The sequence below is a fragment of the Desertivirga xinjiangensis genome, assembly GCF_024436435.1.
GTDB classification, from domain to species: domain Bacteria; phylum Bacteroidota; class Bacteroidia; order Sphingobacteriales; family Sphingobacteriaceae; genus Desertivirga; species Desertivirga xinjiangensis.
Window position 1 is genome coordinate 346,029 of the sequence record NZ_JAFMZP010000003.1, and the last position, 230,686, is coordinate 576,714.

Below are 230,686 nucleotides of genomic sequence, written 5' to 3' on the forward strand. Positions count from 1 at the left end.
CGCCGTATGTGCCTTTAACTGCGTTGTCTGCGATAGTTAGGTCATACGACTTTTCATTTCTCCAGGAGTATTTTAATCGATATTTTCTTGTTGACACTGAATCCCGTTCGAATCTGAATCCTCTAACCGGAACTGAGTCTTGTAGTAAGGTTACTAGTTTTGTATCAATAGTGCTTATAGGTGCAGAGAAGCTTAAAACGACGTCTGTGCCAGGCTTTACTCTTCCTGTTGGGATATTATCTTCGATACCAATGGTTTGTTTGTAATCGTCCCGTTTAGATCTTCTGATCATAGTAGTATCTAAAGGTTTTCCATTGTTTAGAATAGCTACTTTAATGGAGTCAAATGTTAGATCTTTCGTCCAAAGCAGTGCTGTATCGCCATTTCTGCTAAACTCAACTATCTTTTCGTTGTTTAATTCTGCCGGACTTAATATCTGCAGCGAGGGCGTTTCTAGTTTTTGGTTAAATGTGTATATGATTCTGCCGGTATTCTCTATTTTTCTGTCTAGTAATCGGAAAACGGTAGGTTCTTCTTTGAAGAGATGCAGCTTAATTCCGGATGTATCTTTTCGCAGTATTACAGGGTTTTCGATAAAAGCGACTTCGTCGTTTGGAGAGTTGTAAATTTTATCACCTCCGTCTTTCTCATAAACTGCATAGATCCGGTAGGTATTCTCCTTCAGATATTGCAACTTGAAGTTTCCTGAAGAGTCAGTAGTGGTAAATATATGGGCCTTCTTCTTACCGAATAGTGTGTCCTGATTCGCAGGTAGCAAGAATACCGTAGCGTCAAGTTGAGGTGCTTTTGTGATCGCATTTGTCACTGTGCCCGTGATAGAAAGCGAGTCAATTTTACTGCCTGTGGAAAATACGTATGAATAGTTTTTGAGTATGTTTCCCTCGTTGTAATCCACTATTCCATTGCCGAAATTAATTGTATAGGTGGTATTCTTCTCCAACGTATCCTGAAATCTAATGTGGAGGTATTTTTTTTTAATCTTATATTCAGGTTGCTTATCTACGTCGGGAGACAAGCTAATTTCCTTCGCTGTATTGCTCAGCTTAAAGTATTCATTGAGCTGAATACTTATTTCCGGCGAATTAAAATTTAATGTAAAATTCTTGGGTGATTCCGATAATACCTTCGGTGGCTCCGTATCCTTAGGTCCCCCGGTGGGTTGCTGAATGCTTGCACAGCCAAAAAACATCGCTAACAGGATAATTGATATTAGAAAATTTACGCTAAAGTATCGTTTTAAATTTGAGGGCATTTTAATGCGATTTAAGCAACTTTTACTTTTTTCGGAACCAAACCTATTCTCATTTCAAGATAGGTCGTCAGTTCTTTTTATTTTAAGTTTTTTAACTGTCTGTAAATCAAGTATTTATAATTATCTTGACATGTGAACCATTAATACAGATATATCTGAAGGAGAAACTCCTGAAATACGTGAAGCCTGTCCTAAAGTCCGTGGTTTTATTTTCATCAATTTTTCTCGGGCTTCCTTAGAAAGGGAAACTAAGTGATTGTAGTTGAATTCGGGATTAATCTCCTGGTCTTCCATTTTCTTCATCTTACCAACTATTTCAAGTTCTTTCTCAAAATAGCTTTCATACTTCACTTTGATCTCTGCCTGCTGAATCGTATCCTGATTATATTTGTTTAGATAATCCGTAAGCGCTTTACTCGCCTTCTTTAGATCTTCTAATCCAACCTGTGGCCTGGAAACTAACTGGAACATCTTTACGCTCTGAGTTAGGCGGGATGTTTTAAGTTCTTCCAATAGTGAGTTTACTTCGCCTGCATCGATGGACGTGTTTTTTAAGAAACGAACAATATCATCCGAATTACTTATTTTCTTGTTGACGACATCAAGCCGTTCATCGCTAATTAAACCTAGCTTATGTCCGATTGGGCTGAGACGTATATCTGCATTGTCCTGACGAAGAAGTAATCTGTGTTCAGCTCTTGATGTAAACATACGGTAAGGCTCTTCAGTTCCCTTAGTAACAAGGTCGTCGATCAATACGCCTATATAAGACTCTGAGCGCTTCATGATCAATTCATGCTCATCATTGATTTTTTGATGAGCGTTTATTCCAGCGATAAAGCCTTGACTTGCGGCTTCTTCATAACCAGTTGTGCCATTGATCTGACCCGCAAAAAAGAGGTTATTAATTAGCTTTGTTTCTAATGTTAAGTCGAGCTGCGTAGGAGGGAAGAAGTCGTATTCAATCGCGTAGCCAGGTCTGAACATCTTAACACCTTCAAACCCTGGTATTAATTTTAAGGCCTTGTATTGAACATCTTCTGGCAATGACGTCGAGAAACCATTAACATAAATTTCTACCGTGTTCCAACCCTCTGGTTCTACAAAAATTTGATGCCTTTCACGTTCAGCAAAACGGTTGATCTTGTCCTCGATAGAAGGACAGTACCGTGGACCTAGACCTTTTATCCGTCCAGTAAACATTGGTGATTTTTCAAAACCTTCTTTAAGGGTATCATGAACTTCGCTGTTGGTATACGTGATCCAGCAGCATCTTTCTTCGGTTGGGAGCTCGATATTGGTATAAGAAAATCTCCCGCCCTGAGGGTCTCCCCATTGCTCTTCCATTTTGGAATAATCCAGGCTTCTGCCATCTACACGTGGGGGGGTGCCCGTTTTCATACGTCCGGATTCGAAGCCTAACTCTACCAATTGTTCTGTTAATCCTGTAGCTGATTTCTCCGCAGTCCTGCCTCCGCCAAACCGCTTTTCTCCAATATGTATTAATCCATTTAAAAAGGTGCCGTTCGTCAGTACTACGGCCTCAGCTACGATTTCAATACCTAAAGATGTAATAACACCGGCGACCCGGTCACCTTTAACTACTAGGGATTTTACAGTGTCTTGCCAGAAGTCAACATTGGGTGTTCTCTCGAGCATCAAGCGCCACTCCTCAGCAAACTTCATCCTGTCGTTTTGTGCTCTTGGGCTCCACATTGCTGGTCCTTTAGAAAGGTTAAGCATTCTAAACTGGATCATAGACTTGTCAGTAACGATTCCTGAGTAGCCACCCATTGCATCTATTTCCCGAACTATTTGACCTTTTGCCACTCCACCCATAGCTGGGTTACAACTCATTTGTGCTATGGTCGCCATGTTCATTGTTATTAATAACACGGATGAACCAAGATTTGCAGCTGCAGCCGCGGCTTCACAGCCTGCATGACCTGCACCAACAACGATTATATCATATTTTTTAAACATTATGTTCCACGTGGAACTTTAAAAGTGTTCCACGTGGAACACTTTTAAAGTTGTATTAATATTCTTTTAATTCTAGAAGCTCCATCCACCTAATGGTGTAATTTTCTAAAGCTGCTTTATTTATTTCTATCTCTTTAGAGATTTCAGAAAGCTGAATATGGTCGCTAATTCCTGAATTTAGTCTCTGAGATAGTTCTTCTATCTTCTCTTCAATTTCAGGAATCCGTGCTTCTAAGTTCTCTAGTTCGCGCTCTTCTTTAAAACTAAGCTTGGATTTTTTCGCTGAATTCTCTTCTTTTATTTCAATCTTTTTACCAGGTGTTTTTAAGTTAGCAACTTCCTCTTCTTTTTCAAGTCGGTAATCAGTATAATTTCCATTATATATCCTTACTTTGGTATTTCCTTCTAGGATAAAAAGCTGGGTAGTTAATTTATCCATAAGGTATCTGTCGTGTGATACCAAAATCAGAACCCCTGAGTATTTTTCCAGAAAGTCTTCCAGTACGTTAAGGGTATCGATGTCCAGGTCGTTCGTTGGTTCATCAAGAATAAGATAATTCGGATTCTTCATCAGCACCCTCATTAATTGCAGGCGTTTTCTTTCTCCACCACTAAGGTTACTTACAAACGTATGTTGTTTAGCAGGTGGGAAGAGAAAATGCGTAAGTAACTGTGATGCGGTAAGTGTTTTTCCATCAGCCATTGTTATGTATTCGGCTACATTTTTTACAACGTCTATAACACGCTCATTTTCCTGAATATCTAATCCTGACTGTTTGTAATACCCAAATTTCGTCGTTTCACCAAATTGCACAGCGCCTTCCTTTGGTTGAACCTCACCTGAAAGTATGTTTAGTAGGGTAGATTTACCACTGCCGTTTTTTCCGGCCACCCCAATTCGATCACCTTTTTTAAACGTATAGCTGAAGTCTTCGATGATCACTTTTTCGCCGAAGGACTGACTAACGTGCTCAAGCTCGAGGATTTTGTTTCCTTGCCGGGATACCTTAGTGCTTAATTCTATTTTCTGGTTTTGATTGATTCCTTTAGTTTTACTCTCAAGATCATAAAAGGCGTCGATCCTGGATTTTGATTTTGTGCTTCTCGCTTTTGGCATTCTGCGCATCCATTCAAGCTCCTTTTTAAGTAAGTTTCTGTTTTTTTGAAGGCTTGAAGCCTCTATTTCCTCTCGCTCACTTTTCTTTTCCAGGAAATAACTGTATTTGCCTTGGTAGGAGTAGAGTTTTTTATTCTCCAGCTCAATGATATGATTGCAAACATTGTCAAGGAAGTACCTGTCGTGAGTTACCATAACGAGTGTCTTTTGACCAGTGGTGAGGAAACTTTCAAGCCATTCGATCATTTCAATATCAAGATGATTCGTAGGCTCATCAAGAACAAATACCTCTGGATTATCGATCAACAGTTTCGCCAGCGCTAAACGTTTTTTTTGTCCTCCGGATAAACTTTTTATTTCCCTATCAGGATCGTGAATTGATAACCTTTGAAGGATAGTTTTTATTTCATGTTCATATTCCCAGGCGTTTAGCTCACTTAATTCGTTAATCAGGTTGCTTAGTTCAAGATCGTCCGGGTTATCTGTTGCGATAAGATGCTCATACTGCCTGATTAATTGTTGTTGCTTATTGTCGAGGCTGTAGATGTAATCAGCTATGGTTCTTTGGCCACCAAAATCGGGGTCCTGTTCTAAGTATCCTACGCTCAATCCTTTTTCTTTAACTACTTTACCCTCAGTAGGTATTAAGCGTTCGCAAAGGATTTTCATTAATGTAGATTTACCTGATCCATTAACGCCCACTAATGCTACCCTTTGACCTTTTGCAATGCCGAATGTAATATCTCTGAATAGCCAGGTATCATTAAATGAATGGCCTAATTGTTCTCCTGATAAAATGCTCATGATATATTTAATACCAATAGTAATATCAAACCACTATTGATTGTGTTTGCTTGAGGTATACGTTAAGTTGCCGCCACGATGTTAAAAGGTTTAGGAGCGCATACCTCACTCATTATCGGCAAAAATACGGAAATAATAGTTCCAATAAGCTATTTGGTGTTGAAACATTTATTTAATGATAAACGAATGAATATCAGGGACTGCGTCTGTTAAATCAGAGATCAACTCTCTGATTAGTTGCTGAAACTCCTGCGTTCCAAATGAAAGTTTTCCTTAGAGGTCATAAGGGCCTTCTCGGCCTTCTTTTTGTCCTTGTAACCTAAAAGGTGAAGTGTTCCATGAATAATAACGCGGTGAAGTTCATCAACTACAGATGCTTTATATTCAGCGGCGTTTTCACAAACACGTTCATAACTTATAAATATGTCTCCTGTAAGATGCCTGTCCTGTTGGGAATTATCAAAGGTGATAATGTCAGTGAAAGTATCGTGGTTTAGATACTGCCGGTTTAAATCTAGGAGGTAGAGATCAGAACAAAAAATAAAATTAAGCTCGTTCAGCGTGTATCCTTCAATATGGATAGTTTCCTTAATCCATGATCTCAGCTTAATTTTATTTTTTAGTTGTAAAGAAACGTCTTCATTAAAAAAATTAATAGTACCAGCCATTAAAATTTAAAATGGAGTTCAACTTCGTTCCCTTTAAGATTAAAGATGCATTGGTCTGCAAGCTGTTTAATGATGAATACACCACGTCCGGTTAAATTTTCCAGATTCTCAGGCGCAGTAGGATCTGGTAACCTGTTATAGTCGAATCCCTCGCCTTCATCCGCGATGGTGAACTGCATGCGTTTTCCATTCTGTACTTCGAGGTTTATATAGACTTTTTTGGTTTCGTCCTGCCTGTTGCCATGAATTATTGCGTTTATTGTAGCTTCACTCAAACAAGTCAGCACATTAGCATAGGTATCATCACCTAAATTATATTCATCCTTTAACTTGTCAACAAAGCTCTCAACCGTAGTTATGCTTTCAATCTTCGATGGCAATTGCAAGGTATATAGAACAGCGTCGTCTGAAATTCCTACCCGGTTTGTTGTCATATATTAATTAGTATTTAAAATCCTAAAATAATCGCCTACTTTCATTTTATAAAATGAATTCAATGAAGGCGGTACAGTCTTTAACAATTCTATTTCACTTTGTTTGAGTTTTTTAAACTCATCTAATACAATTTTATTTTTTGCTGACTGATCTTTACCCTGCTTGCTCTCTCGTTTTGTATCAAGTTCCCGTTCACGTTCAGATTTTTCAGCTTCCAGCAGTCTCGTTAAGATCTCCTGTTGTCTTATTAATGTCTCCTGCCGAATTGTTTTGTTTACGAGATCAGTCTCACTTTGTTCCATTTCTTTCGAAACTTTGTCGAGATTCCCTAACTCGCCTTTGCCATTTTTGTTCAAATCCCTGTTAATTTCCTGCAGAGACTGCCTTATTAATTGTTGTTCACGAGCCATTCGCGCCATTTGTTCGCTCATCTGGCTTTCTTTGCCCTGGCCCTTATTTTGATTCCCGCTTTGCATTTGCTGCCGGGCATTCTGCATATTCTTATTTAACTCTTCCTGCATTTGACTCAGTTGAGAAAGACTTTTTTGTTTACCTTTTCCTTTTTGCTGAGAATTTTGCATTTTCTGCAAGGCTTCCTGAACTTCGCTCAACATTAGGGCCAAATTATTAATCGATGTCATGGCATATTGCTGATTTCTATTGGCTTCAGCCGTCCTTCGTTCAGCCAGGTTGTTCAATGCATTCTCGATGTTCTGATTTATGTCTTGTATCTCTTTATTAACTACTGATTCTATTTGCGGCACCTTCTTGCTCAGTGCATATAGACTATCTTGTACTAGTTTTAAATTGTCTTTTATGCTTTTTTGTTTTTGTGTAAGCCTAATATAATTAGGATCGTTCGAAGACGTACTCCGAAATGTCTGCATTACATTTTCCTGATCAAAAGAAGTGTTTAATAGATTGTCCAATATTTGTCTTAGACTTTGCATATTAATCTGATTCTCTTGCTGTTCGCTTTTATCTTGCATTTGATCGAGCTTGTCCGACAACTCTTTCATTTCGGAGGCAGCTTGCTGCTGTTTTTCGGCAGCCCTCTTGCTATTTTTGTTTTCAAGGTTTTCTTCACTTTTATTAAGAAGATCCTCTATTTGTTTCTGCTCCTCTCCTGGGAGCTCAAAATTGTTCTTTTCAAGTGCTGCTGCTTTTTCTTCGAGCCCCTTAAGATCAGTCTTTAGCTTGTCGAAAGCCTTATTTATATCTTCCTGTTGTTTTTTTAGCTCCTCAAAACTTGCCTTATTCTGTTTAGTTTGTTCTTTTAGTTGATTTTGTTTCTCCGCTAATTTATCCAAATTTTTAACAGCTTCATCTAATTTCTGATCAAACTCTAACTGCTTATATAACTCCAATATTCTGTCAAGTTCCTTATGCAAGTCCTTATTGTCTTTTTGCATATTGGAGAGTTCCTGTTGAGTTTGACTTTTATTATTCTGGTCGAGCAATTTTTCAATTTTCTTTAAGATATCTTTAGTCTTCTCATCCAAAACGTTATTAAACAGATCCTCGATTTCTCTTTGCTTCTGAAGGAGCTTTTCATCTGAGCGGTTCAGGTCTTTCCGGTCAAGTAAATTCTTACTATTCTCTTGTTGAATCTCTTGTACCAGTTGTTCCAGCTGTTTTTGTTTATCAAGCAATTGTTCTATTTGTTTCTTTTCCTCAAAGTTTAGATCCCTTTTATTTAACAACTGCTGATTAAGGCGCTTCGTTTCCCGCTCTATCTCCGCTGTCATTTTGATAGCTTCCTGCATTTTGTTTTGCACTTGCGTTGATGACTGTTCAACTTTTTGCACCATCTCATCTACTGTGGGAAACTTATAAACTTTTAGCGGAGACCGTGAAACCTTTGGACCATTCACACCATCATTGTCGTAGATCTCGAAATAATATTCGATCTGCTGCCCAGGACTTATTTGTATTCTACTTACGTCTAATGTGTGAAAAAAATTACAGCTTAAATTATTTTTTTTATCCATAGGAAGTTCCTTTGTGAATGCTTTCGCAGTACCGGTGCCTCCAGTAGTCCTATACTTAAATCTAAGGGCTGTGAATCCATGGTCATCACTAGCCTGTCCAAAAAAGTAAAGGGTCTTGTGGTTTACAGGATCAGGGCGCTCGGAAATCAGAATTGAGGGGTGCAGGTCGGGTATAATATTTATATGATATAAAACAGGATCACTTAGTCGCGTTTCTTCATTAAAAGGACTAACATAAAAGGTGGTATTTCGCATAAAGCGCTGGCTGAACCTAAATGAACCATCTTTAAGCGGTTGTAGAGACAAGATCTTTTCGGCAATTTTCATTTCAATCTGACTTGTATTCGCGGCAGTGAGCTTCCATTTCACATTCGTGCCAGCAGGTAAGCTTAAGTCGCCAGAGTTAGTGACATACTCATTTTTTTTGTTCAAATAGGCCGGATACTCGATCAGTGCTTCATATCTTATTATAGATGGCTTCTTTTGTACGTAAATAGTATAAGGTTTAGATGTATATTCATCGGCTATAAACCGTATCTGTTTGTTGCCCTGGATGTTTCTAAAGACATGATTGAAATTGATGATGGTCTCTTTATTAAGCTTATAAGTATTTAGCCCATCTTCGAGATAAATATCCTGAGGGATCTCATTTCCAATCATTTTCAGCCTAAGCTCAAAGTCATCTCCCTGGACAGCTGAAAGTCTTTTATTTAGCACGAGAAAGTCGAATGGTGCTTTCTTTTCGAATTTCCTGTCGTGCTTTAAAAGTCGTTCAGTGCTCTCGCTAAGGATACTAGGTGCTGTTGCCCCTATCAACACTATGATCACAAGGGGCAGCAGCACATATTTGAGATACTTACGGTTATCCTTAATTTTTATGGCGCTGGTGAAAGGAATCGGTTTTAGCTCAAAGATCTTTTGGTTTATGCTAGCCTCGATGAGTTCCCTGCCGAACTTGCTTTCATCGGCCAGTCTTTTTAACTGAAGAGTGTTTAAAAGTTTGTCTTTTACAGGGTTGAAATGACGCCCAATAATCTCAGATGCTTGTTCATGTGAAATAGTTCTGCCAAGGCGGTAATAATGCAGAATTGGGATAAAAATCCAGTTAATGAAAATACAACCATTCAAGAGCAGAAAACTATAGAAAAGTATGGTGCGGGTTAGCTGAGAAAAATTGCCGTAAAATTCAGCTATTGCAACGATGATGTAGCTCGCGAAAAAAGAAGCAAATAAGTATAGCACGCCCCTTACTACCTGATTAAGGTAGTATTTCCTTATAAACTCATCTATCTTATCAATGAGATAGGAATAATTGCTGGCAGATGCTTTCATATTAACCGGTTAGGGCATATGAAATTAACGAAATTTTGTTACAAAAGGTACAGGCTGAGCTTTTTTGTGAAGTCAAATTGTTTTTTTAAGGGCTACAAAGAACCTTCAACGTACTTTCATCCTCCCTATGTGAGCTTCCCTCAGGAAGTTTAATTGCTCATAAAGTGCCTTATAAGCATTTAACAAACAGGAAACCTCCAGTTAGAGATTTCCTGTCTGTGTTTTATTGTAGCATACAACCTGCTACAGTTGTATGGGCTGTTTCATCGATTAAGATTGCACCTCCGTTGGCACGGATGGCGTTATAGCTATCAAAGACTATAGGTGACGCCGTTTTTAACGTGACATGCACCACGTCATTTAATCCAGCCTGTTCAATATTATCTTGTCTTTCCAGGGTGTTTACATCCAGTTTGAAATTAATCTCTTTCACGATACATCTCACCCGTTTGCTTTGCACCTGCAATAAATATTTATTCCCCGGAACCAAAGGCCGGCTATCCATCCAGCATAAAGTAGCTTCGATATCCTGTGAAACTTTTGGAATGCTGTTTTTTGTAACAATCATATCGCCACGGTTGATATCAATGTCATCCTTTAGACGAATTACTGCACTTTGGGGAGCAAAAGCTTCCTCAACTTCTTCTCCGTGAACTTCAACGGCCTCAATAACCGAATCAATCCCATCGGGTAGAACTGTCACTTTATCACCCCTCTTATAGGTTCCGCTAACCACTTTTCCAGCGTAACCACGGTAATCGTGAAGGTCGTCAGATTGTGGGCGGATCACGTATTGAACAGGAAAGCGGGAGTCGGTTAAATTAATATCGTTGCTGATATTAATGTTCTCCAATAAATGCAGTAAGGTCTCGCCTTTAAACCATGGAGTATTTTCGGAAGGAGTAACGATGTTGTCTCCATTCAAAGCACTGATAGGAATAAAAGTGACGTCTTTGATATTAAGCTGCTTTGCAATTTTGGAATATTCAATAACAATGTTATTATATACCTCTTCTGAAAAGTCAACCATATCCATCTTATTTATGGTAACTACTACATGCGGAATTTGCAACAATGACGCAATAATACTGTGACGGCGGGTTTGTTCAATAACTCCCAACCTGGCATCAATAAGAATAATGATCAGGTCAGAGTTTGAAGCGCCCGTAACCATGTTCCGGGTATACTGAATATGCCCTGGAGCATCAGCAATAATAAATTTGCGTTTTTCAGTATTGAAATACTTGTAAGCAACATCGATAGTGATTCCCTGCTCTCTTTCAGCACGTAACCCGTCGGTAAACAAAGCAAGATCAATCTCACCTTCTCCTTTATTTTTACTTTGTTTTTGTATAGTAGCAAGCTGATCAACCTTAATTGAATCAGTATCATATAACAAGCGGCCAATCAGGGTACTCTTCCCGTCATCAACGCTGCCTGCAGTTATAAATCGTAATAAATCCATTGTCAGTTATAAATTTTTTATAAGCTACAGGTTGCAAGCACTTAACCTGCACCTTGTAACTCCCTAAAAATATCCGTTCTTTTTACGGTCTTCCATTGCTGCTTCAGAAACCTGATCGTCTATACGGGTTTCGCCGCGCTCGCTGATATTAGTTCTGTTGATTTCCGAAATGATATCATCAATGTTCGAAGCGGTAGATTCTACAGCAGCTGTACAAGTCATGTCACCGACAGTGCGGTAACGAACATGTCTTTTCTCGATGACATCTCCTTCATCGATACGGATAAAGGGAGACGTAGAAACAAGGTGTTCGCCATAAACCAAAACCTCGCGCTCATGTGTAAAGTAAATAGACGGTAGTTCAACACCCTCTCTTTTTATATAGTTCCAAACATCCAGCTCAACCCAGTTAGAAATTGGAAACACCCGCACGTTCTCACCTTTTGAGATTTTCCCGTTATAAAGATTCCATAGTTCAGGACGCTGTTTTTTAGGATCCCACTGACCAAATTCATCCCTCACAGAAAAGATACGCTCTTTAGCACGTGCTTTTTCCTCATCGCGGCGTGCTCCGCCAATACAGGCATCAAAACCGAACTCCTCAATAGTATCCAATAAAGTATACGATTGAAGCGCGTTCCTGGAGGCAAATTTTCCAACAGGTTCTTTTAATCCTTTTGCCTTAATGGTATCTTCTACATTACGTACAATAAGTTTAGCTCCCAATTCATTCGCTAACCTGTCACGATATTCCAAAGCTTCCGGAAAATTATGGCCCGTGTCAATGTGTACAAGAGGGAAAGGGATTTTGCCCGGCTTAAACGCTTTTAACGCTAACTGTACCAGCGTAATTGAATCTTTTCCTCCAGAAAATAAAAGCGCCGGACGCTCAAACTGACCAGCTACCTCACGCATAATGTGGATAGATTCAGCTTCAAGTAAATCCAGGTAATCTAATTTAGATGGCATAGTTGTTTTTGTCAATTATTATGAATGTGCGTGTAGTCCGCACTCTTTACTCGTTTTATCTTCCCACCACCAACGGCCCGCACGGAAATCGTCGCCCGGCATAATAGCACGGGTACAAGGTTGGCATCCAATACTTACAAAACCTTTATCGTGCAATGTATTATAAGGAATGCCATTCTTATTAATGAAAGCTTTTACCTCATCTGTGCTCCAGTGTAGCAAGGGGTGGAACTTTATTATATTATTAGTTTCGTCAAATTCGATCATTGGAAGGTCGCCGCGTTCAGGCGAGTGTTCGGCTCTTAAACCAGTTATCCAAAGGTCATTGCCCCTAAGTGCCCTTTGTAAAGGCTCCACTTTGCGGATATAGCAGCATCCTTTACGGTTTTCAACTGACTCGTAAAAAGAGTTCGGCCCTTTTTGCGTTACAAACTCCTCCAACAAACCAGCATTTGGATAATATGCTTCCACAGTAGTATTGTACATCTCGTTTGTGCGACTCCATACATAATAGGTTTCACTAAACAAACGGCCCGTATCAAGAGTAAATATCTTTATGGGAAGTCTTTGCGACAGTACCATGTGAGAGATGACCTGATCTTCCCAGCTGAAGCTTGTGGAAAGAATGATTTTACCTGCAAATTCCTGTGCCAACAAAGCAAGAGCTTCTTCGGGAGGAAGGCTGCTTAGCTTTACAGAAACTTCTGTCATTTTATTTTTCAGGATGTCTGTCATTTTAATCAATATTATTTTCTAACCCGGTAACATACATGAAATATTCTTACTGGATCCGGCCACTATCGGAATGCCTATAGAAAAAGTAGGCAAAAATACACAGAATTACCGATTAATTAAGGATCAAAATAGAAATTGAATCATTAAAGGGTAATCTTTCTACCAGCTTACTTAAAACTCTATCTTTGCAGCTCAATAAAACTTTATTGTTATGTCAGAAAATGTTCGTGTTCGTTTCGCTCCAAGCCCAACCGGAGGGTTACATCTGGGTGGAGTAAGGACCGTATTATTTAACTACCTCTTTGCCAGGAAGAACGGGGGGGATTTTATTTTGCGAATTGAAGATACCGATCAAACCCGCTTTGTTCCAGGAGCTGAAGATTATATTAATGAATGTCTGAAATGGTGTGGATTGACTCCGGATGAAGGTCCCGATGCTGGAGGTGAATATGGCCCTTATCGGCAGAGCGAGCGTAAAGAGATATACAGAAAATATGCCGAGCAACTTATTGCTGATGGCAAAGCCTATTATGCATTCGATACCCAGGAAGAGCTTGAAGAAAAACGTGCTGAAATACCAAATTTCCAATATGGACATTCATTCAGGCACGAACTGAAAAACTCATTATCGCTGGCTCCTGATGAAGTTAAGCGTTTATTGGATGAAGGAACTCCTTATGTGATCCGCATTAACATGCCGTCTGATGAAACTATTTATTTCGACGACATGATACGCGGGGAGGTAAGCTTTGAAACCGCTCTTGTTGACGACAAAGTACTTCTGAAGGCAGATGGTATGCCTACCTATCACCTGGCTGTGGTGGTGGATGATTACCTGATGAAGATAACACATGCATTCAGAGGTGAGGAATGGCTCCCGTCGGCTCCGGTTCACCTCTTACTCTGGGAATATCTCGGCTGGAAAGAATCTATGCCCCAGTGGGCTCATTTGCCCTTGATCTTAAAACCCGACGGAAACGGAAAATTAAGTAAGAGGGATGGAGCTCGTTTAGGGTTCCCGGTATATGCCATGAACTGGGCGGATCCTGCTACCGGTGAGCTCGCTGCTGGCTTCCGCGAAATGGGTTTTTTGCCAGAGGCATTCAACAACTTGCTGGCTATGCTCGGCTGGAATGATGGGACAGATCAGGAACTGTTCACCATGGAAGAGCTGATTGAAAAGTTTTCGCTTGAGCGGGTGAGTCATTCGGGTGCTAAGTTTGATTTTGAAAAAGCTAAATGGTTTAATGCTGAGTGGATCAAAAGAAGCAGCTCTGAGCGACTAACAGAGGAAGTTGCGTCCATTTTAGAAAAAGCAGACATAAGCATTTCTAATCAGCAGAGTTTGCCGAAAGTTATTAGTTTAGTTAAAGACCGCTGCGTATTACTGACAGACTTTGTGCCACAGGCGGAATACTTCTTCAGGCAGCCAGCGCAGTATGACCTTGACGCGGTTAAACCTAAATGGAATGATCAGAAAGAGGAATTTTTTGAATCATTTGCTTCAGAGTTGCGCGAAAGCGAGTCGTTCTCTGCCGCATTTTTAGAAGAAACATTCAAAAGGCTGGCCGCAGAAAAATCTCTGAAAATCGGGGATGTAATGCTGCCCTTTAGAATAATGCTCGTGGGTGGAAAATTCGGGCCGACCGTATTCGATATCGCATACTTGCTTGGTAAAGACGAAACAATTGCCAGAATAGCGACGGCGATAACAAAGTTTAGATAAAAATATTACCCATAGATCTGAGTGTAAGCTACACTCAGATCTATTATACGCAGGTAAGGCTCCAGCCTGCATCCCATTTATGACCCTGATCCAGCTTAATGATCCCCTCTTTTTGCTCAATATTCTGATTGTGTGACTCTGAATCTGCAATGCCAAACCAAGGCTCTATACAAACAAAAGGTGCATCTTTAGCTGCCCAGATCCCCAAATAAGGGAATCCACGAAAATCATAGTGCAGACCATGAATTGTCTTATCACTGCATATACTAATCCGGTTTGATTTCAGGCCTTTAAAAACAAGTGCGTCGTTTTCAAAAAGACTTGCTTTAAGCTGTAGTTTTTTTTGATCCTGCAGAAAAGGGACGGTGCCAGTTATAAGATTGTCTGATATAGTCCAGCGCTCAGCATTTTCCTCCTCGCTGAAGTCAAGATAATAATCTTCATAGCTCGTACCTTTAACCAGAGGAACATTAAAAGCGGGGTGGGAACCAATGGAGAAGTACAAAGCTTTGTTCCCCGGATTCTCTACTTCGTAGTCCACCCTAATACTATTGCCATTGAGCTGATATTTAATCCGTAATAAAAATTTGAATGGGTAGATCTCTAAAGTTTCCGCTGAACTTTTAAGCACAAAAGATGCCGAATCTCCAAATACAGCTTCTTTTTCAAAAATCATATCACGGGCAAATCCATGCCGCTTCAATGTATATTTCTTCCCTTCGTAAATAAAAGAATCGTTTTTTAGAGATCCTACAATTGGAAAAAGGACCGGAGAATGGCGTGCCCAGTACTTTGGATCGCCATTCCAAATATATTCTACATTATTTTCTTTATATAATAGACTCTTTAATTCTGCACCACGCGGATCAATACTTGCCTTTATAAGCGCATTTTCCAGGACAACCATAGAGAAAGGTGTTATTTATCTAAGTAAAATCAAGCCTTAAAGATATTACTTTTGACATTGGAATATCTGCTCAATCAAAAAATGAAATCAATATTGAAAACATTATCTGGTCTGGCGCTGGCAATTTTTATCATCAGCAGCTGTTCGACTAATCCGTATGCTCCGGCGAACCGGTCTTATAAAAAACAGGTAAAAGAATTTTCAAGGTCCATCAGGGAATTTCCGGGAGTGTCTGGTGTAAGTACCCATGCACAATACCCGGTAGCAACCGTAAATTTTAATCTTAGAAAGCCAAACTACGTTATTATCCATCATACTGCTCAAAATGCCTGTGAGGAAACGCTCCAGGCCTTTACCTCATCAAAAAGTCAGGTAAGCGCTCACTATGTCGTATGTAAGGATGGAAGGGTTCACCATATGTTAAACGACTATTTAAGAGCCTGGCATGGAGGGGTAGCAAAGTGGGGAACATTAACAGATATCAATTCTGCATCAATAGGTATAGAACTCGACAATAACGGGTCAGAGCCATTCAGCGAATCTCAGATGAATAGTCTTATCCTTTTACTTACAAAGCTTAAGAAAGATTACAACATTCCTGTTTCCAATTTTATTGGTCACTCGGATATTGCTCCAGGCAGAAAGGTTGATCCCAGTGTTTTTTTTCCGTGGAAAAAACTGTCGGAGGCAGGCTTTGGAAGCTGGCCGGATGCTGTTCTGGATACAGTACCTGCCGGTTTTAACGGTGTTCAGGCACTTAAGATGATCGGTTATGATACCAGAGACTCACTATCTGCAATCAGAGCCTTTAAGCTTCATTTTCTTCCGCATGATTTAACTCCCTTACTCACCGATTCAACCAAAAGAATTCTAAATAACCTCATTCGAAAATATTAATTCAAATAATTTCGAAAATTCATCTTCTCTTCATCTTCGCTATGTTTCTTTGATTAAGAATCAGGACGATAACAAGTCCGTCGTTTAATGCCTGGTAAATTGGGACACTGCCCGGCTATATTAAACGTCTCTATATATAATAAACACACACATATCTAAGATTGCCCTATTTAACTAGGGCAATCTTCTTATAAGCAGGTGTGAATATGCTTGTTGTGTAGGTTGTTGCCCGTTTTCCAATAGCCTCGCCGCTCCGCGATATGTTCAAACCGACAACATTACAAACAGCATAAGAGATAAGCGGCGCCAGCAAAACAGCCAGGCGTCTGGTTAGAGAAACACTGACGATTTAAAAAGCCCGGAGCTGTCGCAGGCATTCGAGCATCAGCACTATAACTATGGCATTATTCCTGATTATTAGAGACAACCAACAAACTAAAGATTTCTATATGATTCTGCAGGTAAATCTTTCACGTTCGAACAGGAGATATAGGCTAAGGCTCGTCCCATTAAATTAGTACATGTATCTATTTCTTTTTTTCTTTAATAGATTTCATCTATAGTGTATTGATAAAAACGATCAATAAAAAGCTGCTTTTGATTGCGTCAGGTGTTTTTGCGACGTATCTTTGCAGCATCAAAAAAAGATAATTTATGATTACTATAGGACAGAAATTTCCATCATTTGAAAAAAAAGCAGTTGTTAGTATTGAAAAAGGAAAAGAGTTTGAAACATTAACCTCAGAATATTTAACAAACGACGACAACGTTTGGACCGTGATGTTCTGGTGGCCAAAAGATTTTACATTTGTTTGCCCTACAGAGATTGCTGAGTTTAACAAAGCTTTTGGCGAGTTCCGCGACAGAGATGCCCGCTTAATCGGAGCTTCTACTGATTCAGAGTTTGTACACGTAGCCTGGAGAAAAGATCATGATGATTTGCGCGATCTTAAGTTCCCTATGCTAGCGGATACTTCAAAGTCATTGGCTGAAGATCTTGGTATTTTAGAGCCGACTGAAAAAATTGCTTACCGTGCTACTTTCATCATCGATCCTCAGGGAATCGTACGTTGGGTAAGTGTAAACGATTTAAATGTAGGTCGTAACGTTAAAGAAGTTTTACGTGTACTGGATGGTTTACAAACTGACGAGCTTTGCCCTTGTAACTGGGAAAAAGGTCAGGAAACATTAAGTGCATAAGTTAATATAATTTGATAAGAAAGATCCCCGTTTACCGGGGATTTTTCGTAAAAGTCTGATTTGTTTTGAATCGGATATGGCGAACCCGCTAAATATTCTAAGCTTGATTGTGAGTATTTATTCATGCGGGCTTTTTTACCAAGCATAGATTTTAAAGAAATGAGTGAAACTACAGAAGTAATAAAAGAACTATTAGAAAGCATCAACGTTGATGGTAATTACCGGACAGAAAGTCTGGAGTTGCTTGAAAAAGGCGAATCAAGGTATTTGAGAGATTTTAAGGTTAATTTTAACAGTACACTTAGCTCAGAACATTTATCCGCAAAGGAGATAGGGCTGATCGGAGTTAGTATTGCCATAAATAATCAGAATAAGCCACTCCTGGCGTATTATACTTCATTTTCTGAGGCGAATGGAGCAAGTGCAGAAGAAATTGCAGAAGCTGTAGCTTGTGCTTCATTGCTGGCATCGAATAACGTATTCTATCGTTTCAGACACTTTACTCAAAAAGAGAAGTATACGCAGATTCCTGCGCGCATCAGAATGCAGATCATGATGAAGCCGGTAACTGGAAAAGAGTTTTTTGAGTTACTAAGCCTGGCTGTATCCGCAGTGAACGGATGTGAAATGTGTGTAAATGCACATGAAGATTCCCTTATAAAGCTGGGCACCACTGAAGAGCGTATTTTCGATGCAGTCCGGATTGCATCTTTGATCACTGCCACGGGGAAAGTAATATATTAACACAAATTTCCATATGTGGAAAAAAAAGTGACCTTAACATTTTATTAAAAGAAGAATGTTTTTTAATTTAGTAATAAGGTTAACCGCCTTGGAGCCAAGAGATTCTTCCCAATGTACTCTGAAAAAGTGAAACGGCTTTAAGGGAAAAGGTTTTTAATTGTAAATTTTGGGATTGCCGTCGTATGATCGTTTCATACGACGGTTTTTATTTCCGACCATGCTACGAAGATAATTTACGCATATGAGATATCTTCGGTTCCGCCTAATATCATTCTATTAATGACTAATTCCTGTCTTATCCCCAAGTTCCGAGTGGATTTCAGATCACTCTACGTTGAGTCCACGATTACTCCACATTGAGTCCACGTTTTTCCAAAAATATGCGGACTCAATGCTGAAGCTACGCGGTTTGTACGAGGCTATATATGGCGCTTGTCCCAACTTTGAACCGGTGCTCACCATAGTAAAGAAGATTGGGATTAGTTTATAGCCCGGACGCAAAAAGCAGTTTGATAGCATAAAAATAGTCAATATTTATTGACGACACTCCTGAATAATATACCTTTGTTAAAAAATAGAAAAATGGCAGAAGAAAAAGATAATCAAAATGATGGGTTCTATTATTTGTTAGGAACCATATTCGGAGCGTTGACTGGCTTTGCAATAACAGAAACTGTAATATTTGCCTTATTAGGTGCAATAATTGGGGCTTTATTTGCAGCGTTTTTTGTTAATGCACTGGTTAAAGACAGGACATACTAAAAATAAAGCCTGACACTTCACAGCGTCAGGCTTCAACCTAAACCTTATCACAATTAAACCAACTCTCGCTGGTTATATATCAATAACGGGCTAGTAATTCATTTGTTTTATAAATATTAATTTTTTTATTTTTTTGACGTCGCGGTCTTATCCTGGTATTGTTTAACCGTTCCATAAGCGTTATCTATAGAATTGCTGATAATTGTAATCAGTTCACCTGGCTTAACTTTATTAATGATATAATTCCAGGCGGCTTCACTATTGGGAGCAACTTCGTAACTTGCCAGAGGATTTACTTCCTTTATTCCTTCTTCTATCAGGCTTATGATTTGCTCTGCCGTGCGGTCCCTGAGATATTTTTCCTGACAGATTACTATATCGTTAAACATCCCGGCAGCCACTCTCCCCATTTCCCTGATATCGTCATCGCGGCGGTCTCCGGTGCCCGAGATCACCCCGGTATGGAACGTCGAGTCTGAACTCTTAAGATATTTACTCAACCCTTTTAACCCATCCGGGTTATGTGCGTAGTCTACCAGGATCTTGAAGTCTTTGAATTCAAAAACATTCATTCTTCCAGGAGTATGTGCTGGCGAGGGGATAAAAGTTTCAAGAGAGGATCGAATGTCTTCCACTTTAAATCCCCAGAGGAATGTAGTTAAAGTGGCGGCCATGGCATTTTGCGTCATAAAATCAACGCTGCCGTTAAATGTAATAGGGATATGGCTGATCTTTGCGATGCGAATCTTCCATTCTCCTTTCTTTATCGTAAGGTATCCGCCATCGTTTACTGCGGCCACTCCTCCATTACTGCAATGATCATGAATAACCGCGTTATCTGCATTCATGCTGAAATATGCGACATTGCAGTGATCGGTTTCTTTGCCTATTCTTATACAATTTTGATCGTCAGCATTAAGTACAGCCCAGCCATGGGGTTTAACTGATTCAATAAGAACCTGCTTAACATAAGCCAGATCGTCGAGGGTATGGATATCTGAGATGCCTAAATGATCTGCTTGGATATTTGTCAGTATGGCGATATCGCACTGATTAAAGGCTAAGCCAGATCGTAATATACCTCCTCTTGCTGTTTCCAGAACGGCGAATTCAACTGTTGGGTCTTTCAATACGAATTCGGCACTGGCCGGACCGGTAGTGTCGCCTTCAACCAATAGTGAATTGTGAATGTATATTCCATCTGAAGTTGTGTAGCCTACCCTGTATCCATTATTTTTGATAATATGAGCAATCAGCCGGGTGGTCGTAGTTTTTCCATTAGTGCCAGTGATAGCGATTATTGGTATTCTCGCCGATTTGCCCGGTGGATAAAGCATGTCGAGCACCGGAACGGCGACATTTCGGGCTTGACCCTCACTCGGAGCCAGGTGCATTCTAAAGCCGGGTGCAGCATTTACTTCGAGCACTACCCCTCCGGTTTCATGTAAGGGTTGTGTAAGGTTTTCGGCCATAATGTCGATTCCGCAAATATCCAGGCCAATCACTCTTGCTATACGTTCGCAAACGAAAATATTGTGCGGGTGAACCATGTCTGTGACATCGACAGAAGTTCCTCCTGTACTTAAGTTGGCCGTAGATTTGAGGCAAACTTCTTCCCCCTGTGCAGGGATGCTGTCAAGCGTGTAGTTCTTCTTTGAAAGCATATCTTCTGTGTCCCGGTCTATGCCAATTTCGGTCAGCACGTTTTCATGTCCGTAGCCCCGGCGCGGATCCTGGTTTTCGATCTCGATCAGTTCCCGGATAGTATGTTCGCCATCGCCTATAACGTGCGCCGGAGTCCGCTTTGCTGCTGCAACCATTTTGTTATCAATTACCAGGACCCGAAAGTCATAGCCAGTAATAAAGCGCTCAACAATCACTTTTTTAGAAAATCGTTGTGCGTAAAAAAGTGCATCAATTGCCTCTTTTTCGGTTTTCAGGTTTATTGATGCGCCCTTGCCATGGTTCCCATTGAGAGGTTTAATTACTAAAGGAAAGCCGATTTCAGCGATCGCTGCCAGAAGTTCCTCTTGATCAGACACAGTGGTACCCTGAGCTACAGGAATAGCCTGCTCTTTGAGGATCCGCTTGGTCTCCTCTTTATCGCCGGCTATATCAACGGCAATACTGCTCGTTTTGTCAGTAAGAGTTGCCCTGAAGCGCATCTGATTCTTGCCATATCCTAGCTGAACAAGTGATGAGTCGTTCATCCTGATATAGGGGATGTCCCTGGCTACAGCCTCGTCAATAATAGAGCCAGTACTCGGGCCAAACCGCTCCTTGTCGCGCATTTGGCGCATAGTGATAATATCGTCTTCAAGAAAATAGTCGATATCGTTAATTAAAGCTTCTGCGATTCTTACTGCTGCTTTGGCTGCGTAAATCCCAACGTTTTCTTCGAAATAGCTAAAGACAACGTTATACACTCCCGGAGTTTTGGTGCTACGGGTACGACCAAAACCTGCGTCCATTCCGGCCAGGGTCTGAATTTCAAGAGCTATGTGCTCGATGACGTGGCCCATCCAGGTCCCTTCTTCTACCCGTTCAAAAAAGCCACCTTCATGCCCGGGAGAACAGAAATGAGTGTACAAGCTTGGAATAAGCTTTTGGAGCCTTGTTTTGAAGCCTGGAATCTCGTTAGTCGGCCTGAATTCCAAGTCTTCAAGGTCGAGACGCATCTGAATTAATTTCGTTTTTCTGATCGACCAGATATTAGGGCCGCGTAGTGCCTGTATCTTTAATATCTTCATTTATTTGTAGGTGAAATTAAGGAATGAGAGTGTATCTTTCTGCGTCTTAGAATGTCCATCATTTTCAGATAGAATAGATAAACGAAACCGGGTTTGGAAAGTTTTAAAGCATCATTAAAAACTTATTAAGGATAAAATTGATATAATTATAGTAGCTTTTAAATTTTTTAATATATGGTTCCAAAAGGAAAACTTGTTATTATCGGGGGAGCAGTAGATCTGGGAAGCTCTTTAAGTTATAATGAAAATATAAGTCACCCCCATTATATCAAGTTTTTCGAACGCGGAATTTTGCGTCGCATGATCACGGAATCTTCAAAAAAGGAAAACTCTGTTATTGAAGTGATCACCACTGCTTCGAAAATTCCGGAGATCGTTGGTCCCGAGTATATTAAATCCTTCAGACAGCTACAGGTTAATAATGTCCATATTTTAGATATCCGAAATCGCGAAGATGCTTCGACAGCGGACGCATTGGAACGTGTAAAAAAAGCTGATATTGTGATGTTCAGCGGCGGAGATCAACTTCGTCTGAGCGCAATATTTGGAGGTACCGAGTTTTTACGTATCCTAAAAAATCGGTACGAGCAGGAAGCGCTGGTTATTGCAGGCACATCTGCAGGTGCAGCTGCGGCTTCGGCCAATATGATTTATCGCGGAAGCAGCAGTGAGGCTTTACTAAAGGGGGAGGTGCAGATCACTGGCGGCTTAGGTTTTATAGACGATGTGATTATAGATACCCATTTCGTACAGCGAGGGCGTATTGGCAGGCTTTTTTATGCGGTTGCCAGTAATCCAGGGATGCTGGGAGTAGGTTTAGGTGAAGATGCGGGCCTGCTGATAACAGGTGGGGTATGCCTGGAGGCAATTGGCTCGGGTCTGACTATCCTGGTGGACGGACGCTATATCAGCGAGACCAATATTTACGATGTTGAAATAGGGGCACCTGTTTCAATTGATAATTTGAAAGTGCATGTGATGTCGATCTTTGATAGATACGATCTGCATAAACATGAGCTGATTATAAACAAGGCTATTAAGGTGGAGCAGGACGTTTATCTTAAGGTGAAAAACTACGATTAAATGCAGCCAAAAATAATTATACACGGAGGGTTTTTCAGCGAATCTGCCGATACTGAAGAAATCAGGATTGCCAAACGCAATGCGCTTACTAACATTGTAACGGAAGCACATGAGTATCTTCAGGAAAACTCAGCACTTAAGACAGTTATTTACGCGGTGTCTTTGCTTGAAGACTGTGAGCTTTTTAATGCTGGCCTTGGATCACAGATACAAAGTGATGGGAAAATCAGAATGAGTGCGGCAATAATGGACGGTTTTTCGAAAAAATTTTCAGGGGTTGTTAATATTGAAGAAATAAAAAATCCAGTATTTGTGGCCGAGAAATTAATGAACTACGAAGATAGTGTGCTTAGTGGAGCTGAAGCACAGAGTTTTGCACGACAACATGGGTTTCAGTATTTTAATCCCGAAACTGAGAGCCGTAGACGCAGTTATATAGATAAATTGGCTGAATCATCACGAATTGGAACTGTTGGTTGTGTTGCTTTGGATTCGGAAGGAAAGCTGGCTGTTGCTACTTCTACAGGTGGCAAAGGCTTTGAAGTACCTGGACGGGTAAGCGACTCAGCGACCGTCGCGGGAAACTTTGGCAATGATTTTGCTGCTATCTCATGCACAGGTGTAGGCGAAGACATAGTCAGTGCTGCGCTGGCAGCAAAAATTGTTACCAGAGTTACTGATGGACTTAGTCTCAAAGATGCCTGTGACAGATCAATGAATGAGTTAAAACCTTACAACGGATTTGCAGGTGTAATAGGAATTTCGGCCGATGGAGACGTGTATCACACCGATTCGCATCCATTTATGGTTTGGGCCTCTTATGCGGGTACTCTGGAGGTTTTCTCTTAATATACCCCATATGAAAAGAGGAATATACTTTCTTTATTTAGCGTTGCTTGCGCAACCCGTGATAGCTCAGACAAAAGTCAAAAGCCAGGCAACAATCTCAAGTCAGACAAAGGCAGACAGTCTGATCACGCCAACTGATACTCTGGTTTTTATAAAACAGCCGATATTGAAGCTAAGTAAGCCTGAGATGCTTGTAAAGCAAGCGACAGAAAAGCAAGCGAAGCCGCTTGAAGCTATAGCGCTATATAAAAAGGCTATTGCGGCCAAGACAGCAGCACAAGATTCTAACTGGGCTGGAGATATTCATCTAGCCATGGCCAAATTGTTCTTTAAGACAAACAACAGTGAGCAAGGCTTTTTAGAATTACTTACCGCTCAGGCTCTCTTCAAGCAGTCTCAGAATATCTCCTGTCAGGCAGCTATTACAAATGAAATAGCGGCTATTTATGAGAAGAATAATGACTGGACTGAAGCTGAAAAATATTACCTTCTTGCTTTAAAGCAGCAAGAAACGAACGGCTTAACAGAAGAATTACCCTATACCGCATTGGCTCTTGCGAAGGGTTATCACAAGCGTAAGGAGTATACAAAAGCATCTAAATACCTGGCCGCATCTGTGAATCAGTTTGAACTTAATGCCGAAAAAAATAAGCGTGGAGAGGCTTACATGCTTTTGTTGGATATCACCAAACGGAAGAAAAGCTTTGTTGAGAACGAAAGTTTGCTTTTAAAAAGGATGCTTCCGTACTTCAGCGGAGTAGGTTCAACAAAGGGCAAACTAGAATGCTTTGATATGCTCGGACAGATCTATCAGCTTCAGAAACGCAATTCGGAGGCAAAATGGTTCTACCTGCAGGCTAATACGCTGAGCAGGGCTAATAATAACATCAACGGAACCGTGTCCTCCTTAATTAACCTTGCAGAGGTTAAAAGTACCCTTGGGGAGTACAAATCTGCGTTGAAGGATTTGAGAGAAGCCGACCTTTTAGCCAAGAAGAAGAATAATCTTCCGCTTATGGCCGATGTGAAGCTTGGATATACTTTCTATAATAAAACAAAGGCTAGCCAGGCTGCTGCAAAAGCTAAACTAGCTGCAAATGCCAGCACCAGCAAAGGTAAAGTGCTTGCTGAAACAAAGCCAAAGACTGCTGTTAAAACGGGGCAGCTCTAAGGGTATTTTGTGAATGTCCTCATTTGCAATTGCTTGTAACCCCTGAGATTTATATTCGTATGTTTGTGATACCGAAAGGTTTTACAAATGAATATTAAACTTCTATGCTGTCTCGCCGGGGCTGTACTGTTAAAAAATGCTGTTTTTGCTGCCGATTCGCTTGACGTTAAAAAAGAGATCAAAATAGTAACTATTGGACCACAGGAGATAAATCCAATACATCTCCTCGATCCTGCTGTTGTTTTGAAAATGGAAATTGAGCAATCACTCAATATCAAAAATCAAGAAGCTGACGCCTTAAAAAAATACAGGGAAAAAGAGGTTTTGAAATCCATACTTATGGCTACGGAAACATCGGACGCCATCGATTTGGAAATAACCCTGGAAGGAAGTCGCCGGTCTGGCGATCGTAAGGCCGAGGCTCTTGTGTTCAGCAGCTATGGCGTCTATTATGGACAACGCGGAGAATTAGAGAAGTCCATCCAATACTTTACAGAAGCGCTGAAAGTTCATGAAAGTTTAAAAAACAAGTCCGGAGTCCTAAAAATAACAGAGAATCTGGCCGCTTTGTACCAAGCCTTGGGTAAATATGCGCAAGCTATAAAATTGAACTTGCAGTTTGTCCAGTTATGTTCTTCTATGGGTAATACCGCAGGTGTAGCAAAGGGCTATCTGAATGTTGCAGAGAATAAATTGTTGCAAAAAGAGTACGCCGCTGCGGAATCTTATATCCTTAATAAATCGCTTTATCTTTTTAGGCGGACGGGAAATAAAGCCGGACGTATGAAATGCTTTCAAAGCCTTGCCTCACTTTATTTTGCTCAGCAGCGGTATACCGAGGCCAAATGGTTTAATCTGCAGGCAAACATTATGGCGGAAAAACTGGATGACAGGGAAGCCCATATAGAGAATCTGATCAAGCTTGCAGAAGTAAAAGTTGCTCTAGGTGAGATCGATATGGCAATTTCTGATTTTAAACTGGCAGAAATTATGGCTTTAAAACATAAAAACCTTGCTGGTTTAGCCAAGATTAAAGGCGATTTGGGAGAGATCTATCACAGTGTAGGGGATTATAAATCTGCCGGAGATGAGCTGGATGAGTATTCCAAATTGAGCTCTAGCCTGTTTAAACCGACTGACTTATAGCCTATTGGGACTGTTAATCGGTGTTATGTAAATTTTTATTCTTTAAATAACAATAAATACTATTTTTGAGATTATGTTGTTAAAGAGGCAGTAACATACACTGCCTCTTTTTTATTTGATTAATAAACTGGTATAGTATTAGATAGGTTATATCATACAATGGATTTTAAATCTCTAAAGGAAATGCTAAAAAGAATATTTCTGGCTTTGTTTATAGTAGCGGCAATTGCTTGTAAGGCAAATTTGCGCGTGAATACCGACGTAGAAGGCTCAAATAATTTAAAGCCGGAACCTCAGCAACAACTGGTAGCTAAGGAATTGGTTAAAGTGCTCGAAAATGCACATTACAAAAAAGTAAAGATCAACGATTCCATCTCAAATGAGATCTTCAACCGCTTTTTAAAGAGACTTGATGAAGGAAGGAATTATCTACTGGCAAGCGACGTAAAGGAATTTGAAAAGTACCGGTATGAGCTTGATAACTACCTTCGTGAGGGCGATTTGAGTGCTTTCTTCAAAATGTTTAATACATTTCAGAAGCGCTACCAGGAGAGAATTAAATTTTCAATTTCTCAAACGTCACAAAATTTCGATTTCAACAAAAACGAAACATACATATACAACCGTGAAAAACAACCCTGGTTCAGCACTGTTGCAGCGGCCGATGCTTCCTGGAGAGCTCGTATCAAATATGAATTGCTGAACATGAAATTGACCGATGACGAGTCGAAGATTCAACGTTCTTTAATTAAACAACGCAACCTGCCTGTAGAAAGGGACACTGCCAATATCGGTAAAACAAAAGAGCCGGCTCTGACAAATGCGGAGGTATTGAAGAAACGCTATACCAATCTTTTAACTCAGGTTCAAAAAACAAACAATCAGGATGCTTTCCAGATGATCATGGATTCTTTCACCGAAGCCATTGATCCACATACCAATTATTTCATTCCACAAAGAGCACAGGAGTTTAATGAAGAAATGGCGAGAACGTTTGAGGGAATTGGCGCCCGTTTGCAGTTGGAGAATGAAGTGGTCAAAGTAGCTGAAGTAATTCCTGGTGGTCCCGCCTTTAAAGCCAAAACACTTCAGGCAAACGATAGGATCATTGGTGTTGCACAAGGGAAAGATGGAGAGTTCCTGGATATAATCGGTTGGAGGCTTGACAATACGGTGTCGAAGATTAAGGGTCCACGTGGAACAATTGTCCGCCTGAAGATCATACCTGCCGGCCAGGAACTATCGTCTCAGCCAAAGATCATTGAGCTGGTACGTGATAAAATAGTGTTAGAAGATCAGTCTGCTAAAAAGACAGTAAAGGTTATAAATTCCGGAAACAAGTCGTATAAAATAGGAATTATTGATATCCCTGGATTTTATATGGACTGGAAGGCATATCAGGCAGGAGATCCTAATTATAAAAGTACAACCCGCGATGTAAGGCTGCTGATCGATACTTTGAAGCAGCAAAAGGTTGACGGAATTGTGATCGACCTTAGAAGCAATGGCGGCGGTTCATTGCCGGAAGCCATCGAACTGACAGGTTTGTTTATTAAAACAGGCCCGGTTGTACAGGTAAGATACCCTAACAAAGTGGAAGTAGATGCCGATGACGATGCAAGTATCGCATGGACAGGCCCGCTGGGTGTGATGGTCGACAGATTCAGCGCATCAGCTTCTGAAATCTTTGCTGCTGCTATCCAGGATTATGGCCGTGGGGTGATCATGGGTACCCAAACTTATGGAAAAGGGACTGTTCAGTCGGCCATAGATATGTCCAGATTTATCAGTCCTCTCGACGAGGTTCTGCTGAAAGCGCAGGGTAACAAAACTGCTACCAATGCAAATGCTCCGAAATTTGGCCAGGTAAATTTGACTATTGCCAAATTCTATCGTGTCAATGGAAGCAGCACTCAGCACAAAGGCGTGATCCCGGATGTTCAGTTCCCGATGATTTTCCCTGCAGACAAGTACGGAGAAAGCTCGGAGCCATCAGCGTTGCCATTTGACGCGATTAAACCCAGCACGTACTCTGCTGTTGCTAATCTTTCATCGGTTAAGCCGCAATTGATCAGCCAGCATGAAGCAAGAATGAAGTCTTCGCCAGAGTATAAATACCTGCTGGAAGACATTAATTTGTTCAAAAAACGCGACTCAGAGATTTCAGTTACTCTAAATGAGCAGAAGTTAAAGAAAGAGCGTGATGAGCAGGAAGCTAAAACGCTCGCCCGTAACAATGCAAGACGAGCTTTGCAAGGCTTACCTCCGTTAAAGAAGGGAGAAGTTAAGCCTAAAGATGATAATGATTTCATTCAGGATGAAAGTCTGCAGGTAATGGGCGATTTTATAAAATTAAACGAGAGCGGTAAGTTTAGTTTGGTTTTAACTCAGTAATCGCTTTATTCTAGAATACTAGAAAAGCCCGGTGTTTTGCACCGGGCTTTTTTCATAATTGGGTTGCTGATCCTGTCAAACAATTCTCGTATTCTGCTATTTTTATACTTATGGCAAGACCGCTGCTTCAATTTAACGATAACGGCATTTACTGCGCTGCCGGAGATTTCTATATTGATCCCTGGAAGCCGGTTGACGATGCTGTGATCACACATGCTCATTCAGACCACGCCAGATGGGGAAACAAGCGCTACCTTGCTCACGACTTGTCGCGGGAGGTAATGAAGTACCGTTTGGGGGATATTCGCCTGGAAACAATTGGCTACAATGAAACGATCTTTAAAAACGGTGTAAAAATTTCATTCCACCCTGCGGGACATGTGATTGGCTCTTCGCAGGTTAGAGTGGAGCATAAAGGTAATATTTGGGTGGTTTCCGGAGATTATAAGCTTGAAGACGACGGTGTTTGTACCCCCTTTGAACCAGTAAAATGCCATACCTTCATTTCTGAGTGTACCTTCGGCATGCCGGTATATAAATGGAAACCTCCCACAGAAGTACACGATGATATTAACAATTGGTGGCGGACGAACGCCTCTGAAGGCAAAACATCTGTTATAGCCGGTTATTCTCTGGGCAAGGCACAGCGTATTTTGCAGCACTTGGATCTGTCCATCGGCAAAGTGTTTTTACATGGTGTGATAGCCAATACTCATGGGGCTTTGTTACGCAATGGGATCCATCTTCAGGAGGCCACGCGTATCACTTCTGACTTGGGCCGAGATCAAACAAAAGGAGGGATGGTGATTTGCCCGCCCTCGGCACTAGGTTCTCCCTGGATGAAAAGATTTCATCCTTATTCGTTTGGTTACTGTTCAGGCTGGATGACGCTCAGAGGAGCTAAAAGAAGGAGGGCTGCAGACAGGGGCTTCGTGCTTTCAGATCATGCCGACTGGGATGGCTTGATACAGGCGATAGATGCAACGGAATGTGAGTGTGTGTCGCTTACACATGGGTACACTGCTTCCTTTACACGTTATCTTTCAGAACTTGGCTATGACGCCCATGAAGCTCATACGTATTACGGTGGGGATGAAGGCGTGGAAGAAGATAGCGTACTTGAAGAATCAGTCATTAATGCTTCTGAAGGAGAGGACGTATGAAGGATTTCGCCCGTCTTTTCACAGAGCTCGATGAAACCAACAAAACCAACGAAAAGGTTTCAGTCCTTAAAAACTATTTCATTTCTGTGCCTGATGAAGATAAGATCCATACCCTTGCTATATTTACCGGAAGAAAGCCTAAAAGACAAATTAATTCAACTTTGATGAAGCTCTGGGCAATGGAGGTTTCCTCTATTCCGCAATGGCTCTTTGAAGAAAGTTACCAGGTAGTTGGGGACCTTGGTGAAACCATCGCTTTATTGTTCCCGGATACAGATGTCACTAACGATAAACCGCTGTCTGAATGGATCGCGGAAATTAATTCTCTTGGCTTAATGACCGAAGAAGGACGGAAGCAATGGCTCATCGATTCCTGGAATATAATGAACCGGCAAGAGCGTTTTGTGTTCAACAAGATCCTGACAGGTAGCTTTAGAGTAGGCGTATCACAAAATCTGATCATCAAGGCGCTGGCAGAAATCTCGGGGCTGGATGCTGCAACACTCACGCACCGCATTATGGGTAACTGGGATCCGGCTTCATTCAGTTTTTATGACCTGATGCAGGAGCAGGATGCTTCCGATGATGCTTCGCGGCCTTATCCTTTTTGTCTCGCTTATGCAATCCAGGAAACATCAGATAAGCAGAAGACTGCAGAGGAGATAGGAGAACACCTGGGTGATCCACAGCTGTGGCAAGCCGAATGGAAGTGGGATGGCTTCAGGGCGCAGGCCATTCATCGGGGTGGCAAGATATTTATCTGGACCCGTGGTGAAGATTTGGCAACTGATAAGTTCCCTGAACTTCATAGCTTCTTGTTTGACTTGCCGGAAGGAACTGTTTTGGATGGAGAAGCGATTTGCTTTTCGGAAGGCCAGCCCTTGCCATTTAACGTTCTGCAAACCCGGATAGGCAGAAAGAATCTCACGAAAAAAATTCTGGCAGAGAGCCCGATGGTCTTTATTGCTTATGACTGCCTGGAGTTTGCGGGGGATGATATACGATCCATGCCCTTAAAGCATCGTCGCTCTGTTTTGGAGAAACTTCATCAACACAGTTCTTATAGCGGGATATTCCGGCTTTCCCCAGTTATCAACTTTAAATCATGGCAGGAGCTTTATGAACTGCGACTTACCTCCAGGGAGAATTACGCCGAAGGGTTTATGCTTAAAAAGCTCGACTCTGTTTACCAGACGGGTCGTAAGCGCGGCGACTGGTGGAAATGGAAAGTGGATCCTTTATCGGTTGATGCGGTAATGGTCTATGCTCAGAAGGGCCATGGTCGCCGGGCGGATCTATACACCGATTATACATTTGCTGTTTGGGACGGGGACAAATTGGTACCTTTCGCCAAAGCCTATTCGGGCTTGACAGATAAGGAGATTAAACAAGTAGATTATTTCGTAAAACGGAATACTTTAGAGAAGTTTGGACCGGTTCGAACCGTGAAGCCTCAGCTCGTTTTTGAGATTGGATTTGAAGGAATCAACAGGTCAACACGTCATAAGTCAGGCGTGGCATTACGCTTTCCAAGGATCCTGCGATGGCGGCAGGATAAGAAAATGGAGGACGCAGACACGATTGAGACCTTGCGGTCTATGCTAGATGCTTAATCATATATGGCTAAAGTCAACAGGAGTATTAGATATACAGACACTAGCAGAACAATAGGGGAGGAAGTGATCTCTGAATGGTTTAAATCGAGGCAATGGCAGCAATTCCCCTTTCAAATAGAAATGCAGCGTGCTTATCTTGAAGGGAATTCCGGATTACTTAATGCTCCAACCGGTAGCGGTAAGACTTTCGCACTGTTCTTACCTTTTGTCGCGGCTTACATCAACCGGTACCCGGATGATTATAAGACCAGGAAAAACAACGGTTTGCTAATGCTCTGGATCACTCCTCTGCGGGCACTAACCAACGATATTCGCAAGGCGATGCAATCCGTGGTTGATGATCTGGGATTGCCCTGGAAGGTGGGGAGGCGTACAGGGGATACCACCGCGAAAGAAAAAGCTGAACAAAAGAAACGATTACCCGAAGTACTGCTCACCACTCCGGAGAGTCTGCACCTCATGCTTACTCAAAAGGACTATCCGAAGATATTTGAAAACCTTGAAGTTATTGTTGCCGACGAGTGGCACGAGTTATTAGGAACAAAAAGGGGAGTGCAGCTTGAGCTTGGCCTGTCCCGATTAAAAGGACTGCGGCGCTCGGGCTCCGGAGCAAGCATAAAGATTTGGGGGATATCTGCCACTATAGGCAACCTGGATCAGGCCGCAGAAGTATTGCTTGGAGATGCCAGTAATGAGGAAAATGTAAAGATGATCAGGGCCCGGTTGGATAAGAAAGTTGTGATTCAGTCGGTTATTCCCGAAAACATCGAGCAATTCTCATGGGCGGGGCATTTGGGAATTAAGCTATTGCCACAAGTAATGGAAATAGTCGCGCAAAGCAAAACCACGCTTATTTTTACAAATACTCGCTCACAATCTGAAATATGGTACCAGGCTATCCTCGACAAATATCCACAATATGCCGGGATCATGGCTATGCATCATGGCTCTTTGGACAATGAATTGAGAAGCTGGGTGGAAGAGGCGCTTCATAATGAAATGCTCAAACTTGTGGTCTGTACGTCGAGTCTTGACCTCGGTGTTGACTTTAGGCCGGTTGATACGGTAATCCAGATCGGAAGTCCTAAAGGTGTAGCTCGCTTTATGCAAAGGGCCGGCCGTAGCGGCCATCACCCGGGCGCAACGTCCCGTGCCTGGTTTGTGCCAACCCATTCTTTAGAATTACTTGAAGGTGCCGCCATTAAAGAGGCGATGAAGCAGGAAATATTTGAAAGTCGCGATCCTGTAATACTGGCGATGGACGTGCTCACTCAATACCTTGTTACGCTGGCTGTATCTATTGGCTTCAAGCCTGATGAAATTTACAGGGAGCTTAAAACCACTTACGCTTATTCGGATTTAAAGGAGAGCGAGTTTGGTCAGATCCTCGACTTTATTACTAAAGGCGGTAAAACTTTGTCTGCCTACGATGAATATTTAAAAGTTATTGTTGAGGAAGGCTTGTATAAAGTGGATAGCCGCCGGGTAGCTATGCGGCACAGGCTAACTATGGGGACGATTGTGGGTGATGTGAGTATGCGGATCAAGTTCCTGACAGGGGGCTATCTGGGTTCTATAGAAGAGGACTTTATAGCTCGTTTAAAAATTGGGGACAATTTCTGGTTTGCAGGCCGCAGTCTTGAGCTGGTGAAGGTAAAGGATATGACTGCTTTTGTAAAGAAGTCGCCTAAAGCAAATGGAAGGATTCCGAGCTGGATGGGAGGGCGGATCCCTCTTTCTTCGCAACTATCCGCCATGTTCAGGAAGAAGCTGGACGAAGTAGCAGACCACATTGAGGAAGATATTGAGATTAAAACGTTGCGCCCTTTATTTGATATGCAGGCAAGTATCTCTCATCTGCCGCATAATTCGGAATTTTTGATTGAGCAATTTCAGTCGAAAGACGGTTTTCATTTGTTTTTTTATCCTTTCGAAGGAAGGCTGGTCCATGAAGGGATGGCTTCCTTGTTTGCTTTTCGAATCGCTAAGCTTAGAAACGCCACTTTCTCCATTGCAATGAATGATTATGGCTTCGAATTGTTGTCCGATCAGGAAATCCTCATCAGGGAGGCACTTGACCAGGATCTTTTTACCACAGATAAATTGCTCGAGGACATTCAGTTGAGCTTAAACGCGAACGAAATGGCCAGAAGACGTTTCCGCGACATTGCCCATATTGCAGGTTTGGTTTTCACGGGTTTTCCCGGCAAAACGATAAAAAATCGGCACCTGCAGGCTTCAACGTCATTGCTTTTTGATGTGTTTAGCGAATACGAGCCCGATAATGTGCTTGTTCGGCAGGCTTATAATGAGGCATTGCAATTTCAGCTGGAAGAGTTCCGGTTGCGGGAAGCCTTGAAGCGGCTGCAGAAGCTTAGGGTGGTTATTACCCGGTGCAGCAAGCCAACACCCTTTGCTTTCCCCATAATGGTTGACCGTCTTCGTGAGAAGCTAACGACAGAAAGTTTGGAGGATAGGGTGGCAAAGATGGCGATCCGGTATAGTGCGGATTAGAGTGGCGGAAAATAGAAGGAGTCGGTAGTAGATAGTACCGGCTCCTTTGGGATATTGTAAAAAATTATTGATTAGCCAGGTACTGAACGGCGGTAATAGTGCCGCTCTCAACTTTTATGCCCTGGGTTGCAGTTGCGTTACCCGCATTTATTTTATAAACATAACCACCTCCGGTTGTTAAATTGACACCAATATAGGCAGTACCATCTTTAGGGGTAAAATTATTAACTGAAAGGGAGCTAATACTAGCTTTGCCTGGCATGCCAGTCACCATAGTAACGGTTTTTGCGGAAACATCAACAATCGCTAATTCTTTTCCTGCTGCGTAAGCACCTTTTTCAGCTTTAGGGAGTACATGAGCTACGAACTTATTACCACCCACATAGATCCAGTTTGTAACGTAATAGTTTCCGGAAGCTGCTTCAACGTTGAAGTAATAGTTTTGGTCGAATTCGGTTGTGCCTGATAATACTCTTGTAATAGCAGCTGGCTTAGTATCTGTTAATCTTTTTACTTTTGTTTCACCTATCAGATCCGTTGTACTAGATACCGAGGCAGAAAATGCATAGACGTCCCCATTTTCTACTACACCTAACCCATTAACGAAGTATCTGCCGATAAAGCTGGTACGGTCATCACGGATAGTTTTTTCTAAAGCCATCCCAGGGTAGGAGTATACCGCAATATATGCCTGATCATGGTGATCAGAATCAAAGCTACCGTTTTTAATTGGGAAGAACGGTGCAAATACCTTGTCACCTACCTGCTGTAACCAGCTGAAATGAGCAATTTCTCCATTATTTCCTGGAGCCATAGCATCCAAAGTACCTTCTTTTGCAATTTGCAAGCTATTTGTGCTTACCTGATAATACGGGATTAAGGTTCCCGCAGGGTTAATAGTACGAGGAATTTTAGTTAGCAAAATATCATCACTAACAGGGGCAAAAGCCTGTACTGTTTCAGTTTGAAAGTTGGTAAGCTTGGTTAATAGCCCATTTTGATTATTATAAGCTGTTACGGCTCCAGGATTTCCTTGTCCGTAAAGCATGCTGAAAAATTTTCCTTTATGGGTTAAATAATAACGGTAGGTTCCGTCCTGCTCCTGGCCATTTCCCTGGGTTGTTACTGAACCTTCATTTAAGCTAGGAACATTGACAAGGTAGTCAGCGACACCTGTAGAGGCTATCGGTGTTAGAGTAAGGATATATTCCCCTTTCGTAAGATTTGAAGAGTCATTCTTTTTACATGCAGAAAATCCTGCTACCACTACCAGTGCAACAATAGCCTTTGTAATTCTTGATTTCATTTGTTTTGTATTTAATAGATTATTTGTTTAAAAAGTATCTGAGATTGAGATAGAAGCCTCGGCTTGGTTTTTGTAAACTAAAGTTGTCTACTAAGCGGGCATCGGTAATGTTTTTGGCTTCAAATGCAATATTATATCTGCCATTTTTAAGACTATATACAGCATTCGCATCTATAGAAACCTGTGTTGGAATCCCTCTTTTGTTAGCACTCGCATCTCTGCTTCCCTCACTTGGCCAGTACAGCCAGAATTGATCAACGAAGAGTAAATTACTTCCAAGAGTTAAGTGATTTCCTTTCCTCCCAACATCTTTTAACGAAACAGACAAATCTGCATTAGCAAAGAGATGTGGAATGTTAGGCATCTGATTAAGATACAAAGGACTCACATTTGTGTAATACTGACCTGATATATTATCGAAGTCATATTTCTGGAGGTTTTTTAAATACTGATATGTTACTGAAGCCCCAGCCAATAGCCAGTTTTTAAAGGAATACCTAACTTCTCCGTCAGCACCAATGGTACTAACTCCATCTTTGTTATCTGCAATTAATTTTTGCTGGTTTTGATTGTACCTGGTGAAAATGAAGTTAGTTGCATGCCGGTATACGCCGTTAGCGGTAATCGAGAATCGATTGATATCGTTTAACTTAAAGTTGTAAATAAATCCGAGATTGATGTTATTACTTGATTCTGGTTTAAGATTTGGGTTCCCTTCCAGGTTTTCTACATCACCAAAGATTTCTTCTGCGTTAGGCATACGATTGGTTAATTCGTAAGATGCCTTCGCCTGTAAATTTTTGTTTATGAAATAAGTGGATGCCAGGCCATAACCAATTTTATTTAAGTTGTTTTTACTGGAATTATTTGAAGTCCCACTTGTATTATGCAAATTGATTAATCGTCCAAATACTGCGGCACTCCACTTGTCCTCCACATCGTAATTGTAACCTACACCTAATACGTTTTTATTGCTTTTTTTAACATCTTCCAGCTCGGGGCTCGCAGGATTGAGCTCATCACTTCCTTTCCTGTTAAACATGGTAAACACATTGCTTACTGCAATAGAATGCTTTTCACTTAATTTATAATTAGCCATTGTTGTTACTAGAACCGGATTGTTCCTGTATTTGTAGTGAGTCCTTGAGCGTTCGCCGTTCGATCCGTTCGGTTTACGATTTCCATACCAGTCAAATCTTGCATTCACGGTATCAATGTTCTGATCGTATCCGATATTATAGTTTGCGTTTAAGGTCACGTCCAGGCCCTTTATCAGGTCGGTTTTTTTGTACTTCAGTGTAGGCATAATGGTGCGACCTCTTCTATGCCAGCCTCCGAAGACAGCCTCCATGCGTGCGCCCGTTTGGATCTCTTTATAATTCTGTCCAAGTGTTATCCCCAAAAGTAACTTATCTGCAAACTTCTTATTTACCAGTCCTACATTGGCAATAATGGATTCGTTATGATAAGTGTCATGAAATCTCCTGAGTGTAGCACTGGGAGCAAAAGCACCAGTGTAGATATCTGCGGCGTCAATAGTAACCTTATAATTGTTATCGGAATAATTTTGAAAGGCATTAAGCTGTACCGTGAAGCCTTTTTTCGTGGTAACAGCGGTGTTTAGTACGCTGCGATGTGTATTAAATGACCCAAAGGAATATGAAACGTCAATAAAGTTTCGGTAACGATCTCCTGTAACAATATTAATTGCTCCTCCTAAGGCGTCCGATCCTAGCCACATCGGTACCACACCTTTGTAAACTTCTATCCTTTCAGCAATATTGATAGGGATATTGTTGATCTGAAAGGAGCTCCCGAAGTTGTCCATAGGTATACCGTCAATAAAATACTTGACGTGATTACCCGAGAAGCCGTTTAGGGAGAGATTGAAATCAGAACCAACGCCACCGGATTCTCGTACTCTTACTCCTGCAACCTTGTCAAGGGCACCGGAAACATCCAGGGTGGTATTGTATAACTTGGTAGCATCAATAGCTGTTACATTAAAAGCCTGCCTGTTAACTTCTTTGACAGCGGTTCGGCCGGTAACTGTAACATCAGCGAGTTGCCCTACGCTGGCTTTGAGTTTAATATTTAGAATAGAATTTTGCCCTGGGGCAAGTGTAACTTCACGGTTTTGCTTGGCGAAACCAATTGCAATTACCTGAAATGTATGTGTTCCAGCAGCAATACTGCTGAACTTGTAAGCACCGTCATCATCAGTGATTGTTACCTGGTTTGTATTCTGCAATCTGATTGAAACGCCTGGAAGTGTCTGACCTGCTTCATCTTTTACCTGGCCTGATATTGAGGCTGTATTTTGAGCGAATGAGAGTAAGTGGAACGTAAATAAGACGCCTGAGAGTAAAATATTCTTAATTTTCATTACTTTAATGGTGATCGTTAAAGGTGTTTCTATTATAGTCCAGTGGTCACAAGATGGGCCTCTAAAGCCGGTTAAAATATCTATACAGCTATTTCTTCTTTTAGAACTTTCGGCCTTTGGACTACTGGCCTTCTCAATTGAGGCTGCATTAGTGTACCGGATGTTGAGGATTCCGCCTTCTTCTTTTCCTTTCCCTTTTTCCCTTTTTTGCGCTTGTTCCACCAGATTAAAAATCCGGTTATCGGTAGGCTTGCAGAAATCAGGCTGGCTATAAAAGCGATGATTTTGCCGGAAATTCCCAATATTGCGCCTACATGTAAGTCATAATTCATACGCCGGATCTTATCAGGAATACTAGCCTCTGAATACTTTCCAGCAAAAGGAGAAGCAGATTTAACTTCTTTTAATGTATACTGATCGAAAAAGTATTGGTCAGATTTATAATAGGCACCATGAACATGGTACACTGTTGCGGAAATCACATCAGCGTTTTCTCGTGGGATGCTTAAGTAAATACTGCCGGAGCTTTTCTGGGAAGCTGGTAATTGTTGCCAGATTATATCGACCGACGATGGCTCAAAAGCGGCTAACTGAGTAGTGTCTGAAAGTGGCCTGCGACGTTGTTCAAGCGATTTTCCGCCGGAAGTTACCCAATACAATGATTTACTAAACCATTGAAAGCTCCATACCAAACCTGTAAGTGAAATTACAACCAGTATTAGCATGCTGTAAAAGCCTAAGACGTTATGGAAATCGTAGTTTACACGTTTGAAGCTTCCGCTCCATTTAATTTTAAAGCTTTTGTCGCGGATAGCTTTATTTTTCCACTTCGTAGGCCACCATAATACTATGCCTGATATCAATAGAAATACAAAGATAAGTACAGCGCCACCAACGATCGGGCGACCGATATTATAGGGTAGCCATAAAGCACGATGGCCGTTTAGTATAAATCTGAAGAAATCGAATTCGGCATCACTGCCTCCGCCACGAGAAACGGTTTTAACCTTAAGGATTTCACCGGTATATTGGTTCATATAAACCGATGTAAATTTACCTACATGTTTACCGCCGACCCTTTCGCCTGCTTTTTTGTCTTTCCCGCCTTTGCCACGTTGTTTATCACCAACAGTGATCATTGCACCTTTATTACCGAACTGCTGTTTTACTGCAGGCTTTTTTTCTCCCTCGGGCCTGCCGCTGAAAAAAGTTACAATTGCAGCTTCGCTACGACCATGATAGCTAACTCCCGTAGCATTTTGGCCGTCCTTTAGGTGTCTATGCGCTATCGATGTAAGCTGTGTGGGTTGTAGGAATGTCGTTTCCTGAGGAGTAACAAAACGCCATTTTTCAATTAGATCCTTGATCTCATTTTCAAAAACATAGATACATCCGGTGATGCTTACAATAAATACAACAATCCCGGATAGTAGTCCTAGCCATAAATGTAACCAGGCGTTTATTTTTTTAAAGGTCATTCGATAAGCCTAATCTTATTTGGATTAATTCTAATTAGTGCAAAGAAAGAAAAAAAGTGAGTTCGCGCCAAATATTATTTAGAATTATTTCAAATAAGAGTCAGCCTATAGAGCTTGAACAATGCTATTCATGGTTACTTGTATATAAAAAAAGACATCTCATAGGTCCCAAAGGTCATTATTCTGGTTCAGAGGTGTTTGTGGTATGCTTCTTTTTAAATATGCTATTTAATTTATTCTTAATTTCTTCTGATGCTTTTTCCTGAACCTGCTTTTTAAGAGTGTCCGCTTTCTGGTGAATCTGGCTAGCTGATTTTGCAGCCATTGTACTTACCTCTTGTTTCGCTTTGCTGGTGAGCTCTGCTTTCTTATCTGCGAGCAGCTGGTTTACTGCTGCCTTCGCGGCATCTTTGGTTTCAGCCAGGCTGATCTTAACGGTTGGCTTTAAGATAGTTCCTCCAACGAGGGCATTGACTTTCACTGTCTCACCCAGATCAACTGCTGTTCCGGCTTTGCTGTTAAATTTGGCGATCAGGACATTCGTAGTTTCGGTCGCTTTTGTTCCCAGGTAAGACCTCGGAACGTCCATGCCCAATACATAATTAATTGTTTGATCAAGCCCATTGCTCCCCTGCACATTCATAAGAAAGTCGCCTTTTTTAATATTAAAAGGGGCAATGTTCAGCTTGCCTTGTTCGATTTTAAATTTGGCAAGTACATTATTTAGCTCGAGTTTTTTTAGCTTGTCGGTATTCAAAGCAGATGAAAGCTTATTCAGCGGCTCAAAACCTTGAACGATGGCCTGAATAATGTTTGTCAAACCAGTCGCATTAATACTTGAATATACCGGCATCATGGTATTATCAAGTTCTGAATCAAAGGACAGTGTTGTTGAAAATGAACCCTGTGTATATTTAGCCACCGGCGCAAGCATCTTTATGGTATTGAACGTTTCGAAAGCCTTTTGGATGCTCATTTTCTCAATTCCAAAATCAATAGCTACCTTCGGCTTCTTAGGATTTGTCGTAGCGTATGACCCGTTCATTGTAACTCTGCCGTCCAGCATGGTTAGTGCCATTTCCTTAAAATGTATGGTTTGATTTTTCACCAAAAGGGTACCGTTGGCATTTTTAATGTCGTAGTTGTCGTAAAATACCCTGTCTGCTTTCACTCCAAGTTTAAAGTCAATGTTAGCGGGCACCTCAATAGTTGTTAAGCGGGAAGTGTCCTTTTGTGTTTTTGCAACTGGTTCTGAAGGACCCATAAGCTCATTGATGTCCATCAAACCAGAATTGACACTAAAGCTGCCTTGGAGTTTAGCATTTTTTTCCATGGCAAATTTCAGATAGTTATCGATCGTTCCCCTGGCCTGGAGGTCACTTTTTCCAACCTTTGCCGAAAGATCTGACAAAGTAATGTTCGAGGGATTAAACATCATCTTGGCGGATGAAATCTTTACTGGCATTGGAACACTTGCGCCAGAATAATTGAAGTTTGTCGCAATCATATGACCAGAAACTTTGAAATCCTGGTAACGGCCCTTGTCTATAGACGACTTGTTTCCCTTTGCATTCACATCGGTATCGACTATGCCACTGAGCGACATATCTTTCATAGGGAAAATGGCTGTAAGCTGCTTGAGGTCCAGCTTGCCTTTTAAGGCCATGTCAACGTAAGGATCACTTACAGGCGTCTGTATCTCCAGACGCCCATCGAGAGGAACATTTCCAAATTCCATGTGAAAGGCTGGTATATTTACTTGCGTATGGTCGATCACGCCATCGGGATTAGATATCAATGCTTTAACATTGATGTTATTGATCGAAGACGGTAAGGAGGGGTATTTGATTTTACCATTTCCAATCACGAAGTTAAGATTAAATGCAGGCAGGGAGGTGTCGTTATATGTACCCTTAGCTGTTCCATCGAATGCAAATTTTCCACTGGCCTGGAGGTCTTTAAAGCTTGAAGAATAGATGGACGGAATTAAGGAAAGGAAATTCTTGAGGTCCGACTGCTGGGCATTGAACTTGAAGTCAAGCACCATGTCTGTATCGTTCGGCATAGCAAGGCTTCCTACGAAAGATAACAACAGTTCATTTAACTTGATCTGATTTTCGGCAAGACTGAACTTCATTTGCTTCATATTCATTTGAAGCGGTAGATTTGCACTCAGCTTTGCTTTATTTAAATAAGGAATTCCTAAATACTTCACCGTAATCTTCTCAATGTCCGATTTGGTTTCAAGGGTAAATAAATCTTGTGTAAAGTCGCCTGTGCCTGTATGATTCAGGCTATCTAGGTGCATAAACACGCTTAGCGATGCGTCATCGTAAACGATGTCCCCATTTGAGATCGAATATTTCTGAAGGGCCATCTTAAAGGAGTTCTGAGCGGTATCCGCAGGGCTGGAGGATGAGTTTGGTTTAGAGATGTCCCAGTTAGCTTTGCCACTTTTTAGTACCTTAGCATAAATTTTAGGATTATTAAGATTTATAGAGTGTATCTGGTAGTTTTCACCTTTGATAACACTCATCAAATTCAGGTTCATATTTAGCTCCGGAATGCTTGCCAGTGTATCTGTGGCAAAACTATCAACGCCAATAACAGTTAAGTTTTGGAGTTGAATGCCAAGTTCGGGAAATGAACTGATCAAAGTAAGGTCAAGATCTTTGAAATTGACATTTGCGTTAACGTTTTCGTTAATAGTGCTTTTAACTTTAATAAGAATCTTGTCTTTGAAAATATAAGGTAAGCATAGGGCAGAACCCAAAAGAAGAACCACAATTATAGAAACTGGAATCAATACTTTCTTTAAACTCATTTGTATGTGATTGGGATGATCTGTATGTCGCAAATCTAACATACTTAAACGTATGTTTCTGACAAAGTAAAATTTTACGCACGTAATATCTAAATTACTCGCAGCATTATAAAGGTTAATAACATGTTTAAAATTAAAACCCTCCTATGGATCGCTGTCCCGGCTCTGCTTGCCGCCGCTTGTTCAGAAGATAAAAAGAGTTCTTCGCAAGCTGGTAAAAGGACTATTTTCTTTGATAAAAGCGGTATGGATACTACTGTCAATCCGGCTGAAAACTTCTTCCGTTATGCTAACGGTACCTGGCTGAAGAAAACCGAAATCCCAGCTTCGGAAACTGGATGGGGCTCATTTTATGTCTTAGAAGATGATAACCAGAAAAATCTTCGCAAGATCCTGGAGGAAGCATCTTCGTCTGAAAACGAAGCAGGCAGTATTACGCAAAAAGTAGGAGCCTTCTACGCCAGCGGAATGGATACCATAGCAATTGATAAGAGGGGGTATGAGCCGGTTAAGCCACTACTCACGCGCCTTGAAGGATTAAAATCTCCAGGAGATTTGGTTGACTTTGCAGTTTCAGACTATAAAGACGGAAATGGCTTCTTATTTGAGTTTTACGTTGGTCCAGACGATAAAATAAGTACAAAGAATGCGGTTAATTTTCAGCAAACAGGTCTTGGACTGCCAAACCGGGATTATTATTTTAATAATGATGAGGCTTCTGAGAAAATCCGTAAAGCATATGTTAAATATATCGGGAAACTATTCAGCCTTACAGGAACAGATTCAGTTACTTCTGTGAAGAAAGCTCAGGAGATATTGAGGTTAGAGACTAAAATTGCGAGGTCCCACTCCACCCCGGTTGAACTACGAGACCCGGTAAAGAACTATAATAAGTTTGCAGTTTCCGACTTCCAGAAAAAAATCCCTGATTACGATATGAAAGAGATCCTGCGAAAGCTGGAGCTGAACACAGATACAATCCTTGTTGGCCAGCCGGCATATTATACAGCACTGGTTGCCCTATTGAAGACAGAGCCTTTGCAGTCATGGAAAGATAAGTTGAAATTTGAGGCCATTTCATCTTCGGCTGCTTACTTAAGCAAGCCATTCAGGGAAGCGAGGTTTGATTTTTACGGGAAGACATTAAACGGCCAGAAACAACAAAAGGATCGTTGGAAGCAAATGGTGTCTAAAACAGATGAAAGCCTCGGCGAGCTATTAGGCCAATTGTATGTGGAAAAGCACTTTCCTCCTGACGCAAAAGAAAGAATGTTGAAGCTTGTGGATAACCTCCAGAAAGTCTATCAATCAAGAATTGAGAAATTGGATTGGATGAGTGCGGCGACTAAGAAGAGAGCACTGGAAAAGCTAAATACTTTTGTAAAGAAAATCGGTTATCCTGATAAGTGGAAAAGCTACAATGATGTGGAAGTTTTAAAGGACAAATACTATGAAAATTTACAGGCTGTTGCTCGACATGACTTTAAGAAGATGACCTCCAAGTTAGGTAAGCCGGTTGATAAAGCTGAGTGGTATATGACTCCGCCTACTGTAAATGCTTATTACAATCCTCCTTTCAATGAAATTGTGTTTCCTGCCGGGATTCTGCAGTTTCCGTTTTTCGATAACAATGCCGATGATGCTATCAATTACGGCGCTATAGGGGCAGTAATTGGGCATGAAATGACCCACGGATTTGACGATCAGGGGCGTCAGTATGATAAAGATGGAAATTTGAAAGACTGGTGGACGAAAACGGATACTGAAAAGTTTAATGAAAAGGCCAAAGTTGTAGGCGATCAGTATAGTAAATATACCGTACTAGATAATTTGAAAGTTAACGGGCAGCTAACAATGGGTGAAAACATCGCCGATATAGGAGGCTTAGCCATCGCTTATGAAGCGTTTAAGCTTACCAACCAGGGGAAATCATCTGAAAAAATTGATGGGTTCAGTCCGGATCAGCGGTTTTTCCTTTCGTTTGCCCAGGTATGGCGCATCAAAAACCGGGACGAACGCATGAGGATGCGTATCAGCGTGGATCCTCATTCTCCGGAAGAGTTCAGAGTAAACGGGCCACTTTCAAATATGCCTGAGTTTTACAAGGCCTTTAATGTGAAGGCCGGCGATAAAATGTACAGGGATGAGAGCCAGCGGGTTAAAATCTGGTAGCAATGATCTGTTTACAGGACAGAATTTGAGCTCTTATTTGCGTTGATTCCTTGGAAGTGGAATTGGCAACAGATTTGCAATGTTACCATTATCAAGATTTGCAATATGAACTTAAAACGAACATTCGGAACGATCCTGACAATACTGGGTATTGTTGGACTAATATATGCGGCAGTAGGCTTTGTTCAGAATTCTGAAACAGCCAAAGAACTAATTGTATTTGGCATTTTGGGGATAATATTTTTCTTTACCGGTATTGGATTGGTTAAGGATACCCGGGATGTTGCGAAAATGTAGCGACACTGTGCTTTGGTGATTTTAAGCGAAAGCACTGTGGTTTGTCAGGACTTTTAACAGGACGAGTCTCCGCTCATTTAGGGATTGAAGACTCGTCCTTTCTTTTAAATATCTTCCGCATTAATTAAGAGCACCTTTAGGCTGTTTCTGACGCCGGAGCGGACAGATCAATGATAGTTTGGTTCTCAAAATAATTACCTAGGGCATGACTTAGGCTCGGTAGAAGAAGGCCTTTTTCGCTATGTAATACACTGTATTGTGGTCTTTTAGCAGCAAGGTTGAGTTTTTTGTTCGGAACGCCAATTACCATTGAAGGATTTACATTGGCATATTTAGCCACTTCGATAGCTAGTTGCGCCCAGGTGATGCTTCCCTGATTAGCAAGGTGCCATATTCCAGATTCATCATCTAGCAGAAGGTCAAGACTTGCATTTACCAGATCAGGGACATAAGTTGGTGAAACAAAGATATCGTTGGCTGCAGTGAACGAAGTTTTGTTCTTTAAAGAAGTAAGTACGTTAGTAACAAAGTTATAATCGTCCCAAGGGCTGAAAAATGCACTTGTTCGTATGATTAAACTGCTGGGAGCTTTCTCGGACACTAGTTTCTCAGCGAGCGCTTTACTTCTTCCGTACACATTTAAAGGCGATACGGGATCACTTTCTGTATAAGAGCTATTCTTTCGTCCATCAAACACCAGGTCGGAAGAAAATGTAAGTAATTTAAAATTATACTTCTCAGACAGCAAGGCAAGATTGAGGGGCCCTTGGGTGTTGGCAATGTAACAATCGTTAGAACTAATTTCGGCGTCATCAACACGCACAAAGCCTGCGGCATTTATTATTGCCCAGGGCTTTTTTTCCGCAATGACTTTTTCTATTTGACTAGGATCAGCCAGATTAAATTCCTGGCGGCTTAATAACAGGTAATGAATGCCTCTTAAATCGCATATTCTTGCAAAAGATCTTCCTAAAGTTCCGGTCTTTCCAATAATTAGCAAGGGTTGTGAACCTCTGTTTTCTGTATTAAGCCTGCGAATGTTGTTCTGAAAATAAAGCACCCGGATATCTTTTTTCCACCAGCCTTTCTCTTCCAGGACCGGGTGGTGAAATTCCCTTCCATCAGCCAGATGCTTTAACATCCCGGCTAGTGCAGTAGGTCGAGGATGCGGTGATCTCAAATCGAAAATCCCCGGTTCATATTCGACGTTTTTACTTGTTAAGAGCTTATTCCAGCCATACGATCCAAGCATTGACCAGGCGGTAATTGCCAAGATGTTAGCACCTTCTTGCTTTAGTTCGCAACAGGTGGTGTAAATATTTTTTAACCAGCGCATCTGCTCATCCCGGGTGCATCCCAAATGAACTTCAGTAACAGCTATGGGGATTTTAAACCTGTCCCAGGCTTCCTTCAATAAAAGCTTTGCTCCATACTCCTCTTCATCAAGATCAACTCTAACAGCTTCAACATCTGCATATTTATGCAGATGATTGCCGCCATGGCTACTTTCGGGGTACTTTTGGAGGTTTTCATCCAGGAAACGCTCGGACGTTGGATAGTAATTAAACCCTAAAATATCTACAGGACAGTTTTTCAGTTTGAAGAACCCGAGTTCCGCCTCGCTAATACCCGACCATAGCAAAAAGCTCCATAAAGGATGCCCGCTGTCGACTTTTCCCATAATCAGATCAAAGCCAAGCCAGCGCCGGTGATTCTCGAAATCTGCCTGGTATTTTAGCAATGGTGTACTATAAGTTCTGGAAAGGTCTTCAGTTTGGACCAGCTTTGCGTTCGGATTGATTTTCCGGATGGCTTCCATAGCCAGCACTGTAGCTTTGCATTCATTGATCAATAATTTCAGGAAGCTGGTATTATCTTTTTGATGGGGGTGCCAATGCCCATACAGTCCGCAAAACCGTGCGGTAGTTAAGGGTTCATTTACCGGCGTGTAATAATTGATCCAGGGGAATTTTTCTGCAACAAGACTTGCATACTTTGCCAGGCCGGTCGCAAAATCATCGGTTTCAATAGATGCATATTTCGGACCGCTGCCATGATGTACTAAGCCGGCAATTGGCTCTACGCCAAGTTCCCTTAAGCGATTAAGATTCCTTTCGATTGAACCCCATTCTATTGTCTTGTTTTGGGTCGGCTGGTGCTTTTCCCAGATTACTGGATACCTGAGCCGTTTTATTCCCAAACTACATAAGAGTTCTATGTCTTTCTCCCGGGTGTAATGACCAGCGAAATGTAATTGATCCAGGTATGTATGCCTGACACGGTTAATTGTGCATTCTATTCCACCCCAAACCTCTACAGGTTTCGATCCTTCTACCATAATAAATTTTATTAGTTAAGCACTCAACGGAACAGCGACTTTTGAGCCTATTGCTTTCCGGATCAAATCCATCATATCCGACCAGGTTTGGTCCCATGATTTGTTTGCAAGGAATGAGTCAACTTCGGTTAACCATTCTTTTCTGGATTTTGTGAGCTCGGATTCGGCTGCTGTTATAAATTGTTCGGCATTGTTTACAATGCTTACTAAATTAAGCATGCCATAGGGGTTAATTACATCTCTTATTGGAGTAGATATTACCGGTATCCCTGCGGAAAGATATTCGGGCGTTTTAGTTGGACTTATATAGCGGGTTGACTCATTTAATAGAAAAGGGATCATTGCAACGTCCCAGCCAGTCAGGTATGAAGGAAGTTCTTCATAAGACTTTCCTCCTAAATAATGGATGTTCTTGTTTTTCGGAAGTATGTCCGGATTGATTTTGACTACCGGCCCTATAAGAATAAAGTTCCAGTCGGGGCGGGCACTTGCCACTTTGCCCACTAGCTGGTAGTCGAATCGCTCATCGATAACGCCATAAAATCCGAATTTTTTTCCGCTGATGCCACCCTGATCGGCAGGCTCAGAAATCTTTTTTCTTGCTTTTGCGAAATGCTTTTTATCGATACTGCTTGGAAAAGGATGAATATTCTGATGCTGGTGTTTTTTTGCTTCGTATAATGACTGGCCTCCTGTAAATACTACATCAGCCCTTGTGAGTAATTCTTTTTCAAGATAACTCAGTTCGGTGGGTGCGTTTTTGAATCCAGTAAGCTCGTCCATACAATCGTAAACCACTAAGCTTGGGAAGTATTCTGCTGAAAACTCCAACGCCATCGGAGTGTAATACCAAAAGATGAAGTCGGATAAGCTTTTCTCCTTAAGGAAGGTTTTAAGGATTTGCTTTTGTAAATTGGTGTTTTCTTTTTTCCCTTTACCTTCAGGCAAGTGTGGAACTAAAACCCAAAGTTTGTCTTCACGTTTACTTATTGAAAGGAAACTATCTCCGTCCTTGGGCACGTCAAATACGGGCTCTTCAAAAAAATATACATTAAATTCCCTGGTAAAACGGGTTAAGAGATGTTGTGGTCGTTGAAATACAAAATCCCAACGCAGATGAGAAAATACTAGTAAATTTTCTGGGACACGTTTCATAGTTTAGTCTTTTATCGTTAGAAATTAACAATTACTCAAAAAAAACGTTTGCGTGTTAGAAAAATATTTATAGCATTAAGTATCGAAATAAAAATTAACCCCTTCCCCTGCTATAAGTTAGTCCATCAGGGCACAGTTATTACTGCTATATTTGATTCAATACTTTCGTTTTTTAGCCTGTCAAGTGCTGTAACCACATAGCTATACTGCATTCCCTTTTGCGAAGTGAAGTCAGTATATGAAGTGACTTGTTTATCAAAACTTATCTTTAAAATCTTCGATGGATCTTGTAAGTTCGCTTGTTCACCGGCATTAAAACGGTAAACCACATATCCATATGCAGTTTCTCCGTCGCGGGCCTTTAGTGGTTCTGTCCAATTCAGGACGACAAACTGTTCTGCAAGGGTAGCTTGTAAATTTAAGGGAGCCATAGGCGGGACATCGTCAAGCCAGATCATTTGAGGGGGTAATGATGGATAGTTGTATAAGTCATTACGAAGGGAGTCTTGAAACCCTGCCAGATTATTTGTTAATGATTTGGAACTGAAGTAGACGCTTCCCTGCACCCGCGGATTCCGGCGGAGATAACGGACCTGATTTGGAAGCTGCTTCCAATCCAGCCAGCCTTCACGTCTTTCGGTTGCTCTATAAGCGGCTTGTCCGATATAGACATGTCTTCCGAAGGCATTGTTGCTCCACCAGTCAACCAGTTTCTCGTAAGGGGCCGCTCTGTAGAAGAAAGGAAAATATATCTGGGGGTTAACATAGTCGATCCAGCCTTCCTGGACCCATTTCCTGGCATCCCCGTAAAGGACGCTATAGCCTGACAGTCCTGAGCTTTCTGAACCTTCGGTATTCTGGCTTTTGTTCTGCCATATACCGAAAGGACTTATGCCAAATTTTACAAATCGTTTGACACTATGGATACTGTCTGATAACTCTTTGATCAGTAGATCCACATTGTTACGGCGCCAGTCGGCAATATTATCGAAATCTTGCCCATACAACCGAAATTGTTCGCCATCGGGTATGCTATGGTTCTTTTCCGGATAGGGATAGAAATAATCATCAAAATGAACGCCGTCGATGTCATAATTCTTCACTACGTCCAATACTACCTGTACGATATAGTCTCGGACTTGTGGAATGCCAGGATTGAACAGTTTTTTTCCTGCGTAAGTGAAGAACCATTCGGGACGTTGCCGGGTGATATGATCTGATGTAACATCCGAAGGTGAAAGTGTAAACGTTGCACGGTAGGGATTGAACCAGGCATGGAGTTCCATACCTCTTTTATGTGCTTCGTTAATTGCAAATTCCAGAGGATCGTAATAGGGGGAAGGAGCCTGCCCCTGTTTGCCTGTAAGAAATTTGCTCCAGGGTTCCTTGCCTTTTGCATACAATGCATCTGTCGCCGGCCGGATTTGAAGCAACACGGCGTTTAAGCCACTTTCCTGGTGTTCGTCCAATATTCTAATCAACTCATTTTGTTGCAGGGTTCCAGACAGACCTTGTTTAGAGGGCCAGTCAATATTCGCAACACTTGCTATCCAAACGCCTCGAAATTCCCTTTTGGGGGGTAATTGTGAAGGTGATTGTGCGGAAATTGATCCTTGTAACACAAACGATATGGAGATCAGTGATAATAATCGTACGAACATATTTTGATTTCAAAAACGACCAAAGATACTTAACTAACAATAAGAAGAATAGATTATTGTGCAGAAGCTTGAAACAAATTGTGTAATCATTCTCAGGTTCTCAAGTTCAGAGAGAAAGTTAAAATATTATATTTGCGATAAGGGATTAACACAGATTGCAATATTTGAAGGTAAAATCAGTTTATTAAATCAAATGATCATGTACATAAACAGTATATATAAGCCATAACTGTTTATTTAAATCATACCATACAATGGAAAAAACTTATCAAGAACAACCACCAAAAAGAGATTCTAATAAAATATATTTTTTGATCGCTGTGATCGTCGCACTTGTGGGAACGAATGTGTATTTGTTCTTAAAAGAAAAAAAATCTGATGAAAAAATAGTTACCATTAGTGATGAAAAATCGAGGATGGAGCTGGAAATCGACAAGATAGAGACAGAGCTAGACAAAGCCAACAATTCAAATATTCAACTTACAGCAGATATGCAAAAGGAGCAGGAGCTTGCCCGGGAAAAGATCTCTCAGCTCCGTGAACAGCTTCGGGCTGGTAAACTTACCCAGGGACAATTGCTTAAAGCCCAGGCTGAGCTTAAGAATCTACGATATTTTGTTACGAAGTACACCTCGGATATAGCGGAGCTTGAAAAGAGAAATGCTGAGTTAACAGTTGAGCGTGATAGTTTGAGAACTACGGTGAGCTCTGTAAGTGATCGGGCGTCGCGACTTGAAGAGCAAAATACAGAACTTAGCTCGAAGGTGAAGGTTGCTGCTGCATTAAAAACAGGAAACATCGCAATTACGCCGCTCCGTATTAAGAACAGCGGTAAGGAAACGGATGTCAGCCGTGCCAGTACAGCGAAAAAGATACGTGTCACCTTCAATATAAATAACAATCCTTTGTCAGAGAAAGGCATGCATGATGTTTTTATAAGGATCATTGACCCGAGTGGAAATCTGATTGTGTCAGATAATAGCAGTGTTTTTGCAGCTGACGGCGACGAATTGCAATATACTTACAGAACTGCTATTGAGTTTGATAATACAGATAAGATCTATAACATAGACTGGACAAACCCGGCGAGTTTCCAAAAAGGGATATATACAGTTGTATTGTATGCTGATGGCTATACAATGGGTAAAACAACTTTTGCTTTAAGATAGTATTGATTCTTAGTATAACTGATACAAGAAGCGCTGTTAAGTCAACAGCTCTTCTTGTATCATGTCTTTTCAGAAAAAAGCCCTGAACTGCAAAGAACCGGTGTGTATTGTTCTTACAGCTTCCGATTTCCTTCCTTCATATCCAATATTAAGCTGTACTCCCTGTGTTATCGTACGCTGGAGCCCTGCCGTCCAGATGATATTATTGCCTGTCTGCAGGCCTTCCAGCATCTCAAAGGACAAGGAAGTATTAGGAGTTCCTTTAAATTTATTTTTTACGAGATTGATGCCTGAATTGATGGTGCCTTTGCGCAAAATATTATACCGAATATCAGATCCCACCTTGTAATTTGTTGATTCTTCTTTACTGTTTATTTGGTTGTTTTGTTGTGTAATGGATCCGTTAAAGCTAAGACGCATATTGTTGTTAAACTGATAATTTATTTCAGGCAAAAATTCCAGGAAGTTGATCTGATAGTTTTTTTCAGTGAATAGTTCTGACCGGTATTTTTTAATGCCCCGTTTTGTCTCCAGAACGAAATTGGTCTTTTGTATATTCCATCGAAGTCTTACACCGCCTTCATTTCTGTTTCGGGTATCGAAGCCATTAATAAGTAATAATTTATTTCCGGAAGTTTGATAGTTAAGATCAATACCGTAAACAGGGCTATTCCTGTTTATAAATAAAGTATTTCTCAAAAACGTGTTATCTGATATAAGATGTACAGCAGCGACACCCGCAAATGGATTGTAAGCCTGGAAGCCTTTTACGCCACTGGTCTTTCTTTCAGTTTTAAACGCAGTTTGGCTGGAAAATAGACTGAGGAACTTCTGGAATCCCGCTTTTCTTTTCCACAATAGGGCCGGGCTTAGGCGAAGTGTATAATTTGCCGTTGTATAATCAGTGTTGATAAATTCGTTTGTATTTTGGTATATACGGATGTACTTTGCCTGATCCTGAAACCGGGCTATTTCAAATTCATTTAGTTCTTTTATTGCATTTTGATTATAGTCGTTCCATGTATAAGCACCCTGGCCAGTAATCACTTCAAGATAAGAGAACTCGCGTTTTGGTTCTCGCCCCGGACCTAATTCATAAAAAATATTGCTATTTACAAAGCCTTTTAATAAGCTTAGGGTATAATCTATTCGTCCCAAAAGCGTGTTTTCATTGTCGTTCGCTATATGCTCGGCGTATTTAACATCACGATAAGTAGAAGTAATTGTTAGTACAGAGTTTGGGTTCGCTGATAGGTTGACCTCTCCTGAAATGATGTTTGCAAGAGACGAATTAAGCAGTTTTGATTGTGAAGGCAGCTGGTCATAACGTTTGCTATACTCGATCCTGGCAGAATTGCCAGATCCGAAATTTGAGACCAGATAAGCTTTGTACTGATCAAACGCGAAACTGTTCAGCGCCAGGAAACCGTCTTCCTGCTTTGTCCGATTTAGCTCCTGTTCGAAGTTGATACCGGCTATAAAGGCCTTAAACTGACGGCTAAGATCTGCCTGTTGCCGGAAAAAGCTTCCCCTATTAAGCACCGAAGATGAGTTCAAAATATTCCCGGAGTAGCGTATCCGGTACTTTCGCCAGTCGTAAGACCCATTGAGACTGTTTTGATATCCGGTGTAAATGTTTTCCTTGATAAACGTATTGAACTGGTAGTTGAGGTTCTTTGAAATATCTTTAAAGAGGCTGAAGGCCACACTGGCTAAATGTTCGTTTTTAAGGGAAGGTAGGCCATGCAGATTAAAGTCGCGTTCAAATTCGACGGGCCGATACCGTTCTATAGGTTTAAAAGCCGATGATGTCCGTTCGTAACTTGCACTTGTTATTAAGCGCGTAGCCAGGCTGTCCTGCTTCCCAAGCCGTGACTCGTTTTTTGCGTAAAGCTTCAGTGCGAACCCTTGATTTTGTTTATTTCCGATGTCTGAAAAAAGATTTACATCATTGTTGCTTAAAGCCACTTCCGAACTGATAAGCGTGTTCGCGGATAGCTTATAGTCGGTGCCGAGCGTAATGAGCTGTTGTTTTTTAGGGGTAATAAGCAGCGTAACGGGTTCATAGCTGCCTTGTTTGTTTCCAGCAACTGGCGGAACATACTCGAACACTCTTCCATTAGCCGCTGAGTTTGGCTTTAACTGATAATTACCATTATTCGATCCCACATATGAAAAGCCAAGTCTGTATTTGGCCAGAGCTGGGTCGATGCTTTGCACGTAAACTCCGGTGCCACCCAATGTGTCAATTTGCTTGTACAGGATTTCATTGTCATTAAAGGTTACAGTGTCGACGTTCGGGAAGTAAGCCTGATTGATGTTATTGCCCACCGCCTGTAAAAAGCCCTTTTGTTCGTTTGTGATTTCCTGAAGAAAAGGCTGGTTCCGGTTATCCTGCTCGTTGTAGTAATTGAGTTTAATGGCAAAGCGCGACTTAGAAATCTCCTGGTTGAAGTAACTGAGTGTGCGGGCGTAGTTTTTGTCTGAGTACTCGAATTCTACAATTATCCGGCTGTTTTGAGTGATAAGTCGTCTCGCCGTAAAGGTTATCTCAGCCGTATTGTAATCAATGACGTAGTCGTTTTCCTGACCTCTTTTTGCCAGGAGACCATCTACAAACACCCTTTCTGTTCCTGAAAGTACTATGATCGATTGCTCGCCATTGCTGCCTGTGATTCGGTAAGGTCCCTGGTTTCCCTCGATGCCGTTTATCGAAATACGGGATGATCTGCCCTTTGCCACGGCCGCGGAAACACTGGTTTTGTAGTTCCAGCCCTTCTTTGAGAAAAACTGGGTAGAAAAGGAGCCTCCTTGTGTTCTTTTGTAGAAGTTCATGAAATAACTGTCGGGCCTTCTTAGCTCAAAATCACCTCCGGTGAGCGAAGCGTTCTTACGCTTTAACTGAATAAAGACTTTGTCGAAGTCGTTTATCTGCTGAGTGTTCCCTTCGGGCTGAATTGGAATATTATCATCAGATATCGCTGCAAGAATTTCCAGATCCTCTGTGATCTTTCCGGCGAGTTGCAAAGTCATGTTAGAATTTAAGGCAAGATCCTGGTTATTCCCAACACCGACAGTTCTTGAAATGCTTCCACTTTTGTTCAGCCCTTCTAAGCTGAAAAGTGTGTTCTTTTCAGGGAATGTAGTTTGTTGTTCAAAGTCCTCATTACTGATCACTCCTTCAGTCACCTCTATGGCCGACCTGTTCGAATACCTGCGCGTAAAAAGCACCGGGAAAACCTGGTATTTAATCTCAAGCGGTGAAACGCCTGGTTTCTCTATCCAGATTAAAACAGACTTGGCCGCATCCATTTTATACGTTTCCCGGGAGATTGTATTTCCCTCATAAGTGATGCTGACCGATCCGGGAACAATACTTAGGGTGTCAATTGTTAGCGTATCCGCAGTACCCTCGATTGATTTCAGGCGATGCAAGTTTTGACCGAATACTTTTGAGCCAAACAGCATGAAACAGCTGGCCCATATAGTAAACGATTTCAGCATCAGGAAGCTAGAGGAAGAATAATATAAAATGTTGTACCCTTATTTTGTTCTGTTTCAAAGCGTATACTGCCATACATGTTTTCGATAGCCTGTTTGACAAATGCTAATCCTAAACCAGTACCAGAGCTTTTTGTAGTAAAATTGGGATTAAATATCCGTTCCCGCAAGTCTTCAGGTATCCCTTTTCCATTATCCTTGACATTGATATATACGTTCTTCCCGGCTGTGCTGAGAACAATTTCGATATTCCCTTTTCTGAAATCAGGTATAGCTTCAATTGCATTTTTAATGAGGTTATTGAAGATTCGAAGTAGATGGTCCTTTCCTCCTTTGACGATTACATCTGCTCCGCTAAGCTTCGTAAATGAGATATTGAGATCCGCACTGTTACGGTATACGTCAATACACTTGTCAATAGTTTCAGATATGTTGATGTTCTCGAATGGAGTATCGGGCATTTTGGCAAAGTTGGAAAACTCCGACGCAATTAAGGAAAGGCTCTCTATTTGCTCGATAAATGATTTGCTAAACTTTTCAAACTTTTTATCGAAGTTCGGGTCCTTTTCTTTCCAGGACTTTTCAAGCAATTGAACTCCCAGTTTTAATGGAGTGAGTGGATTTTTAATTTCATGAGCTACCTGTTTGGCCATCTCCCGCCAGGCTGATTCTCTCTCGGAGCGTGCAAGTTTTTGGGCATTTTCTTCGAGGGCTGCAATCATATTGTTGTATTCCTGAATCAGACCGCCGATCTCGTCATTACTCTTCCATTGAATAGGCTCGTTTTTTGCCCCTATTTGTATCTGACCAAGACTCTTACCAACGAGAGTAAGTGGATAAGTGATCTCATTGGCCAGGAAGATAGCAAAAAGAGCAATCACTACCAGTACCAGGGCATAAACATTAATGAGGGTATTTAGATATGAACCTACGCGAATATCATATTCGTGTTCATTAGAATAGTTGGGCAAACTGAGGTAAGCAATAGTTTCGTTTTTGCTGTCTCTGATAGGCTTGTATACCGATATGAATTCCATCTTCCCAATACGCTCATGATTTAAAAATTCTGAGCGCTGGTATTTGTTTAGGAAGGTATAAGCCATAGCATTCATCAATGGAGATATAAATCCATAATCGTAGATATTTGGCTGGGTAGTAAATATCATTTTTCCAGAAGTGCTATAAAGATTAAGATCCGTGGCATTAATTTCAGCAAAGGATTGCAGTGCTTCTTCGCTTGAGGAAGAAAGTCCTTTGTTGAACATGTCATTGTTTTCGATAGCGTTTTTAATTTGATCGGCCTGCAACACAAGTTCCTGCTCTTTTTGCTGTCTGAACTGCTGGCTGATGCTGAAGTAGGTAATCCCGCCGACGATTAAAAGAGTAACCACAATAGCAGCAACCAGAGATGCCTGTATCCTGGTTTTGTATAAAATCCTGTTTCTCGATATCAGGTAGCTCCATCTGTAGCCATTAAGGCGAAAATTATCATCGTGAAAAATAACCCAGATCTGGTGGATAAGTATAATGGTGACCGAAAATGAAAGAAGGACCAGAAACAAGAAAGATACGGAGGCGAGCTGTATCACCCAGGTAATGACTGGCTTGCTAACCACAACTACCTTTGTGGCATTGGATTTATAAATTATATGGCTGTACCCGTTTTTTTCAATATAAACATATTTCCCTGTTTCGGCTGGAAAATCATTGTTAATGAGATTGTAAATGTAATTGCCGTTTTGATTAAGTAATCGCCCCTTGCTATAAAATGCAAATGAGTAATTATTTAACTGTTCGTCGCTATTAATTTTTCCATCTGCTAACACTTCCGGGAAAGATGCCTGCTCTTTGAATGTTTTCGATTCTAACTCAAGGGCGAGAGTCCCAAGATGGTGTTCTCCCTGACGGATAGGAATGAGTGCGAAATAATGCTGAAAGCCGAATGTGTTATTAACTCTGTAAAAATATTCGGAAACTTTAATAGAGCCAGCTACAACCAAGTTTTTAAAATGCTTTAAGGCCTTTGTATCTGTTTCTGGAATACTGTATCCCTCCCAGTTAGGATAGATCTTAAAATCGTATCGCGACAAGTAGCCATCAAAATGCAGCTTCCTTAATTTTTTTTGGAGCTTTTCTTTGCCATGTTGCTGCTCTTCGAAATAATCGATAACATCCTGGTCCTTTAAGATTTCTTGCTCAAGGGCAAAAAACATTAAAACCGCGTTCGGGTCGTCTGCGGCTTCAAGCTTGTGAGCTATCTCCTGACGGTTTGCTCTCTCTTTGGTGTATTGAAATGCCGCCAGTTTAACGGACGCTATAATTGCAAATACGAGTGTCGAGAAGAGAAATATGACAAGTTTGTAACTATGGTTCTTATTATAAAATGCCCAGCCCCGCAGGAAGATGATGATTGCAAAAAACAAAACAAATATGCTGAATGCATTAAATATGATCTGTATGAATAATATAGATGATACTCCAGTCAGAAATATGGACAATCGTTCACGGTTAGTTAAGGAAAGGGTTTGACCGATTACAAGTACAATTTCGATGAGAAGGTATACATTAAAGATCGCAACGCACATTAAAAGAACTCCAAGCCAGCTATGAGCGTTCAGGTATATGGCATTTGTGAGATCAAAGTTAATGTTGGAGCGGATAACGAGGCTGTAAAAAATCTCATTATGCTGATAGGCTACCAGGTAGATGATCACGCCTAATAAAGTGAATATAGCTACGGACGAAGCTTTGTTGAATTTTTTGTCAAAGAGGGTGATTTCAAAACGGTAGCTGTAGATAAAGCAAATGAACCAGCTTACCATCACTGCATTCAGTATAAAATCGCCAAGCGTTGGGAAGAAATAAGTTCCGGAATAGAATTTTGAGTCAAAAACCGGGACGTCGAAATAGGTGTCAAACCATGAGAATTCTAGCGTTACTATCCGCAGTATAAGGAAATATAGGAAGAAAAAGAGAATACTTGATTTCACATATCCTTTATTTGAAAAGTGGATGGAAACATAATTCACGAATATGGTGGCGAAAAGAGCTGTAAGCAGCCAGATCCATAATTCCAGCTTGGAATAGAAGGTATTTGTGATTGCAGATTTTAGCTTTACCGAAAATAGATACTTTCCTTCAGCGGTTTTTATATTATAAACCTGTTTGTCGTTGTAATCAGCAATTTCAATGTTGTTTTCGTTGATAAGGTCGGGTGCGAAGATATTTTTGAGATGTTTATTTTGAAACCGATATTCTGATTTTATTGGAATAAGAAAGACAGCTGAAAATGTGCCCGACGAGCGTTTTAAAGCCTGATACCAGCCATTTTGACTTTTTATTAAACTGGAACCTTCTTTTAGGCCAGCATCAGTAATCGGTGCAATATTATTGGATCCCCAGAACACCAACTGGCTTTTCTGATAAGTAAACACATAAATAGAACGCTCGTCTCCAAAGTTTTCAATGATCTGAGTAGCCAGGCTGGGGTTATGATGGATATTTTGGAGATTCTTGAAATTAGTCGGTTCAGCGAGGTAAGCACTTACGAATCTTTCCTTTTTATTTAAGTTCCGCTCTACCAACTTCGCATCGAAGTCAAGGATCTCGGATTTATCGAAAGTGAAATGAAGTGTAAGTGCTGTAGCGGCAAAGCTAATAGTAAGTAGAAATAAAAGTAGCCGTATTTTAAAAGTAGCACTCACGTAATAAAGGTTTTAGTAAAAGTAGCATAAAAAAGACAGGTGCAGTACGCATCTGTCTTTTTTGTATTATAAGAGTAAACTAGAAAGCGGCACTTGTTGTTTGAATTGTTCTGTCTACTTTCTTAATCAAACCTTGTAACACATTTCCCGGGCCAACTTCCGTAAACGAATGAGCACCGTCTTCAAGCATTTTCTTAACTGTTTGAGTCCACCGAACTGCGCCTGTTAGCTGGGCAATCAGATTATGTTTAATCTTTTCGGGATCAGTATAAGGTTTAGCATCAATATTCTGATAGACCGGACAACGTGGCGGCACAATCTGGGTTTCCGATATGGCAGTTTCAAGCTCTGCTCTTGCAGCCTCCATTAATGGAGAATGAAATGCCCCGCTGACATTTAGTTTGAGCGCTCTTTTTGCCCCTTTTTCGGTCAGTAAGGCACAAGCTTTGTCAATACCTTCAATGCTTCCTGATATTACCAATTGGCCCGGACAATTGTAATTTGCCGGAACCACAACTTCACTTACCATTTCGCAAACTTCTTCAACGGTATAATCGTCCAGGCCAAGGATCGCAGCCATAGTAGAGGGCTGGATTTCGCAGGCTTTCTGCATGGCGTTGGCGCGGGCAGCAACCAGTCTTAGTCCGTCCTCGAAGCTTAATGCTCCGGCAGCAACCAGGGCCGAAAATTCACCTAATGAATGACCGGCAACCATTTCTGGTTTAAAGTTGTCTCCCAGAGCATCAGCCAGTATTACGGAGTGAAGAAAAATAGCGGGTTGTGTAACGTTGGTTTGTTTCAGGTCCTCATCGGTGCCATTAAACATGATGTCAGTTATTCTGAAGCCCAAAACTTCGTTAGCTTTTTCAAATAGTTCCTTTGCTCTGTCAGAATGTTCGTAGAGGTCCTTTCCCATTCCTGGAAACTGAGCACCTTGCCCTGGAAATACGTATGCTTTCATTTATGTTTTAATATGAATTATTTAAAGTAGCCTTAATCAAGGCTCGCCGTTATCAGCCTTAAAAACTCTGAGCGGGTTTTGTCGTTAACAAAAGCTCCTGTGAAAGCTGATGTTGTGGTAACAGAGTTTTGTTTCTGGATACCCCGCATACTCATACAAAGGTGTTTGCATTCAATCACCACTGCTACTCCTAATGGCTCAAGGGTGTTTTGAATACAATCGCGGATTTCGTTAGTTAATCGTTCCTGAACCTGTAGCCGGCGAGCATAGGCCTCCACTACACGCGGGATCTTACTCAGACCTACAATCTGGCCGTTGGGTATATAGGCAACATGTGCTTTTCCCAAAAATGGTAACATATGATGCTCGCACATGGAGTACACCTCAATATCCTTCACTACAACCATCTGGCTGTATTCTTCCTTAAACATAGCACCTCTTAAAATTTCCTCTGGTTTAAGGTCGTAACCGTGTGTAAGGAACTGGAGCGCTTTTGCTACCCGCTCGGGCGTCTTCAGCAGCCCTTCGCGACTTGGATCTTCACCAAGGTCAGACAGGATCTGGCTATAATGAGAGGCAATGCTCTCTATTTTCTGAGGATTGTACCGGTCTATTTTGACATAGCCATCTAATTCGTTCTCCTCTGCCATATAGTTTTTCGACTGTTCTTCCATGATGAATTGATTATTCGCCGAAATATTCAACGAAATTATTTTCGGTTTCGACAAGTTTTATACTATGCACTGCGACATTTAAAGGATCGAGCTGAGATTTCAGTTGTTTATAGATCTCCATTGCAAGAACCTCAGTAGATGCCATTTTGCCCTCCATGAAATCGACATCAAGGTTTATATTTTTATGGTCAAGCTTGTCGGTTATATGGGTACGGATGATTTCTTTTAATACTTTCAGATCTATTACGAAGCCTGTTTGAGGATCTACGTTTCCTTTTACTGTGACAAATAATTCGTAATTATGACCATGCCAGTTCGGGTTTGAGCACTTTCCAAATACTTCTCTGTTCTGCTCATTGCTCCATTCTTCCCTGAATAATTTATGGGCTGCATTGAATTGCTCTCTGCGGGTGATGTAAATCATTTCTATAATAAATAATTGCAAACTTACATAAAATTTTACCTCCGGCGATTTCTGCTGGGGTCTTGTTGGGGATATCTGACCCGGGATTGACTTTTATGATGAAATTAAAATCAATCAATATGTAACTTTGCCAGATGAAATTGTTGTTGGTGTCAGCCACTCAGCTGGAAATTCAACCATTTATTTCTCATTTCGAATTGCCTGGTCTGTCTGGAACAGCGGCAAGGCATGAAATAGAGGTGTTAGTTACAGGGGTTGGAATGGTTGCCACTGCCTTTAATCTTGGAAAGGTTCTGTCAAACGGAGCATTTGATCTGGCAGTCAATGCCGGAATTGCTGGTGCTTTCGACAGACGCTTGCAGCCGGGGGATATAGTACGGGTAATAAATGACTGTCTGGCCGAACTTGGTGCTGAAGATGGAGACGCTTTTATCCCTGTAAACGAACTGGGTTTTGGTGATAGTACTTATGTTGATTCCCCTGGTTCTTTGATAAGCGCTTCGTTTTTAGGTTCTTTAAAGCCGGTAAGCGCAATAACCGTAAACCGGATTCATGGCACGGAGGAAAGTATAGGTAGTATAGTTGCCAGATTAAATCCCCAGATAGAAAGTATGGAGGGCGCTGCTTTTTTTTACTCCTGTAGCCAATCAGGGTTACCCTATATTCAAATCAGGAGTATCTCCAATTATGTGGAAAGGCGTAACCGTGAAAACTGGGATATTCCCCTGGCTGTAAAAAACCTAAATAAATGTTTAATAGAGCTGATAGATAATATATGAAACTAAGTCTTGGATTTTCACCATGCCCTAATGATACTTTTATTTTTGACGCCCTCATCCATCACAAAATAGATACTGAGGGACTAGAATTTGAAGTGTTTTACGATGATGTCGAAACCTTGAACCAAAAAGCGTTCAGGAAAGAACTTGATATAACGAAATTAAGTTTCCATGCATTTGCTTATGCTTTGAATGAGTATGTGCTTCTTGATTCAGGTAGTGCCCTTGGTTTCGGAGTTGGGCCTTTATTGATTTCCAGGAGGCCGGAGCCCCTACAGTCGGAGATTCCTAATCTTGAAATTGGCATTCCGGGGAAGTTTACCACTGCTAATTTTCTTCTTAGCGTGGCTTTTCCTGAAGCTATAAACAAAAAAGAAATACACTTTTCAGAGATCGAGGATTCACTGACAAAAGGAGACATCGATCTCGGCCTGATCATACATGAAAACAGGTTTACTTACCAGGACAAAGGTTTGAATAAAGTACTTGACCTTGGTGAATATTGGGAACAAAAAACCGGCTGTGCGATTCCGCTGGGAGGAATTGTGATCAAACGAGATCTGCCTGAAGACATACAGTTAAAGGTAAACAGGGCGATTAGGAGAAGTGTGGAGTTTGCGTTTGCTAATCCGAAATCGGGACTTGCATTCATCAAAGAGCATGCACAGGCTATGCAGGAGGAAGTTATGTATAAGCATATCGAGCTGTACGTTAATAAATATTCAATAAATTTGGGCTCTGAAGGTAGAAAGGCAGTGCAGCTGCTTTTCGATGTTGCCTTAGAGAACGGAATTATTCCTAGACTAGAAAAAAGTATTTTTTTAACACAAGATTCTTAAAATAAGATATATATGATAATAATTACAGGTGCAGCGGGATTCATCAGCAGCTGTTTAATACAAAAACTGAACGATGAAGGTTACTATGACCTGGTTCTGGTTGACGACTTTTCTAATGAAGAACAAAATAAGAATTTCGAAGCTAAGCGCTATTCTCAAAAAGTTGATCGCGATGAGTTTATTGGATGGCTAAAAGAAAATCAACTTCATGTTCAGTTTATCTTTCACCTGGGAGCCCGGACAGATACTACCGAGTTTGACTATGAACTATTAAAGAAACTGAATCTTCAATATACCCAGGATATTTGGAATATATGCGTTGAATTCGGCTTGCCATTGGTGTATGCTTCCTCTGCTGCTACTTATGGTTTGGGAGAGGCAGGCTATGATGATGATGAAACGCGGCTGGATGAGTTGAAGCCGCTTAACCCTTACGGTGATTCTAAAAACGAGTTCGATAAGTGGGCGCTTAAACAAGAAAGACAACCTTATTTCTGGGCAGGATTGAAATTTTTTAACGTTTACGGACCTAATGAATATCACAAAGGACGTATGGCATCGGTTGTATTCCATACGTTTAACCAGATCACGAAGACGGGGGGAATGAAGCTTTTCCAATCACATAACCCTGATTTTAAGGATGGTGAGCAGAAAAGAGATTTTGTTTACGTCAAAGATGTAACGGAAGTATTGTATTTTTTAATGCATCATCGCAAAGATTCCGGCATCTATAATTTAGGCTCGGGTAAAGCTCGTACTTTTCTGGATCTGGCCGTTAATACGTTCAAAGCAATGGACAAAGAGCCAAATGTCAGTTTTGTACCCACGCCGGAAGATATCAGGGATAAGTATCAGTACTTTACCGAAGCTAAAATGGGCAAGCTGGAGGCTATAGGTTACCACAAGCCTTTCCATTCACTGGAAGAGGGGGTGGAAGACTATGTTAAGAATTATCTTATACCAGGCAGATATTTATAGTTATTATAATTCATCTTTACTATTGTTAAGGTGTTTTACACTTAACCGCGATGAGACGGCAGAAGCTATTGTAGATATCAGGACAACTGTTACAAATATCAACACATAATCAACCCAGTTGATCCCGATAGGATAGGCGTCGGTTATAAAATCAGCTTCTGCCATTTTTATAAACCCATATTTCTGTTGAAGAACTGAGAAAACATATCCGGCAAACATTCCGGCGATACAGCCTATCAGCGATATCATCATTCCTTCCACGAAAAATATATTTCTTATTAGCGCAGTGTCTGCCCCGATGCTGCTTAAAATGGCAATATCTTTTTTCTTATCGATCACGAGCATTGTCAGGGATCCTATGATATTAAAAACTGCAATGATAAGAACAAAGGTAAGGATGAAAAATATCGCCCATTTTTCAGTATTTAAGATCTTGTATAGTAGTTCATTTTGCTGCACCCGGTTTTTTACAAGAAACTCTGAGCCTAGCTTTTGGATAAGTTCCTCCTGAAACTTCGCTGCCGATTCGCCCTTTTTAAGATACAATTCTATTGCAGAAATATTTTTCTCTTCACCAAGTAGTTCTCTTGCAAAAGTTAAAGGAACAATTAACGATTCGTCAAATTGCTGTTGTATCTGAAAAACCCCGATAGGATGTATTGTTTTTACGGTGAACTCTTCTGCGGGATTAAGTGAGTTTGACTTCCCCTTATTGGGTGAAAATACCTGAAGGTCTCTAAAGTTATCGCCAACGTTTATGCTGAGCGCAAACTGCACCATTGAACCAATCACCGCGTAGGGAGTATCCTCTGCCTCAAGTATAAAAGCTCCCTGTAATAGTGTACTGTCGAGATTCTGGCGTTTTAGAAAATCTTTAGAAACTCCTTTTACCATGGCGATGTATTGGCCGTCGTCATATTTCAGGAGTGCTTTCTCTTGTAAGACCTCAGTATAATTAGATATCCTGCTGTCTTTTTTAAGGGAAGTGAACACTACCTCCGAGGGATCGAACGTTTTGCCTTTTGACGGTTCAATTCTGATTTCAGGCGTGAAAGTATTGTACATTGACAATATCACGTTTTCAAACCCATTAAAAACTGAAAGTATGATGATTAGTGCGGCACTGCCCACAAAAACGCCCAGCATGGAAATGCTAGAAATAAAATTTATGGCATTTAATGATTTCTTAGAAAAGAGGTATCGTCGCGCAATATAATAGGAAGTATTCAAGAGCAGCTCATTGAGGTTAATACATCAGTGTGTTAAAAAAACGGGTTATGCTGCTTCTCAAAGCCGATGCTTGTCTCTCTTCCATGTCCGGGATAAACAATTGTAGCGTCGGGCAGGACAAAAAGCTTTTCGCGGATGTTGGACAATAGCTGAGCGTGATTACCTCCTGGAAGGTCAGTTCTACCGATACTCCCGTAAAATAAAACATCGCCGCCGATTACTATTTTTTCGGTTTTGCTGTAAAAGCAGAGATGTGCAGGTGAGTGTCCAGGTGCAAAAATAATTTCGAGTTCGCTGTTTCCAAAATTGATACTTCCTGTTTCAGGGAGAAATCTTTCAGGTAAAGGAGAAACTTCGTACTGAAATCCCTGCGCTGGAGCATACGATGGAACGGCTGTAAGAAGCGGTAGTTCACCCTCATGAAACTGAGGTTTCAAGCCATAGGTGTCAAATACGAATTTGTTGCCTAAAACATGGTCGATATGGCAATGGGTATTCAGTAAAAGAACAGGGCTAAGTTTTTGTTCAGCTATGTATTTTGTAATCGCATTCTGTTCGGCTCCGGTATACATTCCCGGATCTATAATAACACACTGTCTGCTTTCATCAAATAAGATGTAAGTGTTTTCCTGATATGGATTGTTAACAAAGGAATGTACATGTATCATAGCTCTCAAAAATAGTAAAAACCTTTAGGTTAAAATGTTCTTTAAAGGTCTACTTCCACCGGAATGATTTTACAAAAACATCGATGTCTTTTTTAACGAAGTCGAGGACTGGCTTTATGGAATCAATGCGGGGCACTTCGTCAAAGTACAGAGCCCCCCTCAAATAATGCTTCGTACTGTCAGTGAGGAAAAACTGCACTGATGAAGCTGTATTGCCATCGATAGTATAATAGATTCCGTATACCTTTTTTTCAGGATAAGCTATCCTTGCTTCATTGATCCCGGTTGCTTTTACAGTATGTTTAAAAGCGAAGGTCCTTGAGTCTTCAATTAGCTCATTAAAAACTTTTCTTGAGGAGATAGGCTGATAGCTTAGGTGAATTTTCCCGTTGAATTCGGGATAAACGATATTTAGCCAACATGGCTCGGTGCCCTGGGAATCGTCAGGCAGCACTTTTGCATACCTGGCGTAGTCAAAAATGAATGGGCAGTTACTTTTATATTCCTGGTATGATTTCTCAGGCAGAACTATGTTAAAATATCCCCGTGGTTTTGGGGAATAGTCGTTTCTGCAGGATATGCAACTTAATAAGCTTGAAAAAATCAGTAAGTAAGTTGCATGTCTCATTAGCTATTCCATATTTCCCAGGATTTCACTGCTTGCAGGTCAAGCATTTCCTCCCCGTTTTTTATCATTGCACCTTGCTGTTTTCCTCGTTTAAGGAATTCAGTTTCCTTAGGATTATATACCAGATCGTAGAGTAAATGTTTTTCAGAAAGATATTCATATGGGATGTCTGGGCAGGCACTGATATCGGGGGCTTGTCCCAGAGGCGTTGTATTTATGATAAGGGTATACTCTTTAATAAGGCTTTCTGAAAGTTCTTCATAAGTAATTTGCTTTCTAGCTTTTTTGCGTGAAACACTTTGGTAATCAATACCCAGTTTTTTCAGGACAAAGATCACCGCCCGGGAGGCGCCTCCCGTTCCCAGTACAAGCGCTTTAGTATGGTGTTTTTTCAGCAAGGGTTTAAGAGATTCCAAAAAGCCGTATGCATCAGTATTGTAACCTTCCAGGCGCACTTTCATAGGTGAAAGCTCACCGGTAAAAAAGGACTCTACTGGTTTGTTTTTTATGATCTTGATACAATTAACAGCATCTATGTCCTTGGCTTCGGCGCTGATCTTATCTAAATAGTACATCACCCCAATCTTGTGGGGTATGGTTACATTAAGACCACATAGATCAGGGTTGGAATTAATAAGTCCTTCGATATCGCTTATGTTCTGAATAGGAAATAATTCGTAAGAACAGTCATTCAGCCCCTCTCTTTCAAATTTCTCGGTAAAGTACTTTTTTGAGAAGGAATGCCCCAGAGGATAGCCAATCAATCCGAATTTCTTCATATTAAAAGAATATCCTTTAAACGCTAAGTGTTTTAAGAAAGTGATCAAAAGTATCGCCACGCAGGCCTAAGCGAATCGTTTCCAGAGGGATCACTTCTGCGGGAGCGATATTGCCAAGATTGACATTTGCACCAATCAGCTTAATAAACCAAACCTGCTGGTCTTTCTGAGGTGCCTCCCAAATGATTGTGCCTTCTGGTATCTGGGTAAGGATTTCATCTACGAGCCCTTCTCTTACTTCGCCAGATTCACGGTAGATCCCCACATTTCCACCTTCCCTTGATTCGGCAATTAGTTTCCATGAACCAGCTTCGATTTCTGCATGCATCATTTTGATCCACTTGTAGGGTGCAAAGATCTTCTGCGCATCCTTAGATCCAACCTCGGAGATAACTGTAACCTGTGAGCTCAGTTTTCTGATAAACTCACACTTTTCATCGTGCTCTATGTCGATGGATCCGTCAGATACCTCAGCAAGCTGCATGTCATACTTGTCAAGTACCCTGCGGTAGTCTTCAAACTGATTTCTGATTACGAAAGCTTCAAACAAGGTCCCGCCAAAATATACAGGTATGCCGGCGTTTCTATAAACTGCTAATTTATCTTTAAGATTAGGGGTAACGAAAGAAGTAGACCATCCAAGTTTTACAATATCCACATAAGGGCCTGATACTTCAAGAAAGTTCTCAATTTCTCTAATGCTTAAGCCCTTGTCCATAACCATGGTTAGGCCTTTCTCTCTGGGCTTTGGTGTGCGATCAGGAATTTGATTTAAACTGAAATTAATCATAGCCTGCAAATCTCACAAAAAAAATCCAATACTACCGTGACAATTGTATTGGATTGAGTATTTTTTATGTTAAAAAAAACTTTTTATTGAAAGTAAATGGAATTAACGGTCGGGAAGACGTTCTTCGAAATCGTTAATTGCAGTTGTAAGCCTCTTTAATGCAGGATTATATCAGATACTTATTTATTATATCAATTATAATTTTATTGTTCTGCAGCTGAGGAAGATACTCAAAAAGAATATCATGCTTGGTGGGATCTATTTTAAGTGCGATTTCCAGGCAGTTCAATGCTTCGTTATATTGGCCATCTGCAAAGAGATAGGCTACAATACGGTAGTACAATTCAGCAGCATCGGGATTGTTCTTAATAGCTTCTGCCATGATTTCAATGGCTTGCACGAGCTTGTTTTGCTCGTATAGAATAGATGAATAATCCAGCCATGCTTCCACATCAATTGGATTTAGTTCGATCACTTTCTCGTAGGCCTTTTCTGATTCTTCGAGTTTGCCAAGTTTGTATTGTGCATCAGCAATAGCAAACCAATAGTCGGCATTCAGGTCGTCTAATGCCAGGGCCTTATTATAGAAATGAAGCGATTCAAAGTAACGATCTTCGAAATCGAGAGTTACACCAATCCCAAACCATGCATCAGCCAGTTTCGAATCCATTTTTACGGCTTTTTTGTAATATGACCGCGCCTCTTCCATTTGTTCAAGTTTTTCATAGCATTCGCCAATTGCACAATACGTATCTGCATTAGGCGGTTCATATTCAAAGGTCTGCTTGTAAACTTCAATGGCTTCGGTAAACTTGTCCAGATGAACCAAGGAGTTTCCCTTGTTGAAATAAGCAGATGAAAAGTTCTCTTTAATGAGAATGGCATAATCATATGCATCTATTGCCATTTCAAAAAATGACATCTTATGGTAGGCATTACCTAAGTTGTACCATGCAGCGTAGCTGTATGGTTCATTGTCAATGTATTGTTTGTAAAACTGGATGCTTTCTTCCTGTTTGTCTAAAACATCATAGCAGAAGGCAAGTTCATATAATGCATCCTGATTTTCCATGTTTTGTTCGAGACATTTCTTCAGGCTTATGACCGCGTTTTCATAATCACCTACGTTCTGATACACCATTGCGATATGTAATAATATCTCATCGGTGTTTTCAGCCAGCTGGAGAGCCTTCTGGTAATTTTCAAGAGCTTCGTCATGCCGCTCCAGTATCTGATAGATATTTCCCCGTATAAGGAATATATCTGCTTCGGAGGGCTCAAATAGTTCAGCTTTATCAAGAGCCTCAAATGCATTTTCGAACTGGTTTGTCGCGATATATAACTGAGCCTTTTTAATGTGAAAAACTACGGCAAACGGGTGCTGATTTACGGCATACTCCACCACCTGCAATGCTTTGATAGGGTCGTTTTTTTCAATATAATAATCTATAATGTTTTCGAATGCCTGCGCATCAAAAAAATATTGATCCTTATTCCGGATCATTTCCTCGTAACGTTCAACTGAAAATTTAGGATCTTCACTGAACTCAAATTCAAAGTCATCTTCCATCAATACTAAGGTTAAAAAGAACGCCGTCTTTAGGTTAAACTCATAATGAAAAAACTATGCCAGTTTTATTAACTATTAAATTACTTTAAAAAAGGATAATCTCATTTAATTATTTATCAACATTTTAGTTGGTTTTTTCATAATGATTTGAACATTAATAAAATAGCAGATCGGATTGTGAATAAGTCGTGCGTGTGTAGTAAAATGCTGAATAATATAAATATAAGGAAAAGTCTGACATTTGAAAGAATATTCTTGACACCTGGCTGTTTATATTTGCATTTAGATGACACCCGCAGAGATAAACAAAAGATGGCCTGAACTTCAGGAACGGCTGGCCAGGCATTTTGATACAGATATTCCGGATATAAAGGTAATGTTGTTTTTGATCGGCGTCCAGGAATTGGGAAAAGGGCCGAGGAAGTTTTCAAAGCGACAGAAGGAAGAGCTGATGCATATTGCTAACTGCCGCCTGTTCAGTGAACTAGGCTTTTACGAACTCGAAGGTTTAGACCAGGACGGCTGGCCACATTGGAAGTTGGTGAAACCAATTCCAGCTTATACTTTGCTTGAGCAGGAAATGTTGATGAAGTCATTACTCATCGACTACTTCGATGATTTTGATTAAACGTTGTCCGGCTGGCTAAACCCTCAACTGATTTTTTGATCTATTCAATAAACACACATTTACATGAGATTTTTAATAGCGGTATTAGTACTTTTCCTTTCGAGTGTTACCAGCTTCGCTGCCAAACCGCAAAATACTTATGTGCGCATAAGAACGGCACATGGAGAATGCATTGTTAGATTATACAACGAAACTCCGAAACACAAAGAAAACTTTACCAAGCTGGTGAAGCAGGGTTTCTATAATCAAACCTTGTTTCACCGGGTAATTAAGGATTTTATGATCCAGGGCGGTGATCCCGGCTCTAAGAACGCAAAGCCTGGACAGCTTTTGGGGAATGGCGGTTTGACTTACACCGTTCCTGCAGAATTTGCTCCCGGATTATTTCACAAAAAAGGAGCATTGGCTGCAGCCCGTGACAATAATCCAGAAAAGGCTTCGAGTTCTACCCAGTTTTATTTGGTACAGGGAAGAGTTTTTACGGAGGAAGAATTGAATCGTATTGAACAATTCTATTTGGGTGGACGGAAGATGCCGACTGAACAAAGAGATGTATATAAGACGCTAGGGGGTGCCCCTTCTCTTGATCAGAATTACACTGTTTTTGGGGAGATAGTGCAGGGGGTGGAATTGGTCGATGCTATCGCAGCTCTGCCCGGCGATCAGAATGACAGACCTTTAACTGATGTACCGATGCAGGCTACTCTCCTTAAAAAGAAGGAAGTAAAAAAACTTGAAAAGGCCTTGCTTCAGGAGGCCTTCAGGAAAAATTTAATTATGCGATCAAGATAGATTAATGAAGATCATTACATATAATGTTAATGGGATACGCTCTGCCCTGAGTAAAGACTGGTTAACCTGGCTTCAGGCAGCAGATCCGGATGTGGTATGCCTTCAGGAAATAAAAGCTCACCCTGAGCAGCTTACAGACCTGGGTTTACTGGAGCGTTTAGGGTATGAACATTATTGGTATCCGGCACAAAAAAAAGGCTATAGCGGAACAGCGATTCTTACGAAACATACTCCGAAGCATGTGGAGTACGGTTGCGGCCATTGTGATTACGATTTTGAGGGCCGAATTCTCCGGGCGGACTTTGAGAACGTTTCGGTGATGAGTACTTATTTCCCTTCAGGCTCGAGCGGTGATCTCAGACAAGTTTTTAAATATCGTTTTCTTGACGATTTTCAGCAATATATCGATAAGCTAGAGAATGAACATCCAAGGCTTGTGATTTCGGGAGATTTTAATATCTGCCATAAGGCAATTGATATTCATAACCCGAAATCTAATGCCAATTCGTCAGGTTTTCTTCCGCAGGAAAGGGAATGGATGGAGAACTTTGTGAATACAGGATTTATTGATTCGTTCCGCTATTTTAATGAAGATCCCCACCATTACACGTGGTGGAGTTTCAGAGCTGGAGCGCGTAAGAAGAACTTAGGCTGGCGTATCGATTACAACATGGTTAGCAAAGATTTGGAACCTCATTTGGAACGCTCCAAAATTTTATGCGATGCGGTTCATTCTGACCACTGTCCGGTATTGCTGGAATTGAGTGTTTAGATGTAATTGTTAAAGCGCCATATCCGGTATGGCGTTATGCAAATATCCAGAGGGATATCATGTTCATCCGTATCCTCAATTTTCTCTTCAGGCTCAAAAAGTGAAACACCAATTTTTATTGTCTCTGATCTGCACTCTGAAAGGAACCTGTCGTAAAACCCTTTTCCATAACCAATGCGGTTACCTTTCTTATCAAATGCAAGAAGCGGCACAATTACGGCATCTATTCGCGATGGTTCCATTTCTTCACCATATTCAGGTTCGGTGATACCCCACTCGTTCATGGCCAGTGCGGTATGCTCATTCCATACAATATGAACCAGGGTGTGTGCCTTTATATCGCTTTTGGGCAGAAGGATTTTGATCTCAGGGTGTTTTTCTCTAAGCCAGTCGACCAGTAAGAGACTATTGAATTCGTGCTTCCCTACTATTGGATAAAAGGCATGAAGATATCGAACACGGCTGAAATCTAGTGAAGAAAAGTAGTTCAAAACAGCATCAGACAGATGCCCGGCCTCTTGGGTGCTTAGATCGCTTCTTTTCTGGAGATACTGTTTTCTGAGTAGAGATTTGTTCACAATGATTAAAAAGAAACGGTTGCAATTATTGCAACCGTCGTTATTAACCTAATTAGTTTTTAGAAGGGCCTATTTTACCCGTTCAATATAATCGCCTGTACGTGTATCAACGCGTACCTTTTCACCCTGATTTATAAACAAAGGCACTCTGATTTCAACACCCGTTTCGACAGTAGCATATTTGGTTGCGTTAGTTGAGGTGTCACCTTTAACCGCCGGTTCAGTGTAAGTGATTTCAAGTTCAACACTTGTTGGCGCCTGAGCCATGATAGGTTCGTCACTTTCAAAAGCTATAATTACATTCATTCCTTCTTTAAGGAATTTTGCAGCATCTCCGAATAACTGTTTTGGGATATTAAACTGTTCAAAAGAAGTATTGTCCATAACCACAAAAAATTCACCGTCAGGGTACAGGTATTGATAATCGTTTGTTTCTACTCTGCAGATCTCTACCTCTTCATCCGTGCGGAAACGGTATTCTACCAATTTTCCTGACTTAACATTTCTCATTCTTGCCTGATAAAATGCACGAAGGTTACCTGGTGTACGGTGGATAAATTCTTCAACCGCTACCAATTCGCCATTAAAACGTAGAATGTTACCGTTTTTAATATCTGAAGCCTTAGCCATAAAATTTTTAGGTTTAAAGGTGCAAAGATATAATTAAAATAATTATTTGAAATCGGTAATATTGAGCCGGGATGAGCAGAAGTCGTATTCATGCTCCTGGTTAGAACACACGATAACGATTCTATCAGCCGTGAAATCTTTGATGAAACTTTTATACCAGGAAATCCCCTGGTTGTCAAGGTTGGCAGTAGGTTCATCCAAAAGCAAGACAGGCGTGTCTGAGCAAAAAGCTAGGACCAGCTTGGTTCGCTGTTTCATGCCAGAAGAGAAGTATTTTACCTGCTTGTGCCTAGATCGTTCGAATCCTAGCAGATCTATCACAGCATTTGCCGTAAGATTTCCTTTGTACTTCTTAAAACTAAAATGAAAATCTATCAGTTCTTGGAGACTGAGTTCTTCAATAAGCTCAAGATAAGGGGTTGCTATACTTAGCTCATTGAAGATGGTATCTTCGTCGAGTACCTTTTCCTTGTGGTAGGATACCTTTCCTTCGGAAGTAGTAAGATTTCCTGCAATTATTTGCAGCAAAGTGGATTTTCCGGAACCATTATGCCCTAATATCGCATACGAATTACCTGTGGAAAAGGTAAAATTAATGTTCCTGAAAATCCACTCACGATTATAACGCCGGCCGATATGCTCGAGTTGTATCTTCATACCTGCGCCGCTGCTCGTCATTTTATGCGCCGGTAAAACCCTTCATAATCCCACGGTTAGAGTTCCTGATAAAGTCCAGGATCTCATCGCGGACTTCTGTTGGCTGATGCTCAGCTTCAATGAGGTCAAGTGCGGTCGTGATATTGTATTTTTTAACAAAGAGGGTACGGTAAATATCCTGTATCTCGTTAATTTCATCTGAGGAAAAGCCTCTTCTCCTTAATCCGACAGAGTTAATGCCTACGTAAGATAAGGGCTCACGCGCCGCTTTAACATATGGGGGGACGTCTTTACGAACTAACGAACCTCCCGTCACAAAGGCATGAGAACCGATATGGCAAAACTGGTGGATAGCTACCATTCCGGCAAGCACTACATTATCGCCAACTGTAACATGTCCGGCAATAGTTGTATTATTAGAGAATATACAGTTATTACCAACAAGGCAGTCGTGTGCTACGTGGCAATAGGCCATGATAAGGCAGTTCTTACCGATAACGGTTTTCCAGCGGTCTTTTGTTCCCCTGTTAATAGTTACGCACTCCCGTATAGTGGTATTATCACCGATCTCTACGGTTGTATCTTCTCCGGCAAATTTTAAGTCCTGTGGTGCTGCTGAAATAACGGCTCCTGGAAATATCCGGCAATTTTTGCCTATACGGGCACCATCCATGATGGTGACGTTAGGACCAATCCAGGTACCCTCGCCGATTTCAACATTCTTGTGAATAGTTACAAAAGGCTCGATCACCACATTGTCTGCAATTTTTGCCTGAGGATGGATATATGCTAAGGGTTGAATCATTCTGACTAACTTTCTTTAACTTTTACAATTTGGGCCATTAATTCAGCTTCAACAACAATTCTTTCTCCAACCATTCCAATTCCTTTCATCTGAGCGATTCCCCGGCGTATCGGTGCCAGCAGGTCGCATCGGAAAATTAAGGTGTCGCCAGGTATTACTTTATCTTTGAAGCGTGCATTTTCTATTTTCAAAAACAAAGTTAACCAGTTTTCTGGGTCTGGAACAGTATTTAGTACTAAAATTCCTCCCGTTTGTGCCATCGCTTCGATCTGAAGTACACCCGGAAAAATAGGAGAACCAGGAAAATGCCCCTTAAACAAGTCTTCGTTCATAGTGACATTTTTCACGCCAACTACGTGGCTTTTAGTTAGTTCTAGTATTTTGTCAACGAGAAGGAACGGTTGCCTGTGCGGAAGGATGTTCATAATTTGAACCGTATCATACACGGGCGTAGCATTAGGGTTATAAACCTTAACCATCTTTTTGCTTCGTTCTTTCTTAATCTGAGCCTTGATCCTTTTTGCAAAAGCAACGTTTGCAGCGTGACCTGGCCTCGCCGCCATGATATGACCGCGAAGAGGCACACCTACCAATGCAAGATCCCCAATCATATCAAGGAGTTTATGACGCGCAGGTTCGTTTTGATGCCTCAGTTCAATGTTATTCAAAATACCTTCTCTTGCAACATCAATGTCTTCGCGGTTGAAAAGAACGGCCAAATGTTTAAGCTCTTCCTTACTCACGTCTTTATCAACAACCACGATGGCATTATTAAGATCGCCCCCTTTAATCAGGTTATGTTTCAACAATGCTTCAAGCTCGTGAAGAAAGCAGAACGTGCGGCTTGAGGAGATTTCTTTTTTGAAGTCGGTTATTGTGGTAATTGCTGCATGCTGACTTCCCAGTACAGGCGAATTGTAATCGATCATACAGGTAAAACGATAGTCGCTATCCAAAGGCATTGCTACCATTTCCACTTTCCTGTCGGGTTCGGTATAATGGATATTGTAGGGAATATGGTAGTATTCCCTTTCGGCATCCTGTTCCACGAACCCTACTTTTTCTAAGGCTTCAATAAACAAAATGGAACTTCCATCCATGATAGGAGTTTCTGGCCCGTCTAGTTCAATTAACACATTGTCTACTTCCAGCCCAACCAAAGAAGCAAGCACATGCTCGATCGTGCTTACGCTGGCGCCGTTTTGGGAAATGGTTGTTCCTCTGGATGTATCAGTAACGTTATCTACATCGGCATCTATTACTGGCTGCCCTGCAACATCAACCCTCTTAAATTTATAGCCATGATTCTCCGGAGCTGGTTTGAAGGTCATATTAACAGGCTCGCCTGTATGTAATCCTGAACCTGATACGGTAATTTCCGATTTTATAGTACGTTGTCTAACATTCATATCTGATGTAATCAGCTGTTTTCTTTAATTTTTTTCTTTTAGTTTCCGCTCGAGCGCCTCAATTTTGCGCTCCAGTTCAGGAAGCCTGTTAAGTACCACCTGTGCACGCATATGATTGGTATAAGAAGTAAAAGGGGCACCTGCCCACTTCTTTCCTTCCTCCTCGATAGAGCGGTTGATTCCTGACTTTGCTTGTATTTGGGTGCCTTTAGCAAGGGATATGTGACCTACAATACCTACCTGACCACCAATTACCGATTGTTCACCTACTTTTGCACTGCCCGATATGCCTGTTTGTGAAGCAATAACAGTATTTTTTCCGATCTCTACATTATGTGCCAACTGTATAAGATTGTCCAGTTTCACACCCTTTCGTATGATAGTAGAACCCATGGTAGCACGGTCTATAGAAGTATTTGATCCGATCTCCACATCGTCTTCAATAACCACATTACCTATCTGACTCACCTTGGTATAGCTTCCGTCAGCCTGAGGAGCGAATCCGAACCCGTCGCTGCCGATTACGGTACTTGAATGGATGATCACACGATTAGCAATCTGACAATCCTCATAGACTTTTACGCCTGAAAATAATGTACAGTCATTTCCCAACTTAACGTTATCTCCCAGGTAAGTCTGAGGATATATCTTACAATTATCACCGACAACCACATTGGCACCTATATAGGCAAAAGCTCCAATATATACATCCTTACCTATAGTAGCAGACGGATGGATGAATGAAGGCTGTTCAATTCCAACTTTGTTTAACCTTAGCGTGTTATATTTTTCCAGCAAAATTGAAAAAGCACTGTAGGCATCTTTAACCCTTATTAATGTGGTACTTACAGGGGCAGACGGAATGAAGCTTTCATTGATGATGACCACCGAAGCTTTGGTTTCATACAAAAATGACTCGTACTTTGGGTTGGCCAGAAATGACAAGGAACCTTCACCGGCATCTTCTATTTTCCCTAATTGATTTACTGTAACGTCAGGATTTCCATCCACACTACCATTCAGTAAATTTCCAATTTGTTGGGCAGTAAATTGCATCAGGCAAATTTATAGGTTATTAGTTTATGAACAAATTTTAAGACTCTGACTTGAAAAAGAGTTTGAGTTTGTTCGTACTTGGTTAATTATAAGTCTTTTACGTGGCAAAGGATGTGCTTTTTGACCGTTTTTGCAAGTGCTTCGAGATTAGAATTGTCAGAAGCAGCTGCAATATCCATTATTGAACCATCCTTCATCAGCAAATTTATGTTTCCATCATCCACACGATATGCATTGTTTTTTATTGTGTTTGTGAACACAAAATAAGAAGCTTCTTCTACATTTACACTATATCTCGTCATTGCTTTTTCAATCAGGGCATTAATGCGTTCTGGAGGCGGAGCTTCATTGGATATTTCCACATGATAAAGGTTCCTGCTTATTAAATTACGACATAATTGCGATAATATTTTATCATCGGCCGATGCCCATACTTTAACAGATGTGTAAATATCAAAATCATCCAGTGACGAAAAGCATTCAAGGTGCTTCGGATCGTTTTCGAAATCCTTCTTTCTGATGGTATTGTTCAGAAAATGAGCAAAGTTAGGGGTAGCAAAAAGGTCCATCCCGTTCATTGTAAGTTGTTTGGCTCTCTCAAGGATCTTTACTAAAAGTTGTTCTGCAGCAATCACAGCTTTGTGAAGGTACACTTGCCAATACATTAGTCTGCGGGCAATCAAAAACTTTTCGATTGAATAAATGCCTTTTTCCTCAATCACAATCTGTCCCTGACTAACATCGAGCATTTTAATTATGCGGTCAAAACCGATAATGCCTTCGGATACCCCGGTGAAGAAGCTGTCCCGGTTAAGGTAATCCATTCTGTCCAGATCAAGCTGTCCAGAAACCAACTGGTACAAAAAGGTTTTTTGATAACTATTGTTGAAGATCTTAAGAGCAAGGCTAAGCCGCCCCCCAAACTGTCGGTTGAGGTTGTTCATGAGGAGGCTCGAAATGTGTTCATGCGAGATCCCCTCAACGATGGTATGTTCAAGGGCATGCGAAAAAGGCCCATGACCAATGTCGTGTAGAAGAATTGCTATCGTCACGGCCTCTTCTTCTTCGTCCGTTATCTCGCGACCTTTACTTTTAAGGGTTTCTATGGCCATTCCCATTAGGTGCATTGCCCCCAGCGCATGGTGGAAACGGGTATGCAGAGCACCCGGATATACCAGATGAGTCATTCCCAATTGTTTTATATTTCGCAAACGCTGGAAATAAGGATGCTCAATAAGATCAAATATTAAATCGGAATGGATACTTATAAAACCGTAAACCGGATCGTTGATTATTTTTTTCTTGTTCAAAGTTGTAGTCCCGCTGCAAAAATTGTTAAATTTAATGATACAAAAAACAGCTTAAAGTGTTATACCTTGGCTGAATACTAAATAATAGGAAAAAAATGCAGGAAACAACAATCCTTTGGGCGGATGACGAAATAGATTTATTAAAGCCTCATATATTGTTACTCAATGATAAAGGTTATAAAGTCACCACGTTCACAAATGGAAACGATGCACTGGATGCGTTTAAAAAAGGGTATTTCGATTTAGTTTTCCTTGACGAAAACATGCCTGGACTTACCGGGTTGGAAACCCTTTCTGAAATTAAAAATATAAGCCCCGATACTCCGGTTGTCTTAATCACTAAAAACGAGGAGGAACACTTGATGGAGGATGCAATAGGTTCAAAGATCGATGATTATTTGATTAAGCCGGTTAATCCGAAACAAGTACTCCTTACAATCAAAAAGCTTACTGAGAATAAGAGACTGATAAGTGAAAAGACCTCGATGGCCTACCAGCAGGACTTCAGGAACCTGGGCATGACCCTTAACGAAAGTTTGAGTTTTAGCGAATGGGTGGATGTCTATAAGAAGCTGGTATTTTGGGAGCTTTCCTTAGAAAAGCTTGAGGATGCGGGCATGCATGAGATACTTACCCTGCAAAAGGCTGAAGCCAACACGCAATTCTCGAAGTTTATTGAGAAAAATTATTTGAATTGGGTGAAAAATCCGGACGAGGGCCCACTCATGTCAAACCAGTTGTTACGAAAACGATTATTTCCGGCTCTCGAAAGTAACAAGCCGACCTTCTTTATTTTAATCGACAATTTGCGTTACGACCAATGGAAGATAATAAATCCATTGATTACAGAACATTTCAGGATGGATGAAGAAGATACTTACTTCAGCATATTACCTACAGCCACGCAGTATGCGCGAAATTCGATCTTTTCCGGATTGATGCCTTTGGACATGGAAAAACGCTTTCCGTCGATGTGGCAGAACGACGAAGACGAAGGGGGTAAAAATCTTTTTGAAGAACAGTTCCTTGCAGACCATATCCAGCGCACATTGAGACGAGAAGTGAAGCATTCTTATACTAAAGTGCTCACCTTTGAACAAGGGAAAGATGTAGTGGAGAACTTAAACAACCTGATGGGCAATGAATTGAATGTGATCGTTTACAATTTTGTTGACATGCTATCTCATGCCCGTACGGATATGGCTATGATCAGGGAACTAGCCAATGATGAGGCTGCTTACCGGTCATTAACGCTTTCGTGGTTTGAGCACTCGCCTTTGCTTGAGGCTCTTAAAAAGTTATCACAGAAAAATGTAAAACTGATAATCACTACTGATCATGGCACTATCCGGGTAAAACATCCCAGTAAAGTCATAGGCGACCGGAACACCAACACGAATTTGCGCTATAAACAAGGCAAGAATTTGAATTTTAACGCAAAGGAGGTGTTCCATATCAAGAATCCTCACGAGGCATTGCTGCCAAAATTACACGTAAGCTCCAGTTTTATCTTTACCAAAGAAGACGGTTATTTTGTCTACCCTAATAATTACAATCAGTTTGTAAATTATTACAACGAAACGTTTCAGCATGGCGGTATTTCTTTAGAAGAGATGATAGTTCCCTATGTTACTTATAGCAGTAAATAGTTTGCTGATTATCTTTGTGTATGGAATATTGTGTCTCTTCAGTATCAGAACTTAAGGATGTTGCCCAAAAGATATTGAATTTTGCAGAAAGAGAACGGGTTTTTTTGTTTTTTGGAGAAATGGGTGCTGGCAAAACCACCTTTATTAAAGAGCTATGCAGTACCCTGGGAGTAAGTGATATTACTTCAAGCCCAACTTTTTCAATAGTTAACGAATACAATTCGCAACAAGGGCCGGTATATCATTTTGATTTTTACCGCTTGAAAAACGAATCTGAAGCGCTTGATCTTGGTTATGAAGATTACTTCTATTCAGGAAATTTCTGCTTCATTGAATGGTCAGAAAAAATCCCGAATCTGTTGCCTCCTCAATCAATTACTGTTAAAATTGAGGTAGTTAATGATGATCAAAGACTAATTATGGTTAACAAAAAATAGAAAGACTATCTATTAATATTAAAGCTATTTTGTATTTTTCATCCCAATTGAATCTTAAATAATGATGAGCCAACTTTCCAACATTGCAAAACAAGGTCTTATGCAGCCTCAGGAAGCAATGCTTGAAACGAAAACAAGGAAGAATAATCTCCATATTGGCATCCCAAAAGAAACATCTTTCCAGGAGAACCGTATTGCGTTAACGCCGCTTTCCGTTGCCTTATTAGTAAATAATGGACATCAGGTATTGATTGAATCGGGTGCTGGCAACGGGGCAAATTTTTCGGACACTGATTATAGTGAACAAGGCGCACAGATCACGTACGATAAGAAGGAAGTGTTTAAATCCGATATCGTCATCAAGATTGGACCGCCTACTGAAGACGAGATTAGTTTAATGAAACCACAGCAGGTGCTTTTTTCTACGCTTCAAATGGCGTCTCTGAAGGCTGAAAGCCTGGAAGCGATGATGAAAAAGAAAATAACTGCCTTGTCTTACGAATATCTGCGAGATGAAGGCGGGATTTTAAGTGTGATCCGGTCAATGAGCGAAATTGTTGGAGCAACTTCCATATTAATCGCAGCCGAGTATTTGAGCAATGTGTTTGCCGGAAAGGGATTAATGCTGGGGGGGATCACCGGTGTTCCTCCTACTGAAATAGTAATTCTTGGAGCAGGTACAGTAGCTGAGTATGCTGCCCGCACAGCTATATCTCTGGGTGCCGAGGTAAAGGTCTTCGACAGCTCTATTTACCGGCTTCGCCGCTTACAAAACAATATCGGGAGCCGTGTATTTACCTCTGTTATTCAGCCGATAGTATTGAATAAAGCCATCACTACCTGTGATGTGGTAATAGGAGCTATCCGCTCTACGAGCGGAAGGAGCCCTTGTATTGTATCAGAAGAAACAGTAAGCAAAATGAAACCAAACTCTGTGCTGATTGATGTTAGTATAGATCAGGGTGGTTGCTTTGAAACGTCGAAGATCACTAACCACACACACCCTGTGTTCCGCAAGTATGATGTAATTCATTACTGTGTTCCGAATATTGCCTCGAGGGTTGCCCGTACTGCCACTTACGCTCTTACTAATATCTTTACACCCATACTCATGGAGATTGGAGAAATGGGCGGTATAATGAATGTTATCTGGGAGAGGCCTGGAGTAAGGAATGCAATTTATCTATACCAGGGACACCTAACAAATAAACATCTGGCTGAACGGTTCAATATACCACCAAAGGACCTTGAACTGTTGATCATTTCAAATCGATAATCCCCTTCTCCTTAATGGATACAAGCAGCTTGCTATTAAATAGTATTTCTTAAAACACTTTTATTTATTTATGCATTTAGTTTGAATATTATGTATTCAAAATATGCGTATAAATAAAAGTGTTTTTAAAGATATATGGAAAATACTTATCGGAAGTTTTAATGGGTTTATGAATGATCGCTGCCTGAAGCTATGTGCAGCACTTTCGTATTATACCTTATTTTCCCTCGCTCCCATGCTTATCATGTTAATCTACCTGGCGGGTAAAATATACGGAGAAGAAGCATTCCAGGGAAAAGTTTTTGAACAGATGAATAGCTTTATCGGCGCAGAAGCTGCTCTTCAAATCCAGGAAATTATCCAGAACGCGGCGATAAAGGAAAATTCTGTTTGGGCGATAGTGGTTGGTGTGGTAACTCTTTTCATTGGGGCGACCGGAGTTTTTATGGAGATCCAGGATTCCTTAAACATGATCTGGCGGGTAAAGGCTAAACCACAGAAAGGCTGGCTAAAAATGATCACTAACCGTTTGTTGTCTTTCTCGATGATTGCAACTCTCGGCTTTCTTTTAATTGTTTCCCTTGTAATTAATGGTTTGATAGCTGCATTCAGTTCTAGACTTGAAGCTTATTTTGATCAAAGTCTCAATGTACTTATCTGGTTGATTAACCTCGCGATCACCTTCCTGGTAATGGCAGTACTGCTTGGGATAATTTTCAAATTCTTGCCCGACGTTAAAATCAAATGGAAATTTGTTCGTGCAGGAGCCATCTTTACGGCTGTTTTGTTTATGCTTGGGCGTTATATTATCTCCCTGTATATTGAAAAGGTTGGCCCGGGAACTACGTACGGTGCGGCGGGTTCGCTTATCGTCATACTAGTCTGGGTATACTATACTGCTGCGATATTATATTTTGGCGCGGAATTTACTCAGGTATACACCGAAAAATATTGTGGTACTATTGAGCCTGCATCTTATGCAGTTCATGTGCAGCAGATCGAAGAGGAAAAGGATGTTGCTGTTTTACCGAAGCAAAATCAAGACGAAAACCCTCCGGGATCTTAACTTAAATATGAAAGAGGTTTTTGCCTCTTTCATATGTGAAAATGCTAATTCGATTTGTTCCTGTCGGCATATCCGAACACCTTTTGCAGTAAAGAGGTGTTTCTTGCACTGAGATTCTGTCTGATCTTTAGCTCTTCCTTAGCAATTTCCTGGAACAAGCCGCTAATTGCCATTTGAGTAACATAACTGCTGAGGTCAGGATTAATGTCGGCTGTTAGAGGAATCGCATTATACCGGGTAACTACATCACCCCAATATTTCGTTGCACCAACTTTTCCCAGGCTATTCTGAATAACAGGCCTGAACTTTTCCGTAAGCTGTGCGTTAGTTACTCTTTTGAAATAGCTTGTTGCGGCATCGTTCTGTCCTCCTAGAAGAATATTTGTGGCATCCGCTATCGTCATTTGTTTAATGGCACTAATAAAGATAGGTTTAGCTTCTTTTGCTGCATCTTCAGCCGCACGGTTCAAGCTAGTGATCACGTTATCACATAGCTGGTTCAGTCCAAGGCTACGCAAGGTTTTTTCAGCTTTTTGTGCTTCAGCAGGAAAAAGAATTTTAATTGCGGCATTGCCTAAAAAACCGTTTTGACTGGATAAGCGCTCGGCGCTATAAGTTGTCCCATATTCTAAGGCCTGCTTTAGCCCGGAGGCAATTTCTGCAGAGCTTGGATTTAAACCGCCAACTCCTCCCTGCGTCATTACCTGCTGGGCTGCTACATTCAGAGTTTCGCAACTGCTGAATAAAATCAAAGTTGTTGCCGCTACTATTAGTTTTATCTGTTTCATTTGTGTGTTTACAAGTTTAGAGCACATGCGCCTCCAATGGTTTAACATCATAATACACCAAAGAAACATAGATTAAGCGGTTTCTAAAGAATTCTATTTAATTTTTTGAGGTCAATAGCTCATCTGACAATAGAGAGGAGGATTTAACCAAGTTCAGGAATTCTTTTCGATAGCCTTCTTCATCCTGGCCGACAGCGGCTTTAGCCCATTCGATTACCTCTTTGAAAGTTGCATTCTGTTTAAATTCTGAGTTCCTGAGGATCATTCCGTAAGCAGCTACCGAAGCGGCGAAGCGAAAATCATTTGAGGTACTTTTCCATGGTGTACTGGTGTCGATCACTGGCTTTTCGAAATGCTTGCTTGAATTTCCTGTCGCCGTTTTATAACGGATCTTCACAGTTAGCAATTCATCCCCTAATGCGAGTCGGGTGACTGATGGTTTTTGGTATTTCAGGACGTCTGAAAATCCTATGAATTTACTTTTTATACCGACGGGGATTATTTCATAAAGCGCTGTGACCGTATGCCCTGATCCCAGATCTCCTGCATCCTTTTCGTCGTTGTTAAAATCTTCGTTATTCAGCAGGCGGTTTTCATAACCTATCAGACGAAAAGCCTGCACCTTTCCAGGGTTAAATTCTACCTGAAGTTTGACATCTTTTGCAACGGTATGCAATGTCCCTCCAAACTGGCTTACAAGTACTTTGCGGGCTTCCGCAATATTATCCACATAGGCGTAATTGCCGTTACCCTTGTCCGCGAGAATTTCCATTTTGCTGTCTTTATAGTTCCCCATGCCAAAACCCAGTACAGTAAGAAAGATACCGCTTTCCCGTTTTTCCTCGATCATTCGCTGCATCTCGGAATCACTTGAGGTGCCAATGTTAAAATCTCCATCGGTGGCTAAGATCACGCGGTTGTTTCCTGCCTTTAGAAAGTTCTCCGCTGCAATAGCATAAGCCAGCTTTATGCCTGCACCACCTGCCGTAGAACCTCCCGCTTCAAGCTGATCTAATGCGTTTTTAATTGTTTGCTTCCTATTGCCGGATGTTGGAGGTAACACCAAACCGGCGGCACCTGCATAGACCACTATGGATACCTTGTCGTCCTCTCGCAACTGGTTTACAAGGAGTTTAAGGGAAGACTTAAGCAATGGAAGCTTGTTTGGCTGGTTCATAGATCCCGAAACGTCGATCAGGAACACCAGATTTGATGGAGGTATACTTCTTGTATCCATTTTTCTGCCCTGGAGCCCTATTTTTACAAGACGGTGGCTATTATTCCAAGGGGCTTCAGAGATTTCCGTGTCCATCGAAAGCGGTATATCCTTCTTCGGTTCTGGATAGGTATAGTTAAAATAGTTCAGCATCTCTTCAATCCGAACAGCATCTACTGGAGGTAGCTGACCGCTATTTACAAATCGCCTTACAGTGCTATAGGAGGCTACATCTACATCAATACTAAATGTCGATAGGGGATTCCGGCTGACATTTTTGAATCCATTTTCAGTAATGCTATTATAGGATTCTGTATTGAAATCTGGTACAGGCGGGTGGATGTAGTGGCGCCTGGATTTGACCATAGCTACGCCAGCAAGTTTTCCTGATAAAAGCTGAGTAGTCTGCACTTCCTTGTCTTCGAAAGCCCTGATCTTGACACTTAATTTAACATTAACTATTGTTTCAGTGCCAACAGTCACTTCTTTCTGCTGGTAACCGGGGTAGGAGAATACCAGCGTTCTGTTGGCTTTGTCAAGAGTGACCTTGTAGAGACCCTGGCTATCAGAAGATGTTACTTTCGAAGAATTCTTAACCCGAATATCCACAGCACTTAGCGGCTGATTATTAGAGTTGTCAGTAATAATGCCACGGATTGTTTGTGCCATCGCTGGCGTTTGAGCCGGCACAAAAAAGATCATTAGCAGAGCTTGAATAATATGGAAAGTCGTTCTCATGTTTTATATCGTTGATCTTACTGAGGATGCCGGGCGAACTGAGTTTCCACAAATTATTTTTTAAAAATATTGTGGTTTATGATAAAAATCTGCATCATTATGAAATATCAATAACACAAGCAGGCTTGAAATTTATCCGGCATAGAAATACGCGTGCATCGATGACTGAAGCAGAAATGCTCTCTGAATATCGCCGTACCGGAGATTTGGAATTGCTAGGAAGATTGTTCGAAGCTTACATGCCTCTGCTCTACGGTGTCTGCTTGAAATATTTTAAGGAAGAAGATGAGAGTAAAGATGCTGTGATGCAGATATTTGAACAATTAATATCCAAGCTCAAAGTTCATGAGGTGAGCAACTTCAAAAGCTGGTTATATACTCTGGCAAGGAACCATTGTTTAATGGCTTTAAGAGTAAGCGGAAAACATGAGTTTGTAAATATCGAAGATTATGGTGTGGAAAAACCGCTGTTTCAGCATCCTGACTCTGATGGTGAAACTGAAGACCGGTTAAAAAGCTTGGAGCGCTGCATGAAAAAATTGCCGGAGGAACAGCGTTTGGCTGTAGATTTGTTTTATCTGCAAAAGAAGTGTTATAAGGAAGTGACTGATCTGACCGGATTTGATATCAACAAGGTTAAGAGCTACATCCAGAATGGCAAACGTAACCTCAGGATTTGTATGGAGAGAAGTGGTGGAAGCGAATAAAATAACATATAAGGAGATAGAGCAGTATCTGAAAGGAACACTGGATGCGAGTGCTATGCATGAGCTGGAACGTCGTGCACTGGATGATCCATTTCTTGCAGATGCCCTCGAGGGTTATTCCCATACAGATCATGATGATGCTCATTTGAGTATTCTGCAAAAGCAGCTTTACGAGCGGATCGCTATTCAACAGGAGAAAAAGAATATTTTCAATTTTACCTGGCAGCGGCTCAGCATTGCTGCGGTTGCAAGTTTGATGTTTATCAGCGCAAGTATTCTTTTTTGGATGAAGGGCAGCCAGCAGGAACCGGGGCTTGCATTGAAGGAGAAAAACGTAGATGTTGTTTTGCCTGACAGCGATACCAGGCAGGAGCTGACCTCAAAAGAAAGGGAGGAGCTGAGCAAACCTGGGACACAGATCACAACTGCGAGACCGGTATTTCGACAAACTCCTGCCAAAACACCCAAGGCGGGCCCTCTTGAGAACGAACCGGTCCTGGCAAGTTTGAAAAAGGAAGAGCGGTCGGTCACGCTGAATGAGGTGATCGTGGTTGATAACAACGTGCAAGCCGATTCGAAGCCCAATGTGTCAGCTGCAGCCAGTGACACAATGGTTGTTCCTCAGGTGATCGCTGGCAGAACGTCTGGAGTCGTCATACGTGGCAGGAGCAATTTACCAAACGAATCAAAACAAGCAAATCCGTCGTTTGTACAGGCTGATTCTGAGCCTGTGATCGGCTGGAGGAAATACCAACGCTATCTAAGGAATAATCGCAGTAATCCAGAAGCACTCATTCAGGACACCAATATCATCATATCTTTCACAGTGAATAGGGATGGACGACCTGAAAATTTCAAGGTGGTTAAAGGCTTGAGCGATGCTTTCAACAACGAAGCTATAAGGCTTGTCAAGGAAGGTCCAAACTGGAAGCCTGGTTTGTCTGAGACCCAGTTAAGCGTTGAATTTAAAAAATAGTTCGTTTTCCCGCACATTATGCTGGTTCTGCGGTTTTACATAAAACAAGCTTATGAAGAAACTTTTTCTATTTTTTTGCATCGTTTTTTTTGCCTGCCAGCCTAAAAAAAAGGATATCACAAACGTCGAAATAGGCGAAAGAACTGACCCCCATTCTTTTTCAGAACCAGATAAAGCAATTGTCAAACACCTTGATCTCGAACTTCGTGTAGATTTCAGTTCTCATACAATTTCAGGGAAAGCGACGTGGGATATTCAAAATGTATCAGAAGCCGATTCCATTGTGTTTGATACTCATCAGCTAAAAATAGATAAGGTTACTCTTAACGGCTTGGCCGAAGCTGCAGGATACACATTGGGGCGGGAAAATAAGATTTTGGGTAAAGCGCTTACGATAAAAATAACGCCTGATACGAAAAAAGTAAGTATTTGGTATAAAACGGCGGCGGATGCTGCCGCTCTGCAGTGGCTAACCGCCAGCCAGACAGCTGGAAAGAAACATCCTTATTTGTTTACTCAATCGCAGGCTATTCTTGCTCGTACCTGGGTACCCTGCCAGGACAGTCCCGGGATAAGATTCACTTATAGAGCACATGTCTCTGTGCCAAAGGAGCTAATGGCAGTGATGAGTGCGGTCAATCCACAAATGAGATCGAAGGACGGGACTTACACGTTTGAACAAAAAAAACCGATCCCGTCTTATTTAATGTCCCTCGCCGTTGGTGACATCGATTTTAAGGAAATTGATGCCAGAACAGGAATTTACGCAGAGCCCAGCGTGCTACAAAAGGCCGCCTGGGAGTTTGCCGATATGGGTAAAATGGTGGCTGCCGCGGAGAAGATCTACGGGCCTTATCAGTGGGGAAGGTACGACGTATTGGTGCTTCCCCCGAGTTTTCCATTTGGTGGAATGGAAAATCCAATGCTGACTTTTGCAACGCCTACAGTTCTCGCGGGCGACAGATCACTGGTGAATTTGATTGCGCATGAACTGGCACACAGTTGGAGCGGCAACCTTGTTACCAATGCCACATGGAATGACTTCTGGTTAAATGAAGGCTTTACTACTTATTTCGAAAGAAGAATTATAGAGGAAGTTTATGGTAGGGAAGAAGCGGAGATGCAGGAAGTGATTGGCTTTAACCTGCTAAAAGCAACGGTTGCCGAACTGGGAGATAAGAATGATGATACTAAATTGAAAGGAAGCTTTGAAAACCGTAATCCGGACGATGGTGTTACAGACATTGCTTATGAGAAGGGTTATTCTTTTTTGCGGCTGATGGAAGAGGCTGCAGGCCGGAATGTGTTTGATGCCTTTGTAAGCGAATATTTCAAAGGCCACCAGTTTAAATCTATAGGCACAGAAGACTTTGTGTTATATCTGCAAAAGAATCTTATAGCCAGAGACGTAAAGATTAGCGACAAAGTGCTGGTCTCCAAATGGATTTACGAACCGGGCATTCCGTCGAATGTAATCATTCCGTCATCGGTGAAATTCAGGGCCATAGATTCTATAATAAAGTCCTGGGATGGAAGCGTTAAAGCTGGCAGGTTGGCTACAAAGATCAAAAGTACTAACGAAAGGCTATACCTTATCAGCGCTTTGCCCGACAGTTTGTCGACACACGATCTTAGCCTTTTGGATAAAGACCTGGGTTTTACCCGTTCCGAAAATACTGAAATACAATGTGCATGGTATACACTGGCCTTAAGATCAAATTACGAAAAAGCCTATCCGGAAATAGAAAAGTACCTGATTAATGTGGGACGGAGGAAACTGGTGCTGCCTTTGTATAAAGAGATGGTAAAGACCGAAAAAGGAAAAAAATGGGCCAGGGAAGTTTACTTAAGGGCCCGGCCAAATTATCACTCTGTAACTTTTAATACGATAGACGAGTTATTGGATGATAGATAAAGTTTACCAGGAGATTCCCTCCCGGTAAACATATTAGAATAATTTATAGCCAAGGCTTAAATGCCATAAGTTCTGTTTTTGGTCGTACTTGCCACTTTTCTCAATATTGCTAAGTCCTTTTTCATAACGAAGATCTACACTGATATTACCTACATCAACACCTGCGCCTAATTGAGCGCCAATAGTCTGGTTTTTATAGTCGTTAACATTGGTCCCCATATTGTAATTCTCCTCAAAATCATTTTTAAGAATGAACGACACGATAGGACCTGCCATGAATCGAATGTTGAGTTTATCCATCCCTATTTTATTACCGAGCAAGACGGGGATATCAAGCGTGGTGAAATTTACCTTGCCACTTCCAGATACTGTTGTTCCATCCGCATCTATGTTACCAAATTTCCCCCCTTTACTTCCGAGGTATACCTCAGGTTGTACGTAAAATCCTGCGCCTCCTACTCTGGCCCAGGCTCCAACCTGGTATCCCAGGCGGTTTTCGGTGCTTGCCCAATCTGCCTGAAGGGTTGCAAGATTTACTCCGGCTTTCAAGCCTAGATCAAAAGACGGAAGCTGCGCCCGCACAGCAAAGGCTGTTAATAGAATTACAGTGGTAGTTATTAGCTTTTTCATCTTAAATGGTTTTGTGTTTGTTGAATTTTTTGGGTGAGTTTTTGAGAATAACATTTTAAGTTTAAAAATGTTGTAGACAGCGGGTTCAGGTTTTAAATAAGACGTATTAATTTTTACATTTGTCACAAAGAAAACCATGACAGAAATTACTATCAGCAATCAGAATTGGGAGAAGCTTAAGCTTAAAGTTAAACGTAAATACCGCGAACTTACTGACGATGACTTGGCCTATTCTCCCGGCGAGGAGGAGAAGCTTATTCAAAATTTGATGTCGCGGCTCCGTCGCAATAGAGAATATGTGGTTTTTACATTGAAGAAAGGTCTTGTTAATATTGACAATAATCTTTTATAAGATTCTGTATTCAGGCGTTATTTTTTCATAACTTTTTACTTTTTTTTCCGTACAGACGTTATTGTATGACGGCTTGATCTTGTCATAAACCAGACATCTTACATTATAATACGCATCTGCGTAAACGTGAAATCAATATGAGAAGACAGAGTACTACCTTTAAGAGATTTCTTTTGGCAGCTTGCCTTGCTGCGGTCCTTGGTACATCCGCGTTCCGCGAAGATCTGTTCCTGTACTCTAAAAACATCGACATTTTCGCCTCTCTATACAAAGAACTGAATCTAAATTATGTAGATGAAGTAAACCCCTCAAAACTTATGAAAACCGGTGTGGATGCAATGCTTGATAGCCTTGATCCATATACCGAGTACGTTCAGGAGTCAGATATTGAGGATTATAAAATGAAGTACGTAAGTACTCAATATGGTGGAATTGGAACCAGTGTTCACACCCGGAAAGGGAAGTTTATAGTAGCCGACATTTTCGAGGGATTTCCCGCACAGAAGGCAGATATCCGTGCCGGCGACGAACTAATAGAGATCAATGGGATATCCCTTAAAGGGAAGCTTTACGATCAGGTGAGCGCGATGCTAAAAGGACCAAAAAACACCGTATTAAAACTTAAGCTAAGCCGGCCGGGCGAAAGTGGTCCTATAGAAAAGTCTTTAATACGCGAAGAAATTACGCAGAACAATGTGAGTTACTCCGGAATGCTGAGCAATAATATTGCTTACATAAAGTTGGATAAGTTTCTTGAGAATTCTAGCCTCGAGGTAAAGGACGCGCTTTTAACTTTGCAAAAAAGTAACCCCGATGGTCTTATACTTGACTTGCGGTATAACGGAGGGGGCATATTGCAGGAAGCTGTCAAAATTGTTAATCTCTTCATAGAGCCGAATGTAACTGTGGTTACTCAACGAGGACGTAATAAGGCGAAAACTGTAAGTTATAAAACCTTCGACGGGCCAATCGCCGCAAGATTGCCACTGGTGGTGCTCGTTAACGGGCGTTCAGCATCGGCCGCAGAAATTGTTGCAGGGTCATTACAGGACTTAGACAGGGCGGTAATTGTAGGACAGCGGAGCTTTGGTAAAGGCCTTGTACAGCAAACATTTAATTTACCTTATAATAGCTTGGTAAAAGTAACAGTAGCGAAGTATTATACTCCCTCAGGCAGATGCATCCAGGCCCTCGACTATGCCCACAGGTTAGAAAACGGTGGCGTTGAAAAGGTCGCTGATTCATTGATTACAGAATATAAGACGAAATCAGGACGGTCAGTTTTCGATGGTAGCGGTATTTATCCTGATGTATATGTTGCTCCGGTTAAATATAGTCCTATTACTCAGACTCTTCTTTCGAGGAACCTGATTTTCGATTACGCAACACAATACAGAAAGCAAAATCCCTCCATTTCGAGTGCGCGAAGCTATAAGCTTACAGACTCAGAATATGATCAATTCTCAAGCTATTTATCCGACAAGGATTATAATTACAGTACCAAAACAGAGAAACTCATTAACGAGTTGAAAGCTGAAGCACAGAATGAAAATAAGCTGTTGGAAGTAAGAGCAGAATATGAGGCATTAAGAAGTAAAATAACACATAGCAAGAAGAATGACCTCATTCAGTTTAAAGAGGAAATCCGGAGAGCTCTTGAAAATGAGATAGCGGGTAGATATTTTTACCAAACTGGCAGGATAGAACACAATTTCCAATACGATGACGATCTTCGCTCTGCCTCAAACATTCTGCGAAGCAAGAGCACATTCGCTTCCATCCTTCAAGGCAGCGGAGCTTACAAGTCTATAGGCAGGCCAGGACACACAGTTTCGGCAAATATTGGAAACAAATAGGCTTAACTTCTGTTATGATGTAAGTTTCAGGTTTCAATCCCGGTGTAATGCTGCAGATAGTGTAAAAACTTCACAATTTCTGTTTGCTTTTCTACGCTTTGATTTACATATTGCCGAATAAGTTTGGCGCCTTTCGATAATTAACTAAATTAGATCACTATTTAATTAATTATCAAATATTTATGAAAACCCGATTCGCAATTGGTCCTGACACTTCCACACATTTCACCCTGTTTAATAAATCATTTACCGTAGCGTATAAACATACTGATGATACTATTTTACATGGATATGTTAGCCAGATATCTAAGGATGAATATGAGGTGTTCATTCGCGAAAAGGAAGTCATCATTCAATGCAAAAGGGACTCCCACGGTATCCTAAGCTGCAAGCTCAATAGTAAAGGAAACGTCGCCTGGGTGGACGGCATATGCGGAGCGGTTGCCAAAACACTTATGGAACAGTAAAATGACGTTTTGATGATGTGCTAATTTCTTATTTATAATATTTTTGTGGCTTCACAATTGTGATAAGGTTTAGGTTAGCCCTGCTGGTGAGGATCGGCAGGGCATTTTTTTTACATTTTGATACTTTTAATATTTTATTGAAACCCAAGCTTTATCAAACCGTATACCCAGTCTCCTGATAAGGGAAAGCAATTTTTGTATAGAGTTTGATACTAAGTTCTGTTAAAAGTTGTTAAAAATGGACAGTAATCGCTTTCAAAGGTGATATATTTTTCTATTTTTGCAATGCTCGGACCGAAAGCCGGTTAAGAGGGCGTTTATATTAAGGTTTTTTAATTGTAAACGAGTTTAGAATGGGTAAAAAAATGCTAGTAGCCTTGCTACTAATTTTAAGTGTTGTGTCATCCCAGGCACAAAATGAAAAAAAGACAACCGCAGATCCTGATAATCTGGCTAAAGACTACTTTTCGCAGATCATGGGAGTTGCAGTTTCCGCTACATCAAATGTTAAGCTTTATCAGTTTGTATACGATTGGTTAGGAACTCCATACCGCCTTGGTGGTGATACTGAGAGAGGAATTGACTGTTCAGGATTTGCATACCAGTTATATGATAAAGTATTTAATACAGTTATCGGAAATAATTCAAGAAATATCTTCAGCATGGTGAATCCTGTGAATAAGGAGGAGTTAAAAGAAGGTGATCTGGTTTTTTTCAAGATCAATAGCCGTGCAATTTCCCACGTTGGGGTTTATTTGGGTAATGATAAGTTTGCTCACGCGTCAAGTAGCAGAGGTGTGATGATAAGCAATCTTAACGAGGCATACTGGAAGCGTTACTACTATAAAGGCGGAAGACTGATCGAGTCGATTAGAGAAAAGCTATAAATCAGATATTAACAAAAGAGAATGAGTAATTAAGCCGCCTAGCGGCTTTTTTTTATCCTTCTAGTAGAAATACAATCAGTTCTTTAGGTCCATGCGCCCCAAGAACCAGGGTTTTCTCAATGTCGGCCGTCCGGCTTGGTCCGGTAATACACGACAACAAACTTGGAATTTTGTTTCCATATTTCTGCTTAACCCTATTCAGGCCGTCTTTCAGTTCCAGCACCAGTTGGGATGTATAAGCAACAACGATATGGTGATGGGGATAGATGCTCAGTCGGCGACCACCAGCATTCCCATTCGATATAAGTACACTGCCATTTCTCGCAATTAAAGATTCACAGAGAGTGATGCCAACTTCTGCCTGCAGGAAGTCTGTATCTGTACTGTAAAAAGGAAATTCATAATTTGAAAGCGTTTTCTGGAGTTGTGGTTCCCAGCAGTAAATACGGCGCCAGCTTTTTTCGTCGGCAAGAAGCAATAAGTTCTCAATAAACTGGATTTCATCTTCGCAGAAAATGAATTTTCCAGCTACCAAGCTCAACTGTTCGGCAAATAATATTTCGAGGAAATCATCGTAGGGCTCATATAATGGAGCCTCCTCCAGATTTGGATACGGATTGTCATGCTTTTCAAGTAAAGCTTTCCGTATTTTCTTCAGCATTTTTTCTTTAGAAGTAGTAGTATCTTTCATGCCCCTGCCGCTTTGTCTCGCAAAAGTCGCTTATCCTAATTTTAGTTAAAAGAAAAAGCCCCGGAAAATCCAGGGCTGTATGTTTATTTTCCGGTTATATGTCTTTCGATTCCGAGCTCTTTAATGGCTCAGTAGAATCACCAACTGGTTCTGGATGTAGGTTCTCTGCGACTGGTCGTTGGTTGCCGCTATCATCACCGTTTACAAACTCATCGTATGTAGTGCGGTGGCTAAAAGGCCTTTTTCCAAGAATTTCCTCAAGATCACTCTGGAACAGGATCTCCTTTTCAAGAAGTTTTTGAGCCAGATTCTCTAAGCCACTAGCTTTATCAGTAAGCAGCTGCTTGGTTCTGGTGTAAACCGAATCAATCAGCTTACGTACTTCTTCGTCGATCATCTCGGCAGTTTTCTCTGAATACGGCCGGTTAAACTGGTCTTGCTGATCATTAAAGGAGATATTCCCAACCCTGTCATTCATGCCGTAAAGAGTGATCATGGCGTAAGAAAGCTTGGTTATTCGCTCAAGGTCGTTCTGCGCACCTGTAGAGATCTTTCCAAATGTAAGGTCTTCGGCAACCCGTCCACCCATGGTCATACACATACCATCGATCAATTGCTCTGTTGTATACAGGAATTGTTCTTTTGGAAGATACTGGGCATATCCTAAAGCCGCTACACCACGCGGAACAATAGACACTTTTACCAAAGGATCAGCGTGCTCAAGGAACCAGCCCGCAATAGCATGTCCCGCTTCGTGGTAAGCAACGATCCGTTTTTCCTCGGGTGATATGATTTTGTTCTTTTTCTCCAGACCACCGATTACGCGATCAATCGCGTCCTGGAAGTCGTGCATATCCACTGCTGCCTTATCCTTACGTGCAGCAATAAGGGCAGCTTCGTTACAAACATTCGCAATTTCAGCACCAGCAAATCCGGGAGTTTGCGCTGACAGTTTTTTCGGGTCAACTTCCTCCGACAGCTTTATTGGAGCGAGGTGAACTTTAAATATTTGCTCGCGGCCAACTAAATCCGGTTTATCAATAGAAATTTGTCTGTCGAACCGTCCTGGGCGTAGAAGAGCCGAGTCTAGAACGTCAGGCCGGTTTGTAGCCGCCATAATGATAATGCCTGAATCGGTACCAAAACCGTCCATTTCAACAAGTAATTGATTTAGCGTGTTCTCTCGCTCGTCATTTCCTCCAACAATGTTGTTTTTTCCACGGGCTCGGCCAATTGCATCAATCTCATCAATGAAGATAATACAAGGAGCTTTGTCTTTTGCCTGACGGAACAGATCACGAACCCTTGATGCACCCACCCCTACAAACATCTCTACGAAGTCTGAGCCCGACAAGGAGAAGAATGGTACTTGAGCTTCACCAGCAACGGCTTTTGCAAGTAATGTTTTACCAGTACCCGGCGAACCAACCAGCAATGCACCTTTCGGGATCTTTCCACCCAGATTGGTATATTTCTGAGGGTTTTTAAGGAAATCCACTATTTCCATCACCTCAAGTTTGGCTTCTTCAAGACCAGCCACATCGTTAAAAGTTACGCTTACCTGCGATTCTTTATCAAATAAAGTAGCTTTTGATTTTCCAATGTTGAATATCTGGCCGCCAGCGCCACCACCAGCACCACCGCCCATTCTGCGCATAATAAATACCCAGAATCCTATAAGCAGTAATACCGGAAGTATGATTGACATAAACCAGCTTGCCCAGAAGTTTTCGCGTGATTCAATGCTAACAGGGGTTCGTTGCTCTAAAGGAAGATCTTTTTCAGCCTCCCTCAGTTTAGCCTGAAGTGCATCAAATGAACCATCAGTGAAAAAGTATTGCGGGCTGTTACCCGACATATTAAAATTATCTTCCTTGTTTACATCGTTATATTTAGGCTGAGTAAGCCTGTCCTTTTTAATGTAAACTTCTGCCATCACAAGATCATTATTCTTGTATGCTATAATTTTTTCAACGTCCCTTGCTCGCAGCATCTTGCTTTCGAATTCCTGGTAGTTGATCTTTTTAGCACTTGATCCGTTAAAAAAGTATTGAACGGCAAATAGTCCGATTATAATTGCAGCGTAAAGCCACATAATATTGAACTTCGGCGGCTTTGGTACAATCTTTTTAGCCGGGCGCTTTTTTATTGTCTTTTTAAAACTCTCGGTTTTTTTCTCTTTCATTTCTTAAAATTAATCCAGTGTGTGACTTACAGAGATCAGGCGCTTTTGTAAGATTTCATCTCTGCATCACCCCACAATTCCTCAATCCCATAAAACTGGCGTTTTTCTGTCTTAAATATATGCACAATAGTGTCAACGTAATCTAATAATACCCACTCACCGTATTCCAGCCCTTCTACACGAACCGGAAGCTGGTTTGATGCTTTGAAAACCTCTTCTTCTACGCTTGATGCAATTGCCCTAACCTGCGTGGATGACTCGGCGTGGCATATTACAAAGTAGTCGGCAATAGAGCTATGTATATTTCTTAAATCTAATCGTACAATTTCGTTTCCTTTTTTCTCCTGGATCCCGTGGATAACGAGTTCAGAAATAAAGGTTGATTCATTAATTGCTTTACTTTTTACCATTAAAAAAACTAGTTTTGGATGAATTTAGTAAATCTCCATTCTTTTGCAAAATAACACTTTTTCATCATTAATTGTTGGACAAAAAATAGTCACCCTTAGGCAGGTAGATTCCACCAATAATTATTTAAAGTTACAATTGGCAAAATGCGAGCCATTGCCTGAAGGTACTGTTATATTGGCAGAAGACCAGTATGCCGGACGTGGCCAGGTGAGAAATGTCTGGCATAGTCAACCAGGCAAAAACCTGACATTTAGCATACTTCTCTATCCTGTCTTCATAAAACCTGATTTTCAATTCAACTTAAATATTGCCGTTAGTTTAGCTATTAACGATGTATTGCGGTCGATTGTTGGCCCATCGGCAAAAATAAAATGGCCGAACGACATTTTTTATGAAGACAAGAAGCTTGGTGGAGTTTTGATTGAAAATAGTTTGCAGGGAAGTCAATTGAAAAGCTCGGTTATAGGGGTCGGTATAAACGTAAATCAGACAAGCTTTCCGGAAAGTGTGAAAAATGTAAGTTCCCTCAGAGAAATCTTACATCAGGATTATGATTTAAATGTATTGCTTCAGCAACTTTGTAAGGCAATAGAGCGACGTTATTGTGAGTTAAAAGAAAATCCCGGTACCCATTTAACAGAGTATCTTGGCGCCTTATACAGGTTCGGGGAGGATCATCCATTTATCATTGACGGCAAGCCCGAGGTAGCGAGAATTGTGGGGGTAAATGAAAGAGGATTTTTAAAACTTGATATAAACGGATCTTTGCGTTCATTTAATTTAAAGGAGGTGTCGTTTGTTATTCGCTGAATACATGAGAAAGATTTGCTTTTGCGTAACGTTAATTATACTTAATTTCTGTGCGCTGGCACAGATCTCCGAGCCTGTTAAATGGTCGTTTGCAGCGAAGGAGCTTGGTAATGGTCAAGTCGATCTGTTATTGACTGCCGTTATTGAGCCCGGTTGGCATGTGTACTCTCAATTTATTGACGAGGGGGGACCTATACCCACCTCTTTCAAGTTTACACCTTCAAAAGACTATGTACTTGTTGGTAAGACCGCTGAGTCCCCAAAGGCGGTAAGTGCCTTTGATAAGGCTTTTAATATGGAGATAGCATGGCATGAAAAAAAGGTTGTCTTCAAACAGAGGATCAAATTAAGTACTGTCAGCACTGTGGTTAGCGGGACGCTTGAGTTTATGGTGTGTGATGACAGCAGATGCCTGCCCCCTGAGGAGGTTAGCTTCAAAATACCAGTAAAGATAGAAGCTGGAGCTACTGCCAAAACATCAGGCTCCCTACCCAATACTATTAAGGAGCCGGAGCAAAAGCAGGCAACAGCAGATACCCCATTGAGCGAGGCAGTGAAAGCTTCTCCGGCAGATACTCTTGTTCCTGCATACGCCAAAGGGTTTGAATCTGATAGGGTAGAACTGAGCATGCCAGCGGCATCAAAAGCGAAAGACAATACCCTGCTTGGCATATTCCTCGCGGGATTTGCAGGCGGATTGCTCGCTTTTTTTATGCCTTGTATATATCCGATGATCCCTCTTACTGTTTCTTTCTTTACAAAGCGTTCGGGCTCGCGGCAAAAGGGAATCAGAAGTGCTGTCATTTATGGATTATCGATCGTTATTGTATACGTATTTTTAGGAGTAGTGGTCACTGCAGTATTTGGCGCCTCAGCGCTTAATGACCTGGCAAGCAGCGCGTTTTTTAATTTGTTTTTCTTTGTGGTGATCGTACTGTTTGCTCTGTCATTTCTTGGAGCATTTGAAATAACCTTGCCAGCTTCGCTTGTGAACAAGGCCGATGAGAAATCCAACCAGGGTGGTTTGATGGGTTTGTTCTTTATGGCGTTTACTCTTGCATTAGTGTCGTTCTCATGCACAGGTCCGATAATTGGTTATTTACTGGTCGAAACGGTATCGAATGGCGTCACATTAGGACCTGCAGTAGGAATGCTCGGATTTTCCATTGCCCTGGCTATTCCTTTTACCCTTTTCGCTATTTTCCCATCCTGGCTTAAGGAATTGCCTAAATCTGGAGGATGGATGAATTCAGTAAAGGTTTCCCTGGGCTTCCTTGAACTTGCACTAGCGTTCAAATTTCTGTCTAACGTTGACCTAGCTTATCATTGGGGCATATTAAACAGGGATGTATTCCTGGTAATATGGATTGTTATATTTGGAATATGGGCAATGTATCTTTTGGGTAAGATTCGCTTGTCCCACGATTCGCCAATAGAATTTATATCCCTTACCCGCCTCTTCTTCGCGATGGTAGTGCTCGGCTTTGCCATTTACATTGTGCCTGGTCTATGGGGCGCACCACTCAAAGCGCTTAGTGGATGGCTGCCTCCTCCCGGCACTCAGGAATTTAATTTGCACTCAGGAAGGACAGATCATGCCCTGACTCCTAAAAAGTACCAGGGTCTTTTTGAAGCACCGCACGGGCTGGACGTATTTTATGATTATGAAGAAGGCTTAAACTTTGCTTCTAAACAAAATAAGCCTGTTTTACTGGATTTTACAGGCCATAGCTGTGCTAATTGCCGCAGGATGGAGCAAGGGGTATGGTCAGATCCGGAAGTATTAAAAATATTGAAAAATGATTATGTTTTAATATCATTGTATGTTGATGACAGGACGGAACTGCCGCAAAATGAAAAATTAACTTCTGAATCTGGAAAAGAAATTAAAACTTTGGGGCAAAAGTGGAGCGATTTGCAAACACGTAAGTTTAAAACAAACTCGCAGCCATATTATGTAATCGTCAACACTGCAGGAGAGACTTTGGTACCTCCTCGGGCCTTTGACTTAGATATAGATAATTATATAGAATTTTTGAATAGCGGCAAAGCTGCGTTTTCAACAAAAAAATAATGAGCGAAATAAAAACTATCGGCGTTTTAACTTCAGGGGGCGACGCTCCCGGAATGAATGCAGCGATACGTGCTGTGGTACGTACAGGGCTGTTTCATAATTTAGAAGTAAAAGGTATTATGAGGGGTTATGAAGGTTTAATTGGCAACGAAATTATTCCAATGAACCGGAAATCAGTTGCCAACATTATACAGCGGGGAGGTACTATATTAAAAACTACTCGAAGTGAAGCCTTCAGAACTATTGAGGGAAGAAAGACCGCATTTGAGAACCTGCAAAAGAATAAGATTGATGCGCTGGTTGTAATAGGAGGGGAAGGTACTTTTACAGGAGCAAATGTTTTCCTTCAGGAGCATGGCATACCTGTGTTAGGATTGCCAGGTACAATCGACAATGATCTTATCGGAACAGATTTCACTATAGGCTATGACACAGCCATCAATAATGTTATCAACGCCGTAGACAGGATAAGAGACACCGCAGAGTCGCACGACCGTGTGTTTATTATAGAGGTTATGGGGCGCGACTCGGGCCTGATAGCGTTACGTTCGGGTATAGGTGTTGGTGCAGAAGCAATCCTTATTCCTGAATCAGAAACGGAAATCGAAGTGTTATTCCGACGCCTGGAGGAAGGCCGTCGCGACAAGTCGTCAAGGATTATTATGGTAGCCGAAGGAAGGCATGCAGGCGGTTTTGAAGTGGCTGAGAAATTGAAAGAACGTTTTCCGAAATTCGATATACGTTTGTCGATCCTTGGGCACATACAACGCGGAGGTAGTCCTACCTGTATGGATAGGGTGCTGGCCAGCCGTCTGGGTGTTGCCGCGGTCGAAGGGTTGATCAGTGGTCATAAAGGTGAAATGGTAGGTGTAGTGAGTAGCAATATCCACTTTACGCCATTCCAGAATGCTATCAAACATATCAATGAAATCAACCCTAATTTGTTGAGAATAGTTGACATTCTCTCTTTGTAATTGTAAATGATATTACAAAAACAGGGTCTGCATTCATTGCAATCCGGTTTATTTTAATATGGAATCTATCCAACAACATTTTCTTGAAGCACAGCAGGTGCTGAACGCTTTCATCAGTGATGAAAGGAACATTATTAATATAGAATCTGCCGGCAGGTTGCTGGTTGAAGCTATAAAGGCGGGGAAAAAAATCATTTCCTGTGGCAATGGAGGTTCAATGTGCGACGCTATGCATTTTGCTGAAGAACTCTCTGGCAGATACAGAAACGACAGGGTAGCATTGCCGGCAATCTCCATATCCGATCCATCGCATCTCTCTTGCGTGGGAAATGACTACGGTTATGCTTTTGTCTTTTCCAGGATGGTTGAAGCCATAGGTCAGGCCGGTGACGTGCTTCTTGCCATCAGTACCAGCGGGAATTCAGAGAATGTCCTGAATGCAATTGAGGCTGCTAAAAGCAAAGGATTAAAAGTTATAGGGCTTACCGGTAAGGACGGAGGTAAAATGGCATCACTGTGTGATGTAGAAATAAGAGCTCCAAAAACTAATTATGCAGACCGTGCCCAGGAGATCCATATCAAAGTGGTTCATTCTCTGATCGATTTTGTCGAACGGAATATCTGAGTTGATTCTCCTGTTGAAGGGCGTAGGTTTTGTCCACAAGTTTGTGAATAAGGTCGTCTAATTGCCTGCTCGTGTTTTGCATGAGCGTTATGATTTCGGCATTGAAAGGATCAGCATAGTTTTGTGTATTAAATACTTCTGATAAACCAAGCAGCGATGCTATTGGCCCCCTTATTTCATGCGATGCTATGGATATAAGTTCCAGCAGGCTTTGGTTATGGTTCATGATTTTTTTCTGTGTCTCAAGGCGCTCTTCGATATTACTCGAAATGCAGGCGACACCAACCACCTCCTGATTGTTGAATATCGGAGAAAGTTTAGTTTCAGAAAAGTAAGGATCATTTCCCGGAAGCTTTATCTGGTCAATAAATTGAACTACCTCGCCTGTTAAAGCCCGATCATAATATTTGCGCCATAGTTGTTTCGCTTCCGGAGCAAATTCAGGCATAAATATTGAATCGCCTATTTCAAGATCGCGGCCTAGCCCTTTACGTATGATGTCCCTGAACGAATTGTTCGCCGATAAGACATTGTAATGTCCGTCGATTGACCAGATGTGATCTTTGATATTGTTAATCAGTGCGTCCAGGTTTTCTTTGGCCAGTGTAATTAGCTGCTGATTTTTTATTTGTTCAGTGATGTCATGTGCCATCACTAATTCAGCATTTCTTCCCTGATGTTTAATGCCGTGTCCTGAAATGTTTACGTATATAAGCTCTCCATTCTTTTTCAGATGCCTCCAGGTACGACCCGAATCGTAGAATTGCGATTTAACCTTTTTTACGCTGTTTATTAAGGAAGGGATGTCTTCTTCAGGCCTGATGTCGGCGATGGTCATTGATAAAAACTCTTCTCTCGAATAGCCGTATTTTGTGATTGCAGCATTGTTTACTGCTAGAAACTTCAAAGTTTCGCAATCGTACGTCCACAAAGGATTCGGGTTGTTTATGAACAGGTATCTGAATGTTCGTTCTGTATCCAAGAGGATTGTTTCATCGGTTTTTCTCTTAGTTATATCTGAAAGAATTCCCGTGATCACCACATTGCCCTCTTCATCTGTCGCCGCCACTTTTTTATCTGAGATCCAGCGCACCTCTCCATTAACTAGTATGCGGTATTCAATTTCAATACTTTCGCCATTGAAGGCTTTTTCTGTTTGTTCAATTACATAAGAGTAATCCAATGGGTGAATATATTTTCTCCAGAATTTAGGGTCCTCCTCTATGGCGGCAATGCTGATGTCATATATATCAGCCAGCCGCTGATTTAAATAAATGAATTTTTTTTGAGACAAATTGTACAACCAGATAGCATCATTTATTGCGGATAGAAGGCTTGAAAGGGTTTGCATCAACAGAAGTTTGGACAAAAATAAGCGTTATTCTACAATTTCATTACCCAAATAGAAATTGTTGCAGGAGTGTCTCGGTTTAGTATAAAGAGGTGTTTATCATTTTTTTAATTAAAAATATTGACTTATCTTTGCGGCCCCGCAGGTGACTCCGGGAACTATGTTGAATACATAATTTAAAAGCAAAAATGGCAACTAAAATCAGATTGCAAAGACACGGTAAAAAAGGAAAACCTTTTTACTACGTAGTGGTGGCGGATTCCCGTGCTCCAAGAGATGGAAAATTCATTGAGCGTTTAGGTTCTTACAATCCAAACACTAATCCGGCGACTATTGAAATTAACTTCGAGAAAGCTTTATCATGGATTAACAATGGTGCACAGCCTACTGATACAGCTCGTGCTATCCTTTCTTATAAAGGTGTTCTTTACAAAAAGCACCTGGAAGGTGGTGTAAAGAAAGGCGCATTAACCGCTGAACAAGCAGAAGCAAAATTCAACGAATGGCTTCAAGGTAAAGACGAAAAGATCCAGGGTAAAAAACAAGGTCTGGTTCAGACAAAAGAAGAAGCTAAAAAAGCTGCTTTAGCTGCTGAAGCTAAAAAGAAAGAGGAAAGAGCTGCTGCAATTGCTGCTAAAAATACTCCTCCTGCAGAAGAAGAAGAAGCTCCTGTTGCAGAAGAAGGTTCTGAAGAGCCAGCTGCTGAAGGTGCAGAATAATCTGTTAGCTGAAATGACTATGCGCCATTGCGATATTTCGTAATGGCGTTTTTTATTAAAAAATATGAAGATTGAAGATAGTTTTTATATCGGCTACATAACCAAAACAAAAGGTCTAAAAGGGGAGGTCCAGATATTTTTTGAGTTTCCCGACTATGAAGATCTTGAATTCGATGTGGTATTCGTGGAGCTAAGCGGCAAGTTGATCCCTTATTTTGTTTCGGCCTCAAAGATTCAGAGTAATAGTACGGGTAATTTTTATTTTGAAGATATTGATACGATAGAAAAAGCTGAAAAACTGGTCCGAAAAAAACTATATCTGCCAAATGCTAAAATGCCCGAGCGTCAGGATGATGAATTTTATTATACGGATCTGAAAGGCTTTATCGTGAAAGATGAGCATTATGGTGAGCTTGGCGAAATTATAGAGGTACATGAGTACCCTCAGCAATTCATTGCTGTGGTTCCTTATAAATTTCGTGAAGTAATGTTTCCACTGAACGAAAACATCATCCTTAATATTGATGAGGACAACGGTATTCTGGAGGTATCACTGCCGGAAGGATTGATAGATATTTATATTAACGAATAAGCCCGAAGATGAGATTTGATATAATTACCGTGCTTCCTGGCCTGCTCGAAAGTCCTTTTGCTCATTCTATCCTGCAAAGGGCGCAAAAGAAGGGATTGACCGAAATCGTAGTTCATAATCTCAGGGACTACGCTTCGAATAAACACAAAAGTGTTGACGATTACCCTTACGGAGGGGGGAGCGGCATGGTGATGTCTATTGAGCCTTTTGCACGGTGCATAGAAGCGCTTAAGGCTGAACGTGATTATGACGAGGTGATTTTCATGACGCCCGACGGGGAGACACTAAATCAAAGCATCGCTAATCATCTTTCCGGTAAGGGTAATATCATAATCCTTTGCGGGCATTATAAGGGTATTGATCAACGTGTCAGGGATATATATGTCACTCGTGAGATCTCGATAGGTGACTATGTACTTTCTGGGGGAGAATTACCTGCAGCCATACTGGTCGACTCAATTGTACGTCTTATTCCAGGTGTGCTTTCGGACGAAACTTCGGCACTTTCTGATTCCTTCCAGGGTGAGTTGCTGGATGCCCCAGTCTATACACGGCCGGCCGACTGGCGTGGCCATAAAGTGCCTGACGTGTTACTCAGCGGCCATCAGGCAAAGATAGATGAATGGCGCGATAGTGAGGCCTTGGAACGTACCAGGCAGCGTCGGCCAGACTTATTGAAGTAAAAAACTGTAGAAATGTGGAATTCCGGCATATTGTGGAAAAAATAAAAATATCCTTTTTATTGTAAGAAAAAATTCCTAATATTGCAGTCCGATTTTTACGGGTTAAAAATCATATTAAGAGCTTAAAATCATGGATTTAGTAAAATTTGTTGAAGAGCAGGCGGTTGCGAAAAAAGAGGTTCCTGCATTCAAATCTGGCGATACAATCAGCGTTCATTATAAAATTCGCGAAGGAAATAAAGAGCGTGTTCAGATTTATCAGGGAGTTGTTATTCAGCGTAACGGTGTTGGAGCTACAGAAACTTTTACTGTGCGCAAAATGTCTAACGGTGTAGGTGTTGAACGTATATTCCCTATAAATTCTCCAAACATTGAGAAAATAGAAGTGAACAGCCGTGGTAAAGTTCGTAGAGCTAAATTATTCTACTTACGTGCTTTAACTGGTAAAGCTGCTCGTATTAAATCTAAAAGAGTTTAATTACAGCTTCTCTTCAAAGCATATAAGCCTTCCTGGTTTCAGGAGGGCTTTTTTTGTGATCGCGTGTGCCTGTAATTCTTTCCTTCTCTTGTTAATGGTTCTTGCCAACCCATTTAAAAACTGAAGATAGCTTCGAACAAAAAAAGCTGCCTGGTAAAAGCAGCTTTATAGTTTCTTAAGTACCATCAGCCTTTCTTCTGTGTCGCCGGCTTAGCTTGCAAAAGCGCTTTTGCTTTGCTGGTAGGAGAACAGCAGCTACCTCCGGTCTTTTTGCATTCTTCCTTCTTTTCTGTGCTTTGTGCTTTTTTCGCTGGTTTGGTCTGAGCAGTAGCTGTCATTCCCGCGACTGCAAGCAGTAAAACAAATGCTATTCTTTTCATCTAAATATCTGTTTTGTTAATGAAGCATGAGCTTAATCGCACATGAATTCAAATTCTTACTTATTTTTAAAGTCCGCCAGAACTGTAATTCCGCCTTTTACAACGTCTCCCAAGTTAACCTTAATATCCGTTCCCAAAGGTAAGAACACGTCAACCCGTGATCCGAACTTAATAAAACCAAATTGATCCCCCTGTTTAACTTCCTGGCCTTCCTTTACATACCATACAATCCGTCTAGCCAGAGCTCCCGCAATCTGCCGGAAAAGAACTGGTATACCCTGATTAGTTTCAACCACCGTTGTAGTGCGTTCGTTGTCTGTTGATGATTTCGGATCCCAGGCAACCAGGTACTTTCCAGGATGGTACTTAAAAAATTTAACAATTCCTGACACCGGATTCCGGTTTACGTGAACATTCACCGGAGACATAAAAATAGAAACCTGGATGCGTTTATCTTTGAAATATTCCGCTTCTATTGTTTCTTCGATTACTACTACCTTTCCATCCGCAGGGCATAACACATGCAGGTCATCAGTATTTAGCTTGCGGTTCGGACTTCTGAAAAACTGTAAAACGATTATGAAAAGGGCGAAGGATAAAATGTAAATGGTCCACAACAACCAGCTGATGTCTGCAAAGTAGTAGTTGGCAAAGGCATTAACAATAAAGATAAATAGGGCAGTAAGAGCAAGCGAGGTATATCCCTCTTTATGGATCGTCATTGATTTCAGTTTTTTGCAAAGATGCTAAATTAACATTAAGTTTCTGAGGGAACGTTGCATACTCTGTAAATATCTTTCAGGTTTCTGCCAAGCCCCTTATAGTCCAGGCCGTATCCCACCACAAATTCATTAGGTATTTCGAAGCCCACGTAACTGATATCGTCAATTTCATGAGTTATTGCCGATGGTTTATATAGCAGGGTACATACTTTTACAGAGGCTGGCTCCTGCTTCTTTACTGTTTCCAGGATATAGTTGAGCGTTAAGCCGGTATCCACAATATCTTCCACTAAGATTATGTCGCGATCTTTAAGATCCACGTCAAGGCCGATCACTTCCTTTACCTTACCAGTGCTGGATTCTCCCTCATAAGATGCTACTCTGATAAAGGCGACTTCACAAGATATATCAATCTCCTTCAAAAGATCAGCCATGAAAAGAAAACTTCCATTCAGAACCCCAATAAATAGGGGCACCTTATTTTCATATTCCAGGTTAAGCTGAATGCCCAGTAGACGGGTGCGTTTCTTGATCTGGTCGTATTCCAGCATCAATTGGAATTCCTTATCCTCGATTTCAACTTTCATAATTTTAGTATTGGCCTTCAATTATTTTATCCGCCGCTTTCCCGAAGTAATTTTTCTTTTCGCCTCTGCTCCCTTCGTTCTCTGCGTAGGTCTGCGGGGCTTTTAACGGAGTCTTTAATACCTTTCAGCTTGTTAACCTGGCTTACATGTACGGTATCCGGTTTCTTTTTCCCAAACAATCTTGTGAAAAAGTTTCCTGCCTCTTCGCCTTCTATGATCACAGGTTCTTCCTCACCCTCCATTAGGGAATCTATAGCAGTGGTATCCACCGGTGTTCCGCGACGCAAGCTTTCTTTCAGTCTTACCGAATAAAAACCATAAGCACTGGTATCCCTCGCAGTAAATCCTCTCTGAGCCATTAAACCACCTATGAGTTTAAAGTATCCCCTCATGCTCGTTCTCAGGCTCCCATCCCCTTCAAAAAAATATAGACCTTTTTTGGGCCGGGGAACTATATTCGCCAGGAATATACTTTCTCCTAACGTTAGATCTGATGGATGTTTCGCAAAATAATGTCTTGCTGCTTCACCGATACCATATACATTGGGCCCCCATTCGATCAGATTCAAATATACCTCAAACATACGCTGCTTGGAAGACACATTGTTATTTTCAATAAGCCATACGATAAGGATTTCCTCGATCTTGCGGGCCATTGTTTTCTGGCGGTTTAGAAACACATTTTTTACTAATTGCATAGAAATAGTGCTGCCGCCTCTTTTGAAAGCTTTTTCTTTAAAGTTTGTGGCTATAGAACGTGTAAAGGCCTTTTCTACAAAGCCGCGGTGCGAAAAAAATGAAGGATCTTCAGCTGTTAATACTGCATTTCGGAGATAAGGCGAAATTTGGTTTAAGGGGACATAATCAGGGTTTCCCGGACCAATGGTAATATCCCGCATTGGTTTGCCATATTCATAGGGTGTATAAACAAACGTATTATTGATTTTTTCCAGATTCGTTTTCCCCCATTTCAGGATGCCGAAATCGGTCTTTTTTAATGATGAATTGAAACGCACACTATCAGGTCTTTTAGAATCAAGGTAGAAATCCATCGAGTATTGCAGTTGTCCCGCAACTTGTATGCCTTCAAGCGATTCAAATAATCCCACAGGGAAGGAGTTAAACAGCTCCTGTGCATCCAGTTTCTCTGTCCTCAGTTTTAACTCATAGATCTTTGTAGGCGATAGTGTGTATTTGATATAGGGATTGGCCTTCACATTGTTAAGATAGATCACCGAAGAACTGTCGAGACCCACATAATTTTCACCGATCATAAAGTTGGCATCGATGGCTCCTGATGGTACTATGATATTGTTAGCTGCTATCTTCGGATGATTAAGTAGCAAGTTTTTCACAGCGCAATAGGTGTAAATTTTAAAGCTGTCACCGCTTCTTTTCGCCTCTTTTAGGGAAGTGTAAAGCGTGTCAAAATTCAATTTTAAACCTAGCTTTTTTTCAATGACTGGCAATTCGACTTTTTTTCCGCTGGCATAAAGTTTAAAATCCAGTTGTCTCTCATCAGGATCTACCTTACCGTCAATATGCCAGTTAGATTCGAGGTTATTGATAAGAATATTCGATTTCAGAGCACCGTCTTCAATAGTGGCTGAAGTGGTATACAGCTTTAGCTGATCGTCGTCATGTCTTATATGGACTTCAAAATTGTTCAGGGACATATTCTCCGGAATTTTATCCAGAGCCTGGTTGAGCAATTTATTCGCCAATTCGGCCAGATCCGCCCGGGTACTTTTCTGAGTACTGTCTTTTTCTTTTTTTCTAAACAGAAAGTCGTAGTTGCGGACACTATCCCGTTTAACCAGGTTTATCTTTCCTTCTTTGATTTGGATGTTAGCAATTTTCAGGTCGCCGGAAAGCAATGGCAAAAGTTGGATCCCAACGTGCAGATCGTTTATATACAATAGGCTGTCCCGGTTTTCCGGTACAATAGAGATATCTGAAAAGGCAACCGAACGTAAGCCCTCAAATCTGGGGTTGTTGATAGTAAGGTTCAGTTGATAGCTGTTCCGGGCTTTCCTAACGGCTTTTTCGATCACAGTTTTCAAGATTGCTTCGCGCTTTGAAAAAGCTATCAGCCCTGCGATAAGGGCTAGAACGAGTAATGCAATCACAGTAATGCCAGCAATTTTTAAGTATTTAGGTGGGATGCGCATTTAATAGAATAAGTTATCAGCTCTTTAGAGTTTAAAAACGTTCAAAACGGGTTTTTTATTTCCGCCCCGTAAATATCAATAAAATCACTATCCAAACAAGAAGATTGTCTGGCAGTTTGATAAAATTGATCTGTACTTTAAAATTTGTATGATAGGTTTTCAAATAGAATCTTTTTTAAATGTTATTTGTGTGAAATTCCCCGAAAAAAAAATATCTAAGTTTGCAGCGAGAAACGTTTTTAAATGATAACCAAAGAACAAGTCCTGAATGCATTGCGGCATGTAGAAGAACCCGATCTTAAGAAAGATCTGGTGACTCTTAATATGATCGAAGATATAGAGATTGAGGGTGATAACGTAAAATTTTCAGTGGTGTTGACCACTCCTGCATGTCCTTTGAAAGAACTGATTGCTAACGCCTGCCGTAATGCTATTTCGCATTTTATAGGTGCTCATGTAGTTACGGAAATCATTATGACCTCAAGGGTTACTACTCAAAAGAACCAGCCCTTACCGAATATACGTAACATCATCGTGGTTGCATCCGGCAAGGGAGGAGTTGGGAAATCTACGGTATCAGCCAACCTGGCATTAGGTTTAGCTCGTAAAGGAGCCCGGGTCGGTTTAATTGATGCCGATATATATGGACCTTCTATTCCGATGATGTTTGGTGTAGAAGGAGCTAAGCCAATGGCTATACAAACACCCGAAGGTAAAACCCGTATTGAGCCGATAGAAAAGTATGGCATTAAACTATTGTCGATCGGCTTTTTTACAGATCCCGGACAACCTATTCCGTGGCGCGGACCGATGGCTTCGAATGCTATAAAACAATTGTTCAACGATGCTGATTGGGGTGAGCTGGATTATCTGGTAGTAGATCTACCTCCCGGCACAGGAGATATCCATATAACGCTTACGCAAAGCTACCCGGTTGCAGGCGCGGTAATTGTAACTACACCTCAGAATGTTGCTTTAGCTGACGCAAAAAAGGGTATTGGAATGTTTTTAATGGAATCGATTAATGTGCCTTTGCTTGGTGTGGTAGAAAACATGTCATATTTCACTCCAGCTGAGCTGCCGGATAACAAGTATTACATCTTTGGGAAAGGCGGTGGTCAGATGCTTGCAGAACAGTTTAATGCCACTTTTTTAGGTGAAATACCTTTGGTGCAAAGTATAAGTGATGCGGGTGACGCTGGCGAGCCCGTTATTTTGGATAGTGGTAATCCTATGTCTGCGGCATTTTTAGAAGTAGCAGAGCGCGTAGCGCAGCAAGTGTCTATTCAGAATGCCAAAAATGTGCAGGTTGGGGTTTCCTAGAATTTTAGTAATTTTATAAAAATTTTTTATATGGATTTGTTGCAAAGAGTGGAAGGCGCTTTAGATACTATCAGACCTTATCTGGAAGCAGACGGGGGAAATGTTTCAGTTGAAGAGATTACTGCAGAAAACATAGTAAAATTGCGTTTGCTTGGCGCTTGTGGTTCATGTCCCATGAGTATCATGACCATGAAAGCCGGAATTGAACAGGCAATTAAAAGAGCTGTACCCGAAATAGAGGGAATCGAAGCGGTTAATTTAACTGATATGGATGATCCCAACGCAGTGCTGCCCCAAAATCTTCAATAAGCTAAATGTTTATAATAATGAAAGCGATGGCGTTGAATGGCATCGCTTTTTTTGTGTTGAAGGAAGAATTAGGCCATTTAACAGAATTTAACAACACTCTAGCACAATTTTTGGTAGGTTTACATTGATGATGAAGCATTTATTGATCATAGCGGCTTTAGTTTTGACTTTCGGTTTTGTAAAGAGCCAGGAGAAGCCTCTTGTGCAGTTTTCTGGTGTAATCTATAATATCGATTCAAACGTCGTAGTTCCCTATGTGTCGGTCACAAACAAATCCGACAGAAATAAGACCGTTTCAGCAAATTATCAGGGCTATTTTTCCTTCGTTGCCCACGAAGGCGACACTATCGTATTCAGTGCCATAGGTTACCGCCGTGAAGCTTTAGTAATTCCCCGTAATCTGGCGGATAAAAAATACACCGTTATCATGAAGATGAAAGCGGAAGTGATTAATCTTCCCGTGGTAAGAGTTTACCCATGGGCAAGTTTAGACGAGTTTAACCGGGAATTTATGGCAATGAAGTTTGCTGACGATGATCTGGAAATAGCACGTAAAAACGTAGAGAGAAGTTCACTCATGGCTATCGCTAAGAACCTGCCTCGTGATGCAGGGGAAATGAACACCATGAATTTTCAGAACAATCATATCAATTTAACGAGCCGCACATTTAACCAGAGAATGGCTAACCCTTTGTTAAATCCTTTCGCATGGGCTGCTTTCATTCAGCAGATACAGCAGGGTGATAAAAGCAGGTCAGGAAATTAATTGTAGCGCACGCGCAATGTCGTTATTTAAGCTTTTGTCTGTCCTTGGGAGTTCCGGAGGAGTTCTAAGGATTCAGAAATAAAAAGGAGTGTCCGACTCAGTTAAAGCGCTATACAAAACGCCTAGCGAGTCAGAGACTCTTTTATGGGATAGTCCTTAGTCCCTGGCGCGCTTAAGCCCCTGCTACAGACTAAGGACAGCGCCGAGATCGATAGCTCCTTTGGACAACGGGCCGGTCGTTAACGCTTTTTGTTTGCGTTAGGGAATTTCATTTTGTATCCTACCTTAATAGCTCCTCTCGAAATAGCATCCAGGCGGCTTTTAATCATAGCCCTTTTCAAAGGTCCAAGCTTGTCAGTAAATAACTTACCCTCGATGTGGTCATATTCGTGCTGAATAACCCTGGCAGCCATGCCCGTGAACATTTCTTCATGATGCGTAAGGTTCTCATCATAATAGGATAGGAAGACATTCTCCTTCCTTTTGATGTCTTCCCGTATATCGGGAATACTTAAGCAACCCTCGTTAAAATCCCAAAGCTCTCCTGTTTCCTCTATAATGGTCGGATTGATAAACACTTTTTTAAAATCCTGATATTCGGGTTCATCCCTGTCTGTAATATCAACAATGAACAGGCGTACGGAAAGGCCTATTTGCGGAGCGGCGAGGCCCACCCCGCTGGCATTATACATAGTATCGAACATGTTGGCAATCAGTTCCTGAAGGTTAGGATAATCCTTAGGGATTTCTGTCGCCACCTTCTTCAAAACCGGATCGCCATATGCTACAATTGGTAATTTCATTATACAAAATTATAAACTTAAACTGAATTAGTGCACAGCAGATCAATCTGCAGGTTCAAATAATAGTGAGCTCAGCCTGGAGGTGTCAAAAACTTCGTTTGCAATCTCGAGGATTTGTTCAGTACTCACAGCATTGATCTTCCTGAATATTTCGTCAAGGCTGTCGGCTTTGCCATGATCAATATAGCTTTTGGTCATGGCAATTAGTACGCTCAGGCGATTTTCTTCTCCTAAGGCAATCTGACCGGTGAACTTTTGCTTTGCCCGGTGTAAAGCTGTTTCACTCAACTTGTTCTCCCGAAGCTTTTTCAACTCTTTATGTACCAGCGAAAGCGCTTTTTTTGCTTTTTCAGCATCGGTTCCGAAATAGACAGAAAACAAGCCGGTATCACTAAAGGCTGTATAATTAGATTCGATGGTATAGGCAATGCCATATTTTTCCCTAATCTCCAGATTAAGCTTTGAGCTCATGCCGTTGCCTCCCAGCAAGTTGTTTAGTAATGACAAGCCAGTCTTATGGTGATGATGAATAGAGTAGGCATGGTTGCCGATGACACAATGGGTTTGAGCTATTGCCTGCGATTGTTTTTTAGTCTTTGCCTGGTAGCTCTGCACAGCCCTTCTGTCCATGGCGCCCTTGTTATGTGGGATATCAGCAAATATCTTCGTAAATAAATTGCAGAGCTTTTTATAATCGTAATTTCCAAGAACCCCTACAATGATTTCCTCCGTATTATAATTTGACTTCAGGAAACCAAAGATGTCGCTCTTTGTTAATTCGGTCACAGTTTCAGGAGTTCCCAGAATATTTCTTCCCAGTTCATGGCCCTCAAAGATGAGGTCTTCAAAGTCGTCTTGTATAGCTTCTTCAGGTTGATCCTGGTAGGAAGAGATTTCATCAAGGATCACTCCCTTTTCCTTTTCCATTTCATCTTCAGGAAATGTAGAATGAAAAACCAGGTCTTCAAATAAATTGAGAGCCCTTTCAATATAAGGGTTTAATACGGAAGCATGTATGCAGGTGTACTCCTTGGTAGTGTAGGCATTCAGATCGCCGCCAACAGATTCCAGGTAATTGAGGATCTGGCTGGTATTTCTTCTCTCTGTTTTTTTAAACAGCAAATGTTCTATAAAATGTGCCAGTCCATCTTTCCCTTGCGGCTCGTCGCGGGAACCGGCATTGACAATAATGCATGCATGCGAAATAGAAGAAGTAGTAGCTTTATGTAAAAGCCTGATGCCATTTGGCAATGTAAAGATCTGGTAATCCATCAAGATAGCAAAGGTAACAATAAGCGCCTTTTATTGTTCTTTCAGCTTTAATTTACATTCCCTTTTGAACTTATCAAACCGGGGCATAGATACATTTTTTATATACGACTGGTTGGGATTCTCTTTTGCATAGTTTTGGTGGTACTCTTCAGCACGGTAAAATTTCGTTAGCGGTGCCACTTCCGTTACTATAGGATCTTTAAAGGCCGGAGTCCATTTCATCAATGCTTTCCGGATCAGCTCCTTTTCCTGGTCGTTGGAGTAAAAGATCGCTGAGCGGTAAGAAGAGCCATAGTCCGGTCCCTGCCTGTCTTTTGTTGTAGGGTCATGTGAAGTGAAGAAAGCATCCAAAAGCTTTTCATAACTTACCACATTCGGGTTATAATAAACAAGAACTGTTTCTGCATGCCCTGTGGTTTCTGTACAAACCTGCTCGTAGGTTGGGTTTTTAGTACGTCCGCCTGCATAACCCGAAACGGCAGAGTCAACGCCTGCAATTTCCTCAAAGATATGTTCTGAGCACCAGAAGCATCCTTCTGCAAATGCCGCAACAGCCTGGGGCCCCCCGGTACTGATCTTTACCTCTACAGATTTCTGCTGACCTGATAAATTACAGGCTACAGTAATGCAAATAATAAGAGTAGCCAGAAGTAATTTCAATTTATTCATGAAAAAGATGTTATCGCTGTTGTAATAATAACATAATAGATGCTACAGAAGTATCGTAGCTGCCGATTTTGACAGTACCATGTTTTAGGTCAGATAATTAACCCGCCCAGCCATCTCTGTCCAGGCTGCGGTAGTGAATGGCTTCGGCCAAATGCTCTATCTTAATTTCTTCCGATGCATCGAGATCAGCTATGGTTCTGGACACTTTAAGTATCCGGTCGTAAGCCCTTGCCGACAAGCCTAGCTTTTCCATTGCTTTCTTCAGCAAGGTTTGCCCTGCCTCTGTGATCCTGCAGATCTCCCTTACAGTTTTTGAGCTCATCTGTGCATTGCAATACACATCATTAAGAGCATTAAAGCGAGTTTTTTGAAGCTCTCTTGCCAGGATGACCCTTTGACGGATAACAGTACTGCTCTCCTCCGGTCTGTCGGATGAAAGTTCGCTGAACTGCACCGGGGTTACTTCTACATGCAGGTCTATACGATCCAGTAGGGGCCCTGACACCTTGTTTAGATACCTTTGTACTTCTCCCGGACCACAGGTGCAATCTTTTTCAGGATGGTTATAGAATCCGCAGGGACAGGGGTTCATGGATGCGATCAGCATAAAAGTAGCGGGATAATCGACGGTGATCTTTGCCCGGGAGATGGTTACCCGGCGTTCTTCTAAAGGCTGACGCATTACCTCCAGAACGCTTCTTTTGAATTCCGGAAGCTCATCCAAAAAAAGAACGCCATTATGAGCGAGCGAGATTTCTCCAGGCTGAGGAGTAGATCCTCCGCCTACTAAAGCGGCATCGCTGATGGTATGATGCGGTGACCTGAATGGGCGGGTGGTCATTAAGGAATCAGAGGCCAGAAGCTTTCCCGCAACAGAATGTATTTTGGTGGTTTCGAGTGCCTCATGCAAGTTCAACGGTGGTAATATAGTGGGAAGCCGCTTTGCAAGCATCGTTTTTCCTGCTCCCGGAGGACCGATCAGAATAACGTTATGCCCTCCTGCTGCGGCAATTTCCAGGGCCCTTTTAATGTTTTCCTGTCCCTTAACATCTGAGAAATTGCTTTCATAGTTGTCTATATTATTATAAAACTCCTCGCGCGTATCTACTACCGTTGCAGTAAGCTTACGCTTGCCATTAAAGAATTCAATGACTTCAAGCAAGCTATCCACGCCAAATACATCAACGTCTGCTACAATTGCGGCTTCTCGGGCATTAGCTTTGGGTAAAATAAGACCTTTGAAACCTTCCTTGCGGGCCTGCACCGCTATTGGTAGTGCTCCCTTTATGGCTAGAATATCACCGCTAAGGGATATCTCACCAAGGATCAGGTATTTGTCCAGGATATCACTTTGAAGCTGGCCCGACTCGGCCAGAATTCCTATAGCGATGGCAAGATCATACGACGAGCCTTCTTTATGTATATCCGCGGGCGCAAGATTAACTACAATTTTTTGCCTCGGCATATGGTAACCTGTAGTGCTCAAAGCACTTTCTACACGAAGCATGCTTTCGTTAATAGCTTTGTCAGGCAAACCGACGATAAAATATTTAGTACCGCTGCTGATGTGAACTTCTACCGTGATCGTAGTAGCCTCGATTCCGAAAACAGCACTTCCAAAAGTCTTAACAGGCATTCAAACAGGTTTTTTCGAAGATGAAGAAAAAGTTTAAACTTCCAAATGATTTCAGGCACATTATTATCCAGCCTGCACTTAAAACTTACGACCCAAAACTTACAACTTATTACCGAACTTAGCCGCAGTGAAAAACCCAATCACCATCAAAACGTTTAAACACTATGAATCTTGATTTGACTGGAAAAAGAGCGCTTGTTTGCGGAAGTACTCAGGGGATAGGCCGGGCTTCGGCCATGGAGCTGGCTTTGCTTGGTGCAAGCATCACCCTGGTAGCCCGCAATGAAGAAAAATTAAAAGAAACGATTAGCTCATTGCCTGCTGACGATACAGAGTCGCACCACTACATTGTGGCCGATTTTAGTCAGCCCGATCAGTTAAAAACTGCTGTTGAAAATTACCTTCAGGAGCACACTGTAGATATACTGGTAAATAATACCGGAGGTCCAAAGGGTGGACAGGCTATTGATGCCGGCCCAGAAGAATACAGCCAGGCTTTTTCTCAACACATTGTCTGCAACCAAATACTCGCGCAAGCGGTAGTTCCTTCAATGAAAGCTGCTGGCTGGGGCAGGATCATTAATATCATTTCAACCTCCGTAAAGGTACCTCTAAAAGGTTTAGGTGTATCTAATACTATAAGGGCTGCGGTAGCTAACTGGGCCAAAACACTGTCGGCTGAACTCGGAGAATTTGGTATTACGGTAAATAACGTACTTCCAAGCACCTCCATGACCGGCCGCTTAGCTTCCCTCATAAACAGCCGGGCAGAAAAAGAAGGCAAGACTCCTGAACAAATAGAACAGGAAATGCTCAAAGAAATCCCTGCCAGAAGAATAGGAACCGCAGAAGATGTTGCTGCGGCCGTTGCATTCCTGGCCTCGCCAGCTGCAAACTATATTAATGGCATTAATGTGCCCGTAGATGGCGGCAAAACACCAAGTCTATAATTCCATTATGATGAGAATCCTTTATACCCTGCTTTTATTGACCTGCTTTTCTCAAGTACAGGCACAAACGGATACCCTTTCCATTACGCTGGAGAACGTAAAATACCCATATCCGGTAAAATTCCTTGAGGTAAACGCCGAAGGTCAGGATCTGCGCATGGCTTATATGGATGTCCAGCCTCAAAACCCTAATGGCAGAACAGTGGTCCTTTTTCATGGGAAAAACTTCGCAGGGTACTATTGGAAAGAGGTGATTCAGGCCCTGAACCAGGGAGGATACAGGGTAGTTGTACCCGACCAGATTGGTTTTGGTAAATCATCCAAACCCTTTATTCATTACAGCTTCCATCTGCTCGCACGATTTAATAAACAACTTCTGGATAGTCTGAATATTACAAAGACTTCCATCCTGGGTCATTCCATGGGCGGCATGCTGGCCACCCGGTTCGCACTTCTCTATCCCGAGCGTACAGAAAAACTGCTGCTTGAAAATCCCATAGGTTTGGAAGATTACCGGGCATTTGTTCCGTACCGCTCCACCGAAGAGCAATATAAGACCGAATTAAAAACCTCGGCCGAAAGCGTTAAAAAGTATTATGAAAGTTCTTACTTCCCAGAATGGAAGCCAGCCTATAATTACCTGGTAGACGTTGCCGCAGGTGTAACCCAAAGCGCGGATTTCCCGCGCTACGCAAAAGTGGCCGCACTAACATTCACTATGATCTATGAACAGCCGGTGGTGCATGAGTTCTCAAACCTTAAAGTGCCGGTAGTACTGTTTAATGGAAGAGAAGACAAAACGATTGTAGGGAAGGGTTTGCTATCTAAGGAAGATCAGGCAAAATATGGCCAATATAAATTCCTGGGCAAGGAAACCGCCAAAAAAATAAAAGGAGCCAGATTAGTAGAGTTTGAAGGTGTAGGGCATATCCCACACATCCAAATTCCCAAAGAATTCGTAAGTTCACTCCTGGCAAATCTCAAATAAATATGCTTTTTCCGATAGGTGATGATCATGTTAAAGGGCAGTATAAGCCCGTATTTACCTACTTATTAATATTGATTAACTGCTATTTCTTCTGGCAGGAAATACAGCTAAGCGAAGAACAGTTGCAAACTTTGTTCTTTACTTACGGTGCTATTCCTACAGAAGTTATGCAGGGCAAACAGTTGCATACCCTGTTCACCAGTATGTTTTTGCATGGAGGCTGGATGCATCTGATCGGTAACATGCTCTTTTTGTGGATATTTGCTGATAATATTGAAGTCTCTATTGGAAATCTCCGCTTTTTAATCTTTTATTTAGCCGGGGGTGTGGTAGCAGCCGTGGTGCATTGTTTTGTTTTAAAAGGGAGTAATATCCCTTGTATCGGAGCATCAGGAGCCATAGCTGCGACATTAGGTGCTTACCTCGTGATGTTTCCTTCATCCAAGATCAAAGTATTTTTCTTTTTCTTCTTTTTCAGGATCTCTGCTTTTGTGTTTCTGGGCTTGTGGATCGCGCAGCAATTGGTTGACGGCTGGGCATCTTTGGGATTAAGAACATCGGATACCTCGGGCATAGGCTATTGGGCGCATATCGGAGGCTTTGGTTACGGTTTGGTGCGGGGATTTAACTTTCGTGCCAGGAAGAAACACGGCAAGGAAAGCTATAAGTATTTTTAGACCAGGCCGACAAATTGTTTCCTTTGCACAATGAACAGCATCCAGCAAACTGAAGCTTTTGTCAGAAGATCTTTGGAAGGTGCCGAAGGAGGGCACGATTGGTGGCACATTTACCGGGTATGGCGAACGGCTAAGACGATTGCTACGCAGGAGAAAGTAGATCTGGAGGTTGTGGAGCTTGCCGCATTATTACACGACATTGCCGACTCAAAGTTTCATAACGGCGACGAAGAAATTGGTCCGCGCATTGCCGGAGAGTTTTTAGAAAGTATTGAGCTTGATAGGAGCAAGATTTTCCATGTGCAACAGATCATACGATACATGTCTTATAAGGCTAGTCTGGGGGATGTGCAATTCACATCAAAAGAGCTTGACGTCGTACAGGATGCGGACCGGCTGGATGCTATCGGTGCCATTGGAATTGCCAGGGCATTCAGTTATGGCGGATTTAAGCAGCGGGAGTTTTATAACCCTTCAATTCCACCGAGGCTCGGTATGAGCAAAGAAGAATATAAAAGCAGCACGGCTCCCACCATTAACCATTTTTACGAAAAGCTCCTGCTTTTAAAGGACAAGATGAATACTGTCACGGGTAAGGAATTAGCCCAACAGCGTCATCAATTTATTGAACAATACCTGCAGCAGTTCTATGCTGAGTGGGAAGGCCGGGCTTAGCCGGAAATACCGCTTATTTCTTGGAGTCCATGATCTACTGCTGATCTGAATATGACGAGCCCCCGTCAGGGCCGGAGCCACCCCAACTTACCCCCAACTTATGTATGTCTCAATTTTAAATCAGGGCTGTGTGCCGGATGAGTCCGCGTTTCTGGTAGTGAAACCCGGACTCGGTACTGATTAAACAATGATAACTATGTGAGACATACATATTTCGTTTAGGAGTTGGGGGTCTGAGGGGGGCTCTTTGGTCAGGATTTTTTTTTATCAAATATGATCTGCGTCATTTAAATCTCCTGCCTCCCTGTGTATCTTTCTGTTATATTTCTTTTTCATCATGGCAATAGTAGACAAGTTTGGCGGCATCCATGGAGCTTTCTCCAATTTGGTATATCGTACTTATCGCAATATGCGGATTCTTCAGATGAAGCCTAAAAAGGTTAAGCAGACAAACAATTCCAAGCAAGCGGGGAAGGAATTCGGCTTATGCGCCACCACCGGGCGAATAATGCGCGATGTTTTTCATCATATTTATGCCGGTTATGATGGTGAGATGGTTAACCGGCTCTGCGGTGTGTTGCGGCAAAGTATTACAGCCAGCAAAACGAAACAAAGAGGGGAAAGGGATCTTCATGACGGAGAACTGAGCTTCCTGGAGGGGTTTCAGTTTAATAAAAATTCGCCGCTGGATAAAGTTATGAAAGTGCGTCCCGCTGTTTCATTAAACCAGGAGGGTAAAGTTCAGGTTAATTTACCGGCTATCCGTAAGGATCAGCTTTTTACAGGCCCCAAACAGAATCACCGATGGTATACTTTAAGGCTGACACTGGCATCGTTTGATTTTAAAAAGGAGGTCTACAGTTATATAGGGTACCGGGATCTCCGTATCAGACGCGGAATGGCTGTGGATGCGCAGGAATGGGTGTTCGATGAAGTTTTGCCTGCAAACCGGGTGATTGTGCTGAGTATGTCTCTTCATGCCTATAAGCAGGATAAACTGGATGGACTCCAAAGTATCAATTCAAAAGAATGGAGCCCTGCGGAGATCATAGGGGCATGGCATACTCCCCCTGTTCAGGAAAGTAATCCGGATGAAGAACTAAAAGTGGAAGAGAAGCTGGAGCCAATGAATGATTATCTGGGCAACAAAATACTTCAGGATATATTAGCCTTCCAGGCTCTAATCCCGCCGCCGGAGCCAAACGGGCTTCGCGAAAAGCGTAAACCCCGGTATATCGAAAAACCTGAATTTGATCTGCCCAATGGGGATATTAAGTTTGAAAAATAAAGGATAAGTCCACTACATCAGGCCGGAGCAATGGTAGTTTGTAATTAAGCATTTGAGTAAATTTGTGGGTATTCCGTCGTTTGTAAGGAATCTCATATTTAAGAATTGTTTAAGATAGCAGTGGTGGCTGCATTGACAAAGGAGAAACGATCAGCCTAAAAGCAATACAATTAAGAAATAGATCAGCATTGCTGTTCCGCTGCTTAACGTCATTCTGCTCATATTTTTAAAGTTAGCGTTTTTTTCATTCTTCAGTACTTCAAGCAGCCATTTCAAAAATATCACCAGCACCGGAATAATAAATAACAGGAAAAGCCAGAAGTTCCGTATTTGATGTTCGAGCTGCCAATACCAGTAAATCAGTACCGAGGCCAGCAGAAACAAAAGGGCAGCGAACGCAAATGAACCCTTTATTCCTAAAATTACACTCAGGGTGATGTCACCTCTTTTCTTGTCTTCCTTATGTTGATAAACCTGCGTGAGCGGATAAGACGCTCCAATGAGGCAAGAACAGACGAGTCCGGCGATAAAAAAGGACAGGTTCCACACCTTGAGTATGCTGATTCCGGATATTGCTGTATAGCTTAGCCAGTAGACAAAGGCACCCTGAAAAATAAATACAACCAGGAAGCTGATCACCGGGTACTTTTTTAATCGTATAGAAGGATGACTATACATTTTTGACAGAATTCCGTAAAGCAATGTAGCAATTGCAAATTCTACACTAACAATAAATGACAGCAGTACACCAATTAGATCCAGCCCTAAAGAATACTGATACAGGCTTTTATCAGTCATGGGTGGTTTTTCCAGTAAAGCGATACTACCCTCATCTTTGTCAAAATAACTGTTATATCCGTTGCTTGCTGGGTAAATAAAAAAATGCCAGATGATAAAGACCAGAACAGCGTTTGTTACTACCATGGTGGGCGCCTGGCTTAGTGCAAACAGGTAAACTGGCAGCAAAAAGAACGAGAAAAAAAATCTCATGTGCAAAAACGTGGATCTTGAAGGCAGATACATAAAAACCTTAACAGATAAATGCCGTTCTTTTATGGTATAAAAATAAAATGGCAAGTATTATTTCTGCAATTGGAACAGCAAATCCGGTAAACCGTTTTGCACAAAATATACTTTTTGATTTCATGGCTGACGCTCATCAACTGGATGCAAAGGATATGCCACGGCTTCGGAAACTGTATGATGTGTCAGGGATTGAGTATAGACATTCTGTGATTGCAGACTTTGGAGTGCCACGTGGAACTTACTCGTTTTTTGGTAATTATGAGAAACTAGAGCCGTTTCCAGGGACAAAACAGCGAAGTGCTCTTTATGAACAATCAGCAAAATATATCGCTGTAGAGGCGGTCGGGAATTTGCTAAAAAGTTCTGATATAGAGGCAGGAGAGTTCACACATCTCATTACTGTGAGCTGCACAGGTATGTATGCACCAGGCCTTGATATCGATTTGATAGAAGCCCTTAAATTGAATAAGAGCATGGAACGCACCTGCATCAATTTCATGGGATGTTACGGGGCCTTTAATGCGCTTAAGATCGCCGACTATATTTGCAGGGCTGATCATAGCGCCAAGGTTTTGATTGTAGATGTTGAATTGTGCACGCTGCATTTTCAGAGGGAAAATACCATGGAGAATTGGGTGGCAAACTCCCTGTTTGCAGATGGAGCTGCTGCGGTTGCAGTAGTGCACGAAAGTGATTCCCAATTAAGATCAGGCTTTCTATTGAAAACCTTTCATAATTCTCTCCTGACTGAGGGGCGGGATGAAATGGCATGGAGGATCGGTGACACTGGTTTTGAAATGAACCTTTCTGCGCGAGTGCCGAAAAATATTTCTAAAAATATTTGTGCTGTAGCCGACAGTCTCAGTCAAAAAGCGGGCATTAACCGCAGTGCAGTGAACCATACAGCCATTCATCCGGGAGGGCGCCGCATTCTTGAGGTCTGTGAAGAAATGCTGGAGTTGCCTGAGGAGGCGCTTGATCATTCTTATGATGTCCTGAAAAACTTTGGAAATATGTCCTCTGTAACCATATTGTTCATCTTGAAGCGGTTGATGGAGCAATCGGCGCCGGCAGAAAAAGTGATGAGCTTTGCCTTTGGCCCAGGCTTAACGGTTGAAAGTATGTTACTTGAAGTTGTATAGATGAAAGCATTTAAATTTCGGAGCAGGGAGCCTGAGATGATGGACGATTTCTTCCTGGGAAGTGATATTATTGACCCGATCATGGACGAACTGGAGGTGGTAAACAAATTGCTGGGAGGATACAGGGTTTTTTTTAGTGCTTTGAGAAGGCTTGGTTTGAAGGATGGTGCCTGTATCAGCGATTGGGGATGCGGTGGAGGAGACTCTCTGCGGGTGCTTGCTGGATGGGCGCGAAAAAAAGACCTAAGAATGAAATTTGTTGGTGTTGATGCCACTCGATCGGCAGTGGATTATGCCAGGGCACGATCTGGAGCGTTCCCGGAAATGGATTTTATACACTCAGATGTTTTTTCTGAAGATTTAAGACCAGATCAGTTTGATGTGGTGATTTCAAGCTTGTTTACCCATCATTTTGATGATGATAAATGGATTGCGCTGATCAAAAAAATGTTAGACTGCAGTAAACTTGCGGTTGTTGTCAATGATCTACACCGCCATTGGTTCGCTTATCATTCCATCGGGGTGCTTACTCGTCTGTTTTCAAGATCTGAAATGGTGAAGCACGACTCCAAGGTATCTGTGCTGAAGGGTTTTCGCCGGACGGAACTGGAGAACTTGTTGCAAAAAGCTGGCATTACAAATTACAAACTCAGATGGATGTGGGCGTTCCGATGGCAGCTCATCATCAAAAAAACTGCCTATGCCTAGGGAAAAAACAGTGGTGATCGGTGGCGGTCTCGCAGGCCTGGTAATTTCTATCCTCCTGAGCAGGGCTGGTTTTGACGTTAGCCTGGTTGAAAAAAAGCTGTACCCCTTCCATCGTGTGTGTGGCGAATACATTTCGAGGGAGGTCTATCCTTTTTTTAAATCAATAGGAATAGATCTGCAGGAGCTCTCGCCGGCTCAAATCTCCAGGCTTGCTATCAGCTCCGTGTCTGGCAAATTGTTTTCCTGTAATCTGGATTTGGGAGGTCTGGGTATAAGCCGGTATGTACTGGATGATTTCCTATACCGAAAAGCCCGGGCTCTGGGAGTAAACTTTGAGCTAGGCCATAAAGTAAACAATACTGACTTTCGGGATGGGCTGTTTAACACTGTCCTGTCTGATGGTCGTGAAATTGAATCTGACTTCGTTATTGGCGCCTATGGTAAGAGGTCTAACCTTGACCGGTCCCGGAGCTTTTTCTACCGGCGGAGTCCATACCTGGGTGTGAAATATCATATCAGAACCGATTTTCCAGATGATTTAATCCAGCTTGACAATTTCGAAGGAGGGTATTGCGGTACTGTTAAAATTGAAGGAGACCGCTATAATCTCTGTTATCTGTCCGCAAATAAACATCTGTCCAGACTGGGTTCTATACAAGCCTTAGAAAGGGAAGTGCTATTCAGGAACCCATTTCTTAAAGCGATCTTTACAAAGTCCGAGTTTTTACTAGATAAGCCCGAGGTGATCAATGAAATAAGCTTTGAGAAAAAGTCATTAATAGAGGGGCATGTTCTATACTGCGGAGATGCCGCGGGTATGATTAGTCCTCTTTGTGGTAACGGCATGGCAATGGCTGTTCACTCAGCAAAGATACTGTCAGATACGCTGGTGGAATCGTACAGGCTTCGGCGGGAGGTGTTGGAAGCCCAATATATTAAGCGCTGGAGAGATCAGTTTAGCAAACGACTTTACACCGGCCGCATTGCACAAAGATTTTTTGGAGCCGGTTTTGTGTCCGAACTGACGGTATCTGGTCTTAAAAATATTGGAGCTCTATCAAATTTAATTATTAGGGAAACACATGGAACTCCGTTTTAGTATCTCTTTTTAGTATTATTGTAAACAGATGTCTTACAGCTCAATTGTTTTTAAATGAAACTCCGTGTCCTGGTCTTTTTAAATGCGTTGGCAGTGGCCGTTTCGCTGGCTCTTGTTAATTACTATTTCCAGCATAGTCTCACTGACCTTTTTATTACGTTTACTGTCACGCTGGTGATCTGCTTTGTGGTTTTTTACTACCTGATAGAGCGTTACGTTTACAGCAAGATCAAGCTTATTTACAAGCTCATCCACAATCTTAAGCTGGGTAAAGATCTAAAAGATGCTCTTGGCGAATACGTGAGCAATGACCCGATCAATGATGTGGAGCAGGAAGTTAAGGAATGGGCCAGTGTAAAAAAAATAGAGATAGATGCACTCAAGCAACAGGAGCAATTCAGGAAGGAATTTTTAGGAAACATCTCGCATGAGCTAAAAACGCCCCTTTTCGCTATACAGGGTTATATTGATGCATTGCTCGAGGATGAAGCGCTTGAAGATCCCGATCAGGTTATATACTTCTTGAGGAAAGCTTCGAAGAATGTTGACCGTCTGGGTTATCTGATTAAGGATATAGACGTGATTTCAAAACTGGAAAGTGGTGAGGTGCCGATCAATTTTGAAAAGTTCGACATAGCTGTATTGATCAATGAAGTGATTGAACAGCTGGAGGGCAAAGCGAAAAAACATAAGATAAGCCTTATTTTTAAGGACAAATACGACGCACCTACCTGGGTAATAGCCGACCGGGATAAGATTTGCCAGGTCCTGGTTAATCTTGTAGACAATTCTATTAAGTATGGGAAGGAGAATGGAAGTACGGCCATAAAAACGTTTGAGCTCCATGATCAGATCCTGATAGAAGTAACAGACGACGGTGTGGGTATTGAAGAAAAATGTCTTCCCAGGTTATTTGAGCGCTTCTTTCGAACAGATAAAAGCAGAAACCGGCAGATCGGCGGCTCGGGATTGGGGCTTGCTATTGTTAAACATATTCTTGAGGCGCATCAGCAAACGATCACTGTGCGAAGCACCGAAGGATTGGGTTCGACTTTTGCGTTTACCCTTGAAAAAGCTAAGCAAACATTTATTCCGGTATAATTTAACGCTTAACATTAACTTAACATTGCGATAATATCTTTGCATAACATTTTATAAGATATGGGCTTAAACGGCATATTCCAATACTTCATTCCGAAGGATCGCAAATTTTTCCCTTTATTTGAGCAGGCAAGCGCAAATATTATCAAGTTGGGCGAAGCTTTGATCGAGCTTGTTAATACAGATGATGAGGTCAAAAGAAAAGAATACACAAAATTAATTGAGGATTTGGAGCACAGGGGAGATGAGATCACTCATCAGATCTTCCTTGAACTGGGTAAGAATTTTATTACACCTTTCGACCGTGAGGATATTCATGCTCTGGCTTCTGCCATTGATGATATTGCAGATTTTATCCATGGATCGGCAAGCCGTATGCAGTTGTATAAAATAACGGAAATGACCACGCCGATTAAAAAATTGGCTGAGTTAATCTTACAGGGCTGCCAGGACGTGCATAAAGCTGTTGGTGAGCTGAAAAACCTGAAGAACATTCGTCTGATCACCGATTCCTGCGTGCGGATAAATAGCATGGAAAACCAGGCTGACTATATATTTGACCGGGCAGTAGGTGAACTTTTTGAATATGAAAAGGATGCCATTGCGCTTATAAAGTATAAAGAGGTTCTTGCTGCACTTGAAACAGCTACAGATAAGTGCGAAGATGTTGCGAATGTGATGGAGTCAATCCTGGTAAAGAACGCTTAATAAATTATAAATGGTTACTACCCTTTTAGTAGTTGTCGTAATAATGGCAATCGCGTTTGACTATATCAACGGATTCCATGATGCGGCAAATTCAATAGCAACTATTGTATCCACAAAAGTGCTTTCTCCCTTTCAGGCAGTTCTTTGGGCTGCCATATTTAACTTTGCGGCATACTTTTATTTTGATGACCATAAGGTTGCAAACACTATCGCTAAGACAGTTCTTGAACAATATATAACCTTGCACGTGATCCTGGCTGGTTTGACTGCTGCTATAGCCTGGAACTTATTAACCTGGTATTACGGTATCCCTTCCAGCTCTTCGCATACACTGATCGGTGGTTTTGCCGGGGCTGGTATGGCCAAAGCTATCGCAGTGGGTGACGGGGCATTACAAGCAATCAATTTGGGTAAGGTATTAACTACAGTATCCTTTATCGTACTGGCTCCCATAATTGGTATGATAATCTCGGTGATTATTACACTTGTGATCATCAATATCTGCCGTAATGCAAAGCCGGCAACAGCAGAAAAGTGGTTTAAGCGGCTTCAGCTGGTTTCGTCAGCGGCATTGAGCTTCACTCATGGGGGTAACGATGCTCAGAAGGTGATGGGTATTATATACGTTGCCATGGTGGCCTCGAATGTAATTGGAAGCTCCGATCCGATGCCGGGATGGGTTCCCTTAGTTTGTTATGCAGCTATTGCACTAGGAACGATGAGCGGTGGCTGGCGTATAGTTAAGACCATGGGCTCAAGGATCACAAAGGTTACAGCGCTGGAAGGGGTAGGTGCCGAGTCTGCTGGTGCTGTCACTTTAGGTATCACCGAGCATTTTGGTATCCCCGTTTCAACTACCCATACCATTACTGGTTCGATCATAGGGGTGGGGCTTACTAAACGTGTTTCTGCGGTTAGATGGGGCGTTACTATCAATCTGATATGGGCGTGGGTGTTAACCATACCGGTTTCTGCAACCCTTGCTGCCCTGGTATATTTTCTGATCAGCTTGTTTGGTTAAATGCGTGTGCTGTAGTTCTACTCAATTTTTATATCGGTAAGGATATCTTTCCCATAGTTGTTACCGGTCCTGCGCCGGTATCGATTGCCGAGCCGCAAAGAGTTTCGTTAGCAAGCAATGCAAATAAGATTGCTTCTTTTGCGTCGGGGTTTATGCCCAAAGCTTCAGTAAGCATAACCGCACTGTCTGGAAGAAGCTGTTGTAACCTTTCTACGAGGTAAGAGTTACGGCTTCCGCCGCCGCTTAGATATAAGGTAAAAGGTAGGGAAGAGATCTCGTTTAAGGCTTTTGAAATCGCCCTGGCGGTGAACTCGGTGGTGGTTGCCAGCAGGTCAGGTGAACTTAGGGATTCCGCCTTTGCAGCTTTTACTGCCTCGTTGAAATAAAGGAGGTTAAACAGTTCTGGTCCTGTAGTTTTCGGATAGTCTTGAGTGAAAAACGGGTGTGAGAGAAGTATTTTCAGGAGATTTTCGTCGACTTTACCTCCGCGTGCAAACTTTCCATTATCATCATAAGGAACATCAAAATATTTATTAGCCAGTGCATCGATCAGTGTATTGCCTGGCCCAGCATCAGTGCTAATGATTCTAGCATGGCTTTTATCCGAAGGAAGGAAGGTAAAATTGGCTATTCCACCAATGTTTAGGAGTACCCTGTTCTCCGTGCTTGAAGAAAATAAAATAACATCGCCATATAATGCTAATGGAGCCCCCTCGCCACCGGCAGCTATATGCTTCTGGCGGAAGTCACTTAAGGTGATAATACCTGTTTTAACGGATATATGGTCGCCATCACCGATCTGGAGCGTAGCATTCGGATAGTATTTTTGCTGGTGCAAACGCTTTGGCGCATGGTATATCGTCTGGCCGTGGCTTGCTATACAATCAATCTCCGACGGCGGGATATTCCATTTTTCAAGGCAAGCCAGTATTATTTCTGCATGTATATCTGCGATATGGGCGTTAAGTAAGGTCAGCTTTTCGAGGTCGACCAGCCTTTTGGAAAATACAGATCGGATGTCTTCAATAAATGCTGACGGGTAGGGGACAGATTCAAACTGCATTAACTCCATGCTGGTATTGAAGCCGCTGCCTTTTATCTTACATAAGGCCAGGTCAAGACCATCTAGCGACGTTCCGGACATTAACCCAATAATTAAGCGGCTTTCTTTTTGCGACATGTCGCTCAGACGGGATAGCATGAGATTCATGAAATAAAAGTAATCATTTGTATGGCTGGATTGAAAGGTTAGTCGTGTTTGCTTTTAAATTTCCTAAATCTTAGATTTATTGATATTTATTCAAGAAATGATTGAACAATTACCTCAAAAGAAAATCAGGCTGCTGTCGCTTGACGCATTCCGCGGGCTTACTGTTGCAAGTATGCTGCTGGTGAATAACCCCGGCGACTGGGGAAAGATATATGCTCCGTTCAAACATGCAGAATGGCACGGATGTACACCAACGGATCTTGTTTTTCCATTTTTCCTGTTTATTTCTGGTGTCTCTGTTTCCTATGCATTGGGTTCGAAACGTGAAGTTTCAGAAGGTCACGCTGCAATAATAATTAAGGTTTTAAAGCGCTCGCTGATATTGTTTGGATTAGGCTTGCTCTTAGGTTTTATTCCTGATATTTTCGTAGAGCCAGTTCAAACATTGCAGACTTTTAGGATCCCGGGTGTTTTGCAGCGGATTGCGCTCGTTTATTTTGCGGTGTCATTGATCTTTCTGAAAACCGGATGGCGGGCCCAGGGTGCTATCCTTGTCTTCCTTTTGGTCCTTTATTGGATACTGATGTCTTTTGTGCCTGTTCCCGGTACAGGCTATGCAAATCTTGAACCAGAAACTAACCTGGGCGCCTGGCTCGACAGGCTGATCATTACAGAACCTCATTTATGGAAGCATTCAAGGACCTGGGATCCCGAAGGTCTTTTGGGAACATTGCCGGCCATCGCTACAGGGCTTTCCGGGGTGCTTACCGGCACCTGGCTGCGGCGCACAGATCTGGATGATAAAAAGAGGGTTTCGCTGATGTTTGTTGCCGGCCTTGGCTCTTGTGTCGCGGGTTTGCTTTGGGATCTTCATTTTCCGATTAATAAAGCGCTGTGGACCAGCTCGTATGTGCTGTTCAGCAGCGGCCTGGCTATCATGTTCCTGGCTTTTTTCTATTGGTTAATAGATATAAAGAATATGAAGGCTGGAATTGTCCCTCTTCTGGCTTATGGGGTAAATGCCATCACCGCTTTTTTTATGTCGGGATTGATGGCAAAAATGATGGGCGCTATTAAAGTAGATATGTCGGATGGAACCGAGACCAGCCTGAAGGGATGGATTTATAAGTCTTTTTTTACTCCATATTTTTCTGATTATAATGCTTCACTTGCTTTTGCTTTAGTATTTGTGCTCTTCTGGCTTGCAATTTTATGGTGGATGTATGCCAAAAAAATCATTATAAAAATCTAATTTACGTCAAACTTATAAACGATCTCTCATATCATCTGAACAATGAAGATTCTAACTTTTAAAAGTCTTATTTATTGCTCATTAATAGCGGCGCTATTAAATGGTTCATGCAGTGTCAATAAGCCTATAGCATCGCCGGTAGCCGGCATTCCCGCAGAGTCGGATTCGATTCCACAGGATACTGCGATAGTGACCGGAAAGCTGCCCAATGGTTTCACTTACTACATCAGAAGGAACGTAGAACCGAAGAACCGGGCGCAGTTATATCTTGCGATTAAGGTGGGTTCTATCCTTGAAAATGACGATCAGCAGGGCCTGGCGCATTTCATGGAACACATGAGCTTTAACGGCACGAAAAATTTTCCAAAGAATGAGCTTGTAGATTACCTCCAGAAATCGGGTATCCGATTTGGAGCTGATTTGAATGCCTACACCAGCTTCGATCAGACCGTGTACCAGCTTCCCGTCCCAACGGATGATACACTGTTATTGAAAAATACCATGCAGATTATGCGCGACTGGGCACAGGATGCGAGTCTGGACCCTGTAGAAATTGAAAAAGAGAGAGGCGTTGTGCTTGAAGAAAAGCGTTTAGGAAAGGGAGCCCAGGAAAGGATGCAGAACAAATATCTGCCTCTTTTATTTAACAATTCCAGATACTCCAACCGCTTGCCTATCGGTACCGAAGAGGTATTGAAAACATTCAAGCCTGAAACGCTCCGCCAGTTTTACAAAGATTGGTACAGGCCCGATCTGCAGGCTTTAATTGTGGTTGGCGATATTGATGTGAAGCAAGTGGAGCAAACGATCATATCTAAGTTTTCCGATCTTAAGATGCCTGAGAATCTAAAGGATCGGACCGAATACAAGATACCATTGCTGAATAAAAACCAATTTATTGCGGTTACTGATGCTGAGATGCCTTATACTGTTGCGCAGGTCTTGGTGAAGCACCCCGAAACGGTGGTGAAAACGAAAATGGATATGCGCAATAGTATCATCCGGTCCTTGTATAATCAAATGATGGGAGCCCGGTTTAGCGAGTTAAGTAAACAGGCGAACCCTCCGTTTTTGCAGGGTGGAAGTAGTATCGGGGGCTTCCTGGCCGGTTTAGACGTTGCATCAGCCGTTGTAGTTGCGAAACCAGGCGAGGGCGAGTTTGAGAAGGGATTTAAAGCCGTGCTTACCGAAACTGAAAGAGTGAAGCGCTTTGGTTTTACCCAAACAGAGCTTGACAGGGCCAAGAAATCTTACCTTACTGCTATGGAGGCCGCATATAAAGAAAGAGATAAAACATCTTCTCAAACTTATGTGCAGGAATATCTAAGGCTGTTCTTAGAGGGCGAAGCGAGCCCTGGTATTGCATTTGAATACAAATTTTCAAAGGACAAGGTTCCTGGAATAGGGCTTGAGGAAGTGAATGCTCTGGCAAAACAGTACCTTAAAGATACCAACCGGGACGTCATCATTATGGCTCCTGAGAAAGAGGCTTCTAAATTACCCTCAGAGGAGATGGTCTCCGCCTGGATACAAAGTGTAAACCAGTCGGAAATTACTGCTTATGTAGATCAGGTTTCAGACAAGCCCTTGTTAGCTGCTAAGCCAGCACCGGGTAAAATTACTGCAGAGAAAAATATAGCTGAAATTGGTGTTACTGAACTCACACTGAGTAATGGTGTGCGCGTTATATTGAAGCCTACAGACTTTAAAAATGATGAGATCCGTTTTAATGCGTATAGCGCGGGAGGAACTTCGTTATATAGCGATGCGGATTATCAGTCGGCGTCGAACGCATCATCAATTATTTCTAGAAGTGGCGTTGGTGAATTCAATGCAATCCAGCTTCCGAAACTTCTTACCGGTAAAAGGGTGTCGGTGGGTCCTTATATCGGTGAACGAAGTGAGGGCATGTCTGGATTTGCGGCACCAGCAGATATAGAAACGGCATTGCAGTTAACATATCTTTACTTTACACAGCCACGTAAGGATCAGGATATTTACCAGGCTCATATCTCACAAGCCAGGGGAGCTCTGGCTAACAGGGAAGATGATCCCAATAGTGTGTTTTCCGACACGATATCCGCTGTTTTGGGACGTTATAATGTACGCAGAACTGGGCCAAGTATCTCTAAGATCGAGCAGATCAACCTGGACAGGGCCTATGCTATTTACAAGGAGCGGTTTGCAGATGCCAGCGATTTTACGTTCACTTTTGTGGGAAGCTTTAAAACTGACGAAATAAAGCCATTACTTGAACAATACCTGGGTTCGCTGCCTTCGCTATCGCGGAAGGAGCAGGCGAAAGACCTTGGGATCTATCCTCCCTCAGGAAAGATCAGTAAATCAGTTTACAAAGGTAAGGAAGATAAGGCAAGCGTAAGATTGTTAATGAACGGTGATTATGTTTATAATGAAACGAATAATAATCAGCTGGAGGCGTTGGGAGAGGTTTTACAAATCAAGCTGATTGAGCGTTTAAGGGAGGAAGAAAGTGGTGTTTATAGTCCGCGTGCTATGATGAGCTATTCGAAGGAACCGAGGAATCGCTATACATTTGTGGTTTCCTTTGGTTGTGCTCCCGAAAATATAGACAAGTTGATTGCTGCTACTATGGACGAGATTAATAAGGTAAAGAAGAATGGCCCGCAGCCGGTAGATATAGAAAAGTTTGTCGCTGAACAAAAACGTATCACAGAAACGCAGTTGAAGGATAATTCTTTTTGGCTTGATTATTTGAGCGGCCAATACCAAAGTAACGAAGATCCCAAAGCTGTGCTGGGTTATGTGGATTCGTTAAAAGCGCTTAACAAAGAAAATATAAAGCAGTCAGCGAATAAATATTTGAGCGGGAATAACTTTATTAAGTTTATTCTGCTGCCAGAACAGAAGAAGTAGAGAATTTTAGCTCCTGCAGGCTTTAAGTCTGCGGGAACTTATTCTCCCACCATAAATATCGCATTACTGAAAAGCAATTTACCATTTTCCCAAAAACCTCTGAACAAAGGGTTTTCTGCCAGATAGACTACAGAACCTTTTCCTATTTCCTGAACACCGAACAATAAGCCATTTACCAATTTTTCTCTCGTTTTGGCGCCTGCGAACCCGCTTACGTAAGCGTCATCTTTTAATACTCCAACATTCCATCCGCCGTTTAAGAGCTGGTAAATTTTATCATCAAGTTTTATGGTATAGTAGAACTTGGGATAACCAAACGCGAGGGGATGTGTATTGTCCAGATCTACCTTATAAATGGCTCCTGGTATGTTACTTTTGACTGCTTCCCTTTCTCTTTGTGCATAAGGGGTGATGCTTTTCAGTGCCTGGTCGTCCTGGAGATTCTTATCTTCTTTTAGCCGGATGGAAAAGCCTCTTTTCCCTGCTAATGACGAAATAGCGTTTTGCATGGCGATAAGTTTTCCACCCTCATTTATCCATGCACTTAATTTTTCCACCGGTAGCTCTCTATAGCTGCCGTCAGGTAGGATGATTACATTAAATTCATACAAATTTACCTCGTCGAGATCACTGGCATTTATAATGGAAGCAGAGAAATGTACCTGCTGTTCAAAAAAATGCCAGACTTCCCCAAAGCTTGTTGCTGAAGTCCCTTCACCGCTTAATACTGCAATTTTGGGTTTCTGCATATAACGTATTTTCGAAGACCCCAGATCGGGGCCCTTGTCTGCGAGCCCCGACTGAATAGACTGTAGACTCACACCCTCCTTTCGGGCGATGTCTGTCACAACTTTATCAAAGTCGCCTGTCAGTCTTTCGTTTCCTGTCCTGGTGATGATCAGCGAGCCGGGGTTCATAGGTTTTCCAACAAGGTTAAAAGCCACTTCGGAGTACCGAACGTTTATGTTGTTTTTTAAGAGGGCTGCCAGGAATTTAACGTCGGCCAGCGAATTCCAGTTTGATGCATAAGCTATGGATTTTGCAGGTTTGAGGATGGGAGCACTCGCTGCGGCATAATTTGGCAAAGGTTTTAAAATAGATTTTGTTGCGTATGACTGCAAACCATGAGCATAGGGGATTGCCCAAGCCGTGACATCATAGGTTATTGAATCAGAAATATAAGTTGCAGGCTCAAAAAGAACCTTTAGAAGAACTGACTTCGGCTGATAGGAGCTGATGACCAGGTCTGCCGGATGCACCTCTACCCCTTCATTTTTACCGGTGAAATAGTTGAAAGCCCTGACTTTTTTCGAAACGCCAAAGCCATACTGGATGCCATTCCTTTTTAACAAAGCGGAAAGCACCCTAAGCTTTTCAGGATTACTGTCCCTGATAATATATGATTTATAGTCGCCCGAGGGCTTTGACTGACTGTTATTGAAATAATTGCTGTATTCAGCAATGACCTGGCTGGCGTGCGTCGAGGTAATCTCAATCGTAGCCAGCGCGGAAGTATGGTGATGCAGAATACGGTCCTGAAGGGTCAGTAAGTTTCCTTCATGATTTACCACCGCAAGACCTGCTCTGCCTGACCCGCCTTGCTCGTAGGTCATACCAATAGCGCCGTTATAAATGGGATAAGTATCCCCGTACGAGGGATACAGCAGATCGAATCTTTCTTTAGTAAAATATAACCATCCATTTTTGTCAAAGTACCTGGCGTTGTTCTTTCCGATCACTACCTGGAAATCGCGCTGCCATTTCGTGATATCCTGATGAAGAGGCTCGGCGGCAGGGGCGAAATAGTATGGCTCGTTGATCCCCTGTTCATGGAAGTCGATATGCACTTGAGGGAGCCATTTGTTATATACCTCCATTCGCTGCTGGGTTTCAATTTGCGATTGCCATGCCCAATCCCTGTTCAGGTCTGCATAGTAGTGATTGGTACGTCCTCCAGGCCAGGGTTCTTTATGCTCACGGGTAAATGGATGAGCGTCCGGAGTGATATTCTTAACTGAATTGTAGAAATTCACATACCTCTCTCTGCCGTCGGGATTCATGCAAGGGTCGATAATTACCACAGCATTTTTCAGCCAGAGTTGAGCGTCGTCGTTTAAGGGATTAAGCAGGTGATAAATGGTTTCCAACGCTGCTTCGCTGGAAGACGCTTCATTGCCGTGAACGCTGTAGCTCAACCAGATGATGACAGGCTGTCCCGGCTTTGCTTTGCCCGCTTTCATACCACTTAATGTCAAATTATTCTGACGGATACTTTCCAGGTTTTTAATATTTTCCTGGGAACCTATGAAGGCTAAAAATAAGGGACGGTCTTCATAAGTCCTGCCGTATTGATGTAGTTTGATGTTCCCGGAAGCAGAGCTGAGGTATTGGAGGTAATTGACTATTTTATAATGTGGGGTAAATTTCGTACCTGTTTTATATCCAAGAAATTCGGCTGGTGATTTGAGCTGAGCCTGTGCTGTATTATTCAACAGATATGAAAGAATGAAAACAAAGGCCAGCATTTTTTTTAGCATACATTGTTTTTTAAGGATAGTAAAGGGAGCATTGCCGTAAGTGTAATTATTCCCGGCTTGCCTCTGATAAATTTATTCAATTTTTTTTAAGGAGGATCACCATTTTGAATTACATTCAAAAATTAATAATCTTCCACTTGGTTGGGTGTTTCTAAAGTTTGTATTATTACACAATTTTTTTCCATGACTATAGAGGCCATTTACAAAGTATATTCAAAGTTCCCGCATGTATGTACAGATACACGCAAGATTAGCAGGGAATGTTTGTTTTTTGCTTTAAAAGGAGAGAGTTTCGACGGTAATAAATTCGCAGAAAAGGCCATTGAAGCAGGCGCAGCTTATGCTGTTATAGATAATGCTGCGTATCAGAAAGATGACCGTTATATTCTTGTTGACGATGTGTTAGTTACCCTGCAAGACCTGGCACGTTACCATCGCAGGCAATTGGCGATTCCTTTCATCGGCATTACGGGCACCAATGGTAAAACCACCACCAAAGAGCTTTTAAACGCTGTTTTTTCACAGAAGTTCAAAACTTATGCAACCCAGGGAAACCTGAATAATCATATTGGGGTTCCCCTTACCCTGCTCTCAATAACACATGATGTTGAAATAGCTATTGTTGAAATGGGAGCGAATCACCAGAAGGAAATTGGCTTTCTATGCAGTATTGCCGAGCCTACACACGGCATGATCACCAATGTGGGAAAGGCACATCTTGAAGGCTTTGGTGGCTTCGAGGGTGTAAAAAAGGGTAAAGGTGAGTTATACGATTTCCTCAAAGACTCCGGAGGGATCGCTTTCATAAATGCTGCTAACGACCATTTGATGGGAATGAGTTTGTCACGACAGCTCAAAGATGTGATATATTATGGTGGGGACGATAGCGGCCTGGTTAATGGGAGAATTGTAGAAAACAGTCCCTTGTTAACAGTAGAGTGGAGAACGGACGCAGTGGTCCGTATTGTTAAAACGAATTTGACCGGCGCCTACAATCTTGAAAATATATTGGCTGCTGTTAGCATGGGCTTACATTTTGGATTGAGTGCCGAAGAAATCAACAAAGGGATTGAATCTTACCAGCCTGGAAATAACCGTTCACAGATAACCAGAACTGCACTGAACACGTTAGTTTGTGATTACTACAATGCCAATCCTAGTAGTATGTCGGTTGCGCTGGATAATTTTTCCGGTATAGAGGCAAAGCACAAGGTTTTAATCGTTGGAGATATGTTTGAGCTAGGTGAGGAATCTGCACAGGAACATCTGGCTGTTTTAGAAAAAGCTTTTCAGACCGATGCTTCTCAAAGGATTTTTATCGGAAAACAGTTTTATGAAAACAGATCCGGCTTCGATGCTTTGTTCTTTGAAACAACGGAAGAAGCTGCAGAAGCTTTCAAAAAGGCCCCTTTCCGGGATGCAACGATATTGATTAAGGGGTCAAGGGGGATGAAATTGGAGCAGTTGGTAGAACTACTGTAAATATCAGGTGCGAACAAACCTACCCGGCTCCAATGCGAGAAAAATATACCTACTTTCCGGTATTGTGGAAGCGATTAGGCGATCTAACTTTGCATGTTAATAATCTGATCATTAACTTAACTAGTAATCAATTAAACATGAAAAACTTTAAATTTTTAGCAGTGCTCTTTGTCGCAGTAAGTGTCGGCTTTACATCTTGTAAAAAAGATGACGATGCAGAAATTGATATGGCAGCTCTCAAAGGAACATGGCAAAAAACCAAGGTGGTGGAGACGTTTTACGATGCACAAGGCAAGCAATCGGAACAGGAGACCTATACCGATTACGATTCAGAGGATAGAATTCAAGTAACAGATAATAGAATTATCTATGATGGTGGCTTGTATGCTGAGAATTATAAAGTAGAAGGAGACAAGATAATTGCTAGTGAGATTGGCGGATCAAGTAGTAGTGAATATGAGATCAAAATTAAAAAATTAACCTCGACAGAGTTGGTAACAGAGTACGAAGATAAAGATGAAGACGGAAGCCGGGAGGTTATTGAAGAAACCTTTAAAAAAGTTAACTAATTAATATGACCTATACCACAAAAGCTGGTGCTTGCACCGGCTTTGTGGTATATCCTACGTTCGGGGAATATTCTCTATTTTTTTGCTTTATAACCGAGACCCTCGCAGAGGTGCCCTGCATTTCAGATTCCCCATCCAGAGCAAAATACCCAAAAGTGGGTATTTTATTCGCTCCTGTAAATACTACCTTTGCCACCTTAACTATATGATGAAGATGAAGAAACATTTATTTTATGCAATTACTGTCTTTTTGCTAGCCTTTACAGCTTGTAAAAAAAGTTCCCCATCAGAGGATGAGCAAATTCCTGAAGGCGAGATTGAGTTCTCGGATTTAGAAGTAAACCAGCATAAACAGAACCTGGAAAAAGCGGGAATCGATTTTGTAGAAAAAATTAACAGCCTTCCTGATGAAAAATTTGTAGACGTATTAGATTATTTATCGACTCTTAATGTTGGTTTGAATGACGAAGGTTCCGTTTCTAGTATTTTAGCAATTAACGAGGCGGCACAAACGAGAAACCTGAAAGGTGTTTTTAATGCTCTAGCAACTGTAGCTCCAGAAACAAGCAGACTTAGTGAGCTTTATGGAGTTTATGCATACAACAAAACTACCGGCGATTGGGATAAAACGGCTTCAAACTCAAAATTAGAGTTTATTTTCCCTTCTTCCCCAAACAGTAGTGCAACAAGTGCAAAATTAACCTTTACTTATGCTACCTCCGGTGCTACTACAACCGTTGATGGCGAAACGTTCGAATTACCTACATCAATATCAGCGACTCTGGTTGCCGATAACAATGAGGAAGTGAAGCTAACTTCTACTTATGAATATAAAGCTGATGGAACGCCTTCAAAAGCCGATGTTACTTTAAGACTAGGAAGCTTTACATTTGAAACACATGTATCAAATACAGTTTCAGAAGCAAACACAAGTCTTTCAGTGAAAAAGGGCAACGAAACTTTAATCAGTTTCAGTGCAAGTGCAAATGGTAATATGAGTATAGGTGGAGCCGAAGATATAGACGATATTGATTCTTTTGTGAAAAATGCGAACGCCACCTTTGAGATAATGAACATCCAGCTTGTAGGCCAGGTTGACATTAAAAAGATCAGAGAAGCTAACGATGCTATTAACTATAACCAGGACGAATCGGTCACTATTAAATTAGAAGCAGAGGCTTTCAATGCAAATTCTAGATTCGTTGCCATTAACAAAGATGATAATAAAGCTATTGCTAAATTAGTATTTGAAGGATATAGCGATGGTCCTAATTGCTATGAGTATTTTAATGGTCAGACTACCGAAAGATATTGCTATACTGATACCTTCCTTGAACCTCGTTTAGTGTTTAAAGACGGAACACCACTGGCGTTCGATTCTTTCTTCGACAATGGCTTCGGGAGCTTAATTGACGAATTAGAAGAATTAGGAGATAAGTTTTAATCAGAATTAAATATTAGACTTTCAAAAAAAGAAAGGAGGTTCAGGTCTGGGCCTCTTTTCTCTTTTAAGGACTTACTTTTATTTTATAAATGTAAGAGCCATACCCGCACCAAACCCCTAAACCTGGTCCCTGAATATTAGACATTATCTTCCCCGTAGAACCAATCAGCGGATTAGAGGAATTTAAGACTTCATTTTGAAAGCTGTTCCAGAAATCAAACCCGCTTTTAGGGATAGTCGAGATCTTGACGAAAATCTCTTCGTTTATTTTAAAGTAAGGTTCCTTTTTTATAGAAAGATTGTTCTCTGCACCTCTATTTATTTGCAAGGTGTATTCCTTCCCATTAAAGAATTTATCATCATGGTTGGACAAGAGTGTAGGAATATAACGCTTATCTAAGCTGGTTTTGGTGTAAATCTTATAGTAGTTCTTTTCTAATGGATCCTGGAACCTGATGTTGAGCTGAGCCAGGGTATCATTTTTCCCTTCAAACCATACGCTGTCAAGAGGAACGGGCTTGGGAATCATTGTTGTGGAAGTAAGTACCGTATCGAGGTATTCAATGGTTAATGTATACGTTTTTCCTTCCTCCCCCTTGATTTTTGATCCTTTATAGATGTAGGAAGGGAAATAGTTATCATCCTTACGGGAGGTAAGTATTTCGGACGTTTCTCCGTCGCTGACGGTAACTTTCGCCCAGCGAAGTACCACATTTGCAAATTGCGCCGAATCAAGTTCCGAAAAGAAAGGAACATTACGGGTAAGTATTACGTTCGGATAGCCTTCATTCTCAATCCAGCCCTCTACCGCAAACTTGGGTTCATACCTTTTAGCTGCATCTTCTTCTTTCTTACAGCTAAGTAACTGGCCATTAATAAGGAATAATAAAATCAAGATTGGTTTAATTTTCATAACTATCTAAATGAAAATTTATAAGTGACCGAAGGCAGAAATGGTAGGATAGCCACTGATTTTGGTTGAACAGATACGGAGTACTTTGTTAAATCTCCTTCTGCCAGAAAGAATACATAGGCTGGATTTTGACGGTTGTAGAGATTGTAAACGGAGAAAGATAATGAACTTTCGGTCCGTGCAGTACTTTTTAATTTATGAGTAGCCGCGACGTCCGCCCTGTGGTAAGCCGGTATACGAGCCCCATTATAAGAACCATATTCGTTTACAATATTACCGGAAAGCAGATAACGACCTACCGGCTTAGTGTATGCGTTTCCGGTAGCATAGGTAAATGAAAATGAAAGACTCCATTTAGGGTTCAAGTGGTAAGCAGCTAAGAAAGACACATCGTGTCTTCTATCGTACTTCGCTGGGAAAGTTGCCCCGTTGTTAAGCAATGCAAAGGTACGGTCGCTTTTAGAGATAGTATAGCCCATCCAGCCGGTGATTCTGCCAGTCTTCTTTTTGAGATAAAGTTCAAGACCATATGCAGCCCCGGAGCCGACGACGAGATGATCCTCAATTTTCAGGTTGTCTAATAAATTCATAATACCCCCGGAAAACTCCGTAAGACCGTCCATTTTTTTGTAATACAAGTCAACGTAGGATTCATAAGTGTTTTGCTTAAAGTTCTTAAAGTATCCAACTGAAGCCTGGTGACCCTTTTCCGGAGATATTCCTTTTAAAGAAGGCATCCAAAAATCTGCAGGGAAGTTAACCGCCGTTACCGATACAAGATGTACAGGTTGAGTATTGCTAGAGTAAGCTAATTTAACGGAGCTGCTGGAGTTTAAGGTATATCTTAAAGTAAGTGAAGGTTCCACGTAGGTATAAGTCGAAACAATTTTGTTTTTGGCATAATTTACTTTAGTATCGTCTTCTGAAGCTAAAGTGTATGGGCCTTTATGCCTGTACATTGTCATGCGTGCTCCTACATATCCTGAAAGCTTACTTGAAAATGTTATTTCATCACTTAGGAAGATGGAACTTTCATCCGAATAGTAAGTGTTGGGCGTTCCAAAGTCATATTCTACACCGGATGAATTTACAAAAGGAGTGTTGGGTTTAAAATTATGATGGATGTATTGGATTCCGGCTTTAAGAGTGTTATTCTTTAAATATACATTGAGAAAACTCTTAAGATTCTTATCTTTTATTTGCGAAGCTACAGCTGCCTGATATTTATCCTGGGCCATGCCGAAATCAAAATTATACTGGCTGTAGCTCGCCGTTGTATTTAGTATAACTTTATCACTGATTATTCTTTTCCAGGAACCGGAGGTCGCTAAGTTATTCCAGTTCATGTTGTTGCTTATATTAAACCGGCCTAGTCCAAACCCAAAATCATCTCCCCCATAATAGACCGATAAGAATAAAAAATTCTTTTTTGAGAGCCGGGAGTTCGAATTGAAATTCAGATCATAGAAATCATATCTTAACTTTTTGAAGATACTCGAACCCAGATTCAGCTTCTCAAGGGCAGGCCATATGGAAGCATTCATGAAGGTTTTCCTGGCAGAAGCAGAAATCGACCAATTTTTTGATACTGGAATGGCAAGATGTGTGGTTGCCGCAATTAAACTTACATCTCCTTCAACTTTTAATGAGTCAACAATTCTCTTACTACTGCTTACCTCGATTATTGACGATAGTCGTCCCCCAAATTCAGATGGAATCCCTGATTTATATAATTTAACTTCATCAACGGCTGCACTATTAAACACGGAAAAAAAGCCCATGAGATGTGAGGGATTGTAGATTACGGCATCGTTAAACAAAGTAAGGTTTTGACCAGACGTGCCTCCCCTGACATACATGCCAGAATTACCTTCACCACCCTTGCCGGTCCCCGGCAGGGTCTGGAGTGCCTTGATAGGATCTGCCTGGCCAAGAAAACCAGGTACTTTCTCCAGGTCTTGCTTTGACAGCACCTGCACATTTGGTGAAATACTCTTGGTCAGATCATTTTTAGCAACGCTGTTAACACGTACTTCTTGTAAGGTCGAAGAGCGGAGTTTTAAACCGAAATCTCGTTTGGTATTTGTTGGTATATCCAGATGGACCAACAATGTATCATGTCTTACATCGGTAATAACTATTTTATAACTTCCAGCAGGAAGGGTTAGAGCGTAGTAACCAGAGTCATCTGTTTTTGTGTGGGAGTTCAACGTCGATAAACTTGCACCTACAACTGGAATATCCTTACCTTCTTCAAATATATACCCTTCAAGTGTAACTGCTTGTTGAGCATTTGTAATTATCGAAAAGAAAATGAGGGAGAAAAAAGCACTAATAAATTTAATCATATCCAGCGGCAGAGCGACCGACAAGCACTATTAACGAGACCATCGTATCTGCTTGAAACGAAGCAAATAAACGAAAAACACTTTGTCGGGACAATACTTACAAATGGGTATTTAAGGATGGTTTTACCGTACAAGATATAAAAAAAGCCGGGCTTGTTTGTGCACCGGCTTTTTACATCAGAGAGTTATTACATCTTTCCGCCGAAAGGCATTTTAGGCATACCCTTCATCATTTTGGCCATTTGTGCCGGGTTGCTGAACTGTTTCATCACTTTACGCATATCTTCAAACTGTTTGATCAGTTTGTTTACTTCCGCGAGGTCTGTTCCCGATCCTTTTGCTATACGGGTTCTGCGGCTCTGGTTGATCGAATCGGGATTTTCGCGTTCAAAAGGGGTCATTGACTGAATGATGGCCTCGATAGGTTTAAAAGCGTTATCATCGATATCTACATCCTTAATGGCTTTGCCTACGCCCGGGATCATTCCCATAAGGTCCTTCATATTACCCATCTTTTTGATCTGCTGGATCTGCCCGATAAAGTCGTTGAAGTCAAACTTGTTCTTCCTTATCTTTTTCTGTAGTTCTGCAGCCTGTTTTTCGTCGAACTGTTGTTGCGCGCGTTCCACGAGGGAGACTACGTCACCCATGCCGAGGATACGTGATGCCATACGATCAGGATAGAACACGTCAAGTGCTTCCATCTTCTCACCGGTACCAATAAACTTAATAGGTTTATCTACAACAGATTTAATGGATAGAGCAGCTCCACCACGGGTATCACCATCAAGCTTGGTTAATACCACACCCGAAAAGTCAAGTCTGTCGTTAAACGCTTTCGCTGTATTCACGGCATCCTGACCTGTCATTGAATCGACCACAAACAGGATTTCATGAGGCTTGGTGCTTTGTTTAACCGCAGCTATTTCGTTCATCATTTCCTCATCGATAGCCAGACGACCTGCTGTATCGACAATGACAACGGTTTGTCCGTTCTTTTTCGCCTGTGCAATACCTTCTTCTGCAATGGCAACAGGATCTTTTGATTCTAAATTGGCATAGACCGGAACTCCGATCTGCTCACCCAAAACCTGGAGCTGATCAATCGCTGCGGGACGGTAAACGTCGCCAGCAACAAGCAGCACTTTTTTCCCCTTTTTTGTTTTAAGGAAGTTAGCGAGTTTACCGCTGAAAGTTGTTTTACCGGCACCGTTTAGACCTGCAATAAGAATAACGGTTGGGTTTTCAGGAAAGGCAATTTCAGTAACTGAGCCACCCATTAACTGGGTGAGTTCGTCATTCATGATCTTGGTAAGTAACTGGCCCGGAGAAACGGATGTAAGTACATTTTCACCAAGGGCTTTTTGCTTTACCTCATCAGTAAATGCTTTTGCTGTTTTATAATTTACGTCGGCATCCAGAAGGGCTTTTCTAATTTCCTTCATGGTTTCAGCCACGTTTATTTCTGTAATAGAGCCTTGTCCCTTCAGAACTTTAAATGCCCTGTCGAGTTTATCCTGTAAATTTTCAAACATATCAATTATGCTTTTTTAGAGCCTGCAAACTTACGTAAAATTTTGTCTTTGAGTTTTATAGAACGTAGATAAAATAATGGAGGCCTGCGATTTGAGTGGGGTTCATAACTCATCATTCACAATTCATCATTCTTTCAGCGCATCATCGCGGGAACTTATAAACCAAGCCCAGCGCTATGGCCTGACTGGCTTGTATTTTCAGACTGGTGTCGTCATCATAAATTCCGATACCCGTAAAAGTAACATTCACCAGCCTGTTAACTTTTGCTGTTACAGTTACATCAAGCCTGTTATCAGTAGTAGTTAGGTCCTCATAATTTGCAAACATATTATAGCGTGCTTTCAAATGAATATTTTCCATAATATCCTTTTCGTAGTTAGCAACTACCTGAAAGGCGAGCTCGTTCCGCATTCTTTTTCCTGGTTCCACCCCAAAGTTTTTTGCGTTTGTACGATATAACGCGGTATCCAGCACAAAAGTTTGGCGGGCTGTACCCGTACCAATACGTAACGAGAAAGATTTACCTGGTTTATATTCAAAACCCAGTGACTCTGTTAAATAACCGGGAGACATAAACTTTGAAATTAAAGTCTGAACTTCTTCCCCGGTTTTGGTTTTACTGTACGAGTAACCTTTGTCAAACTGCGATTCAAAGTTTAAGGATCCAAAAAAGTACCAGTTTTTAGACAGTTTCAAAGCCACTTTGTTATCCCAAAAGATGCGGTCGTTTGTTTTTCGTTGTAACTGGTCCCGGTTCTTTAATTTTCCATACTGGAGGATAACTTCCGAAATATAACTTTTGTCGCCTCTTGTATAATCGGTCTTATAGTTGATCAGCGTACCAATAGCAATGGAGTTAACCCCTCCTCCGCTCCAGTTATCACTAAATGCTGCCTGGTTCATGTTAATTCCAAAAGATATCCACTCTCTCCAATAATTAACCTTTAGATCCAGGCTGGCTTCGTCTAGCTGTACAGGCTGTAGCAGCAATACTGGCTTTCGCACCGGCAGACTGTTTTTTTTCGGATAAAGTTTTAAGTCGCTCAGGGCGATTGAATCTGTTTTTTGTGAAAATGCTGCTGATGAAAACAACAGGAAAAAAAATATAGGCAGTTTCTTCATCAGAATAATTTTGTTTTAGGATGAGGTATGAGCTTGTGTGTGCCGGCAAGTGCTGCTCAAAAACGCCACAAAGTAAAGAAAATTTAAGGTGTTTGAGAAATGCTGTGAGTAAATTATCAGACTTACAAGTACTTGAGCCAATGCCAGAAGGGTCTCCTGCTTAAATATTTTTGATCCAGGTCATTAGAGTATGCCTCCTTTTCAAAGGCAATTTCCTCATAAGCGCGTTTATGCGAACGGTAGCGGTAAAGGTTTACTAAATAGTTTAGAAGATAGAGGATATAGAAGGGGAGGATCAGTAATTCCAGCTGCTGTATAAGGTGTATCTTTTCATGAAGGACAAGAGACTTATGGTTTTTAAATCTTTTCTCTTTCACCAGGATAAATGGAAACAGCGCCATGCCTGCTGCAGGCAGAAAAGGCACCTGAAGTATCGGCCATCTCATGGTTTAACCGGCGTCACCAGAGGGGGTAGCCTGTTTGCCGCCGGGTTAGCCAGGTATTGCTTATACGTGTTTTTGATATAAGCTATTAGCGCATAGTCGTTGGCCTCCAAAACAAAGTAATAGGAGGGACGGTACTGCTGCATGAAGTCGGCAAGATCATTGCCTGACAAGCCCGTCACGGATCGTACAATATTCCTGTTAAAGCGGTAATCAACCATCATTTCATGGTAATCCCTCTCAAGGATCTCCTGGAGGTATCTGGCGTTTTTACCTTCCCTGCTCAACAGGCTCCATAAGGCATCAATACTTAATCCGGCACCAAAGCCGCTAGTTCCACCCACATTGAAAAGGTCTCCAGGTTCTCCTTTACGGTAAATATCGTTATGTGCTTCCTGGTTAGCTCTATGACGGCTGGATGGACTCTTCACTGAGTCGCTCACCGTGACTTCCTGTAATAAAATGCTTATCCGTTTTAAATAGAACAGCAGGGTGTTGGTGTTTTGAACAGTTATCGTATCTACCCGGTAACCTTGCAGGGCGGCTATGAGAGTATCACCCTTTAATGCCGTTGTGGTGGTAAATTCACCCTTACTATTATTATAGAAACCTTTATGGGTTCTTAGGTTATAGATATAAACTCTGGCCAGACGCTGCTTACTGTCGCGGTCAAAAACTATTCCCTGTACCTGACGATCCTGTCCCAGCAAGTCAACAACACAGCAAATAAAGAATATAAGGATCAGTGCTTTTTTCAAGTTACCCGTAAAGCTAAAAGTTTATTGCAATTCAATATTGCAATTTAACATACATTAACTATTTGGAAACAAGAAGAAGCTGTCCGGGTTTTAAATCAGTGCCATTAATAGAGTTTAATATCTTGATGTCTTCAACAGTTAAACCAAAGCGCTGACTGAGAGCGAAAAGTGTGTCGCCCGGTTTAACTTCATAGATCTTCATAGCTACCGGCCCTTTTTCCGGTACCTGCTGTTTCTTTATTGTCGACTCGCTCGATATTTCGTGTAATACTTTTTCTTCACGGTCAACCTTTGCTATAAGATTAACTTCGGCTCTGTCGTATTGATCGAGGCCGTATCGTTCAACGATATCGATCAATAGTTCGGCATACCTGGGATTAGTAGCATAACCTGCTTTTTTCAGACCCTGGGCCCAGCCTTTATAGTCATTCCTGTCTAACTCAAATAAGGCGGCATAACGCTGACGCTTTAAAAATTCAGAGTGATCGCGGTACGATTCTTCAGGGCTGCTATAAACCCGGAAACATTCATTGGCAGCATCGTCATCCTTGAGGATTGTTGGTCCGGTCCAGGTACTATTGCATTTGATGCCAAAATGATTATTAGCTTCCCGTGCCAGGGAGCCGTTTCCGTTTCCGGATTCCAGCAGGCCCTGCGCTAATGTAATGCTGGCAGGGATGCCGTTTTTTTTCATCTCCTCGATGGCGATGTCTTTAAAACGGTCGATATAATCTGTTGCTGTGAAATTGTTTTCAAGTTTATTGCCTTTAATTATCAGCACCCCTTGCGGTTTTTTTGCAGGAGTTGCTTTTTTTTCGGTAGCAATAATTCTCTGGCTAGTACAGGATATTGAAAGTCCGGCGCAGACTAACAGAATAAATCGTTTCATTAAATTTTATAATTGCAATTCCTGGCCAATGCTCAGGTTGCTGGTTTTTAAACTATTTTTTAAAAGGATGTTTTTAACGGTAGTATTAAACTTTTCAGCAATCTCTACCAAAGTGTCACCATATTTTACACGGTACGTAGTTGACTGCTTTGTTGTTTCATTTGATGTAACCTTGATTGTCTCAACCGGACGAATACTTTCGGGTATACCATTGTCATATTCATACAACTTGTATTTTTTGATGATACCCATCACCTGCGAAGCCCAGGTTTTACTGGCAGCATAACCTCCGCGTTGGATACCTGTTGCCCATTTTTTATAATCTCCTGCCGGATGATGTATAAACAGGCTGTTCACCCGCTTTTTTAGAAATGCTACGAAATCTGCATAGCAATCATCTACACTTTCGTATCCTTTGTAAGCTGATGGAATAGGTTTAGGTCCGCTTTTGCCTTTCAAGCCAAAGTGGTTATTAAGGTATTTGGCTATTCTGCTGGTGCCACTGGCTGATTCATGTATAGCAATGCCCAGCACGATACTTGCCGGTACGCCATGCTGATTCATTGTACGTATGGCTGCTTCTTTGTATGATGCTACATACTTGTCTGCTGCCGACTGTGCTGATGCTGTGCCTGTGATAAGTAGGATGAGGCTGATTTTCAATAAATTTTTAAGCATAGTTTTACAGTTTACGGATTATGAATAAACCATCGCGGACAGGGAGAATTAGTTTTTCTGTCCGCTGGTCATTACTTACTCTCTCATTAAAACGCCGGATATTTTCAGTATCCTTGTCGTTTGCTCCTAGTGTTATTTTACCGCTCCATAGCACGTTGTCGACTATGATGAGCCCTCCTTTTTTTACTTTGTCAAATACTAAATCGTAATAAGTGTTGTTATTTTTCTTGTCTGCATCAATAAAAACGATATCGAAAACCTCATCAAGCTGCGGAATTACTTCAACGGCATTTCCTATGTGATATTTTATCTTGTCGTTATATGACGACTTTTTGAAGTATTCCCGCACCCTTTCTTCAAGTTCTGCATTGATGTCAATGGTGTGGAGAATTCCGGTTTCCGTTAGGCCTTCGGCCAGGCATAAAGTTGCGTAACCCGTAAAGGTTCCGATCTCTAAAATGCGGTTGGGAGAGCTGAGTTTGCTTAGGAAAGTTAGGACACGACCCTGGTAATGCCCTGAAAGCATCCTAGGCATCGAGACCTTTAAATGCGTTTCACGGTTTATGTACCTGAGCAACTCTGGTTCTGGTTCGCAGTGTTGCTCGAGATAGGTCTGCAGTCCCTCAGTAAGCAGTTCCATGGCCGCAAATATACTGTTTTTAAATTTGCTGTCAAGTTTTGTAACCTATTGTAAAGATTATCAGTTAGATAGGTTGCATTTCGCGCTCCAGAACAGCTAAGGCCAGCCTAATTTTGGGATAAGGCAGTTGTTCGTTAAGATACTCATAAATTGGCTTTAGCGCCTTCTGTCCCCCTGTTTGAGCAAAGGCCTCTTTCACCTGCATTATTTCGTTTTCGCTTACGTAAGATTGTAAACTTTGAATCTTGTTTTGTATATACAGATGAGCAATGTGTGAATAAATGGTGGTTGGACTCAAGTCTCTTTTTTGGGCAATCTGTTCGGGCGTAAATCCTTGATGGAAAAAATTCAGCGTATCCCGATAGGTATCACTTTTTTGGTTTTTTGACGGATCCTCAGAGAAGCTATTGATAGCATTGAGAAACACCTGGCCATACCTGTAGAATTTATGTTCCCCGACACCTGATATATTGAGCATATCCTGTTCTGTCAAAGGTTTTTCTTTAACCATATCGATTAAAGTCGCATCGCTGAAAATAGCATAGGCGGGAACATCTTCTTCTTTTGCAAAACGGCTTCGTAACGTGCGAAGGCGGTTAAATAGTTCTTCATCCGGATTTGATACTTTGGTCCTTTTAGCCTGAGGTGCTTTGGCTTCAGGTTTAGGGAGGGGCTGTAATAAGGTAAGCTCGGCGTTTCGCCGTCCAAAAAGAATGTCATTTCCCAATTGAGTGATCTTCAATGCAAAGTTCTCATCGTAAGCCATTTCCAATATACCCAGGTTAAGCATTTGCATGAGGTAGCGCTGCCAGTCGATTCCCCCAATCTCAGAGCCGGCTCCGTAAGTTTTGATCCTATCGTATCCCGCATTCAGTATCTCTGCTTTTCTCGAACCACGCAGTACATCAATAACCATGGAGGCCCCTTCTTTTTGACCCATCCGGGCAATAGCTGAGAGAGCTTTTTGAACGAGTACCGTCGCATCGAAATGTTTTCTGGGGTTTTTGCATACGTCACAGTTTCCGCAGTTCTCTTCCAGGCTTTCTGAGAAATAGTTTAGTAGGATCTTTCTCCGGCAGTGGTCTGCTTCAGCATAATGCTGCATGCGCTTTAACTTTTCGAGGTTGATCTCAGACTGGCTGCTTTCTGCCGCGAACTTGTTCAGCATGGTTAGGTCAGCATAGTTATAATACAGGATGGTTTCTGAGGGCAGACCATCCCTTCCTGCGCGGCCAATCTCCTGGTAATAACCTTCGATGTTCTTGGGAAGATTATAGTGGATCACCCATCTTACGTTGGATTTGTCAATGCCCATTCCAAAGGCAATGGTTGCACATACTACCTGAAGTTCATCGTTGATAAAATCGTCCTGGATCTTAGCTCGTTGTTCAGCTTTCATCCCGGCATGATAGAAACCGGCGTTTATCCCATAATTACGCAGCGCTTCTGCAACATCCTGGCAGTTATTACGGCTTAAGCAATAAATGATCCCGCTGCTGTCTTTCCTGCGGTCGATAAATTCGGCTATTTCCTGCAGCTTCTCTTTAGTTTTTATTCCGGTGCGGACATCCAGGCTCAGGTTTTTCCTGTCGAAAGAAGAAATAAAGACTTCAGGAGATTTTAGTCTCAGTTGTTTCGCTATATCTCTTCTGGTTACTTTATCAGCAGTAGCCGTTAGTGCAACAAAGGGAACATGGCTGAACTTTTCGCGGAGCATGCCCAGCTGCGTATACTCCGGCCGAAAATCGTGCCCCCAGGAAGAGATGCAATGCGCTTCGTCGATGGCAAACATGGAGGGCCTGGCCATCTGTGTGATCATACCTAGTTCGGCGATCAGCTTTTCAGGGGAGACATATAGAAGGCCAATCTCTTTTTTATAACATGATTCTAGTATAGCTTGCTGTTCGTCAAATGACTGTGAGCTGTTTAAGAAGGCTGCAGAAATTCCGTTTGCCTTCAGCGCATCTACCTGGTCTTTCATGAGAGAAATGAGGGGAGACACAACAATACAAATACCATCGAGCATTAATGCGGGTACCTGGTAGCAGACTGATTTTCCCCCTCCGGTAGGCATAAGAACAAGAACGTCCCTGCCTGAGACTATCTTCTCAATGATCTCCTCCTGTTGCGACCTGAATTTGTCGTAACCGAAATATTTCTTTAGGATGCTTTGGGGCTGAGTCATTATTAGAATGAAAATTTCTGTTTCTCCAGGTACGACTGCAGGATGATAGTGGCAGAAATGGTATCAATGCGCTCCTTGTTTTGACGATCGGTTTTTTTAAGCCCGCTCTGTGCCACCGTGGCAGCTGCCATTTTTGAAGTAAAGCGTTCGTCTATTTTTTCGACCGGAATTCCGGGGAAGTTCTTTTTGAGAATGGTAATGAAGCCTTTGACGTGAGGCGCAGATTGTGAAGCGGTCCCATCCATTTGTTTGGGCTCTCCTACAATAAAACGCTCCACCTGCTGATCTGCCAGATATTTTTTCAGGTAATCCACAATGTCTTTAGGATGGATAGTAGTAAGCCCTGTGGCAATGATCTGCAAGGGGTCGGTGACAGCTATACCAACTCTTTTTGTTCCGTAATCAAAAGACATAATGCGCATTGTTGACTTAATTAATGGGTGAGATCAGGATGCGTAGACCTGATGCAAATATACGAAATTTGGAGTATAAGGCACACGCGGCACTCGTGTGCCAGCATGCAGCATAGACTAGTACCGCCTGGTTAGCGTACGCTAGCGCGCGTGCTAAAAACCGACTTTCTTCGATATGCATATCTATTATCCCAGCACCTTCTGCTTTGGTCCATAATTTATAGGTATTTCATATCTATCATTCCCAGCACCTCATGCTTTTAGCCCATAACTCTTAGATATTTCATATCTATTTCTTATTTTGCACCTCATGCAGTTTAGTGAGATAGTAGGACAACAGCAGGTAAAGCAACATTTGATTCAAACCGTTCGGGAGAACAGGATCAGCCATGCGCAGTTATTCCTGGGTCCGGAAGGTTCTGGAAGCCTGGCTCTGGCGCTTGCTTATGCCCAGTTTATTTCCTGTCGAAACCCTGCTGCTGAGGATAGTTGCGATGTGTGCGACTCCTGCCGCAAATATAAAAAGCTTATTCACCCTGACCTGCATTTCTCTTATCCGTTCTTTGCAAAGAACAGGGAGGATACCGCACTGAGTTTTATTGAAGAATGGCGGAAAGCTTTTCTGAAAAATCCTTACCTGAGCCTTGATGAATGGAGAAATCAGCTCGATGCCGAGAACAAGCAGGCAAATATAAATATCGCTGAATGCCATCAGATAATCAGCAAGCTAAGCCTGAAGGCTTTTGAAGGCGAGTACAAAGTGCTGATCATGTGGCTTCCGGAATACCTTGATAAGGAAGGGAACACTTTACTTAAACTCATAGAAGAACCTCCGCAGAAAACTCTTTTCCTGCTGGTGGCTCAAAACCAGGATCAAATATTAAATACTATTTTGTCGCGCACACAATTAGTGAAGATTCATCGTTTAAGTGATGAGGATGTGGCAGAATACCTGGTAAATAAGCATCACATGAACGAAGAGCAGGCAATGAGGGTAGCTTACCTGAGTGAAGGGAATATTCAGAGGGCTATCGCACTGAGTGAAGAGGATGGGAACAACAACTTTGGCCTATTTTCAGACTGGTTAAGGATGTGTTTTACAAACCGTGGTTTGATAACGATCGAGTTTTCGGACAACGCCTCTAAAATGGGTCGCGAAAATCAAAAGAACTTTTTGCGGTATGGCATGAAGCTGATGCGCGAAGTGCTTATGGTTTTATCGGGAGCCGCCGACCTGGTACATCTTCCGGCAAACGAAAAAGAATTCGTGGTTAATTTTAGCAAAACAGTTAATCCTGCGAAAGCAGAAGCAATTATAAACGAACTGGAAAAGGCACATTATCACATTGAAAGAAATGCGAATCCTAAAATCTTATTTTTAGATGTATCTTTACAGTTTATAAAAATCTTAAAATACAATACGCTCCCGAAAGGGACTCACTATATAATAAACTAAATGGGATGTGGATCATGTTCAACAGGAGGCGGTTGTACGCCTGCTGGCTGCAAAAGTAACGGCTCTTGCCTTACTAACGGGTGCAGTAAATTAGATGTTTACGACTGGCTGTCTGATATGGATATGCCATCAAATTATAAAGCTTTCAATATCGTTGAAGTAAAGTTCAAGGGTTCACGTAAGGATTTCTACATTAACCATGAGAATCTGTACCTTGAAAATGGCGAGTTGGTAGTGGTGGAAACGGCTACCGGAGGCTACGATATCGGGCATATTTCTCTTACGGGTGAACTGGTGCGGATGCAGATAAAAAAGAAGCATCAAAAAATGGAAGATATCGTCAAGAAGATCATCCGCCGTGCAAGTCCTGCAGATGTAGATAAGTGGAAAGCTGCAAAAGACCTGGAATGGGAAACTATGCATAAAGCGAGGACATTAGCCTTAAACCTGGGCCTGTCTATGAAGCTGAGTGATGTTGATTACCAGGGCGATAAGTCTAAAGCGACATTTTATTATACCGCAGAAGGAAGGGTAGACTTTCGGGAGCTGATAAAGAAAATGGCCGAGTCTTTCCGTATACGGATAGAGATGCGCCAGATAGGTATGAGGCAGGAAGCCAGTCGCCTTGGCGGATTGGGATCTTGCGGACGCGAGTTATGCTGCTCTACCTGGCTCACTGACTTTAAAACAGTCTCTACTTCCGCCGCACGTTATCAAAACCTTTCTTTAAATACCTTGAAACTTGCCGGACAGTGCGGAAAGCTGAAATGCTGTCTGAACTACGAGCTTGATACCTATATGGATGCCTTAAAGGATATTCCGGATGACGTTGACAGGCTTGAAACTGGTAAAGGAATGGCAAGGCTGCAGAAAACGGATATCTTTAAGAAGTTAATGTGGTTCAGTTACCCCAACGAGGAGAGCTGGATCCCGGTGGAAATAAAAAGGGTGAGGGAAATCCAGCAATTAAACCGTGAAGGAATTAAGCCTGAAGATCTGAAAGATGAAGCGGTTGAAATAGAACCGGTACAGGTTACCAAAGTGCTTGACTACGAAAATGTGGTGGGACAGGACAGCATAACAAGGCTTGACGACAGAGGAAATAAACGTAAAAAGAAACGCAAACCACAGGGTGGAGGACGGCCTGAAGGCAATCAGGGCGGTCAAAGGAAGCAAGAAGCAGGGCCTAAAGATAACGCTGCTGCTAAGCCGGCAGTAGCTGCGAAACCTCAGCAGCCGAAGGCGACTGATGGGAATCAGCAAGGTGGAGGTCAAGGTGGTCAGGGCCAGGGTAGCCGTCGCCCTAATAATAGAAACAATCAAAGAAGACATAAAAATAATAACAAGCCGAAGTCAAATGAATAAGTCAGTCTTTGCTGATCTCAGGTTTTCTTTACTCTTGTTGTGTTCTATTTATTTAGTTGGATGTACGGATAGTGCGCTGATAGATACCAGCACGGAGATTACCGGGAAAAACTGGAGCTATATTAAACGTGTTACTTTTCCCGTAAAAATTGATAATGCAAATAAACTATATAATGTTTATTTCAATCTCAGACATACTGCGGATTATAAGTACTCGAATATTTTTGTGCTGATACATCAACGATCACCAGGCTTAAAGACCATCACAGAACGCCGGGAGTTTCAGCTGGCTTATCCTGATGGTGAGTGGCTGGGAAGTGGTTCAGGAAACCTTTATTCATATCAGCTTTTGTTTAAAGAAAAATATAAGTTTCCAAAGGCAGGGACTTATGTTTTTGAGTTTGAGCAGAATATGAGGGATAATCCGCTTCGTGAGATTAGTGATGTGGGGATTAGAGTGGAGCCGGTGGAGTAAGTAGCCGGTTGATTGGCACACGTACGCCTGTGCTATAGAAAAACTGAGCAAGCCATCTAATAACCATACTTATCTTTCCAAAGCCGTTTAAGATGTTCTCTTAACTTAAGTTCGGCGGCATTGTTGCCGGGTTCAAACAAGCGTGTGCCTGCCAGCTTGTCGGGAAAGTACTCCTGCTCCTTAAAGTTACCTTCGTAAGAATGAGAATACGCATATTCTTTTCCATAGCCAATGTTTTTCATAAGCTTAGTTGGCGCATTGCGAAGGTGAAGGGGGACGGGCAAATCTCCTGTACGTGATACAATTTCCTGCGCTTTGTTAATGGCTTCGTAGCTGGCATTGCTTTTTGCAGAAGAGGCCAGATACGTTACGGTTTGAGACAGGATAATTCTTGATTCGGGCCAGCCGATAACGTTAATAGCCTGAAAGCAGGTATTAGCCAGAAGCAAGGCGTTGGGATTTGCGTTGCCTATATCCTCAGATGCGAGAATAAGTAGTCGCCTGGCAATAAATTTAGGATCTTCTCCGCCGGCAATCATTCGGGCCAGCCAGTACACAGCTGCATTAGGATCGCTTCCCCGGATAGATTTTATAAAAGCGGAGATGATGTCATAGTGCTGCTCGCCGGCTTTGTCATACAGGGCAAGGTTTTGCTGGACATTATCGAGAACCAGCTTATTGCAGATGGCGATCTCGTCTTTTCCTATTGCATTTATTACAAGCTCCAGAACGTTCAGCAATTTCCGTGCATCGCCCCCGCTTAGGCGTAGCAAAGCTTCATGTTCTGCTATGGTTATCTTTTTCTGGGAAAGATATTTGTCGCCGGCTATTGCCCGGTTTATAAGCTGAACCAGGTCATCTTCCGTCAGGTGTTTTAAGATGTAGACCTGGCACCTCGATAATAAAGCCGAGATGACTTCAAAAGAAGGATTCTCGGTGGTCGCTCCGATAAGGGTAACCAAGCCTCGCTCTACAGCTCCAAGTAAGGAGTCTTGCTGCGATTTGGAGAAACGATGTATCTCATCAATGAAGAGTACGGGAAGATTTTCTTCGGTTTCTTTGAGGCGGGCCGCTTTTTCGATCACTTCCCTGACATCTTTAACACCAGAATTGATGGCGCTGAGACTGAAGAATGGACGTTGTAATTGTTGGGAAATAATATAAGCCAGGGTGGTTTTACCCACACCCGGAGGACCCCACAAAATGAGTGAAGGAAGATTTCCGCTCTCTATCGCTCTGCGCAAAATTGCATTCTGGCCTACCAGGTGCTGTTGGCCAACATACTCGTCCAGGTTCGCCGGACGCATTCTTTCAGCTAAAGGAGGTAAAGTTGCCATAATGTTCGTGCTTGATGCCGGAGCTGGAAAACAGGGGCTACTGAGTGCTTTCCTGTTTCCCTTATGATTATCCCTTCTTCACTTCTTTTGCCCAGGTATCTTTTAAACTCACAGTCCGGTTGAATACCAGTTTCCCGGCAGACGAATCTTTGTCGAGGGTAAAATATCCTTTACGGATAAACTGATATCCTACCCCTTGTTCTGCCTTCGCCAGGTCGGGTTCAATATAAATCTGAGGAATGGTCTGAAGGCTTTCGGGATTAATAAGTTCTTTAAAGTCTTCTCCGTTAGCCGCCGGGTCCTCAGATCTGAACAAGCGGTCGTAGATTCGAACTTCGGCTGTTACTGCATGCGGTATACTAACCCAGTGTATTGTGCCTTTTACATGGATTCCGGAAGTATCCTGACCCGATTTTGATTCAGGAAAGTAAGAACAATGTACTTCTGTAATGTTGCCGCTTTCATCCTTAACGAAATCATCGCATTTAATAATATAAGCGTGTTTCAGACGTACCATTAGACCAGGTGCAAGACGGAAGAATTTTTTTGGAGCGTTTTCCATAAAATCCTCCCTTTCTATCCAGAGCTCACGGCCAAATGGAATATCGCGGGATCCGCCGCCCCCTTCTTCCTCGGGGTTATTTTCCCCATGAAGAATCTCTTCACCTTCAGGGTAGTTTGTAATAACGAGTTTGATCGGATCGAGAACAGCCATACGCCGCCAGGCCTTTTTATTCAGATCTTCACGTATACAGAACTCCAGAAGGCTAACGTCAATACTATTTTCGCGCTTTGCTACTCCAATGCGGTCGCAGAAATCACGGATAGAAGCGGCTGTAAAACCTCTGCGGCGCAAACCACTTATTGTAGGCATGCGGGGATCGTCCCAGCCATTTACGAAGCCTTCATTTACCAGTTGAAGTAATTTGCGCTTACTCATAACCGTATAGGTCATGTTAAGGCGGGCAAATTCATACTGCCTGCTTGGAAAGATGTCAAGTTTATCTATAAACCATTCATACAAGGGGCGGTGGGGGATAAATTCAAGAGTACAGATAGAGTGCGTGATCTTCTCTATCGCATCCGACTGTCCGTGTGCAAAATCATACATGGGATAGATGCACCATTTATCACCTGTGCGGTGATGCTTAGCATGTCTGATCCGGTACATCAAGGGGTCTCGAAGATGCATATTTGGGGAAGAAAGATCTATCTTGGCTCTCAATACTTTTTCGCCGTCAAGGTATTTGCCGTCCTTCATCTCCGAGAACAGGCGTAAGTTCTCTTCAATTGTTCTGTCGCGGTATGGCGAAGGTGTTCCTGGCTCAGTAGGGCTGCCTTTTTGGGCTGCAATTTCATCAGGACTACTATCGTCAACGTATGCCAGGCCTTTTTCTATAAGCTTTACAGCGAAGGCATAAAGCTCATCAAAATAGTTTGATGCGTATAACTCGTTTTCCCAGTTAAAGCCCAGCCATTTAACGTCCTCTTTTATGCTTTCTACATATTCGGTCTCTTCGGTCTCAGGATTAGTATCGTCAAAACGTAAGTTTGTTTTGCCATTATACTTAAGGGCAAGTCCAAAATTGAGGCAAATAGATTTAGCATGGCCGATATGAAGATACCCGTTGGGTTCAGGTGGAAAACGCGTATGTACCCGGCCATCATTCCTGCCATTTTTGATATCGTCTTCAATTATTTCCTCAAGGAAATTCAATGATCGTTCTTCGCTCATGTTTTGATTAAAAGGCTACAAAAGTAGCAAAATCCTCTTTGAGACAACAAGATTTGTTTTTATTGCCAGTACATGTTGTCATATATTTAAAGTCATAATTGAATAATTGTTTTAAACTTTAAAGGATGGCACCTAGAGAACGAAAAATACAGCCGGAAAATTAAATATTGTAGAAAAAATTACCCAGTTTAATTTTTTAAGAATTATCTTTATCACAATTTACTTGTTATGAAAAGGATTTTAATAGTTGATGATGAGATAAATATCGGATTGCTTCTTTCTAAGTTTTTGACCCGGAACGGTTTTGAGGTTGAAACGGCTACTCATGGTAACGCCGCCCTGGACATGCTTGCGAAAGAACGGTTTAATCTGGTACTATGCGACTTCAGGCTGGAAGATACCGATGGGCGTGAGATGCTCAAAAAAATAAAGGCTGCATATCCCGCAACAGGGGTGATCATCATAACAGGATATTCGGATATCAAGCTTGCTGTAGAACTAATCAAAATGGGGGCCTACGATTATATCACCAAGCCCCTGTACCCCGATGAGATTCTGAATACGATCAATAAAGCACTGGAAACACAGGATGCTTTATCAAAAAGTTTACCCGGTGACAACGGCTTGGGCCAGAGCTCCAGGAAAGAAAAGGGAACGGCGAACGGTGCTTTTCCCGAAGAGTTTGTAACCGGCGATGACTCCGCATCCAGGGAGCTGCAGAAGCAGATCGAAGTTATTGCTCCCACCAGCTATAGCGTTATACTTACCGGGGAAAGTGGCACAGGGAAGGAGTCGGTGGCTAAGGCCATTCATTTAAAAAGCAGCCGGAAAGATAAACCTTTCATCGCAATGGACTGCGGCTCACTCACTAAGGAACTTGCGGGGAGCGAGTTTTTTGGTCATGAAAAGGGCTCATTCACCGGGGCTTTGTATACCAAGATAGGTCACTTCGAAATGGCAAATGGGGGGACCCTGTTTTTGGATGAGGTAGGGAACCTTTCTTATGATATACAAGCGGCATTATTAAGAACCGTCCAGGAACGTAAAGTTAAGCGTATTGGAAGTACGAAGGAAATAGATCTGGATGTACGGATCATTGTGGCTACGAACGAGAATCTTGCAGATGCGATAGCTAAAGGTCGCTTCAGGGAAGATCTTTATCACAGGTTTAACGAATTTAGTATACATCTGCCTCCTCTGAGAAAAAGAGGGAATGATATCTTATTATTTGCCGATACATTCTTGAAAGTTGCCAACAAAGAGTTAAACAGGCATGTTGAGGGTTTTTCAGACGACGTTATAGAATGTATACTAAACTATAACTGGCCCGGTAATATCCGGGAGCTGAAAAATGTGATAAGAAGGGCAACCTTACTTACAGAGACCAATAAAATACAGCTTAAAGCCCTGCCGCTTGAGCTTTCTACTTTTGCCCGTATTTCTGCAATAGAAAGCGCTGTTGATACCATCCAAAAGAAGGAGACAACCAAGAAAGGCTTAAAAGATGCTGCTTTAGAAGCGGAATATGAAGCTATTTTACGTGTGTTAAAAGAGGTGAACTTTAACAAGACCAAGGCTGCCAAAATCCTCAATATAGACAGGAAAACGCTTTACAATAAAATGAAAGCAATCAATCTGGAATAAGTGATATAATGATATATTTCTTTATCTGGCTGCTGCCGGCAGTGCTGACCGGCTTAATTGTTCTCCTTTTTAAATATAGAAACAGTCAAAAAAATGTTGAACTGCTTTCGGAAGAACTGCGGATGGAAAGGCTATCGCGCGAGCAGGCAGAGCAGAATCTGATCAGGCAGGAGGACCTGCTTGTAAATATCGAAAAGATTGCTCATGATTTGAAGGAGGCTAGCTTCAAGCTAGTGCAGAGCGAAACTCTGTTGAAAGAGGCGGAAGCTCTTTCTCATAACGGAAGCTGGGAATGGTCGCAGGAGAAAAACGCATTTTACTGGTCTGACGAATTATATAGGATCCACGGCATCGAGCCAGAGTCTGCGGAGGTTGATCTTCGGTTCTATCTCACCTTAATCCATCCGGATGATGTGCAGTATTTTGTTACTACCCTGGCAGATACCCAAAATACCTTATCTCCATTCTCTATCGACTACAGAATTGTGCGGGCTGACGGCTCTATCAGGTATCTGTCATTAAACGGAACGTTTAAGACTGATTTTTCCGGCCGGGTAAATAAAGTGCTTGGGAATACTCAGGATGTCACGGAACTGAAAACCACATCACTAAAGCTGGAACGGAGTGAGAGCATATACAGGGCCATTGCCCGAAACGTTCCGGATAGTGCCGTTTTTCTTTTCGACGAAAACCTGTGCCTGCTGTTGGCTGAAGGCACGTCGGTTAAGAGCGTTGATCCTGGCAGTCTGATCCTGGATGTGGACAGCTTTCATAAAGTTGTTTTCCCGGTAGACCACAGGCAGTCGTCGGAGTTTATTGAGAGTGCGCTGCTTGGCCACGAAAACAGGTTCCATTGCTTTATCAACCAAAAGACTTTTAAGATAAGTTATACGCCGGTTTATGTGTCAGGGGGAGAAGTCTTCGGAGTGATGGTGGTGATGCATGATATTACCGACCTGGAAAGAACTCAGCGATCCCTGGAAGTAAAAGTAACCGAATTAAACAGGTCCAACAAGGATCTTGAACAGTTCGCCTATATTGCTTCCCATGATCTCCAGGAGCCACTCAGGAAGATACGGGCGTTTGGCGAACGCCTTAAGATGAAATATGCAAACCTTCTGGAGGGCGAAGGTCTGGATTACATCAGCCGGATGGCTAATGCTTCAGAGCGAATGCAGTTATTGATCGATGATCTGCTAACTTTTTCAAGGATCAGCAGGCCAGGTGATGAATTGCAACCGCTTAAGCTTGAGTATACTATAAGTCAGGTAATCCAAGATCTGGAATACTCGATTGAAAAGAAAAAGGCTGTTGTGCACGTCGATGTTAAGCATGAATTAAAGGTTGTGCCATCACAATTAAGGCAGTTGTTTCAAAATTTATTCAGTAATTCATTGAAATTTGCAAAAGAAGAAGTACCCTTGCTTATAAATGTAACGTCCGTTACTGTGTCGGGCCAGGATCACGAAGGCTTGCAAAATGAGAAGAATTATTGTAAAATTGAAATTGCAGACAATGGCATCGGATTCGATAGCCAGTACGACCGCAAGATCTTTACCTTATTTTACCGTCTGCACTCCCGAAACGAGTATGAAGGAACGGGTATAGGCCTGGCAATTTGTAAGAAGATTGTTGAAAATCACAATGGATTAATAGAAGCTGACGCTGAAAAAGGCAAAGGCGCTACATTTAGAATATTCTTACCGGTAGAATAAAATATAAATGATCAGGAATAAAGTAATTTTAATAGCAGAAGATGATGCAGATGACAGGCTACTTATAAAAGAGGCATTTGAGGAAAATCAAACATCGGCGACGATTATTTTCTTTGAAAACGGGGAAGAGCTTCTTAATTATTTGAAAGATTTTTCAAAGGGAGAAGCTGCGATATTACCGGACTTGTTCATACTGGATTTAAATATGCCAAAAACAAATGGCAAAGAAGTCTTGAAATATCTTAAAGAACAGAATATCTTTAAGGAAATTCCTGTGATTATACTGACAACCTCAAAACTAAGGGAAGAAGAAAAAAATGTTTTAACTATGGGGGCAGCAGGTTTTTATACCAAGCCTTCCTCGTTCACGGAGCTTGTGGATTTGACAGCCTCCGTTTACCGGACCTGGATAGTTTAACTTATTATAATGAGTGTAGTCAAAATATTACTTATTGACGATGATGAGGATGATTTCATTCTGACAAGGGAATTGCTTTATGAAAGCACCAACAGGTACCAGTATGAACTTTCCTGGTGTAATAACTACGGGGAAGCCATTGCTCTTATGCTGAGGTCTGAGCATGATCTTTTCCTTGTAGATTATCGCTTAGGAGAATCTTCAGGGATTGATCTGCTCAATGAAGCAGTAAAATCTAATTGTACCAAGCCAATCATTATTTTAACGGGCAAGGGCGACCGTAAAATAGACGATGAAGCTCTGCGTTTCGGAGCGGCAGACTACCTAGTAAAAGATGAGATCAACAGCCGGAGTTTGGAAAGAGCTATTCGTTACGCCTTCGAACATCATAAGACACTTAAGAAACTAAAGGATAGTGAAAATAAGTTCCGGATAATCTTTGAACGCTCCAAAGATCCGATGCTCATAACCGACTTTGAAGGCAATATCTTCGAAGGAAATCCGGCCGCTTTTGAATTTTTTGGACTTGGAAAGGAAACTTTTTTAACTAAAAACGCCACGGAACTCTACAAGGATAAAGCTACAAGGACCAGGTTTACCTGTTCGATGGGAGAGAAAGGTTCTGTTACGGACATGGAATGCGAATTTGTGGACAGTAAAGGAAATGTAAAATATGGTAGCCTGACTTCTTTTTTGCAAATAACGCAACATGGGAATAATGAATTGTATTATTCTATGATCCGTGATCTGACGCAACAAAAGCTCAATGAGCGACAGTTGCCCCCGGAGCAGAAACTTTATGCCATAGAGCGGATATCAAAAAATCTGGCTTTAGAATTCTACGACCCTCTGTCGAATATAATCCTGGCTATAGATGAATTAAAGATAAGTATCGGGAACCCAGAGGAGTTGATGTTACTTGATATCATCAAAAGAAACTGCAACAAAATAGATCAGTTTACGCTGCAGCTTATAAAAAGTACGGAACCACCTCTGGTCAATCTCAAGCGGACGAACCTGAATGACCTACTTCATGCCTGCACAGCGCAAGCTGAGAGCCGGTATGATATCGAGGTTGAAGTTTTTTTTATGAATGATGGGCCGGTATGGATAAATGCTGATGAGGATAAGTTAGGATATGTGATCCATCAGCTGTTAAAAAACGCCGTGGAAGCTACTGTGGGGCCCTGCAGGGTGTCGTTGAAAGTGGAGGAAAGCGAAGGGAAGCTGATCGTTGAGGTGTCTGATAATGGTGAAGGCATCAGTGAAGAAAATCTATCCAAGGTGTTTGAGCCGTTTTTTAGCACTAAGCCTCGTTCTTTAGGTATAGGCTTAACCCAGGTCCGGCGTATTATCGACGCTCACAAGGGTAGTATCAGCATTCAGAATAACGAACCGACAGGTACCAACATTTTAATAACACTTCCTGTTTAGGACTTCGGGGGGCTTATATGGCTCATGTCCACCGTGTTATACTCCCTGCCGGCTTCCCCTGCCCCATATAGTGCGAAATGTTTGACGCAGGCCATTATATTGGAATTGGAAGAAAAACTGTTGTCCCTTCCCTGATATCCACTCACCATGGCTTTAGCTATCTGCCCGCCCAGGAAAGGGTCCTCACCGGCGCCTTCCGCAACCCGCCCCCACCTTGGATCACGCGCCACGTCTACCATTGGGCTGAATGTCCAGCTAATGCCGTCAGCGCTGGCTTCCTTTGCTGCTATCTGTGCAGTTTTCTCAATTGCTGCCATATCCCAGGAACAGGCCAGGCCCAAAGGAATGGTAAATATCGTTTCATAGCCATGAATAACATCCATTCCGAATAATAACGGGATTTTCATCCGGCTTTCCTCTACTGCAAGACGCTGAATCTCCCTAATCTTTTCCACTCCCTTGATGTTGAACATACCACCAACCTGACCTTTTCTGATCTTTGCGGTAATATTGTCGTTGGTTCCAAGTCCTGTAATAATGTCGCCCTCAGCCGGAAGATTGAGCTGTCCGACTTTTTCCTCCAGTGTCATCAGCCAATACTATATGGTAGCAAAAGAATGAAGCAGCAATTCTGCCGATGGTTTGGAAGATGACCAATATCTCCGCTTCTTTAGCGATTCCCTCAATTCCTGATCTTTATTGTGGCAGATGATTCTGTTTTTTGTGAAGAAGATGCAAGATATACCGTAAACTTATCTTCCTCCAACATCCAGCTTCCTGTCTTCGCGTTGTAAAAAGCAAAGCTTTCAACCGGAATACTGATCCTGGTACTCCGCTCTTCGCCCGCTTCTAAAAACAACTTTCTAAATGCTTTAAGCTCCTTTACTGGACGCATGACTGAAGGATTTTCCTGACCTATGTACACCTGTACCGACTCTGCCCCTTTTATTTTCCCGGTGTTTTTTAAAGTAAAAGAAATAATTACCGAATCGCCCTTGCTGTATATCGTTTTATCCGTTGAAATTCTTCCGTATCTGAACGTCGTGTACGAAAGTCCATATCCAAAAGGAAACTGCGGGTCAATTTTTTTCTTTTCGTGCCAGCGGTAACCAATCAAAATATCATCTTCGTAATGCTGTGTATCACTCACTCCCGGATAGGACCGCTTACCAAAATAATGAGCGCTGTTATCTTCCAGTTTCACCGGAATGCTGAATGGCAGCTTACCCGAAGGATTTATATGGCCGCTGATGACGCCCGCTGTCGCTGCCCCTGCCTGAGAGCCTAAATACCACGACTGTATCAGCGCGTTTATTTTACCCAGCCAAGGCATGCTTACGGCATTACCGCTTATCAGGATCACCCCGGTATTTTTATTTACCCGGAGTATTTTTTCTATCAGTTCATTTTGACCGTAGGGCAGGTCCATATTCTTTCGGTCGCCGCCTTCGCAGTCCTGACTGTAGTTCTTGTTCAGGCCACCAAAAAACAGTACGATGTCTGCTTCTTTAGCTATTTTCAAAGCTTCCTGTGTTAAGGAATCTGCATCCAGTCCGGAGGGCAATTCCCTACTATAGTCAGGGTTTCCTGAGGCGTAACCCAGCGTGAACAGGATATTCTCTCTTCCGTATTCATTGATCATACCCTGTAACGGCGACACCTCCTCCCTGGCTTTCAACTCAGAAGAGCCACCACCCTGGGAAAGCCGCTTAACGGCATTCTCGCCTATTACTGCGATTTTCTTATACGACCTTTTTACCGGAAAAAACTCTCCCTTGTTTTTCAGCAATACGATCCCCTCTTCGGCAATCCGGCGGGCCAAGGCGGTATGTTCAGGGGCCAGCTTTTTCCCATAAGCCCGGCTGCGGTCCATATTCGTCCGGAAGTTCAGACGCAGTACGCGGCGTACTTTCTCGTCGAGCAGGGATTCGGGCCATTTTCCGTCCTGTATGGCCTTCAGAAAGGGCTGCGCCAGGTAATATTTGTCGTAAGCCGAGCTCTCCCCCCAGGTTAACCCGTTTGTCCACGAGCCCATTTCAATGTCCAGTCCGTTGTACACGGCCTCTCTGGTATCATGGGCCGACCCCCAGTCAGTCATCATGACTCCGTCAAAACCCCAGTCGCCTTTCAGTATTTCATTGATCAATAATTCATTGTGAGAACAATACTGTCCCCTGAACTTATTATACGAACCCATCACCGCCCATACACCGCCCTCCTGCACTCCTGCTCTGAAGGCAGGGAGGTAGATTTCGTAAAGCGCACGGTCGCTTACTTCCACATTGATCTTATCACGGTTTTCTTCCTGGTTGTTCAATGCAAAATGCTTCATGCAGGCCGAAACACCATTTTGCTGTACACCCCGGATATAAGGTACCACCATTTTTGAACTCAAATATGGATCTTCCCCCAGATATTCGAAATTCCGCCCGCTGAGCGGCGTACGGTATATGTTCACACCCGGGCCTAAAATCACATCCTTTTTTCGAAAACGAGCCTCTTCTCCCAACGCATTGCCATATTGAAATGACAGTTCCGGATTAAAGGTAGCGGCAAGACACGTTAACGCAGGATAAGCTGTACATGAGTCATTGGTCCAGCCCGCATGTGTCCAGTCATCCCAGGCAATCTCCATACGCACTCCGTGAGGGCCGTCGCTCATCCAGAGTTCGGGGATCCCGAGACGCGGGCACCCTGGAGTGCTGAATTTCGATTGTGCATGGATCATGGCAATCTTTTCCTCCAGCGTCATCCGCGACAGGGCATCCTCAATGCGGTAGTTAACAGGCTTGGTCTCATCCAGATAAACCGGTACCTGTGCGGACACGGAAAGGAAAAGAAGACTTAGTGCCAGGCTTGATGTTATCTTTTTCATTCAGATGGATTTGCTAGTTGGTATTTATTGGTAGACTCGGACATAATCGATCGCATATTCGAGAGGCATCAGACTGGTATCAATCCCTTTCATTCCTCCCCATCCGCCTCCAAACGCCAGATTGAGTATGAGATAGAATGGACGATCAAAAGGCCAGTTTTCCCAGGTGCAGTTCTGTGGTTTCTTCGTTACAAATCTCTTTCTTCCATCTAAATACCACTCCATCCGGTCTTCGTGCCACTCCAGAGCATATATATGAAAGTCGGCGGGCGTGAGATTAAAAACATTTGAGCCGATACCGTTATTCCGCACGTGATTAAACGCTTCCGTATGAATGGCATAATGATTCTTTTCCGGCTCATATCCCACATGTTCCATGATATCGATTTCCCCGCTTTTAGGCCATTTACCGTAGGTGCTTTCTGATGGCATCATCCAGATGGCTGGCCAGCTACCTAAACATATCGGAAGTTTAGCGCGCACTTCAACCCTGCAGTACTTCCAATCGGCTTTTCCCTTAGTCAGAATACTGGCGGATGTCAGCGGCCGCTTCTCTCCGCTGATCAGTGCGCTGTCGTTCCTCGCAGCGATGTAAAGCTTACCGTCTTTCTGGTAACAGTTTTCCTTCCGCTCCTTCGTATAATACTGCAATTCACCGTTCCGAAGATATCCCTCTTCAAAACTCCATTTAGAAGCATCGGGCAAGCCCTTACCGTCAAACTCGTCATAAAAGACCAGCTTTGTGTACCCGGCGGGCACAGGCCCTGGCTGACGACGCCCCACTTTATCATTCTGGCCTGCGGCGCCTCTCACTACACACATTGCAGCAAGGGTCATTGCAATATATAAACCTGTTTTTGTTCTTATTTTCATATTCTTACTTATTGATATACACGAACATAATCAATTACATAATCTAAGGGAAGTTTACTCAGATCGACACCTTGCTGTCCGCCCCATCCGCCTCCGAACGCCAGGTTAATGATCAGGTAAAAGTGTTGATTGAACGGCCAGCTCTGCCAGGTGCTGTTAAGCTCTGTTTTGTATTCATGTACCGGCTCTCCGTCAAAATACCATATCAGCCGGTCGCGTTGCCATTCAAGGGCATAAACATGGAAATCGCCGGGTGTTGTCGTTGTTAATGTTGCTGCCTTGGCATTATTTTTAGTATAGTTGTACTTTTCCATATGCGCGGTAAAATGCATCTTCGTTGCATCGTACCCTACGTTTTCCATAATATCGATCTCTCCGGATTTAGGCCATCCGCCATAAATTGCAGTCGATACAGGCAGCATCCAAATTGCAGGCCAGGTGCCCCTGGCTACCGGGAGTTTAGCCCGCACTTCCACGCGGCAGTACTTCCATCCGGCCTTAGCCCGGGTAGTTATACTTGCGGATGTAAAGGGTCGAGTTTCTCCATCTATCAACGCGTTATCATTTCGTGCCACGATATGCAGATTTCCATCTTTTTGATAACAATTCTCCAACCGGCCGTTAGTGTAATATTGAAGTTCACTATTTCTGACGAACCCGATTTCAAACCCCCATTTTTGGGCATCAGGCAATCCGTCACCCTCAAACTCGTCTCCAAACACTAGTGTCTTGAACTCGACAGGGATATAATTATGATGTCCTGGTTCATTCCCTCTCAGATTGGCAATTTCTTCTTCACAACCCATCAGGAAAAGGGTAAGTATTAAAGTATATAGAAATGTGTTTTTCATAAAAAATTATTGTTAGGTTAACTCAAATCCTCCGCCAGATCTGTTATCTGGACGGTGAAAATAAAACAGCATCGGCAACGATCGCTTTCCCTTCATCCTTGTTGTTGATTTCTACGTAAGCACGTCTTCCCCTGGGCATTTTATACGTCCCCAGGTAAGCCCATTCGCCCCCTGTTTGCCCTTCGGCGACTATATCCGCCTTTGAAATTGTTTTTTCAATTGTCTTTTTTCCATCGTAAATCATCACCCGGGTACGTTCGGCGAGGTCCTCTATCATCGGAATGTAGGCGTAAACGGCGTACTTCTTTTCACTTAATATCTCCGGAGTGTACTTTACAGATCTGTACACTCGCTCATTGCCGGCAGCAACCAGAAAGTTTGCTGCTGCCCCGTACGACCGGTAAGTATCTTTTCTTAGCTCCCAGTTTCCTGAGACAGTTACAGCCTTTCTATCGTCGTTATCGATCAATATTTCTGCGGTACTGTGGTCCGTCAGCGGGTTATTCCTGATTTGTTCCTGCAGCGAAGCTACATCAATATCCTGAACGGCCACATGACGTTCCACCGCCATACAAGCCGCAACCGCTGCAGATTGCGCGAGTACCATAAACACTGGCTCCATCCGTATAGAACCGTAGGCGATATGCGATGCTGACAGACAGACAGGCACCAGAAGGTTTTCCACTTCCTTTTTTTGGGGAGTAATGGCCTTGTAGGATATCGGAAAGGGGGGGAACCCGTCGACCTCCACATTCCCTTCATTTCTGACAAATCCGTCTACCACCAGGCGGTCGCAATTGTGCGAATCCATGGTATAGGCCGCCCAGCCGATCGCATCATGGCAAACTTCCCGCCCCTCACAATGATGCTGCGTCATGACCAGCTCGCCTTTCAGCCGCCTCGCCTCGCGTACGTACAACTGGTGGCTCCAATGCCCGTTCTTAACGTACTCGTCTTTCGGATATCCCCATCTTTTCATTTCCTGCCGGATATTCTCCGGCATCCGCGGATCATTCCCCACAAAATAGAGCAGCCCTTTCGTATAGTCGACATGTTGCTGCCATATCTTCTCCCGCTCCTCGTATGGGGCCTCCGGATAATCCCAGTTTGCACCGATCATATCGGTAGAAAAGCCACCTTTGTTATTGATATCGGTTTTTCTATTGGGCATCAGGCTCCAGGTAAACAAGTCGTGAAGCGATTTTCGTGGTGCGGTTTCGTGAAACCTTGCGAGCAACTCGTACTTTTTCGGGTCATAGCGGTCTGGCTCGGTAATATTTACCCTGTTAGCGGGATCGTCCGTCAGCGTGATTCTGAAATTGTATGCCTGAACCTTACGATCTCCACTTCCCGTCTTTTCCAGTCTGTTGTTGCTGATGCCCCATAATAGACCACTCGCCGGATCTCCTTTTACCAGATACGGATCGACATCGTCCCAGAACTGATGGCCCTTCATCAGTTGCACGCCATTGTATGTTTCACCGTACACACTGTTCGCTTCCCGGCCTACCGTATACGATGCGCCGGCTTTGGCCATCAGGTCTCCTTCGTACGTACAATCAATAAACACGGCAGCCTTAATGCGTTTGTTGGTTCCCGCTTGCGGGGCGGCGGTATCCTCTACCGTGATTTCGCAGATCCGGCCATCTTTCTTTTCCAGGTACGCGAGTCTGCGGCCATACCAAACCTCCACTTCGGTTTCGTCTATATACTGGTTAAAGATTTTTTCAGCTATGCCCGGCTCAAATATCCATTGTTCTAGCTTCCCATAATGCTTTCCCAGCCTCCGGTAGAAGTCCCGTGCGAGGCCGGTCACTACGTACTTGTTACCAATGTCGGTATATCCTAAGCCCCCCGAGCTCATCCCGCCCAGATTGTAACGGGGTTCTATCAACACTACAGATTTTCCCATTTTTTTTGCGGTATAGGCAGCTATCACGCCCGCTGAGGTGCCGCCATAAACACATATATCTACGTTGGCAACCTGGTCTGCTTTGATGGAAAAAGAGAGGATTGACGATAAACAAAGAATTAAAAACAGTCTGATTACTTTCATGATCAATACTTATGTTAACAAAGAAGCACCCCGTCCTGACAAGGTATCGGCAGGGCAGGGCACCTTACAGAATTACTCAGCCGGTACAAAAACTGAAAACCAACATTCCTGTCCGGCACTGATCCCGGGGGGCGCAACTGCCAATACAAGCAAGTCATTGGTCAGCTGTACGATGTGGAACTCTTTAGCTTCTTTCTTGTCTGGTTTATAATATACACCACCGGGAACACTAATGGTTGTCTTCAACATCCCTAATGACCATAGTCTTGTGTTACTGGTATGATTCAGTTTTGAATTCAGATCTATTTCAAATTTCCCGGTCAGGACAGTCCCGTCGTTACGCTTTTTAGTCAGGACCGACCCTCGCAGGGCAAGACTGAACTGCGATCCTTTCCCTTCACCGCGTATCAGCGTACCATCCAGTTCGCCGACCATCAGGCTCCACCACGCCGGACCGGAATCAGCCCTGAAGCCGCCGTTACCCCATGCTCTTGCTGTTTCCCGCCACTTCCAGGATTTGGTGCCTGTACCGCAAAGGAACGCGTATTCGGGAGCAACAGGGAATTTCAATTCTTCTACCACTATTTCCAGCTTTTTTTCAACAGTAGTCCCGTTCGGGTTAAACCCGGTAAAATAAATATCCTGTTCTCCGTTCATCACCATTAACACGGTGTCGGACTGTTTGCGGCTTTTGCCCGTTCCGTAGTCCCATAGCGAAAGGACAGGGCTGTGGTTTTCCAACACCACTTTATTGGTCTTCTTGCCGTCAACGACAAGAGGTGTTGCCGTAACATTTAATTGGTCGGCTGTGATAGAATCGCCTATCAGGTCTCTGTCTTCTACAGGCTTGCAAGCTACTAGTATCAGGGCTGCGAAAAAAAGACAGACATAGTTGATTAGATTTTTCATCGTGTTCGTATTTTAATGGTCAGCATTCATTATCTCCATCCCAGAAAACTTGCTTCTGCTGTGCCCCAACCGGGATTTTGGGTAAGCACACCTTCCGAAAGAGCGATCTGTGTTTCAGGAATAGGCCAGAAACCGCCGGTGGCGGCATAACGCGCCTTATATCCACCCCCTGCTTCTCCCATCACAGCATCCAACTTATTGTTCTTTACCTTAACACCAGCCTGCCTGGCCAGTGCTTCTGGAGCATCTCCCCACCGCATCAGGTCAAAATAGCGTATTCCTTCAAAAGCCAATTCCCAGCGACGTTCCTTCTTTAGCGCAGATAATGAATAAGTTACCGGCTGAAGATCTACCCTTTGGCGAACGCGGTTGATGCCATTAGCGGTGCCTGTTAATTCCGAGTGCATTAACAGCACGTCCGCAAAGCGGATCAATACGAGGTCCTGGGTGTGGCACAGCTGAAATTCGGCCGGAGAGGCTCCGTCTTTTGGAACAGAATACGATGGAAGCACCTTTCCGGTCGCATCTTTCGCTGTAATCGGAATATACTTTTTCTGCCAGAAGCCAGTTTCCTCCATTTGTTTGCCGGCCCCCCAAATGTAGCCGCTTAACTGATTCACATCTAAAATGGAAGCAGTACGCCGGACATCATCGGGTTCGGCAAGCTGCCATTCTTCCCAAAGATCAGAATTAACTGTCCCGAAACCCCAACCCTGTCCGAAAGGGAACGTATTGCTACTGCCATTGCCGCTTCTCAAGCCAAAATAAACGATAAATTGGTTGGAATAGCCGGTACGGTCCCATGTAGCGCCTATCCCGTATTTTATAGCGAACACACTTTCCTTATTTCCATCTCCCTCCCAACGAAGGCCTGCGCCGTTCGGATACGTATAATTGCTGGCAGTATACTCATTGGTTTCTGGCCACAAGTTTCGGAAATCGCTTACCAGGTCGTGCCCGCTGCTGGCAATACAATCGTTCAGCCACTCAATCACTTCACTTTTAGAAATGCTCCCCGTACTGCCATCATCATTGGCCAGCGGAAGCGCATCTTTTTTATAGTAGCCGGTGTAGAACAAAAACACACGTGCCATTAGCGCCTGAGCAGCCCACCTGGAGGCATGTCCTGCCTGAGCGGGGCCGGAGTACGGCACTGCATTCAGCATGCTGATTGCTTTCTCTAAATCAGCTGCAATTAAGGCATACGTCTGCACGGCGGGCGTCTTTGGGATGTTCTCTACTGCGCTTTGAACGATCAAAGGCACCTCTCCGAATAGCTGCGAGAGTTCAAAGTAATATAAAGCCCGCAGAAAATAGGCTTCGCCTTTGAAGTGATTTTTTTGTTCTTCACTCTCCCAGCCGGTGCAGTTGTCGAGGGTTTCCAGTGCGCTGTTAGCCCGGAAGATCCCCCGATAGCGGGAGGTCCATAAAGCGGCCATACGGTCTACGCCGTTGGTCATTAAACGGTCTATCGCCTGCGTCGCCAGGTCCGATTCGCCGCCCCCTCCAAAACGGTCGTCAGAGGCTACTTCTGCCAGGTAAAAGGCGGCCGACATGGGCGATGAGCTCGACATGCTCAATGAGGTGTATATTGCGGTAATAGCCTGTTCCGCATCCTTTACGGTCATCGGCCAGTTCGAGGTATCCTGCTTAGTCAGGTTCTCCGTATCTAAAAACTTCTCACAGCCACTGAGCAATATCACAACAGCAATGATCGACAGTATTCTCTTTTTCATATCTTTCCTATGTTAGTATCGGTTAGTATTTTATGCTCACTCCGAGCAGGAATGTGCGCGGACTTGGATAAAATCCGACATCGATCCCGGAAGCCCATGCCCGGCCATCTCCATAGCCGATTTCAGGGTCCATACCCGAATATCCGGTAAACGTATACAGATTGTTTACTGCCGCATACAACCGGGCCTGCGAAACCGGCATGTTTCGGAACAGCCGTTTGAAATCGTATCCCAGCGTAACATTCTGAACCTTTACATAATCGGCGTCTTCGACGTATATATCAGATATTTTAGCCCAATTGGTGTGTCCTCCGTTGGTCAGCCTCGGCAATCTGTTGGAAGTGCCTTCGCCATGCCACCTGCCGAATATATCGGTCGTGTAGTTCTGATAGGGGGCGTCTACAAAAGATCGGTACGATCGCGCAATCTGGTGACCGAAGGCGCCTCTGGCAGTGGCTGAAAAGTCGAAACCCTTGTAGGCAAAGTTCAGATTAAAGCCTATAATCACGTCAGGGTGTGGATTACCAATAAGTACCTTGTCTTTATCATCGATCACCCCGCTTCCATCGGTATCGACAAATATCAGGTCGCCGGGTTGCGCCCCGGCGAGCTTTACCGGCGTATTGGCAAGTTGCTCAAGGTTCTGGAAAACGCCTGCCGTCTTGTATCCCCAGAAATATCCTACAGGGAATCCAACTTCGGCACGATACATTTCTGTGGTGTTCTGGCTTAATACCCCTGCGTCACCGTGTATAATACCCTCCGAATTGGCTATACGGACCACTTCGTTATGGTTGTATGCCATGTTAAAACTAAGGCCGTACCTGAAATCGCTGACCCTGTCGTTCCAGCTTACTACTGCCTCAGCCCCGGTGTTTTCAATCTCTCCTCCGTTAATGTACGGCGGGTTAGTTCCGTAAGTAGCCAGTATAGGCGCCTGAACCAACCAATCTTTAGTATTTTTTTTGTACCAGTCGAAGTTAAGTCCTAGCTTGCTGCTGATAAAACGCGCATCGAAGCCCAGGTTCAGCTGTTCCGATTTTTCCCAGCTTACCGAAGGATTCGCAACGATGTCGGGATATCCCCCCACTTGTAATGTCGTTTTATTTCCAAAGTAATATCCTCCCTGGTAGGGGTTGAAGGCAATCGTTGCCCTGTACTGAAAATTCGGTATGTCGCTGTTCCCGTTTTGCCCCCAGCTTGCCCTCACTTTAAAGAAATCCATCCAGTTGAGCACTGGTTTCATGAAGGGCTCGTTGCTTATTACCCACCCAGCGGATGCTGCAGGAAAGTGGCCCCAGCGGTTTCCGCGTGCAAAGTTCGAGGAACCATCGGCACGCAGGCTGGCAGATGCCAGATATTTTTCTTTGTAATTATAGTTAACACGTCCGAAAAAAGACACCGATGCGCCATCCCCCCAGGGCGAGCCGCTTACCGATGTATTCGTTTCCGATATTCCCTGAGTATTGTTGATCCAGGCATGTTTCCACGAACCGGGGAACAAGGAGTTCGCGTTTTTTGCCGCCAGGTTATCTCCGTATCCCCATCTGGAAATAGAATGTCCCAGCAAAGCCTCCAGATGATGATCTTTGCCAGCGGTCACATCATACGTTAGCGTATTCTCTATATTCCATCCCCAGCCGGAGTTCTGACTTTGATTTACATGATCATTCTCGTCAACAACCGAAGGCGACAAATTGTACGAAGGGGTATATTGCCGGTAGCTGCCGGCGCTGTTGTTGTATCCAAACAGCGATTTGAACTTCAGATCTTTTACTGGCTGGATCTCCACGAACGCGTTCATACGCAGCGCAAAGTTCTTGCTTATATTATGCCCGCGCATATATTCCATGGCCGCAATGGGATTGACCGCCCCGCTCCAGAACGTCCATTCGTCGCGATCCTTGCTGGGCTGGTCGAAATATTCGCCCGCGCCATTATAGACCGGCATCAGCGGTGTAGCGCTCAGCATACTGCCGATATCGTTCCAATAACGGTTACCAATAGCGATCCCCGCGTTTTCCCTATGCGAATAGGTAATGTTTTCACCCACTCTGATCACATCGAAGCGATCGTTTTTAACCAGGGTATGCTGAGAATTAACCCTGACATTAAAACGTTTAAAGTCAGGGGCAACAGGCTCTCCTAATATGCCTTCCTGCTGGGCGTGAGAAAGCCCGATCGAATAGGAAGATTGAGCGCTACCGCCCGTAAAGCTTAGCGAATGGTTCTGGTCGATCGCATTCTGGTTCCTGATCTGGTTCAGCCAGTTGGTGCCATTCCATGTCCCATTGATAATAGCGTTATACTGATATGGTATCTGCGCAGCAAAATCAATGGTCGGGGCGCCATCGTTCCTTAGTGCCTCGTTAATTATTTGCATATATTCCGTGGCGTTCAGAAGGGGTGCCATTTTGTATACGTTCTGCCAGCCGACATAGCCGTCATATGCGATTTGTGATTTCCCCTTTCTGCCTTGCCGAGTAGTTACCAGGATGATCCCATTTGCGCCCCTTGACCCGTAGATCGCGGCAGAAGCCGCATCTTTCAGTATGTCGACAGATTCGATGTCGGCCGGGTTCAGATTATTGATGTTTCCGCCAGGTATCCCATCGATTACGTACAGCGGATCGGAATTCCCGATGGTGCCCAGACCGCGGATCCTTACTTTGAAACCTTCGCCAGGCATACCCGAACTCTGAACAATGCTTACACCAGGCGCCTGGCTTTGCAAAGCTCCTAGCACACTATGTGTGCTTAGCTTTTGCAGATCTTCGCCCTTCACCTGCACAGTGGCTCCGGTAACAAGCTTTTTCTTTTGTATGCCGTACCCAATTACGACCACCTCATTAAGCAAGGCGCGGTCTTCCCGAAGAACGACATTGACAGAACTCCTATTGCCTGCTTTGATCTCCTGCGGTACGAAACCAACATAGCTAAATACAAGTACATTATCGGCGGATGGCACCGTAATGATGTAATTACCGTCTACGTCTGTCACAACGCCAGTTTTAGTGCCTTTTACCAATACGCTTACGCCAATCAGCGGGTTATTCTCACTGTCTTTCACAGTGCCCCTGACTGTTCTGCCCTGAGACGGCTGACTGCTTTTCAGCATTGCCGGTACGCTCCCCATCATACGACAGGGTGCACAAACAGCTAATAAAAATAAGAGTGCAAATCGAATAAGCTTGCCTGGTCTGGCCGCCTTTCTTCTCTTGTCAAAGTTTTGGTTCATATTTGTTTAGTTTATGGCGTTTGTATTTTCATCTGCCACACGTTTTTCTAACTCCTTCCAACAAGTTCCTCTGCGGCAATGAGATTTATTCCTGTCATATCAAACCGGTCCCGGTTGCCTGATATCTCCAAGCAAAAGCACATCGGGCTTGTTAACGAATTCAACGAAATTATCGCTGGCCGGATGCCCGGGAACTGGAATGTAATAGTGCGATTCATCGTTCCAGGCATTCCGCCAGAAGAGGATATAACTCAACTTATACTGCGAAAATATAGGGTAAAGATAGTCTGTAAAATAGTTGGCCTGTCTGATTCCCTCCATTCCTGTGCAGGTAACCGACGGCACTTTCTTATGCTTCACTGAAAAACCGTTTAGGAAACTCAGACTTTCATTTAATCTGCTTTTATATCCTTGCCCGTCAGGATCTGACGGCTGATCAAAGAACAGGTCTATTCCGACGATGTCAACGTATTCATCACCGGGGTAATAATCTTCCAGCTCACCGGAAGACGCAGTCCCATACACCGAATAAGCATACAGAATGTGATGTACATTTCTTTTCTCCCGCAGATAGGTAACGGTAGCCTGCCAAAGCTTCTTAAAATCTCCGGCTGAATTTTGCGCTGAGTTCCACCAATAAGCGCCCGGTTTATTGTGTGACATATACGGACGGAAAATTAGCGGAATATATCTCCCATTGGAATCTTTTAAAGAAAGCATAAAATCGGCTAACTTATCAAGCCAGGCATAAAAAACTGTACGGTGTATGCTGTCCATTAGAATTGCGTCAATTGGCCGGCCAACCGTGGTATCGTCGTAACTCCCCCGGGTCAGCGGATTGTCGGCATGCCAGCTTGCCGTGGATATAATGCCCCGGGCGTGAGCCTCTGCTATTCTTTCCCGGATTAGTGCAAAGGGAACCGAGTCTATATTAAAGTCTGCGTTTGTTTCGATATTGCCAAAATCCCAGCCTGTAACGGCAGGATAGTCGCCCGTGATCCGTTTAATATCAGAACCGTTCTTGTCGGCAAACCATTTATTACCATACAACAGGTCGTCCTGATGACCGATCATCGTGCCCTTTTGAATCGTAGTTTCCATAAATGCAAGCAATTCCTTTACCTCCTCAGCAGCATAACGATCAGATATGGCAGACTGACGGCCCGGCAGATCGGCCTTCTGGTAAGTACAAGCTGTATAACTACATAAACAACAGGTAATTAACAATACATTGATACTACTTATGGGCATAATCAGGTCCTTTCCGTTTACAAATCAAAAATAGGCTTAACCGCCTAATACCGTTTTCCTGTGCCCATCATTTCCTTTTCCATATCTACCAGGTAATTGCGTAAATGTTGCCAATAGTTGCCTGAATGTAGCAACACCTGTCCCTTTGCCAAACCACCCTATATCTATCCTGTTTTCCGGGATGAATTTTAAAGAAGTATATCCGGAAAAGATTAAATTTGTATAATAACCACCTTAAAAACCACAAATTGAAAACATTTCTACCCATCGCTTTCTTTTTGCTGATTCAGTTATCGATATCCCCTGTTAAAGCATCCGCAGCGTTCGACGATGTCAATAGGTCGATCAACAGTCATGTCAACAAGTTATATCAGGACAAAAAAGGTTATATATGGATCTGTACTGACAATGGTCTCAGCAGGTTTGACGGGGCTGGCATCAAAACATTTTATCACGTCTATGGCGATTCAACTTCGCTGAAAAGCAACGCGGTGCTCTCAGTACTGGAAGACAGTAAAGGCCATTTCTGGGTGGGTACGACAGGGGGGCTGCAACTGCTTGACCGCAATACCGAAAAATTCAAAAATATTCACTTTTCTTATCCCCATATTACAGACTTTTCCTATATCAGTTGCATTCTTGAAGACCGGAAGGGCAATATCTGGGTCTCTACCGGTAAGGCCGGCGCTATACGTTTACAGGCAAAAACCCTGCGCCCCACCTACTACCTGCCTACAAACAGCAACATTTGTAGTAATATTATCAATTATATCTTTGAAGACAGGTACGGAAACATATGGCTCGGTTCGCAAGACCGTGGCGTAAGCGTTATTAACGTCGACAACAACATTATTGTCAATTACCGGTATGAGCCTGGCAACAAAAAATCTCTTTCCAGCAGTAAGATCTTTTCAATAGCAGAAACGCCCGGGGGAGACGTTCTTATCGGGTCTATCGACTCAGGTATCGACCTGTTTGATTATTCATCCAGAACGATCAAACGAAATTATATACCACGAAGCTACCTGGTATATACCATGATGACAGACAGGAACAACAACCTGTGGATAGGTACCGACGGCGACGGCGTTAAACAATATAACTTCGAAACCAGGCAGACGACAACATACGAACACTTTGTGCAGAACATAAACCTTGCGAATGCAAAGGTTCATAGTGTGATCGAAGACAAGCAGGGAAACATCTGGATGGGGCTCTACCAAAGGGGCGTTGTAATGATCCCTCCCTCGGGTAAAACGTCGGGATTCCAGATCATTGGAAGCAACACCTTTTACGGGAAAAAAAGCATCAGCCTCGATTGTGTGCTCAGTATCCTGGAAGATCAGGATCAGCATCTTTGGATCGGCACAGATGGCGACGGAATCTACCGGTTTGATAAAAACAAAGATCTATACAGGCATTACCATCTGGGCAGGAGCCATGGCAAAAGTGCGTTATCGATCGTTCAGGACTCGAAAGGACGTATCTGGACAGGTACTTATCTATCCGGATTGTACCTGTACGATCCGCAAACGGATACATTTGCGCCCGAGCCCCTGCTCTGCAACGGAGATAAAGTGACCGACATCAATACGATCGCCGAGGCCGACGATAAAACACTCTGGATAGGGACAAATAATAACGGAGTTTGCATTTACCATCCCGATACAAAAAAAACCAGATGGTTGCAGCACGATATCAAGAGAACCGGGGAACAACTGCTCAGCAACTCCATTCACTCCATCCTGCACGATGCTGCCGGTAACGTCTGGATCGGGACCAGTACGGCCGGCCTTAGCTGTTACAACAAGCCGACCGGTTCTTTCACAAATTACACCGCTGCTAACGGGAAGATCAGCAATCCCAGTATTACCCAAGTCGTATCAGGGCACAACGGAAATTTATGGGTCGGCACGAAAACCGGCTTAAACTATTTAGACCTGCAGAAAGGAACCACTACCATATTTACAGAAGCAGATGGGCTCAGGTCAGCATCCATAAGCGCAATAGAATCCGACCATCAGAACAACATTTGGATCAGCACCATGAGCGGCCTGTCGAGGCTAAATACCAGTACAAAAAAAATAACCAATTTCGAAATAACCGATGGATTAACGATGAAAGGAGAGTTCAGGAGAAATGCCAGTTTCCGGTCTGCCCAGGGAGAACTGTTTTTCGGAGGAACAGGCGGACTGGTGCATTTTAAACCCTTTAAAGATATTGCTTCTCATCCTGTCCTTGGCCTGTACCTTACCGATCTGTATATTTATAGTAAGCGGGTTGAGCCAGGTTCTTCAAACGATTCCCCGATCAGGCAAAGCGCAGACGTTAGTACTGAGGTAAATTTCGGCCATCAGATAAAGAACTTTTCGTTCGGCTTTGCGGCCATCGAATTCAACCAACCCGGAAAAGTGATCTATCAGACTAAAATGGAGGGCTTCGAGGATGAATGGAAGACCGTCCGCACAGGTAACCGCCTGGCCACTTTTACTAACCTTTCTCCCGGCCGTTACCTGTTCAAGGTACGCGCCTTTCTGGAAGGGACCAGGCCCGTCGAACGTACCATCGCTATTGTCATCCATCCGCCCCTGTTGCTCACGTGGTGGGCTAAAACGCTGTATACCGCAATCTTCATTGCCCTCTTGTGCCTGATATACCGGGCAATCAAGCACGGCCAGCATAAAAAGAAAGAAGACGCCCTGAAAGAAGGCGAGGCCCGCATGATGCAATCTAAATTACAGTTCTTCACGGATATTTCGCACGAAATACGTACCCCGCTTACTTTAATCCTCGCCCCGTTGGAAGAACTTTTAAAGAATGAAAACAACCCGTCGTTATCAAAAGTGTATCAATTGATCAATCAGAACGCTCATCGCATTCTACGGCTGATCGATCAAACCAGGGATGTAAAAAGGATCGACCAGGGAAAGGTCAGCCTTTGTACCGAAAACACAGAGCTGAATCAATTTATTGAAAGCATCGCACGTTCTTTCGACTATATTTCCCGCGAAAAGAACATTGAGCTGATTCTTGATACCGATAAGAATATTTCTCTTTTATGGATTGATAAAGACATTTTAGATAAAGTTCTGGTAAACCTGCTTTCGAACGCCTTCAAATACACAGATTCCGGGGGCGTCATCTCGGTAAAAACCGAAGTTCAGAATAAAACCATCAACATTTGTGTAACTGATACGGGCATCGGTATTCCGGTTCGGTACAGAAAGCTGGTATTTGAGCGTTTTTACCGCGTTCCAAACGACGACAATAAAGCCATAGCGGGAACAGGCATCGGCCTCCACATTTCCCGCAGTCTGATGGAGCTTCACTATGGAACGATCTTCATCAAAGACACGCCTTCCCGCCAGGGCACCGCAGTGGTCATACAGATCCCTGCAAACGACCTGCGCCTGAAGCCTGTTCCAAAACAGGATGAAGTTGCCACGGGAACGAATCGCTCGGCTTCCGGCAGGCCAGCATCAGGAAAGCACCCGGGCCGCTTTACCTTGCTGATTGTCGAGGATGATAAAAGTATCCGGAGCTACCTATCGTCAATACTGGAGAAGGAATACAGCATTATTGAGGCGTGCGACGGCATAGAAGGGCTTGAAAAGGCGATCAGATACGTGCCGGACTGTATCGTCTCTGACCTGATGATGCCTCGTTTAGACGGGTTGGAGCTCTGTAAAAAAATAAAATCACATGACCGTACCCGCCATATTCCGGTGATCATTCTGACAGCTAAAGGAACGCTCGCCGATCGTATTGAAGGCCTTCAGGTAGGAGCCGACTCGTATATCCCTAAACCGTTTAATACAGATCACCTCAAAACCAGGATATCAAAGCTAATAGAGCTCCGGAGCATTATAAGCGAAAAGTTAAAAGACGACGCGAACGGCAGATCGGAAAAACCGGCGTTGAAGTCAATAGACGACGTATTCTTAGAGAAGTTGGAACTTATTGTCAGAAAGCGTATCGACGACCCCGAATTATCCGTCGATGTGATCAGCAGCGAGATAGGGGTCAGCCGGTCTCACCTGCAGCGCAAAATGAAGCAGCTAACCAGGCAGAACCCTAGCGAATACATCAAAACAATGCGGCTAAAACATGCGGCCTGGCTGCTAAGTTCTAATAAACTGACTGTATCCGAAGTTTCATATGCTACTGGATTCACTACCCTGTCACATTTCTCGAACAGTTTCAAAGAGCAATACGGAATGTCGCCTACCAGGTACCTTGAAATTCATGCAGCCCATTGTCAGCTTTGACAAGCCTGAAGGACAAACAAAGATCTGTCGTTGCAGTGGCCATAGGTCGGAATTATCCCACCATATAGCCGGCAATTGCTTTCTTTTCAGAGGAGCGCTTTAGAAAACGCCTAACGAGTCGGAGACTTCTTTTTTATTGGTTAATCCTTAGTCCCTGGCGCGCTGAAGCCCCTGCTACAGACTAAGGACAGCGCCGAACTAACCTTTTCCTTAAATAATGACATTACGCGTGCGCTAGCTAGGCTAATCAGACACCACAACTAGCTTCCGAATCATCGAATCTTTGAAAGCTGTCGTGCAACTGAACAAAACCGGCTCATTGATGTTTCTAAGTTTGAAAGCAGAGATGGGCTGCAGATCTGACAGTTTTATTATGGTATATGCCGGTTTTTAATTACAAGCAACGTAACAATATCCTGCTTATCATCCTTATAGTATTAGGATGCTGTATTCTTTATTCCTTACGCTTTATAGCTGGTGCATTGTTAAGCACGGTTATTATGTACACCATACTCCGGCCTGTGTATTTGCATATCACTGATACTTGGCGTTGGAACCGTATTGCAGCGTGTATTGCTATTATCGGGAGTTCATTTCTCGTAATTGTTCTGCCTTTCTTTCTCCTTAGCCTGATGGTGATTAATAAGATCTCCGAATTTGAAAGGGATCAGATCAAGTTAAAGGTTCTGGTACATAAGATTGATGATTTTTTGGGCTCCAAACTTCATCAGCCTGATCTTGTAGAAAATGCGATGCAAAGAGTGACAACCTATGCGAGCGACCTGTTCCCTTCAATAATTGGTGGGGCATTTGACCTGTTGCTGGGTATTGTTATTATGTATTTTTTGCTCTACTTTATGTTTACAAATCATGAGAAATTTGAAGAAGGCGCGGTGAGGTATTCGCCATTCAGAGAGCAGAATGCCCTGAAATTTGCCGCCGAACTTAAATATACCACTTATTCCAATGTCCTGGGACAGGGCTTAATTGCAGTCGTGCAGGGAGCGCTTGTAAGTATAGGCTTCTTCCTGTTTGGTATAAAGGATGCAATCTTTTGGGGTGTTATTTCAACCTTTCTTTCATTTGTCCCCTTACTGGGCGCTCCAATCGTCTTTGTTCCGGCAGCGCTGCTCGAAATGGCAAACGGTAATAATTCAGGGGGTATCGGAATGTTAATATGGGGATTTGTACTGGTTATTAATATTGATAACGTCATACGCTTTTTAATTGCCAAACGGGTAGGCAATATACATCCCATTATCACGGTTGTGGGGGTAGTAATAGGCATACCGGTGTTTGGAATTATGGGTCTGGTTTTTGGCCCTTTATTGTTATCCTACTTCTTTCTGACTGTACGAATTTACGAGACAAGCCGGATGGCGACAGAAAGGCTTGAGAAGATCAGGGCAGCAGATGAAGAATAAATTCAAATAATTAATCTTTCTTTAAAAGAAAGCATTAATTGAAAAATATTCAAACCGTTTAAGCTATTTTATTGTATTATAGCATACAAAATCATTTATTATCCTTACAGAAAACAATTAAACTTTTACGCCATGAACGATAATACTAAAGTTTTAGTAGCCATGTTGGCCGGAGTAGCTGCAGGTGCGGCACTGGGAATTCTTTTTGCACCTGAAAAAGGCTCAGAAACGCGAGATAAACTTAATGATGCACTTAAAAACCTGGGTGACACTATTAAAGACCGTGCAGCAGAGGAGATTGAAAATTTAACAGCTTTTAAAGAAAAAGTCGTAGACAATGTGAAGACTAAATTTGCTTCAGCTGACGATAATGTTAATCAAGCGACTCAACAGCAGGAACCTGTTGCTGGTCAATTTTAAAAACTGAGGTGTTCAAAAAGCGTTTGGCCAGCCAAATGGTTTTTGAACACTTTCTCATTAAACTTAATTGTTTATGGCAGAAACAACTGAAGAAAAACAAGAACAGAAATCGCCCGATATTTTTCACCTGATAAAAGAATATCTGTCAACAAAGGCTGAGTTAACCAGGCTCACTGTTATTGAGCGCGTAACAGTGGTGAGTTCAAGTCTGATAACTGATGCTTTTGTAGCTGTTACAGGAGTTTTAACTTTTCTGTTTGCTTCTTTTACCCTCGCATTGTGGATTGGCGAATCAACGGGATCGTATGCCATCGGCTTTGGGGTAGTAACTTTGATATATCTTGCTCTGGCCTTGATCGTATTTTTCAGCAAAGAGCGCCTGGTTGATGGTTATCTCAATGATTTTCTTGTGAAGCGGATGTTTAAACGGAAGAAATAATGGAAAAGACTTTTAGCACTTTGGCAGAATTACAGGCTGAAATTCAATTCCTGAAGGTTCAGCAATTTAAGCAGGAGGAAGTTTTAAAAGAGCACCTAAGCAGCCCTAAGGCAATTCTTAGTACTATTGGCGGCTTATTTAAAGCAGACTCTGGCAGGCAATCTTTTGTAAAAGACCTGGTAAATCAGGATTTGATCACTAATATATCGAGAGTCATACTCCCCATTTTTCTTAATGGCGTAGTTTTCAAAAGATCTGGTTTCATCACCAAAACGCTGGTTACATTTTTGTCGCAAAAAGCGGCGAAACAAGTGAACTCGCATTCGGTAACCGGCATTGTAGACAAGATCACTGGCTTATTTAAAAAAAAAGGCGACCAGAAAACAACAGCACCAAGAATTAAGGACTATGGTATTCCTCCCGACAGTGAAACTTATTAAAAAAAAACCGAATTTTAAAGGTTGATGGTACGATGTTTAAATCATCCTCCATCAACCTTTTTTATATCTACCTTTCTTTATATTGTTTTAGAAAGTCATTATAGGCATAACCAATGCCTTCCTTTAATTCAATTTTATGCTTCCATCCGGAAGAATGCAATTTTGAAACATCCATCAGTTTTCTTGGAGTTCCATCAGGTTTTGTCGAGTCGAACTGCAGTTCACCTGTGAAGCCCACAACTTCTTTTATCAGTAAAGCCAGATCTTTAATGGTTACATCCTCTCCGGTGCCGATGTTCACTAAGCCTGGTTCATTGTAGTTTTCCATCAGATAGAAACAAGCTTCGGCAAGGTCATCTGCAAATAAAAACTCACGCATTGGGCTGCCGGTGCCCCACACAGTAACATTAGGCTCTCCGTTTATTTTCGCTTCATGGAATTTACGGATAAGGGCAGGTAATACATGCGAGTTTTCCGGGTGGTAATTGTCGTTATAACCATACAGGTTGGTCGGCATCACCGAAATATAATTGCAGCCATATTGATCACGGTAGGCATCGCACAATTTGATGCCGGCAATCTTTGCTATAGCGTAAGGTTCGTTGGTTTGTTCAAGCGTTCCCGTAAGCAAATACTCTTCTTTTAAAGGTTGGGGAGCTAATTTTGGATAAATACAGCTGGATCCAAGGAACATTAGTTTTGTAACTTCATTGAGGTAAGAGTTGTGAATGATGTTGTTCTGGATCATTAAGTTATCATACAAGAATTCGCCCCTGTAAGTGTTATTGGCCACAATACCTCCCACTTTAGCAGCTGCAAGGAAAACGTAGTCGGGCTTTTCTGAAGCAAAGAAATCGGCAACAGCCTGCTGGTTTCTTAAATCTAATTCTTTCGAACCTCTTGTAATTATGTTTTCATATCCTTCTCTTTCAAGTTTTCTTACTATTGCCGATCCAACCATTCCACGGTGTCCGGCGACATAAATTTTAGCGTTTTTTTCCATTAGATGTGAGCTATCTGCCCAAATATAAAATTATTTTTGCGGCTGATTTAATTATGGGTAAAGATAAACTAAGAAGGTTTGCTGAAATAGCAACTTTCGACAATGTACTTCAGTTAGAAGAAGGAAAAAAACTGAAGGGCTGCTGGAGCAGCGCACAATTTAATAATAACAATCCGGTAGTTCTGGAGCTAGCTTGCGGAAAAGGAGAGTATACGGTAAATCTGGCGAAGTTATTTCCGGAAAAGAATTTTATTGGCGTGGATTACAAGGGTAACCGCATTTGGCGGGGAGCAAAAACAGCCATCGAAGAAAAAATACCTAACGTGGCATTCCTTAGGATACAAATAGAGAATATACTCGATTACTTTGCGCCAGGGGAGGTTTCTGAAATATGGATCACTTTTCCCGATCCTCAGCCACAGGTCAGCCGGGAGAAAAAAAGACTGACTTTTCCTAAATTTCTTGAAAAGTACAAGCTGATATTTAAGCCGGGCGGAATGATCCATCTTAAAACGGATAATGATGGCTTGCATGCTTATACGGTTGAAAAGATAGACGAGCTGGGTTTAAAACTTCATGCCCGCACGGAAGATCTTTACAAGTCTGCCCATGTGGACGAAGTATTGTCTATCAAAACTTATTACGAAAAGAAGTATCTTGTAGCTGATAAAAACATTAATTATCTGAAGTTCAGCTTTGAGTAATGGAGAGAGATACCTTCTTTGATAAAGTGTATGCCGTAGCCAGGAAAATTCCTGCCGGGAGGGTAACTTCTTACGGGGCAATTGCACAATATCTCGGAATGAAAGGCTCGTCCAGAATGGTTGGCTATGCAATGAATGCTTGCGGGACTGCTTACCCGCCGGTGCCTGCACACAGGGTGGTTAATCGTAACGGTATGTTGTCTGGCAAGCATCATTTTCCCACGGAAAATCTGATGCAGCAAATGCTTGAAAGTGAAGGTTTGTGTGTTGAGGATGATAAGGTTGCCGATTTCAGGCGGGCGTTTTGGGATCCCTCGTTAGAAATGGAGGCTTTGGAGGAATGACAATAAACTATCATTTGTTCGTATGACAGAAAATCAAGCATCAGTAACCGAACTAACCAGGTGCTCCTGGTGTGGCAGCGACCCTCTTTATGTAAAGTATCATGATGAGGAATGGGGTAAAGAAGTGCATGACGACCGCATCCTTTTCGAGTTTTTAGTGTTGGAGTCGGCGCAGGCTGGACTAAGCTGGATAACCATCTTAAGAAAAAGAGAAGCTTACAGGAATGCTTTTGCTCAGTTTGATCCCCAGAAAGTTGCTGAGTTTACTGAAGAAGATGTGGAACGGCTGATGCAGGACTCCGGCATTATAAGGAATCGCTTAAAAATTACAGCTACCATAAACAATGCAAAACGCTTTCTGGAAGTTCAAAAAGAGTTTGGTTCTTTCGATATATACCTATATTCATTTATGCCAGGCGGAAAGCCGCTGATCAATAATCTTTCGAGCCCCAAAGATATACCTGCCCGGACGGAAATTTCGGATGCAATCTCAAAGGATATGAAGAAGCGCGGGTTTAAGTTCTTCGGGACCACAATTTGCTATGCTCACATGCAGGCGACAGGGATGGTTAATGACCATATTACCGGATGTATCGCCCGGTAATGCCTGGAATTGGATTAATCCTTAGTTTTGCAGCACCAGGTGGTCAGCGTTTTAAAATGTTGTTACCTTTGGCCAGGTAGTATTGACAAGAGTATTGATAAGCGTACTGATAAATTCAATATTCCTTCTTTCATCTAATTATTATAAAAGTGGAATCACCAAATAAAAAACTTTTTCTTCTTGATGGCATGGCATTGATGTACCGCGCGCATTTTGCCCTGAGTAAGAATCCGCGTTTTACATCAAATGGAATTAATACCTCTGCGGTAATGGGTTTTACCAATACACTGCTTGAGATAATGAAAAAGGAAAATCCTTCACATTTAGCTGTAGTGTTTGATACCGATGCTCCAACTGAGCGCCATACCGATTTCACGGAATATAAAGCACACCGGCAGGCGATGCCTGAAGATCTTTCGGCTGCCATGCCCTATGTGGTTAAGGTGATAGAAGGTTTTAACATACCTGTAATTACATCCGATGGATATGAAGCCGATGACATCATCGGAACGTTGGCCAAAAAGGCCGAACAAGAGGGCTTTACTGTGTTTTGTATGACTCCAGATAAGGATTTTGCCCAGCTTGTGTCGGATAATATTTTTATCTATAAACCTTCCCGGATGGGGAATGACATGGAGATCCTTGGAGTGCCGGAGGTGCTGGCCAAATGGGAGATCGAGCGGGTAGACCAGGTGATCGATATTTTGGGATTATGGGGCGATGCCGTCGATAACATTCCGGGCATCCCCGGAATTGGTGAGAAGACTGCCAAAAGCCTGATCAAACAATACGGTACCGTCGAAAACATTATAGCAAACAGCCATGAGCTGAAAGGTAAGATGCGCGAAAATGTAGAGGCTTATGCCGAGCAGGGAATAATTTCAAAGAAGCTGGCCACCATCCTCCTGGATGCGCCGGTAGAATTAGATGTGGAAGCATTGCAGGTTATTCCGCCAAGCCGCGAAAAACTGGAACCTTTATTTCTGGAACTTGAGTTCAGGACAATTGGACGGCGTGTTTTTGGCGATGACATTAGCGGCGGGGCCTCTCAGAGTACTTATGGCAAACAAACCGACTTGTTCGGACAACCTGTTGAACAAGCGGAAACGAAAAAGGAACCTTTTGCAGGATCTGTTACAGAACCTGCACCTCCCACAAAGAATATCCATAATACGCCTCACGTTTATCACTTGGTTGACACCAAAGAAAAACGTGCCGAGCTCATTGCTCTGCTTGAAAAGCAAGCAGCAATTTGTTTAGATACGGAAACGACTTGTATGGACGCCAATAATTGCGAGCTGGTTGGGATGTCCTTTGCTATTAAGGCCGGGGAAGCATGGTATGTACCGATGCCGGTACCACAGGACGAGTGTTGTGCGATTGTTGATGAATTCAAAGCTTTGCTAGAGAACCCGCAAATAGTAAAGATTGGTCAAAACCTGAAATACGATATCCTGGTGTTGAACTGGTATAACATCCGGGTGCAAGGCGAATTGTTTGACACCATGCTGGCTCATTACCTTATTGACCCGGATACCCGGCACAATATGGATATCCTTGCTGAGAACTTTTTGGGATATACCCCGGTAACAATTACTTCATTAATAGGAGCCAAGGGCAAGAATCAGCTGACTATGCGGGAGGCGGAGCTTGAGAAAGTGAAGGATTATGCTGCGGAGGATGCGGATATTACTCTCCAGTTAAAAGAAGTGTTCGTTCCCGCACTGGTTAAAGCCAATGCTGATAAGCTTGCAGGCGAGATTGAAAATCCTTTGATCTATGTACTTGCGGACATGGAAAGGGAAGGGGTAAAAATCGATAAGGAAGCCCTCGGGGAGTATTCAATTGAGATCGAAAAAGAGGTTAAGGTGCTGGAGCATACCATTTATGATAAAGCCGGTGTCAGATTTAATATTGCCTCTCCGAAGCAGTTAGGCGAGGTGCTTTTCGAAAAACTGCAGCTTGACCCTAAAGCAAAAAAAACAAAAACAGGTCAGTACCAGACCGGTGAAGACATACTAACAGCCCTTTCAGGCAAAAGTGACATTGTAAAAGATATTCTCGACTTCAGGCAATTGCAAAAGCTTAAGTCGACCTACGTTGATGCCTTGCCATTGCTGATCAATCCTAAAACAGGCCGGGTACATACTTCTTATAACCAAGCCGTAGCGGCTACCGGACGATTAAGTTCTAATAATCCTAACTTGCAGAATATCCCGATACGTACAGAAAGGGGTCGTGAGGTTCGAAGGGCATTTATCCCGCGAGCTGAGGGTCATGTTCTCCTTTCGGCGGATTACTCTCAGATAGAATTGAGGCTTATCGCTGAGATCAGCAAAGACGAAGCCATGATGGATGCCTTTTTGAAGGGACTGGACATTCATACGGCTACTGCCGCGAATGTGTATGGAATACCCCTGGATGAAGTAGATTCTACCATGCGCCGCAACGCTAAGGCGGTAAACTTCGGTATTATATACGGGCAATCGGCCTTCGGATTATCCCAGAGCCTGGGTATTCCGCGGAAAGAAGCATCCGAGATCATCGAGGAGTATTTCCGGAAGTATTCGGGAATCAAAACCTATATGAGCGATACTATGAACTTTGCCAGGGAGAATGGTTATGTGCAGACACTTATGGGCCGAAGAAGATATTTACGTGATATCAACTCTGCTAATGCAACTGTCCGGGGTTTCGCGGAGCGAAACGCTATTAACGCACCCATTCAGGGCTCGGCCGCTGATATGATTAAAATTGCGATGATTAATATTCACCGGGATTTTAGGGACCAGAACCTTATTTCGAAGATGACTATGCAGGTGCATGACGAGTTGGTGTTCGATGTAATAGAGTCGGAAATTGATCAGGTGAAGGAAATTGTCCAGGCTCGAATGAAAAACGCGATCAAGACCGAAATTCCGATCGTCGTGGAAGTAGGGCAAGGCATAAACTGGCTTGAAGCACACTAAAGTCGCCGATTAATTAAAATTATCTCATTGGAAATGAGATGATACATCAATTATCGAAAAAAAGTTAAAACCCGTCAAAAAGTGACGGGTTTTGTTGTTTTCCCGAAATATTATTTCTTAACTTTCAAACCATCAAACAGACACAATGAATGTAATTCACCTCAGTGCGGAATGTTATCCTGTAGCAAAAGTTGGAGGCCTTGGCGACGTTGTTGCCGCCTTGCCAAAATACCAGCAACTTGCAGGAGAGTCCGCGATAGTTGTCTTGCCATATTATGACAGGAAATTTGTTCAGGAAAACAATTTTGATGTAATTCTGGAAGCGGAAATAACAATGGGCGGTACAATATTGCCGTTCCAGATTTTAAAAGAATCAACTGACAAGCTGGGTTTTCCATTACATCTCATAAGGATCCCCGGGCTTTTAGACCGTACGGAGATCTATTCATATCCTGATGAAACCGAACAGTTCATAGCTTTTCAACTGGCTTTCCTTGAGTGGCTCACTTATTTTGAGATACGTCCTGATATCATCCATTGTCATGACCATCATACCGGACTGATCCCTTTTCTACTGAGTCATTCTATTAAGTACGGGCAGTTTGCCGATATCCCCACCGTATTGACCATTCATAATGCTCAGTATCAGGGTTGGATCGGCTGGGAGAAGTTTTATTACCTCCCGGAGATCGATCCAGCCAGCCTTGGTTTGCTTGAGTGGGGAGACTGTATAAATCCTCTTGCTTCTGCCGTGAAGTGTTGCTGGGCTTATACAGCAGTATCTCCTACCTATCTCCAGGAGTTGAGTTATCACGCTAACGGACTGGAGTCTTTATTTGCTGCCGAAAGCACTAAAGGGTTTGGAATCATTAACGGAATAGATACGGATATCTGGAATCCTGAAAGCGATCCGATGATTTCCGTAAATTATAACACACAAAATGTTGCCGAACGAAAACAAGAGAACAAGAAATTGGTTTGTAAGGAGTTTGGTTTAAGTATTTCTAAACCTTTGGTTGCATTTATCGGACGGTTGGTTGGCGAGAAGGGTGCAGATCTGTTACCGGAGGCAATTACACGGGTGCTTACAGAGTTAAAAGGGGAACTTAATATAGTGATACTCGGTTCGGGTGATGGAGTGATTGAGGATGAGCTTGCAGGTATTTTGGAGTCTTTTAAGAAGGAATACAATGTATTTATCGGATACAACGAAGCATTGTCGCACCGGATCTATGCCGGCGCTGATTTTCTTTTAATGCCATCGCGGGTAGAACCTTGCGGGCTTAATCAACTCTACTCACTTAAGTATGGAACAATGCCTATTGTAAGAAGTACTGGGGGGTTGAAGGATACGGTTATTGACATCACTGTTCCCGGGGGCTACGGTATCTGTTTTGACGAAGCTTCTGCAGATGATATTGTTACCGCTATTAAAAGAGCTGTTGAATTGTATAAAACCACTGATGAATTGAATTTGTTACGTACGCAAATGATGACACTGGATTATTCCTGGAATCAATCTGCTAATCAATATATAGATCTTTATAACAGCCTTAAATAATAAAATATGTCCAATGTAATAGCCGTAATACTTGGAGGCGGCCAGGGTACCCGCCTTCATCCGTTAACTGCCACACGCTCGAAACCTGCTGTGCCGATTGCAGGAAAATATCGCCTTGTTGATATTCCAATTTCAAACTGTTTAAATTCAGGGATCGACAGGATTTTTGTGTTAACTCAATTTAATTCAGCTTCGCTGAATAAGCATATTAAAAATACTTATCATTTTAACGTTTTCAGTCTGGGTTTCGTAGATATCCTGGCTGCAGAACAGACTCCAACTAACTCGGGCTGGTTCCAGGGAACAGCTGATGCGGTAAGGCAAAGCCTTCATCATATGACTCCCTTCGAATTTGATTATGTGCTCATCCTTTCCGGAGACCAGTTGTATCAGATGGACTTTAATGATATGATTCAGAGACACATTGAAAGAGGAGCTGATATTTCGGTTGCAACGATTCCTGTGACGGCTCAAGACGTGCCTGGCTTCGGGATCATGAAAACCGATGAATCTGATAATATTACGGCATTTATTGAAAAACCTAAAAGTGACTTTGAAGAGTGGGCATCAGAAGTCAGTCCGCAGATGAAAGCACTGGGTAGGATTTACCAGGCGTCCATGGGGATTTATATTTTTAACCGAAGTGCTATTTATGATACACTGACCAATGATCCGCATACTGATTTTGGAAAGGAGATTATCCCCGAGGCTATCAATAAAAGCAAAGTTGTAAGTTACCAGTATGAGGGTTACTGGACTGATATCGGAACGATTCCATCCTTCTTTGAGGCTAATATCGGTATCACGGATGATATTCCGCAGTTTAACATGTTTGATAAGAGAAGCATTTACTCGAGACCCAGAATGCTTCCGCCTTCAAAAATACAGGGCACTACGCTTGAGAAGACAGTTATCGCAGACGGATGTATTATTCAGGCAAGTAGAATTGAGCGGTCGGTAATTGGCATCCGGACAAGGATAGGCCGTGGCACAACGATCGAATGCAGTTATATTATGGGTAGTGATTACTATCAAACGTTGGATCAACTAGAAGAAGCTAAAGCAAACGGGGCCCCGATAATGGGAGTCGGGGAAAGATGCTATATAAAGAACGCGATCCTGGATAAGAACTGCCGTATAGGTAACGATGTACGTATAAACGGCGGGCCGCATCTAAAGGACGGCGATTATGAGAAATATACTGTTAGCAGTGGTATTGTAGTAATTAAGAAGTCGGCGGTACTTCCAAACGGGACAGTAATCTAGCCGGATAGTAAGTTCAACGCAATTTGCACATTAACTAGGTAGAGATTTTTTAAATCTCTACCGAAGAGCCAATATCAATAAGAGTTAACCGGAGCCCTGCATTGTCAAACTTTGCCAGGGCTTCGTTCTTATCGATCTTAATATATCCAAAGGTATCATAATGCATTCCAATAATATTGGAACATTTAATAAATTTCGAAGCCATAATGGCATCCTCTATACCCATAGTAAAGTTATCGCCGATCGGCAAGAAAGCAGTGTCGAAATGATACATATCGCCGAATAACTTCATTTCCTGCATCAGGGCAGTATCTCCCGAGTAATAAAGTGTCTTATCCGCGGCTTCAATTATGAAGCCGGCAGCGGTGCCTCCGTACGTGCCATCGGGCAAAGAGTTGGAATGCGCTGCAAAAACCATTTTCACTTTACCAAAATCGAAGTTCCTTTGTCCTCCCAGATTCATGGGATGGCAGTTGGTCACGCCTTTATTGTTCAGCCAGATCATAATCTCAAAGGAGCATATCACAAGGGCCCCTGTACGCTTTGCAATGTCAACAAGATCAGCGGTATGATCCTCATGACCGTGCGATACAAGAATGAAGTCGGCTTCTATGCTGTTTACATCGATATCTTTTGCCAGTTCGTTTGGCGTAATGAAAGGATCGAAAAGTATTTTTTTACCTGCCGTTTCGAGTAAAAAGCAGGATTGACCGAAGTAAGTAAGATTCATACGGGTAGAATTAACCTCCAAACAGATTTCCTAGATTTCCAAGCATCGACTGGCTGACTGCCTGCATTTCGGACTGGTGGACACTGTCGGCCTGACTAAGGGCTTTGTTAAGAGCAACAACAAGCAGCTCTTCGAGCTCTTCCTTATCGGCTTCCTTCAAAAAGATATCGTCAATTTCTACCGACGTTATGATCTTGTTTCCGGTAGCAGAAACTTTGATCTTTCCTCCTTCTGCCTCGCCTGTTACTGTGATAGTATCCAGCCGTTTCTTAATCTCATCAGCTTGTTGCTGAACCTGAAGTAGCTTATCGAACATAATGAAGTTTTAAATAAATATAACAAGAGCTGAATATAAATGTTTATCGCGTGTTACGGATAATATCAGGGGATAAAGGTTTTGAAATAAAACCGTGCACATATGCGTAAGACTGGGACCGCATGATGTCTTTTTCGTCAACAGAAGAACTTACAATATAAATTTTTATCGATTTAGAGAGGGCGTTTCTAAAGGTATCAAACTTCTCTAAGAAGTCCCAGCCGTCTACTACAGGCATATTGAGATCAAGTAGTATCACGTCGGGTAGAGCATCAGCAGCAGCTATATTTTGCTGAAGATATTCCAGTGCTTTGCCTGCTTCAGTATAACTCTTGAATTCGTCATAAATATTATGCTTTTCAATCATTATCTGCGCAATGCGCTGATGTATGGGATCATCATCAATAATAAAAACTTTGCTCATTACCAGTTAATACCTTTTTCTGTTGTGCGTAATATTTGCTTTATGGTTAAACAAAGCGATTTCATTGTATTCAAGTAAAAAAAACTAAGATATAACTAAATAAATCCGTTACAAATATGCATCATTGTGGTCACTTTTCAACAACATGTAGAATAAAAGACAAAATTTTCTACATAGTTAATCTTCTGAGGCATCTCCGGTTCCGGTATAGGCTGATTTGCGAACTACAGGCATTCCCACGATCTTAAATAGTTCATCTAATTGGAGCAGGCTACCATTTGTTAAATTGGTTAATAACACAATTGTTACGTCACTTGTTAAATCTCTCAGATAAATGTGTCTAAAACCATGCCACCAGCCTGTATGATAGGCTATTTTATGGCCATCACCTTCAAATAAACGCCATCCGTATCCATAGTTAAAATGCCCCCTTAATAAAGGGTTCCGCCCTGTATAAGCGGAGTCCTGCCAGGCCTTGCTGAGTATTTTGTTCTTTTTAAGGGCATAGTCAAAGAGGTATAGATCCTGAACAGTACTATATACTCCTTTATCGCCAACAGGGCCATCCAGGAAATTTTGAACCACAGAATATCTCCATGTCCGGTCGTGGCCCACCACGTCAGTAGGGATCTTTTCGTATACGGCTTTCGAAAGTACAGCGGTATTTTTCATCCCGCCAGGCTCAAATATATTCTCTTTCATATATTCAGCATACGTTTTCCCTGTAACTTTTTCGATAATGGCCGCCAGGACCATATAATTCGAATTGTTATAATGGAACTTTCTGTTGGGTTGTGTATAAGGTGCCGGCTTACGTTCAGCAATGATCTTCATTACTTCCGCGTTGGTTATCCCTTTGCTCTGATTCCTTTTTTCTTTGCGCCAGATACCATCCACAAAATAAACATAGTTCATTAAGCCGGAACGATGCGCAAGTAATAATCTTACGGTAATCCCATCATAAGGGAAGTCGGGAAAAAAATCTTTTACATTTTGGTCCAGTTTTAGCTTTCCCTGTTCTACCAACTGAAGGATAGCCACCCCCGTCATTGGCTTTGTGATGGACGCGAGTTCAAACTTTGAATTTATGTGGAGGCTGTCGCGGTGCAGATAATCGGCCCAGCCAATAGCATTCTGATATAAGATCTTGCCTTTTTTTGCAATCAGTACATTGCCGTTGAAACCTCTCTTTCTGTGAAGCTCTTTGATAAATGCATCTATTTTGGGATTTGCTTTCGCCGGGTTATATACTAATAAAAGGCTATCCGACTTATCGTCTTCAACGGTGCGTGTGTGGCTTTTTTTTTCGGCTGATGAACATGAACTAAAAAGTACGATTGCTAATAATATCCGGCTAACACTGAAACAAAATCTATACATACAAATCTGATACCTTCGTTGAGGGGTGAAAAATAGAAAATATTACAAAAAGAGCGGCTAAAGAGTTTTAAACAAATACATATCCTTTGAAAAATAATCTAGAAGCGCTAATTGTCATGGACTTAAAATTTTACCATTTGTTTAGCTGGAAAATGTAGGTCAAAAAGAAAAAATATCTAAGTTTGCGGCAAAAATAATCCTAAAATCATGACTTTCAGAATAGAACGTGATACGATGGGCGATGTGCAGGTTCCTGCAGAAAAATATTGGGGCGCCCAAACCGAACGCTCAAGAAACAATTTTAAAATCGGCCCTGAGGCTTCAATGCCAAAGGAGATCATTGAGGCATTTGCTTATCTAAAGAAAGCTGCTGCATACACTAATACCGACTGCGGTGTTTTACCGGCAGAAAAACGTGACCTGATCTCGCAGGTTTGCGATGAAATATTAGAGGGTAAACTTGATGCCGAATTTCCTTTGGTTATCTGGCAGACAGGATCGGGTACTCAGTCGAACATGAATGTGAATGAGGTAGTGGCTAACCGCGCCCATGTTCTGCAGGGAAATACCTTAGGGGAAGGGAAAACTTTTATACATCCAAACGACGACGTAAATAAGTCGCAGTCGTCAAATGATACTTACCCAACTGCAATGCATATTGCGGCATACAAGATGGTTATTGAAGTAACTATTCCGGGTGTTGAGAAACTACGAGATACGTTACAAGCCAAGTCTGAGGCATTCAAAGATGTGGTTAAAATTGGTCGTACACACTTAATGGATGCTACGCCTTTAACTTTAGGTCAGGAGTTTTCAGGTTATGTATCCCAGTTAAATCATGGTTTAAAGGCATTGCGTAATACCCTGGATCATTTGTCTGAGCTTGCTCTTGGCGGAACGGCTGTAGGTACAGGTATTAACACGCCGAAAGGCTATGATGTAAAGGTAGCCGAATATATTGCGAAGTTTACCGGATTGCCATTCCGTACTGCAGAGAATAAATTTGAGGCGCTGGCTGCTCACGATGCAATGGTTGAGTCGCATGGTGCTTTAAAGCAATTAGCTGTATCATTAATGAAGATAGGTAATGATATCCGTATGCTGGCTTCAGGTCCGCGTTCAGGTATTGGCGAGATCTTTATTCCGGAAAATGAGCCGGGTTCATCTATTATGCCTGGAAAAGTAAATCCCACACAAAATGAGGCTATCACCATGGTAGCTGCCCAGGTAATGGGTAATGATGTTACGGTTTCTATAGGTGGTTCAAATGGTCATTACGAGCTTAATGTATTTAAGCCTGTAATAGCCGCTAACTTTTTGCAGTCTGCAAGATTGATCGGTGATGCGTGTGTGTCGTTTAACGACCATTGCGCGATAGGTATAGAGCCTAATTATGAAGGAATTAAAAAGCATGTAGATAACTCCTTAATGCTGGTTACTGCTTTGAATCCACACATAGGTTATGAGAATGCCGCTAAGATCGCCAAGAAGGCCCATAAAGAAAATAAATCGCTTCGTGAAGTGGCCATTGAGCTGGGCTTGCTCACCAATGAGCAGTTTGATCAGTGGGTGCGTCCTGAAGATATGATCGGCGGTTTGAAATAATTTATAAAATGAAGGTGTCCAAATCTCTTTGTTCGTCATCCTGAACTTGTTTCAGGACCTCTTGGGCTAAGCAGCTCTATGCATATTCAGGAAACACCGAATCGTCCTCCTGAACTTGATTCAGGATGGGCATGACGATACGCTTATTTTGGACACCTCTTTTTTTCACACTATGCGATATACAAATCACCGCTTGCTTGTTCCAGCTTTACTGGTTCTGCTTAATGTACTTGTCATGAGCTTGTACTCCTGCACGTTTAATCCTAACGTTCAGGGAAGAGGTTCAGACTATATGCAGGGAGTCTGGGATGAAGAGCCGCTTGCTTATCGCGATAGCCTGCTGCAGTATACCAGCCATCATTTTAAGTTCAGCTGCGATTCTTTTTATGTGACGTTAAAAACTGAGGCAAAAACAAATTATTATCCCGATAGTTGCTTCAATGGCGGAAAATGGGCTGAATATGCCAAAGGGGTTTACCTGGTGAGCAATGACACCCTGTATCTGGCCGGTACTTTTACAAAGGCTAACTATAAGCAAAAGCTCCATGGGTGTTACCGCATAGGGCAATACCTTCCTACGTTTTTAATTAAAAGCACATCTCCCGGAGAAATCGAGTTGCAAAGTTTGCAGCAACATCTGCCGGTGACATTAAAGTTGAAAGAAAAAATTAACTGTAATCCACAACCTCTATAAAATGGCTGGAATATTCAAAAAAATGCTCATTGCCGCCCTGTTGGTTTACCTTCCGGGACAAACCATGGCATGGGGAATGCTTGGCCACCGTATTGTTGGCCAGATAGCTGACTCTTATCTAAATAAGAAAGTTAAAAAGGAGATCAGAAAAATATTAGGGAACGAGTCTATTGCCATGGCAAGTAACTGGCCCGATTTTGTTAAATCTGACCCATCATATAAATATCTTGATAACTGGCATTATGTAGACTTTGAGCGCGGAACAAGTTTTGCTCAGATGAAATCAATTCTTGAAAAAGATACTTCTGCTAATGCCTATACTAAGCTGAATTTTCTGATAGCAGAGCTAAAAAAAGGCTCGCTCAGCCAGGAAAAAAATGCTATGTATCTGAAGCTGGTGATCCATATTGTAGGAGACTTGCATCAACCATACCACGTGGGTTATCATGATGACCGCGGTGGTAATGATATAAAGGTTACCTGGTTTGGCAGTCCAACCAATATGCATACGGTGTGGGATTCGAAAATAATTGAATACCAGCAGCTGAGCTATACGGAATACGCTGAGTCTATTAATTTTACGAATCCTCAGCAACGTAAGCAGATTATTGAAGGCGGCCTGGTGGCCTGGTTGTGGGATTCATATCAGATCACCGAAACTTTATATAAGGATGTTAAAGCTGGGGATAAATTGTTTTACCGGTATAATTTTGATCATGTAGGCACACTGAATTCGCAATTGCTTAAGGGAGGTGTTAGATTAGCTGAAGTTTTAAACGAGATATTCGGATAGAGATTTATGAAGATTTTAATGGTTTGCCTTGGTAATATCTGTCGGTCGCCTCTGGCGCATGGTATTATGGAGCATATTGTCAGGGAGAAAGGGCTAGACTGGGAGGTAGATTCGGCCGGAACAGGCGATTGGCATATTGGGTCGGCACCTGACAGGCGCTCTATAGCGATCGCTAAGAATTATGGTCTGGACATTTCCAATCAATGTTGCCGCCAAATCACTGTGCTGGACTTCGAAAGGTTTGACAGGATATTTGTTATGGATAAGATGAATCTGCGCGACGTGCTCAGCTTAGCCAGGACAGAGGAGGACAAAAGGAAAGTGAAACTGCTTTTAGATACTGAAGTTGTTCCTGATCCATACTATGAAGATGATCAGTTCGACACCGTGTACAAAATGGTAGAAGATGGCTGCAGGAAGATCCTTGAAAAAGAGCTAAAAGCCGAAAGCAGCAGATCGCTTTGAGGTTTGGTATTGTGCTGTTTAATAATTATTTTTGATGTTAAGGAATATTACTATTGCAGGATTATCTGATCGATAGGACGTTCTATATTATAAAAAAACAAAAATACAATGAAGAGGATACTTAGTAGCTGTTTTTTGATTTTTGGCATGTGTGTAGCTAACGCGCAGGAGGGAGCTGTTGAAGATCAAAACCCAAATTATCTGATCAGCCAGAAGAAATACATTGAAAATGCTGATTCCATAAAGTTGATGATTGCATCAACGGCAGAAACCCTGTACGTACCATATGATCCGGATGCTGCTAAGCATGCGCGCCGTCAGCAGAGGCGTGAGTGGAGACACCAGGAGAGAATGGTACCGGATAATTACTATTACGGAGGTTCAGGCTGGAATCTGGGTTTTGGCTATAACTGGTTTAATAATGGCAGCAGGTGGAATAACTGGGGCGGTTATCATAACAGATGGCATTCGCCCTATAGAAGATGGAGATGGTAAGTTGTTGTTGGCCGAAAAATAATTAGAGATAATTAAAGGGGGATAGTGTTAACACATCCCCCTTTGTATTATTTGAGCAATGTGAAGATGTAATCCTTAGAAGCTACCATAGGATTGACCACTGACTTTTCTTCGTTAAGACTTAAATCGACGGTGTCGAAATAGAAGTGTTTTCCATCAGACATGGTCTTACTGATCTCCTGGATCTTCGAGACGTTCATTGTGCTGCTATTGGCTGCCATCAATGCCGCAAAGCCTTTTGGCTGATTTGATGTTCCAAAAAGATCAGGCAGGATCTTAATATCCACACCCAGATATGTGTTATCAACAGGTGCCACCATATGAGTCGGCGTTACAGAATATTTGCAGGTTAATGATTCTTTTGATTTATTAGTAAAGAAGATCTCCTGCTTAAACATGTTTTTATACCTTTTGCCAGAAAGAGGAGTATAGACCACCTTGTAAGCGAGTCCATTGCCAGCCTCCACCCATTCGTTCTCTACTGCTGTTTTACTTTGGTAAAGAATATCTGCCGGAATTTCTTTAAGAGTTCCTGAGGCTATTGAGCTGCTGCTGGAAGCGGCTGACAAAGTAAGAGCTGCTGGTGTTGAACTCATGGTGCTCTTATCTGAGGCTGCTATTGCTGGTGTTGCGGGCGTCGCTGGTGTCGCTGGTGTCGCTTCCAGGATCTTTCCGGTAGTGCGTCCGAGGTCAAAGTAATTTACGATCTGTAATCCCCTGCCACTTTTGATGCGGATAGTGTCGACATCAACACCGGCATCGCCATATCGTTTAATAGCAAACGTATTTTCTCCCTCGTAAAGAGGTACTCTGGTATAGCTAATAGTAGCGGGGAGTGTTTGCCAGTTTCGGGTGTCTGCTTTTTCCGTTGCTACATTGGTTGCATCTGCCGCGAATGAAGTAACTGAGCTGGCCGCACTGCCAAGGTAGTTGTTGGCAAGCATGCTCAGCCCCTTGCTGGCAGATTTTTTTGCGGCAAAACGCAGGGCAATGTCGATAGCTTCACGCATCATCCGGTCTTTTAAACACTGCTTAGCAATGGTGTAAAAGTTCTGAGAAAGCTCAAAGGGTTGTTCCGTACCATCCACTACGATACTTGCCCGCTTATAATAGCTTTCGCGTTCGAGATATTTAGGAATAGCAATAGCATTAAGTCCGATATTTACGCCAGCAGGTACGGGGATGATGATGTCATTCTGCTCATCAGCATATGAGCCTATGGTTGTACCTTCGGTGCCGGCTGCGGTGATCTTAGTTTGTCCTTTGAAAGGGCCCAGGCCATTTTCCCAAAAAATAACAGCTTCAGAAACCGGTGTCTTTGGTTTTTCAGCCGGTTTAACCGGAGCTTTGCTTTTTGCAGATTTTGATTTGGACGTACTTGCGCTTGATTTTTTAACTACAGGTTTTTTAGCAGCAGCAGCAGTATTTTTACCTGGACTAACAGGAGTGATGTTGAACTTCTTCGCATAGAAGGCGTACTCTTCATCAAATCCCAGTTGCCTGGAAGTGCGGAGTAAGTCCTTCTTTAGCTGCTCGGGAAGAGGAACTCCGAAGAACTGGTCGTTGTTTTTGAAATACAGATCCGCTGCATTTCGGTATGCAATAAATGCATTATTTATATCGCCGACCCCTTCATATAAAAGCCCCTGAAGAATCTGCGAGAAAGCATCCTCGGCGTATTTATTCTTATTCTCTTTGTATTTTTCGTTAAGAGCGTTTAGTTTAATATTGATCCGTTTAGCTTCTACCAGAGCTTCATCGGGTTTCCCCAGCTGAAAATAATTGAGGGCCATGTAGTAGTGGATAGTAACTTTTTCGAAGTCCTCTCCTTTATATGGCTCGGCCATAGGGTTTGTGAACTTCGCTGCTAAAGTTTGGCCCACATTACTCTTCACCTTATCGTCCAGCATAATATATGCCTGTTCAAACAGTTCATTACTTTTTAAGTAATTGCCGTTTAAATGCTCCACTTTACCTTTCTCCATCAGGAACAAAAGCCTGTTCCGATCCTTTAAAAGGAATTTATTTTGGTCAATATTTGCCACTGCGGCTTTGAAATCACCGTCAAATAAATTCACTTCCACATCCGCTGTTTTCGCCTTGTACGTAGCACAAGAGTGGAAAACAAGGGATGCGGCAATTAAACAGGACAAGATGGATCCAGAGAGCTTTTTAGCTGCTCTTTCCATGTTACCTATTTCTTTTTATTTCCTAAGTATTTTTTGATCTTTTTGTCGCCGATCCAAACTTTGTCGTTGGTTTGAATATTTGTCAGCTCAAGGTTGATTTGATAGAATACAGTTTTTTCTTTGCTATACTCATCAACAATGGAATTTATTGTACCCTGAAGTATGAAGTCTGCACCGTTCTCTAAGCCAAATTTTTTCATTGTTGATTTGGAGGCATTAAGCTGCTGATCGGCACGTTCTGCACGAAGTTCTTCCCGCATGTTACCTGCCTGTACCAGTTTCATTCTTCCGGAATTGATGATCTCTTTTTCAATGTCTTTTGAAAAAGTTTCGACGGCAATATGTTCGTGAGATTTATTGGTGATCATGCCCACGATGATTGTTGGTTTTTTCCCTTTGTTTTCAGCAGTAAAAGAATTGTACCATGAATGCTCCATTAATTCTTTGGATATTTCTTCAGCTGTTAACCTCGAGTCGGTTTCATTCCATCTACCACTTAAATCGGTAACTGAAGTTTCGCTAACACGCTGAACATGTGGCGCGCAATAACTTAAAAGAAACATTGCAGACACCGCAACAATAAATCTGTTTGTAAATTTTGATACCATATAAAAATTGAAATTTCTTAAAACAAATATCACAAAATTGTGTAGAGTAAAAAATCCATCGAAGTGAGTATTTTTTATTAAACGTAAAAGGCTTATATTCCGGGAGTTGCGAGTTGAGCCGCGGCAAGTTCACTTTTTGTTCGATTGGATAACAAAAATGGCCCCGGGTGAGGCCATTCTAAACTATTGTAAGGTTTTTAGAAGTTTCGCCACAGGAATACTGGCTGCAAATTTTTTAATCTCATCCTCGGTTGCGTTGTCTGCTTTCAGGGTAAGAAGGGAGGAGTTTAAAGGCAGTTGGATTTCGTAAGAAGTCTTGTTCGTTTGTGAATCTGTGTCCTTTTTCAATAAAGCTTTATATCCCTCCAGTTTTATAACTTTTTGATCGCCGCTGTTCGCTACAAAGGGCAGAGATAAAATGGCATTAATAGAGGACATCAGTGGAGAGTTTCCTATAATATCAACTGCTGCCGTCTTTTCGCCACTTCCATAGTCGCGGTGGATTACTATGCCTGCAAAACCCGATGTGCCGCTTACATTGTCGTTAGAAGTGTTTGAGGAGAGTGTTTCCAGTTTAGGCGGCAGGAGTTTTAAAATATCTTTTCCGGCAATGATATCCAGTTCCTGGAGCATTTGCTGCATGGCAAATCTTGCTTCTTCTAGTTTGTTTGCTGAGTAGGAACTGCGGGCAGCCGATAATTGTTTATTAAATTCCTGCCCATAGGTACTAAGACCTGCTGCAAGAAAGATCAATGTCTGTAAGAATGTTTTCATCGTGTAATTAATTATGGTCACGTTAAGTCCGGATTACTGTTCTCCGAGGGTTTTCTTAATTTTGTCAATGTCGATTGCGGATGCCGCCGTCATCAGATCCTGTTCTGTGGCGAAGTTCAGGCCTTCGAAAACCACAAGAGACGATTGCCCAAGTGGGACAGTGAGCTTGTATCCAGAACTATCGTCGTATTCGATTACCGCTTTATTACCCTTAAGCTTTGTTTGTTTCCATTTTTGTTCCCCGCCGGTAGTCTGAGCATAGGCTCCATTTGTGAGATAAAGGTTAACAGCGTTCATCATTACTGAGTTGTTAGCTATTGTCATACTCAGTTGCTTATCATCCTTCAGGTATTCTCTGTGAATGGTTAAGCCAGCCCAGCCCCATCCGCTGCTGGTTACCTTGTCTTTATCCGCCTGCAGGGCTAAACCTGATACGCTTTCAGGCAGGGACTTCAACAAGTTCTGTCCTATCTCCATCTCCACGCCAAGTATTGCCTGCCGGAGCGCAAATCGTGCGTCGCCATAGTTGGCGGATTTAAAAGAACTTTCTGCGCTGTTTAGGTTCTCCTTCACATCAGGAGGCGTAGTAACCAGGCCTGCGCCGCCCTTGTTTCTTATCGGACCACCGCTGCTAGTGTTTACTGATGTGCTGCTTACTCCTGCACCCGCAGGGTTGTTCGTTTGGTTGCTCCCCGTTTCACCTGACTGCGCCTGTTTGCCGTTGATAAGTTCATCGGTTTTTTTGTCGATGGTTTTTTCTGCTACCTCATTGGCTTTTTGCTTTATTTTCTTGAGAAGGCTTTGGGCCTGGGAGCCGGTGCTGATCAATGCCAGCGCTACCAGTAATGGAAAGATCCGGAAAGTGTTCATAAGTAAAAATTTAAAATGTCATGTAAAGTTAAGATGAATGGCTGCTTTATGCAGGTTTATTAACGAAGTGTAAAGTGAAAACGCTACAGGCGAGAAAGATTTTCAAATTTGCGCACTGTGCGCTGTTATAATCTTTTGAAAAACCTCTGGGCTTTATTTCGCGCGACACCTTTCTGTTTTGTATTTTTGCCCCCCTATGGCGAATATTAAACCGTCTGTACCAAAAGGCACAAGAGATTTTTCACCTGTTGAAATGGTGAAACGAAATTATATTTTCGATACAATAAAATCTGTATTCCGAAAGTTCGGGTACCAGGAAATCCAAACTCCCTGTATGGAGAATCTTGATACCTTGACGGGTAAGTACGGTGATGAAGGGGATAAGCTTATTTTTAAGATCTTAAATTCAGGTGATTTCTGGAAAGAGGCGGAAAGCAAAAAGGAGAAAGTTGCAGGTTTAGAATTCAATTCAAAAACATTATTACCTATATTATCGGAAAAGGCTCTGCGCTATGATCTTACTGTGCCCTTTGCCCGCTATGTGGTGATGCATCAGAATGAAATTTCCCTTCCGTTTAGACGCTTCCAGGTTCAGCCTGTTTGGCGTGCCGATCGTCCCCAAAAAGGGCGCTATCGCGAGTTTTATCAATGTGATGCAGATGTTGTGGGTTCTGAAAGTTTGCTGAATGAAGCAGAGTTTGTTTTGCTCTACGATGAAGCGCTTAGCAAGCTGGGGCTCAAAGACTTCACCATTAAGATCAATAACCGCAAGATCCTGTCGGGTATAGCCGAAATAATAGGGAAACCTGAACTGATCGTGGAAATGACAGTGGCAATTGATAAACTTGATAAAATTGGTTTCGACGGTATTGTGAAGGAGCTTTTGGACCGTGGTTTTACCGATGCCGATATAGAGAAGCTTAAGCCAGTGATCTTACTTGAGGGATCGAACGAACAAAAGCTGGCTGATCTTAAATCTGTTCTGGAAACATCAGTAACGGGATTAAAAGGTATTGAAGAAATTGAAACGATATTCAAGTATGTTTCGAATCTTACATCACAATCGTCTGCTTTAAATGCCCGGGTGGAGTTGGATATAACGCTTGCCCGTGGGCTGAATTATTATACAGGTGCCATCTTTGAAGTTAAAACGAACGAGGTTGCTATGGGAAGTATTGGCGGTGGCGGCAGATATGATGATCTCACAGGGATGTTTGGCTTAAAGGGATTAACCGGTGCCGGGATTTCTTTTGGCGCCGACCGGATCTACGACGTGCTCGAAGAACTGAATCTCTTCCCTGCCAGCACAGAAGAAACTACCAAAGTTTTAATCAGCAATTTTGATGCAGACGCAGAATTATATGCTTTGCCGGTTCTTCAGCAAATGAGGACCAATGGGATAGCGGCCGAGCTTTATCCTTCCTCTGCAAAGTTGAAAAAGCAAATGAGCTATGCTGATAATAAAAAGATCCCGTTTGTGGTGTTAATAGGCAGCGATGAGATGAACTCGGGTGAGCTTACGTTAAAGGATATGCGTTCAGGGGACCAGCAAAAACTGCAGCTGGGTGAGCTGATCGAAAGAATAAAGCAGGGGTAAGTTTGTTATTTGGAAATGTCTGTATGTTCTAACTGCGTTATCATATTCTCTAAGTGGGTAAGTGTAATCATCTTTGTTTTGCCGTGAGATATTGCAATGAGGACAATTTTATCACCAGAAACCAGATAATCAGCTTTTGACTTAATACATAAGCCGGCCTTCTTAACTCCTTACAATTCGGCTCTCCTGGACGATTTCATCCATTGTCGGCTTCCTGCCAGGTTTAATTGAATTAATAATTTCCGTGGCCAAGGAAGCAGCATCGGCTTGTCGTTTGATAGTAACTCCCAACTCTTTTAACTACCGCTTTACCAAGGCCGTTTTATTTTCCGGCACTTTAATCAAAAAAGTATCCATATACAAATTACTTTAGGCTAGGTATAAAAGCAATAAAGTGTTTTAACCTGATGTTGAGTGTTGATAAATTTAATTAACATACTACCAACATCCTTTTTAAAACAATCATCTTCTTTCGGGAAGTATAACCGAACAACAACCGAAAAGATTCGGGAAAGATTATCCCTTGGTTCGGGAAGTGTTCGGGAGGGCTTCGAGGTGTTGTTCGGAAAACCCTACCCATTGTTCGAGGTTTGTTCGGGGAAATATATCCTTTCTTCGGGAAGTGTTCGGGAAGGCTTCGGAAAAAAGCGAAGCGGCTTCGGGAAACCTTCGGCAACTATAAAAGCGCCCGGCTTGCTTTCCCGAACACTTCCGGTATTTAGTAATAAGCTTTCCGGAGGTCCAGTCGAACACGAGCCGGTCATTTCCAGAACGCCGGAAATAACCCTATTCAGAAATTTTTATTTCAACCAATTGCCACGGGATAGTCATAGACGTTCCTTGGTTTAAAGTTCCGGGTTATTCTTCTTATTTTTGTACTCTAAAGAAAAAGGGAAGTGCTAAATGCCAGTAAAGATACCAGATAATCTGCCAGCGATAGAGCTTTTAAAGAAGGAAAATATATTTGTAATGAGCGATCTGAGAGCAAATACTCAGGACATTCGCCCTATGCGTGTGCTTATCCTAAATCTGATGCCTCTAAAAATTACAGCGGAGACGGATTTTGTCCGGTTGCTGTCTAACAACCCTTTGCAGGTAGAAGTGGAATTTTTGAGGCTGGACTCACATACTTCAAAGAATATTTCGGAAGAGCATCTGGAAATGTTTTACAAAGGTTTCGGCCAAATAAAAGGAAATTTTTATGATGGTTTGATCATCACCGGGGCCCCGGTTGAAATGCTGAAATTTGAAGAAGTAACCTATTGGGATGAGATCACTCAGATTTTTGATTGGGCAAGAACACATGTTACTTCCACATTATATATTTGCTGGGCTTCCCAGGCTGCTTTGTACCACTTCTATGGGGTGGAAAAGCGACCTTTGAAGGAAAAGTTGTTTGGCGTTTTCAAACATACTGCAACAGAAAAAGGTCATCCCCTGCTGAGAGGTTTTGATGATGAATTTTTTATTCCTCATAGCAGGCATACCACCATTTCGAAGACCGATATGGTTAATAATGAAGAGATCTCTATCTTGTCTGAATCTCCGGAGGCGGGAGTAGCTATTATATCTTCCAGAGGCGGACGCGAGTTTTACCTCACCGGCCATTCCGAATACTCACCGCTTACCCTTCATGAGGAATATGTCAGGGATGTAAATAAGGGCCTTACTGTACCTGTTCCGCAAAATTATTATAAAGATAATGATCCTGCTAATTCTCCATTAGTTTGCTGGACAAGTCATGCAAATCTGCTGTTCAATAATTGGCTGAACTATTTTGTGTATCAGGAAACGCCGTATAATCTGCAAGATGTAGAGAAGCTGGGAGAGATTAAGGCTGGTAATTAGGATAAAAATTTAGTGTTTTTTTGTTCTTCTTTTCTTCTTTTCATCTGGTGGCCTATGTTATCCAAAGGGAAAGCCCTGCCTGACTATACATTTGTATCTAACCTCTTCTAAGCCGGTTGACCGGCTGTAACTTAACGGAGGAAATCACTTCAAGTTACCATTCTATGGATGCCATGGCGAAATTTCAGGATAAAAATGTATAATAAAAAGTCAGTTTAATATTCATATGTATTCCGATTATTCAATTTCTTTGGAATTGTAATTATCTCATATGAAAAAGCGATTCAAAAAACTCTTAGTTATCATTCTCTTTTCTATCTGTTTAGCTGAAGCGTTTGCTCAACCAGGCCTTCATAGCAATGAGGCAAAGAAAGACTGGTGGCATATAGACGTGATACCTCCATATAAGCAATCCTCAAAAGCGAAAAAACTCGATTTTATAAAAGTCAAAGGAAATTCTTTCGTCGATGAAAATGAGAAGGTTATTATATTTAAAGGAGTCTCAATATCTGACCCTGACAAGTTGGTAAAAGATGGGCGTTGGAATAAAAAGCATTTCGAGGTAATTAAGAGCTGGGGAGCAAATGTAATCCGCATACCAGTACATCCGGTAGCTTATCATCAGCGGGGTGTCGTAGAGTATATTAAGCTTCTAGATGAAGCAGTCACCTGGTGTTCTGAACTGGGAATATATATAATCATTGACTGGCACTCTATTGGCAATTTGCAAATGGAAATCCTGTCGCAAGACATGCACAATACCACTAAGAAAGAAACTTTTAATTTTTGGAGAACCATTGCAGAACATTATAAGGATATCCCTACCGTTGCTTTTTATGAGCTCTTTAATGAACCCACAACATACGAAGGTCAGTATGGAACAGCTAGTTGGGCCGGATGGAAGTCCTTAATGGAACAATTGATTGATTTGGTCTTTGTGCATAATAAAAATGTTATACCGTTAGTAGCTGGTTTTAATTGGGCCTACGATTTGACACCAGTTAAGGAAAATCCTATAGCCAGGGAAGGGATAGCCTATGTTACACATCCTTATCCTGGAAAGCGATCCATTCCAAGGGAGCCTAAATGGGAACTTGATTTTGGATTTGTAGCCGATAAATACCCGGTAATTGCCACCGAACTAGGCTTCATGAGCAGCGATGAAGATGCTAATTTAAAAGATGACGGCGTATATGGAGCTTCGATTATGAATTACTTCAATAAAAAAGGAATTTCATGGGTAGTATGGGTTTTTGATCCGGAATGGATTCCTCAGATGATAGAAAACTGGGATTACGCACCTACCAGTCAGGGAAAGTTTTTCCGCGAGGTAATGCAAGGTAAATTTAAATACGCAGAATAGTATTCGTGATATACAAATGATTAAGTCGCTGTGGCATCCACAGCGACTTTTTTTTTCCATTCAAGTGGCTCACTAAAAAGGAAGAGATTATACTGTAAATGGCTAAAAAAGTATTGAAGGTTGATCCCTTCTAATCGGAAATTTACAGGTATAAACCAAAGCATCTGATTTGTAAAGGATCCTGCTTGTTAGATGGCCATATCGGTTAGAAGCTAAGAAAAGCTTTGAATTTTTAAACTGTAATATGAAAATAGGAATAGATAGTTACTGTTATCACCGCCTTTTTGGCGAGGTTTACCCCGGTCAGGTAAAGCCGGAAAAAGAACTTTCTTTCGAAGATTTCTTGTTTAAAACGAAAGAATTGGAGATCGAAGGAGTATCCTTAGAGTCGTGTTTTATTCCTCGTTTCAATAACGATTATTTACAAGGGATAAGAGATTTTCTTGATACAGAAAATATGGATCGGGTTTATGCATGGGGGCATCCAGACGGACTGGAAGGAGGCAAGAATCAACAGGCGTTTGAAGAAATGATTCAGCATATTGAATATGCCGATAAAATTGGTGCCAAAGTAATGCGTGTAGTGGGAAGTAGCTTGCAGTTCAGGTTTGAAGATCACACACGGCAGTTGGATAGCCTCAGTAAGATGTTTTCTGAAGCTGCGAAGGTTGCCGCTCAGTATGATATTAAACTAGCTGTAGAGAACCATATTGACTTTAATTCAGATGAGATTCTTCAATTAGTAACCAATGTAAATTTGCCAAATTTTGGGGTGAATTTCGATACCGGAAACTTTTTGAGAGTTATGGATGACCCTATTCAGGCAATGGAGAAACTGGCTCCTTATGTGTTTGCTACACATATTAAAGACCTGATGCCGGTTAAAGGAGTTCCGGTAAATGAGTGGTATTTTTTTTCATGTGTGCCTACAGGAAGTGGTTTAATTAATAATCTAAAGTTAGCTCAACTATTAAAACACCATAATTATAATGGCTTTCTTGCTGTAGAGATAGATTATTTGCACCCTGAATACATCAATCAGGAAGAGCAGGTGGTAAAAAGAAGTTTGGAAGTTCTCTGGAACATAGCACAACATTTGGAGTATGCATAATATCTTAAATGTTGGTATAGTTGGCTATAAGTTTATGGGAAGAGCCCATAGCAATGCCTGGATAAAGGCCCCTTTGTTCTTCGATATTCCGGCACAACCGGTATTGAAGGCGGCCTGTGGCAGAAATGAAAGATCATTGAAAGATTTTTGCAGGCAATGGGGCTGGCAGGAAACCGAAACTGATTGGAGAAAACTAGTTACCCGCCCGGATATCGATATTATTGATATTGCACTCCCTCAACATCTTCATTATGAAGTCGCTATTGCAGCAGCAAAAGAGGGGAAGCATATATTTTGTGAAAAGCCTTTAGCGATGAATAGCCGGCAGGCCGAAGAGATGCTTCTAATATGTGAAAGTAATAAAGTAAAACACTATTTGAATCACAACTATAGAAGAACGCCTGCTATAGCTCTGGCAAAGAGAATGATCGACGATGGACGTCTGGGAAGGATTTTTCACTGGCGATCAGCTTATCAGCAAGACTGGATTGTGGATCCTGATTTTCCTCTTACCTGGCAGTTACTTAAGGAAACCGCACAAGCTGGTCCTCAATGGGATTTGAACTCCCATTGCGTGGATCTGGCACATTTCCTGGTAGGTGAGATCTCATCAGTAATTTCCTTACAAACCAACTTTATTAAAGAAAGACCTCTTGCCGATGATTATAAAACCGGAAACTTGCAAGCAGAACGCAAGGGAAGTGAAAAAGGAGAAGTGACTGTTGAAGACGCCGCTTGTATGTTAGTGCAGTTTAAAAATGGAGCAATTGGTTCCTTCGAGGCAACCCGTTTCGCAACCGGTCGAAAAAATAAATTATCCTTCGAAATTTATGGTAGTAAGGGGAGTTTGGTATTTGACTTAGAAAGAATGAATGAATTACTTTTCTATTCAAACGAAGATCCGGAAGGCGAGCAGGGGTTTAGAAAAATACTTGCTACAGAGCCTACACATCCTTATGTCAAAAACTGGTGGCCTCCTGGTCATCTAATTGGCTATGAACATTCATTTATACATGCCGTAGTAGACTTCATTCACGCAATACATGAGGATAAAGAGATTGTACCCAGCTTCCAGGATGGCTTGAAAATAATTAAGGTACTGGAAGCTGGAGCCGCCTCTGCAGAAGTTAAACATCTGATCACCATTCAATAAATTCTAAAAAAATATGAAATCTAACAAAGAAAAATTCCTTGAAGACGGGTACGTTATTGTAGATGTATTGAGCCAACAAGAAATAGATGACTTCAGGCATTTAATGGACGCCTTAATAAGTCCTGATGTTAAATCAGAAGACACACAAACAAGAAGTTCATCGTTTCAACACCTGGGGGATGAGATCAGTGATTTTGGCAAGGAGGCAAGGCAATATTATTTCCATTTGTTAACAAAACCCGGAACGGAATCTATTCACCACGCTTTTCATCACCCGGTGGTATTAAAAACAGTAGAAGAGCTTTTAGGGCCAAATTTGATTGTGAACAATGCATCAATTCTGGCAGCCAATGAAGGTACGGAGTATTCATTAGGATGGCATAGAGATATTATCCAAATTCCTCAGGATGAAATTGAGGATTGGATTTTCTCGCCAAGACGTTTTCATAACAGTGTTCAGATCAACTTGCCTCTTGTAGATGAGAATTCGTTGTGGGTTGTTCCGGGAAGCCATTTCAGAGCTAACACTGAGGCAGAAAATGAAGCTTTTAAAGGCTCAAAGCATTATGCGCCGATAGGTGCAGAAATGCCGGGTGGAATTCCGGTTTCTTTGAAGGCTGGCCAGGCTGTATTCTATAATAACAATCTAATTCACAGAGGATTTACCGAGAAAATGAAAGTTCCTCGCCGGACTTTACACATGGGATACCATAGTGCAGACTTTCCACCAACGTGGCATTTCTACCTCTTAAATTCCGATTTGCTTACACCAGCATACCTTGATACTCTAAGCCCTACGATGCGTAAAATGATGGGTGAATATCTAGAATGCAAAAAACAATATCCTAATATGGCAGACACCTGGAAAAAAGAATACAACTTTCCAGAGGAGTATTCTGTGTAGATAGAAAAGCCGGTAAAAGGTTGGAGTTTACATCATGTTACTCCAACCTTTTAAAATATCTTCAGTTGCAAACCAGTCTAATAAGAAATCACATGCAAGAGATCAATAGAGTCAGGCTTTTTAATGCCAGTAGTGTAGCCCTGGTGGTAACAGCGTTGACATTTGCTATCAGAGCTAACCTTTTGGGGGTTTTAGCGAACGAATTCGGATTGAGTCCACAAGAAATAGGAGAGATTTCGTCTGCTGCATTTTGGGGATTCACCATCGCTATGTTTATCGGAGGTCCAATCTGTGATTATATTGGTATGGGCCGGATGTTTCTTATTGCTTTCATTGGACACTTTGCTGGAATTATATTGACTATTTATTCAACCAATTATTGGACACTCTTTTCTTCCACATTATTAATTGGAATTGGGAATGGATTTGTCGAATCTGCAAGCTATGCCATGGTTAGCAGTATGTATACGAATCAAAAAGCAAAGAAAATAAATGACTGGCATATCTGGTTCCCTGCAGGTATTGTGATAGGCGGAGTATTAGCATACATCCTCACCCTTGCTGGTGCGAGCTGGAGAGTACAAATGATCTTCATGATAGTTCCAACGATAGTATACGGATGGATGTTTTTGAAACAGCATTTTCCTAAATCTGAACGAGTTACTAAAGGTGTTTCTGATAGAGATATGCTGAGAGAATGTTTCAAGCCGCTGTTCTTGTTTATGATATTTTGTATGTTGCTTACCGGGGCTACCGAGCTGGGCACTAATCAATGGATTGCTGAGCTCTTATCAACAGTGGGAGTTCCTTCTATTCTTCTTTTGGTATTTATAAATGGAATTATGACTATTGGAAGAGCGAATGCCGGATTCATATTAAAAAGAGTGTCGACCATAGGTTTACTACTTTTTTCGTCAGTGTTTTCATTAATCGGATTGATTTGGCTGAGTTATGCAGAAGGGTATATTGCGTTTGCGGCAGCAGGAGTGTTTGCTGCCGGTGTTTGTTTCTTTTGGCCAACCATGATTGGTTTCGTATCAGAAAACCTTCCTAAAACCGGACCTCTAGGAATGTCATTGATGGGAGGAGTAGGTTTGCTTTCTACATCTTTGATATTACCTGTATTTGGGATAGTGTATGAAAATCAATTGGCTGATTCAGGATCAGGTTATTCAAATATTGAAGTTCTTAGAACAGCTGTGGCCGGCTCAGAACAGGCTTTGCAACTGGCCCGTATAAAATTAGAAGCTGGTGCGGGTACACTAAGGTTCGTGTCTATCCTTCCAGCTATTTTGGTTATTGGGTTTTTCTTTTTGTATATCAAAATGAAGAAGAAAAAAGCAGAAAATGTTTCAGCAAAGCGAGTAACTTGGGCTGTTAATAAAGTGAAGATATAAACTGCCTATATATTAATCAATTTGGAAGGGTAATTATTTAGTATGACTGTTTGTTCTTTTCAGACTATTCGATTAAAGATTTCTTTGTATAGTTTCGTTGGTTTATCCTTTTTAATGTTGTTCTGCACTTCTTGTGTACCTGGTAAACGGTATGAGCACACGGTTGATTGGGTTGCGGGGGGAGGAGACCCCGGACAAACTAAATATTCAGAACTAGATGAAATAAATGTTTCTAACGTAAAAAATTTGAAGGTTGCCTGGGTGTATCGTTCCGGTAATATGTCTGGAAATGTTCAATGTAATCCCCTTGTGATCGGAGGAGTGATGTATGTGACGACTCCTGCCCATGAGCTGATCGCCGTGGATGCTACGAACGGGGAAGAAATATGGCGGTTCAATCCGGCAAGAGAAGGCGAGCAATTTGGAGGGATCAACAGGGGTATCGCCTGTTGGCAATCTAATAATAAGGGTAAGCTGTTATTTACCGCCGGGAATTATTTATATCAGGTTGATATGTACACCGGCAAACCAGAAAAAGAATTTGGATATGAAGGGAGAGTTAATTTAAATGAGGACCTCGTAAGGCCAATGGATAAAATGGCCATTACCTCACCTGGAGTGCCAATGGTATATAAAAATTATGTGATAGTTGGAGCTTTAAGCTGGAGTGCGCCGTCGAATGTAAGTGCTTTTGATGTTAAAACCGGCAAGCGAGCCTGGATATTTAATACTATTCCGAAGCCAGAAGAATACGGTTATGATACCTGGGGTAACAAAGATTTTTGGAGGGAGGGTGCAGGAGTGAATGTTTGGGGAGGCATAACCGTTGATGAAGAGAACGGTATGGTGTTCTTTTCAACAGGACAACCAAAAGATGATTTCTACCGCGGAGAGAATAAAGGGCAGCAATTATTTGGGAACAGCATCATTGCTCTAAATGCCGAGGATGGAGAAAGAATATGGCATTTTCAGGCTATCCATCATGATCTGTGGGATTTAGATATGCCTTGTGCTCCTATATTGGTAAGGTTAAAACACAACGGAAAAGCTGTTAAAGGAGTGATGCAGTTAACCAAAACAGGGAACATACTGCTTTTTAATCGTATCACGGGTGAGGTGCTTTCTAAAGTAGAGGAAGTACCTGTTCCTGCTTCCACTTTATCTGGAGAATATGCCTATCCAACACAACCCAAAATAACCTGGCCGGAGCCGTTCGCAAAGCAGGTAGTTACGGAAAAGGACCTTACCACCCGCACTCCCGAGGCGCATGCTTATGCAAAAAGGGTGTTTGCCGAGTCGGATGCCGGATGGTTTATTCCTCCTTCTAAAAAAGGGATCCTTTATTATGGAATTCATGGTGGAGCGGAGTGGGGTGGAGGAGCATATGACGAAAAAGAAAACAAATTGTTCGTTAGTTCCAATGAGTTGGCCTGGTTAATTAAGATGAAAGATATTAATGAAGCAGTTTCAGGGCAGAGTGATAAAAAAGCCCTTAGTGCTGGTAAAGCGGTTTTTTTGAAAATGGGGTGCTCCAGTTGTCATGGCGCAAATAGAGAAGGGCAAGGCAGCGCTCCAGATCTTACGAAGCTAGACAAAAAATATAAAGCTGAAGACATTGTAAAGATTGTCAAAAAGGGTAAGAATGCCATGCCGGCTTTTTCCCAGATTGAAGAGAAGGATATGCTTGACTTGACAGATTTTTTGTTGAATAAAGAAACATCAACCATTGCCATCTCTAAGAATAAACCAGAATACCGGTCGCTTGGTTATACCAAGTTCCTTGATGAGGAGGGATATCCTGCCACTGCGGCACCTTGGGGGACACTAAACGCTGTTAATCTCACTACAGGGAAACTTAGCTGGCGGGTGCCTTTAGGTGAATATGAAGAATTATCAAAAAAAGGCATTCCGCCTACCGGAACTGAAAATTTCGGTGGCTGTATAGTGACTAAAGGTGGCTTGGTTTTTATTGGGGCTACCCGCGATGAAAAATTCAGGGCGTTTGATAAAAAAACAGGTAAAATATTATGGGAAGCTAAACTTCCCTATGGGGGTTATGCTACCCCGAGCACTTACGCTGTAAATGGCAAGCAGTACGTTGTTATCCCGGCAACAGGCGGGGGCAAATTGGGCGGTAAAACGGGTGATGCCTATGTGGCATACACATTGGATTAAATCGCAGGAACGAACATTACATACTCAGATGATAGAATTGAAAAAAAATTTAGGGGTTAAAGGTGTATTATTAACGGTACTCAGTCTTTTTATGGGATGTGGGGCCATTTACAAGGGAAAAGATCACAAATCAAGAAACAGCATCTATTCAAAAGACAACTTGGTGGCATGGTGTATTGTACCATATGATATTAAAGAAAGGGATCCTGAGCAGCGTGCTCAGATGTTAAATGACCTGGGAATTACCAAGCTTGCATATGATTGGCGGGAAAAGCACATTCCAACATTTGACAAAGAAATTCAAACCTTAAAAAAACACCGTATACATTTACAGGCTTTTTGGATGTATTCAGGCCCTGATCCTGAAAAAGAGGGTAACCTAAAATTGATACTTGATGCCTTAAAACGAAATAACACAAAAACTGAAATATGGTTTATGGTTGGTGGTATCGATCTGAGTAAAATGAGCCAGGAAGAGAAAATAAGAGCGATTTCAAAACCTGTAAAATATATTGCAAAAGAGGCTGCCAAAATAGGTTGTAAAGTGGCTCTTTATAACCATGGAGGTTGGTACGGAGAACCGGAAAATCAGCTGGCTGTTATTAACCATCTAAAATTATCAAATATTGGTATTGTTTATAACTTTCATCATGCCGAAAACGACATTGATCGTTTTCCTAATTTCTTTCCAAAGATCCTTCCTCACTTATATGCTATAAATTTGATGGGTTTGAAGGGCAAAAACCCGGCAAAGGTAGTCCCTGTAGGCGAAGGTGATCAGGAACTAGAAATGATGAAAATTGTAAAAGAAAGTGGATACAATGGCCCCATTGGGATTATCAATGAAGATACTCATCCCGACGCGGAAGCCGGATTAAAAATGAATATGGACGGGGTAGCCAAAGTGGTTAAACAACTTGGTGATAAAAAAGCTCTGAGAACATATTAATTAATGAGAGTCTTATACTATTCGTAACCCGAAGTCCATATGGCAGCGTTTTTAAAAATTCTTTGAACAGTTTGCGATTTGAGCCATTTAGGATCATCGCCCAAAAGAGTTTGAAATATCCTGCCCTGTTTAAAGGGATAAACCCATGCAAGTGCGCGACTTTTATTTGAAGGTGCTTTGCTGGAAAGCAGGGTTGTGACTGGCATATCTCCTGCCAGGTAATAATGGTGGATACCCGGCAGTTTGAAGTCGTGGACATTTTTGGTGATGAAGTGTGGGGTTACATGAAGCTTACTGACCTCTCTTTTCCTTTGCCTGGGTTCTTTTTTTGTTTTAGTAAATTCTCTTCGAAATATCTGATTGTAAGCAGGCCAATTCAACTCTTCTGTTGCTGCGCTAGTTTTATTGTTATGAAAGGCCAGGCTTATTAATCCACCCCCCTTACTTAAATAATTTTCTAAAGCGAGTTTTGAGTGAGAGTTGATACCGGTTATATTTTCTCTATTTAGAATGACAAGTTTATAATCGCTTAAATCATATTGCCATAGGTCATTAATATTGCTCGAGATATCTATTAGAAACCGGTTATCTTTTTCAATAGCATTCTTTATCGCGAGAGTTCCTTTTCCCCATTCGTCGGATGACGAATCTCTTTCCGCTATTAGTAAGGCCTTTATGCTTCTATTATAGATATGCTTAGTGACTTCCAGATCTTGGTAAAAACGTGCCTCAACTCCGGTAGATGGTACTTCGATGCCGCTTGCCCAAACTATTCCGTTAAGGAGAACTTTTCGATAGTCGTTATTTTCCCAGTTCGAGTAGAAGTGGTTGATAGTTGCAGAAAATCCCCGACCTCCATCTTTTCTTTCCACGGTCCATGCTATAACATTACCAGTTTTGGGTCTTCCATTTAGACTGGGTACTTCAAGGATGGGTGAAAAGCGTTGGACTGTATCTGAAAATCGTATGTTGTAATAAAACTCTTCCATGATTTGAAATGGTTTTACTCCTCGTGAAACCGGGTGTTCTGGACTTGCTAAATTTACTTTAGCTTCAATAGCTTTAATTTCGGAATATTTTCGGTGGTTACCGGAAGAATCCTGCCAATCAAAATATCCGCCTGCCCATTCCAGCATCTTTTGGCTGTAAGCGTAAGGCGAAAAGGTGGAGAAGTGTAGCAAGGAGATTCCGCAACCCCGGTTTATTTGTTTTTGGATGATTCTGCTCCTTTCCCTGGTCAAAAAAGGCGAGTCGCGAAAATTGTAGCCATCCGGACCATCAGATACAATTAAAATTAAATCTGCGTCCTCCAGGGTTTTTTCATTTGCTGGCCAGCCGTGAAGATGTACTTCGGTCTTTATTCCTTTTGTTGAATTGTCTAACATAGTTTTGATCAGCCGTACCGTCTTAATATACTCATGAGTACCAGCCGGGTGACTTTTCTCGCCTGCAATTAATACGATTTTTGTTTCAGGACTTTTTTTGAACTTATTCTTCTTAGACAATAAAGAATGTTGTGCCTGGCAAGTATTATCTGTTAGAAATAAAGCAGTCAGAGTGATGCCTATAATATAAGTAAACGATCTGATAGATTTTTTCATAGCTAATACGAAGTTAAAGTGTTGTAACTGGAGACTAAGGTTTTAATAGTGTGGCTTGCATTCTAATATTAATACCCAATCATTATCTATACCTGAACTAGGTGGAGTGAAATGACCGTTTTTTTCCTGACTATTTTTAATCTTATTTTTTCTTCCATTTCTAGGATTATACCAATAGGCTGTTAACTGGCCTTTAAAAGTGCTTAAGTTTAGATCTACGGGTTGCCCTAAAGCCAAATAAATGATTGCAAAAGAATTGTCTTCAGCCCGTGCGGCTCGAATATGAGTGCTATCTTGCCGATTCACGCCAAGAATCAGACTCTGGTCGGGTACAAGCTTTGAAAAGCCCTTTTCGATCAGTAAAGCTTTCAGGTGTTTAATGTCTTTAGCGCCCGGACGTTTTAGCGCTTTCTTCCAGTCTGTTAAACAGGGAATCACAAAAGTGCCTTTTTTCCTGAACATTTGCCAGACGGCATTATTACCATATGTATAACCACAAGCCCCGGATAAAAAATTCCAGTAGGCAGTAAGTCTTACGTCGTAGTCTGAAAAAAAACCTTTTTTGAAATAGCCTTTATTGATCAGGATGTTATCTTTGTTTAGTATCGACACGGGTACTGTGATTGGATTCTTGAAATTAAGGTATTTCCAAAATTCAACAGGGATGTCTTCGTAAGCTGGTTCAGCATCTATAAAAGGCTTTGGGGGATAAACGGAGTAATCAGTTTCAGCGTACTTATACACGGGCATAAAACGTTTAGCATGGCCACTTTGATACATGTTAAAATCTAGCCAGGCTTCGTTTTGAAACCACTTTGAGGAAGAAGATTCGCCAGCGGGATGATACGTGATCAATTGGCTGCCCTTGCTTTGATTTTTTAAAGCCAGGCCCATTGCTTTCCAAATCTGAAATGTTTCTTCATTTAAAATATTTCTATCTCCTCCGAGTACCCAGACAACTGGCTTATTAAGATATCTTCGACCTAAATAGTTACCATAGTGTTCTGCATTCTGTTTATTAAATATTACAGGTCCCCAGCCTTCGCGATCTGAAGGGACTTTATCTGCCCAGGTAGGCAATATTGCCATAACAAGGCCCAGTTTTTCTGCTTTATTAATGATGTAATCAACATGTCTAAAATACAAGTCATTAGGTTCATCTGGCGATAGATTGAGAAAAGGCAATTCACCATAGGCGTTTGGCTTTCGCAGTCCATCGCTTTCGGCCAAAATAACCGCTTGAATGACAGTGAAACCTTGCTTGGCACGTTTTTCAAGATACCTATCCGCCTCTTCCCGATTAAGTACATGAAACAACTCCCAAGCTGTGTCGCCGATCCAAGCAAAAGGTTTGTTTTTGTAAAGCAAAAAGCGCTTGTTTAGGCTGACGTCCAAATCCTGCGAAAGGATAGATGAATGAATAGAGAAACAAAGTAGACTCAGGAAAATTGATTTTTTCATTGCAATTAGCTCCATGATGAGATAAAGAGATATCTTTCATATTTAATGTTGCATACGGATAATATATGCTTGCAGGGTAAACCCTATGCAAATGTAAAATCCATGTTCGATTTTGTTGTAACGGTGCTAATTATTGACTACTAATGGTTAGAAAAGTATTATGTTGTATTTGCATGTCTGTATAACTTTGGTATACTAATCAAACCAATCTTATAGCCACTAAGATTTTGCACTAAGTGTCCGATTAGCTTAAAATTATTTTGATATGAAAGGAATTATCTGTTCAGTATTTCTTACTGTTGCTATCAATGGAGCGATCTGTGCTCAGACGTCCAAACCATTATCAGCTCCATTTGGGGTTAATCTTGCGGGGGCGGATTTTGGTGCCAATGTGCCGGGTGTTTTTAATAAGGATTATACTTACCCTACCGGGGCCGATCTCGATTATGTCAAATCGAAAGGGTTAACATTGATCAGACTTCCTTTTTTATGGGAACGTATGCAACCTGTTCTGGGTGAAAGTCTTGATGCTAAGGAAGTGGAACGTTTTACAGAAGTGATTGATGCTGCTGCGGAGAGAGGAATATTGGTTCTACCGGATATGCATAATTATTGCCGTAGAAAAGTTGAAGGTGAATGGCTGATAATTGGTTCAGAAAGGGTGCCTGTTGAACAAGTAGCGAATGCATGGGCTAAGATTGCGGACTTATTAAAAGATAAAAAAAATATTTGGGGATATGGCATCATGAACGAACCTCACGATATGCCTGCAGAAAATTCATGGTTTACTATTGCGCAAGCAATTATCACCAGCATCAGATCTAAAGATTCCAAAACTGCCATAGTGGTAGGTGGCGATAGCTGGAGCTCTGCAGAGCGGTGGCCTTACTATAGCGGAAATTTGAAAAATTTGAATGACCCCGCGAATAACTTGATTTTTGAAGCGCACATTTATTTCGATGAAAATTCGTCGGGAAGCTATAAATATTCCTATGAGAAGGAACGTGCTACTGCAGAAACCGGGATTGTAAGGGCTATGCCGTTTGTTAAATGGTTGAAGGCTAATAATCTTAAAGGTTTTATTGGGGAGTATGGAGTTCCCGACAACGATCCTCGTTGGTTGGTTACCCTGGATAAGATGCTCGATTACCTGCAAAAAAATGGGGTTAACGGAACTTATTGGGCCGCCGGACCATGGTGGGGAGATTACCATCTTGCTGTACAGCCAAAAAATGGTATTGACCGTCCGCAAATGAAAGTTGTCAGCAGGTACCCTTCTGCAAAATAAATTAAAGATTCAAATTGAATCGATTCAAATGAAAAGACTAGCGGGGAATCTCACGGTTCAGGTTATCGTGGCAATAACAACCGGAGTGATTGTAGGATTGTTAGCGCCGGGTTTTGCTGTGACAGCAAAGTTACTAAGCGGCACATTTATTAAGTTAATAAATATGCTTATCGCCCCTATTGTATTCCTGACAATAGTTTTAGGGATAGCCAAAATGGGGGATATGAAAAAGGTTGGACGTGTTGGGGGAAAAGCTTTATTATACTTCGAAATTATTACAACGTTAGCCATCATAATAGGGGTGATATTAGCAAATGTGATAAAACCTGGCCAAGGAGTTTTACCTGTAGTAGATAGCGCAATTAAACTCCCTGCAAAAATACAGGCCGCTGATTTCAACTGGACAGAATTTCTTACTCATATAGTCCCTGAGAATATATTTGATGCATTTGCCAAGGGGGATATTTTACAGATTTTGTTATTTGCCGTACTATTTGCAACGGGTTTAAGTAAAATGGGCTCAGCCGGAGTTCCTCTTCTTGATACATTCGAAAGGATATCGCAGGCGCTATTTAATGTCATGAAACTGGTGATGAAACTAGCTCCGTTAGGAGCTTTTGGGGGGATGGTTTACACCATAGGAACTTATGGTATTCAAAGCCTTTTGCCCATGGCAAAAATTATGGGGGCGATTTATTTGACATGCGGCCTTTTCGTATTTGTTGTTCTTAACCTGATATGCAGATATTATAAAATTAGTTTGTGGAGATATCTCAAATTTATCCGGAGTGAGATATTGATCGTTTTGGGCACTTCGTCTTCTGAATCAGTTTTACCAAGTATGATGCAAAAAATGGAACGGTTTGGATGCTCGAAGTCGGTAGTCGGTTTGGTAATTCCAACTGGTTATTCATTTAACTTGGATGGTACTTCCATCTACCTGTCTATGGCTTTGATCTTTTTATGCCAGGTATTTCAAGTCGAGCTTTCAATTAGTCAGCAATTGACCGCAATTGGAATATTGATGATCACCTCGAAAGGGGCGGCGGGGATTACAGGAAGTGGCTTTATAGTGTTAAGCTCAACCTTAGCAGCTCTTAAGATCATGCCTGTAGAAAATGTGGCAATTTTACTGGGAGTTGATCGATTTATGTCTGAAGCCAGGGCAATCACTAACCTTATCGGAAATGGAATAGCAAGTGTTGTTGTAGCTAACAGTGAAGGCGAATTCGATTATAATAAGTACAGCAATTTATTTTCGGGCATGCATGATGTGCATGTGATCTCCCAAAGTAAAAAGCTCGAACCGGCTAATGAACTAGTTTAAAATTTAAAATATGAAATTAACTAAAATCAAGCTGGTTTTATTGCTTGCGGTTTTCCTATCGACTGCCCTTGCTTGTTCCAAGAAAGCCAACACTGATGAATCGGTAAAGACTAACCCGGAGCCTCCAGCAAAGCCAAATCCTGAAGACCCGAGCACCGGTAAGAAAAATATTAAACTGTTTTTGATTGGGAACAGTTTCTCCCAAAATGCTACCACTTTCTTGCCTGCATTAGCAGCCGAGAATAGGCATAGTTTAACCATAGGACGTGCAGAACTGTCAAGTTTTTCACTCCAGCTGCATTGGGAGGCAGTGGTGAAAAATTTGGCGGATGCAAATGATGTGAATGGAAAACCTTACAAAGGAAAGTCACTAAAAGAATTGTTAGCTACGAATTCCTGGGATATCATTTCTATTCAACAGGTTTCTGGAATGTCAGGTAAAGAAGGAACCTATCAGCCGTATCTGGGAAATCTTATTGAGTTCATAAAAAGACATCAGCCAAATGCCGAAATTGTTTTGCATCAAACCTGGGCATATCGGTCGGACGCTACGGTTTTTACGCAAATTTATGGTGGAAATGCCAGAACTGAACAGGAAATGTGGGAGAAATCAAGAGCAGCCTATCACTTATATGCTGAGCAATTTGGTTTAAGAATTATTCCCACCGGCGATGCTTTTTGGCTGGTAAGTTCAAATTCCAGATGGAAATATAATAAGGATCTGGAATTCAACTATTCCCAGCCTGTTTATCCTCAATTACCAGATCAATCCAATTCATTACATATTGGTTATTATTGGAACGCCGGTACTTTTGGCTTTGATTCTCACCATGCAAATACGGCTGGTTGCTTCCTGGGATCTTTAACTTTCTATAACTTTCTCTTCAAAGAATCTCCCAGCACTCCTGGCTATACACCTGCTGGAATAGACTCAGAATTTGCTTCCTTCTTGAAATATGTAGCGCAGACGGCTGTCGATGCACTAAACAATTAAGAGGAGATAAATCCCCCGCATGAATCGGTCAAATACGGATAGGTAATTTTACAACTATTTTATCCTCGTCAATGCCGCAAATGATTTTCTTGTTTCAAGTGTGCTTGGTTAAGCCTTTGATTATCAGGGGTGCCGTGCTGCTTGTTGGTCGGTATTGAATTTTTCTACGGTGGATATTTTTGACAAGTTTCTAGATGTGGCTTTTAAACAGAAGGTATTATATAGGTTTTAGCTAAAAAAGTATTAGTAAAGGTACCGTTAAAGGCTCAACTTTAAGTTTTATAAACCGAAAGAATTTTAGCCGGAAATATCATCGTTATGCACGCTGATCCGGTCCAGGATGAACTGATTTTGCTAATTGATTGAAACAATAATAAATGTATAGCCAGTTAGATGGCTGATAACTAACCTTTCCCATATGAAAAAATTAACTTTTATTCTCCTATTATTAAATAGCGTATATGTTACCTATGCGCAAACAACTTATTATTGGGTTGGAGGAACCAATAATACCTGGTTAACTCCAGCCAATTGGAATACAAAATTAGATGCTACTGGAGCAGCCAGAAATTCTACTACTACATCTGATATTCTTATTATTGATGGGAGCAATGTTGGAGGGGCAAGCCCAACAACCGGACCGGTAACAATTAATGTTCCAGCGTCAAATAACAATATTGGCCAGATAAAGCTAACAAACAACGCAGACGTTAGTGTTTATTCAACTAATACAGCAAGTCCCTTTTATAGATCATTAACAGCTACTTCTTTGTTGGAAATAGATGCGTCAAGTAGTCTTACTTTAAAAGATAACCCTGATCCAGCAATTACGTCATTTGTATTGTTAAGCCTTGGAACCGCTGCCACAGCGAGCATCAAAGGCAAGCTTGTGACGACAGGAAAGTATGCAAATCGTGTTTTAACGCAGAACTCAAGTATTTTGCCGTCTGTAGTTTTTCATTCAGGAAGCAGTTTACATACAGGTTCAGGAAGTCATCCTTTTGCCGGCAGTCCGGATTTATCAGTTATGTTAAGTGCCAATTCGACAATAACATATAATGGAGGATCTAATCCCTTTTCTGGAAATACCATTAATTTTTCTCCTGAAACGAATTATGTGTTTAATACGGCAATTACAGCTCCTTTCCATTTAACTTCGTCTAGCAGCATCGGTGATTTAACGATAAATGCTCCGGTTACTACTAATAGAAGTGTATCAGTTACCGGTGTTTTAAGTCTCAACTCCAAGCTTACTATTCGTACAGGCGACGTAGTAACGCTGACCAATACAGGAACTTTTGGCGGAGTATGGGGTGCTTCGTCTTATATAGTAACCAATTCAAATTCGACCAACGGCTTGAAAGGAGTTTTGGAGGTTAGCCAATTAAATGCCGCCAAATTGATACCCGTAGGTTCTGCATCCAACTATCTTCCAATCGTTATTAATCCGCAAAATACTTCTGATTTTGCGATAACTGTGTTCGAAGGCATCACAAACACTGCTACGCCCAATGGCCCTGCATTTACATCAGAGCAGAAGAAAAGGGTACTGGATGTGGTTTGGGATGTTTCGCGTTCGTCCGGAACGGGTACGGCTGACATCACTTTTGCCTGGCCCGATGCAGTAGAAGGTTCTGATTTTTCTGCATATCATAGCTCCGGAGTTGGTATCTCAATATTTGATGGGACCAGTTGGGGCGCTTATGTGGGTAGCGGCGATCATATTAATAATTCGGCTACCGCAACATTCGGCACATTCGCTCAGTTCAGTGTTGGTAATGCAAGTACAACGCTTCCGGTTACCTTGATAGACTTTGCCGGAAAAGTGGACAAAAGAGGAGTGGAAATAAGCTGGAAAGCGTCAGAGCTAAACCTGGCCCATTACAATCTGCAACGGTCAAGTAATGGTAAGCTATTTAACACAATCGCGACAATTACACCGAATACAGTGTCTTCTTACATCTATAGAGACCTGGTGCCAGAAAGCGGAATCAACTACTATCGTTTAATAAGTGTAGATAAAGACGGAACTCAAAGTACATCCGATCCTATTTCTGTCAACTTCTTTGCCAATTCAACACTTTCTTTCTATCCTAACCCGATTAGAGACAATGTTTTGAATATTAACGGCTTGGCGGCTGGCGATGTGATTAGAATTATAAACCTGAGCGGATCTCTTTTGCTTCATTACAAAACGAATGGAAGTGGTGTAGAATCTATAAATGTGCATGATCTCGCGTCTGGTACGTATATCTTAATTGTGGAAAATGCTGGCAGGCTTAAAACTTCGGACAGGATCATAAAGATATAGTTTGCTATAGCTTGGAAGGAACTCCAATCAATAAGCGCTTTGCTGCGCTCATAGGTATGATATAAAACGACTCAAATTAACCAATATAAATATATGATAAACTTTGTAAGTCTACTTAGAAATGAACCAGGACACAGCTTGCGGGTTGATGTTGTTAAGGATGGGGGAGTTGAGCGCTTGAGTAAAGTCCCCCTAAGGCTTCCTCAGCGAATTTTACTTGTCTGCGTACTGATTATATTCCTGGCAAGTGTTGCTTTTTCGCAAAACGCAGGAAATCATGTTGCCGGCAAAGTTACAGATACGAGCGGGGAGCCTTTACCCGGGGTTAGTGTCAAGATTAAGAATAGTAATATCAGTACCACTACCGATGGAAATGGTATGTATAAGATTGCTGTCCCGGACGCAAAAACGATCTTGGTATATACATATTTGGGTTTTACTACACAGCAAAAGGAAGTAGGGACCAATCGAACGATCAATATTCAACTGCAAGAATCAAGTAATAAGCTGGATGAAGTTGTAGTGATCGGCTACGGTTCTGTGAGCAGGAGAGACTTACAAGGGTCAGTTGCTTCCATAAAGGGCGAGGATCTTGTAAAAACTAATGTTACGAGTGTTAACGAGGCATTACAGGGAAGGTTGGCGGGTGTCCAGGTAAATAAGGGTGACGGAGCTCCTGGTTCTGGAGTTAGTATATTGATCAGAGGAGCAAATTCCTTTACAGGAAGCGACCCTTTATATGTTGTTGATGATGTACCCGTCCTTTCTGCTTCAACCCCCAAGGGAGGAGAAGATAATTTTCAAACAACCAATCCCTTGTCTTTTTTAAATCCTCAGGACATAGAAAGCATTGACGTATTGAAGGATGCGTCTGCAACAGCAATTTACGGATCCCGGGGATCCAACGGCGTGGTATTGATTACTACAAAAAAAGGAAAACAAGGCAGAGATAGAGTGGAATTCACTTCTGACATCAGTCTGTCTAGAATTTCTAAAAAAGTAGATATGCTGAATGCATCTCAATTTGCAAGTTTTCAAAATGAAGCGTTTTATAATTCCCATATTTATGAAGGTACTCAACTTAATGTCCCCTATCCAGGAGAGGAGGCATTCAGTTCTGTTGCTAACAGAAGAGTATATTTCCCTGGTCCTGCCGATTATGCCAGCGGGCTAAAGAATACCTTATATCCAGACGGGTTTACAGGAACTGACTGGTTAAATGAAATTTTGCATACAGGTTCTTTGCAGAATTATACACTGCGTTTTTCCGGCGGAGATGCGAAAGGTTCCTATTCAATATCAGGAAATTTGACGGATCAGCAAGGGATAATTAAGAAAACTGGTTTTGACCGTTACGGTCTACAACTGAATCTTTATAGGAACATCAGCAGATTTTGGCAGATTGGTACAAACACTAATTTCACATTTAATAAGTTTACACTTGGCAAAACAAATACTGCTGGCACACAGCCAAGTCTCATAAGCTCAACCCTGTTTTATCCGTCTACCCAACCTGCCAATTATAACATAAATGTAATAGGTGAAGACATTCTTAAAAACCTGAACTTATTTACTCCAACAAGTGCGATAGATGGCTCTACAGATATCACAAATACACTTCGGATATTTAGCAGTTCGTTTGTTCAAGCTAATTTAAGCAGTAAATTAAATTTCCGGCAGCGCCTCGGTTATAATTATAACACCAGCAAACGCTCGACCTACTATGATAGAAATACCGGAGAGGGCTGGAGTACTAACGGACGTGCTTCTGTTAATGAGAATTACTATTCGCAAATCGTTTCCGAATCAATACTTACTTACAAAAACACATTAAACAAAAAACATAGCATCAATGCAGTAGCGGATTTTAGTTATGAAATCAATACGGAGGGTAATGCAGGTTTAAGTGCAACCAATTTTCCTAATGATATCACTAAGTACGATAATATCGGAGCTGGCTTACAGCAAAACAGACCTCAAAGCTATAAGGGTGAAAGCCGGTTATTGAGTTATTTAGGAAGAGTTATTTATACTTATGGTGGGAAGTATTCAACAACGGTAAATTTCAGGGCCGATGGATCCAGTAAGTTTGCAAAAGGAAATAAGTTTGGATATTTTCCGGGGGTAGCAGTAGCCTGGACAGCATCGAAAGAACCATTTATTGCTAATCTTAACGTCTTTTCTAATTTGAAAGTTCGGGGCAGTGCAGGGGCTACAGGTAACCAGGGAATAGGACCTTATGGTACGCAGTATCAAATGTCAGCTTATAACGTCCCGTTAAATGGGGCTTTGCAAAGTGGTTACGCAATTAATACCGATTTAGGGTTGGTAGATCCTAATTTAAAGTGGGAAACTACTGTTCAATATGACGCAGGCCTTGATATTGGTTTCTTTGGAGATAGATTAAACTTCACATTTGATGCTTATCAAAAAACTACCTCAGATTTATTACAAGCTGTAAAAATAGCTACCAGTACAGGCTTTAGCACAATGTTGACTAATACAGGTACTGTAGAAAATCGAGGGCTTGAGTTTGCTGTTAATGGCAGGATCTCGCAAACCCCTAATTTTAAATGGAACGTAAACGCAAACCTTTCATTTAACAGAAATAAAATTACTGCTTTGCCTGCAGGTGACCAATTTGCTCAGCGGCTGTGGTATCAACTAGATGACATATTTATTCAGCGGGTAGGGGAGCCTATCGGGGCAATTTACGGTTATCTAGAAGATGGTTACTATGATAATCTCGCAGAAGTAAAGGCTGATCCGCAATTTAGGAATTCAACTGATGATTTTTTGCTGTCACGTATTGGCGAAGTTAAATACAAAAACTTCGATAACGAGTCGTCCAGTATAAGTGTTACTGATCGTCAAATTATAGGAAATACCAATCCTGATTTTACCTACGGTATCACGAATGATTTTAGCTATAGGAAATTTAGTCTAAGCATTTTTTTCCAGGGGGTTCAGGGAGGTGATATATTGAATGCAAATTTATTAAAAATAGGAATGGGGCAAACTTATAATATTCCACAGTTTGCATATGATTCCCGATGGACACCTGAGTCAGCCGCCAGAGCACGATGGCCGAAACCCTTAACCGCTGCTACCAGGACAATGAGGTTTTCGGACAGATACCTGGAAGATGCGAGTTATTTACGGTTAAAATCTGTGAATTTCGGCTACACATTTAAACCCAGGCATAAGTTCATTGAATCTTTATACCTGTTTGGTAGTGCAACAAATTTGCTGACATTCTCAAAATATAGCTGGTTTGATCCTGATGTAAATTCTTTTGGAGGTGATGCTTCCCGGCGCGGTGTTGATATGAACTCATACCCCAATACCCGGATGTATACTTTCGGTATAAAAGCGACATTATAATAACCATTTATAACAAATAACATGAAAAAAATATTTTGTGCTGTTACAATTCTGGGATTCCTCTCTTTGATTTCCTGCGAAAAGGCCCTGGAAGAAAAACCGTATTCTTTTATCTCCGCAGGTGATATTGGCACTACAACTGAAGCCGACGCAGAGTTATGGGTAAATGGGTGTTTGAATCAATTAAATAGCTTCTTTATTTGGGGGGAGTATAACCGGCCTCTGGAGGTTGATGCGGATGAGGCGACAGGGAAAGATTATGCCTTTTCTAAAGTAGGTGCCGGAAATTTTGTAGAAGTATCTGATTTAAACACTTTTTGGAAGGCCCCTTACACGCTGATTCAGCGTTGTGATTACGCAATTTCGAACCTGAATAAGTTTAGCATTGATGAGGCTGCAAAGAATAATGCACTTGGTCAGGTTTACTTCCTAAAAAGCTGGGCTTATTTCATGCTGGTAAGAGCATTTGGAGAGGTTCCTGTTTTTAAAGAACCAGTCATTGAAAGCGGGCAAAATAATCAGCCGAGACAGTCTATTCCTGAGGTTTATGCATATATCATCGAAAATTTAAAGCTTGCTGAAGAGGGACTGTATTCACGGAACGACGCTAATTGGAAGCTTGGCCGGGTTAGCAAAGAGGCTGCAAAAACACTTCTCGCTAAAGTGTATTTAACCATGGCGTCAGGCTCACTTTCAGGCGCTCAGGTTACTGTGAAGGGAGGGCCTCAGACAAGAGACAATGGCGGAACCCGGGTTTACCTTGATCCATCGATAGCAACTTATACCAAGGAAGTAGTTGCAGGTTATGAAGGGTTTAATGCTACTCAATATTTTACGCTTGCTCGTGATAAGGCACAGGAGGTGGTAGAGCTTGCTGGTGGAATGTACGAGGGCAACGATAACACAGGCTTATTTCCTTCTTATCCGGAGGTCTGGTCACAAGCCAATCATAACAAGCGAGAGCATTTATGGTCCATGAATCCAATAAGTGGTGATGAAACATTTGGAAACTTTTTTTCGCAACAATACACTGGGACAATCCAATCAAATGGTTCAATTACTGGAAACATTATTGGGATGAGTGACCACTGGTATCAATTGTTTGAAAACGATATTGATCAGCGGGTAAGATGGGGGGTTATTCACCGTTTTCGTCTCTACACAGCGGCCTCATGGCAATTCTATCCTGCATGGGAGGCGACTAGTCCAAAGAAAGATTTTTACGGGTTTGTGGAAGGTGATAACACAGCGCGTGATCAGTTCCACTTTGGAATGCTGACCAAGTATTCAATAGTAACCGACAGGACATTGAATAGAGCTGATGTGTATTATCCTTTGTTAAGATACGCCGAAACTTTATTAATTCTCGCTGAAGCTGAAAATGAAATCAATGGCCCGAGCTCTGTGGCTTTATCTGCATTGAATGCAGTAAGAACAAGAAGTGGAGCGTCTTTGATAGAGGCGGTTAGCTCAGAAGGAGTAATGGAAAAGCCTGCTCTCCGTTCGATTATTTTGGAAGAGCGTCAACGGGAACTTGCACTAGAGGGGTCTAGAAGATGGGATCTGCTGCGCTGGGGTATATATCTTCCGGTTATGAATGCGATTGGAGTTGACGCTAACGGAATTATAAAGCGTCGCGAACGGAGAAATCTGCTATTCCCTTTGCCTCTTGTTGAGATTAATGGTAATTCTGCGATAACAGAAAATAATCCAGGTTGGTAATAACTAAATTCTAAATAAAGTTAGACAATGCAATTTTTAAAAATACTTGAGCAACATAAATGGAATGTTTTAGTTGCTTTCTGCTTCGTGTTGTTCGCTTGTAAAAAAGAGGATAATGACTGCGTTGGTAATCCTACGATATCGAAAGTGTCTGCACCTGAGAATCTGGAAGAGGAGAAGACTTCTGGATCCTTTTATGACTGGATTAGCATACAGGGGGCTAATTTGTGTTCTGTAACAAATATCCGACTGAACGACGTTGAGGTTAATTTGTCTGATGCGTACATAACATCGACTGAAATAGTTTTCAAGATACCTGCCAAAAAGCCCAAAATTACAACGAACACCTTGAGTGTGATCACCAGGTCGGGTGAGGCAAAAGTCGATTTTACCACCACAATACCACCGACGTCAATCATAGGAAGTGACTTCGAATATACTGAGATTGGCGATACCATGGTGGTTTTAGGGGAGAATATGGAACTTCTGGAATTAGATGGACCGCTCAGTGTTTATTTTGGAAACGGTAAGGCAAATGTAACCCGGACTACCAGCGACAGTATTTATGTGATCGTTCCTCCGAATGCTGTGGCCGGCGATCAAATCAAGATAGTGGCCGGCGACGGGGTAGAAACCATTGTACCCTTCCGGTATAAAGACAACAGAGTTCTCTTTGATTTTGACGGAAAACCTGCAGCCTCAAATTCCGGAACCGTAAACTCCGTAGGTGGTGTTAGCGGTAATTACCTCAGAGTAAATATGTTGATATTGAGTAATTCAACAGATAGAGAGGTCATCCAGGAAAGGACAGTATTGCCTCAAGACGTGATTGATCATCCTGAAAATTATCGGTTTAAGTTCGAAATCAAAACCGATAAGCCGTTTAATGCAAACGCCATTAAAATTTTCCCTGATCGTGTGAATGGTAGTAGTAATCATTATTTATGGACGGGCACTGGATATCATACGAATGGAAAATGGAAAACCTTTGCTATCGACTTAAAAGACGCCGCTAAAGTAAGTCCCTTGCCTGCAAAGGCCAGCTATCTCATTCGAATAGCCTTTCACGGTTCAGGCAATCTGGACGCGGATATGTCTTTTGATAACATTAGAATCGTACCCAAAAACTAAATAAATATTTAAATAACGATGAGAAAACTTTTAAGTTCTTTAATTATGGCTCTTGCTGGCACAGGAATTTCATATGCCCAGCTTCCGTCTTTGAGCGTTTCCAGGATGCTGAATGAATATACCCCAGCAGGGGAGACGATGGTTATATTAGGATCGAATTTCGATGTCCACAAATTTACTTCCACGAATGGGAAAGTGCTTTTCGGTGACACTGAAGGTAAAATAATACGAGGCACAAAGGATAGCCTTTATGTAATAGTCCCGGCAAGTGCCAGACCAGGGGTGACAGTGAAGGTAATTTCGGGTGCTAAGATAGAGAAAACCGTTCCTTACTTGTATCAGGATAACCGGAACATTATCTTCGACTTCGAATCAGGCTCTACGAGCCCCTTCAGTACAAAGAGCGCAACGCCGGGCCCTATTAGTGGGAAATATGTGCGTGTAAAACAAGAGATAGAATCCTGGGCGGTGATCGATTTTGTACAAGGGAATGTGGCATTGCCGGCAGAAGCGGTTAAAGATCCCGATGCTTATGTGCTTAAATTCGAAGTTAATACTCTTAAGCCATTCAATGCCAATATGATTAAGCTGATGATAGATGGCGACTATCATCAGGTGAATACCTTTTTCTGGAAAACCCATCAAACCTTTGATACTAATGGTAAATGGGTAACTCATTCTGTTGACCTAAATAAAATTGTCAATACTCCTTTAAAAGAGTCCTTGTCAAAACATAAAATCAAATTTTCATTCCATGGAAATGGATTGTTAGACGCCGACATGGCTTTTGATAACTTCAGAATTGTTCCTAAGGAAGACTAGTCGAGTTTTAAATACGAACAGCGGCTGGTATTTCGCCAGCTGTTGGTTTTATCCTATATACAAATGAGATACTTAAAAGCAGGCAAAGCTGTATCAGTATGTTTACTGGCTGCGATTTTTGCTCTATTTCTTTCCTTTGACGCGAAATCTCAGGATGAAAAACCATATTACTGGAACACTATCCAAAGTTTTAAAAGGCAGGATAGCCTCCATGCACCTGTAAAAAATGCGATTCTTTTTATAGGGAGTTCGTCTTTCACGAACTGGAATTTTGTTCAGGATATGTTTCCGGACTATACAATCCTTAACAGAGGGTTCGGAGGATCACAATTACCAGACATTGAGCTGTATTTCGAACAGGTTAAATATCCACCGCAGGTAAAACAGATCGTTATTTATGCTGGTGATAATGATATCGCTAGTGGGGTTAATGCGGAAGGCGTTCTGGAAAGATTCCAGGAGCTATACAAGCTTATTAGGAAAGATCTGCCCAAAGTGAATGTTGCTTATCTTTCTATCAAGGGCTGTCCTGGCCGGTCGAGATCTATTCCGGTAGTCAAAGAAGCAAACGAGCTCATTAAGAGCTTTCTGTCTGAGCAGGAGAATGCAGTATTTGTGGATATTTATCATCCTACGATGATAACCGGGGATGAGCCAATGACGGATATTTATGTTGAAGACGGTGTACACATGAACCGAAAGGGATATGAAATCTGGGCATCCATTCTGAAACCATATTTAAAAAAATAACCGTTTACCAAATGAAACAAAAATGCACGATCACCTTAATATTTTTAGCTGCTATTCTTTTCTCATGCAAAGAGAAAGCGACTTCGGAACCGAAAGACCCAACTGAAAAACCGGTAGTTCCAGTCAAAGACGAACCGTTTGGGGTTAACCTGGCGGGCGCTGAGTTTGGAACGATACCTGGCATTCTAAACAGGCACTATGGGTATCCAACGGCTTCAGATCTCGATTATTTTAAGTCGAAAGGCTTGATTCTTATAAGGTTTCCCTTTAGGTGGGAAAGAGTTCAGCGTACTTTAAATGGTCCACTGGACGCCGCGGAGATTGGGCGGATGAAAACTTTCATCGAGGCTGCTCAATCCAGAAACATGCTGATATTACTCGATATGCATAATTATTGCCGAAGGAATTTAGGCGAAAACGGTACAGTTTTTTATGAAATTGGTTCAAATGAAGTCCCTCTGGAGTCAGTGGTTGATGTATGGGCAAAACTTGCTAATGAATTTAAAGCGTTTAATAATATCTGGGGATATGGATTAATGAACGAACCTTATGGTTTAACGAAGCTGAGCTGGTTTACCATTGCTCAGTCTCTTATCACCCGGATAAGAACTGTCGATACGAAAACAACTATATTGGTTGGAGGAGACGCATTTAGCTCGGCGTCGCGATGGCCTGAAGTAAGTGACAATCTGAA

The 230,686-nt window shown here is 42.1% G+C and carries 190 protein-coding genes and 1 pseudogene (2 of these 191 only partly in view); 103 read left to right on the plus strand and 88 right to left on the minus strand.

Annotation, left to right across the window (positions count from 1 at the left end; genetic code table 11):
* The 9 genes from J3P37_RS09705 to J3P37_RS09745 all read right to left on the minus strand — a co-directional run.
* A protein-coding gene (locus tag J3P37_RS09705; RefSeq protein ID WP_256010912.1) for an Ig-like domain-containing domain crosses the window boundary here: on the minus strand, positions 1-1,273 show its 5' portion. 365 nt of this gene lie to the left of the window's left edge; the window shows 1,273 of its 1,638 coding nt (coding positions 1-1,273); the start codon lies at positions 1,271-1,273; its stop codon lies off the left edge, out of view.
* Between the two features lie 120 nt (positions 1,274-1,393).
* Positions 1,394-3,256: a tRNA uridine-5-carboxymethylaminomethyl(34) synthesis enzyme MnmG gene (mnmG, locus tag J3P37_RS09710; protein ID WP_256010913.1), complete on the minus strand. Its 1,863-nt coding sequence runs from the start codon at positions 3,254-3,256 to the stop codon at positions 1,394-1,396.
* A gap of 55 nt (positions 3,257-3,311) precedes the next feature.
* Positions 3,312-5,177 carry an ABC-F family ATP-binding cassette domain-containing protein gene (locus J3P37_RS09715; RefSeq protein ID WP_256010914.1) on the minus strand — a complete coding sequence of 622 codons (1,866 nt, stop codon included), beginning with the start codon at positions 5,175-5,177 and terminating at the stop codon, positions 3,312-3,314.
* 233 nt (positions 5,178-5,410) lie between these two features.
* Positions 5,411-5,845: an rRNA maturation RNase YbeY gene (ybeY, locus tag J3P37_RS09720; RefSeq protein ID WP_256010915.1), complete on the minus strand. Its 435-nt coding sequence runs from the start codon at positions 5,843-5,845 to the stop codon at positions 5,411-5,413.
* Entirely contained in the window at positions 5,845-6,279 is a 435-nt protein-coding gene (locus J3P37_RS09725; protein ID WP_256010916.1) for an ATP-binding protein, read from the minus strand. The genes ybeY and J3P37_RS09725 overlap by 1 nt, the downstream gene beginning before the upstream one ends.
* Before the next feature lie 3 nt (positions 6,280-6,282).
* A complete protein-coding gene (locus J3P37_RS09730; protein WP_256010917.1) occupies positions 6,283-9,603 on the minus strand; it encodes a DUF4175 family protein in 3,321 nt (1,106 codons plus the stop codon).
* A 223-nt stretch (positions 9,604-9,826) separates the two neighbouring features.
* Positions 9,827-11,068 (minus strand): sulfate adenylyltransferase subunit 1, encoded by a 1,242-nt coding sequence (locus J3P37_RS09735; protein ID WP_256010918.1) that lies wholly within the window; start codon positions 11,066-11,068, stop codon positions 9,827-9,829.
* Positions 11,069-11,131: 63 nt separating this feature from the next.
* The gene (cysD, locus tag J3P37_RS09740) at positions 11,132-12,037 is read right to left on the minus strand and encodes a sulfate adenylyltransferase subunit CysD (protein ID WP_256010919.1); all 906 of its coding nucleotides are present in this window, start codon (positions 12,035-12,037) and stop codon (positions 11,132-11,134) included.
* A gap of 18 nt (positions 12,038-12,055) precedes the next feature.
* Complete coding sequence (locus tag J3P37_RS09745) at positions 12,056-12,772, minus strand: phosphoadenylyl-sulfate reductase (RefSeq protein ID WP_256010920.1); 717 nt, start codon at positions 12,770-12,772, stop codon at positions 12,056-12,058.
* 211 nt (positions 12,773-12,983) lie between these two features.
* Between J3P37_RS09745 and gltX the strand changes: the two genes are divergently transcribed.
* On the plus strand, positions 12,984-14,498 hold the full coding sequence (gene gltX / locus J3P37_RS09750) for a glutamate--tRNA ligase (RefSeq protein WP_256010921.1): 1,515 nt from the start codon (positions 12,984-12,986) through the stop codon (positions 14,496-14,498).
* A gap of 43 nt (positions 14,499-14,541) precedes the next feature.
* Here gltX and J3P37_RS09755 read toward each other — a convergent pair whose 3' ends face one another.
* Positions 14,542-15,405, minus strand: coding sequence for an aldose 1-epimerase family protein (locus tag J3P37_RS09755; RefSeq protein WP_256010922.1), 864 nt, complete (start codon positions 15,403-15,405; stop codon positions 14,542-14,544).
* A gap of 81 nt (positions 15,406-15,486) precedes the next feature.
* On the opposite strand from J3P37_RS09755, the gene J3P37_RS09760 reads away from it, so the two are divergent.
* The 4 genes from J3P37_RS09760 (at position 15,487) to J3P37_RS09775 (ending at position 19,008) form a co-directional block, all read left to right on the plus strand.
* Positions 15,487-16,302 (plus strand): N-acetylmuramoyl-L-alanine amidase, encoded by an 816-nt coding sequence (locus J3P37_RS09760; protein ID WP_256010923.1) that lies wholly within the window; start codon positions 15,487-15,489, stop codon positions 16,300-16,302.
* A 654-nt stretch (positions 16,303-16,956) separates the two neighbouring features.
* Positions 16,957-17,502, plus strand: coding sequence for a peroxiredoxin (locus J3P37_RS09765; RefSeq protein WP_256010924.1), 546 nt, complete (start codon positions 16,957-16,959; stop codon positions 17,500-17,502).
* A 159-nt stretch (positions 17,503-17,661) separates the two neighbouring features.
* Complete coding sequence (locus J3P37_RS09770; RefSeq protein ID WP_256010925.1) at positions 17,662-18,246, plus strand: carboxymuconolactone decarboxylase family protein; 585 nt, start codon at positions 17,662-17,664, stop codon at positions 18,244-18,246.
* A 582-nt stretch (positions 18,247-18,828) separates the two neighbouring features.
* Positions 18,829-19,008: a hypothetical protein gene (locus J3P37_RS09775; protein ID WP_256010926.1), complete on the plus strand. Its 180-nt coding sequence runs from the start codon at positions 18,829-18,831 to the stop codon at positions 19,006-19,008.
* Between the two features lie 125 nt (positions 19,009-19,133).
* Here the strand turns inward: J3P37_RS09775 and cphA are convergent, their stop codons facing one another.
* Complete coding sequence (gene cphA / locus J3P37_RS09780) at positions 19,134-21,758, minus strand: cyanophycin synthetase (protein ID WP_256010927.1); 2,625 nt, start codon at positions 21,756-21,758, stop codon at positions 19,134-19,136.
* Between the two features lie 174 nt (positions 21,759-21,932).
* Between cphA and J3P37_RS09785 the strand changes: the two genes are divergently transcribed.
* The 8 genes from J3P37_RS09785 (at position 21,933) to J3P37_RS09820 (ending at position 33,694) form a co-directional block, all read left to right on the plus strand.
* Positions 21,933-22,841 carry a cyanophycinase gene (locus tag J3P37_RS09785; RefSeq protein WP_256010928.1) on the plus strand — a complete coding sequence of 303 codons (909 nt, stop codon included), beginning with the start codon at positions 21,933-21,935 and terminating at the stop codon, positions 22,839-22,841.
* Complete coding sequence (locus J3P37_RS09790) at positions 22,842-23,690, plus strand: isoaspartyl peptidase/L-asparaginase (RefSeq protein ID WP_256010929.1); 849 nt, start codon at positions 22,842-22,844, stop codon at positions 23,688-23,690.
* A 10-nt stretch (positions 23,691-23,700) separates the two neighbouring features.
* Positions 23,701-24,861: a tetratricopeptide repeat protein gene (locus J3P37_RS09795; protein ID WP_256010930.1), complete on the plus strand. Its 1,161-nt coding sequence runs from the start codon at positions 23,701-23,703 to the stop codon at positions 24,859-24,861.
* A gap of 87 nt (positions 24,862-24,948) precedes the next feature.
* Positions 24,949-26,007 carry a tetratricopeptide repeat protein gene (locus J3P37_RS09800; RefSeq protein ID WP_256010931.1) on the plus strand — a complete coding sequence of 353 codons (1,059 nt, stop codon included), beginning with the start codon at positions 24,949-24,951 and terminating at the stop codon, positions 26,005-26,007.
* Positions 26,008-26,190: 183 nt separating this feature from the next.
* Positions 26,191-28,401 (plus strand): carboxy terminal-processing peptidase, encoded by a 2,211-nt coding sequence (locus J3P37_RS09805; RefSeq protein ID WP_256010932.1) that lies wholly within the window; start codon positions 26,191-26,193, stop codon positions 28,399-28,401.
* Positions 28,402-28,511: 110 nt separating this feature from the next.
* Entirely contained in the window at positions 28,512-29,564 is a 1,053-nt protein-coding gene (locus J3P37_RS09810) for a ligase-associated DNA damage response exonuclease (RefSeq protein WP_256010933.1), read from the plus strand.
* Positions 29,561-31,177, plus strand: coding sequence for an ATP-dependent DNA ligase (locus J3P37_RS09815; protein ID WP_256010934.1), 1,617 nt, complete (start codon positions 29,561-29,563; stop codon positions 31,175-31,177). The genes J3P37_RS09810 and J3P37_RS09815 overlap by 4 nt, the downstream gene beginning before the upstream one ends.
* A 6-nt stretch (positions 31,178-31,183) precedes the next feature.
* Entirely contained in the window at positions 31,184-33,694 is a 2,511-nt protein-coding gene (locus J3P37_RS09820) for a ligase-associated DNA damage response DEXH box helicase (protein WP_256010935.1), read from the plus strand.
* A 64-nt stretch (positions 33,695-33,758) separates the two neighbouring features.
* Here the strand turns inward: J3P37_RS09820 and J3P37_RS09825 are convergent, their stop codons facing one another.
* The 4 genes from J3P37_RS09825 to J3P37_RS09840 all read right to left on the minus strand — a co-directional run bounded on the left by J3P37_RS09825 (position 33,759) and on the right by J3P37_RS09840 (position 41,688).
* Entirely contained in the window at positions 33,759-35,000 is a 1,242-nt protein-coding gene (locus J3P37_RS09825; RefSeq protein WP_256010936.1) for a DUF4374 domain-containing protein, read from the minus strand.
* Positions 35,001-35,019: 19 nt separating this feature from the next.
* The gene (locus J3P37_RS09830; RefSeq protein WP_256011277.1) at positions 35,020-37,386 is read right to left on the minus strand and encodes a TonB-dependent receptor; all 2,367 of its coding nucleotides are present in this window, start codon (positions 37,384-37,386) and stop codon (positions 35,020-35,022) included.
* 80 nt (positions 37,387-37,466) lie between these two features.
* Positions 37,467-38,864 (minus strand): PepSY-associated TM helix domain-containing protein, encoded by a 1,398-nt coding sequence (locus tag J3P37_RS09835; RefSeq protein ID WP_256010937.1) that lies wholly within the window; start codon positions 38,862-38,864, stop codon positions 37,467-37,469.
* Positions 38,865-39,042: 178 nt separating this feature from the next.
* Positions 39,043-41,688: an AsmA-like C-terminal region-containing protein gene (locus tag J3P37_RS09840; protein ID WP_256010938.1), complete on the minus strand. Its 2,646-nt coding sequence runs from the start codon at positions 41,686-41,688 to the stop codon at positions 39,043-39,045.
* 123 nt (positions 41,689-41,811) lie between these two features.
* Between J3P37_RS09840 and J3P37_RS09845 the strand changes: the two genes are divergently transcribed.
* Both J3P37_RS09845 and J3P37_RS09850 read left to right on the plus strand, forming a co-directional pair.
* Entirely contained in the window at positions 41,812-43,860 is a 2,049-nt protein-coding gene (locus J3P37_RS09845) for a M13 family metallopeptidase (protein ID WP_256010939.1), read from the plus strand.
* A 105-nt stretch (positions 43,861-43,965) separates the two neighbouring features.
* Complete coding sequence (locus J3P37_RS09850; RefSeq protein ID WP_256010940.1) at positions 43,966-44,157, plus strand: hypothetical protein; 192 nt, start codon at positions 43,966-43,968, stop codon at positions 44,155-44,157.
* A gap of 136 nt (positions 44,158-44,293) precedes the next feature.
* On the opposite strand, the gene J3P37_RS09855 is transcribed toward J3P37_RS09850, so the two are convergent.
* The 3 genes from J3P37_RS09855 to J3P37_RS09865 all read right to left on the minus strand — a co-directional run bounded on the left by J3P37_RS09855 (position 44,294) and on the right by J3P37_RS09865 (position 49,311).
* Positions 44,294-46,495, minus strand: a complete 2,202-nt coding sequence (locus J3P37_RS09855; RefSeq protein ID WP_256010941.1) for a family 1 glycosylhydrolase — start codon at positions 46,493-46,495, stop codon at positions 44,294-44,296.
* 15 nt (positions 46,496-46,510) lie between these two features.
* Positions 46,511-47,650: a glycosyltransferase family 1 protein gene (locus J3P37_RS09860; RefSeq protein ID WP_256010942.1), complete on the minus strand. Its 1,140-nt coding sequence runs from the start codon at positions 47,648-47,650 to the stop codon at positions 46,511-46,513.
* A gap of 125 nt (positions 47,651-47,775) precedes the next feature.
* Complete coding sequence (locus J3P37_RS09865; protein ID WP_256010943.1) at positions 47,776-49,311, minus strand: glycoside hydrolase family 10-like protein; 1,536 nt, start codon at positions 49,309-49,311, stop codon at positions 47,776-47,778.
* A 254-nt stretch (positions 49,312-49,565) separates the two neighbouring features.
* Here J3P37_RS09865 and J3P37_RS09870 point away from each other — a divergent pair, with 254 nt between their 5' ends.
* A complete protein-coding gene (locus J3P37_RS09870; RefSeq protein ID WP_256010944.1) occupies positions 49,566-50,480 on the plus strand; it encodes a DUF8428 domain-containing protein in 915 nt (304 codons plus the stop codon).
* Positions 50,481-50,549: 69 nt separating this feature from the next.
* Here the strand turns inward: J3P37_RS09870 and J3P37_RS09875 are convergent, their stop codons facing one another.
* The 5 genes from J3P37_RS09875 to J3P37_RS09895 all read right to left on the minus strand — a co-directional run bounded on the left by J3P37_RS09875 (position 50,550) and on the right by J3P37_RS09895 (position 59,744).
* Complete coding sequence (locus J3P37_RS09875) at positions 50,550-53,984, minus strand: DUF8818 domain-containing protein (protein ID WP_256010945.1); 3,435 nt, start codon at positions 53,982-53,984, stop codon at positions 50,550-50,552.
* Positions 53,984-57,685, minus strand: coding sequence for a sensor histidine kinase (locus J3P37_RS23110; protein WP_256010946.1), 3,702 nt, complete (start codon positions 57,683-57,685; stop codon positions 53,984-53,986). Before J3P37_RS23110 ends, J3P37_RS09875 begins: the two co-directional genes overlap by 1 nt.
* 79 nt (positions 57,686-57,764) lie before the next feature.
* Positions 57,765-58,646 carry an ACP S-malonyltransferase gene (gene fabD / locus J3P37_RS09885; protein WP_256010947.1) on the minus strand — a complete coding sequence of 294 codons (882 nt, stop codon included), beginning with the start codon at positions 58,644-58,646 and terminating at the stop codon, positions 57,765-57,767.
* Positions 58,647-58,678: 32 nt separating this feature from the next.
* On the minus strand, positions 58,679-59,320 hold the full coding sequence (folE, locus tag J3P37_RS09890; protein ID WP_256010948.1) for a GTP cyclohydrolase I FolE: 642 nt from the start codon (positions 59,318-59,320) through the stop codon (positions 58,679-58,681).
* Positions 59,321-59,330: 10 nt separating this feature from the next.
* Entirely contained in the window at positions 59,331-59,744 is a 414-nt protein-coding gene (locus tag J3P37_RS09895) for a 6-pyruvoyl trahydropterin synthase family protein (protein ID WP_256010949.1), read from the minus strand.
* A gap of 134 nt (positions 59,745-59,878) precedes the next feature.
* On the opposite strand from J3P37_RS09895, the gene mqnB reads away from it, so the two are divergent.
* The 3 genes from mqnB to rfaD are packed head-to-tail and all read left to right on the plus strand — an operon-like array spanning position 59,879 to position 62,340.
* Entirely contained in the window at positions 59,879-60,523 is a 645-nt protein-coding gene (mqnB, locus tag J3P37_RS09900; protein ID WP_256010950.1) for a futalosine hydrolase, read from the plus strand.
* Entirely contained in the window at positions 60,520-61,362 is an 843-nt protein-coding gene (locus tag J3P37_RS09905; RefSeq protein WP_256010951.1) for a menaquinone biosynthesis family protein, read from the plus strand. Before mqnB ends, J3P37_RS09905 begins: the two co-directional genes overlap by 4 nt.
* A gap of 12 nt (positions 61,363-61,374) precedes the next feature.
* Positions 61,375-62,340 (plus strand): ADP-glyceromanno-heptose 6-epimerase, encoded by a 966-nt coding sequence (gene rfaD / locus J3P37_RS09910; protein WP_256010952.1) that lies wholly within the window; start codon positions 61,375-61,377, stop codon positions 62,338-62,340.
* Positions 62,341-62,343: 3 nt separating this feature from the next.
* Here the strand turns inward: rfaD and J3P37_RS09915 are convergent, their stop codons facing one another.
* The 6 genes from J3P37_RS09915 to J3P37_RS09940 form a co-directional block, all read right to left on the minus strand.
* On the minus strand, positions 62,344-63,486 hold the full coding sequence (locus tag J3P37_RS09915) for an ABC transporter permease (RefSeq protein ID WP_369414073.1): 1,143 nt from the start codon (positions 63,484-63,486) through the stop codon (positions 62,344-62,346).
* A 116-nt stretch (positions 63,487-63,602) separates the two neighbouring features.
* Positions 63,603-64,238: an MBL fold metallo-hydrolase gene (locus J3P37_RS09920; RefSeq protein ID WP_256010954.1), complete on the minus strand. Its 636-nt coding sequence runs from the start codon at positions 64,236-64,238 to the stop codon at positions 63,603-63,605.
* Positions 64,239-64,287: 49 nt separating this feature from the next.
* Positions 64,288-64,866, minus strand: coding sequence for a gliding motility lipoprotein GldD (gldD, locus tag J3P37_RS09925; RefSeq protein ID WP_256010955.1), 579 nt, complete (start codon positions 64,864-64,866; stop codon positions 64,288-64,290).
* A complete protein-coding gene (locus tag J3P37_RS09930) occupies positions 64,866-65,645 on the minus strand; it encodes a shikimate dehydrogenase family protein (protein ID WP_256010956.1) in 780 nt (259 codons plus the stop codon). The genes gldD and J3P37_RS09930 overlap by 1 nt, the downstream gene beginning before the upstream one ends.
* 16 nt (positions 65,646-65,661) lie before the next feature.
* A complete protein-coding gene (locus J3P37_RS09935; protein ID WP_256011278.1) occupies positions 65,662-66,432 on the minus strand; it encodes a phosphosulfolactate synthase in 771 nt (256 codons plus the stop codon).
* A 169-nt stretch (positions 66,433-66,601) separates the two neighbouring features.
* A complete protein-coding gene (locus J3P37_RS09940; RefSeq protein WP_256010957.1) occupies positions 66,602-68,005 on the minus strand; it encodes a tetratricopeptide repeat protein in 1,404 nt (467 codons plus the stop codon).
* Between the two features lie 286 nt (positions 68,006-68,291).
* Between J3P37_RS09940 and J3P37_RS09945 the strand changes: the two genes are divergently transcribed.
* From J3P37_RS09945 to J3P37_RS09955, 3 genes are all read left to right on the plus strand, one after another.
* Positions 68,292-68,633 (plus strand): hypothetical protein, encoded by a 342-nt coding sequence (locus tag J3P37_RS09945; RefSeq protein ID WP_256010958.1) that lies wholly within the window; start codon positions 68,292-68,294, stop codon positions 68,631-68,633.
* 63 nt (positions 68,634-68,696) lie between these two features.
* Positions 68,697-69,425 carry a peptidylprolyl isomerase gene (locus tag J3P37_RS09950; RefSeq protein WP_256010959.1) on the plus strand — a complete coding sequence of 243 codons (729 nt, stop codon included), beginning with the start codon at positions 68,697-68,699 and terminating at the stop codon, positions 69,423-69,425.
* A gap of 4 nt (positions 69,426-69,429) precedes the next feature.
* Positions 69,430-70,197 carry an exodeoxyribonuclease III gene (locus J3P37_RS09955; protein ID WP_256010960.1) on the plus strand — a complete coding sequence of 256 codons (768 nt, stop codon included), beginning with the start codon at positions 69,430-69,432 and terminating at the stop codon, positions 70,195-70,197.
* On the opposite strand, the gene J3P37_RS09960 is transcribed toward J3P37_RS09955, so the two are convergent.
* From J3P37_RS09960 to J3P37_RS09990, 7 genes are all read right to left on the minus strand, one after another.
* A complete protein-coding gene (locus J3P37_RS09960) occupies positions 70,194-70,775 on the minus strand; it encodes a 5-formyltetrahydrofolate cyclo-ligase (RefSeq protein ID WP_256010961.1) in 582 nt (193 codons plus the stop codon). The two genes, J3P37_RS09955 and J3P37_RS09960, sit on opposite strands and share 4 nt — an antisense overlap.
* A 69-nt stretch (positions 70,776-70,844) precedes the next feature.
* Positions 70,845-71,405 carry an elongation factor P gene (gene efp / locus J3P37_RS09965; RefSeq protein WP_256010962.1) on the minus strand — a complete coding sequence of 187 codons (561 nt, stop codon included), beginning with the start codon at positions 71,403-71,405 and terminating at the stop codon, positions 70,845-70,847.
* Between the two features lie 42 nt (positions 71,406-71,447).
* Positions 71,448-72,083, minus strand: coding sequence for an ABC transporter ATP-binding protein (locus tag J3P37_RS09970; protein WP_369414065.1), 636 nt, complete (start codon positions 72,081-72,083; stop codon positions 71,448-71,450).
* Position 72,084: 1 nt separating this feature from the next.
* Entirely contained in the window at positions 72,085-72,867 is a 783-nt protein-coding gene (gene lpxA / locus J3P37_RS09975) for an acyl-ACP--UDP-N-acetylglucosamine O-acyltransferase (protein WP_256010963.1), read from the minus strand.
* Between the two features lie 5 nt (positions 72,868-72,872).
* A complete protein-coding gene (locus J3P37_RS09980; protein ID WP_256010964.1) occupies positions 72,873-74,276 on the minus strand; it encodes a bifunctional UDP-3-O-[3-hydroxymyristoyl] N-acetylglucosamine deacetylase/3-hydroxyacyl-ACP dehydratase in 1,404 nt (467 codons plus the stop codon).
* A gap of 24 nt (positions 74,277-74,300) precedes the next feature.
* On the minus strand, positions 74,301-75,332 hold the full coding sequence (gene lpxD, locus J3P37_RS09985; protein WP_256010965.1) for a UDP-3-O-(3-hydroxymyristoyl)glucosamine N-acyltransferase: 1,032 nt from the start codon (positions 75,330-75,332) through the stop codon (positions 74,301-74,303).
* Between the two features lie 86 nt (positions 75,333-75,418).
* Positions 75,419-76,642, minus strand: a complete 1,224-nt coding sequence (locus tag J3P37_RS09990) for an HD domain-containing protein (RefSeq protein ID WP_256010966.1) — start codon at positions 76,640-76,642, stop codon at positions 75,419-75,421.
* Positions 76,643-76,737: 95 nt separating this feature from the next.
* Here J3P37_RS09990 and porX point away from each other — a divergent pair, with 95 nt between their 5' ends.
* The 4 genes from porX to J3P37_RS10010 all read left to right on the plus strand — a co-directional run bounded on the left by porX (position 76,738) and on the right by J3P37_RS10010 (position 81,070).
* Positions 76,738-78,291: a T9SS response regulator signal transducer PorX gene (gene porX / locus J3P37_RS09995; RefSeq protein ID WP_256010967.1), complete on the plus strand. Its 1,554-nt coding sequence runs from the start codon at positions 76,738-76,740 to the stop codon at positions 78,289-78,291.
* 20 nt (positions 78,292-78,311) lie between these two features.
* On the plus strand, positions 78,312-78,728 hold the full coding sequence (gene tsaE / locus J3P37_RS10000; RefSeq protein WP_256010968.1) for a tRNA (adenosine(37)-N6)-threonylcarbamoyltransferase complex ATPase subunit type 1 TsaE: 417 nt from the start codon (positions 78,312-78,314) through the stop codon (positions 78,726-78,728).
* Between the two features lie 64 nt (positions 78,729-78,792).
* The gene (locus tag J3P37_RS10005; protein WP_256011280.1) at positions 78,793-80,004 is read left to right on the plus strand and encodes an alanine dehydrogenase; all 1,212 of its coding nucleotides are present in this window, start codon (positions 78,793-78,795) and stop codon (positions 80,002-80,004) included.
* A gap of 103 nt (positions 80,005-80,107) precedes the next feature.
* Complete coding sequence (locus J3P37_RS10010) at positions 80,108-81,070, plus strand: YihY/virulence factor BrkB family protein (RefSeq protein WP_256010969.1); 963 nt, start codon at positions 80,108-80,110, stop codon at positions 81,068-81,070.
* A gap of 44 nt (positions 81,071-81,114) precedes the next feature.
* Here the strand turns inward: J3P37_RS10010 and J3P37_RS10015 are convergent, their stop codons facing one another.
* A complete protein-coding gene (locus J3P37_RS10015) occupies positions 81,115-81,858 on the minus strand; it encodes a DUF4197 domain-containing protein (protein ID WP_256010970.1) in 744 nt (247 codons plus the stop codon).
* 97 nt (positions 81,859-81,955) lie between these two features.
* The gene (locus J3P37_RS10020; protein ID WP_256010971.1) at positions 81,956-83,812 is read right to left on the minus strand and encodes a YfbK domain-containing protein; all 1,857 of its coding nucleotides are present in this window, start codon (positions 83,810-83,812) and stop codon (positions 81,956-81,958) included.
* Between the two features lie 161 nt (positions 83,813-83,973).
* Between J3P37_RS10020 and J3P37_RS10025 the strand changes: the two genes are divergently transcribed.
* From J3P37_RS10025 to J3P37_RS10035, 3 genes are read left to right on the plus strand one after another with little or no spacing between them, the layout of a single operon-like run.
* On the plus strand, positions 83,974-84,519 hold the full coding sequence (locus tag J3P37_RS10025) for an RNA polymerase sigma factor (RefSeq protein WP_256010972.1): 546 nt from the start codon (positions 83,974-83,976) through the stop codon (positions 84,517-84,519).
* Positions 84,467-85,495: an energy transducer TonB gene (locus tag J3P37_RS10030; RefSeq protein ID WP_256010973.1), complete on the plus strand. Its 1,029-nt coding sequence runs from the start codon at positions 84,467-84,469 to the stop codon at positions 85,493-85,495. The genes J3P37_RS10025 and J3P37_RS10030 overlap by 53 nt, the downstream gene beginning before the upstream one ends.
* 52 nt (positions 85,496-85,547) lie before the next feature.
* Entirely contained in the window at positions 85,548-87,410 is a 1,863-nt protein-coding gene (locus J3P37_RS10035) for a M1 family metallopeptidase (RefSeq protein ID WP_256010974.1), read from the plus strand.
* Positions 87,411-87,443: 33 nt separating this feature from the next.
* On the opposite strand, the gene J3P37_RS10040 is transcribed toward J3P37_RS10035, so the two are convergent.
* Entirely contained in the window at positions 87,444-88,040 is a 597-nt protein-coding gene (locus J3P37_RS10040; protein WP_256010975.1) for a porin family protein, read from the minus strand.
* Positions 88,041-88,176: 136 nt separating this feature from the next.
* On the opposite strand from J3P37_RS10040, the gene J3P37_RS10045 reads away from it, so the two are divergent.
* The 4 genes from J3P37_RS10045 (at position 88,177) to J3P37_RS10060 (ending at position 91,602) form a co-directional block, all read left to right on the plus strand.
* Positions 88,177-88,392, plus strand: a complete 216-nt coding sequence (locus J3P37_RS10045) for a CsbD family protein (protein WP_256010976.1) — start codon at positions 88,177-88,179, stop codon at positions 88,390-88,392.
* Positions 88,393-88,529: 137 nt separating this feature from the next.
* Positions 88,530-90,248, plus strand: coding sequence for a S41 family peptidase (locus J3P37_RS10050; protein WP_256010977.1), 1,719 nt, complete (start codon positions 88,530-88,532; stop codon positions 90,246-90,248).
* A 182-nt stretch (positions 90,249-90,430) separates the two neighbouring features.
* Entirely contained in the window at positions 90,431-90,715 is a 285-nt protein-coding gene (locus J3P37_RS10055) for a hypothetical protein (protein WP_256010978.1), read from the plus strand.
* Positions 90,716-91,068: 353 nt separating this feature from the next.
* Positions 91,069-91,602, plus strand: coding sequence for a C40 family peptidase (locus tag J3P37_RS10060; protein ID WP_256010979.1), 534 nt, complete (start codon positions 91,069-91,071; stop codon positions 91,600-91,602).
* A gap of 52 nt (positions 91,603-91,654) precedes the next feature.
* Here the strand turns inward: J3P37_RS10060 and J3P37_RS10065 are convergent, their stop codons facing one another.
* The 3 genes from J3P37_RS10065 to rsfS all read right to left on the minus strand — a co-directional run bounded on the left by J3P37_RS10065 (position 91,655) and on the right by rsfS (position 94,888).
* Positions 91,655-92,293, minus strand: a complete 639-nt coding sequence (locus J3P37_RS10065) for a LutC/YkgG family protein (RefSeq protein WP_256010980.1) — start codon at positions 92,291-92,293, stop codon at positions 91,655-91,657.
* A 94-nt stretch (positions 92,294-92,387) separates the two neighbouring features.
* Positions 92,388-94,478 (minus strand): ATP-dependent zinc metalloprotease FtsH, encoded by a 2,091-nt coding sequence (gene ftsH / locus J3P37_RS10070; RefSeq protein ID WP_256010981.1) that lies wholly within the window; start codon positions 94,476-94,478, stop codon positions 92,388-92,390.
* Between the two features lie 35 nt (positions 94,479-94,513).
* The gene (gene rsfS, locus J3P37_RS10075; RefSeq protein ID WP_256010982.1) at positions 94,514-94,888 is read right to left on the minus strand and encodes a ribosome silencing factor; all 375 of its coding nucleotides are present in this window, start codon (positions 94,886-94,888) and stop codon (positions 94,514-94,516) included.
* A gap of 43 nt (positions 94,889-94,931) precedes the next feature.
* Here rsfS and J3P37_RS10080 point away from each other — a divergent pair, with 43 nt between their 5' ends.
* From J3P37_RS10080 to lpcA, 4 genes are read left to right on the plus strand one after another with little or no spacing between them, the layout of a single operon-like run.
* A complete protein-coding gene (locus J3P37_RS10080; RefSeq protein WP_256010983.1) occupies positions 94,932-95,699 on the plus strand; it encodes a biotin--[acetyl-CoA-carboxylase] ligase in 768 nt (255 codons plus the stop codon).
* A gap of 4 nt (positions 95,700-95,703) precedes the next feature.
* A complete protein-coding gene (locus tag J3P37_RS10085) occupies positions 95,704-97,773 on the plus strand; it encodes a protein-disulfide reductase DsbD family protein (RefSeq protein ID WP_256010984.1) in 2,070 nt (689 codons plus the stop codon).
* Positions 97,773-98,747, plus strand: a complete 975-nt coding sequence (gene pfkA / locus J3P37_RS10090) for a 6-phosphofructokinase (protein ID WP_256010985.1) — start codon at positions 97,773-97,775, stop codon at positions 98,745-98,747. Before J3P37_RS10085 ends, pfkA begins: the two co-directional genes overlap by 1 nt.
* Before the next feature lie 58 nt (positions 98,748-98,805).
* The gene (lpcA, locus tag J3P37_RS10095) at positions 98,806-99,372 is read left to right on the plus strand and encodes a D-sedoheptulose 7-phosphate isomerase (RefSeq protein ID WP_256010986.1); all 567 of its coding nucleotides are present in this window, start codon (positions 98,806-98,808) and stop codon (positions 99,370-99,372) included.
* Here the strand turns inward: lpcA and J3P37_RS10100 are convergent.
* Entirely contained in the window at positions 99,326-100,723 is a 1,398-nt protein-coding gene (locus tag J3P37_RS10100) for a PAS domain S-box protein (protein WP_256010987.1), read from the minus strand. The genes lpcA and J3P37_RS10100 overlap by 47 nt on opposite strands.
* A gap of 188 nt (positions 100,724-100,911) precedes the next feature.
* Here J3P37_RS10100 and J3P37_RS10105 point away from each other — a divergent pair, with 188 nt between their 5' ends.
* The 4 genes from J3P37_RS10105 (at position 100,912) to rplS (ending at position 103,195) form a co-directional block, all read left to right on the plus strand.
* Positions 100,912-101,442: a 30S ribosomal protein S16 gene (locus J3P37_RS10105; protein WP_256010988.1), complete on the plus strand. Its 531-nt coding sequence runs from the start codon at positions 100,912-100,914 to the stop codon at positions 101,440-101,442.
* A gap of 64 nt (positions 101,443-101,506) precedes the next feature.
* Complete coding sequence (rimM, locus tag J3P37_RS10110) at positions 101,507-102,034, plus strand: ribosome maturation factor RimM (RefSeq protein WP_256010989.1); 528 nt, start codon at positions 101,507-101,509, stop codon at positions 102,032-102,034.
* An 8-nt stretch (positions 102,035-102,042) separates the two neighbouring features.
* Entirely contained in the window at positions 102,043-102,717 is a 675-nt protein-coding gene (trmD, locus tag J3P37_RS10115; RefSeq protein ID WP_256010990.1) for a tRNA (guanosine(37)-N1)-methyltransferase TrmD, read from the plus strand.
* Positions 102,718-102,847: 130 nt separating this feature from the next.
* Complete coding sequence (gene rplS, locus J3P37_RS10120; protein ID WP_305121148.1) at positions 102,848-103,195, plus strand: 50S ribosomal protein L19; 348 nt, start codon at positions 102,848-102,850, stop codon at positions 103,193-103,195.
* Between the two features lie 185 nt (positions 103,196-103,380).
* Here rplS and J3P37_RS10125 read toward each other — a convergent pair whose 3' ends face one another.
* Genes J3P37_RS10125 through J3P37_RS10140 form a run of 4 tightly spaced genes read right to left on the minus strand, consistent with a single transcriptional unit; the run spans position 103,381 to position 107,013 of the window.
* The gene (locus J3P37_RS10125; RefSeq protein ID WP_256010991.1) at positions 103,381-103,575 is read right to left on the minus strand and encodes a hypothetical protein; all 195 of its coding nucleotides are present in this window, start codon (positions 103,573-103,575) and stop codon (positions 103,381-103,383) included.
* Positions 103,576-103,631: 56 nt separating this feature from the next.
* Positions 103,632-104,297: a phosphatidylserine decarboxylase family protein gene (locus J3P37_RS10130; protein ID WP_256010992.1), complete on the minus strand. Its 666-nt coding sequence runs from the start codon at positions 104,295-104,297 to the stop codon at positions 103,632-103,634.
* A gap of 35 nt (positions 104,298-104,332) precedes the next feature.
* Positions 104,333-104,884, minus strand: coding sequence for a hypoxanthine phosphoribosyltransferase (hpt, locus tag J3P37_RS10135; protein ID WP_256010993.1), 552 nt, complete (start codon positions 104,882-104,884; stop codon positions 104,333-104,335).
* A 26-nt stretch (positions 104,885-104,910) separates the two neighbouring features.
* Positions 104,911-107,013, minus strand: a complete 2,103-nt coding sequence (locus J3P37_RS10140; protein ID WP_256010994.1) for a transglycosylase domain-containing protein — start codon at positions 107,011-107,013, stop codon at positions 104,911-104,913.
* A gap of 285 nt (positions 107,014-107,298) precedes the next feature.
* Between J3P37_RS10140 and J3P37_RS10145 the strand changes: the two genes are divergently transcribed.
* The 3 genes from J3P37_RS10145 to J3P37_RS10155 all read left to right on the plus strand — a co-directional run bounded on the left by J3P37_RS10145 (position 107,299) and on the right by J3P37_RS10155 (position 109,453).
* Entirely contained in the window at positions 107,299-108,378 is a 1,080-nt protein-coding gene (locus J3P37_RS10145) for an Mrp/NBP35 family ATP-binding protein (RefSeq protein WP_256010995.1), read from the plus strand.
* Between the two features lie 30 nt (positions 108,379-108,408).
* Positions 108,409-108,687: a NifU family protein gene (locus J3P37_RS10150; RefSeq protein WP_256010996.1), complete on the plus strand. Its 279-nt coding sequence runs from the start codon at positions 108,409-108,411 to the stop codon at positions 108,685-108,687.
* Between the two features lie 127 nt (positions 108,688-108,814).
* The gene (locus J3P37_RS10155) at positions 108,815-109,453 is read left to right on the plus strand and encodes a peptidase associated/transthyretin-like domain-containing protein (RefSeq protein ID WP_256010997.1); all 639 of its coding nucleotides are present in this window, start codon (positions 108,815-108,817) and stop codon (positions 109,451-109,453) included.
* Between the two features lie 239 nt (positions 109,454-109,692).
* On the opposite strand, the gene def is transcribed toward J3P37_RS10155, so the two are convergent.
* The 4 genes from def to J3P37_RS10175 form a co-directional block, all read right to left on the minus strand.
* Positions 109,693-110,256 (minus strand): peptide deformylase, encoded by a 564-nt coding sequence (gene def / locus J3P37_RS10160; protein ID WP_256010998.1) that lies wholly within the window; start codon positions 110,254-110,256, stop codon positions 109,693-109,695.
* Positions 110,257-110,298: 42 nt separating this feature from the next.
* Entirely contained in the window at positions 110,299-111,528 is a 1,230-nt protein-coding gene (locus J3P37_RS10165) for a M16 family metallopeptidase (RefSeq protein ID WP_256010999.1), read from the minus strand.
* A gap of 30 nt (positions 111,529-111,558) precedes the next feature.
* Complete coding sequence (gene msrA, locus J3P37_RS10170; protein ID WP_256011000.1) at positions 111,559-112,197, minus strand: peptide-methionine (S)-S-oxide reductase MsrA; 639 nt, start codon at positions 112,195-112,197, stop codon at positions 111,559-111,561.
* 97 nt (positions 112,198-112,294) lie between these two features.
* Positions 112,295-113,833 carry a YifB family Mg chelatase-like AAA ATPase gene (locus J3P37_RS10175; protein WP_256011001.1) on the minus strand — a complete coding sequence of 513 codons (1,539 nt, stop codon included), beginning with the start codon at positions 113,831-113,833 and terminating at the stop codon, positions 112,295-112,297.
* 164 nt (positions 113,834-113,997) lie between these two features.
* Between J3P37_RS10175 and J3P37_RS10180 the strand changes: the two genes are divergently transcribed.
* The 5 genes from J3P37_RS10180 (at position 113,998) to J3P37_RS10200 (ending at position 118,411) form a co-directional block, all read left to right on the plus strand.
* Positions 113,998-114,783 carry an SDR family oxidoreductase gene (locus tag J3P37_RS10180; RefSeq protein WP_256011002.1) on the plus strand — a complete coding sequence of 262 codons (786 nt, stop codon included), beginning with the start codon at positions 113,998-114,000 and terminating at the stop codon, positions 114,781-114,783.
* 7 nt (positions 114,784-114,790) lie between these two features.
* Complete coding sequence (locus J3P37_RS10185) at positions 114,791-115,771, plus strand: alpha/beta fold hydrolase (protein ID WP_256011003.1); 981 nt, start codon at positions 114,791-114,793, stop codon at positions 115,769-115,771.
* Between the two features lie 2 nt (positions 115,772-115,773).
* Positions 115,774-116,448, plus strand: a complete 675-nt coding sequence (locus tag J3P37_RS10190; protein ID WP_256011004.1) for a rhomboid family intramembrane serine protease — start codon at positions 115,774-115,776, stop codon at positions 116,446-116,448.
* A gap of 30 nt (positions 116,449-116,478) precedes the next feature.
* Positions 116,479-117,123 (plus strand): HD domain-containing protein, encoded by a 645-nt coding sequence (locus tag J3P37_RS10195; protein ID WP_256011005.1) that lies wholly within the window; start codon positions 116,479-116,481, stop codon positions 117,121-117,123.
* 337 nt (positions 117,124-117,460) lie between these two features.
* Positions 117,461-118,411, plus strand: coding sequence for a hypothetical protein (locus tag J3P37_RS10200; protein ID WP_256011006.1), 951 nt, complete (start codon positions 117,461-117,463; stop codon positions 118,409-118,411).
* A 150-nt stretch (positions 118,412-118,561) separates the two neighbouring features.
* Here the strand turns inward: J3P37_RS10200 and J3P37_RS10205 are convergent, their stop codons facing one another.
* Positions 118,562-119,401: a UbiA family prenyltransferase gene (locus J3P37_RS10205; protein ID WP_256011007.1), complete on the minus strand. Its 840-nt coding sequence runs from the start codon at positions 119,399-119,401 to the stop codon at positions 118,562-118,564.
* 80 nt (positions 119,402-119,481) lie between these two features.
* On the opposite strand from J3P37_RS10205, the gene J3P37_RS10210 reads away from it, so the two are divergent.
* The 6 genes from J3P37_RS10210 to J3P37_RS10235 are packed head-to-tail and all read left to right on the plus strand — an operon-like array spanning position 119,482 to position 125,216.
* Complete coding sequence (locus tag J3P37_RS10210; RefSeq protein ID WP_256011008.1) at positions 119,482-120,579, plus strand: type III polyketide synthase; 1,098 nt, start codon at positions 119,482-119,484, stop codon at positions 120,577-120,579.
* Positions 120,580-121,287, plus strand: coding sequence for a methyltransferase domain-containing protein (locus J3P37_RS10215; RefSeq protein WP_256011009.1), 708 nt, complete (start codon positions 120,580-120,582; stop codon positions 121,285-121,287).
* Entirely contained in the window at positions 121,280-122,386 is a 1,107-nt protein-coding gene (locus J3P37_RS10220) for an NAD(P)/FAD-dependent oxidoreductase (RefSeq protein WP_256011010.1), read from the plus strand. Before J3P37_RS10215 ends, J3P37_RS10220 begins: the two co-directional genes overlap by 8 nt.
* Before the next feature lie 54 nt (positions 122,387-122,440).
* A complete protein-coding gene (locus tag J3P37_RS10225) occupies positions 122,441-123,487 on the plus strand; it encodes a sensor histidine kinase (protein WP_256011011.1) in 1,047 nt (348 codons plus the stop codon).
* A gap of 60 nt (positions 123,488-123,547) precedes the next feature.
* The gene (locus J3P37_RS10230) at positions 123,548-124,195 is read left to right on the plus strand and encodes a DUF47 domain-containing protein (protein ID WP_256011012.1); all 648 of its coding nucleotides are present in this window, start codon (positions 123,548-123,550) and stop codon (positions 124,193-124,195) included.
* Positions 124,196-124,205: 10 nt separating this feature from the next.
* Positions 124,206-125,216 (plus strand): inorganic phosphate transporter, encoded by a 1,011-nt coding sequence (locus J3P37_RS10235; protein ID WP_256011013.1) that lies wholly within the window; start codon positions 124,206-124,208, stop codon positions 125,214-125,216.
* A 28-nt stretch (positions 125,217-125,244) separates the two neighbouring features.
* Here the strand turns inward: J3P37_RS10235 and J3P37_RS10240 are convergent, their stop codons facing one another.
* Positions 125,245-126,426: an anhydro-N-acetylmuramic acid kinase gene (locus J3P37_RS10240; RefSeq protein WP_256011014.1), complete on the minus strand. Its 1,182-nt coding sequence runs from the start codon at positions 126,424-126,426 to the stop codon at positions 125,245-125,247.
* Positions 126,427-126,523: 97 nt separating this feature from the next.
* On the opposite strand from J3P37_RS10240, the gene J3P37_RS10245 reads away from it, so the two are divergent.
* Together J3P37_RS10245 and J3P37_RS10250 are read left to right on the plus strand one after the other, a co-directional pair.
* Positions 126,524-127,678, plus strand: coding sequence for an acyltransferase family protein (locus J3P37_RS10245; RefSeq protein ID WP_256011015.1), 1,155 nt, complete (start codon positions 126,524-126,526; stop codon positions 127,676-127,678).
* A gap of 42 nt (positions 127,679-127,720) precedes the next feature.
* A complete protein-coding gene (locus tag J3P37_RS10250; RefSeq protein WP_256011016.1) occupies positions 127,721-130,573 on the plus strand; it encodes a M16 family metallopeptidase in 2,853 nt (950 codons plus the stop codon).
* Between the two features lie 38 nt (positions 130,574-130,611).
* On the opposite strand, the gene J3P37_RS10255 is transcribed toward J3P37_RS10250, so the two are convergent.
* Positions 130,612-133,110: a M14 metallopeptidase family protein gene (locus J3P37_RS10255; protein WP_256011017.1), complete on the minus strand. Its 2,499-nt coding sequence runs from the start codon at positions 133,108-133,110 to the stop codon at positions 130,612-130,614.
* A gap of 183 nt (positions 133,111-133,293) precedes the next feature.
* On the opposite strand from J3P37_RS10255, the gene J3P37_RS10260 reads away from it, so the two are divergent.
* Both J3P37_RS10260 and J3P37_RS10265 read left to right on the plus strand, forming a co-directional pair.
* Positions 133,294-134,592: a UDP-N-acetylmuramoyl-tripeptide--D-alanyl-D-alanine ligase gene (locus J3P37_RS10260; protein ID WP_256011018.1), complete on the plus strand. Its 1,299-nt coding sequence runs from the start codon at positions 133,294-133,296 to the stop codon at positions 134,590-134,592.
* Positions 134,593-134,729: 137 nt separating this feature from the next.
* Positions 134,730-135,161, plus strand: a complete 432-nt coding sequence (locus J3P37_RS10265) for a hypothetical protein (protein WP_256011019.1) — start codon at positions 134,730-134,732, stop codon at positions 135,159-135,161.
* A 10-nt stretch (positions 135,162-135,171) separates the two neighbouring features.
* On the opposite strand, the gene J3P37_RS10270 is transcribed toward J3P37_RS10265, so the two are convergent.
* Complete coding sequence (locus tag J3P37_RS10270; RefSeq protein WP_256011020.1) at positions 135,172-135,387, minus strand: hypothetical protein; 216 nt, start codon at positions 135,385-135,387, stop codon at positions 135,172-135,174.
* Between J3P37_RS10270 and J3P37_RS10275 the strand changes: the two genes are divergently transcribed.
* Positions 135,376-136,605 carry a hypothetical protein gene (locus tag J3P37_RS10275; protein ID WP_256011021.1) on the plus strand — a complete coding sequence of 410 codons (1,230 nt, stop codon included), beginning with the start codon at positions 135,376-135,378 and terminating at the stop codon, positions 136,603-136,605. The genes J3P37_RS10270 and J3P37_RS10275 overlap by 12 nt on opposite strands.
* Before the next feature lie 64 nt (positions 136,606-136,669).
* On the opposite strand, the gene J3P37_RS10280 is transcribed toward J3P37_RS10275, so the two are convergent.
* The 11 genes from J3P37_RS10280 to ruvX form a co-directional block, all read right to left on the minus strand.
* Positions 136,670-137,518, minus strand: a complete 849-nt coding sequence (locus tag J3P37_RS10280) for a DUF4249 domain-containing protein (RefSeq protein WP_256011022.1) — start codon at positions 137,516-137,518, stop codon at positions 136,670-136,672.
* A 2-nt stretch (positions 137,519-137,520) separates the two neighbouring features.
* Positions 137,521-139,866 (minus strand): TonB-dependent receptor, encoded by a 2,346-nt coding sequence (locus tag J3P37_RS10285; RefSeq protein WP_256011023.1) that lies wholly within the window; start codon positions 139,864-139,866, stop codon positions 137,521-137,523.
* A gap of 188 nt (positions 139,867-140,054) precedes the next feature.
* Positions 140,055-141,401: a signal recognition particle protein gene (ffh, locus tag J3P37_RS10290; RefSeq protein WP_256011024.1), complete on the minus strand. Its 1,347-nt coding sequence runs from the start codon at positions 141,399-141,401 to the stop codon at positions 140,055-140,057.
* Positions 141,402-141,543: 142 nt separating this feature from the next.
* Positions 141,544-142,524: a DUF3078 domain-containing protein gene (locus J3P37_RS10295; RefSeq protein ID WP_256011025.1), complete on the minus strand. Its 981-nt coding sequence runs from the start codon at positions 142,522-142,524 to the stop codon at positions 141,544-141,546.
* Between the two features lie 122 nt (positions 142,525-142,646).
* The gene (locus tag J3P37_RS10300; RefSeq protein WP_256011026.1) at positions 142,647-142,970 is read right to left on the minus strand and encodes a hypothetical protein; all 324 of its coding nucleotides are present in this window, start codon (positions 142,968-142,970) and stop codon (positions 142,647-142,649) included.
* Complete coding sequence (locus J3P37_RS10305) at positions 142,967-143,725, minus strand: carboxypeptidase-like regulatory domain-containing protein (RefSeq protein WP_256011027.1); 759 nt, start codon at positions 143,723-143,725, stop codon at positions 142,967-142,969. The genes J3P37_RS10300 and J3P37_RS10305 overlap by 4 nt, the downstream gene beginning before the upstream one ends.
* A 58-nt stretch (positions 143,726-143,783) precedes the next feature.
* Positions 143,784-144,614 carry a glucosaminidase domain-containing protein gene (locus J3P37_RS10310; RefSeq protein WP_256011028.1) on the minus strand — a complete coding sequence of 277 codons (831 nt, stop codon included), beginning with the start codon at positions 144,612-144,614 and terminating at the stop codon, positions 143,784-143,786.
* Between the two features lie 6 nt (positions 144,615-144,620).
* Positions 144,621-145,292, minus strand: a complete 672-nt coding sequence (locus J3P37_RS10315; RefSeq protein WP_256011029.1) for a glucosaminidase domain and LysM peptidoglycan-binding domain-containing protein — start codon at positions 145,290-145,292, stop codon at positions 144,621-144,623.
* Between the two features lie 4 nt (positions 145,293-145,296).
* On the minus strand, positions 145,297-145,932 hold the full coding sequence (locus tag J3P37_RS10320) for an O-methyltransferase (RefSeq protein WP_256011030.1): 636 nt from the start codon (positions 145,930-145,932) through the stop codon (positions 145,297-145,299).
* 64 nt (positions 145,933-145,996) lie between these two features.
* Positions 145,997-148,117 carry a DNA helicase RecQ gene (gene recQ / locus J3P37_RS10325; RefSeq protein WP_256011031.1) on the minus strand — a complete coding sequence of 707 codons (2,121 nt, stop codon included), beginning with the start codon at positions 148,115-148,117 and terminating at the stop codon, positions 145,997-145,999.
* A 2-nt stretch (positions 148,118-148,119) separates the two neighbouring features.
* Entirely contained in the window at positions 148,120-148,539 is a 420-nt protein-coding gene (gene ruvX / locus J3P37_RS10330) for a Holliday junction resolvase RuvX (protein ID WP_256011032.1), read from the minus strand.
* 301 nt (positions 148,540-148,840) lie between these two features.
* Between ruvX and J3P37_RS10335 the strand changes: the two genes are divergently transcribed.
* From J3P37_RS10335 to J3P37_RS10345, 3 genes are read left to right on the plus strand one after another with little or no spacing between them, the layout of a single operon-like run.
* Positions 148,841-149,986 carry a DNA polymerase III subunit gene (locus J3P37_RS10335; protein WP_256011033.1) on the plus strand — a complete coding sequence of 382 codons (1,146 nt, stop codon included), beginning with the start codon at positions 148,841-148,843 and terminating at the stop codon, positions 149,984-149,986.
* Positions 149,987-151,351, plus strand: a complete 1,365-nt coding sequence (locus J3P37_RS10340; RefSeq protein WP_256011034.1) for a PSP1 domain-containing protein — start codon at positions 149,987-149,989, stop codon at positions 151,349-151,351. It begins immediately after the preceding gene.
* Positions 151,344-151,826, plus strand: coding sequence for a gliding motility lipoprotein GldH (locus J3P37_RS10345; protein WP_256011035.1), 483 nt, complete (start codon positions 151,344-151,346; stop codon positions 151,824-151,826). The genes J3P37_RS10340 and J3P37_RS10345 overlap by 8 nt, the downstream gene beginning before the upstream one ends.
* 56 nt (positions 151,827-151,882) lie before the next feature.
* Here the strand turns inward: J3P37_RS10345 and J3P37_RS10350 are convergent, their stop codons facing one another.
* Entirely contained in the window at positions 151,883-153,163 is a 1,281-nt protein-coding gene (locus J3P37_RS10350; RefSeq protein WP_256011036.1) for a replication-associated recombination protein A, read from the minus strand.
* A gap of 67 nt (positions 153,164-153,230) precedes the next feature.
* Entirely contained in the window at positions 153,231-154,898 is a 1,668-nt protein-coding gene (locus tag J3P37_RS10355; RefSeq protein WP_256011037.1) for a glutamine--tRNA ligase/YqeY domain fusion protein, read from the minus strand.
* A gap of 228 nt (positions 154,899-155,126) precedes the next feature.
* On the opposite strand from J3P37_RS10355, the gene J3P37_RS10360 reads away from it, so the two are divergent.
* Genes J3P37_RS10360 through J3P37_RS10375 form a run of 4 tightly spaced genes read left to right on the plus strand, consistent with a single transcriptional unit; the run spans position 155,127 to position 160,109 of the window.
* Complete coding sequence (locus tag J3P37_RS10360; RefSeq protein ID WP_256011038.1) at positions 155,127-156,542, plus strand: sigma-54-dependent transcriptional regulator; 1,416 nt, start codon at positions 155,127-155,129, stop codon at positions 156,540-156,542.
* Between the two features lie 8 nt (positions 156,543-156,550).
* Positions 156,551-158,257: a sensor histidine kinase gene (locus tag J3P37_RS10365; protein WP_256011039.1), complete on the plus strand. Its 1,707-nt coding sequence runs from the start codon at positions 156,551-156,553 to the stop codon at positions 158,255-158,257.
* Between the two features lie 7 nt (positions 158,258-158,264).
* Positions 158,265-158,675: a response regulator gene (locus J3P37_RS10370; RefSeq protein ID WP_256011040.1), complete on the plus strand. Its 411-nt coding sequence runs from the start codon at positions 158,265-158,267 to the stop codon at positions 158,673-158,675.
* Positions 158,676-158,684: 9 nt separating this feature from the next.
* Positions 158,685-160,109 (plus strand): hybrid sensor histidine kinase/response regulator, encoded by a 1,425-nt coding sequence (locus J3P37_RS10375; protein ID WP_256011041.1) that lies wholly within the window; start codon positions 158,685-158,687, stop codon positions 160,107-160,109.
* Between the two features lie 20 nt (positions 160,110-160,129).
* Here the strand turns inward: J3P37_RS10375 and J3P37_RS10380 are convergent.
* The 9 genes and pseudogenes from J3P37_RS10380 to J3P37_RS10420 all read right to left on the minus strand — a co-directional run.
* Positions 160,130-160,699: pseudogene (locus J3P37_RS10380) on the minus strand (glycoside hydrolase family 3 N-terminal domain-containing protein); the annotation flags it as partial.
* 92 nt (positions 160,700-160,791) lie between these two features.
* Positions 160,792-162,984, minus strand: a complete 2,193-nt coding sequence (locus J3P37_RS10385) for a glycoside hydrolase family 3 C-terminal domain-containing protein (RefSeq protein ID WP_256011042.1) — start codon at positions 162,982-162,984, stop codon at positions 160,792-160,794.
* A 24-nt stretch (positions 162,985-163,008) separates the two neighbouring features.
* Positions 163,009-163,857, minus strand: a complete 849-nt coding sequence (locus J3P37_RS10390; RefSeq protein ID WP_256011043.1) for a glycoside hydrolase family 16 protein — start codon at positions 163,855-163,857, stop codon at positions 163,009-163,011.
* A gap of 8 nt (positions 163,858-163,865) precedes the next feature.
* Positions 163,866-164,708: a glycoside hydrolase family 16 protein gene (locus J3P37_RS10395; RefSeq protein WP_256011044.1), complete on the minus strand. Its 843-nt coding sequence runs from the start codon at positions 164,706-164,708 to the stop codon at positions 163,866-163,868.
* Between the two features lie 43 nt (positions 164,709-164,751).
* Positions 164,752-166,764: an FAD-dependent oxidoreductase gene (locus J3P37_RS10400; protein WP_256011045.1), complete on the minus strand. Its 2,013-nt coding sequence runs from the start codon at positions 166,762-166,764 to the stop codon at positions 164,752-164,754.
* 72 nt (positions 166,765-166,836) lie between these two features.
* Positions 166,837-167,673, minus strand: a complete 837-nt coding sequence (locus J3P37_RS10405) for a hypothetical protein (protein WP_256011046.1) — start codon at positions 167,671-167,673, stop codon at positions 166,837-166,839.
* A gap of 29 nt (positions 167,674-167,702) precedes the next feature.
* Complete coding sequence (locus tag J3P37_RS10410) at positions 167,703-169,409, minus strand: RagB/SusD family nutrient uptake outer membrane protein (RefSeq protein ID WP_256011047.1); 1,707 nt, start codon at positions 169,407-169,409, stop codon at positions 167,703-167,705.
* A 22-nt stretch (positions 169,410-169,431) separates the two neighbouring features.
* Positions 169,432-172,647, minus strand: a complete 3,216-nt coding sequence (locus J3P37_RS10415; protein WP_256011048.1) for a SusC/RagA family TonB-linked outer membrane protein — start codon at positions 172,645-172,647, stop codon at positions 169,432-169,434.
* A gap of 99 nt (positions 172,648-172,746) precedes the next feature.
* Positions 172,747-173,898: a glycoside hydrolase family 26 protein gene (locus J3P37_RS10420; RefSeq protein WP_256011049.1), complete on the minus strand. Its 1,152-nt coding sequence runs from the start codon at positions 173,896-173,898 to the stop codon at positions 172,747-172,749.
* Between the two features lie 248 nt (positions 173,899-174,146).
* Here J3P37_RS10420 and J3P37_RS10425 point away from each other — a divergent pair, with 248 nt between their 5' ends.
* The 5 genes from J3P37_RS10425 (at position 174,147) to J3P37_RS10445 (ending at position 180,889) form a co-directional block, all read left to right on the plus strand.
* Positions 174,147-178,166, plus strand: coding sequence for a hybrid sensor histidine kinase/response regulator transcription factor (locus J3P37_RS10425; RefSeq protein ID WP_256011050.1), 4,020 nt, complete (start codon positions 174,147-174,149; stop codon positions 178,164-178,166).
* A gap of 380 nt (positions 178,167-178,546) precedes the next feature.
* Positions 178,547-179,590, plus strand: a complete 1,044-nt coding sequence (locus J3P37_RS10430) for an AI-2E family transporter (RefSeq protein ID WP_256011051.1) — start codon at positions 178,547-178,549, stop codon at positions 179,588-179,590.
* A 132-nt stretch (positions 179,591-179,722) separates the two neighbouring features.
* Positions 179,723-180,010: a YtxH domain-containing protein gene (locus tag J3P37_RS10435; protein WP_256011052.1), complete on the plus strand. Its 288-nt coding sequence runs from the start codon at positions 179,723-179,725 to the stop codon at positions 180,008-180,010.
* A gap of 73 nt (positions 180,011-180,083) precedes the next feature.
* A complete protein-coding gene (locus J3P37_RS10440; protein WP_256011053.1) occupies positions 180,084-180,449 on the plus strand; it encodes a phage holin family protein in 366 nt (121 codons plus the stop codon).
* The gene (locus tag J3P37_RS10445) at positions 180,449-180,889 is read left to right on the plus strand and encodes a hypothetical protein (protein ID WP_256011054.1); all 441 of its coding nucleotides are present in this window, start codon (positions 180,449-180,451) and stop codon (positions 180,887-180,889) included. The genes J3P37_RS10440 and J3P37_RS10445 overlap by 1 nt, the downstream gene beginning before the upstream one ends.
* A 67-nt stretch (positions 180,890-180,956) precedes the next feature.
* Here J3P37_RS10445 and fcl read toward each other — a convergent pair whose 3' ends face one another.
* Positions 180,957-181,892 (minus strand): GDP-L-fucose synthase, encoded by a 936-nt coding sequence (gene fcl, locus J3P37_RS10450; RefSeq protein ID WP_256011055.1) that lies wholly within the window; start codon positions 181,890-181,892, stop codon positions 180,957-180,959.
* 53 nt (positions 181,893-181,945) lie between these two features.
* Between fcl and trmB the strand changes: the two genes are divergently transcribed.
* From trmB to J3P37_RS10480, 6 genes are all read left to right on the plus strand, one after another.
* On the plus strand, positions 181,946-182,596 hold the full coding sequence (gene trmB, locus J3P37_RS10455; RefSeq protein WP_256011056.1) for a tRNA (guanosine(46)-N7)-methyltransferase TrmB: 651 nt from the start codon (positions 181,946-181,948) through the stop codon (positions 182,594-182,596).
* Positions 182,596-182,940 carry an MGMT family protein gene (locus J3P37_RS10460; RefSeq protein ID WP_256011057.1) on the plus strand — a complete coding sequence of 115 codons (345 nt, stop codon included), beginning with the start codon at positions 182,596-182,598 and terminating at the stop codon, positions 182,938-182,940. Before trmB ends, J3P37_RS10460 begins: the two co-directional genes overlap by 1 nt.
* A 22-nt stretch (positions 182,941-182,962) precedes the next feature.
* Entirely contained in the window at positions 182,963-183,544 is a 582-nt protein-coding gene (locus tag J3P37_RS10465; protein WP_256011058.1) for a DNA-3-methyladenine glycosylase I, read from the plus strand.
* Positions 183,545-183,732: 188 nt separating this feature from the next.
* Positions 183,733-186,513 carry a DNA polymerase I gene (gene polA / locus J3P37_RS10470; RefSeq protein ID WP_439648960.1) on the plus strand — a complete coding sequence of 927 codons (2,781 nt, stop codon included), beginning with the start codon at positions 183,733-183,735 and terminating at the stop codon, positions 186,511-186,513.
* 145 nt (positions 186,514-186,658) lie between these two features.
* Positions 186,659-188,074 carry a glycogen synthase gene (locus J3P37_RS10475; RefSeq protein ID WP_256011060.1) on the plus strand — a complete coding sequence of 472 codons (1,416 nt, stop codon included), beginning with the start codon at positions 186,659-186,661 and terminating at the stop codon, positions 188,072-188,074.
* A 6-nt stretch (positions 188,075-188,080) separates the two neighbouring features.
* The gene (locus tag J3P37_RS10480) at positions 188,081-189,340 is read left to right on the plus strand and encodes a glucose-1-phosphate adenylyltransferase (RefSeq protein ID WP_256011061.1); all 1,260 of its coding nucleotides are present in this window, start codon (positions 188,081-188,083) and stop codon (positions 189,338-189,340) included.
* Positions 189,341-189,389: 49 nt separating this feature from the next.
* Here J3P37_RS10480 and J3P37_RS10485 read toward each other — a convergent pair whose 3' ends face one another.
* From J3P37_RS10485 to J3P37_RS10500, 4 genes are all read right to left on the minus strand, one after another.
* Complete coding sequence (locus J3P37_RS10485) at positions 189,390-190,070, minus strand: metal-dependent hydrolase (RefSeq protein WP_256011062.1); 681 nt, start codon at positions 190,068-190,070, stop codon at positions 189,390-189,392.
* Positions 190,071-190,080: 10 nt separating this feature from the next.
* Complete coding sequence (locus J3P37_RS10490; RefSeq protein WP_256011063.1) at positions 190,081-190,386, minus strand: YbaB/EbfC family nucleoid-associated protein; 306 nt, start codon at positions 190,384-190,386, stop codon at positions 190,081-190,083.
* 43 nt (positions 190,387-190,429) lie between these two features.
* On the minus strand, positions 190,430-190,810 hold the full coding sequence (locus tag J3P37_RS10495) for a response regulator (RefSeq protein ID WP_256011064.1): 381 nt from the start codon (positions 190,808-190,810) through the stop codon (positions 190,430-190,432).
* Positions 190,811-190,987: 177 nt separating this feature from the next.
* Positions 190,988-192,190, minus strand: coding sequence for a serine hydrolase domain-containing protein (locus tag J3P37_RS10500; protein WP_256011065.1), 1,203 nt, complete (start codon positions 192,188-192,190; stop codon positions 190,988-190,990).
* A gap of 207 nt (positions 192,191-192,397) precedes the next feature.
* Between J3P37_RS10500 and fumC the strand changes: the two genes are divergently transcribed.
* The 5 genes from fumC to J3P37_RS10525 all read left to right on the plus strand — a co-directional run bounded on the left by fumC (position 192,398) and on the right by J3P37_RS10525 (position 196,242).
* A complete protein-coding gene (gene fumC / locus J3P37_RS10505; RefSeq protein ID WP_256011066.1) occupies positions 192,398-193,795 on the plus strand; it encodes a class II fumarate hydratase in 1,398 nt (465 codons plus the stop codon).
* Positions 193,796-193,967: 172 nt separating this feature from the next.
* Positions 193,968-194,489, plus strand: a complete 522-nt coding sequence (locus J3P37_RS10510; protein ID WP_256011067.1) for a fumarate hydratase — start codon at positions 193,968-193,970, stop codon at positions 194,487-194,489.
* A 1-nt stretch (position 194,490) separates the two neighbouring features.
* On the plus strand, positions 194,491-195,282 hold the full coding sequence (locus J3P37_RS10515) for a S1/P1 nuclease (protein ID WP_256011068.1): 792 nt from the start codon (positions 194,491-194,493) through the stop codon (positions 195,280-195,282).
* A 6-nt stretch (positions 195,283-195,288) separates the two neighbouring features.
* Complete coding sequence (locus J3P37_RS10520; protein WP_256011069.1) at positions 195,289-195,747, plus strand: low molecular weight protein-tyrosine-phosphatase; 459 nt, start codon at positions 195,289-195,291, stop codon at positions 195,745-195,747.
* A 108-nt stretch (positions 195,748-195,855) separates the two neighbouring features.
* The gene (locus J3P37_RS10525) at positions 195,856-196,242 is read left to right on the plus strand and encodes a hypothetical protein (RefSeq protein WP_256011070.1); all 387 of its coding nucleotides are present in this window, start codon (positions 195,856-195,858) and stop codon (positions 196,240-196,242) included.
* Between the two features lie 68 nt (positions 196,243-196,310).
* On the opposite strand, the gene J3P37_RS10530 is transcribed toward J3P37_RS10525, so the two are convergent.
* From J3P37_RS10530 to J3P37_RS10545, 4 genes are all read right to left on the minus strand, one after another.
* Positions 196,311-198,452 carry a COG3014 family protein gene (locus tag J3P37_RS10530; RefSeq protein WP_256011071.1) on the minus strand — a complete coding sequence of 714 codons (2,142 nt, stop codon included), beginning with the start codon at positions 198,450-198,452 and terminating at the stop codon, positions 196,311-196,313.
* Between the two features lie 5 nt (positions 198,453-198,457).
* Positions 198,458-199,060: a penicillin-binding protein activator LpoB gene (locus J3P37_RS10535; RefSeq protein WP_256011072.1), complete on the minus strand. Its 603-nt coding sequence runs from the start codon at positions 199,058-199,060 to the stop codon at positions 198,458-198,460.
* Positions 199,061-199,243: 183 nt separating this feature from the next.
* The gene (locus J3P37_RS10540; protein WP_256011073.1) at positions 199,244-199,834 is read right to left on the minus strand and encodes a hypothetical protein; all 591 of its coding nucleotides are present in this window, start codon (positions 199,832-199,834) and stop codon (positions 199,244-199,246) included.
* A gap of 33 nt (positions 199,835-199,867) precedes the next feature.
* Positions 199,868-200,704, minus strand: a complete 837-nt coding sequence (locus J3P37_RS10545) for a hypothetical protein (protein WP_256011074.1) — start codon at positions 200,702-200,704, stop codon at positions 199,868-199,870.
* Positions 200,705-200,900: 196 nt separating this feature from the next.
* Here J3P37_RS10545 and hisS point away from each other — a divergent pair, with 196 nt between their 5' ends.
* The 10 genes from hisS (at position 200,901) to J3P37_RS10595 (ending at position 213,201) form a co-directional block, all read left to right on the plus strand.
* The gene (gene hisS, locus J3P37_RS10550) at positions 200,901-202,301 is read left to right on the plus strand and encodes a histidine--tRNA ligase (protein WP_256011075.1); all 1,401 of its coding nucleotides are present in this window, start codon (positions 200,901-200,903) and stop codon (positions 202,299-202,301) included.
* 414 nt (positions 202,302-202,715) lie between these two features.
* Entirely contained in the window at positions 202,716-203,150 is a 435-nt protein-coding gene (locus tag J3P37_RS10555; RefSeq protein WP_256011076.1) for a hypothetical protein, read from the plus strand.
* Positions 203,151-203,204: 54 nt separating this feature from the next.
* Entirely contained in the window at positions 203,205-204,149 is a 945-nt protein-coding gene (gene metA / locus J3P37_RS10560; protein WP_256011077.1) for a homoserine O-acetyltransferase MetA, read from the plus strand.
* 271 nt (positions 204,150-204,420) lie between these two features.
* Positions 204,421-205,512, plus strand: coding sequence for a glycoside hydrolase family 5 protein (locus tag J3P37_RS10565; RefSeq protein ID WP_256011078.1), 1,092 nt, complete (start codon positions 204,421-204,423; stop codon positions 205,510-205,512).
* 244 nt (positions 205,513-205,756) lie between these two features.
* On the plus strand, positions 205,757-206,623 hold the full coding sequence (locus tag J3P37_RS10570; protein ID WP_256011079.1) for a sugar phosphate isomerase/epimerase family protein: 867 nt from the start codon (positions 205,757-205,759) through the stop codon (positions 206,621-206,623).
* On the plus strand, positions 206,616-207,776 hold the full coding sequence (locus tag J3P37_RS10575) for a Gfo/Idh/MocA family protein (RefSeq protein ID WP_256011080.1): 1,161 nt from the start codon (positions 206,616-206,618) through the stop codon (positions 207,774-207,776). Before J3P37_RS10570 ends, J3P37_RS10575 begins: the two co-directional genes overlap by 8 nt.
* A gap of 13 nt (positions 207,777-207,789) precedes the next feature.
* On the plus strand, positions 207,790-208,680 hold the full coding sequence (locus tag J3P37_RS10580) for a phytanoyl-CoA dioxygenase family protein (RefSeq protein WP_256011081.1): 891 nt from the start codon (positions 207,790-207,792) through the stop codon (positions 208,678-208,680).
* Positions 208,681-208,772: 92 nt separating this feature from the next.
* The gene (locus J3P37_RS10585; protein ID WP_256011082.1) at positions 208,773-210,077 is read left to right on the plus strand and encodes an MFS transporter; all 1,305 of its coding nucleotides are present in this window, start codon (positions 208,773-208,775) and stop codon (positions 210,075-210,077) included.
* 114 nt (positions 210,078-210,191) lie between these two features.
* Positions 210,192-212,252 (plus strand): outer membrane protein assembly factor BamB family protein, encoded by a 2,061-nt coding sequence (locus J3P37_RS10590; RefSeq protein ID WP_256011083.1) that lies wholly within the window; start codon positions 210,192-210,194, stop codon positions 212,250-212,252.
* 28 nt (positions 212,253-212,280) lie between these two features.
* Positions 212,281-213,201, plus strand: coding sequence for a sugar phosphate isomerase/epimerase family protein (locus J3P37_RS10595; protein ID WP_256011084.1), 921 nt, complete (start codon positions 212,281-212,283; stop codon positions 213,199-213,201).
* Positions 213,202-213,218: 17 nt separating this feature from the next.
* Here J3P37_RS10595 and J3P37_RS10600 read toward each other — a convergent pair whose 3' ends face one another.
* Together J3P37_RS10600 and J3P37_RS10605 are read right to left on the minus strand one after the other, a co-directional pair.
* Positions 213,219-214,802 (minus strand): ThuA domain-containing protein, encoded by a 1,584-nt coding sequence (locus tag J3P37_RS10600; protein ID WP_256011085.1) that lies wholly within the window; start codon positions 214,800-214,802, stop codon positions 213,219-213,221.
* A gap of 42 nt (positions 214,803-214,844) precedes the next feature.
* A complete protein-coding gene (locus tag J3P37_RS10605) occupies positions 214,845-216,263 on the minus strand; it encodes a glycoside hydrolase family 140 protein (RefSeq protein WP_256011086.1) in 1,419 nt (472 codons plus the stop codon).
* 265 nt (positions 216,264-216,528) lie between these two features.
* On the opposite strand from J3P37_RS10605, the gene J3P37_RS10610 reads away from it, so the two are divergent.
* From J3P37_RS10610 to J3P37_RS10655, 10 genes are all read left to right on the plus strand, one after another.
* Positions 216,529-217,551 (plus strand): glycoside hydrolase family 5 protein, encoded by a 1,023-nt coding sequence (locus J3P37_RS10610; RefSeq protein ID WP_256011087.1) that lies wholly within the window; start codon positions 216,529-216,531, stop codon positions 217,549-217,551.
* Between the two features lie 28 nt (positions 217,552-217,579).
* A complete protein-coding gene (gene dctA / locus J3P37_RS10615; RefSeq protein WP_256011088.1) occupies positions 217,580-218,878 on the plus strand; it encodes a C4-dicarboxylate transporter DctA in 1,299 nt (432 codons plus the stop codon).
* A gap of 10 nt (positions 218,879-218,888) precedes the next feature.
* Positions 218,889-219,872, plus strand: a complete 984-nt coding sequence (locus J3P37_RS10620; protein ID WP_256011089.1) for a DUF4886 domain-containing protein — start codon at positions 218,889-218,891, stop codon at positions 219,870-219,872.
* Between the two features lie 418 nt (positions 219,873-220,290).
* Positions 220,291-222,183, plus strand: a complete 1,893-nt coding sequence (locus J3P37_RS10625) for a T9SS type A sorting domain-containing protein (RefSeq protein ID WP_256011090.1) — start codon at positions 220,291-220,293, stop codon at positions 222,181-222,183.
* 93 nt (positions 222,184-222,276) lie between these two features.
* On the plus strand, positions 222,277-225,567 hold the full coding sequence (locus J3P37_RS10630; RefSeq protein WP_256011091.1) for a SusC/RagA family TonB-linked outer membrane protein: 3,291 nt from the start codon (positions 222,277-222,279) through the stop codon (positions 225,565-225,567).
* A gap of 21 nt (positions 225,568-225,588) precedes the next feature.
* On the plus strand, positions 225,589-227,289 hold the full coding sequence (locus tag J3P37_RS10635; protein ID WP_256011092.1) for a RagB/SusD family nutrient uptake outer membrane protein: 1,701 nt from the start codon (positions 225,589-225,591) through the stop codon (positions 227,287-227,289).
* 27 nt (positions 227,290-227,316) lie between these two features.
* Complete coding sequence (locus J3P37_RS10640; RefSeq protein ID WP_256011093.1) at positions 227,317-228,420, plus strand: glycan-binding surface protein; 1,104 nt, start codon at positions 227,317-227,319, stop codon at positions 228,418-228,420.
* 18 nt (positions 228,421-228,438) lie between these two features.
* The gene (locus tag J3P37_RS10645; RefSeq protein WP_256011094.1) at positions 228,439-229,242 is read left to right on the plus strand and encodes a glycan-binding surface protein; all 804 of its coding nucleotides are present in this window, start codon (positions 228,439-228,441) and stop codon (positions 229,240-229,242) included.
* A 63-nt stretch (positions 229,243-229,305) separates the two neighbouring features.
* Positions 229,306-229,992, plus strand: coding sequence for a GDSL-type esterase/lipase family protein (locus J3P37_RS10650; protein ID WP_256011095.1), 687 nt, complete (start codon positions 229,306-229,308; stop codon positions 229,990-229,992).
* 11 nt (positions 229,993-230,003) lie between these two features.
* Positions 230,004-230,686: the 5' portion of a glycoside hydrolase family 5 protein gene (locus J3P37_RS10655; protein WP_256011096.1), read on the plus strand. Its footprint extends 382 nt past the window's final position; the window shows 683 of its 1,065 coding nt (coding positions 1-683); its start codon is at positions 230,004-230,006; the stop codon falls past the right edge of the window.

Bases quoted from the DNA above. Each gene is read 5' to 3' on its own strand.
- mnmG (WP_256010913.1), bottom strand. From the start codon at position 3,256: ATGTTTAAAAAATATGATATAATCGTTGTTGGTGCAGGTCATGCAGGC.
- J3P37_RS09715 (WP_256010914.1), bottom strand. From the start codon at position 5,177: ATGAGCATTTTATCAGGAGAACAATTAGGCCATTCATTTAATGATACC.
- ybeY (WP_256010915.1), bottom strand. From the start codon at position 5,845: ATGGCTGGTACTATTAATTTTTTTAATGAAGACGTTTCTTTACAACTA.
- J3P37_RS09725 (WP_256010916.1), bottom strand. From the start codon at position 6,279: ATGACAACAAACCGGGTAGGAATTTCAGACGACGCTGTTCTATATACC.
- J3P37_RS09730 (WP_256010917.1), bottom strand. From the start codon at position 9,603: ATGAAAGCATCTGCCAGCAATTATTCCTATCTCATTGATAAGATAGAT.
- J3P37_RS09735 (WP_256010918.1), bottom strand. From the start codon at position 11,068: ATGGATTTATTACGATTTATAACTGCAGGCAGCGTTGATGACGGGAAG.
- cysD (WP_256010919.1), bottom strand. From the start codon at position 12,037: ATGCCATCTAAATTAGATTACCTGGATTTACTTGAAGCTGAATCTATC.
- J3P37_RS09745 (WP_256010920.1), bottom strand. From the start codon at position 12,772: ATGACAGACATCCTGAAAAATAAAATGACAGAAGTTTCTGTAAAGCTA.
- gltX (WP_256010921.1), top strand. From the start codon at position 12,984: ATGTCAGAAAATGTTCGTGTTCGTTTCGCTCCAAGCCCAACCGGAGGG.
- J3P37_RS09755 (WP_256010922.1), bottom strand. From the start codon at position 15,405: ATGGTTGTCCTGGAAAATGCGCTTATAAAGGCAAGTATTGATCCGCGT.
- J3P37_RS09760 (WP_256010923.1), top strand. From the start codon at position 15,487: ATGAAATCAATATTGAAAACATTATCTGGTCTGGCGCTGGCAATTTTT.
- J3P37_RS09765 (WP_256010924.1), top strand. From the start codon at position 16,957: ATGATTACTATAGGACAGAAATTTCCATCATTTGAAAAAAAAGCAGTT.
- J3P37_RS09770 (WP_256010925.1), top strand. From the start codon at position 17,662: ATGAGTGAAACTACAGAAGTAATAAAAGAACTATTAGAAAGCATCAAC.
- J3P37_RS09775 (WP_256010926.1), top strand. From the start codon at position 18,829: ATGGCAGAAGAAAAAGATAATCAAAATGATGGGTTCTATTATTTGTTA.
- cphA (WP_256010927.1), bottom strand. From the start codon at position 21,758: ATGAAGATATTAAAGATACAGGCACTACGCGGCCCTAATATCTGGTCG.
- J3P37_RS09785 (WP_256010928.1), top strand. From the start codon at position 21,933: ATGGTTCCAAAAGGAAAACTTGTTATTATCGGGGGAGCAGTAGATCTG.
- J3P37_RS09790 (WP_256010929.1), top strand. From the start codon at position 22,842: ATGCAGCCAAAAATAATTATACACGGAGGGTTTTTCAGCGAATCTGCC.
- J3P37_RS09795 (WP_256010930.1), top strand. From the start codon at position 23,701: ATGAAAAGAGGAATATACTTTCTTTATTTAGCGTTGCTTGCGCAACCC.
- J3P37_RS09800 (WP_256010931.1), top strand. From the start codon at position 24,949: ATGAATATTAAACTTCTATGCTGTCTCGCCGGGGCTGTACTGTTAAAA.
- J3P37_RS09805 (WP_256010932.1), top strand. From the start codon at position 26,191: ATGCTAAAAAGAATATTTCTGGCTTTGTTTATAGTAGCGGCAATTGCT.
- J3P37_RS09810 (WP_256010933.1), top strand. From the start codon at position 28,512: ATGGCAAGACCGCTGCTTCAATTTAACGATAACGGCATTTACTGCGCT.
- J3P37_RS09815 (WP_256010934.1), top strand. From the start codon at position 29,561: ATGAAGGATTTCGCCCGTCTTTTCACAGAGCTCGATGAAACCAACAAA.
- J3P37_RS09820 (WP_256010935.1), top strand. From the start codon at position 31,184: ATGGCTAAAGTCAACAGGAGTATTAGATATACAGACACTAGCAGAACA.
- J3P37_RS09825 (WP_256010936.1), bottom strand. From the start codon at position 35,000: ATGAAATCAAGAATTACAAAGGCTATTGTTGCACTGGTAGTGGTAGCA.
- J3P37_RS09830 (WP_256011277.1), bottom strand. From the start codon at position 37,386: ATGAAAATTAAGAATATTTTACTCTCAGGCGTCTTATTTACGTTCCAC.
- J3P37_RS09835 (WP_256010937.1), bottom strand. From the start codon at position 38,864: ATGACCTTTAAAAAAATAAACGCCTGGTTACATTTATGGCTAGGACTA.
- J3P37_RS09840 (WP_256010938.1), bottom strand. From the start codon at position 41,688: ATGAGTTTAAAGAAAGTATTGATTCCAGTTTCTATAATTGTGGTTCTT.
- J3P37_RS09845 (WP_256010939.1), top strand. From the start codon at position 41,812: ATGTTTAAAATTAAAACCCTCCTATGGATCGCTGTCCCGGCTCTGCTT.
- J3P37_RS09850 (WP_256010940.1), top strand. From the start codon at position 43,966: ATGAACTTAAAACGAACATTCGGAACGATCCTGACAATACTGGGTATT.
- J3P37_RS09855 (WP_256010941.1), bottom strand. From the start codon at position 46,495: ATGGTAGAAGGATCGAAACCTGTAGAGGTTTGGGGTGGAATAGAATGC.
- J3P37_RS09860 (WP_256010942.1), bottom strand. From the start codon at position 47,650: ATGAAACGTGTCCCAGAAAATTTACTAGTATTTTCTCATCTGCGTTGG.
- J3P37_RS09865 (WP_256010943.1), bottom strand. From the start codon at position 49,311: ATGTTCGTACGATTATTATCACTGATCTCCATATCGTTTGTGTTACAA.
- J3P37_RS09870 (WP_256010944.1), top strand. From the start codon at position 49,566: ATGGAAAAAACTTATCAAGAACAACCACCAAAAAGAGATTCTAATAAA.
- J3P37_RS09875 (WP_256010945.1), bottom strand. From the start codon at position 53,984: ATGCTGAAATCGTTTACTATATGGGCCAGCTGTTTCATGCTGTTTGGC.
- fabD (WP_256010947.1), bottom strand. From the start codon at position 58,646: ATGAAAGCATACGTATTTCCAGGGCAAGGTGCTCAGTTTCCAGGAATG.
- folE (WP_256010948.1), bottom strand. From the start codon at position 59,320: ATGGAAGAACAGTCGAAAAACTATATGGCAGAGGAGAACGAATTAGAT.
- J3P37_RS09895 (WP_256010949.1), bottom strand. From the start codon at position 59,744: ATGATTTACATCACCCGCAGAGAGCAATTCAATGCAGCCCATAAATTA.
- mqnB (WP_256010950.1), top strand. From the start codon at position 59,879: ATGAAATTGTTGTTGGTGTCAGCCACTCAGCTGGAAATTCAACCATTT.
- J3P37_RS09905 (WP_256010951.1), top strand. From the start codon at position 60,520: ATGAAACTAAGTCTTGGATTTTCACCATGCCCTAATGATACTTTTATT.
- rfaD (WP_256010952.1), top strand. From the start codon at position 61,375: ATGATAATAATTACAGGTGCAGCGGGATTCATCAGCAGCTGTTTAATA.
- J3P37_RS09915 (WP_369414073.1), bottom strand. From the start codon at position 63,486: ATGCTGGGCGTTTTTGTGGGCAGTGCCGCACTAATCATCATACTTTCA.
- J3P37_RS09920 (WP_256010954.1), bottom strand. From the start codon at position 64,238: ATGATACATGTACATTCCTTTGTTAACAATCCATATCAGGAAAACACT.
- gldD (WP_256010955.1), bottom strand. From the start codon at position 64,866: ATGAGACATGCAACTTACTTACTGATTTTTTCAAGCTTATTAAGTTGC.
- J3P37_RS09930 (WP_256010956.1), bottom strand. From the start codon at position 65,645: ATGAAGAAATTCGGATTGATTGGCTATCCTCTGGGGCATTCCTTCTCA.
- J3P37_RS09940 (WP_256010957.1), bottom strand. From the start codon at position 68,005: ATGGAAGATGACTTTGAATTTGAGTTCAGTGAAGATCCTAAATTTTCA.
- J3P37_RS09945 (WP_256010958.1), top strand. From the start codon at position 68,292: ATGACACCCGCAGAGATAAACAAAAGATGGCCTGAACTTCAGGAACGG.
- J3P37_RS09950 (WP_256010959.1), top strand. From the start codon at position 68,697: ATGAGATTTTTAATAGCGGTATTAGTACTTTTCCTTTCGAGTGTTACC.
- J3P37_RS09955 (WP_256010960.1), top strand. From the start codon at position 69,430: ATGAAGATCATTACATATAATGTTAATGGGATACGCTCTGCCCTGAGT.
- efp (WP_256010962.1), bottom strand. From the start codon at position 71,405: ATGGCTAAGGCTTCAGATATTAAAAACGGTAACATTCTACGTTTTAAT.
- J3P37_RS09970 (WP_369414065.1), bottom strand. From the start codon at position 72,083: ATGACGAGCAGCGGCGCAGGTATGAAGATACAACTCGAGCATATCGGC.
- lpxA (WP_256010963.1), bottom strand. From the start codon at position 72,867: ATGATTCAACCCTTAGCATATATCCATCCTCAGGCAAAAATTGCAGAC.
- J3P37_RS09980 (WP_256010964.1), bottom strand. From the start codon at position 74,276: ATGAATGTTAGACAACGTACTATAAAATCGGAAATTACCGTATCAGGT.
- lpxD (WP_256010965.1), bottom strand. From the start codon at position 75,332: ATGCAATTTACTGCCCAACAAATTGGAAATTTACTGAATGGTAGTGTG.
- porX (WP_256010967.1), top strand. From the start codon at position 76,738: ATGCAGGAAACAACAATCCTTTGGGCGGATGACGAAATAGATTTATTA.
- tsaE (WP_256010968.1), top strand. From the start codon at position 78,312: ATGGAATATTGTGTCTCTTCAGTATCAGAACTTAAGGATGTTGCCCAA.
- J3P37_RS10005 (WP_256011280.1), top strand. From the start codon at position 78,793: ATGAGCCAACTTTCCAACATTGCAAAACAAGGTCTTATGCAGCCTCAG.
- J3P37_RS10010 (WP_256010969.1), top strand. From the start codon at position 80,108: ATGCGTATAAATAAAAGTGTTTTTAAAGATATATGGAAAATACTTATC.
- J3P37_RS10015 (WP_256010970.1), bottom strand. From the start codon at position 81,858: ATGAAACAGATAAAACTAATAGTAGCGGCAACAACTTTGATTTTATTC.
- J3P37_RS10020 (WP_256010971.1), bottom strand. From the start codon at position 83,812: ATGAGAACGACTTTCCATATTATTCAAGCTCTGCTAATGATCTTTTTT.
- J3P37_RS10025 (WP_256010972.1), top strand. From the start codon at position 83,974: ATGACTGAAGCAGAAATGCTCTCTGAATATCGCCGTACCGGAGATTTG.
- J3P37_RS10030 (WP_256010973.1), top strand. From the start codon at position 84,467: ATGGCAAACGTAACCTCAGGATTTGTATGGAGAGAAGTGGTGGAAGCG.
- J3P37_RS10035 (WP_256010974.1), top strand. From the start codon at position 85,548: ATGAAGAAACTTTTTCTATTTTTTTGCATCGTTTTTTTTGCCTGCCAG.
- J3P37_RS10040 (WP_256010975.1), bottom strand. From the start codon at position 88,040: ATGAAAAAGCTAATAACTACCACTGTAATTCTATTAACAGCCTTTGCT.
- J3P37_RS10045 (WP_256010976.1), top strand. From the start codon at position 88,177: ATGACAGAAATTACTATCAGCAATCAGAATTGGGAGAAGCTTAAGCTT.
- J3P37_RS10050 (WP_256010977.1), top strand. From the start codon at position 88,530: ATGAGAAGACAGAGTACTACCTTTAAGAGATTTCTTTTGGCAGCTTGC.
- J3P37_RS10055 (WP_256010978.1), top strand. From the start codon at position 90,431: ATGAAAACCCGATTCGCAATTGGTCCTGACACTTCCACACATTTCACC.
- J3P37_RS10060 (WP_256010979.1), top strand. From the start codon at position 91,069: ATGGGTAAAAAAATGCTAGTAGCCTTGCTACTAATTTTAAGTGTTGTG.
- J3P37_RS10065 (WP_256010980.1), bottom strand. From the start codon at position 92,293: ATGAAAGATACTACTACTTCTAAAGAAAAAATGCTGAAGAAAATACGG.
- ftsH (WP_256010981.1), bottom strand. From the start codon at position 94,478: ATGAAAGAGAAAAAAACCGAGAGTTTTAAAAAGACAATAAAAAAGCGC.
- rsfS (WP_256010982.1), bottom strand. From the start codon at position 94,888: ATGGTAAAAAGTAAAGCAATTAATGAATCAACCTTTATTTCTGAACTC.
- J3P37_RS10085 (WP_256010984.1), top strand. From the start codon at position 95,704: ATGAGAAAGATTTGCTTTTGCGTAACGTTAATTATACTTAATTTCTGT.
- pfkA (WP_256010985.1), top strand. From the start codon at position 97,773: ATGAGCGAAATAAAAACTATCGGCGTTTTAACTTCAGGGGGCGACGCT.
- lpcA (WP_256010986.1), top strand. From the start codon at position 98,806: ATGGAATCTATCCAACAACATTTTCTTGAAGCACAGCAGGTGCTGAAC.
- J3P37_RS10100 (WP_256010987.1), bottom strand. From the start codon at position 100,723: ATGCAAACCCTTTCAAGCCTTCTATCCGCAATAAATGATGCTATCTGG.
- J3P37_RS10105 (WP_256010988.1), top strand. From the start codon at position 100,912: ATGGCAACTAAAATCAGATTGCAAAGACACGGTAAAAAAGGAAAACCT.
- rimM (WP_256010989.1), top strand. From the start codon at position 101,507: ATGAAGATTGAAGATAGTTTTTATATCGGCTACATAACCAAAACAAAA.
- trmD (WP_256010990.1), top strand. From the start codon at position 102,043: ATGAGATTTGATATAATTACCGTGCTTCCTGGCCTGCTCGAAAGTCCT.
- rplS (WP_305121148.1), top strand. From the start codon at position 102,848: ATGGATTTAGTAAAATTTGTTGAAGAGCAGGCGGTTGCGAAAAAAGAG.
- J3P37_RS10125 (WP_256010991.1), bottom strand. From the start codon at position 103,575: ATGAAAAGAATAGCATTTGTTTTACTGCTTGCAGTCGCGGGAATGACA.
- J3P37_RS10130 (WP_256010992.1), bottom strand. From the start codon at position 104,297: ATGACGATCCATAAAGAGGGATATACCTCGCTTGCTCTTACTGCCCTA.
- hpt (WP_256010993.1), bottom strand. From the start codon at position 104,884: ATGAAAGTTGAAATCGAGGATAAGGAATTCCAATTGATGCTGGAATAC.
- J3P37_RS10145 (WP_256010995.1), top strand. From the start codon at position 107,299: ATGATAACCAAAGAACAAGTCCTGAATGCATTGCGGCATGTAGAAGAA.
- J3P37_RS10150 (WP_256010996.1), top strand. From the start codon at position 108,409: ATGGATTTGTTGCAAAGAGTGGAAGGCGCTTTAGATACTATCAGACCT.
- J3P37_RS10155 (WP_256010997.1), top strand. From the start codon at position 108,815: ATGATGAAGCATTTATTGATCATAGCGGCTTTAGTTTTGACTTTCGGT.
- def (WP_256010998.1), bottom strand. From the start codon at position 110,256: ATGAAATTACCAATTGTAGCATATGGCGATCCGGTTTTGAAGAAGGTG.
- J3P37_RS10165 (WP_256010999.1), bottom strand. From the start codon at position 111,528: ATGGATTACCAGATCTTTACATTGCCAAATGGCATCAGGCTTTTACAT.
- msrA (WP_256011000.1), bottom strand. From the start codon at position 112,197: ATGAATAAATTGAAATTACTTCTGGCTACTCTTATTATTTGCATTACT.
- J3P37_RS10175 (WP_256011001.1), bottom strand. From the start codon at position 113,833: ATGCCTGTTAAGACTTTTGGAAGTGCTGTTTTCGGAATCGAGGCTACT.
- J3P37_RS10180 (WP_256011002.1), top strand. From the start codon at position 113,998: ATGAATCTTGATTTGACTGGAAAAAGAGCGCTTGTTTGCGGAAGTACT.
- J3P37_RS10185 (WP_256011003.1), top strand. From the start codon at position 114,791: ATGATGAGAATCCTTTATACCCTGCTTTTATTGACCTGCTTTTCTCAA.
- J3P37_RS10190 (WP_256011004.1), top strand. From the start codon at position 115,774: ATGCTTTTTCCGATAGGTGATGATCATGTTAAAGGGCAGTATAAGCCC.
- J3P37_RS10195 (WP_256011005.1), top strand. From the start codon at position 116,479: ATGAACAGCATCCAGCAAACTGAAGCTTTTGTCAGAAGATCTTTGGAA.
- J3P37_RS10200 (WP_256011006.1), top strand. From the start codon at position 117,461: ATGGCAATAGTAGACAAGTTTGGCGGCATCCATGGAGCTTTCTCCAAT.
- J3P37_RS10205 (WP_256011007.1), bottom strand. From the start codon at position 119,401: ATGAGATTTTTTTTCTCGTTCTTTTTGCTGCCAGTTTACCTGTTTGCA.
- J3P37_RS10210 (WP_256011008.1), top strand. From the start codon at position 119,482: ATGGCAAGTATTATTTCTGCAATTGGAACAGCAAATCCGGTAAACCGT.
- J3P37_RS10215 (WP_256011009.1), top strand. From the start codon at position 120,580: ATGAAAGCATTTAAATTTCGGAGCAGGGAGCCTGAGATGATGGACGAT.
- J3P37_RS10220 (WP_256011010.1), top strand. From the start codon at position 121,280: ATGCCTAGGGAAAAAACAGTGGTGATCGGTGGCGGTCTCGCAGGCCTG.
- J3P37_RS10225 (WP_256011011.1), top strand. From the start codon at position 122,441: ATGAAACTCCGTGTCCTGGTCTTTTTAAATGCGTTGGCAGTGGCCGTT.
- J3P37_RS10230 (WP_256011012.1), top strand. From the start codon at position 123,548: ATGGGCTTAAACGGCATATTCCAATACTTCATTCCGAAGGATCGCAAA.
- J3P37_RS10235 (WP_256011013.1), top strand. From the start codon at position 124,206: ATGGTTACTACCCTTTTAGTAGTTGTCGTAATAATGGCAATCGCGTTT.
- J3P37_RS10240 (WP_256011014.1), bottom strand. From the start codon at position 126,426: ATGAATCTCATGCTATCCCGTCTGAGCGACATGTCGCAAAAAGAAAGC.
- J3P37_RS10245 (WP_256011015.1), top strand. From the start codon at position 126,524: ATGATTGAACAATTACCTCAAAAGAAAATCAGGCTGCTGTCGCTTGAC.
- J3P37_RS10250 (WP_256011016.1), top strand. From the start codon at position 127,721: ATGAAGATTCTAACTTTTAAAAGTCTTATTTATTGCTCATTAATAGCG.
- J3P37_RS10255 (WP_256011017.1), bottom strand. From the start codon at position 133,110: ATGCTAAAAAAAATGCTGGCCTTTGTTTTCATTCTTTCATATCTGTTG.
- J3P37_RS10260 (WP_256011018.1), top strand. From the start codon at position 133,294: ATGACTATAGAGGCCATTTACAAAGTATATTCAAAGTTCCCGCATGTA.
- J3P37_RS10265 (WP_256011019.1), top strand. From the start codon at position 134,730: ATGAAAAACTTTAAATTTTTAGCAGTGCTCTTTGTCGCAGTAAGTGTC.
- J3P37_RS10275 (WP_256011021.1), top strand. From the start codon at position 135,376: ATGAAGAAACATTTATTTTATGCAATTACTGTCTTTTTGCTAGCCTTT.
- J3P37_RS10270 (WP_256011020.1), bottom strand. From the start codon at position 135,387: ATGTTTCTTCATCTTCATCATATAGTTAAGGTGGCAAAGGTAGTATTT.
- J3P37_RS10280 (WP_256011022.1), bottom strand. From the start codon at position 137,518: ATGAAAATTAAACCAATCTTGATTTTATTATTCCTTATTAATGGCCAG.
- J3P37_RS10285 (WP_256011023.1), bottom strand. From the start codon at position 139,866: ATGATTAAATTTATTAGTGCTTTTTTCTCCCTCATTTTCTTTTCGATA.
- ffh (WP_256011024.1), bottom strand. From the start codon at position 141,401: ATGTTTGAAAATTTACAGGATAAACTCGACAGGGCATTTAAAGTTCTG.
- J3P37_RS10295 (WP_256011025.1), bottom strand. From the start codon at position 142,524: ATGAAGAAACTGCCTATATTTTTTTTCCTGTTGTTTTCATCAGCAGCA.
- J3P37_RS10300 (WP_256011026.1), bottom strand. From the start codon at position 142,970: ATGAGATGGCCGATACTTCAGGTGCCTTTTCTGCCTGCAGCAGGCATG.
- J3P37_RS10310 (WP_256011028.1), bottom strand. From the start codon at position 144,614: ATGAAACGATTTATTCTGTTAGTCTGCGCCGGACTTTCAATATCCTGT.
- J3P37_RS10315 (WP_256011029.1), bottom strand. From the start codon at position 145,292: ATGCTTAAAAATTTATTGAAAATCAGCCTCATCCTACTTATCACAGGC.
- J3P37_RS10320 (WP_256011030.1), bottom strand. From the start codon at position 145,932: ATGGAACTGCTTACTGAGGGACTGCAGACCTATCTCGAGCAACACTGC.
- recQ (WP_256011031.1), bottom strand. From the start codon at position 148,117: ATGACTCAGCCCCAAAGCATCCTAAAGAAATATTTCGGTTACGACAAA.
- ruvX (WP_256011032.1), bottom strand. From the start codon at position 148,539: ATGCGCATTATGTCTTTTGATTACGGAACAAAAAGAGTTGGTATAGCT.
- J3P37_RS10335 (WP_256011033.1), top strand. From the start codon at position 148,841: ATGCAGTTTAGTGAGATAGTAGGACAACAGCAGGTAAAGCAACATTTG.
- J3P37_RS10340 (WP_256011034.1), top strand. From the start codon at position 149,987: ATGGGATGTGGATCATGTTCAACAGGAGGCGGTTGTACGCCTGCTGGC.
- J3P37_RS10345 (WP_256011035.1), top strand. From the start codon at position 151,344: ATGAATAAGTCAGTCTTTGCTGATCTCAGGTTTTCTTTACTCTTGTTG.
- J3P37_RS10350 (WP_256011036.1), bottom strand. From the start codon at position 153,163: ATGGCAACTTTACCTCCTTTAGCTGAAAGAATGCGTCCGGCGAACCTG.
- J3P37_RS10355 (WP_256011037.1), bottom strand. From the start codon at position 154,898: ATGAGCGAAGAACGATCATTGAATTTCCTTGAGGAAATAATTGAAGAC.
- J3P37_RS10360 (WP_256011038.1), top strand. From the start codon at position 155,127: ATGAAAAGGATTTTAATAGTTGATGATGAGATAAATATCGGATTGCTT.
- J3P37_RS10365 (WP_256011039.1), top strand. From the start codon at position 156,551: ATGATATATTTCTTTATCTGGCTGCTGCCGGCAGTGCTGACCGGCTTA.
- J3P37_RS10370 (WP_256011040.1), top strand. From the start codon at position 158,265: ATGATCAGGAATAAAGTAATTTTAATAGCAGAAGATGATGCAGATGAC.
- J3P37_RS10375 (WP_256011041.1), top strand. From the start codon at position 158,685: ATGAGTGTAGTCAAAATATTACTTATTGACGATGATGAGGATGATTTC.
- J3P37_RS10385 (WP_256011042.1), bottom strand. From the start codon at position 162,984: ATGAAAAAGATAACATCAAGCCTGGCACTAAGTCTTCTTTTCCTTTCC.
- J3P37_RS10390 (WP_256011043.1), bottom strand. From the start codon at position 163,857: ATGAAAATAAGAACAAAAACAGGTTTATATATTGCAATGACCCTTGCT.
- J3P37_RS10395 (WP_256011044.1), bottom strand. From the start codon at position 164,708: ATGAAAAACACATTTCTATATACTTTAATACTTACCCTTTTCCTGATG.
- J3P37_RS10400 (WP_256011045.1), bottom strand. From the start codon at position 166,764: ATGAAAGTAATCAGACTGTTTTTAATTCTTTGTTTATCGTCAATCCTC.
- J3P37_RS10405 (WP_256011046.1), bottom strand. From the start codon at position 167,673: ATGAAAAATCTAATCAACTATGTCTGTCTTTTTTTCGCAGCCCTGATA.
- J3P37_RS10410 (WP_256011047.1), bottom strand. From the start codon at position 169,409: ATGAAAAAGAGAATACTGTCGATCATTGCTGTTGTGATATTGCTCAGT.
- J3P37_RS10415 (WP_256011048.1), bottom strand. From the start codon at position 172,647: ATGAACCAAAACTTTGACAAGAGAAGAAAGGCGGCCAGACCAGGCAAG.
- J3P37_RS10420 (WP_256011049.1), bottom strand. From the start codon at position 173,898: ATGCCCATAAGTAGTATCAATGTATTGTTAATTACCTGTTGTTTATGT.
- J3P37_RS10430 (WP_256011051.1), top strand. From the start codon at position 178,547: ATGCCGGTTTTTAATTACAAGCAACGTAACAATATCCTGCTTATCATC.
- J3P37_RS10435 (WP_256011052.1), top strand. From the start codon at position 179,723: ATGAACGATAATACTAAAGTTTTAGTAGCCATGTTGGCCGGAGTAGCT.
- J3P37_RS10440 (WP_256011053.1), top strand. From the start codon at position 180,084: ATGGCAGAAACAACTGAAGAAAAACAAGAACAGAAATCGCCCGATATT.
- J3P37_RS10445 (WP_256011054.1), top strand. From the start codon at position 180,449: ATGGAAAAGACTTTTAGCACTTTGGCAGAATTACAGGCTGAAATTCAA.
- fcl (WP_256011055.1), bottom strand. From the start codon at position 181,892: ATGGAAAAAAACGCTAAAATTTATGTCGCCGGACACCGTGGAATGGTT.
- trmB (WP_256011056.1), top strand. From the start codon at position 181,946: ATGGGTAAAGATAAACTAAGAAGGTTTGCTGAAATAGCAACTTTCGAC.
- J3P37_RS10460 (WP_256011057.1), top strand. From the start codon at position 182,596: ATGGAGAGAGATACCTTCTTTGATAAAGTGTATGCCGTAGCCAGGAAA.
- J3P37_RS10465 (WP_256011058.1), top strand. From the start codon at position 182,963: ATGACAGAAAATCAAGCATCAGTAACCGAACTAACCAGGTGCTCCTGG.
- polA (WP_439648960.1), top strand. From the start codon at position 183,733: ATGGCATTGATGTACCGCGCGCATTTTGCCCTGAGTAAGAATCCGCGT.
- J3P37_RS10475 (WP_256011060.1), top strand. From the start codon at position 186,659: ATGAATGTAATTCACCTCAGTGCGGAATGTTATCCTGTAGCAAAAGTT.
- J3P37_RS10480 (WP_256011061.1), top strand. From the start codon at position 188,081: ATGTCCAATGTAATAGCCGTAATACTTGGAGGCGGCCAGGGTACCCGC.
- J3P37_RS10485 (WP_256011062.1), bottom strand. From the start codon at position 190,070: ATGAATCTTACTTACTTCGGTCAATCCTGCTTTTTACTCGAAACGGCA.
- J3P37_RS10490 (WP_256011063.1), bottom strand. From the start codon at position 190,386: ATGTTCGATAAGCTACTTCAGGTTCAGCAACAAGCTGATGAGATTAAG.
- J3P37_RS10495 (WP_256011064.1), bottom strand. From the start codon at position 190,810: ATGAGCAAAGTTTTTATTATTGATGATGATCCCATACATCAGCGCATT.
- J3P37_RS10500 (WP_256011065.1), bottom strand. From the start codon at position 192,190: ATGTATAGATTTTGTTTCAGTGTTAGCCGGATATTATTAGCAATCGTA.
- fumC (WP_256011066.1), top strand. From the start codon at position 192,398: ATGACTTTCAGAATAGAACGTGATACGATGGGCGATGTGCAGGTTCCT.
- J3P37_RS10510 (WP_256011067.1), top strand. From the start codon at position 193,968: ATGCGATATACAAATCACCGCTTGCTTGTTCCAGCTTTACTGGTTCTG.
- J3P37_RS10515 (WP_256011068.1), top strand. From the start codon at position 194,491: ATGGCTGGAATATTCAAAAAAATGCTCATTGCCGCCCTGTTGGTTTAC.
- J3P37_RS10520 (WP_256011069.1), top strand. From the start codon at position 195,289: ATGAAGATTTTAATGGTTTGCCTTGGTAATATCTGTCGGTCGCCTCTG.
- J3P37_RS10525 (WP_256011070.1), top strand. From the start codon at position 195,856: ATGAAGAGGATACTTAGTAGCTGTTTTTTGATTTTTGGCATGTGTGTA.
- J3P37_RS10530 (WP_256011071.1), bottom strand. From the start codon at position 198,452: ATGGAAAGAGCAGCTAAAAAGCTCTCTGGATCCATCTTGTCCTGTTTA.
- J3P37_RS10535 (WP_256011072.1), bottom strand. From the start codon at position 199,060: ATGGTATCAAAATTTACAAACAGATTTATTGTTGCGGTGTCTGCAATG.
- J3P37_RS10540 (WP_256011073.1), bottom strand. From the start codon at position 199,834: ATGAAAACATTCTTACAGACATTGATCTTTCTTGCAGCAGGTCTTAGT.
- J3P37_RS10545 (WP_256011074.1), bottom strand. From the start codon at position 200,704: ATGAACACTTTCCGGATCTTTCCATTACTGGTAGCGCTGGCATTGATC.
- hisS (WP_256011075.1), top strand. From the start codon at position 200,901: ATGGCGAATATTAAACCGTCTGTACCAAAAGGCACAAGAGATTTTTCA.
- metA (WP_256011077.1), top strand. From the start codon at position 203,205: ATGCCAGTAAAGATACCAGATAATCTGCCAGCGATAGAGCTTTTAAAG.
- J3P37_RS10565 (WP_256011078.1), top strand. From the start codon at position 204,421: ATGAAAAAGCGATTCAAAAAACTCTTAGTTATCATTCTCTTTTCTATC.
- J3P37_RS10570 (WP_256011079.1), top strand. From the start codon at position 205,757: ATGAAAATAGGAATAGATAGTTACTGTTATCACCGCCTTTTTGGCGAG.
- J3P37_RS10575 (WP_256011080.1), top strand. From the start codon at position 206,616: ATGCATAATATCTTAAATGTTGGTATAGTTGGCTATAAGTTTATGGGA.
- J3P37_RS10580 (WP_256011081.1), top strand. From the start codon at position 207,790: ATGAAATCTAACAAAGAAAAATTCCTTGAAGACGGGTACGTTATTGTA.
- J3P37_RS10585 (WP_256011082.1), top strand. From the start codon at position 208,773: ATGCAAGAGATCAATAGAGTCAGGCTTTTTAATGCCAGTAGTGTAGCC.
- J3P37_RS10590 (WP_256011083.1), top strand. From the start codon at position 210,192: ATGTTGTTCTGCACTTCTTGTGTACCTGGTAAACGGTATGAGCACACG.
- J3P37_RS10595 (WP_256011084.1), top strand. From the start codon at position 212,281: ATGATAGAATTGAAAAAAAATTTAGGGGTTAAAGGTGTATTATTAACG.
- J3P37_RS10600 (WP_256011085.1), bottom strand. From the start codon at position 214,802: ATGAAAAAATCTATCAGATCGTTTACTTATATTATAGGCATCACTCTG.
- J3P37_RS10605 (WP_256011086.1), bottom strand. From the start codon at position 216,263: ATGAAAAAATCAATTTTCCTGAGTCTACTTTGTTTCTCTATTCATTCA.
- J3P37_RS10610 (WP_256011087.1), top strand. From the start codon at position 216,529: ATGAAAGGAATTATCTGTTCAGTATTTCTTACTGTTGCTATCAATGGA.
- dctA (WP_256011088.1), top strand. From the start codon at position 217,580: ATGAAAAGACTAGCGGGGAATCTCACGGTTCAGGTTATCGTGGCAATA.
- J3P37_RS10620 (WP_256011089.1), top strand. From the start codon at position 218,889: ATGAAATTAACTAAAATCAAGCTGGTTTTATTGCTTGCGGTTTTCCTA.
- J3P37_RS10625 (WP_256011090.1), top strand. From the start codon at position 220,291: ATGAAAAAATTAACTTTTATTCTCCTATTATTAAATAGCGTATATGTT.
- J3P37_RS10630 (WP_256011091.1), top strand. From the start codon at position 222,277: ATGATAAACTTTGTAAGTCTACTTAGAAATGAACCAGGACACAGCTTG.
- J3P37_RS10635 (WP_256011092.1), top strand. From the start codon at position 225,589: ATGAAAAAAATATTTTGTGCTGTTACAATTCTGGGATTCCTCTCTTTG.
- J3P37_RS10640 (WP_256011093.1), top strand. From the start codon at position 227,317: ATGCAATTTTTAAAAATACTTGAGCAACATAAATGGAATGTTTTAGTT.
- J3P37_RS10645 (WP_256011094.1), top strand. From the start codon at position 228,439: ATGAGAAAACTTTTAAGTTCTTTAATTATGGCTCTTGCTGGCACAGGA.
- J3P37_RS10650 (WP_256011095.1), top strand. From the start codon at position 229,306: ATGAGATACTTAAAAGCAGGCAAAGCTGTATCAGTATGTTTACTGGCT.